At 57.6% G+C, this 226632-nt stretch carries 220 protein-coding genes and 2 pseudogenes (2 of these 222 cut by a window edge); 106 read left to right on the forward strand and 116 right to left on the reverse strand.

The window, feature by feature from the left end:
- The 4 genes in view from ACXAC3_RS14355 to ACXAC3_RS14370 are tightly spaced (at most 38 nt apart) and all read right to left on the reverse strand, a layout consistent with a single transcriptional unit that may run on beyond the window.
- A protein-coding gene (locus ACXAC3_RS14355; RefSeq protein WP_475161405.1) for an RSP_2647 family RNA methyltransferase crosses the window boundary here: on the reverse strand, nucleotides 1–635 show its 5' portion. Its footprint begins 568 nt before the window's first position; the window shows 635 of its 1203 coding nt (coding positions 1–635); it begins with the start codon at nucleotides 633–635; the stop codon falls past the left edge of the window.
- Nucleotides 636–673: 38 nt separating this feature from the next.
- Nucleotides 674–946, reverse strand: a complete 273-nt coding sequence (locus ACXAC3_RS14360; RefSeq protein ID WP_475161407.1) for a hypothetical protein — start codon at nucleotides 944–946, stop codon at nucleotides 674–676.
- Nucleotides 933–3722 (reverse strand): [protein-PII] uridylyltransferase family protein, encoded by a 2790-nt coding sequence (locus ACXAC3_RS14365; protein WP_475161410.1) that lies wholly within the window; start codon nucleotides 3720–3722, stop codon nucleotides 933–935. The genes ACXAC3_RS14360 and ACXAC3_RS14365 overlap by 14 nt, the downstream gene beginning before the upstream one ends.
- Nucleotides 3719–4108, reverse strand: coding sequence for a DUF4440 domain-containing protein (locus tag ACXAC3_RS14370; protein WP_475161413.1), 390 nt, complete (start codon nucleotides 4106–4108; stop codon nucleotides 3719–3721). The genes ACXAC3_RS14365 and ACXAC3_RS14370 overlap by 4 nt, the downstream gene beginning before the upstream one ends.
- Nucleotides 4109–4254: 146 nt before the next feature.
- On the opposite strand from ACXAC3_RS14370, the gene ACXAC3_RS14375 reads away from it, so the two are divergent.
- The 4 genes from ACXAC3_RS14375 to ACXAC3_RS14390 all read left to right on the forward strand — a co-directional run bounded on the left by ACXAC3_RS14375 (nucleotide 4255) and on the right by ACXAC3_RS14390 (nucleotide 6473).
- Nucleotides 4255–4677 (forward strand): DUF2852 domain-containing protein, encoded by a 423-nt coding sequence (locus ACXAC3_RS14375; protein WP_475161415.1) that lies wholly within the window; start codon nucleotides 4255–4257, stop codon nucleotides 4675–4677.
- A 66-nt stretch (nucleotides 4678–4743) separates the two neighbouring features.
- Nucleotides 4744–5175: an RDD family protein gene (locus ACXAC3_RS14380; RefSeq protein WP_475161417.1), complete on the forward strand. Its 432-nt coding sequence runs from the start codon at nucleotides 4744–4746 to the stop codon at nucleotides 5173–5175.
- Nucleotides 5176–5252: 77 nt separating this feature from the next.
- Nucleotides 5253–6077 (forward strand): arginyltransferase, encoded by an 825-nt coding sequence (locus tag ACXAC3_RS14385; RefSeq protein WP_475161420.1) that lies wholly within the window; start codon nucleotides 5253–5255, stop codon nucleotides 6075–6077.
- A 6-nt stretch (nucleotides 6078–6083) separates the two neighbouring features.
- Nucleotides 6084–6473 (forward strand): VOC family protein, encoded by a 390-nt coding sequence (locus tag ACXAC3_RS14390; RefSeq protein ID WP_475161424.1) that lies wholly within the window; start codon nucleotides 6084–6086, stop codon nucleotides 6471–6473.
- Between the two features lie 132 nt (nucleotides 6474–6605).
- On the opposite strand, the gene ACXAC3_RS14395 is transcribed toward ACXAC3_RS14390, so the two are convergent.
- The 3 genes from ACXAC3_RS14395 to ACXAC3_RS14405 form a co-directional block, all read right to left on the reverse strand.
- Nucleotides 6606–8960: a TRAP transporter large permease subunit gene (locus ACXAC3_RS14395; protein ID WP_475161427.1), complete on the reverse strand. Its 2355-nt coding sequence runs from the start codon at nucleotides 8958–8960 to the stop codon at nucleotides 6606–6608.
- Nucleotides 8961–8977: 17 nt separating this feature from the next.
- Complete coding sequence (locus tag ACXAC3_RS14400) at nucleotides 8978–9904, reverse strand: TRAP transporter small permease subunit (RefSeq protein WP_475161429.1); 927 nt, start codon at nucleotides 9902–9904, stop codon at nucleotides 8978–8980.
- Nucleotides 9905–10025: 121 nt separating this feature from the next.
- Nucleotides 10026–11108 carry a TRAP transporter substrate-binding protein gene (locus ACXAC3_RS14405; RefSeq protein ID WP_475161432.1) on the reverse strand — a complete coding sequence of 361 codons (1083 nt, stop codon included), beginning with the start codon at nucleotides 11106–11108 and terminating at the stop codon, nucleotides 10026–10028.
- Between the two features lie 247 nt (nucleotides 11109–11355).
- Between ACXAC3_RS14405 and ACXAC3_RS14410 the strand changes: the two genes are divergently transcribed.
- Together ACXAC3_RS14410 and ACXAC3_RS14415 are read left to right on the forward strand one after the other, a co-directional pair.
- Nucleotides 11356–12789: a cache domain-containing protein gene (locus tag ACXAC3_RS14410; protein WP_475161434.1), complete on the forward strand. Its 1434-nt coding sequence runs from the start codon at nucleotides 11356–11358 to the stop codon at nucleotides 12787–12789.
- A complete protein-coding gene (locus ACXAC3_RS14415; RefSeq protein WP_475161436.1) occupies nucleotides 12786–13433 on the forward strand; it encodes a response regulator transcription factor in 648 nt (215 codons plus the stop codon). The genes ACXAC3_RS14410 and ACXAC3_RS14415 overlap by 4 nt, the downstream gene beginning before the upstream one ends.
- 80 nt (nucleotides 13434–13513) lie before the next feature.
- On the opposite strand, the gene ACXAC3_RS14420 is transcribed toward ACXAC3_RS14415, so the two are convergent.
- Nucleotides 13514–13897: a bleomycin resistance protein gene (locus tag ACXAC3_RS14420; protein ID WP_475161438.1), complete on the reverse strand. Its 384-nt coding sequence runs from the start codon at nucleotides 13895–13897 to the stop codon at nucleotides 13514–13516.
- Between the two features lie 48 nt (nucleotides 13898–13945).
- Nucleotides 13946–14791 (reverse strand): HalD/BesD family halogenase, encoded by an 846-nt coding sequence (locus ACXAC3_RS14425; RefSeq protein ID WP_475161440.1) that lies wholly within the window; start codon nucleotides 14789–14791, stop codon nucleotides 13946–13948.
- Nucleotides 14792–15215: 424 nt separating this feature from the next.
- On the opposite strand from ACXAC3_RS14425, the gene ACXAC3_RS14430 reads away from it, so the two are divergent.
- From ACXAC3_RS14430 to ACXAC3_RS14440, 3 genes are all read left to right on the forward strand, one after another.
- Nucleotides 15216–16967 carry an acetolactate synthase 3 large subunit gene (locus tag ACXAC3_RS14430; RefSeq protein ID WP_475161444.1) on the forward strand — a complete coding sequence of 584 codons (1752 nt, stop codon included), beginning with the start codon at nucleotides 15216–15218 and terminating at the stop codon, nucleotides 16965–16967.
- Nucleotides 16968–17036: 69 nt separating this feature from the next.
- The gene (gene ilvN, locus ACXAC3_RS14435; RefSeq protein WP_475161447.1) at nucleotides 17037–17597 is read left to right on the forward strand and encodes an acetolactate synthase small subunit; all 561 of its coding nucleotides are present in this window, start codon (nucleotides 17037–17039) and stop codon (nucleotides 17595–17597) included.
- Nucleotides 17598–17894: 297 nt separating this feature from the next.
- The gene (locus ACXAC3_RS14440) at nucleotides 17895–18647 is read left to right on the forward strand and encodes a helix-turn-helix domain-containing protein (protein ID WP_475161448.1); all 753 of its coding nucleotides are present in this window, start codon (nucleotides 17895–17897) and stop codon (nucleotides 18645–18647) included.
- 26 nt (nucleotides 18648–18673) lie between these two features.
- On the opposite strand, the gene ACXAC3_RS14445 is transcribed toward ACXAC3_RS14440, so the two are convergent.
- The 3 genes from ACXAC3_RS14445 to prfB all read right to left on the reverse strand — a co-directional run bounded on the left by ACXAC3_RS14445 (nucleotide 18674) and on the right by prfB (nucleotide 22182).
- Nucleotides 18674–19456, reverse strand: a complete 783-nt coding sequence (locus ACXAC3_RS14445; RefSeq protein ID WP_475161453.1) for a DUF2189 domain-containing protein — start codon at nucleotides 19454–19456, stop codon at nucleotides 18674–18676.
- A gap of 31 nt (nucleotides 19457–19487) precedes the next feature.
- Complete coding sequence (locus ACXAC3_RS14450; RefSeq protein ID WP_475161457.1) at nucleotides 19488–20882, reverse strand: amidase; 1395 nt, start codon at nucleotides 20880–20882, stop codon at nucleotides 19488–19490.
- 175 nt (nucleotides 20883–21057) lie between these two features.
- On the reverse strand, nucleotides 21058–22182 hold the full coding sequence (gene prfB / locus ACXAC3_RS14455) for a peptide chain release factor 2 (protein WP_475161461.1): 1125 nt from the start codon (nucleotides 22180–22182) through the stop codon (nucleotides 21058–21060).
- Between the two features lie 77 nt (nucleotides 22183–22259).
- On the opposite strand from prfB, the gene ACXAC3_RS14460 reads away from it, so the two are divergent.
- A complete protein-coding gene (locus tag ACXAC3_RS14460) occupies nucleotides 22260–23093 on the forward strand; it encodes an aminoglycoside phosphotransferase family protein (RefSeq protein ID WP_475161464.1) in 834 nt (277 codons plus the stop codon).
- Here the strand turns inward: ACXAC3_RS14460 and ACXAC3_RS14465 are convergent.
- The 3 genes from ACXAC3_RS14465 to ACXAC3_RS14475 all read right to left on the reverse strand — a co-directional run bounded on the left by ACXAC3_RS14465 (nucleotide 23087) and on the right by ACXAC3_RS14475 (nucleotide 28119).
- Nucleotides 23087–25573: a penicillin-binding protein 1A gene (locus ACXAC3_RS14465; protein ID WP_475161467.1), complete on the reverse strand. Its 2487-nt coding sequence runs from the start codon at nucleotides 25571–25573 to the stop codon at nucleotides 23087–23089. The genes ACXAC3_RS14460 and ACXAC3_RS14465 overlap by 7 nt on opposite strands.
- 95 nt (nucleotides 25574–25668) lie before the next feature.
- Entirely contained in the window at nucleotides 25669–26889 is a 1221-nt protein-coding gene (locus ACXAC3_RS14470; RefSeq protein WP_475161469.1) for an N-acetylmuramoyl-L-alanine amidase, read from the reverse strand.
- Nucleotides 26890–26955: 66 nt separating this feature from the next.
- Nucleotides 26956–28119 carry a pyridoxal phosphate-dependent aminotransferase gene (locus ACXAC3_RS14475; RefSeq protein ID WP_475161471.1) on the reverse strand — a complete coding sequence of 388 codons (1164 nt, stop codon included), beginning with the start codon at nucleotides 28117–28119 and terminating at the stop codon, nucleotides 26956–26958.
- Between ACXAC3_RS14475 and ACXAC3_RS14480 the strand changes: the two genes are divergently transcribed.
- The 3 genes from ACXAC3_RS14480 (at nucleotide 28118) to ACXAC3_RS14490 (ending at nucleotide 31047) form a co-directional block, all read left to right on the forward strand.
- Nucleotides 28118–29500, forward strand: a complete 1383-nt coding sequence (locus ACXAC3_RS14480; RefSeq protein ID WP_475161473.1) for a M48 family metalloprotease — start codon at nucleotides 28118–28120, stop codon at nucleotides 29498–29500. The two genes, ACXAC3_RS14475 and ACXAC3_RS14480, sit on opposite strands and share 2 nt — an antisense overlap.
- Nucleotides 29497–30255 (forward strand): DsbA family protein, encoded by a 759-nt coding sequence (locus ACXAC3_RS14485; RefSeq protein WP_475161475.1) that lies wholly within the window; start codon nucleotides 29497–29499, stop codon nucleotides 30253–30255. The genes ACXAC3_RS14480 and ACXAC3_RS14485 overlap by 4 nt, the downstream gene beginning before the upstream one ends.
- Nucleotides 30256–30471: 216 nt before the next feature.
- Complete coding sequence (locus ACXAC3_RS14490; protein ID WP_475161478.1) at nucleotides 30472–31047, forward strand: Rieske (2Fe-2S) protein; 576 nt, start codon at nucleotides 30472–30474, stop codon at nucleotides 31045–31047.
- A 15-nt stretch (nucleotides 31048–31062) separates the two neighbouring features.
- Here the strand turns inward: ACXAC3_RS14490 and ispG are convergent, their stop codons facing one another.
- The 3 genes from ispG to hemA form a co-directional block, all read right to left on the reverse strand.
- Nucleotides 31063–32184, reverse strand: a complete 1122-nt coding sequence (ispG, locus tag ACXAC3_RS14495; RefSeq protein ID WP_475161480.1) for a flavodoxin-dependent (E)-4-hydroxy-3-methylbut-2-enyl-diphosphate synthase — start codon at nucleotides 32182–32184, stop codon at nucleotides 31063–31065.
- Nucleotides 32185–32255: 71 nt separating this feature from the next.
- Nucleotides 32256–33467: a helix-turn-helix domain-containing protein gene (locus ACXAC3_RS14500; RefSeq protein ID WP_475161484.1), complete on the reverse strand. Its 1212-nt coding sequence runs from the start codon at nucleotides 33465–33467 to the stop codon at nucleotides 32256–32258.
- Nucleotides 33468–33595: 128 nt separating this feature from the next.
- Nucleotides 33596–34819: a 5-aminolevulinate synthase gene (gene hemA / locus ACXAC3_RS14505; RefSeq protein WP_475161490.1), complete on the reverse strand. Its 1224-nt coding sequence runs from the start codon at nucleotides 34817–34819 to the stop codon at nucleotides 33596–33598.
- Between the two features lie 332 nt (nucleotides 34820–35151).
- Here hemA and ACXAC3_RS14510 point away from each other — a divergent pair, with 332 nt between their 5' ends.
- Complete coding sequence (locus ACXAC3_RS14510) at nucleotides 35152–36540, forward strand: M20/M25/M40 family metallo-hydrolase (RefSeq protein ID WP_475161493.1); 1389 nt, start codon at nucleotides 35152–35154, stop codon at nucleotides 36538–36540.
- A 136-nt stretch (nucleotides 36541–36676) separates the two neighbouring features.
- On the opposite strand, the gene lpdA is transcribed toward ACXAC3_RS14510, so the two are convergent.
- Nucleotides 36677–38071, reverse strand: coding sequence for a dihydrolipoyl dehydrogenase (lpdA, locus tag ACXAC3_RS14515; protein ID WP_475161495.1), 1395 nt, complete (start codon nucleotides 38069–38071; stop codon nucleotides 36677–36679).
- A 215-nt stretch (nucleotides 38072–38286) separates the two neighbouring features.
- On the opposite strand from lpdA, the gene ACXAC3_RS14520 reads away from it, so the two are divergent.
- Nucleotides 38287–38721 (forward strand): hypothetical protein, encoded by a 435-nt coding sequence (locus ACXAC3_RS14520; RefSeq protein WP_475161498.1) that lies wholly within the window; start codon nucleotides 38287–38289, stop codon nucleotides 38719–38721.
- Here ACXAC3_RS14520 and ACXAC3_RS14525 read toward each other — a convergent pair.
- From ACXAC3_RS14525 to ACXAC3_RS14540, 4 genes are all read right to left on the reverse strand, one after another.
- Nucleotides 38718–39296, reverse strand: a complete 579-nt coding sequence (locus ACXAC3_RS14525) for a DUF924 family protein (RefSeq protein ID WP_475161500.1) — start codon at nucleotides 39294–39296, stop codon at nucleotides 38718–38720. The genes ACXAC3_RS14520 and ACXAC3_RS14525 overlap by 4 nt on opposite strands.
- A gap of 109 nt (nucleotides 39297–39405) precedes the next feature.
- Nucleotides 39406–40677, reverse strand: coding sequence for an MFS transporter (locus tag ACXAC3_RS14530; protein ID WP_475161502.1), 1272 nt, complete (start codon nucleotides 40675–40677; stop codon nucleotides 39406–39408).
- 112 nt (nucleotides 40678–40789) lie between these two features.
- Nucleotides 40790–41836, reverse strand: a complete 1047-nt coding sequence (gene queA, locus ACXAC3_RS14535; RefSeq protein WP_475161504.1) for a tRNA preQ1(34) S-adenosylmethionine ribosyltransferase-isomerase QueA — start codon at nucleotides 41834–41836, stop codon at nucleotides 40790–40792.
- Between the two features lie 45 nt (nucleotides 41837–41881).
- The gene (locus tag ACXAC3_RS14540) at nucleotides 41882–45262 is read right to left on the reverse strand and encodes a YhdP family protein (RefSeq protein ID WP_475161506.1); all 3381 of its coding nucleotides are present in this window, start codon (nucleotides 45260–45262) and stop codon (nucleotides 41882–41884) included.
- 68 nt (nucleotides 45263–45330) lie between these two features.
- Here ACXAC3_RS14540 and ACXAC3_RS14545 point away from each other — a divergent pair, with 68 nt between their 5' ends.
- The 6 genes from ACXAC3_RS14545 to ACXAC3_RS14570 all read left to right on the forward strand — a co-directional run bounded on the left by ACXAC3_RS14545 (nucleotide 45331) and on the right by ACXAC3_RS14570 (nucleotide 52998).
- Nucleotides 45331–45792, forward strand: a complete 462-nt coding sequence (locus ACXAC3_RS14545) for a peroxiredoxin (protein WP_475161509.1) — start codon at nucleotides 45331–45333, stop codon at nucleotides 45790–45792.
- Between the two features lie 85 nt (nucleotides 45793–45877).
- Nucleotides 45878–46558 (forward strand): ferritin-like domain-containing protein, encoded by a 681-nt coding sequence (locus ACXAC3_RS14550; protein ID WP_475163439.1) that lies wholly within the window; start codon nucleotides 45878–45880, stop codon nucleotides 46556–46558.
- A 929-nt stretch (nucleotides 46559–47487) separates the two neighbouring features.
- Entirely contained in the window at nucleotides 47488–48939 is a 1452-nt protein-coding gene (locus ACXAC3_RS14555; RefSeq protein ID WP_475161512.1) for a tyrosine-type recombinase/integrase, read from the forward strand.
- A complete protein-coding gene (locus ACXAC3_RS14560) occupies nucleotides 48936–50513 on the forward strand; it encodes a hypothetical protein (protein WP_475161515.1) in 1578 nt (525 codons plus the stop codon). The genes ACXAC3_RS14555 and ACXAC3_RS14560 overlap by 4 nt, the downstream gene beginning before the upstream one ends.
- Nucleotides 50510–52600, forward strand: coding sequence for a hypothetical protein (locus ACXAC3_RS14565; RefSeq protein WP_475161518.1), 2091 nt, complete (start codon nucleotides 50510–50512; stop codon nucleotides 52598–52600). The genes ACXAC3_RS14560 and ACXAC3_RS14565 overlap by 4 nt, the downstream gene beginning before the upstream one ends.
- The gene (locus tag ACXAC3_RS14570; RefSeq protein ID WP_475161520.1) at nucleotides 52597–52998 is read left to right on the forward strand and encodes a hypothetical protein; all 402 of its coding nucleotides are present in this window, start codon (nucleotides 52597–52599) and stop codon (nucleotides 52996–52998) included. Before ACXAC3_RS14565 ends, ACXAC3_RS14570 begins: the two co-directional genes overlap by 4 nt.
- 571 nt (nucleotides 52999–53569) lie before the next feature.
- Here the strand turns inward: ACXAC3_RS14570 and ACXAC3_RS14575 are convergent.
- The 6 genes from ACXAC3_RS14575 to ACXAC3_RS14600 form a co-directional block, all read right to left on the reverse strand.
- The gene (locus ACXAC3_RS14575; RefSeq protein WP_475161522.1) at nucleotides 53570–54250 is read right to left on the reverse strand and encodes a hypothetical protein; all 681 of its coding nucleotides are present in this window, start codon (nucleotides 54248–54250) and stop codon (nucleotides 53570–53572) included.
- 1 nt (nucleotide 54251) lies between these two features.
- On the reverse strand, nucleotides 54252–55379 hold the full coding sequence (locus ACXAC3_RS14580; RefSeq protein ID WP_475161525.1) for a hypothetical protein: 1128 nt from the start codon (nucleotides 55377–55379) through the stop codon (nucleotides 54252–54254).
- A gap of 8 nt (nucleotides 55380–55387) precedes the next feature.
- On the reverse strand, nucleotides 55388–56008 hold the full coding sequence (locus ACXAC3_RS14585; protein WP_475161527.1) for an Nmad2 family putative nucleotide modification protein: 621 nt from the start codon (nucleotides 56006–56008) through the stop codon (nucleotides 55388–55390).
- Nucleotides 56005–56478, reverse strand: a complete 474-nt coding sequence (locus ACXAC3_RS14590) for a TIR domain-containing protein (RefSeq protein WP_475161529.1) — start codon at nucleotides 56476–56478, stop codon at nucleotides 56005–56007. The genes ACXAC3_RS14585 and ACXAC3_RS14590 overlap by 4 nt, the downstream gene beginning before the upstream one ends.
- Nucleotides 56479–57059: 581 nt before the next feature.
- Nucleotides 57060–58319 carry a hypothetical protein gene (locus ACXAC3_RS14595; RefSeq protein ID WP_475161531.1) on the reverse strand — a complete coding sequence of 420 codons (1260 nt, stop codon included), beginning with the start codon at nucleotides 58317–58319 and terminating at the stop codon, nucleotides 57060–57062.
- The gene (locus tag ACXAC3_RS14600; RefSeq protein WP_475161533.1) at nucleotides 58320–58733 is read right to left on the reverse strand and encodes a hypothetical protein; all 414 of its coding nucleotides are present in this window, start codon (nucleotides 58731–58733) and stop codon (nucleotides 58320–58322) included. It abuts the gene before it with no gap.
- A 501-nt stretch (nucleotides 58734–59234) separates the two neighbouring features.
- Between ACXAC3_RS14600 and ACXAC3_RS14605 the strand changes: the two genes are divergently transcribed.
- From ACXAC3_RS14605 to ACXAC3_RS14630, 6 genes are all read left to right on the forward strand, one after another.
- Nucleotides 59235–59801, forward strand: a complete 567-nt coding sequence (locus tag ACXAC3_RS14605; RefSeq protein ID WP_475161534.1) for a hemerythrin domain-containing protein — start codon at nucleotides 59235–59237, stop codon at nucleotides 59799–59801.
- On the forward strand, nucleotides 59749–60390 hold the full coding sequence (locus ACXAC3_RS14610) for a glutathione S-transferase family protein (protein ID WP_475161536.1): 642 nt from the start codon (nucleotides 59749–59751) through the stop codon (nucleotides 60388–60390). The genes ACXAC3_RS14605 and ACXAC3_RS14610 overlap by 53 nt, the downstream gene beginning before the upstream one ends.
- On the forward strand, nucleotides 60363–60830 hold the full coding sequence (locus ACXAC3_RS14615; protein ID WP_475161538.1) for a glutathione S-transferase family protein: 468 nt from the start codon (nucleotides 60363–60365) through the stop codon (nucleotides 60828–60830). The genes ACXAC3_RS14610 and ACXAC3_RS14615 overlap by 28 nt, the downstream gene beginning before the upstream one ends.
- A 553-nt stretch (nucleotides 60831–61383) precedes the next feature.
- On the forward strand, nucleotides 61384–62430 hold the full coding sequence (locus ACXAC3_RS14620) for a hypothetical protein (RefSeq protein WP_475161539.1): 1047 nt from the start codon (nucleotides 61384–61386) through the stop codon (nucleotides 62428–62430).
- Nucleotides 62431–62820: 390 nt separating this feature from the next.
- Entirely contained in the window at nucleotides 62821–63708 is an 888-nt protein-coding gene (locus tag ACXAC3_RS14625) for an endonuclease/exonuclease/phosphatase family protein (RefSeq protein WP_475161540.1), read from the forward strand.
- A gap of 329 nt (nucleotides 63709–64037) precedes the next feature.
- Entirely contained in the window at nucleotides 64038–65852 is a 1815-nt protein-coding gene (locus ACXAC3_RS14630) for an endonuclease/exonuclease/phosphatase family protein (RefSeq protein WP_475161542.1), read from the forward strand.
- A 63-nt stretch (nucleotides 65853–65915) separates the two neighbouring features.
- On the opposite strand, the gene ACXAC3_RS14635 is transcribed toward ACXAC3_RS14630, so the two are convergent.
- The 3 genes from ACXAC3_RS14635 to ACXAC3_RS14645 all read right to left on the reverse strand — a co-directional run bounded on the left by ACXAC3_RS14635 (nucleotide 65916) and on the right by ACXAC3_RS14645 (nucleotide 68136).
- Entirely contained in the window at nucleotides 65916–66560 is a 645-nt protein-coding gene (locus ACXAC3_RS14635) for a hypothetical protein (RefSeq protein WP_475161544.1), read from the reverse strand.
- A gap of 344 nt (nucleotides 66561–66904) precedes the next feature.
- Nucleotides 66905–67348, reverse strand: coding sequence for a YqfO family protein (locus tag ACXAC3_RS14640; protein ID WP_475161546.1), 444 nt, complete (start codon nucleotides 67346–67348; stop codon nucleotides 66905–66907).
- Nucleotides 67349–67431: 83 nt separating this feature from the next.
- Nucleotides 67432–68136: an ArsR/SmtB family transcription factor gene (locus tag ACXAC3_RS14645; protein WP_475161548.1), complete on the reverse strand. Its 705-nt coding sequence runs from the start codon at nucleotides 68134–68136 to the stop codon at nucleotides 67432–67434.
- 401 nt (nucleotides 68137–68537) lie between these two features.
- Here ACXAC3_RS14645 and ACXAC3_RS14650 point away from each other — a divergent pair, with 401 nt between their 5' ends.
- Entirely contained in the window at nucleotides 68538–68960 is a 423-nt protein-coding gene (locus ACXAC3_RS14650; RefSeq protein ID WP_475161550.1) for a hypothetical protein, read from the forward strand.
- Nucleotides 68961–69389: 429 nt separating this feature from the next.
- Here ACXAC3_RS14650 and ACXAC3_RS14655 read toward each other — a convergent pair whose 3' ends face one another.
- Together ACXAC3_RS14655 and ACXAC3_RS14660 are read right to left on the reverse strand one after the other, a co-directional pair.
- Entirely contained in the window at nucleotides 69390–70328 is a 939-nt protein-coding gene (locus tag ACXAC3_RS14655) for a hypothetical protein (protein WP_475161553.1), read from the reverse strand.
- A 376-nt stretch (nucleotides 70329–70704) separates the two neighbouring features.
- Entirely contained in the window at nucleotides 70705–71376 is a 672-nt protein-coding gene (locus ACXAC3_RS14660) for a hypothetical protein (protein ID WP_475161555.1), read from the reverse strand.
- A 158-nt stretch (nucleotides 71377–71534) separates the two neighbouring features.
- Between ACXAC3_RS14660 and ACXAC3_RS14665 the strand changes: the two genes are divergently transcribed.
- Nucleotides 71535–72893, forward strand: coding sequence for a hypothetical protein (locus tag ACXAC3_RS14665; RefSeq protein WP_475161558.1), 1359 nt, complete (start codon nucleotides 71535–71537; stop codon nucleotides 72891–72893).
- A 114-nt stretch (nucleotides 72894–73007) separates the two neighbouring features.
- Complete coding sequence (locus tag ACXAC3_RS14670) at nucleotides 73008–74666, forward strand: YecA family protein (protein ID WP_475161560.1); 1659 nt, start codon at nucleotides 73008–73010, stop codon at nucleotides 74664–74666.
- A 188-nt stretch (nucleotides 74667–74854) separates the two neighbouring features.
- On the opposite strand, the gene ACXAC3_RS14675 is transcribed toward ACXAC3_RS14670, so the two are convergent.
- The 4 genes from ACXAC3_RS14675 to ACXAC3_RS14690 form a co-directional block, all read right to left on the reverse strand.
- A complete protein-coding gene (locus tag ACXAC3_RS14675; protein ID WP_475161562.1) occupies nucleotides 74855–76465 on the reverse strand; it encodes an FAD-dependent oxidoreductase in 1611 nt (536 codons plus the stop codon).
- Nucleotides 76466–76678: 213 nt separating this feature from the next.
- Complete coding sequence (locus ACXAC3_RS14680) at nucleotides 76679–79816, reverse strand: efflux RND transporter permease subunit (RefSeq protein WP_475161565.1); 3138 nt, start codon at nucleotides 79814–79816, stop codon at nucleotides 76679–76681.
- A gap of 1 nt (nucleotide 79817) precedes the next feature.
- The gene (locus tag ACXAC3_RS14685) at nucleotides 79818–80945 is read right to left on the reverse strand and encodes an efflux RND transporter periplasmic adaptor subunit (protein WP_475161568.1); all 1128 of its coding nucleotides are present in this window, start codon (nucleotides 80943–80945) and stop codon (nucleotides 79818–79820) included.
- Between the two features lie 524 nt (nucleotides 80946–81469).
- A complete protein-coding gene (locus tag ACXAC3_RS14690; protein WP_475161571.1) occupies nucleotides 81470–82081 on the reverse strand; it encodes a hypothetical protein in 612 nt (203 codons plus the stop codon).
- A 461-nt stretch (nucleotides 82082–82542) separates the two neighbouring features.
- Between ACXAC3_RS14690 and ACXAC3_RS14695 the strand changes: the two genes are divergently transcribed.
- The 5 genes from ACXAC3_RS14695 to ACXAC3_RS14715 are packed head-to-tail and all read left to right on the forward strand — an operon-like array spanning nucleotide 82543 to nucleotide 86936.
- Nucleotides 82543–83415: a helix-turn-helix domain-containing protein gene (locus tag ACXAC3_RS14695; protein WP_475161573.1), complete on the forward strand. Its 873-nt coding sequence runs from the start codon at nucleotides 82543–82545 to the stop codon at nucleotides 83413–83415.
- Nucleotides 83412–84332, forward strand: a complete 921-nt coding sequence (locus ACXAC3_RS14700; RefSeq protein ID WP_475161576.1) for a helix-turn-helix domain-containing protein — start codon at nucleotides 83412–83414, stop codon at nucleotides 84330–84332. Before ACXAC3_RS14695 ends, ACXAC3_RS14700 begins: the two co-directional genes overlap by 4 nt.
- On the forward strand, nucleotides 84329–85207 hold the full coding sequence (locus tag ACXAC3_RS14705) for a helix-turn-helix domain-containing protein (RefSeq protein ID WP_475161578.1): 879 nt from the start codon (nucleotides 84329–84331) through the stop codon (nucleotides 85205–85207). The genes ACXAC3_RS14700 and ACXAC3_RS14705 overlap by 4 nt, the downstream gene beginning before the upstream one ends.
- The gene (locus ACXAC3_RS14710) at nucleotides 85204–86073 is read left to right on the forward strand and encodes a helix-turn-helix transcriptional regulator (RefSeq protein WP_475161581.1); all 870 of its coding nucleotides are present in this window, start codon (nucleotides 85204–85206) and stop codon (nucleotides 86071–86073) included. Before ACXAC3_RS14705 ends, ACXAC3_RS14710 begins: the two co-directional genes overlap by 4 nt.
- On the forward strand, nucleotides 86070–86936 hold the full coding sequence (locus ACXAC3_RS14715) for a helix-turn-helix domain-containing protein (protein WP_475161584.1): 867 nt from the start codon (nucleotides 86070–86072) through the stop codon (nucleotides 86934–86936). Before ACXAC3_RS14710 ends, ACXAC3_RS14715 begins: the two co-directional genes overlap by 4 nt.
- Here ACXAC3_RS14715 and ACXAC3_RS14720 read toward each other — a convergent pair.
- Nucleotides 86921–87373, reverse strand: a complete 453-nt coding sequence (locus ACXAC3_RS14720; protein ID WP_475161585.1) for a ferritin-like domain-containing protein — start codon at nucleotides 87371–87373, stop codon at nucleotides 86921–86923. The genes ACXAC3_RS14715 and ACXAC3_RS14720 overlap by 16 nt on opposite strands.
- Before the next feature lie 416 nt (nucleotides 87374–87789).
- Between ACXAC3_RS14720 and ACXAC3_RS14725 the strand changes: the two genes are divergently transcribed.
- Together ACXAC3_RS14725 and ACXAC3_RS14730 are read left to right on the forward strand one after the other, a co-directional pair.
- Nucleotides 87790–88689 carry an alpha/beta fold hydrolase gene (locus ACXAC3_RS14725; RefSeq protein WP_475161588.1) on the forward strand — a complete coding sequence of 300 codons (900 nt, stop codon included), beginning with the start codon at nucleotides 87790–87792 and terminating at the stop codon, nucleotides 88687–88689.
- Nucleotides 88690–88834: 145 nt separating this feature from the next.
- Complete coding sequence (locus tag ACXAC3_RS14730) at nucleotides 88835–89566, forward strand: SDR family NAD(P)-dependent oxidoreductase (protein WP_475161592.1); 732 nt, start codon at nucleotides 88835–88837, stop codon at nucleotides 89564–89566.
- 5 nt (nucleotides 89567–89571) lie between these two features.
- Here the strand turns inward: ACXAC3_RS14730 and ACXAC3_RS14735 are convergent, their stop codons facing one another.
- Nucleotides 89572–90393, reverse strand: coding sequence for a CmcJ/NvfI family oxidoreductase (locus ACXAC3_RS14735; RefSeq protein WP_475161596.1), 822 nt, complete (start codon nucleotides 90391–90393; stop codon nucleotides 89572–89574).
- A gap of 235 nt (nucleotides 90394–90628) precedes the next feature.
- A complete protein-coding gene (locus ACXAC3_RS14740; RefSeq protein WP_475161600.1) occupies nucleotides 90629–91399 on the reverse strand; it encodes an SDR family NAD(P)-dependent oxidoreductase in 771 nt (256 codons plus the stop codon).
- 268 nt (nucleotides 91400–91667) lie between these two features.
- Between ACXAC3_RS14740 and ACXAC3_RS14745 the strand changes: the two genes are divergently transcribed.
- The 4 genes from ACXAC3_RS14745 to ACXAC3_RS14760 are packed head-to-tail and all read left to right on the forward strand — an operon-like array spanning nucleotide 91668 to nucleotide 94904.
- On the forward strand, nucleotides 91668–92177 hold the full coding sequence (locus tag ACXAC3_RS14745; protein ID WP_475161602.1) for a hypothetical protein: 510 nt from the start codon (nucleotides 91668–91670) through the stop codon (nucleotides 92175–92177).
- Nucleotides 92178–92201: 24 nt separating this feature from the next.
- A complete protein-coding gene (locus ACXAC3_RS14750) occupies nucleotides 92202–93230 on the forward strand; it encodes an MBL fold metallo-hydrolase (RefSeq protein ID WP_475161605.1) in 1029 nt (342 codons plus the stop codon).
- Complete coding sequence (locus ACXAC3_RS14755; protein WP_475161610.1) at nucleotides 93230–93883, forward strand: haloacid dehalogenase type II; 654 nt, start codon at nucleotides 93230–93232, stop codon at nucleotides 93881–93883. Before ACXAC3_RS14750 ends, ACXAC3_RS14755 begins: the two co-directional genes overlap by 1 nt.
- Before the next feature lie 55 nt (nucleotides 93884–93938).
- Complete coding sequence (locus tag ACXAC3_RS14760; protein ID WP_475161614.1) at nucleotides 93939–94904, forward strand: alpha/beta fold hydrolase; 966 nt, start codon at nucleotides 93939–93941, stop codon at nucleotides 94902–94904.
- Nucleotides 94905–95156: 252 nt separating this feature from the next.
- Here the strand turns inward: ACXAC3_RS14760 and ACXAC3_RS14765 are convergent, their stop codons facing one another.
- Both ACXAC3_RS14765 and ACXAC3_RS14770 read right to left on the reverse strand, forming a co-directional pair.
- Nucleotides 95157–96674 (reverse strand): pyridoxal-dependent decarboxylase, encoded by a 1518-nt coding sequence (locus ACXAC3_RS14765; RefSeq protein ID WP_475163441.1) that lies wholly within the window; start codon nucleotides 96672–96674, stop codon nucleotides 95157–95159.
- A gap of 380 nt (nucleotides 96675–97054) precedes the next feature.
- Entirely contained in the window at nucleotides 97055–97411 is a 357-nt protein-coding gene (locus tag ACXAC3_RS14770) for a hypothetical protein (protein ID WP_475161618.1), read from the reverse strand.
- A 261-nt stretch (nucleotides 97412–97672) separates the two neighbouring features.
- Here ACXAC3_RS14770 and ACXAC3_RS14775 point away from each other — a divergent pair, with 261 nt between their 5' ends.
- The 8 genes from ACXAC3_RS14775 (at nucleotide 97673) to ACXAC3_RS14810 (ending at nucleotide 103139) form a co-directional block, all read left to right on the forward strand.
- Nucleotides 97673–98242, forward strand: coding sequence for an FMN-dependent NADH-azoreductase (locus ACXAC3_RS14775; protein ID WP_475161621.1), 570 nt, complete (start codon nucleotides 97673–97675; stop codon nucleotides 98240–98242).
- 487 nt (nucleotides 98243–98729) lie between these two features.
- Nucleotides 98730–99437 (forward strand): ATP-binding protein, encoded by a 708-nt coding sequence (locus tag ACXAC3_RS14780; protein WP_475161623.1) that lies wholly within the window; start codon nucleotides 98730–98732, stop codon nucleotides 99435–99437.
- A 549-nt stretch (nucleotides 99438–99986) separates the two neighbouring features.
- Nucleotides 99987–100493, forward strand: a complete 507-nt coding sequence (locus tag ACXAC3_RS14785; RefSeq protein WP_475161627.1) for a hypothetical protein — start codon at nucleotides 99987–99989, stop codon at nucleotides 100491–100493.
- A complete protein-coding gene (locus tag ACXAC3_RS14790) occupies nucleotides 100493–100672 on the forward strand; it encodes a hypothetical protein (protein WP_475161632.1) in 180 nt (59 codons plus the stop codon). Before ACXAC3_RS14785 ends, ACXAC3_RS14790 begins: the two co-directional genes overlap by 1 nt.
- A 3-nt stretch (nucleotides 100673–100675) precedes the next feature.
- Entirely contained in the window at nucleotides 100676–101734 is a 1059-nt protein-coding gene (locus ACXAC3_RS14795; protein ID WP_475161635.1) for a hypothetical protein, read from the forward strand.
- Nucleotides 101727–101891 carry a hypothetical protein gene (locus ACXAC3_RS14800; RefSeq protein WP_475161637.1) on the forward strand — a complete coding sequence of 55 codons (165 nt, stop codon included), beginning with the start codon at nucleotides 101727–101729 and terminating at the stop codon, nucleotides 101889–101891. The genes ACXAC3_RS14795 and ACXAC3_RS14800 overlap by 8 nt, the downstream gene beginning before the upstream one ends.
- A 144-nt stretch (nucleotides 101892–102035) precedes the next feature.
- A complete protein-coding gene (locus tag ACXAC3_RS14805) occupies nucleotides 102036–102347 on the forward strand; it encodes a hypothetical protein (protein ID WP_475161641.1) in 312 nt (103 codons plus the stop codon).
- A gap of 195 nt (nucleotides 102348–102542) precedes the next feature.
- A complete protein-coding gene (locus ACXAC3_RS14810) occupies nucleotides 102543–103139 on the forward strand; it encodes a hypothetical protein (protein WP_475161646.1) in 597 nt (198 codons plus the stop codon).
- Between the two features lie 134 nt (nucleotides 103140–103273).
- Here ACXAC3_RS14810 and ACXAC3_RS14815 read toward each other — a convergent pair whose 3' ends face one another.
- Entirely contained in the window at nucleotides 103274–103516 is a 243-nt protein-coding gene (locus ACXAC3_RS14815) for a helix-turn-helix domain-containing protein (protein WP_475161649.1), read from the reverse strand.
- Nucleotides 103517–103623: 107 nt separating this feature from the next.
- Here ACXAC3_RS14815 and ACXAC3_RS14820 point away from each other — a divergent pair, with 107 nt between their 5' ends.
- The 7 genes and pseudogenes from ACXAC3_RS14820 (at nucleotide 103624) to aqpZ (ending at nucleotide 109569) form a co-directional block, all read left to right on the forward strand.
- Nucleotides 103624–103926, forward strand: coding sequence for a hypothetical protein (locus tag ACXAC3_RS14820; protein ID WP_170492029.1), 303 nt, complete (start codon nucleotides 103624–103626; stop codon nucleotides 103924–103926).
- Nucleotides 103927–104471: 545 nt separating this feature from the next.
- Complete coding sequence (locus tag ACXAC3_RS14825; RefSeq protein ID WP_475163442.1) at nucleotides 104472–105278, forward strand: ferritin-like domain-containing protein; 807 nt, start codon at nucleotides 104472–104474, stop codon at nucleotides 105276–105278.
- A 363-nt stretch (nucleotides 105279–105641) separates the two neighbouring features.
- Nucleotides 105642–105842, forward strand: a pseudogene (locus ACXAC3_RS14830) (DUF455 family protein); the annotation flags it as partial.
- A gap of 179 nt (nucleotides 105843–106021) precedes the next feature.
- Nucleotides 106022–107347 carry a DUF5930 domain-containing protein gene (locus ACXAC3_RS14835; protein WP_475161655.1) on the forward strand — a complete coding sequence of 442 codons (1326 nt, stop codon included), beginning with the start codon at nucleotides 106022–106024 and terminating at the stop codon, nucleotides 107345–107347.
- Complete coding sequence (locus ACXAC3_RS14840) at nucleotides 107337–107837, forward strand: bactofilin family protein (protein ID WP_475161657.1); 501 nt, start codon at nucleotides 107337–107339, stop codon at nucleotides 107835–107837. Before ACXAC3_RS14835 ends, ACXAC3_RS14840 begins: the two co-directional genes overlap by 11 nt.
- Nucleotides 107838–107957: 120 nt before the next feature.
- On the forward strand, nucleotides 107958–108779 hold the full coding sequence (locus ACXAC3_RS14845) for a M90 family metallopeptidase (RefSeq protein WP_475161659.1): 822 nt from the start codon (nucleotides 107958–107960) through the stop codon (nucleotides 108777–108779).
- A gap of 103 nt (nucleotides 108780–108882) precedes the next feature.
- Complete coding sequence (gene aqpZ, locus ACXAC3_RS14850; protein ID WP_475161661.1) at nucleotides 108883–109569, forward strand: aquaporin Z; 687 nt, start codon at nucleotides 108883–108885, stop codon at nucleotides 109567–109569.
- 52 nt (nucleotides 109570–109621) lie between these two features.
- On the opposite strand, the gene ACXAC3_RS14855 is transcribed toward aqpZ, so the two are convergent.
- A complete protein-coding gene (locus ACXAC3_RS14855) occupies nucleotides 109622–110170 on the reverse strand; it encodes a peptidylprolyl isomerase (RefSeq protein WP_475161664.1) in 549 nt (182 codons plus the stop codon).
- The gene (locus tag ACXAC3_RS14860; protein ID WP_475161668.1) at nucleotides 110163–110669 is read right to left on the reverse strand and encodes a peptidylprolyl isomerase; all 507 of its coding nucleotides are present in this window, start codon (nucleotides 110667–110669) and stop codon (nucleotides 110163–110165) included. The genes ACXAC3_RS14855 and ACXAC3_RS14860 overlap by 8 nt, the downstream gene beginning before the upstream one ends.
- Before the next feature lie 135 nt (nucleotides 110670–110804).
- Here ACXAC3_RS14860 and ACXAC3_RS14865 point away from each other — a divergent pair, with 135 nt between their 5' ends.
- From ACXAC3_RS14865 to ACXAC3_RS14900, 8 genes are all read left to right on the forward strand, one after another.
- A complete protein-coding gene (locus ACXAC3_RS14865) occupies nucleotides 110805–111995 on the forward strand; it encodes a phosphoglycerate kinase (protein ID WP_475161671.1) in 1191 nt (396 codons plus the stop codon).
- Between the two features lie 70 nt (nucleotides 111996–112065).
- Entirely contained in the window at nucleotides 112066–112410 is a 345-nt protein-coding gene (locus ACXAC3_RS14870; protein WP_475161675.1) for a lysozyme inhibitor LprI family protein, read from the forward strand.
- A gap of 178 nt (nucleotides 112411–112588) precedes the next feature.
- Nucleotides 112589–112888: an FtsB family cell division protein gene (locus ACXAC3_RS14875; RefSeq protein ID WP_475161677.1), complete on the forward strand. Its 300-nt coding sequence runs from the start codon at nucleotides 112589–112591 to the stop codon at nucleotides 112886–112888.
- A 168-nt stretch (nucleotides 112889–113056) separates the two neighbouring features.
- Nucleotides 113057–114046 carry a pyruvate dehydrogenase (acetyl-transferring) E1 component subunit alpha gene (pdhA, locus tag ACXAC3_RS14880; protein ID WP_475161680.1) on the forward strand — a complete coding sequence of 330 codons (990 nt, stop codon included), beginning with the start codon at nucleotides 113057–113059 and terminating at the stop codon, nucleotides 114044–114046.
- Between the two features lie 15 nt (nucleotides 114047–114061).
- Nucleotides 114062–115423 carry a pyruvate dehydrogenase complex E1 component subunit beta gene (locus tag ACXAC3_RS14885; RefSeq protein ID WP_475161682.1) on the forward strand — a complete coding sequence of 454 codons (1362 nt, stop codon included), beginning with the start codon at nucleotides 114062–114064 and terminating at the stop codon, nucleotides 115421–115423.
- Between the two features lies 1 nt (nucleotide 115424).
- On the forward strand, nucleotides 115425–115688 hold the full coding sequence (locus tag ACXAC3_RS14890) for a hypothetical protein (protein ID WP_475161684.1): 264 nt from the start codon (nucleotides 115425–115427) through the stop codon (nucleotides 115686–115688).
- 1 nt (nucleotide 115689) lies between these two features.
- The gene (locus tag ACXAC3_RS14895; RefSeq protein ID WP_475161687.1) at nucleotides 115690–116991 is read left to right on the forward strand and encodes a pyruvate dehydrogenase complex dihydrolipoamide acetyltransferase; all 1302 of its coding nucleotides are present in this window, start codon (nucleotides 115690–115692) and stop codon (nucleotides 116989–116991) included.
- Between the two features lie 156 nt (nucleotides 116992–117147).
- A complete protein-coding gene (locus ACXAC3_RS14900; RefSeq protein WP_475161692.1) occupies nucleotides 117148–117387 on the forward strand; it encodes a hypothetical protein in 240 nt (79 codons plus the stop codon).
- Between the two features lie 7 nt (nucleotides 117388–117394).
- Here ACXAC3_RS14900 and cysE read toward each other — a convergent pair whose 3' ends face one another.
- Complete coding sequence (gene cysE, locus ACXAC3_RS14905; protein WP_475161696.1) at nucleotides 117395–118204, reverse strand: serine O-acetyltransferase; 810 nt, start codon at nucleotides 118202–118204, stop codon at nucleotides 117395–117397.
- An 84-nt stretch (nucleotides 118205–118288) separates the two neighbouring features.
- Here cysE and ACXAC3_RS14910 point away from each other — a divergent pair, with 84 nt between their 5' ends.
- The gene (locus ACXAC3_RS14910; RefSeq protein ID WP_475161699.1) at nucleotides 118289–118627 is read left to right on the forward strand and encodes a TraR/DksA family transcriptional regulator; all 339 of its coding nucleotides are present in this window, start codon (nucleotides 118289–118291) and stop codon (nucleotides 118625–118627) included.
- On the opposite strand, the gene ACXAC3_RS14915 is transcribed toward ACXAC3_RS14910, so the two are convergent.
- The 18 genes from ACXAC3_RS14915 to ACXAC3_RS15000 form a co-directional block, all read right to left on the reverse strand.
- Nucleotides 118608–118904 (reverse strand): DUF7742 family protein, encoded by a 297-nt coding sequence (locus ACXAC3_RS14915; protein WP_475161702.1) that lies wholly within the window; start codon nucleotides 118902–118904, stop codon nucleotides 118608–118610. The genes ACXAC3_RS14910 and ACXAC3_RS14915 overlap by 20 nt on opposite strands.
- Before the next feature lie 8 nt (nucleotides 118905–118912).
- A complete protein-coding gene (locus ACXAC3_RS14920) occupies nucleotides 118913–122878 on the reverse strand; it encodes a baseplate multidomain protein megatron (protein ID WP_475161705.1) in 3966 nt (1321 codons plus the stop codon).
- Nucleotides 122879–123325 (reverse strand): NlpC/P60 family protein, encoded by a 447-nt coding sequence (locus ACXAC3_RS14925; protein WP_475161708.1) that lies wholly within the window; start codon nucleotides 123323–123325, stop codon nucleotides 122879–122881.
- Nucleotides 123322–124209, reverse strand: coding sequence for a DUF2163 domain-containing protein (locus ACXAC3_RS14930; protein WP_475161709.1), 888 nt, complete (start codon nucleotides 124207–124209; stop codon nucleotides 123322–123324). The genes ACXAC3_RS14925 and ACXAC3_RS14930 overlap by 4 nt, the downstream gene beginning before the upstream one ends.
- Nucleotides 124209–124841: a phage distal tail protein, Rcc01695 family gene (locus tag ACXAC3_RS14935; protein WP_475161711.1), complete on the reverse strand. Its 633-nt coding sequence runs from the start codon at nucleotides 124839–124841 to the stop codon at nucleotides 124209–124211. Before ACXAC3_RS14935 ends, ACXAC3_RS14930 begins: the two co-directional genes overlap by 1 nt.
- A 15-nt stretch (nucleotides 124842–124856) precedes the next feature.
- Nucleotides 124857–125519 (reverse strand): phage tail tape measure protein, encoded by a 663-nt coding sequence (locus tag ACXAC3_RS14940; protein WP_475161715.1) that lies wholly within the window; start codon nucleotides 125517–125519, stop codon nucleotides 124857–124859.
- Complete coding sequence (locus tag ACXAC3_RS14945; protein ID WP_475161718.1) at nucleotides 125506–125715, reverse strand: rcc01693 family protein; 210 nt, start codon at nucleotides 125713–125715, stop codon at nucleotides 125506–125508. The genes ACXAC3_RS14940 and ACXAC3_RS14945 overlap by 14 nt, the downstream gene beginning before the upstream one ends.
- Nucleotides 125712–126032 carry a gene transfer agent family protein gene (locus tag ACXAC3_RS14950; protein ID WP_475161721.1) on the reverse strand — a complete coding sequence of 107 codons (321 nt, stop codon included), beginning with the start codon at nucleotides 126030–126032 and terminating at the stop codon, nucleotides 125712–125714. The genes ACXAC3_RS14945 and ACXAC3_RS14950 overlap by 4 nt, the downstream gene beginning before the upstream one ends.
- Before the next feature lie 4 nt (nucleotides 126033–126036).
- Nucleotides 126037–126450, reverse strand: coding sequence for a phage major tail protein, TP901-1 family (locus ACXAC3_RS14955; RefSeq protein WP_475161724.1), 414 nt, complete (start codon nucleotides 126448–126450; stop codon nucleotides 126037–126039).
- Between the two features lie 20 nt (nucleotides 126451–126470).
- A complete protein-coding gene (locus ACXAC3_RS14960) occupies nucleotides 126471–126884 on the reverse strand; it encodes a DUF3168 domain-containing protein (RefSeq protein WP_475161728.1) in 414 nt (137 codons plus the stop codon).
- Nucleotides 126881–127219 (reverse strand): phage head closure protein, encoded by a 339-nt coding sequence (locus tag ACXAC3_RS14965; RefSeq protein WP_475161731.1) that lies wholly within the window; start codon nucleotides 127217–127219, stop codon nucleotides 126881–126883. The genes ACXAC3_RS14960 and ACXAC3_RS14965 overlap by 4 nt, the downstream gene beginning before the upstream one ends.
- Entirely contained in the window at nucleotides 127216–127815 is a 600-nt protein-coding gene (locus ACXAC3_RS14970; protein WP_475161734.1) for a head-tail connector protein, read from the reverse strand. The genes ACXAC3_RS14965 and ACXAC3_RS14970 overlap by 4 nt, the downstream gene beginning before the upstream one ends.
- Before the next feature lie 176 nt (nucleotides 127816–127991).
- On the reverse strand, nucleotides 127992–129170 hold the full coding sequence (locus tag ACXAC3_RS14975) for a phage major capsid protein (protein ID WP_475161737.1): 1179 nt from the start codon (nucleotides 129168–129170) through the stop codon (nucleotides 127992–127994).
- 35 nt (nucleotides 129171–129205) lie between these two features.
- Complete coding sequence (locus ACXAC3_RS14980; RefSeq protein WP_475163443.1) at nucleotides 129206–129751, reverse strand: HK97 family phage prohead protease; 546 nt, start codon at nucleotides 129749–129751, stop codon at nucleotides 129206–129208.
- Nucleotides 129752–129777: 26 nt separating this feature from the next.
- Nucleotides 129778–129996, reverse strand: coding sequence for a GTA head formation protein, RCAP_rcc01685 family (locus ACXAC3_RS14985; protein WP_475161739.1), 219 nt, complete (start codon nucleotides 129994–129996; stop codon nucleotides 129778–129780).
- Nucleotides 129989–131152: a phage portal protein gene (locus ACXAC3_RS14990; protein WP_475161741.1), complete on the reverse strand. Its 1164-nt coding sequence runs from the start codon at nucleotides 131150–131152 to the stop codon at nucleotides 129989–129991. Before ACXAC3_RS14990 ends, ACXAC3_RS14985 begins: the two co-directional genes overlap by 8 nt.
- A gap of 245 nt (nucleotides 131153–131397) precedes the next feature.
- Entirely contained in the window at nucleotides 131398–132003 is a 606-nt protein-coding gene (locus tag ACXAC3_RS14995; protein WP_475161743.1) for a hypothetical protein, read from the reverse strand.
- A gap of 193 nt (nucleotides 132004–132196) precedes the next feature.
- Nucleotides 132197–133567, reverse strand: coding sequence for a DNA-packaging protein (locus tag ACXAC3_RS15000; protein ID WP_475163444.1), 1371 nt, complete (start codon nucleotides 133565–133567; stop codon nucleotides 132197–132199).
- 721 nt (nucleotides 133568–134288) lie between these two features.
- Here ACXAC3_RS15000 and ACXAC3_RS15005 point away from each other — a divergent pair.
- The 4 genes from ACXAC3_RS15005 (at nucleotide 134289) to ACXAC3_RS15020 (ending at nucleotide 137774) form a co-directional block, all read left to right on the forward strand.
- The gene (locus tag ACXAC3_RS15005; RefSeq protein ID WP_475161745.1) at nucleotides 134289–135497 is read left to right on the forward strand and encodes a YfgM family protein; all 1209 of its coding nucleotides are present in this window, start codon (nucleotides 134289–134291) and stop codon (nucleotides 135495–135497) included.
- Nucleotides 135494–135841 (forward strand): hypothetical protein, encoded by a 348-nt coding sequence (locus tag ACXAC3_RS15010; RefSeq protein WP_475161749.1) that lies wholly within the window; start codon nucleotides 135494–135496, stop codon nucleotides 135839–135841. Before ACXAC3_RS15005 ends, ACXAC3_RS15010 begins: the two co-directional genes overlap by 4 nt.
- A complete protein-coding gene (locus tag ACXAC3_RS15015; protein ID WP_475161751.1) occupies nucleotides 135842–136159 on the forward strand; it encodes a hypothetical protein in 318 nt (105 codons plus the stop codon).
- A 352-nt stretch (nucleotides 136160–136511) separates the two neighbouring features.
- Complete coding sequence (locus ACXAC3_RS15020; protein WP_475161753.1) at nucleotides 136512–137774, forward strand: DEAD/DEAH box helicase; 1263 nt, start codon at nucleotides 136512–136514, stop codon at nucleotides 137772–137774.
- Between the two features lie 45 nt (nucleotides 137775–137819).
- On the opposite strand, the gene mltG is transcribed toward ACXAC3_RS15020, so the two are convergent.
- From mltG to fabD, 7 genes are all read right to left on the reverse strand, one after another.
- Nucleotides 137820–138980, reverse strand: coding sequence for an endolytic transglycosylase MltG (mltG, locus tag ACXAC3_RS15025; RefSeq protein ID WP_475161756.1), 1161 nt, complete (start codon nucleotides 138978–138980; stop codon nucleotides 137820–137822).
- Nucleotides 138981–140246: a beta-ketoacyl-ACP synthase II gene (fabF, locus tag ACXAC3_RS15030; RefSeq protein ID WP_475161760.1), complete on the reverse strand. Its 1266-nt coding sequence runs from the start codon at nucleotides 140244–140246 to the stop codon at nucleotides 138981–138983.
- Nucleotides 140247–140457: 211 nt separating this feature from the next.
- A complete protein-coding gene (locus ACXAC3_RS15035; RefSeq protein ID WP_475161763.1) occupies nucleotides 140458–141201 on the reverse strand; it encodes a 1-(5-phosphoribosyl)-5-[(5-phosphoribosylamino)methylideneamino]imidazole-4-carboxamide isomerase in 744 nt (247 codons plus the stop codon).
- Between the two features lie 121 nt (nucleotides 141202–141322).
- Nucleotides 141323–141862, reverse strand: coding sequence for a GNAT family N-acetyltransferase (locus ACXAC3_RS15040; RefSeq protein WP_475161764.1), 540 nt, complete (start codon nucleotides 141860–141862; stop codon nucleotides 141323–141325).
- A 142-nt stretch (nucleotides 141863–142004) separates the two neighbouring features.
- The gene (locus ACXAC3_RS15045) at nucleotides 142005–142238 is read right to left on the reverse strand and encodes an acyl carrier protein (protein ID WP_008756330.1); all 234 of its coding nucleotides are present in this window, start codon (nucleotides 142236–142238) and stop codon (nucleotides 142005–142007) included.
- Between the two features lie 209 nt (nucleotides 142239–142447).
- On the reverse strand, nucleotides 142448–143185 hold the full coding sequence (gene fabG, locus ACXAC3_RS15050; protein ID WP_475161769.1) for a 3-oxoacyl-[acyl-carrier-protein] reductase: 738 nt from the start codon (nucleotides 143183–143185) through the stop codon (nucleotides 142448–142450).
- A 42-nt stretch (nucleotides 143186–143227) separates the two neighbouring features.
- Entirely contained in the window at nucleotides 143228–144166 is a 939-nt protein-coding gene (fabD, locus tag ACXAC3_RS15055) for an ACP S-malonyltransferase (protein WP_475161770.1), read from the reverse strand.
- 170 nt (nucleotides 144167–144336) lie between these two features.
- Between fabD and ACXAC3_RS15060 the strand changes: the two genes are divergently transcribed.
- Nucleotides 144337–145563, forward strand: a complete 1227-nt coding sequence (locus ACXAC3_RS15060) for a cytochrome b/b6 domain-containing protein (RefSeq protein ID WP_475161773.1) — start codon at nucleotides 144337–144339, stop codon at nucleotides 145561–145563.
- A 56-nt stretch (nucleotides 145564–145619) separates the two neighbouring features.
- Here the strand turns inward: ACXAC3_RS15060 and ACXAC3_RS15065 are convergent, their stop codons facing one another.
- Both ACXAC3_RS15065 and ACXAC3_RS15070 read right to left on the reverse strand, forming a co-directional pair.
- A complete protein-coding gene (locus ACXAC3_RS15065; RefSeq protein WP_475161775.1) occupies nucleotides 145620–146192 on the reverse strand; it encodes a YceI family protein in 573 nt (190 codons plus the stop codon).
- Nucleotides 146193–146318: 126 nt separating this feature from the next.
- Complete coding sequence (locus ACXAC3_RS15070; protein WP_475161778.1) at nucleotides 146319–146837, reverse strand: hypothetical protein; 519 nt, start codon at nucleotides 146835–146837, stop codon at nucleotides 146319–146321.
- 276 nt (nucleotides 146838–147113) lie between these two features.
- Between ACXAC3_RS15070 and rpsF the strand changes: the two genes are divergently transcribed.
- The 6 genes from rpsF (at nucleotide 147114) to ACXAC3_RS15100 (ending at nucleotide 150892) form a co-directional block, all read left to right on the forward strand.
- Nucleotides 147114–147467 carry a 30S ribosomal protein S6 gene (gene rpsF / locus ACXAC3_RS15075; RefSeq protein WP_170399869.1) on the forward strand — a complete coding sequence of 118 codons (354 nt, stop codon included), beginning with the start codon at nucleotides 147114–147116 and terminating at the stop codon, nucleotides 147465–147467.
- 27 nt (nucleotides 147468–147494) lie between these two features.
- Nucleotides 147495–147722, forward strand: a complete 228-nt coding sequence (gene rpsR / locus ACXAC3_RS15080) for a 30S ribosomal protein S18 (RefSeq protein WP_005608650.1) — start codon at nucleotides 147495–147497, stop codon at nucleotides 147720–147722.
- Between the two features lie 12 nt (nucleotides 147723–147734).
- Complete coding sequence (gene rplI / locus ACXAC3_RS15085) at nucleotides 147735–148355, forward strand: 50S ribosomal protein L9 (RefSeq protein WP_475161782.1); 621 nt, start codon at nucleotides 147735–147737, stop codon at nucleotides 148353–148355.
- Between the two features lie 154 nt (nucleotides 148356–148509).
- Entirely contained in the window at nucleotides 148510–148989 is a 480-nt protein-coding gene (locus ACXAC3_RS15090) for a transglycosylase SLT domain-containing protein (RefSeq protein WP_475161783.1), read from the forward strand.
- 239 nt (nucleotides 148990–149228) lie between these two features.
- Entirely contained in the window at nucleotides 149229–149930 is a 702-nt protein-coding gene (locus ACXAC3_RS15095) for an autoinducer binding domain-containing protein (RefSeq protein WP_475161785.1), read from the forward strand.
- A gap of 107 nt (nucleotides 149931–150037) precedes the next feature.
- Nucleotides 150038–150892, forward strand: coding sequence for an acyl-homoserine-lactone synthase (locus ACXAC3_RS15100; protein ID WP_475161787.1), 855 nt, complete (start codon nucleotides 150038–150040; stop codon nucleotides 150890–150892).
- A 98-nt stretch (nucleotides 150893–150990) separates the two neighbouring features.
- On the opposite strand, the gene tig is transcribed toward ACXAC3_RS15100, so the two are convergent.
- From tig to ACXAC3_RS15115, 3 genes are all read right to left on the reverse strand, one after another.
- Nucleotides 150991–152322 (reverse strand): trigger factor, encoded by a 1332-nt coding sequence (gene tig, locus ACXAC3_RS15105; protein WP_475161790.1) that lies wholly within the window; start codon nucleotides 152320–152322, stop codon nucleotides 150991–150993.
- Between the two features lie 187 nt (nucleotides 152323–152509).
- Nucleotides 152510–153634, reverse strand: a complete 1125-nt coding sequence (locus ACXAC3_RS15110; RefSeq protein WP_475161792.1) for a porin — start codon at nucleotides 153632–153634, stop codon at nucleotides 152510–152512.
- A gap of 304 nt (nucleotides 153635–153938) precedes the next feature.
- A complete protein-coding gene (locus ACXAC3_RS15115; protein ID WP_475161796.1) occupies nucleotides 153939–155675 on the reverse strand; it encodes an NAD(P)H-hydrate dehydratase in 1737 nt (578 codons plus the stop codon).
- A gap of 169 nt (nucleotides 155676–155844) precedes the next feature.
- On the opposite strand from ACXAC3_RS15115, the gene ACXAC3_RS15120 reads away from it, so the two are divergent.
- The 6 genes and pseudogenes from ACXAC3_RS15120 to ACXAC3_RS15145 all read left to right on the forward strand — a co-directional run bounded on the left by ACXAC3_RS15120 (nucleotide 155845) and on the right by ACXAC3_RS15145 (nucleotide 160333).
- A complete protein-coding gene (locus tag ACXAC3_RS15120) occupies nucleotides 155845–156183 on the forward strand; it encodes a P-II family nitrogen regulator (RefSeq protein WP_475161798.1) in 339 nt (112 codons plus the stop codon).
- Nucleotides 156184–156215: 32 nt separating this feature from the next.
- Nucleotides 156216–157622, forward strand: coding sequence for a type I glutamate--ammonia ligase (glnA, locus tag ACXAC3_RS15125; protein ID WP_475161801.1), 1407 nt, complete (start codon nucleotides 156216–156218; stop codon nucleotides 157620–157622).
- Nucleotides 157623–157721: 99 nt separating this feature from the next.
- Nucleotides 157722–158366, forward strand: a complete 645-nt coding sequence (locus ACXAC3_RS15130) for an MSMEG_1061 family FMN-dependent PPOX-type flavoprotein (protein ID WP_475161803.1) — start codon at nucleotides 157722–157724, stop codon at nucleotides 158364–158366.
- Nucleotides 158367–158434: 68 nt separating this feature from the next.
- Nucleotides 158435–159223: pseudogene (locus ACXAC3_RS15135) on the forward strand (lytic murein transglycosylase).
- Nucleotides 159224–159421: 198 nt separating this feature from the next.
- Nucleotides 159422–159682, forward strand: a complete 261-nt coding sequence (locus ACXAC3_RS15140; RefSeq protein WP_475161806.1) for a hypothetical protein — start codon at nucleotides 159422–159424, stop codon at nucleotides 159680–159682.
- A gap of 9 nt (nucleotides 159683–159691) precedes the next feature.
- Entirely contained in the window at nucleotides 159692–160333 is a 642-nt protein-coding gene (locus ACXAC3_RS15145) for a hypothetical protein (RefSeq protein ID WP_475161808.1), read from the forward strand.
- 37 nt (nucleotides 160334–160370) lie between these two features.
- Here the strand turns inward: ACXAC3_RS15145 and ACXAC3_RS15150 are convergent, their stop codons facing one another.
- Nucleotides 160371–161114: a heme-dependent oxidative N-demethylase family protein gene (locus ACXAC3_RS15150; RefSeq protein WP_475161812.1), complete on the reverse strand. Its 744-nt coding sequence runs from the start codon at nucleotides 161112–161114 to the stop codon at nucleotides 160371–160373.
- A gap of 121 nt (nucleotides 161115–161235) precedes the next feature.
- Between ACXAC3_RS15150 and dddP the strand changes: the two genes are divergently transcribed.
- Nucleotides 161236–162579 (forward strand): dimethylsulfonioproprionate lyase DddP, encoded by a 1344-nt coding sequence (gene dddP / locus ACXAC3_RS15155; protein ID WP_475161816.1) that lies wholly within the window; start codon nucleotides 161236–161238, stop codon nucleotides 162577–162579.
- A gap of 4 nt (nucleotides 162580–162583) precedes the next feature.
- Here dddP and ACXAC3_RS15160 read toward each other — a convergent pair whose 3' ends face one another.
- Complete coding sequence (locus ACXAC3_RS15160) at nucleotides 162584–162778, reverse strand: hypothetical protein (protein WP_475161819.1); 195 nt, start codon at nucleotides 162776–162778, stop codon at nucleotides 162584–162586.
- A gap of 244 nt (nucleotides 162779–163022) precedes the next feature.
- Here ACXAC3_RS15160 and ACXAC3_RS15165 point away from each other — a divergent pair, with 244 nt between their 5' ends.
- Entirely contained in the window at nucleotides 163023–164237 is a 1215-nt protein-coding gene (locus tag ACXAC3_RS15165) for a bifunctional alpha/beta hydrolase/OsmC family protein (RefSeq protein WP_475161824.1), read from the forward strand.
- Between the two features lie 92 nt (nucleotides 164238–164329).
- Here the strand turns inward: ACXAC3_RS15165 and ACXAC3_RS15170 are convergent, their stop codons facing one another.
- From ACXAC3_RS15170 to ACXAC3_RS15180, 3 genes are all read right to left on the reverse strand, one after another.
- Nucleotides 164330–164917: a biotin transporter BioY gene (locus tag ACXAC3_RS15170; protein ID WP_475161827.1), complete on the reverse strand. Its 588-nt coding sequence runs from the start codon at nucleotides 164915–164917 to the stop codon at nucleotides 164330–164332.
- A gap of 76 nt (nucleotides 164918–164993) precedes the next feature.
- Nucleotides 164994–165416 carry a DUF6314 family protein gene (locus tag ACXAC3_RS15175; protein WP_475161830.1) on the reverse strand — a complete coding sequence of 141 codons (423 nt, stop codon included), beginning with the start codon at nucleotides 165414–165416 and terminating at the stop codon, nucleotides 164994–164996.
- Entirely contained in the window at nucleotides 165413–165745 is a 333-nt protein-coding gene (locus ACXAC3_RS15180) for a hypothetical protein (RefSeq protein WP_475161832.1), read from the reverse strand. The genes ACXAC3_RS15175 and ACXAC3_RS15180 overlap by 4 nt, the downstream gene beginning before the upstream one ends.
- An 89-nt stretch (nucleotides 165746–165834) precedes the next feature.
- Here ACXAC3_RS15180 and purB point away from each other — a divergent pair, with 89 nt between their 5' ends.
- From purB to ACXAC3_RS15200, 4 genes are all read left to right on the forward strand, one after another.
- Entirely contained in the window at nucleotides 165835–167139 is a 1305-nt protein-coding gene (purB, locus tag ACXAC3_RS15185) for an adenylosuccinate lyase (RefSeq protein WP_475161834.1), read from the forward strand.
- A 378-nt stretch (nucleotides 167140–167517) separates the two neighbouring features.
- Nucleotides 167518–168060, forward strand: coding sequence for a tetratricopeptide repeat protein (locus ACXAC3_RS15190; RefSeq protein WP_475161837.1), 543 nt, complete (start codon nucleotides 167518–167520; stop codon nucleotides 168058–168060).
- A 68-nt stretch (nucleotides 168061–168128) separates the two neighbouring features.
- Complete coding sequence (locus ACXAC3_RS15195) at nucleotides 168129–169220, forward strand: flagellar motor switch protein FliG (protein ID WP_475161840.1); 1092 nt, start codon at nucleotides 168129–168131, stop codon at nucleotides 169218–169220.
- A gap of 115 nt (nucleotides 169221–169335) precedes the next feature.
- Entirely contained in the window at nucleotides 169336–170259 is a 924-nt protein-coding gene (locus tag ACXAC3_RS15200; RefSeq protein WP_475161843.1) for a lysophospholipid acyltransferase family protein, read from the forward strand.
- Here ACXAC3_RS15200 and ACXAC3_RS15205 read toward each other — a convergent pair whose 3' ends face one another.
- A complete protein-coding gene (locus ACXAC3_RS15205) occupies nucleotides 170260–170961 on the reverse strand; it encodes a DUF1223 domain-containing protein (protein WP_475161847.1) in 702 nt (233 codons plus the stop codon).
- Between the two features lie 228 nt (nucleotides 170962–171189).
- On the opposite strand from ACXAC3_RS15205, the gene acnA reads away from it, so the two are divergent.
- A complete protein-coding gene (gene acnA / locus ACXAC3_RS15210; RefSeq protein WP_475161852.1) occupies nucleotides 171190–173880 on the forward strand; it encodes an aconitate hydratase AcnA in 2691 nt (896 codons plus the stop codon).
- 264 nt (nucleotides 173881–174144) lie between these two features.
- Here the strand turns inward: acnA and ACXAC3_RS15215 are convergent, their stop codons facing one another.
- The 11 genes from ACXAC3_RS15215 to yajC all read right to left on the reverse strand — a co-directional run bounded on the left by ACXAC3_RS15215 (nucleotide 174145) and on the right by yajC (nucleotide 181813).
- On the reverse strand, nucleotides 174145–174798 hold the full coding sequence (locus tag ACXAC3_RS15215) for a hypothetical protein (protein WP_475161856.1): 654 nt from the start codon (nucleotides 174796–174798) through the stop codon (nucleotides 174145–174147).
- Between the two features lie 24 nt (nucleotides 174799–174822).
- Complete coding sequence (locus ACXAC3_RS15220; RefSeq protein ID WP_475161860.1) at nucleotides 174823–175362, reverse strand: DsbE family thiol:disulfide interchange protein; 540 nt, start codon at nucleotides 175360–175362, stop codon at nucleotides 174823–174825.
- Nucleotides 175355–175513: a heme exporter protein CcmD gene (gene ccmD / locus ACXAC3_RS15225; RefSeq protein ID WP_475161861.1), complete on the reverse strand. Its 159-nt coding sequence runs from the start codon at nucleotides 175511–175513 to the stop codon at nucleotides 175355–175357. Before ccmD ends, ACXAC3_RS15220 begins: the two co-directional genes overlap by 8 nt.
- A complete protein-coding gene (locus tag ACXAC3_RS15230) occupies nucleotides 175510–176283 on the reverse strand; it encodes a heme ABC transporter permease (RefSeq protein ID WP_475161864.1) in 774 nt (257 codons plus the stop codon). The genes ccmD and ACXAC3_RS15230 overlap by 4 nt, the downstream gene beginning before the upstream one ends.
- A 61-nt stretch (nucleotides 176284–176344) precedes the next feature.
- On the reverse strand, nucleotides 176345–177001 hold the full coding sequence (gene ccmB, locus ACXAC3_RS15235; protein WP_475161867.1) for a heme exporter protein CcmB: 657 nt from the start codon (nucleotides 176999–177001) through the stop codon (nucleotides 176345–176347).
- Nucleotides 176998–177612 carry a heme ABC exporter ATP-binding protein CcmA gene (gene ccmA, locus ACXAC3_RS15240; protein ID WP_475161869.1) on the reverse strand — a complete coding sequence of 205 codons (615 nt, stop codon included), beginning with the start codon at nucleotides 177610–177612 and terminating at the stop codon, nucleotides 176998–177000. Before ccmA ends, ccmB begins: the two co-directional genes overlap by 4 nt.
- Nucleotides 177613–177758: 146 nt before the next feature.
- On the reverse strand, nucleotides 177759–178112 hold the full coding sequence (locus tag ACXAC3_RS15245) for an Mth938-like domain-containing protein (protein ID WP_475161871.1): 354 nt from the start codon (nucleotides 178110–178112) through the stop codon (nucleotides 177759–177761).
- Nucleotides 178113–178121: 9 nt separating this feature from the next.
- Nucleotides 178122–178868 (reverse strand): TSUP family transporter, encoded by a 747-nt coding sequence (locus tag ACXAC3_RS15250; protein ID WP_475161873.1) that lies wholly within the window; start codon nucleotides 178866–178868, stop codon nucleotides 178122–178124.
- The gene (secF, locus tag ACXAC3_RS15255) at nucleotides 178861–179829 is read right to left on the reverse strand and encodes a protein translocase subunit SecF (protein ID WP_475161878.1); all 969 of its coding nucleotides are present in this window, start codon (nucleotides 179827–179829) and stop codon (nucleotides 178861–178863) included. Before secF ends, ACXAC3_RS15250 begins: the two co-directional genes overlap by 8 nt.
- Nucleotide 179830: 1 nt before the next feature.
- Entirely contained in the window at nucleotides 179831–181492 is a 1662-nt protein-coding gene (gene secD / locus ACXAC3_RS15260; RefSeq protein ID WP_475161883.1) for a protein translocase subunit SecD, read from the reverse strand.
- 33 nt (nucleotides 181493–181525) lie between these two features.
- On the reverse strand, nucleotides 181526–181813 hold the full coding sequence (gene yajC, locus ACXAC3_RS15265; protein ID WP_475161885.1) for a preprotein translocase subunit YajC: 288 nt from the start codon (nucleotides 181811–181813) through the stop codon (nucleotides 181526–181528).
- 645 nt (nucleotides 181814–182458) lie between these two features.
- On the opposite strand from yajC, the gene serS reads away from it, so the two are divergent.
- On the forward strand, nucleotides 182459–183751 hold the full coding sequence (gene serS / locus ACXAC3_RS15270) for a serine--tRNA ligase (RefSeq protein ID WP_475161887.1): 1293 nt from the start codon (nucleotides 182459–182461) through the stop codon (nucleotides 183749–183751).
- A 60-nt stretch (nucleotides 183752–183811) separates the two neighbouring features.
- On the opposite strand, the gene ACXAC3_RS15275 is transcribed toward serS, so the two are convergent.
- The 5 genes from ACXAC3_RS15275 to ACXAC3_RS15295 all read right to left on the reverse strand — a co-directional run bounded on the left by ACXAC3_RS15275 (nucleotide 183812) and on the right by ACXAC3_RS15295 (nucleotide 189156).
- Entirely contained in the window at nucleotides 183812–184375 is a 564-nt protein-coding gene (locus tag ACXAC3_RS15275) for a helix-hairpin-helix domain-containing protein (RefSeq protein WP_475161889.1), read from the reverse strand.
- Nucleotides 184376–184459: 84 nt separating this feature from the next.
- Entirely contained in the window at nucleotides 184460–185446 is a 987-nt protein-coding gene (locus ACXAC3_RS15280; RefSeq protein ID WP_475161893.1) for a fatty acid desaturase, read from the reverse strand.
- A gap of 164 nt (nucleotides 185447–185610) precedes the next feature.
- Nucleotides 185611–187074, reverse strand: coding sequence for a ribosome biogenesis GTPase Der (gene der / locus ACXAC3_RS15285; protein ID WP_475161895.1), 1464 nt, complete (start codon nucleotides 187072–187074; stop codon nucleotides 185611–185613).
- A gap of 48 nt (nucleotides 187075–187122) precedes the next feature.
- Nucleotides 187123–188445 (reverse strand): PQQ-like beta-propeller repeat protein, encoded by a 1323-nt coding sequence (locus ACXAC3_RS15290; protein WP_475161899.1) that lies wholly within the window; start codon nucleotides 188443–188445, stop codon nucleotides 187123–187125.
- A 39-nt stretch (nucleotides 188446–188484) separates the two neighbouring features.
- Nucleotides 188485–189156, reverse strand: a complete 672-nt coding sequence (locus tag ACXAC3_RS15295; protein ID WP_475161903.1) for a hypothetical protein — start codon at nucleotides 189154–189156, stop codon at nucleotides 188485–188487.
- Nucleotides 189157–189380: 224 nt separating this feature from the next.
- On the opposite strand from ACXAC3_RS15295, the gene ACXAC3_RS15300 reads away from it, so the two are divergent.
- Nucleotides 189381–190613, forward strand: coding sequence for an efflux RND transporter periplasmic adaptor subunit (locus ACXAC3_RS15300; RefSeq protein WP_475161906.1), 1233 nt, complete (start codon nucleotides 189381–189383; stop codon nucleotides 190611–190613).
- Nucleotides 190610–194404: an efflux RND transporter permease subunit gene (locus tag ACXAC3_RS15305; RefSeq protein ID WP_475161908.1), complete on the forward strand. Its 3795-nt coding sequence runs from the start codon at nucleotides 190610–190612 to the stop codon at nucleotides 194402–194404. The genes ACXAC3_RS15300 and ACXAC3_RS15305 overlap by 4 nt, the downstream gene beginning before the upstream one ends.
- A gap of 34 nt (nucleotides 194405–194438) precedes the next feature.
- On the opposite strand, the gene ACXAC3_RS15310 is transcribed toward ACXAC3_RS15305, so the two are convergent.
- From ACXAC3_RS15310 to ACXAC3_RS15320, 3 genes are all read right to left on the reverse strand, one after another.
- Entirely contained in the window at nucleotides 194439–194795 is a 357-nt protein-coding gene (locus ACXAC3_RS15310) for a DUF2147 domain-containing protein (RefSeq protein WP_475161911.1), read from the reverse strand.
- Between the two features lie 101 nt (nucleotides 194796–194896).
- Nucleotides 194897–196702: an ABCB family ABC transporter ATP-binding protein/permease gene (locus tag ACXAC3_RS15315; RefSeq protein ID WP_475161913.1), complete on the reverse strand. Its 1806-nt coding sequence runs from the start codon at nucleotides 196700–196702 to the stop codon at nucleotides 194897–194899.
- A gap of 78 nt (nucleotides 196703–196780) precedes the next feature.
- Nucleotides 196781–198163 (reverse strand): LysM peptidoglycan-binding domain-containing protein, encoded by a 1383-nt coding sequence (locus ACXAC3_RS15320; RefSeq protein ID WP_475161914.1) that lies wholly within the window; start codon nucleotides 198161–198163, stop codon nucleotides 196781–196783.
- Between the two features lie 126 nt (nucleotides 198164–198289).
- Here ACXAC3_RS15320 and ACXAC3_RS15325 point away from each other — a divergent pair, with 126 nt between their 5' ends.
- Entirely contained in the window at nucleotides 198290–198841 is a 552-nt protein-coding gene (locus ACXAC3_RS15325; RefSeq protein ID WP_475161917.1) for an LOG family protein, read from the forward strand.
- 45 nt (nucleotides 198842–198886) lie between these two features.
- On the opposite strand, the gene ACXAC3_RS15330 is transcribed toward ACXAC3_RS15325, so the two are convergent.
- From ACXAC3_RS15330 to ACXAC3_RS15340, 3 genes are all read right to left on the reverse strand, one after another.
- Entirely contained in the window at nucleotides 198887–199336 is a 450-nt protein-coding gene (locus ACXAC3_RS15330; RefSeq protein ID WP_475161919.1) for a baeRF12 domain-containing protein, read from the reverse strand.
- Nucleotides 199337–199544: 208 nt separating this feature from the next.
- Nucleotides 199545–200423, reverse strand: a complete 879-nt coding sequence (locus ACXAC3_RS15335; RefSeq protein ID WP_475161920.1) for a metallophosphoesterase — start codon at nucleotides 200421–200423, stop codon at nucleotides 199545–199547.
- A 3-nt stretch (nucleotides 200424–200426) separates the two neighbouring features.
- On the reverse strand, nucleotides 200427–201026 hold the full coding sequence (locus ACXAC3_RS15340) for a superoxide dismutase (RefSeq protein ID WP_475161922.1): 600 nt from the start codon (nucleotides 201024–201026) through the stop codon (nucleotides 200427–200429).
- A 99-nt stretch (nucleotides 201027–201125) separates the two neighbouring features.
- Here ACXAC3_RS15340 and ACXAC3_RS15345 point away from each other — a divergent pair, with 99 nt between their 5' ends.
- Nucleotides 201126–201887 (forward strand): FkbM family methyltransferase, encoded by a 762-nt coding sequence (locus tag ACXAC3_RS15345; protein WP_475161926.1) that lies wholly within the window; start codon nucleotides 201126–201128, stop codon nucleotides 201885–201887.
- A gap of 111 nt (nucleotides 201888–201998) precedes the next feature.
- Nucleotides 201999–202388 carry a hypothetical protein gene (locus ACXAC3_RS15350; protein WP_475161928.1) on the forward strand — a complete coding sequence of 130 codons (390 nt, stop codon included), beginning with the start codon at nucleotides 201999–202001 and terminating at the stop codon, nucleotides 202386–202388.
- Between the two features lie 63 nt (nucleotides 202389–202451).
- On the opposite strand, the gene ACXAC3_RS15355 is transcribed toward ACXAC3_RS15350, so the two are convergent.
- The 6 genes from ACXAC3_RS15355 to ACXAC3_RS15380 all read right to left on the reverse strand — a co-directional run bounded on the left by ACXAC3_RS15355 (nucleotide 202452) and on the right by ACXAC3_RS15380 (nucleotide 208882).
- Nucleotides 202452–202877 carry a hypothetical protein gene (locus ACXAC3_RS15355; protein ID WP_475161931.1) on the reverse strand — a complete coding sequence of 142 codons (426 nt, stop codon included), beginning with the start codon at nucleotides 202875–202877 and terminating at the stop codon, nucleotides 202452–202454.
- A 21-nt stretch (nucleotides 202878–202898) separates the two neighbouring features.
- The gene (locus ACXAC3_RS15360; protein ID WP_475161933.1) at nucleotides 202899–203411 is read right to left on the reverse strand and encodes a hypothetical protein; all 513 of its coding nucleotides are present in this window, start codon (nucleotides 203409–203411) and stop codon (nucleotides 202899–202901) included.
- A 202-nt stretch (nucleotides 203412–203613) separates the two neighbouring features.
- Nucleotides 203614–204180 (reverse strand): sarcosine oxidase subunit gamma, encoded by a 567-nt coding sequence (locus ACXAC3_RS15365; RefSeq protein WP_475161934.1) that lies wholly within the window; start codon nucleotides 204178–204180, stop codon nucleotides 203614–203616.
- Complete coding sequence (locus tag ACXAC3_RS15370; protein ID WP_475161937.1) at nucleotides 204173–207187, reverse strand: sarcosine oxidase subunit alpha family protein; 3015 nt, start codon at nucleotides 207185–207187, stop codon at nucleotides 204173–204175. Before ACXAC3_RS15370 ends, ACXAC3_RS15365 begins: the two co-directional genes overlap by 8 nt.
- 43 nt (nucleotides 207188–207230) lie before the next feature.
- Nucleotides 207231–207560, reverse strand: a complete 330-nt coding sequence (locus tag ACXAC3_RS15375; protein ID WP_475161938.1) for a sarcosine oxidase subunit delta — start codon at nucleotides 207558–207560, stop codon at nucleotides 207231–207233.
- A gap of 77 nt (nucleotides 207561–207637) precedes the next feature.
- Entirely contained in the window at nucleotides 207638–208882 is a 1245-nt protein-coding gene (locus ACXAC3_RS15380) for a sarcosine oxidase subunit beta family protein (RefSeq protein ID WP_475161941.1), read from the reverse strand.
- Nucleotides 208883–209078: 196 nt separating this feature from the next.
- Here ACXAC3_RS15380 and ccmI point away from each other — a divergent pair, with 196 nt between their 5' ends.
- Genes ccmI through ACXAC3_RS15395 form a run of 3 tightly spaced genes read left to right on the forward strand, consistent with a single transcriptional unit; the run spans nucleotide 209079 to nucleotide 211021 of the window.
- A complete protein-coding gene (ccmI, locus tag ACXAC3_RS15385) occupies nucleotides 209079–210308 on the forward strand; it encodes a c-type cytochrome biogenesis protein CcmI (protein ID WP_475161944.1) in 1230 nt (409 codons plus the stop codon).
- On the forward strand, nucleotides 210305–210769 hold the full coding sequence (gene ruvX / locus ACXAC3_RS15390; RefSeq protein ID WP_475161948.1) for a Holliday junction resolvase RuvX: 465 nt from the start codon (nucleotides 210305–210307) through the stop codon (nucleotides 210767–210769). The genes ccmI and ruvX overlap by 4 nt, the downstream gene beginning before the upstream one ends.
- Before the next feature lie 18 nt (nucleotides 210770–210787).
- A complete protein-coding gene (locus tag ACXAC3_RS15395) occupies nucleotides 210788–211021 on the forward strand; it encodes a DUF1289 domain-containing protein (protein ID WP_475161951.1) in 234 nt (77 codons plus the stop codon).
- Between the two features lie 276 nt (nucleotides 211022–211297).
- Here ACXAC3_RS15395 and ACXAC3_RS15400 read toward each other — a convergent pair whose 3' ends face one another.
- The 4 genes from ACXAC3_RS15400 to dusA are packed head-to-tail and all read right to left on the reverse strand — an operon-like array spanning nucleotide 211298 to nucleotide 214727.
- Nucleotides 211298–212026, reverse strand: coding sequence for a SpoIIAA family protein (locus ACXAC3_RS15400; protein WP_475161952.1), 729 nt, complete (start codon nucleotides 212024–212026; stop codon nucleotides 211298–211300).
- A gap of 35 nt (nucleotides 212027–212061) precedes the next feature.
- Nucleotides 212062–212844: a hypothetical protein gene (locus ACXAC3_RS15405; RefSeq protein WP_475161956.1), complete on the reverse strand. Its 783-nt coding sequence runs from the start codon at nucleotides 212842–212844 to the stop codon at nucleotides 212062–212064.
- A complete protein-coding gene (locus ACXAC3_RS15410; protein ID WP_475161960.1) occupies nucleotides 212841–213665 on the reverse strand; it encodes a sulfite exporter TauE/SafE family protein in 825 nt (274 codons plus the stop codon). Before ACXAC3_RS15410 ends, ACXAC3_RS15405 begins: the two co-directional genes overlap by 4 nt.
- Before the next feature lie 39 nt (nucleotides 213666–213704).
- Nucleotides 213705–214727, reverse strand: coding sequence for a tRNA dihydrouridine(20/20a) synthase DusA (gene dusA / locus ACXAC3_RS15415; RefSeq protein WP_475161962.1), 1023 nt, complete (start codon nucleotides 214725–214727; stop codon nucleotides 213705–213707).
- 766 nt (nucleotides 214728–215493) lie between these two features.
- Between dusA and ACXAC3_RS15420 the strand changes: the two genes are divergently transcribed.
- Nucleotides 215494–216720, forward strand: coding sequence for a peptidoglycan-binding domain-containing protein (locus tag ACXAC3_RS15420; RefSeq protein WP_475161964.1), 1227 nt, complete (start codon nucleotides 215494–215496; stop codon nucleotides 216718–216720).
- Nucleotides 216721–217561: 841 nt separating this feature from the next.
- On the opposite strand, the gene ACXAC3_RS15425 is transcribed toward ACXAC3_RS15420, so the two are convergent.
- Nucleotides 217562–218182, reverse strand: a complete 621-nt coding sequence (locus ACXAC3_RS15425; protein WP_475161968.1) for a TetR/AcrR family transcriptional regulator — start codon at nucleotides 218180–218182, stop codon at nucleotides 217562–217564.
- A 138-nt stretch (nucleotides 218183–218320) separates the two neighbouring features.
- Here ACXAC3_RS15425 and ACXAC3_RS15430 point away from each other — a divergent pair, with 138 nt between their 5' ends.
- The 7 genes from ACXAC3_RS15430 to ACXAC3_RS15460 form a co-directional block, all read left to right on the forward strand.
- Nucleotides 218321–218785 (forward strand): (2Fe-2S)-binding protein, encoded by a 465-nt coding sequence (locus ACXAC3_RS15430; protein WP_475161970.1) that lies wholly within the window; start codon nucleotides 218321–218323, stop codon nucleotides 218783–218785.
- A gap of 2 nt (nucleotides 218786–218787) precedes the next feature.
- Complete coding sequence (locus ACXAC3_RS15435) at nucleotides 218788–220974, forward strand: xanthine dehydrogenase family protein molybdopterin-binding subunit (protein WP_475161973.1); 2187 nt, start codon at nucleotides 218788–218790, stop codon at nucleotides 220972–220974.
- Nucleotides 220975–221084: 110 nt separating this feature from the next.
- Nucleotides 221085–222404: a glutamine synthetase family protein gene (locus ACXAC3_RS15440; RefSeq protein ID WP_475163447.1), complete on the forward strand. Its 1320-nt coding sequence runs from the start codon at nucleotides 221085–221087 to the stop codon at nucleotides 222402–222404.
- Nucleotides 222405–222463: 59 nt separating this feature from the next.
- Entirely contained in the window at nucleotides 222464–223144 is a 681-nt protein-coding gene (locus ACXAC3_RS15445) for a type 1 glutamine amidotransferase (protein ID WP_475161977.1), read from the forward strand.
- Nucleotides 223144–224502 (forward strand): glutamine synthetase family protein, encoded by a 1359-nt coding sequence (locus ACXAC3_RS15450; RefSeq protein ID WP_475161981.1) that lies wholly within the window; start codon nucleotides 223144–223146, stop codon nucleotides 224500–224502. The genes ACXAC3_RS15445 and ACXAC3_RS15450 overlap by 1 nt, the downstream gene beginning before the upstream one ends.
- 8 nt (nucleotides 224503–224510) lie before the next feature.
- Nucleotides 224511–225815, forward strand: a complete 1305-nt coding sequence (locus tag ACXAC3_RS15455; RefSeq protein ID WP_475161982.1) for an NAD(P)/FAD-dependent oxidoreductase — start codon at nucleotides 224511–224513, stop codon at nucleotides 225813–225815.
- Nucleotides 225816–225928: 113 nt separating this feature from the next.
- On the forward strand, nucleotides 225929–226632 hold the 5' portion of the coding sequence (locus ACXAC3_RS15460; protein ID WP_475161983.1) for a DegT/DnrJ/EryC1/StrS family aminotransferase. 511 nt of this gene lie beyond the right edge of the window; the window shows 704 of its 1215 coding nt (coding positions 1–704); it begins with the start codon at nucleotides 225929–225931; the stop codon falls past the right edge of the window.

Genomic DNA, 226632 nt, shown 5'->3' on the forward strand with positions numbered 1-226632 from the left:
TCGTAGAACAGGCCGGTTTTCTGCCCGCCGGTCAGATCAGCCATATAGGTCGCGCCGTTCATCGGAACCGGTAGTGGCGCTTCGGGGGTGATGCCGCGCAGGGTCTGATTGACGTCATCCAGCCCCTCAAGACCCCGCGTCCGGCCCGAGGCGTTTTTCAGCACGGTCGTTACACCGGTGACAGCGACCAGTGCGTCGGTCAGGGTATCCAGATGTGCCTCGGCCCAGACCGCATTGGGCTGAATCACACAGGCATCACCAAAGCGATCGATGATCACGCCGGGGAAACCGTCGGCTTCGGCATGGATCAGACGGTAATACGGCGCGTCAAACAGGCGTTCGCGCATCTCAACGGCGCGGCGCAGGCGAGACTCGAACCACGTGGCGTTCAGCTGCGCGTCAGGATCGCGGTCCAGCACGCGGCACATGATCTTCGAGTTGGGGTTGACCGCGACCAGCGCGATGGGTGCGCGTTTGTCATCCTCAAGCACCGCCAGCGCCCCGGCCGGGATCTTGCGCGTCCGCCGGTCGGTAACGATGTCGTTTGCATAGACCCAGGGAAAGCCGTGGCGCAGGCCGCGCGCGTTGGCTTTGGGCTTCAGTCGGATACGGGGGCGATCAGTGGCTTGGGTCATGACGCCCTCATAGTGGCGAACGCGCCGGGGGGAAAGCCCTAGCGCGGGCGCGATCGCCAGCCGCCGCGCCGTTTCGGTGACTGCGCGGATTGCAGGCCCTCGGCCAGGACGCGGGTCATCGGGTGATCGGCCTCTTGCGCGGCATAAGATGCGTGCAACTCGGTCAGCGCCTGCGCCTGATCCCGCTCGGCAGGCAGGCTGAGCGCCCAGTCCAGAAAGATGCTGCGGCATTCGGGCAGCGTGATGCCGTCGATCCGATACGCCTCGCGGATCAGGCCCTTGTGGTCGTTCGGGTCGTCACTGCGCGCCATTTTCGTCCCCTTTTATCACCTGGCCGATGATCCCGGCAGCGGTTGAATAGCTTTCCTGCAACGCTGTCTGCAACTGTTCGACCTGCTCGAATCCGGTGGCACGGCACAGAAAGGCCGCACCGCCCTCGCCAATCTTGTCGGCCTCGATGGCTTTGCCGGACAGCAGCCGCGCCGCGCATTGCACCGACCAGAATAGATCGTAGCAGCCCTTCAGCGTTTGCGCCTGAGCGACCTTCAGCAAGTCGGCTGCGACAGCGCCCTCCAGCCCGGCATGAACGTCGCGCCGGGTTTCGCCGGACAACAGGGCCCCGGTTTCCGCCACCAGTTCGACATCCATCATCCGACCGGGGCCGTTCTTGGCGTCCCAGATGCCTGCGGGCGCTTTTGCCGCTGCCAGCCGGGCACGCATTTCGGCGACTTCGCGCAGCACCTTTTGACGATCCCGGGGCTGCGACAGAAAATCGGCGCGGAAGGCTTCGATGTCCTGCACCAGCCCGGCGTCACCGGCAACCACGCAGGCGCGGGTCAGTGCCAGATGTTCCCACACCCAAGCTTCGTTCTGCTGATAATTGGTGAAACTGGCCCAACTGGTCGCCACCGGCCCCTGATTGCCCGAGGGGCGCAGGCGCATGTCGACCTCGTAAAGCCGCCCTTGCGACATCGGTGCCGACAGCGCGGTGATCAGCGCCTGCGTGAACCTCGCGTAATAGGTGCGCGTGGCCAGGGGGCGCGGACCGTCGGACATGTCCTGATCCAGCGGGTCGTAGATCACGATCATGTCGAGATCGGATTGCGAATTGATGCGCCCGGCCCCAAGCGAGCCCATCCCCAATACGGCAGCCCCACGCCCCGGGGCCGGACCGTGCTTGCGCGAGAACTGATCGGCCACGAAGGGCAGGATGGCGGCGATCACCGCACGCGCCAGTTCGGCGTATTGCCGTCCGGCCTGCGCCCCGTCGATCAACCCGCGCAGATGATGAACGCCGATGCGGAAATGCCATTCCTTGCACCAGCGCCGCGCAAAATCGAGCTGTGTTTCGTAATCCGCCTCTTGCGAAAGCGCCTGTTCCAACTCGGCCTGCAACGTCCCCTGCCCCGGCCAGTCGATGAAGAAGCTACCGCCGATCACCGCGTCAAACACAGAGGCGTTGCGCGACAGATGGGCCGCAAGCGCGTGCGAGGTTCCGACGATATCGACCAGCAGATCGATCAGGTGGGGGTTGGCTTCGAACAGGGAAAACAGCTGAACGCCCGCCGGCAGGCCCGACAGGAATCCGTCCAGCGCCTGCAGGGCCTCGTCGGGCTGCGCGGTCGTGGCAAGGCGCGACAGAAGCTCAGGCTTCAGACGCTCGAAAATCCGGGCGCCGCGTTGGGATCGCAACGCGGGATATGTGGGCCATCGCGCCAGAACGCTCTGGTCGAAATTCACCTCTGCCATCGGCTTTCGCGGCGAGGCACCCGGCGCAAAAAAGCCCTCGGTCAGGTCGTGAACCTCGGTCAGGCGGCGGGTCAGGTCGCGGGTCAGGTCAGCGCTGTCGATGCCCATCAGACAGGCGACACGGGCGATTCCGTCGGGCGATTGCGGTATCTTGTGGGTCTGGGCATCGTGCACCATCTGGATGCGGTGCTCGACCTCGCGGTGGGCGCGGTAATGGTCGGACAGCTTGTCGGCCACGTCCTGCGGCACCCAACCCTTTTCAGCCAACGCCGCCAGTCCGGGCACGGTGCCCCGGACCCGCAGATCCGGGTCGCGACCGCCTGCAATCAGTTGCCGGGTCTGCGTGAAAAACTCGATCTCACGTATCCCGCCCTGCCCCAGTTTCATGTCGTGGCCCGGAATGGTCAGCGCGCCACCGGTGCCCTTGTTTTCGCGGATACGCAGACGCATGTCATGAGCGTCCTGAATGGCCGCGAAATCCAGATGCCTGCGCCACACGAACGGACGCAACGCATCCAGAAACCGCTGTCCGGCAGCGATATCGCCGGCGCAGGGCCGCGCTTTGATATAGGCCGCGCGCTCCCACGTCCGGCCAAGGCTTTCGTAGTAACGCTCGGCCGCTTCGGCCGCCATGCAGACCGGGGTGACCGCCGGATCGGGACGCAGGCGCAGATCGGTGCGGAACACGTAGCCGTCGGCTGTCTTGTCGCTGAGTGTTGCACAGAAATTGCGCGTGGCCCGCACCATGCCCTGCCGCGCCTCGTAGAAATGCGCGGGGTCAAACCGGGTCTCGTCAAACAGAACGATCAGGTCGATATCCGAGCTATAGTTCAACTCGTGCGCGCCCATCTTGCCCATCGCCAGAATGATCATCCCGGCAGCGGTTTCCACGTCTTCGGGCTCCATCCCCGGCAGTTTGCCGCGCCGGATCAGGGCGGCAATCTCGGCCTTGGCGGCCTGATCCGCGGCCAGCGCGCCGAAATCCGTCAGCGCCGCGGTCACCTTTTCCAGCGGCCACGCGCCCGCCAGATCGGCCAGAGCCGTCAGCAAGGCCAGCCGACGCTTGGCCTGCCGCAATCCGGGTTTCAACTGATCCGGCGGCAATTCTCCGGCCGCTGCCTTCACTTCGGCCAGCGCCTGATCCGGTTGGCTCAGCGCGTGCGCCAACCACTCCTTCTCACGGTCGATCAGGCTTTTGAGATAAGGGCTGGAACCTGCGGTACCGGCAATCAACTCGCCCTGTTCCGACGGTATGTCAGGCACCGCAACGCGCGCCTCTGCGCCCAAAGACGGATCGAAGGCGCGCGGCGTGCGATGAACGGCAAGGGGCCCGGTCATTTGCCCTCCTGCGGCGTGTCCTGACTGAAACTGTTCACCCAGACATCGTGACGACATTCCCACAAAGAGGATATCAGCATCGCCTCCCACATGTCGGTACCGGGGCGCTGAAAATCCGCGCGGTAGGACAACAGAACGATATCCGGGGTCAGTACCCGCAGCCGCGCCTCGCTCAGTTCGTACTGCGCCATTGTGGGCGCATCCGCGAATTGCCCCACATGTTCGTCCCGGTTGGCGAACCCAGTTGGATAAACGCCCAGAAAATCCGCACTCAGCAACGCGCGATCCGCTGCGCTGTTGCCATCGATCAAAGCCTGCCAGACCTGCCTTTCAAGGCTCAGAATGTCATCAAGCGTTGGCGGAGGCGTGTTTTCAACATGTTGCATAGGCGGAAAGTGCGCCCGTTACGGGGCAAGGTCAACCGCCGCGATTTCAGAAATGTAAATCTTTTTCACATCGACCCCTTGCAACCGGCCAGCGCCACCCCATCTAGACAATGTGAAAGCAATTTACATCAACCCGGAGAACCCAAATGACCGCATTGTCCGACCACGCCGTTCCTGAAAATCCGGGATGGCTTTACCGTGCCGAAGCCTGGCTTGACGACAAGGGCAAAGGGGCCTGGATCGCCGTCATGGTCCTTGGTTTCATTTTCTTCTGGCCCGTTGGCCTGGCCCTTTTGGCCTATATGATCTGGAGCAAACGCATGTTCAGCAAGTCCTGCAGCCGCCGCAAATCCTGGCACAGCCACATGAGCGCGATGAAGCCGTCGGGCAACAGCGCCTTCGACGCCTACAAGGCCGACACCCTGGCCCGTCTGGAACGCGAGCAACAGGACTTTGAGGCCTTTCTGCGCCGCCTGCGCGATGCCAAGGACAAGGCCGAGTTCGACCAGTTCATGGAAGAACGCGCCAGCGAAAACCGCGAGGACGATGAAAACGGCGACCGCGCCTGATCCGGCCTTGCCCTGTCCCGGCTTTCGGGACAGGGTGACCATTGCCCAATTTTCGGATTTGACCACATGACCCACCTGCCCGATCCAGACAGCCAGCCCGAGTTCTACAGGTCCGTAGCAACCAAACGCTTTGTGGCATGGCTGTTCGATGTCGCGTTTATTTCTCTGCTGTGCACTGTGGCCATCCTGCTGACCGCCTTTATTGGCCTGTTCTTTCTTGCCCTGATCTATGGCGTAGTCAGCTTCGTCTACCGCGTTGTCACCATTTCCAACGGATCGGCCACGCTGGGCATGCGTTTCATGGGCATCGAACTGCGCGACGCGTTCGGCGCGCGAATGGATACCGGCAAGGCGGTGGCCCATACCGCTGGCTATTTCGTCAGCATGGCCTTCCCGGTTCTGCAGATCATCTCGGTCATCATGATGCTGACCAGCGCACGCTGTCAGGGCCTGACCGACGCGTTCCTCGGGACCGCAATGATCAATCAACGCGCGTAAAATAATCAGCGCCGTGAATCACTTGGCGGCTTGCGGAACCGTTGTTATCATCCGGTCTCAGGAGATACGGGACCTTCATGCGACACACGCTGCCAATAGCGCCACAATTCTATGTGACGGCACCCCAGCCCTGCCCTTATCTTGAGGGCAGGATGGAACGCAAGCTGTTCACGGCGCTGCAGGGCGAAGGTGCCGACCAGTTGAACAACTCGCTGTCGCAGCAGGGGTTTCGCCGGTCCCAGAACGTGCTGTACCGGCCCTCATGCACCGATTGCGCCGCCTGCCTGTCGGCCCGGATCGATGTCTCGGCCTTCCAGGCCAGCAAAAGCCAGCGCCGCGCCGTCAGACGCAACGCGTATCTGCAGCGCCGGGCCAATTCCCCCTGGGCAACAGACGAACAATATGACCTGTTCCGCCGTTACCTGGATACACGCCACGCTGACGGCGGCATGGCCGACATGGACGTGTTCGAGTTTGCCGCGATGATCGAAGAAACCCCGATCCGCAGCCGTGTGGTGGAATATGCCGACCCTGAGACCGGCAGCCTGATCGCCGTCAGCCTGACCGATGTTCTGGATGACGGGCTGAGCATGGTGTATTCTTTCTACGACCCGGAACAGCCGCAGAATTCTCTGGGCACCTATATGATCCTCGATCACATCGACATCGCGCGCGAAGCGGGCCTGCCCTATGTGTATCTGGGGTATTGGGTGCCGGGCAGTCCCAAGATGGGATACAAAGCCCGGTTTTCCGGTCTCGAAGCGTATATCCAGGGCAACTGGACCCGCGTTGGCGATCCTTCGGAACTCGCCAACTCCAGCCACCACCCTCTGTCGACAGCGCCCATCGCCGAACAGGTCGCCAGCATCCAGTTACCGGACCGCCACCCCACCAAAGGCTAGGATTTCATGCAGCAGAACCTTCACGCGGTCACCCTTGTGGTGCCCGATTACGATGTCGCGATTGCGTTTTACACTCAAACACTGCGGTTCACCCTGTTGCAGGACATTGACCTGGGTGCCGGCAAACGCTGGGTGCGGGTATCGCCCCCGGGCGCGAACTCCGGGTCACTACTGCTGGCCCGGGCGGATGGACCCCAACAGGAGGCGGCAATCGGAAACCAGACCGGCGGGCGCGTCGGCTTCTTTCTGGCGACCGATGATTTCGCGCGCGATCACACGGCAATGCAGACCGCCGGCGTTCATTTCGAGGAATCCCCGCGTCACGAACCCTATGGAATTGTTGCGGTCTGGCGCGATCCATTCGGTAACCGCTGGGACCTGATCCAGTTCACCTGATCCGCCCTTCATCTGGCTGGAAATACCTCGGGGTTGAATTGGCCGAAGGCCAAGAAGGGGCTGGCCCCTTCCCCGAACCAATAAGCAAAGGGGGCCATTCGGCCCCCTTTTCCTTTTGACTGCCACATCTCGTCAGTTCGGGATCAGGTCCGGAACAATCGTCACGATCGACGGGAAGAACCACAGGATGGCGATGCCCACCACCTGGATGATCACGAACGGAATGATCCCGCGATAGATATGGCCCGTCGTGACCTCTTTCGGCGCGACGCCCCTCAGATAGAACAACGCAAATCCGAACGGTGGCGTCAGGAACGAGGTCTGCAGGTTCACCGCCACCATGATCGTCACCCATTTCGGGTCGAACGACCCGCCATAGATCACCGGGCCCACGATCGGGATCACGATGTAGATGATTTCCAGGAAGTCCAGAACAAAGCCCAGGATGAACAACACCAGCATCACAATCAGGAAGACCGTGAACTCGTTGTCGAAGCTCTTCAGGAACTGCTGGATGTAATGCTCGCCCCCGAATGAGATCACCACAAGGTTCAACAACTGCGACCCGATCAGGATGGTGAATACCATCGAGGTCACCTTGGCCGTCTCGCGCACCACCGGCGTCAGTACCCCGCTGGTAAACAGAACCCAGCACCCGAACAGAAGGCCAAACAGAGCGTAGATATAGGTGGCATAGGCCAGAATAAACGCAACCCAGGTTTCAAACGTCACGCTGCCCTGATTGATGCGCAGGTCAAAGTTCACGCCCAGCAGCAAACAGATGATGACGGCGAAGGTCGACCAGATGATTACCCTGCCGGACCGGCCCTGATCCTGCAGCTTGCGATACGCCGCCAGCATGATCGCGCCGCCCGCACCCAGCGCCGCAGCGGGCGTCGGGTTGGTGACACCCCCCAGGATCGAGCCCAGAACCGCTATGATCAGGACCAGTGGCGGGAAGACGACCCGGATCAGGTCATTCGTCGCACAGCGCGCTGCGGCCTCCCGGCAACCGTAAATGGCCAGCGCAAACGGAATCGCCAGTCGCACAAAGCTCCAGCCGGACGAAGTTGTGGGCGATATGAACAGCACGTCCACCAACAGCATCAGCAGCAGGCCGATGGCCCCAAGGATCAGCGGTTGCGACGGCTTCGACGGCGCGATGCCCCGGCCCAGAACCAGCGTCAGACCCAGCAGCACGACGATCACGGCCACGCCGGTTCCGATCGGCGCCGCTGCGGCGATCTTGGCTTCGCGGGCAGCCGCCAATTCTTCCTCGGACAGGCGCTGCGCCTCGGCGGCGCCCCCGGCGGCGTCGATGGCCTCTTGCTCGGCCACGGCCTGATCCCAGGCAGACTGGCCATGCAGTTCGATCATCGACACTTTGCACTCTTCGGACACGTTGGTGCGCAGCGACGCCCCTGCCCCGACATCCGAAAACGCCGAGACCGCGACATTCTGGCTGCCGATCACGCCCGCGCTGCTCAGCAGGACGGCCCCGACGATCAGCGCGACCGGCGCACCCAGCAACCAGGTCAGGCCTTCGCCCCGTGTGATCGCCTCGCCACTGCCGCCCGACATTTCAACGGCCGGGGCCTTTTCCGGATTCAGCAACGCGTAGCCAAAGGCGTAGATCGCATATAGCAGAGCCAGCATGATCCCGGGCAGCAGCGCGGCCTGAAACAGCGTACCAACCGAAACCACCGCCGGTTCGCCCAGATAGGTCAGCGCGTCGGTGCAGCCCGCTTCAACCGCGCGGGTTTCCTGCGCGGTCGAATAGAGGTCACCCGCCAGCGTCCCCAGCAGAACGATCACGATGGAAGGCGGAATGATCTGCCCCAGCGTGCCCGAGGCCGCGATCACACCTGTCGCCAGTTCCGGCGAATAGTTGTTCCGCAGCATGGTTGGCAGCGCCAGCAGACCCATGGTCACCACAGTCGCGCCGACAATTCCGGTCGAGGCAGCAAGGAACGCGCCCACGACCACAATCGAGACCGCAAGGCCACCGGGCAGCGGGCCAAAGACACGCGCCATCGTGGTCAGAAGATCGTTGGCGATCTTGGACCGCTCCAGCGTGATGCCCATCAGGACGAACATCAGCACGGCCAGCAAGGTTTCGATGGATTGGCCCGCCAGAACACGCTCGTTCATGCGGTTCACGATGAAGGATACGTTGCGGTCCAGTGCCGTTTCCCAGCCCTGTACAAAGACCGGTTCGGCGATCCGTGGTAAGTCCGGATATCGGAACACGGATATGACATCCGGTTTGACACCCGAATTCACAACGTCCCGATAGGCCTGCGATCCGGTATCAATCGCCTGGTGCACCAGCAGCCCGGCACTGTCCAGCGTCGCGATGATCCCAAAGGAAATGATCCCGGCCCCGCCGATGGCAAAGGCCACCGGGAACCCGGACAGGATGCCTCCGAAAAGGCAGAAGAATACGATAATGAGGCCTATCTCGACGCCATCAAGTCCGAATAGCATTGTCTTGGTCTCCGTCCTTAATGTGCGCCTTCGTAGGCTTCTTCACCCTCACCAAGGCTGTCCTTGTCGAGGTATTTTCCAGTGCTTTCCGGCCCTTCCACATATTCCAGATACGAGCGGTAAAGGAACGCGATCGCATGCAGGAACACCATGGCTGCAAAGGCGACCAGCAGGATTTTGAACAGGAAGTAGGCGTTGAAACCGTTCGGGCTGAACCCGATCGTTTCCACGTTCCAGCGCAGCGCGCGCGACTTGGCCAGCAGACGGTCAAGCGTGTCACTGGCCGAAGGTTTCGGGACGATCAGGTGCCGCCACATGAAGTACCAGCCATACATCCAGGTCAGTACCGCCATCGGCATCATGAACAGCAGCGCGCCCAGCATGTCGACAACGCGTTTGGCGCGATGGCTGATGCCGGCATAGATCAGGTCAACGCGCACGTGCCCGCCCTGCACGAAAGTGTAGGTGCAGCACAGGCAGACGACCATGGCGTTGTAAAGCTTCAGCTCTTCGGCGTACCAGCTGATGTCCATCTGGAACGGGATCCCCAGACCAAAGGCCATGTCGGGTCGCGCGAAAACCCGCTGCATGAACACGATGACAATCTGCTGGATGACCATCAGCAGGCCCGCCCAGGCAAAGAACCTTCCGGTGACGTTGGCGAAGCCTTCCAGACCCCGCACCATGCCCCACATGAAGCCACGGTAATACAGGCCGATGGCTGTCAGGACGAGGAAGATCGTGAAGATCACAAAGAAGAACTCGACCGACCCGCCATAGTAGACAAAGCGCATGATGGCTTCTTTGTCCGACCAGTTCAGCCAGAGCTGCGGATGCGTGATGGCGTATCCGAAATTGTAGAAGGCTTCGGCAATGTTCTGAACGAACCAGATCAGTCCATTCCACAAAGCGCCGAAAAACGAGAAACCGTTATCGTCCTGCATGTTGTCCCCGGGTCGCGTCAGTTGCACTGCTGTTTATTGCTGGCTTGTCCGAACCGCGCATGTGCAACGGGAAAGGTTTCCCCGCACGGGGCGGGGAAACCATTTGATTGTGTCTGTACGTTTAGCCGCGAACGCGGTCGCGCTGTGCGGTGTAAACACCCGACGACAGGTTGTTCCAGGCAGACGAGGCCGCCATCGATTCCATGGCGCTGTCGTGGATGCGCTTGAACAGCTCGTCACCCATGTTTTCGTCCAGCACTTCCTGGCTGGCCTGACCGAAGGCATCCCAGACGGCATCCGGGAATTCCATGACCTTTACGCCACCCGACTGCAGACGCTGCAGCGCCGCACCGTTGTTGGCCAGGAATTGCGCCAGGTTCCACTGGTGGCACTCGGCGGCCGCGATCTCGATGATCTTCTGCTGGGCCGGTGTCAGGCTGTCGAACACGTCGCGGTTGGTGGCCAGCGACAGGCCGGCGCCCGGCTCGTGGAAGCCCGCGGTGTAGTAGGTCTTGGTGATTTCCTGGAAACCGGCCTTTTCGTCGGCCCAGGGGCCGATCCACTCGGTCCCGTCGATGGCACCCGAGGACAGCGCCTGATACACTTCCGAACCCGGAATGTTCTGCACGGATGCGCCCAGTTTACCCAGCGCCTTGCCGCCCAGACCCGGCATACGGAACTTCAGGCCGTTGAAATCTTCGGGGCTGTTGATCTCTTTCGAGTACCAGCCGCCCGCCTGCGCGCCGGTGTTGCCGGCCAGGAAGGATTTCAGACCAAAGATCTGGCCCAGCTCGTCATGCAGTTCCATGCCGCCGTCGTGATAATACCAGTTCACCAGTTCCTGAGCGGTCATGCCGAAGGGCACGGCGGTGAAGAAGGCATAGCCCGGGTGCTGACCGACAAAGTAATAGTCAGCCGCGTGATACATGTCGGCCTGACCGGACGAAACGGCGTCAAACACCTCGAACGCGCCGACCAGTTCGCCGGCGGCCTTGATGTCAACGGTCAGGTTGCCATCGGACATGGTGGTGATGCTGTCTGCGCAACGCTGTGCGCTGTCGAAGACGCCCGCCAGACCACGGCCCCACGAGGTGACCATGGTGAGCGTGCGCTTACCCTGCGCATAAGCCGGTGCCGCCAGCGTGGTGGCCGCAGCAGCCGAGCCGCCCAGAGCAGATGTTTTCAGAAATGAACGACGATCCATATGAGTGTTCCTCCCCTGCATATTCAAAGCCCGGCAATTCGCCAGGCGCAGTCGTTTTCAGTGCGCGTGAGATTAAAGGGCAGGTTTTGAATGTGAATACCTACTACTGCGTAGACGGTGGTGTTTTTGGGCGGCGTGGAGGTCAAAACCTCTGCAAATGACAAGATTTTTTCGAATTCTGACCGGCCAGCAGCGCCAGGGGCCAAAAATTTTGCAATTTCCCGCGCGCTTGCGTATCGATTCGAACATGAGGGGATTTCGCAACCTGATCTCGCTGACCTATGGCCAGAAACTTTCGCTAGTCGCCGCGATACCGCTGGTCGTGGCGGTGGCGGCGATTGCGGTACTGGTCGCCTATGAATCCCGCGCGACGGCCGAGCGCGAGATACAGGCGCTGGAGCGTCGGCTGATCGAGGCCAAGAAAGAGGAACTGCGGAACTATGTGACACAGGCCCGAAACGGGTTCGCCTATATCTATGGCCGCGCCTCTCCGGATGATCGTGTTGCCAAGAATCTGGTGACACAGATCCTGTCGGCGATGATCTACGGCAAGGACGGGTTCTTCTTCGTCTATGACTATGACGGCAACAACCTTGTCAGCCCGCGCCAGACCGAATTCATCAACCGCAACTGGGAAGGTCTGACCGACAGCGACGGCACCCCGATCGTGGAAGAGTTCATCAGCCTCGCCCGGCAGGGCGCAGGCTGGCACAGCTTCATGTGGCAAAAGCCGTCTACCGGGGAAGAGGCGCAGATGATCGCCTATGTCGTCGGCCTTCAGGACTGGCGGTGGGCGGTCGGCACTGGTGTCTTCATCGACGACATCGTGGCCACCGTCGCCAACGCCCGCGCCGAGGTCGAGGCCCGCGTACAGCGGACCTTTATGTATATCGGCGGCATTGTCCTGGCCGCCGTGCTGATCGTGTTCGCCTCGGGCATGTTGCTGAATGTCCGCGAACGGCGTCTGGCCGACGCCAAGCTCAAGGAACTGACCCAGCGTGTGTTCGATGCGCAGGAAGAGGAACGCGGCCGCGTCGCGCGCGAGTTGCATGACGGGATCAGCCAGATTTTGGTGGGCGTGCGCTATGCGCTCGACAATGCGCGACGACGGCTGGACCGCGGGGATGATGACGGTGCCCGCGACCCGCTGGGCAAGGGCATCGATCACCTTGGCACCGCCATCACCGAGGTCCGCCGCATCAGCCGCGATCTGCGCCCCGGCGTGCTGGACGATCTGGGCCTCGGGCCGGCCCTCAAGGCCCTGACGGACGATTTTCGCGAACGCACCGGGATCGAGACCGAGTTTTCCACCGTCGTGTTCCGCAACCGGCTGGATCAGGACAGCAAGATTGCCCTCTACCGCATCGCGCAGGAGGCCCTGACCAATATCGAACGGCATTCCGGCGCAACCCGCGTAACCATCGACCTGCGCGGTCACAAGAAAGGCGCGACCATGCGCATTACCGATAACGGCAGCGGATTGCCCGGCGGATCCGATCCGGTCAGCACCGGGATCGGACTGCGCAATATGGAGGAACGCATCGCACAGCTTGACGGATCGTTGCGTATTCTGTCATCACGCGGGCCACGCAGCGGCACGGTGATCGAAGCCAGCCTGCCGCTGAGCCACTTGCTGCCGCCGCAGGAAGACGCAACACCGAACCGAAAGGCCGGCACATGAGCGCACAGACGATCCGGGTCCTTATCGTGGACGACCACCCGATGGTGGCCGAAGGGATCCAGTCGATCCTTGAAAGCTATGCGGACATCGAGGTGGTCGGGACGCTCGGCAGCGGTCAGGAAGCGGTGGATCAGGCCGGGACGTTGCTGCCCGATGTCATCCTGATGGACCTGAACATGCCCGGTCTGGGCGGGCTCAGCGCCACCGAAATCATTCTCGAACGTCTGCCGGAAACCCGTATTCTGATCCTGTCGATGCATGACAGTCCGGAATACATCTCGACCGCGCTCAGCCATGGGGCCAAGGGATATGTGCTCAAGGACGTGCAAACCGAAGAGATCAAACAGGCCATCGACGCGGTGATGCGGGGCGAACAATATCTTTGCACCGGGGCCAGTGGCTCGTTGCAGCCCAAGGGCGACAGCACCCGCGAAGCCCTGACCGGCCGGGAACAGACGATCCTGCTGGAACTGGCGCAGGGCAAGTCGAACAAGGAAGTCGCGCAAACTCTTGAGATTTCAGTCCGCACCGTGGAAACGCACCGCAAGAACATCAAACGCAAGCTTGGCATTTCCTCGACCGCGGGTCTGACCCGCTATGCGCTGGAACACGGTGTTCTACAGGGCACCAGCCCCGGCTTTTAAGCACCATCCGCAGCGCGCAGCGCTGCCAAGCCCAACCGGCGGAGATGCGCCGCAGGCGCATCGACAACGGGCGGGAGGGTTTATGATCTGGGCCGGATATCCTCGCCAAAGAACACCAGCGTTCCATCCTCATCCAGAACGTGAAACTCGCGCTGCTGATAGGGTTGGTCGAAAGGCGGGCGCACGCGCCCTTCGGGCAGGTCCGCCAACCCCGCGCGCATGGTCGCATACAGATCGTCGATGCCTTCGACATCTATATAGAAGGACTGATTGTCGCCCAGCGGCCGCCCATCCTCGCGCGGCGGGCATTCCAGCAACCGGATGGCCACCGTGCCCCGCGAAAGATACGCGTAATTCTCTTGCCTGAACCCGCACGAGAACCCAAGCCGGTCACAATAGAAGTCGATCTGCCGCTGCAGGGAAGAACACAAGACAAATGGCGTGAGTTGTAAAATACGAGGCACCAGACCCTCCGGCTTTTGAAATCGTCTCCGGTGTCAGCCTAACACAGTTCAGTCCAGCAACCGGTCTTTTCGCACCCCTTCGCGTTCATGGTGATGCGGCAACACGCGCCCGTAAAGCTGCCGGGTGCGTTCGACCCCGCCGCACATTCCTTTGGCTTCGACAAAGGAAAAGATACCGACATACCGGCTGACCGCTCCTTTCACCGGCGCAACCCGATGCAAAGAGTACCGGCCTTTGAAAATCTGCAGGTCTCCGGGCTGCAACTTCAGCTGCCGGACCCGCGCCCTGTCGCCGTCCAGAACCGCGCCGACGGTCTGAAAGTTCTCGTCCTCGGCGCTGCGCAGATTGGGAACATATTCGAAGGCGCCGCCCTCTTCCCCGTTCTGGATGGCCAGCGTCACCGTGTAATTGTTGGTGTCGAAATGCCAGGGAAAGCCCTGCCCTTCCTCGACCACATTGACGATGACATCCGCCAGCGGGTCATCATAACGAAAGAACCGATCCTCGGGTTCTTTCAGCGCGTCGCGGATAAAGGGCAGAAACCCCTCAAACTCATAAATCCGCCGCAGCGGGCCGGATTTGCGGAAATTGTCGGCAGGCACAAATGCGTTGGAACGGTCGTAGAAACGGCGGACCGGATGCGCCGCCCCAAATCGCGGATCGTCCTGGGTGAAATAGGCGTTCGTGCGACTGAAAGAACGATGAGCGTTTGGCGCCACGGCATCCGCTTCGGCCAGCAATTGCGTCAGACCCTCGGGGTGAACGAAGCCGGGCAAAACGGCGCACCCATCCTGATCAAGCTCGCGGCGCACATCGGCGATCATCTGATCATAGGCGCGCGAGTCCGGGCGATCGATCGGGTAGCGCCCCAGATCAACCAGATCCTGCAGCATTTTCCACCTCACTTACCTGCTATGTCAGGACCAGCGTGCCCTAGTCGAACAGGCCCATCATGCCCGTTTCGGACATCGCCCTGACGCTTTCAGACAAGTCGGCAAACGGGCGCAACACCCTGTCATCGGGTCGAAATTCACGTAAGTTCCGGACATGCGTCAATCTGCGCAAGAAAATGTCGCAAAATCCCGCCTGCAAGATAGAAAATTGGTGCAATTGCCTGTTGACGCCTCTTCCCCCCGCCCATAAGGTCCATGCACGCAAAAAAGGAGCCTCTGGCGATGAAAACGCTAGTCGTAATCGTGGGAACCAAGCGCATGGGCCGGTAACGGTAAGCCATAATCGAACCCATGCGCCTCCGAAAATCTCGGGGGCTTTTTTTATGCGAAACGCAAGACACATGTCGCGAACGGAGCAAAGCAGATGACACGTGAGATGACCGGCGCAAAAATGGTTGTTCAGGCCCTCAAGGATCAGGGCGTGGACACGGTATTCGGGTATCCCGGCGGCGCCGTCCTGCCGATCTATGACGAGATCTTTCTGCAAAACGACATTCGCCACATTCTGGTGCGCCACGAACAGGGCGCTGTGCACGCCGCCGAAGGCTACGCCCGTTCGACCGGCAAGCCCGGCGTTGCGCTGGTGACGTCCGGCCCCGGCGCGACCAATGCGGTGACCGGGTTGACGGACGCGTTGCTGGATTCGATCCCGATTGTGGTTCTGACCGGCCAGGTTCCGACCTTCATGATCGGATCAGACGCCTTTCAGGAGGCCGATACCGTTGGCATCACCCGCCCCTGCACCAAGCATAACTGGCTGGTCAAGGACACGGATTCGCTGTCCGAGACCATGCACGAGGCGTTCCACGTCGCCACATCGGGCCGCCCCGGCCCGGTGCTGATCGACATCCCCAAGGACGTTCAGTTCGCGTCCGGTGAATACCGCGCGCCGAAACCTTCGACATCGCATTACCAACCAGTGCTGAAAGGCGATCTGGAAGAGATTACCGAACTGGTTGCAGCCATGGAAACGGCGAAAAAGCCGGTGTTCTACACCGGCGGCGGCGTCATCAATTCCGGCCCGGCCGCCAGCCAGTTGTTGCGCGAACTGGTGGATGCAACCGGATTTCCGATCACCTCGACCCTGATGGGGCTGGGCGCTTACCCCGCATCCGGCAAAAACTGGCTGGGCATGCTGGGCATGCACGGATTGTACGAGGCCAATCTGGCCATGCATGACTGTGACCTGATGATCAATGTCGGAGCCCGCTTTGATGACCGGATCACCGGGCGGATAGATGCGTTCTCGCCAAACTCGAAAAAGGCGCATATCGATATCGATCCGTCTTCGATCAATAAGGTGATCCGCGTCGACATCCCGATTGTCGGCGACGTTGCGCATGTGCTTGAGGATATTCTGAAAATCTGGAAGGCACGCGGGCGCAAGACCGATGCGGCGAACGTGAAGCAGTGGCAGGCGCAGATCAGTGACTGGCGCAAGGTCAACTGCCTTGCCTACACCAACAGCGAAAAGACCATCAAACCGCAATACGCGCTGCAACGGCTTGAGGAACTGACCAAGGACCACGACCGTTACATCACCACCGAGGTCGGACAGCACCAGATGTGGGCGGCCCAGTATCTTGGGTTCGAAGACCCCAACCGCTGGATGACGTCAGGCGGTCTGGGCACGATGGGCTATGGCTTCCCCGCCTCGATCGGCGTGCAGATGGCGCATCCCGAGGCGCTGGTCATCAACGTCGCCGGCGAGGCGTCGTGGCTGATGAACATGCAGGAGATGGGCACCGCCGCGCAGTACCGTCTGCCGGTGAAGCAGTTCATCCTGAACAACGAACGTCTGGGCATGGTCCGCCAGTGGCAGGAATTGCTGCATGGTGAGCGGTATTCGCATTCCTGGTCCGAGGCCCTGCCTGATTTCGTCAAGCTTGCCGAGGCGTTCGGGGCCAAGGGCATTCTGTGTTCCGACCCCGCCGATCTGGATGACGCGATCATGGAAATGATCAGTTATGACGGCCCGGTGATCTTCGACTGTCTGGTTGAAAAGCACGAGAACTGCTTCCCCATGATCCCGTCGGGCAAAGCCCATAACGAGATGCTGCTGGGCGAAGCCGAGACGCAGGGCGTGATCGACAGCAAAGGCTCGGTTCTGGTCTGAAAAATTTGACGGATTTTGCCGGGTGCCGTTTACGCGCCCGGCACCATAAGGATGATGAAAGGGACATAAATGTCTGCCCTACATATCAAAAAAGGCTCCACTCGCCATTCGGCCTATAACCTACGGCCCACCTTCTCGGACGTTCAGGAACGCCACACGATCGCGGTTCTGGTCGAGAACGAACCGGGCGTTCTGGCCCGGGTGATCGGGTTGTTCTCGGGCCGCGGTTACAACATCGAAAGCCTGACGGTGGCCGAGGTGGATCACACTGGTCACCTCAGCCGCATCACCATCGTCACCACGGGTACGCCGCAGGTGATCGAACAGATCAAGGCACAGCTTGGCCGGATCGTCACCGTTCATGATGTGCATGACCTGACCGTCGAAGGTCCCTCGGTCGAGCGCGAGCTGGCGATCATCAAGGTCGTCGGGGCGGGCGACAAGCGGGTCGAGGCGCTGCGTCTGGCGGATATCTTCCGCGCCAATGTTGTGGACAGCACGCTGAACTCATTCATCTTCGAGATCACCGGAGTACCGGACAAGATCGACGCCTTCGCCGACCTGATGCGCCCGCTGGGTCTGGTCGAAGTGGCCCGCACGGGGGTCGCCGCCCTGTTGCGCGGCGAATGACGCTTGCTCCACCCTTGCGCAACAGGCGTTATGGGTGGGGAATACTGGCCAGGAAGGGCGTTTCCGGGTGCCGCAAGGCGCCCGGCGCATTGGTCCCAGGGTAACACCTGTCCAAAAAGATCACGCAAAATAAAATAAAGCCTATTGCCATTGCCGGATTGGGCGTTAGCCTCGGAAGGTGACGTGGCGTCGGGATGCGCGCGTTGGGGTTATCTGTACGATTTTGGCGCATGGTCGACTTGTGGGTCGGTGGTTGGTGCGTTTCTGGAATTCGAGTCGCAAGAACCTGGGACGAAAATGACCAAAGACACCCGCAAACCTGCTGATTTGCGCAGGATGTTCGGCGCCAACCTCAGGCGTCTTGCACAGCAATATTCATCCGTTTCAGAGCTCTGCCGCCAGCTTGGGATCAACCGCACACAGTTCAACCGGTATCTTGGCGGCGAAAGCTTTCCGCGCCCGGACGTTCTGGATCGTATCTGCCGGTTTTTCGAAGTTGACGCCCGCATTTTGCTGCGGCCTCTGGACGAGATCGAACGCGCCCCCGCGCATCCGGCCGCATCCGCCCTGACCGATTTTCTGGGTTCGGGCCCTACCACACTGACCGAGAACCTGTTTCCGGCGGGCTTCTATTATGCGACCGAGACCGAGTTGAACGAACCGCAGCCGTCGCGGCACAGGCTGTTTCATGCGCGCAGATTGCCGCAATGCACTCTGGTTCGGGGGTACGAACCGCGCCCGGTGATGCCCGGGCTTCCCCCGGCAGACCGCGAGGTGCAGGGCATCGCGGCCTGCGCCGGCCGGCAGATTTACATCCTGATGTCCTGCCGGGCCTCTCAGAATAGCCGGATCTATCTTGTGACGCGCGGAACGAACGATCAGGCGGACCGGTGGCGCGGCGTGGCGATCTGCCTGTCGAAAACCACGGCCAACGCGGCCACCACGCGGCGCATCCTGTTGCGCCACCTCGGCGAAGACCCGACGGCGGTGCTGGCCGCCGCGCGGACGGCCCGCCGGTCCGAGCGCCCTCTCGCGCATGCTGTCAGGTAGCGCGAACTGCCGTATCTGTTGCCCCGTTAGCCTGTGTTTTCGCTGCGCGCCTGCGTGATCAGCCGGTATAGATGCCAGCTTGCGTGCCCCAGAAGGGGCAGGACAACCAACAGCCCCAGAAACCACGGAACCATGGCCACAAAGGTCAACACGGCGATGAACACCCCCCATCCCAGCATGATCCGGGGGTTGGCCCTGACATAGCCAAAGCTGGCTATCATCGCGGTCACAAAATCCAGTTCGCGATCCAGCAGCATCGGGATCGACAGCACCGTGATCATGTACAGAACTGTTGCAAAAATCGCGCCGACGACAGTTCCGACACCCAGCATCGTCAACCCGTTGGGGGTCAGGAAAACCTCAAGCGAAGACGACACGTTGGTCATCGTCGACAAGCCCATGAACAGGGCAAAGATCATGTGGCCCAGAAAGAACCAGAACAGAAACATCACCACGATGATCGCGCAGATCGACGGAAGTTGACGGCGGCTTTGCTGAAGGACCACACCGAAGATGGCTTTGAAATCCAGCGGTTCATTCTGCTCAATCCGATGTGACACTTCATACAGCCCAACAGCGGCAAAAGGCCCGAGCAAAGGGAAGCCGATGGCCGCCAGAACCAGCCAATAGGACGTGCCGGACTGTATCGTAATCCAGGCCATAACCCAGCCTGCCAGCACGTAAAAACACGCAAACAACAGTCCAAAGATTGGCGCCCGCCGGAAATCCGCCCAGGCGCGGCGCAGTGCCTCGCGCACCATGCCGACATCCACAGGCCCCATATCTGGAACGCCAAACTGCTTTTCCATATCCTGTCCTCCTCCCGTATCGGCGCGCGCGTCAGGCCGGCCGGTTTTGTGGCCACCCGGTGGCGGCGTGATAGGCTGACCCGATCGACAGAATGTGGGCGTCAGACCCGCGCGGGCCAAATATCTGCATTCCCATCGGCAACCCTTCCGGCCCGAACCCGACCGGCACCGACAGACAGGGCAGACCGATCAGGCTGACCGGTACAACCACCTGCATCCATCGGTGATAGGTATCCATTCTTTTTCCTGCAATCTCTGTTGGAAAGGGCAGCTCGGCATCAAAGGGCCAGACCTGTGCCGATGGCAGGATCAGCGCGTCGTAGTCCGCAAATAACTCGACCGCACACCGAAACCACTCCGAGCGAGCAACACTTGCGCGGTGCACCTGCATCGCCGACATGGCCAGACCGCGATCAAGCTCCCACTGCGCGGTGTCCTTCAGATCCGCCCGGTGCTCGGTCAACGGCAACAGGCTTGCCGCGATGCTCCACGATCTCAGGTCCGCCCAGCTGTCCCACATCCGGTCTGCCGCGAACGGGGGCGCAACAGGATCGACCACCGCGCCCATTTGGCTGAACACAGACAGCGCGCTGTGGCACAGATCGCGAATGCCGTCTTCGAACGTGAACGCCCCGCCCCAATCGTCCAGCCAGCCGATGCGCAGGCCGGTCAGGTCGGCGGCCTGCACAGGTGACACCGGAGAACTGACCGCCCCGTGTGGCTGTCGCGGGTCAGGTCCCGAAATCACGTCGAGCAACACACCCAGGTCTTCTGGGCTCCGTGCCATGGGGCCCAGCGTTGAAAGCTGATGCAGAAACCCGTCTCCTACGGGTTCGGAGGGGACGCGCCCCCAGCTCGGGCGAAATCCATAGACGTTGTTCCACGCCGCCGGGTTGCGCAAACTGCCCATCATGTCGGACCCATCCGCAAGCGCCACCATGCCGGTCGCCAGCGCCACCGCTGCCCCGCCGGACGAGCCGCCGCAGGTCCGCTCCGGATCATACGGATTGCGCGTCGCGCCATAGACCGGGTTGAAGGTATGAGACCCCAGCCCAAACTCGGGCGTATTGGTCTTACCGATCAGGATCGCCCCTGCCGACCGCATCCGCGCGGCAATCAGATCATCACCCTGCGGCACGTGGTCCCGAAAGATCGGAGACCCCTGCGTCGATGCAATCCCGGCCACGTTCACCAGATCCTTGACCGCAATGGGCAAACCGTGCAGCGCCCCCCGGCGCGGCCCGTCATCCAGCGCCCGCGCCTCGGCCATCAGGTCGTCTTCGTCTCGTAGTGCAACAATCGCGTTCAGCCTGCCATTAATCGCGGAAATCCGGTCCAGTGTGGCACGCATCAGCTCCACCGCCGACAAACGCCCGGCAGAGATCGCGTTCAGCAGGTCAATTGCGGTTGTCTGGCTCAGATCCATTCCGGGCTCATCCCTTTGTTCAGGATCAGCCTAGCCGGGGCACACCCCCATTTAAACCCACTGTTTTGATGTATCTTTTCCGGTCCTGCGCAGAACCGCGATCTGATTCATCCGGCCCGAAATATCCCGGCTGCATCTCCACCTGCGAAAACGAGGACAGAGCCCCCTGCCCGACCTATTCGCCCTGCGCCTCGGACCGGCTTTTGCCCGCGACGTTCAATGCCAGCGTGGCCGCCATGAACCCGTCCAGATCGCCGTCCAGCACACCTTTGGTATCCGAGGTCTCAAAGTTGGTCCGCAGGTCTTTTACCATCTGGTAGGGCTGCAACACGTAAGACCGGATCTGGTTACCCCAGCCCGCGTCGCCCTTGGCCTCATGCGCGGCATTGATATCGGCGTTGCGGCGATCCAGTTCCTGCTGATACAGGCGCGATTTCAGCGCCTTCATCGCGATATCACGGTTCTGGTGCTGCGATTTCTCAGAGCTGGTCACCACGATCCCGGTCGGAATATGCGTGATCCGCACTGCCGAATCCGTCGTGTTCACGTGCTGTCCGCCCGCACCCGAAGACCGGTAGGTGTCGATGCGGATTTCCGAGGGGTTCACCTCGATCTCGATATTGTCGTCCACCACCGGATAAACCCAGACCGAACTGAACGACGTGTGCCGTTTCGCCGCCGAGTCATAGGGCGAAATCCGCACCAGACGGTGCACACCGCTTTCCGATTTCAGCCAGCCATAGGCGTTATGGCCGGAAATCTTGTAGGCGGCGGATTTGATCCCCGCCTCTTCCCCTGCGGTTTCGGATTGCAGCTCGACCTTATAGCCCTTTTTCTCGGCCCAACGCACATACATCCGCGCCAGCATCGAGGCCCAGTCGCAGCTTTCGGTTCCGCCCGCGCCCGAGTTGATCTCAAGGAAGGTGTCATTGCCGTCGGCCTCGCCATCCAGCAGCGCCTCAAGCTCTTTCTTGGCGGCTTTGGCTTTCAGCTTTTTGATCGCCTCCTCGGCGTCTGTGACGACCTCTTCGTCCTCTTCCATCTCGCCCAGTTCGATCAGTTCGATATTGTCGTTCAGATCGGTTTTGATGGACTCGTATGTCTCGATCGCATCGACCAGCATCTGCCGCTCGCGCATCAGTTTCTGCGCGTTCTCGGGGTTGTCCCACAGGTTGGGATCCTCGACACGCGCATTGAACTCTTCAAGGCGATGGGGGGCGGTCTCATAGTCCATACGCTGCGCCAGCAGCTCCAGCGATTTTTGGATTTCCGCCACGATGTTCTGGGTTTCGGCGCGCATGGTCTGTTCCCAACTTGCTCAATCAGGCCTGCGTGATAGCAAGAGGTGCGAGCCACCACAAGCCAAGTGAGACGCGAATGAAGGATGCGCCGGACGAGTTTCTGGACAGATGGGCTCTGACCGTCATCGCGCCGGTGGCGGATACCGGTCTGGCCCGCGTCTGGAAGGTTGAAACCGACAGCTTAACCGCGGCCCTCAAGGTATACCGGCGCGTGGATCGCGGCAACGAAGCACCGGGTGCGCGGCTGTTGTCCGCCTGGCAAGATCGCGGCGCGGTCCGCATATTCGATGAGGTAGCAAATGCCGTTCTGATGGAATGGCTGGACGGACCGTCGCTTGGGGGTATTGCCCGCAGTGGTGACCCGGACACTGCCGTAATGCTGCTGGCACAGACCGCATCAAGGCTGCACCGTCCGCCATGCCCGCCGGTTTCCGATCTCAAAGGGTTGGATCAAGTGTTCGCACCCCTGTTTGATTGCCAGTTTTCGGTGGCCTGTGATCGGAACCTGAAGCGCGACATGAAACAAGCCATGGCTTTGGCCCGGGACTTGCTGGCCAGTCAGCCGGTACAGGTTCCGCTGCATGGCGATCTGCATACCGACAATGTCATCCTGACCGATGCCAGCCCCAGAGTGATTGATGCCAAAGGGTACATTGGTGATCCGGCCTTTGAGCTTGCGAATGCCCTTCGGCACCCCAAGGGGATGCCGGAACTCGTGCGTGATCCATCGCAGAGGTCGCGTTGCCTGTTGCTTTACGCAAAGGCCATGGCGGTTTCGCCCGAACGCCTTGCCAAATGGGCTGCTGCGAAATGCGCGCTGTCGATCTGCTGGCGATCACGGGGTCGGATCACGGAGGACAGCGAAGCCGACCTCCTGAACCTTTTCCTGCAACAAGCGGCGGCTCAGTAAAGACCGCCACCCTGCAGATCGCCCTGGCTGGCATTTGGACCGACGGTAATCGTGTTGCCGGTCGACGTGGTGACCTGGCGGCCCGAACTGGCTTCTTCAAACAGCGGCAGGTCCGACCCCATCGCAAAGCCACCGTCATAGATGCGATCAATAAAGCCGTCGACGCCGTCGCGGAAATACTCGGCCACGACATAGTCACCGGTTGCATCCGCCGGCAGGCGCGCGCCGCTGAACCGGTCGATCTTTATGAACTGGCCGCCCGGCGGCACTTCGAACGGGCCACCACCGTATTTTTCGACGGCTTTTTCCATAAAGTTCTGGAACACCGGGCCGCACATCGTGCCACCATAGGCACCCCGCCCCATCGGGCGTGGACGGTCATACCCGATATAGCAACCGGCCACGATGTTCGAGGTGAAGCCGATGAACCACGCATCCTTGGATTCGTTGGTGGTCCCGGTCTTGCCCGCTGTCGGCACCGGAAGACTGACATAGGACGACGCCGTGCCACGATCCACCACGCCCTTCATCATTGAGGTCAACTGATAGGCAGTAATCGCGTCCATCACCTGAGAGCGGTTGGTCTCGATGGTCGGGGACTCGTCCGGTTCCAGCCAGCCAGAGCTGCAGTCCAGACACCGCCGGTCGTCATGGCGATAGATCGTCTTGCCGAACCGGTCCTGAATGCGGTCGACCAGAGTGGGTTCGACCCGTTCGCCCCCGTTGGCAAACATCGCATAGGCGGCGACCATCTTGTACAGTGTAGTTTCCTCGGACCCCAGGGAATTGGCCAGAAACGCGCCCATCCGGTCATAGACGCCGAACCGTTCGGCATAGCCTGCCACAACGGGCATCGTGACCTCTTGCGCCAGACGGATCGTCATCAGGTTCCGCGACTGCTCGATCCCGGTGCGCAACGGCGTGGGCCCGTAGAATTTGTTTGACGAGTTCTTGGGTCGCCACAAACCCTGCGGCGTGTTCACCTCGATCGGTGCGTCCACGACGATGGTGGCGGGGCTATAGCCGCTGTCCAGCGCGGCGGCATAGACGAAAGGCTTAAAGCTGGACCCCGGCTGACGCTGTGCCTGTGTGGCGCGGTTGAAGACCGAATCCTGGTACGAGAACCCGCCCTGCATCGCCAGAACGCGGCCCGAGTTCACGTCCATCGCCACGAAACCGCCCTGCACTTCGGGCACCTGACGGGCAGACCATTGGCCCTCTTCCCCGGCCATCACCAGAATGACGTCGCCGCGTTTGAAGTTGGCGGCGAAATCGCCCTGCATCCATTTGATGTCCGAGCGCGGAACAACACCCTCTGCCGGTCCATCCTCGATCCCCACGGTCAGGGATTGATCCGCAACGTTCAAGACCACCGCCGGGTACCATTGCGTCGGCAGCACGACGTCGCGGGGAATTTCCATGATCGCCAGCGCCTCGCGCCATTGCGCCTCGTCCGACAGTTTGTCTTCCGGGATCACTTCGCCGGTACCACGCCATTTCCCGCGCGAGCGGTCGTATTTCTGCAACGCCTCCCGCAGCGCACGGGCCGCTTCGACCTGCATCTCCTCGTCCACCGAGGCGCGGACGGTGAAGCCGCCGGTAAAGAACTCACCCTCGCCGAAATCCTCGCTCAGCTGGCGGCGGATTTCATCGGTGAAATAGTCGCGCGGCGGCAGAGCGGTGCGGAAGCTTTCGAAATCGCCATTCTGGACCGAACGCAGGGGCATCTCGACCTCGGCCTCATAGGTCGCCTGATCGATATAACCGTTCTGCTGCATCTCGCGCAGCACATAGTTTCTGCGCGCCAGCAACCGGTCTTTTTGCCGGACCGGGTGATAATCCGACGGGGCCTTGGGCATCGCCGCCAGCGTCGCGGCCTCATGCGGGGTCAGTTCTTGCAGGGTCTTGTTGAAATAGGTCTGCGCCGCGGCTGTAACTCCGTAAGAATTCTGGCCCAGAAAGATCTCGTTCATGTAAAGTTCGAGGATCTGTTCCTTGTCCAAGGTATCCTCAAGCCGGGTGGCGAGGATGATTTCCTTGATCTTGCGCTCGGCACGGCGGTCGCCCGACAGCAGGAAGTTCTTCATCACCTGCTGGGTGATCGTGGACGCACCGCGAACGTTTTCCCCCTTGGATTTCACCGCCTCGACCCCGGCTGCGATAATACCGCGCGGGTCATAGCCCTGATGGGAGTAAAAGTTCTTGTCTTCCGCCGAAATGAACGCCTGTTTCACCAGGTCGGGGATTTCCTCGGACGGGGTGAACAGGCGGCGTTCCTGTGCGAATTCGTCGATCAGTTGGCCTTCGCCCGAATAAATCCGGCTGATCGTGGGCGGCTTGTACTGCGCCAGCGATTCATGGCTGGGCAGATCACGCCCATACATCCAGAAGATCGCGCCGACGACCAGCGCGGCCATGAAAATACCCAAGGTAACGAGGCTGAAGATCGCCCCGAAAAACGAAAGAATGAAACGGATCACGTTACTGCCTTTTACTCGCGGTGACGCCTATATAGGGATGCCCCGGCGCAGGGTCAAAACCCGGTGGCCAATAATAGCCTGTTTGCGCCGTGGGGTCACTGGCCAATCAGGGACCGTTTGACCAGATCGTCCTGTCGCCATTGCTCCAGCCCGTTGAGGATGCCGCGCGCCATCCCCTTGCGCCATTCGGGATTTTGTATGTTTTCCAAATCCCTGGGGCTGGACAGAAACCCAAGCTCTACCAGAACCGAAGGGATGTCGGCTGCTTTCAGCACCGAGAAAGACGCCGTGCGGATCGGACGACTGTTCATCGGCCCGCCTTGCTGAGTCATGCCGGACGCCAGCGCCCGCGCCAGCGCGTCGGTGCGCGGTTTGGTCTCTTGCCGGGCGATATCCAGCAGAACATCGGCCACCTGATCGTCTGCCCCGCTCAGATCGACGCCGGAAATCAGGTCGCCCCGGTCATGCCGTTCTGCCAGTTTGTGGCTGGCCACGTCCGATGCGTCTTCCGACAGCGTATAGACCGCCGCCCCATGCGCGCGCCCCTCGGACAGCAAATCCGCATGCAATGAGATAAAGACATCCGCGCCTGCCCGGTGTGCCAGCGCAATGCGCCGTTCCAGACTGACGAACTGATCGTCGACGCGGGTCAGCACGACCTGGAACCCGCCGGCCCGCAGCAGCGTTTCGCGCAGTTCACGGGCGAATGTCAGCATCAGCGTTTTTTCGTCGGTGTCGTCAACCTCGGCCCCCGGATCAATGCCGCCATGGCCGGGGTCCAGCATCACCAGCAACGGGCGCGTTCCGTCCCGGCCCGGTCTGGCGGGCGTTACCGCCGGTTCGGGCAGGTCCCAGCCCGGCTGGCGCGGCGCACCGGCCCCTGCGGCAAATCTGTCGAAATCGGTCCCACGCAGCCGGAGCGACAGTTGCGCCGTGCCGGTATCCTCATCGACCCGCAGTTCCGCTGCTTCCACGGCCAGAGGCGCGCCAAGTTCCAAGACCAGCCGCGACCATCCCGGAACATAAGTGCCGAACTGCACGCCGCTGATCCGGTCTGTTTGCAGGAACGCATCGCGATCGAGCCCGGTCCAGTCAACCTCCTGAAAGTCCAGAACCATGCGGTAGGGATCGCGCAGGGTGAATACTCTGTAGGGCACACCCTGACTCAGACCAAGATCCAGCCGGACCCCGGCGCGCCCGTCATCGGTGATGCGGCTGTGTTCGGGCAACACACGTGCAAGCGCGCTGAAATCATGCGCGACGGCAGCACCGGTCAGCGCCCAGATCAGCGCGATTGCGTAGAAAATCCTGCTCATGGCCTCAAGTTTTCCCGAGATCGTTTGAATGCCAGCCTATCCCAACCCCGCGGATTTGTGAACGCCTCAGACCGGCTCGGCCACTGCGCCACGTTCGGCCATGAAACGACGCAACCGGCTCAGACCTTCTTCGATATCCGCGGTCGACCGAGCATAGGAAAACCGCAGCGTTCTGTGACCGCGCAGCGGGTCAAAATCCAACCCCGGCGTGACGGCAACCCCGGCCTGATCCAGAATCTCGGCCGCGAATGCGCGGCTGTCATCGGTCAGTTCGGACACGTCCGCATAGACGTAAAACGCGCCGTCCGGCGGTGCGATATTGGTGAAACCCGCCTTGGGCAGACCGTCCAGCATCAGGGCGCGGTTGCGGCGGTAGACATCCAGATTGCCCTGCAACTCGTCTTCGCAATCCATCGCCGCCAGCGCCGCCACCTGACTGGCATGGGGTGCGCAGATAAACATGTTCTGCGCGATCCGTTCGACCACGCGCACCTGATCCTCGGGCACCACCATCCAGCCCACGCGCCACCCGGTCATCGAGAAATATTTCGAAAACGAGTTGATCACATAGCATTCATCCGTCAGTTCCAGCGCGGTGACAGCTTTGGCCTCGTATTCCAGCCCGTGATAGATTTCGTCGCTGATGAACGACGCACCCTGCCCATGCGCGGCTTCGATCAGGGACCCCATGGCCGCGTGATCCAGCATGGTGCCCGTCGGGTTGGCCGGGGACGCCACCATCAGCCCCTGCAAGTCCAGTCCCGCAAAGTCCGTCGGCACCGGTTGCAGGCGGTTTTCCGGGGCGGTTGGCAGATCAACGGGCACCAGCCCCAACGCTTTCAGGATCTGCCGGTAGGACGGATAGCCCGGCGCGCCGATACCCACGCGGTCGCCACTGTCGAACAGGGCGGTGAAGGTCAGCAGAAAGCCGCCGGATGACCCCGGTGTGATCACCACTCGCTCGGGGTTCAGGTCGACATTGTACCACTCGCCATACAGCCGCGCGATCCGCTGCCGCAGCGCCGGCAGCCCCAATGCCACCGTATAGCCCAACGGCCCCTGTTCCATCGCTTTCGCCAGTGCCTGAACGGCACCCTTGGGCGCGCCGGTGCCGGGCTGACCGACTTCCATGTGGATGATGTGGCGCCCGGCCTCTTCGGCGCGGCGCGCGGCCTCCATCACGTCCATCACGATGAAGGGATCGACCCCGGACCGGGTTGAGTTTCTCATGCCCATCTCCCATGTTGCTGCCATGGCTTTTGAACGCGTATCCAGGCTGGCGTCAATCCCGGCCCTGTTGCTGCTGGCGGCGACATGGATGGCAAGCGCCGTTCAGACCAGCGCGCAAAGCCTGATCCGCGACCCCGATATCGAATACGGCCTGCGCGAACTGGCCTTTCCCGTTCTGCGCGCGGCCGGGCTGAACACCAACCGGGTTCGGATAATCGTGGTCAATGACAGCACGTTCAACGCGTTTGTCATCGACTACAACGCGATTTACCTGAATTACGGGCTGATCCTGACCGTAGAAAACCCCGAGATGTTACAGGCTGTCATCGCCCATGAGGCCGCCCATATTGCCAACGGACATCTGGCGCGCCGGACCGAGAATCTGCGGGCAGCGCAGCGCAAGGCGCAGCTTGGCACAGCACTGGCGCTTGTTGCCGCTGCGGCCGGGGGTGGCAAAGCTGCGGCAGGGATTGCCGCCGGAACCAACTCGGCTGCCCTGCGCAGCTTTCTTGGACATACGCGCGCCGAGGAATCTTCGGCTGACCGAAGCGCCGCCAGCTACCTCCGCCTGGCCGGCATTTCACCCAGCGGCATGGTCGCCCTGCACCGCAAATTCGCCGGACAAGAATTGCTGAACATCGCCAATCAGGACCCCTACATGCGGTCGCACCCGACTGACCGCGAACGTTTGCGCGCGGCCGAGGCGTTTCTGGCCGAGTTCGGGGATCAGGCGCAACCCAATCCAAACGCCGATTACTGGTTCGCCCGTGTCAAAGGCAAGCTGTCGGCGTTTCTCAGATCGCCGGGCTGGACCCTGCGGCGCGCGAAAGAAGAAAGTGCCGCCGATATTCGCCTGATGCGTGAGGCCGCCGCCCATCACCAGAACCGCAACCTGTCCAAAGCGCGTGCCGCCATCGACGGCGCGCTGGCCATCCGCCCCGACGATCCGTTCTACTATGAGCTCAAAGGTCAGATATTGCTGGAAAACAGGCAGGTTCAGGAGGCCGTGGCTGCTTATGGGCTAGCCGTCGAAATGGCCCCGAACGATGCCCTGATCCTGGCCGGTCATGGCCGGGCCCTGTTGGCACAGGGCAAGACGAAGAACGCCCTGCAAGCGCTTGAAAAAGCGCGCGCAAGGGATTATCGCGATGCGCGCCTGATGCAAGATCTCAGCGTGGCCTATGCCCGTGCGGGAAATAACGGCATGGCGTCTGCGGTAACGGCAGAGCGGTACGCCCTTCAGGGGCGGCTGGACGACGCCGGAATTCACGCAAAACGCGCCCTTCGGCTGTTGCCCGAAGGCTCACCGGGTTGGCAACGCGCCCAAGATGTGATGATTGCCTCGGAACAAGCAAAGAAAAAGAAAAGGAAACGGAAATGATCCTCAGACATGCTGCACCGGCCCTTCTGGGGCTTTCCCTGATCACGGGGCCCGCGCAGGCGCTGGACCTGAACGCTCTGAGCGATGCCGAAAAGGCAGAGTTTGGTGCTCAGGTCCGCGAATACCTGCTGGAAAACCCCGAAGTGATCATTGAGGCGATCAACATTCTTGAACAGCGCAATGCCGCGGCTGAGGCCGCCGCCGACAAGGAGCTGGTCGCAGCCAATGCGGACGAGCTGTTCAATGACGGGTACAGCTGGGTTGGCGGCAATCCCGACGGCGATATCACGCTGGTTGAATTCATGGATTACCGCTGTGGCTATTGCCGCCGCGCGGTGCCCGAAGTGGCCGGCCTGCTGGCCGAAGATGGCAATATCCGGCTGGTCATCAAGGAATTCCCGATCCTGGGCGAAGCCTCGGTTCTGTCGGCCCGCTTTGCCGTGGCGACCAAACATGTCGCGGGCGACGACGCCTATAAGCAGGTGCATGACGCGCTTCTGGAGTTCAGCGGAGAACCTTCGGACGTCACCCTGCGCCGCATCTCTGACGGCCTCGGGCTGGACAGCGACGCGATTCTGGCGGCCATGGATAGCGATCAGGTCACCGAAGAGATCAACCAGACCCGGGAACTGGCACGCCGGATGCAGATATCCGGAACACCGTCCTTCGTTCTGGGCACCGAGATGCTGCGCGGGTATCTGACCGCAGACCAGATGCAGCAGATCGCAAACGGCGTGCGCGCGGAACAGGGCTAGTGGATCGGGGCGGCCAAGCCGCCTGCCCTTCCATCTTTTTCGACCCAAAATTCGGCCTGCGGTAAACCTTGCCGCGGGTCGGCGTCGAACAGACCCGTTCCCAGATACGTTTTCCGAGCCGGACGAACAGATCGAGACGCTCTTCCTTCTGGAAAAGTGTTTCGATAGGTGTTCAGCCAAAGCGCGATTGATTGAACCCAATTTGAGTACGTAAACATGCAGAAGAAAGGCGTTTTCCTCTACCAACTGACGGCGGGTTGGGCATTGATGACTGTTGCAATTGGGCTGTATCTTCTGTTTTCAGGCATGGCCCCAACCTCTGATGTCGTAGCTCGCTATAAGAACGCTGCAGGGACAGTACGCATTGGAAGCTGGGAACCCGGCGACGCAAAACTCGTGACAATCAAGGGGAAGCCGGTAGCTATTTGGCGACGTGATCGCGCAGAAATGGCGACGGCCATGGCACAAATAGACCCCAGTTTCCCTCTGGAACACTGGACCGAGATGTTGAACTCCGGTGCGCTTGAGCAGGAACTTGGTCGGGAAGCCTTTGCGCGTATTGAATGGTTCATCGCCAGCCCGATAAGCACGGCTGGGCTTGGGTGCATTGTCCTTACGAAAGCTGGTGACTACAAAGGGTTCTTCGATCCTTGCGCAGGTGTGCATTTCGATATGTGGGGCCGCCCTCAAAAGGGTCCTACCAACGAGAATCTGAAGATACCGCCCCTCAAGGTCAACGAAGACAGGCAATTCGTTGTTGTTGATGTCTCCAGATTGCCAGCGCCTAAATAAGCACTTCACCTCGCCTTATTCTGCCGCCTCAGCTGCCGCGTCCAGTTCGGCGGCCTTTTTCTCGACCTCTTCCACGATATGGTCGATCATCTGGTCGTTGGACATCTTGTGGCTGGCCTTGCCCGCCAGGTAAACCATGCCGGACCCTGCTCCGCCGCCGGTAAAGCCCACGTCGGTCATCAGCGCCTCGCCCGGGCCGTTTACAACACAGCCGATGATGGACAGGCTCATCGGTGTCTTGATGTGTTCCAGACGTTGTTCCAGAGCTTCGACCGTCTTGATCACATCGAACCCCTGCCGCGCGCAGGACGGGCATGAAATGATGTTCACGCCGCGATGGCGCAGGCCCAGAGATTTCAGGATTTCATAGCCGACTTTGACCTCTTCGACCGGGTCCGCGGACAGGCTGACGCGGATCGTATCGCCGATCCCCATCCATAGCAGGTTGCCCAGACCGATGGCCGATTTGATCGTGCCGCTGACCAGCCCTCCGGCCTCGGTGATGCCCAGATGAATCGGCGCGTCGGTCGCCTCGGCAATACCCTGATAGGCAGCCGCCGACAGGAAGACGTCGCTGGCCTTCACGCTGATCTTGAAGTTGTGAAAGTCGTTGTCCTCAAGGATGCGGATATGTTCCAGTCCGCTTTCAACCATCGCTTCGGGGCACGGCTCGCCATATTTCTCAAGCAGATGCTTTTCCAAAGACCCGGCGTTCACCCCGATGCGGATTGAACAATTGTGGTCACGGGCGGCGCTGATGACCTCTTTCACCCGCTTTTCGTCACCGATATTGCCGGGGTTGATCCGCAGGCAGGCCGCACCGGCCTCGGCCGCTTCAATTCCGCGACGATAGTGGAAATGGATATCCGCGACGATAGGCACCGGGCTTTCGCGCACAATCTCTTTCAACGCTTTCGAGGACGCCTCATCCGGCACCGATATCCGCACGATATCCGCGCCCGCCTCGGCCGCGGCCTGCACCTGTGCGACGGTCGCCGACACATCCGTTGTCAGGGTATTCGTCATTGTCTGAACGGCAATCGGCGCATCCCCCCCGACGGCGACATTGCCAACCATGATCTGACGGGATTTGCGGCGGTAGATATTGCGCCACGGGCGAACGTGATTGAGGGACATGAGGACGGGTCCGGGACAGTCTGAGTTGCGTCTTTAGATAGTTCGCCTGCCCGATCACCGCAATGGCTAGATCACTCGGCCGGGGCGTCGTCTACCTGGGCCTGAAGTTCGGCCACCAGTTGTTTGAGCGCGCTGTTTTGTTCAGCTTCCAGATCGGCCACGGCATAAGCCTCGGCAACGGCGTCCTTGGACAAAACGACGCCCTTGGCAACGGTTCCGGGGGCGCCTGCCGGCCCGTAATGTTCGCCATTCATCGAAAAGAACACCGACCCCGACGCACCGGCGCGCAGCAGCGGGGGTTCTTCTGTCAGCGGGACTTCGAACACGCTGCCTTGTTCGACGGTGCCCAGCGTGCCTTCGAAGATCACGCTGCCGTCAGCGGCCGTGACGCGCATCCACGCAGGATCAACGGCCACAATCTTGAGCGTCGTATCAATCTGCTCGACCACCTGCGGCAAGGCCGGGCGTACAACAGTGTGAACCTCTGCGATTTCCACTGCGGGCAGTTCCTTCGGAAGGAATGTGCCGACGGTGCGCGGATCAAGTGTCGAGATCGGCGCGTCGCGCGCGACCAGAACCGGAACGTCCAGCGCCTGCGGACGGTACAACCGGTCCAGCGCCTCGGCACTTGGGGATTCTACGGCCGCAACTTCAGCCTCTGGCACGTTGCGCGCGGCATCCAGCGGATCGAGATCGGACAGGACCACCGGTGCCTGTTCGACCGGGCTGACCTGCACTTGTTGGATCTTGTTCAGAACCGACCAGCCGCCGTAGCCGATGCCACAGATGACGGCGACCAGGACCAGCGAGGACCCTATTGCGCGCGGCTCAATCTGGCTGACCAGGGATTCCCGACCCGGTACAAAGGGGGTGTTTGGCGAGATAAAGGGATCGCGGCCCATCGGACCGCGCGCAGGCACCCCGACCGAAGGCTTGCGGACGACCGACGCCTCGGCCGACATGCCATGGGCGACTTCGAACCCGCTTTCCTTGCAGAAGGCGGCAAAGGTTTCGTCCGGGTTCATCCCCAGATACCGGGCATAAGAACGCACATACCCGGCGATAAAGCCGGGTGTATCGAACGCATCGGGATCCGCGTCTTCTATGGCTGCGATGTAGTTGGCCTTGATCCGCAGTTCGCGCTGTACATCCAGAAGAGACTTGCCCATCGTCGCGCGCTCACCGCGCATCATGTCGCCAAGCCGCACCTCATAATCGTCATAGCCCTTTGGCCTGACGTCGGTATCATCTTCGGATTCGCGCTGAGATCTGCGCCCAATCATCCCTGCTGCCCCATTCTGCCTATGCGTGTTTCACGCCGACGGCGAATCATTCCTATAACGATTCGTCCGTATCTTTTGTTAGCGTAATCTTAACACGCGACAAACGCGTTGCACACTTTGGCGTGAGGTTAACCGGCAAGTTCGGCGCGATTTAGCGCACAATGTGACCAAAGTTCGTCCATAGCTTGGACCAGACGGTTCATTTCGTCAGGCCCATGGACCGGCGACGGGGTGAATCGCAGACGCTCGGTTCCGCGTGGCACGGTCGGGAAATTGATCGGCTGAACGTAGATTCCATAATCGTCCAGCAACATGTCGCTCAGCTTTTTGGTGTGCACCGGGTTGCCTACGATCACCGGCACAATATGGCTGCCATGGTCGATCAGCGGAAGGCCCATCCCCTTGAGGCGCAGCTTGAGGATCTTGGCCTGAGTCTGGTGCAGCGCGCGCAGGTCCGCCGCCTCCTTCAGATAGGCCACCGAAGCCGCGGCACCAGCCGCGACCGCGGGCGGCAGCGACGTGGTGAAAATGAACCCCGGCGCATAAGAGCGTACGGCGTCGCACATTTTGGCACTGGCCGCGATATAGCCACCCATCACGCCAAACGCCTTGGCCAGCGTGCCGTTGATGATGTCAATACGATGCGCCAGCCGGTCGCGTTCGGTCACACCACCACCGCGCGGGCCGTACATGCCGACCGCGTGCACCTCGTCGATATAGGTAAGCGCGCCGAACTCATCCGCCAGATCGCAAATCGCCTCAATCGGACCGAAATCGCCATCCATGGAATACACGGATTCAAACGCGATCAGCTTGGGTGCCGCAGGGTCGTCCGCCTCAAGCAGCTCTCGCAGATGGGCGACGTCATTGTGACGGAAAACACGCTTGGCGCCGCCATTGCGGCGAACACCTTCGATCATCGAGGCATGGTTCAGTGCGTCGGAATAGATGATCAGGCCGGGAAACAGCTTGGGCAGCGTGCTCAGCGTGGCATCATTTGCGATATACGCGCTGGTGAACAGCAGCGCGGCTTCTTTACCATGCAGGTCGGCCAGTTCAGCCTCCAGCCGTTTGTGATAGACGGTGGTGCCCGAGATGTTGCGTGTGCCGCCCGAACCTGCTCCGGCGGCATCCACCGCCTCGTGCATGGCGTTCAGAACGACCGGGTGCTGGCCCATGCCCAGATAGTCATTGCCGCACCACACGGTGATATTCTGCTGCGACCCGTCCGGGCGCGTCCGCACCGCGTGCGGGAAGTGACCATTGCGACGTTCGATGTCGATGAAGGTCCGGTAGCGTCCTTCTTCGTGCAGCCTGGCAATCGCTGAATTGAGCTTAGCAGTATAGTCCACCGGTTTCTCCTTACCTGCCCGGCCATGTTCGCATCGACCGGACGTATTCTTTGGCACCGTTGACGGACCCGTCCGCATTGGCGCCGATGCGTTCCCTTGAGCCACAACCAAATAAATGACCCTGAGACCACGGAATTGATTTGCATCAAATATCCGCTTGCATCAGTGCCGACAAGTAAAGTTACGGCCATCAGACGCGAGGAAACGACGCAGGCGCCATCCGGCATTTCGGTATGTTTCCGATATTATACCATATTGACCGCAATGCACACTGGACGGCGCCGGTGGCGCTGATAGGGTTCGGCCAAATTTCATTCAAGCAGGAGCCCCCCATGTCGCTGGACGCCGTTCTGAACCGCATCGACACCGATCTGCAAACCTCAATCGACCGTCTGATGGAGCTGCTGCGCATTCCGTCCATATCGACGGACCCGGCATATGATGCGCAGGTCAGCCAGGCTGCCGACTGGCTGGTTTCCGACCTGCAAAGTATTGGCATCGCTGCGGAAAAGCGCGAAACCACCGGTCATCCGATGGTCGTGGGACATATCGGTGAAGACAGCACCGCACCGCATGTTCTGTTCTACGGGCATTACGACGTTCAGCCGGTCGATCCGCTGAAGCTGTGGAACCGCGATCCGTTTGATCCGGCCATCGAGGATACCGGTTTCGGCCCCGTTATCCGCGGTCGCGGGTCGTCGGATGACAAAGGGCAGCTGATGACATTTGTCGAGGCCTGCCGCGCCTGGAAAGCCGTTCATGGCACCCTGCCCTGCCGCATTACCTTTTTCTTCGAAGGCGAAGAAGAATCGGGGTCGCCTTCTCTGGTCCCGTTCCTGCGTGAAAACGCGGCCGAACTGAAAGCTGATCTGGCGCTGGTCTGCGACACCTCGATGGTGTCGCGCGGCGTGCCGTCGATCGCGTCGCAACTGCGCGGGATGCTCAAGGACGAATTTACCATCATCGGCCCCCGCATCGACCTGCACTCGGGCCATTACGGCGGTCCCGGCCTGAACCCGCTGCGCGAACTTTCGAAAATCGTCGCCTCGTTCTACGACGACGAAACCGGCCGCGTTGCGGTCGAAGGGTTCTACGAAGGCGTGCACGAGGTTCCGTCCGAGCAGTTGCGCCAATGGGAAAACTGCGGGTTTGACGAGGCCGACTACCTGAACTCGGTCGGATACTCGCAGCCTCATGGCGAAAAGGGCTATTCGACACTTGAACAGCAATGGGCGCGCCCGACTTTGGAGGTGAACGGCCTGTGGGGCGGCTACAACGGCGCCGGATCGAAAACGGTGATCCCGTCGCAGGCGCATTGCAAGATCACCTGCCGCCTTGTCGGCGACATGGACCCGGACGCCCTGCGCGACAAGATCCGCAAACATGTCGAAGACCGTCTGTCGCCGGATGCGAAGGTCGAGTGGGACAATGACCTGGAGGGGTCGCCGGCCTCGGTCATGAACCTGGACCGGCCGGAATTCGAGGCCGCCCGCGGCGCGCTGTCTGACGAATGGGGCCGCGAGGCGGTGTTCACCGGCATGGGCGGATCAATCCCGGTTGTCGGGTATTTCAACACGGAACTTGGAATGGATTCGATGCTGGTCGGTTTTGCCAATGATGACGACGCCATTCACTCGCCGAACGAGAAATACGACGTCAAAAGCTTCCACAAGGGCATCCGGTCCTGGGCCCGCATTCTGGATGCGCTGACCAGAAACTAAACTTGGATTCTGCGAGGCTCTGCCTCGCGCTCCGAGGTATTTTCGGCCAGATGAAGAACGGATCCCATGCTTCATCTGGCGATAAATACCTCGGGGGAGTCGCGGCTTGCCGCGGCGGGGGCAGAGCCTCCATCCCTTACATGTGGATCACGCGTCCGTAGGCATCCAGCACGCTTTCATGCATCATTTCCGACAGCGTCGGGTGCGGGAAGACGGTGTTCATTAGGTCCTCTTCCGTGGTCTCCAACTGACGGCCCACGACATACCCCTGAATGAGTTCGGTCACTTCGGCGCCGATCATGTGCGCCCCAAGCAATTCCCCGGTCTTGGCGTCAAAGACCGTTTTGATCAGCCCGTCAGGTTCGCCCAACGCGATGGCTTTGCCGTTGCCGATAAAGGGAAAGCGGCCAACCTTGACGTCATAGCCCAGTTCCTTGGCTTTTGCCTCGGAATACCCGACCGAAGCCACCTGAGGCTGACAATAAGTGCAACCCGCAATGCTTTCGGGCTTTACCGGGTGCGCATGTTGCCCCGCGATCAGTTCGGCGACCATGACGCCCTCGTGGCTGGCCTTGTGCGCCAGCCACGGTGCACCTGCGATATCGCCGATGGCGTAAAGCCCGTCGACCCCGGTACGGCAAAACTCGTCCGTCACCACGTGGGTCCGGTCGATTTTCACACCCAGCGCCTCCAGCCCCAGGTTTTCGACGTTGCCGACAATGCCAACGGCCGAGATGACGGTGTCAAAGTCATGCTTTTCAACTTTGCCGCCGGTCTCGATATGTGCCGTGACCTTGCCTTTGGCACGATCCAGTTGCTTGACCATCGCCTTTTCCATGATGGTCATGCCCTGTTTGGTGAACGCCTTCTTGGCAAAGGCGCTGATCTCGGCATCTTCCACCGGAAGCACGCGATCCATCACTTCGACCACGGTCGTTTCCGCGCCCAGCGTGTTGTAGAAGCTTGCGAATTCGATGCCGATTGCACCGGATCCGATCACCAGCAGCTTTTTGGGCATGCGCGGCGGCATCAGGGCGTGCTTATAGGTCCAGACCAGATCGCCGTCGGCCTCAAGCCCGGGCAGTTCGCGCGCACGCGCGCCGGTGGCCAGAATGATATTCCTGGCGGTCAGGTCTTCCTGACCCTTTTCTGTGGTGACGCTCACCTTGCCCTTGGCCGGGATCGTGGCTTCACCCATGATCACGGTTACCTTGTTTTTCTTGAGCAGATGCCCGACCCCGCTGGTCAGCTGTTTTGCCACCCCGCGCGAGCGTTTGACGACCGCGTCCAGATCATACCCGACCTTATCCGCGCTCAGCCCAAAATCCTTGGCGCGTTCCATAAGGTGAAAAACCTCGGACGACCGCAGCAGCGCCTTGGTCGGGATACAGCCCCAGTTCAGACAGATACCGCCCAGATGCTCACGCTCGACAACGGCGGTCTTCAACCCCAGCTGTGCCGCTCGGATGGCCGCCACATAGCCGCCGGGACCGGCGCCGATTACGATCAGATCAAAAGATTGTGCAGCCATGTTTCCCTCTCGGCACAGGTCGATTGAAATTTAGTTTACCATTAAACTATTTTCCAAAGCGCTTCAACACACTCTCACCGCGACAAAAGCGACGCAGGGTCAATTGGCGGGTAACGAGCGGCTTTCAGCCTATACCGCACATGGCTCAATGGCTAGAACATAGAAACCGACTACCCTCGGCTATTCAGGAACCCAAGTTATTCGAAAGGCTTACCATGGCCAGTACGCTCAAAGATTTGTTGCTTGCACTGCTGAACGCGACGCTCATTCTGGTGGCATTGTGCCTGTTTCTGGGGTGGAAGCTGGCGTCATCGGTGGAGGGTGTAACTTCTGCCTTTGCCGATAAGGTCCAGATCGTGGCCCCGCTGAAGGATGAGCTTCTGGGTGTGCGTGGAGAGCTTTCGGCGCTGCGGAGCGAACTTGCCTCGATGCGTTCCGGTGACACCGCAGGGAACGCTGCCGCCGAAGGGCGGATTTCCGACGCCCTGATCAGGTTGGAGGCTTTGGAACAAAAGATGCAGGCCACTCAGGCCCGGATCACGGACCTGGCTGCGTCGCCGGACGCGCTGATTGAAACGGCCATAGAAACATCGGCCGGCGTGGTCGCCGACCGGGTTATTGCCATTCGCGGGTGCGTGCCGGCCTCCTAGCCGGCGGCCTGCAACTCTCGGACCGTTGTGCCGTAGCCGCCCATGTCGACATAGGCCGCCTCATGCTCGGTCATCGGGCGCGAGAGCGCTTCGTTCCTGTAAGGGAACCGTCCGAACTTGCGGATCACCTCGCGATGCGCGCGTGCGTGCAGCAGATTGCCCGAGTCCTTGTCGGTCATGTTCTGGCACATCAGGCGCACACAGCGTTCCTGATCACACAGGTTTTCCGAATGCATCATCGGCAGGTAAAAGAACTGCCGTGCGGGTTCGTCGATCTTCAGGTCCCAGCCTTTGTCCACCGCGCATTTGGCGGCCGAGAGGGCCGCACGGTCAGAGGCAAACGCCCTGGCGCTGCCCCGGAACATGTTGCGTGGAAACTGGTCCATCAAAATGATATAGGCCAGCGACCCGCTTGGATATGTCAACCAAAGAGAAAACCTGCCTTCATTCGCGGCTTCCCAGGTGGTCAAAAACCGCTCGCGAATGTCTGCATCCAATGCGTCGTCCTGCAGATACCAACCCTTGGGACCGACCTCATCTAACCAATAACTCAATACGTCTTCAGGCCCTGCCATTGCCCTAACTCCGTCGTGTTGCCCTCCCCAGGGACGTAACGTCATTTAAGGCAGTTTTACAGATTTGTTACAGTAAAAAATTGCAACACTTGCGACATAATTTCGTGTCCTAGGCAACATCTTGCGTCTCGGCCTCGGCTTCGGCGGCTTCGATCGCGACCTCCTGTGCTACTTCCAGCGCTATTGGCGATGCGGTCGGATAGACCGGAGACATCGTCCCGGTCTCGTCCACAGGGATCGCGGCCCGCTGAGTTGTGCGGTACAGCGCATATCCCGCCAGTACGATCAGCAGGGCGGCGATGAACAGGAAAAAGCCCGGCGGGCCAAAGACGGCGTCCCCCATCAGCCAACCGGTGATCAACGGACCGGCGATCGCGCCCATGCCGTTGATGAACACCAGCCCGCCCGAGGCGGCGGCCATGTCTTCGTGTTCCAGAAAGTCATTCGCGTGGGCGATCAGCAGGGAATAAAGCGGGTTCGACATGCCGCCGATCACGAAGGCCGATATCAGCAGGATCGGAAACGTCACCCCGAACAGCATCCCGGCAAGCGACCCGCCTGCCCCGACAATCGCGACCAGCATGATCAGAAAGCGGCGATCCATGCGGTCGGACATCCATCCCAGCGGATATTGCAGCAAGACCGCACCGATATAGAAGGCCGCCACGAAGGTCGAGATTTCCACCAGCGTCAGACCGGCGCGCGCGCCATAAACCGAGGCCATCCCGAACTGCGCCGAAAACACGCCGCCCAGCAGGAACATGCCGACACATCCCAGCGGTGATTTCCCCATCAGTTCGCGCAGGGTCATCGGTTTGGTGGTATCAAAGGCGGGTGTCGGTGAGATGGACAGCAAGATCGGCGCGAAGGACACCGAAACAAGGATCGAGGCGATCACAAAAGTCTCGTAGCCCGACGGATCGCCCAGCAACATCAGCGCCTGCGCGCTGATAATCCCGGTCATCTGCACGATCATGTACAGCGACAGCGCCTGTCCCCGGTTTTCATTGCTGGCGGCGTTGTTCAGCCAGCTTTCCGCGGTGACATACACCCCGGAAAAGCAAAACCCGATGATCACACGCCCCAATATCCATGCGACCGGGTTGGTCAGCATCGGGTACATGATCATCACTGCGGAAATGAACGAGGCCAGCGCCGCGAAAACCCGCACATGCCCGACTCTGCGGATCATTTCGGGCGCAAGGCGCGAACCGCCCAGGAAACCCAGGAAATACGCTGACATGACAAAGGACATCTGAAGGGTCGAGAATCCCTCGATTTCGCCCCGGACACCCAGAATTGTACCCTGTAGGCCGTTGCCGACCATAAGCAGGCCCATTCCAAGAAGAAGCGCCCATGCGCTGGACAGGACCTGAATCATTGGGGCCTCCGAAATCTGCCGACCTTAACTGTGTCGCCGTTTTGCTATGAAAAGCGGCTCTGGTCATGCTTGTCTACGACATTGCAGGGATTCGATCCCGACATCGCGGCCCTTATGGGATCAAAAGCGACGCGTCCCCATAGGAAAAGAACCGGTATTTCTGTTCAATCGCGTGCGCATAGGCCTCCCGCATCCGGTCCTGCCCCATCAGGGCAGACACCAGCATAAGCAATGTGGATTTCGGCAAGTGGAAATTGGTCATCAGCGCATCGGTGACGTGGAACCGGAATCCGGGATAGATGAAAATATCGGTTTCCCCCTCCCACGGCTGGATCTGTCCGGACCGGGCCGCGCTTTCGATCAGCCGCAGCGCGGTTGTCCCGACCGGGATAACGCGCCCGCCTGCCGCCTTGGTGGCGCTGATTTCGCGGGCAGCTGTGGCGCTGACCCGGCCCCATTCGGCGTGCATCTTGTGCGTTGTCACATCCTCGACCTTGACCGGCAGGAACGTGCCCGCGCCCACATGCAGGGTCACGTGGCTGAGCGCGACACCGCGCGATTCAAGCGCCTGCATAAGGGCTTCGTCGAAATGCAGTGAAGCGGTCGGGGCCGCAACCGCGCCCGAGTTGCGGGCCCAGATCGTCTGGTAATCGGTTTTGTCCTGATCATCCGCCGGACGTTTGGCGGCGATATACGGCGGCAGCGGCATCGCTCCGGCCTGCTCCAGCGCCGCATCGAAATCCTCGCCCGTCAGGTTGAACCGCAGATAAGCCTGCCCGTCTTCTACCCGGTCAAGCGTGGCGCTGAGATCGTCGGAAAACCGGATCTCCTCGCCTTGCCTGACTTTCTTGAGCGGCTTGATCAGGGCCGCCCAGGTGCCGTCGGCCTGCGGGTCCAGCAGCGTGGCCTCGATCGCGGCAGAGACCGGCCCCTGCGCGCTGTCGCGGTGGCGGCGGCCATTCAGCCGTGCGGGGATGACACGGGTGTCGTTCAGCACCAGGCGATCTCCGGGCCGCAACCAGTCGGGCAGGTCAAAGACATGCGCATCCGATAAGGCGTCGCCATCCGCCACCAACATACGGGCAGAGGACCGCGGGCTGGCGGGGCGCGTGGCTATCAGGTCTTCGGGCAGGTGGAAATCAAAATCGCTGAGTTTCATGAGCGCGCCTTACAATGCCGCGTCAGATTCGGCCACATCCCGATTTCAGCGGTCGGATGGCGGCGCCCCATAGGTGCGTTTCGGCTCATCCGGTTTTGCGGGCCGGGCGTTGGGACCGTCGGATACGGTGGGGGCCGGTGTTCGCAGCAGGTTGCGCAGGAACAGAGGCGCCAGGCCGGACAGCGGGTTCACCGACACTTTCGGCTGCTTCAGCGGGCCGGTCAGTGTGTAGTTGAAGCCGATTACCCCCTCGCCCTTTTTGGTAAAGACGCTGCCGATGGCATTCACCAGATAGATCGGCGAGATCGCCCCGCGCAGGTTCAGCGTGCCCGAAACCGTGTTGATCATGCCGTCGAAGGACAGCCCCATCGAGGGGCCGACCGCGCTGCCGCTCAACACTTTGATTTCGGTCGGGGTGATCCGCATCCGGCTGTCGATGGTCGAGAAAAAGATGCCTTGCCCGGCCATTTCATCCAGCAGACCAACCAGACTGATGGCATTCAGAAGCGCCGCCATAGCCGGAGCGTCCTGAATGCGCGTATTGGCGATTTTAAGGATGACATCGTAATTGCCGGGTCCCGCAACAGGTTCCAGTTGCAGGTCCATCGACCCGCCGCGCGCCTGCGTGATAACCCCGGCCGACCGCAACGCCGCCCCGGCATCGCCGGACGTCAAATTCACTGCGCTGCGCCCGGCGCGGGGCGTGACCTGTCCGCGCACCGACGCACCTCCGTTCAGGCTGGCCGTGAAGGCGCCGTTGACGCCTCCGGTGGTCTGAAATGCGCCCTTGAACCCGGTCAGGGCAATCGTTTCGGTCACCTGCAGCCGGTCCAGAGTGACGTCCAGTCTCGGCCCGGGTCCGGAGCCGCCCCCACTGCCTGAACCGAATGTGGCGCGCCCCAGGTTCATGACCCCGCCCAATACGCGAATGTCCGGCACCGCCGCGCCCCGGCTGATCAGCTCTGCCGGAACGGCCAGCCAGTTGCCCAGATCGAAGGAGCTGAACCGAACGCGGTCCAGCGCTCCACCTTCCTTGAACGCAATCGAAGCCGAGGTGCGCAAGCCCGCCGCGTCCAGGTTGAGCTGGTCGACGCGCAGCTGTTCGCCCAGCGTCGCCTCGACCGTCAACGACCCCGTTGTGCCGCCGCCCTTGCGCCAGCCCAGTTCGGGAATGGACAGGACCACACCGGTCAGATCGGATGTCGCCGACAGTTTCGGCGGCTCGCCCGCGCCGATGCCTAGCGCGATATCGGCTGATCCCTGCCCGGTCAGCATGCCCTGCGGTAACCCGGCCTTGAGTTCGGTCATCAGCCGGGGCGACAGCTCGATTTGCCCGGTCAGTTCGCTGCGCTGCGGTTCGGTGCCGCCAATGGGCTGACGCCACGCCGCCTGAATCGGAACATCCCCGAACAGCCCGTCGCCGTCGATCTGAACCGCCGTCTGATCGCCCTGAAGGTCCAGACGATCCGCACTGACAGAGAATCCCGGCACCAGCCTGTCGCTTTGAACGTCATCAATCTCGCCGGTAAAATGAAACTCGGTGTCCCCGAATTTCAGCCCTTTCTTCATGGGCAGGGCCAGCGTCCCGGACAGGCTGACCTGGCCCGAGGCCAGATCGACCGGCAACCCCGCCTTGGACAACAAGGACAATGGCGGCCGGTCCAGCAACGACAAGGCGGCCGTTGTGCTGCCGCTGGCGGTGATCCGCGTGATCGACGGGGAGAGTTTCTTGATGCTCGTGTCCGGAATAATGAACGAGGTTCCCGACGCATCGATGGCCCCGCCAAGCCGGGCCACAACACTCCCGGATTCGGCGGTGGCGGTGAACCTTCGGTTGATCAGACTGGCCTGCCCCTGCGCGTTCTCGATGGGGGGCAATGTCTTGGCGAACCTGATCTTTGCCTCGTCAAACCCGAAATCCAGATAAATGTCGGGTTTCCCGCCCGGTTGCAGGCGCAACGCGAAGTCCACTTTTGAGAATTGACCTTCATAAAGGTTTTCCGCCACCCATTCCCGCGGCTTCGGCGCCAGCAATTCGGGCCAGTAGTTCAGCAACTGATCCGACCCCATACTGTCCAGATGCGCGTCCAGCTCGACCGCCCAGCCATCGGGCTTGCCCAGCAGGTTCCCCGTGGCCCGCAACCTGTGGCTGGCATCCTCGACCGTCATCTGCCCCAGCCGCAGCCCGAACGGGTTCAGTTTCATTTGCAGGTCCAGATCAGCCCGCGCCAGTTCCAGCGGCTCGGGAAACAGACCGGCGGGGTTGATGTTGATACTGCTTAGCCGCAGTTGCGAGGTCAGGCTTTCCAGCGCGCCGCTTTCCAAACCCAGCAGAAAGGCTTTGCCTTCAGCCTGAACTGCCCCCCACGCGGAAACGACCGACACTTCGTTGAAATCCAGCACCTGCTGGCGCGGCTCATAGGTGAAATAGGTCCGGGCGGATTCGAACGGGATGGGGCGTGTTTCCTGCGTGGGCTGGACAACCCCTGCACCCAGGTTCAGCGTCGCAAACAACGGACCCAGCGCCGCGTTGTCATCCACACTGCCGCGCAAGGCGCCGGAAATCGGCGCATCGAGGACCTGCAACCAGGAAAACGCGAGGCTCTGGCTGGCGATATCTATCGCCGGCAAGTCGTTGATCGTCACGCCGAACTCGGCCTGCGGCGTGCCCAGCACGCTGGTATAATTCGCTTCGATCGAGCTGGCGTAGTCGCGCCCTGTCAAAACGGAGAACCCGGTGGAAAGGCGCATTTCATCGCCGCTGCGCACCACCGAGATGTGGCCGCCGTCAAAGATCCAGGCCCGCCCGAGGCGCAGATCCTGATAGTCCAGTGTCAGCAATTCCAACTCGATGGACCGAAGGCCGGACAGGATCGGCGACAGGAATACATCGTCCGACTCCTCGATCAGCTGCGCCAATGTGGGCGCTTCCTGCACCGGGGCGCTGCCGGACCCGACGGTCAGTGACAAGGCTCCATCAAGGCCGCGCGTCAATGCAATCTGCGCATCCCGCAACGTGATCCGGCGCGGTCGGATCTGCCCCCGCAACAGGCCGCGCATGGAAAGGCGCGTCCGCATGTCCGCGACCTGCGCGATCTGTTGCCCGGCAGCATCGCTGATTGTCACGTCGGTCAGCCGCAGCCGGGGGCGCCATTCCTCGTTGACGATGAAACTTGCATCGCCAAAGCGGAATTTCAGGCCGCCAAGGCTGCGCTCCAGCCTTTGTTCGACCTGTTTGCGCACCCATTCCGGCGCATGCAGGTTCTGTCCAAACAGAAAAAACCACCCGGCAAAAACCAGCAATCCCAGCGACAGGACAGTCCAGAGAGACCAGCGCGCGGCGACATGGCGGCGCGACCGGCGGCGCGGAGGGGCCTCCGTCTGGGACGCACTTTTGTCTTCGTGCTGCACCAATTTCCTATCCACGCCTTTCAACCCGCTCGGTCCGCCCTATGATGTCGGGCAGCCTTTAAGAACCTTTAGCGGAGTTTCCAATGCCCGACGTTTCAGACATCGCCCCTGATTTCACTTTGCCCCGCGACGGAGGCGGCGAGGTCACGCTGTCGGACCTGCGCGGCGGCGCCGTCGTCCTGTTCTTCTACCCCCGCGATGATACGCCGGGCTGCACCAAGGAATCCATCGGTTTCTCGGAACAACTTCAAGCGTTTGCCGATGCGGGCGCTCACGTTTACGGCATTTCGCGGGACAGTGTGGCCAAGCACGACAAATTCGTCGCCAAGCACAGCCTGACGACGCCGCTGCTGTCGGATGAAGCGTCCTCGGTCTGCGAGGATTACGGCGTGTGGGTCGAAAAGAACATGTACGGGCGCAAGTCGATGGGTATCGAGCGTTCGACGTTCATTATTGATGCCGATGGCAAGGTCGCCAGGGTTTGGCGGAAGGTCAAAGTGCCCGGTCACGTGGAGGAAGTGCTGGAGGCGGTTCGGGCGCTGTGAACCCTCTCGACCACGGTCGTCATCCGATTTATGACCCGCACATCTGATTAAGCGGAGAGATCCAGTGTCGAAAACACTGACCCAGATGGCGACCGAAGTTCTGACCACCGCGGACGGGCGCGAAAAGACCGCCCTGTCCAAACGCCATGCCGCCGCATGGTTTGCGTCGCGCAAGGGTGAGGCCCCGGCGATCGGGATCGGCACAGCGACCCCGCCACTGAACCCGGCACGGCCGGATCGGCCCGAATTGCTGTCACCACGCGAGGTTCCAAAGCGGAAACCGGGCACCGAGGCGGGCCGCATCGCATTGCTGCATGCGGTTGCCCATATCGAACTGAACGCGGTGGACCTGCATTGGGACATCATCGCGCGCTTCGGTCACGTACCCATGCCCATCGGGTTCTATGACGACTGGGTCAAATGCGCCGAAGAGGAATCGCGGCATTTTGAGATGGTCTGCGATTGCCTGACACGGATGGGCAGCCACTATGGCGCCCTGCCCGCCCACGCCGGGATGTGGCGCGCCGCCGAGGATACCGCCGATGATCTCATGGGCCGGCTGGCGGTGGTTCCCATGGTGCTTGAGGCGCGCGGGCTGGACGTGACGCCCGGCATGATCGACATTTTCCGCAAGGCGCAGGACCAGCAGGCCGTTGCCGCGCTTGAGGTTATCTATGCCGAGGAAGTCGGCCACGTGGCCTATGGGTCGAAATGGTTCCATTTATATGCCAACCATTTCGTTCCAGAGGAAGCTTCGAGCACCTAAATCTTTGTAAATTATTAAAAATATTCTCATCAGGTCAGGTTCTCTCTTCAAAAGACTTGCTCCATCACTTGGGATTACAGAACAAGTATTTTTCGGATGGGACTTTCGAAATGTGCCCAGGTACAAATACATAGCGCCTACAAAAATATAATTTTCACAATGCCTTACAAGATTTGACGTTTTGGAAACAAAAATGACCGACAGCACTCAATGCCAATTAGTTAGGTGCTCGTTGCTGACTAGATTTGATTTACAACCACGGACGGAGACTCAGATGGTCTCAACTACTTCAGGCGTCTTCATTTTTGGACTGCCAACGGCGGTATGTTTTCCGACCACTGGGAGGCGTAATACCCGGCCATTTCAGAGTGACTGGCACCTTGGCACGCGCGCTCTCCAAATAGCTGGCGTGTGCAGAGGTGCCTTGGTCCGTCAGGACCAATCGAAATTCCAATTCAAGAGTTGTCTTTGAGCTGATTGGCTTGCTTTGCGTCAGGCTATAGCTGTCATCGTTCACTTTAAGAATTCTGACATCATTGGTAAGCCTGCTGAGGCCGCTTCGATCCGTGCCTCCTAGTTGGTTTGGCTGTCGAGGTTGTTCCCTTCGATCATTTGCAGTTGCGGGCTCTCCGGTGATTCGCAGCGCTGGTCAAAACTGACGCCGACAATGCTCAAAAACGCGTTGGACCGGCAAAAAAAATTTAGGGGCCTCATCGGCAAGAATAGATTTTCGTAGGGCACCATCGCCTCTCTACTCCTATTTTATCCTTGGACCCAAGAACAGTCCTCTCATCTATCCATTAAGAAGCAAGAATAGTGTAAGCATCTGTTCTTGCTTAATATTTAGAACCGCACCAAGCGCGAGAAAGTTGAAGATAGGCCTCCATTCGAGTATCGTTTGGAGACCATCTACTGCCGCGGAGAAACCCTTGAAGCCCATTTCGACACTAGGCCGACAACCTGTGAAACAGACTCAAACTCGAGCTGGCGAAACCCGATTTTCGATTTACCGTGAAGATGGCAGCATCGCTCTGTGGCCTTGGGCTTGGGTTGTCAGCGAGACGCGTCAGCGGAACTACACCCCTGATACTATTTCCACTCGACTGTCTCACATCACCATTCTCGAACTTTGGGCAATTCACCGAGGTATCGACCTCTACACCATCATGCTAGATGGAGAATGCCTGAGCTTAGAGCAAGTCGCAGACTTAAACTACTTCCTGAATTTTCAAATCCAGGACTTACGTAAGCTGGCGCGGGTTTTACCCATGAACGAGCAGAAGTTTCTTACCAGGTGTCTGGAAGAGCGAAGCGTTCAAGCTAGCACAATAATCCAGCGGCAGATTGGTATTGAAGAATACCTCCAGTGGCTCGGCGAATATGGCAATCGTTTGCTTCGAAAAAAGCCAAGTCCAGTTTCCAAACAGAAACTGTGCAATCGCAAACAACTCTTAGAACCAGCGATCAAGCTAAGTGCCGGCGGCTATCACACAGTGCCAGGGAGCTATGCGCATTATTTTCGAAAGTTACGCAAAGGTATGCCACAAAGCCGGATCAAGGCATACGATCATGAGGAAGCTGCTGACCGCTTTTACCTATGGTTAGCGATATGCAATCCGTATGATGTTTGGCCTAAGAACCGAATTCGAGCACTACGAAACTATCTAATTTTATTGATGTTTGCCGAACTTGGTTTGCGCGCTGGCGAGTTGGGTCAAATGAAGACCGAAGATTATAAGAGCGAAGATGATTTGATCGAGGTCGTTCGCCGCCACAACGACCCAGAAGACCCTAGGAAACGTCAGCCAAACGCAAAGACCTTCGACCGAAAAATCAGTTTGACAGCGTCGCCGTTGCTGATCGAGACCCTCGATGAATGGATGGATGCGAGGGACGACATCGATTTTCAAAGCGGCCGAAACTCAAATTCCTTCATGTTTGTCAACTTGGCTCGTGATCCCACTGAGTATGGCAAGCCCATGTCCAAGACCGCAATTGACGATGTGTTCAGAGACGCCTCCAGAGCAGCTGGAGTTCGAAAACTGACCCCGCACCCAATGCGACACAAAAAGGCTCGAGAAATAGCCCAGCTTCTAAACGAACGTGGAACCAGCGGCGAAGAAGCTCGAAAGGTTTTCACCTATCACTTTGGATGGTCGGCAACATCTCACATGATCTCTCGCTATCTCGGAGGAGAGTCCGACATTGGCGCAGCGAAAAGCATCCGAACGATCTGGGCGGAACAGGAAGCTCGAGCCGCTGCCAAAGGTACGGAATTCCTCAACATAATTGGCTCAGAAACAAGTGAGTACATTAGCCTGCTCGATCACCGCGAAAAGTTGGCCGAAGAAGCCGCGACAAAGAAGAAAGGTAAGAAATGAACAAGCACAAACCGTGCTCTCACGGCATTCCTGCATTGCGCCCGACCAATATCCGCCGAGCTGCCAACGGTGAAACCTTCGATATCACTTCTGATTATTGGGAAGTGAGCGCAACTGGAAGCGTTGCTACCTTCAATTTTGAATGGTGTACTGAGGTACTGTCGCCGTTGATGAAAAACGCGCTCAAGGAAGTGGTGGCTTATCGGCTCGAAACCAACCTTGCTTCTTCAATTCTTGCAGAGTTGACAGCCTTCAAGCGGCCCTGTGTCTGGCTCAGGCGCGAAAACAACGACCTGGTCGGTCGGATCAACCGTAAAGATATTGCCGCCTACCGATTGGGTGATCCGAGTGGCAGTGATTACAGCATGCGCAACATTGTTTCTTCATGGCAAGAAATTGGATTTCCGGGGATTGCCCCGGATGCGGCTGAACTAATCGACGGCTTCCGAAAAAAAGAAAACGAAAAAGTACATATTCTGACCCTAGATCCAGAGTCGGGTCCCTACTTGGATGGCGAAATCGCGATGGTGGATCGCGAACTCCATGAAGCTTACGAAAGCGGCGCCATCAATGATGCTCAATATGTGCTAGTTCAAACGTTCCGCCTCTATGGCCAACGAGCCTCAATGAATGCCAACCTGAAACTTCGGGACATAAGAACTCCGAAGCACCACGGTGTGGAGACCTCTATCCGGTTCGAAATCCTAAAGCAGAAGCGGACCCAAGCCGAAAGGTACGGCCCTAAGCGACCTGCGCCAATGCTGTTTACCCACGCCTTAGAAGCTTACCTGGATCGATTAACCGGTGGCATTCCTGCTTCTGAGTGGAATCAAGAGAAACCATTATTTCCCGCGAGGACTGATGAGTTTGTTGCAGATTGTCGCTCAGTAAATAAGAAAAGAGCACGACGCTCAAAAGGTCAAACAAAGGCGGGTTACGAAGGTCACATGACTGCGCACCTAGCCTCCGAGCGTTTCAAAGCCATTCTTGGACGATTAAACATCATAAGCCCTCGAACTGGTGAACCAATGGTGTTTAACCAACTGAGAGAACGGCACACTATCGCGACAATCATGGCGATGCGAGGATGTACGGCGGAAGAAATCGCGGCATGGATGCATCATACCAGCCCCGGCAGCTGCGAAGCCTACATCGAACTAGCCTCTCGACATCATCAGCTCATGAGTAGTTTGCTGGACGGTAAGATGGTACATGTCGCAGGTAGGTTCTTGGGTCAAGTGACTGAAGCGCAACCCGACGACCCCGAATTCGGAGCAATTATTACAGCAACCGAGGCTGACGGTGCTCCTGATCTGGGTGCATGCGATTCTGGAGGATGCAGCGCGCTGGAAAGCCTTGCAGCGCCATATGCATGCTTTCTCTGCCGCCATTTCAATCTCTCGATTGGTTCCGAGCTTGACCCGTTACTTCGCCTTCTGGCTGGTAGAAAGGCAGAAGCGAAAAAGCATGGCGATGACGAGTATTCTCGAGAACTTAATCGGCACGTTGCTGCGGTTTTAGCGGCTAAAAAAATGCAGCATAAGGCGCGCGAAGAGCGGGAGAGCACCGCATGACTTTGCATTTCAAGTCGAAACAACAAATCTCAGTTGAAGAATTCATTGCAAAGGCCAAGAAACTGTCGATCCTTGATCCCCGTGTCGAAGGACATGTTGATTGGGACAGGGCCACTTGGGACATCACTGCTTTTGTTAAGCGGACAAGGAATTCCAAGGGAGAAACAATTGGTTTCCATCATGCGGATCGACGGCGGTCCCGCGCGAATGATCCCGAGTTCGCGATGAACCTGCCGTTTGGTGACTTCGCAAAGGCATACTTCGCCTTTCAACTCAATGAAAACGCCACAAAAACAGGAAAATTCAGAAAATCCAATGTCTTTAGCCACAAGGTGAAGTTCTGCCGCATCTTAGACCGCGTTCTAGAAAGTCGAGGACATCCCGGCCGTGCAGACCTTATAGCAAAGTCAGACCTGAACAAAGTCGTCGAGATAGCCAGTAAATCGCATAAGCGTAAGGCTGCCGAGACCATGCGATCTATTGCGCGAGTGTTGGAGGAAGCGGGCATCGCGCGTGACTTGAAGAGCTGGTGGCACCCAGAACTCCAGGACGAACGCTTTGGGAGCAGAGTGAATGAGGACCCTCTCCGGAAAAGCCTGACCGAAGAGGAAGTGTCATGCTTGGGAGAAGCCTTTCACCGGGCAAAAACGCCTCGAGATCAGGTCGCTATGGGCATTGTCGCACTTTTGATGTGTGCCCCCTCTCGAAAAGAGGAAGTCTTCATTCTACCAGCCAAGGTCCAGGTATTGGATAACCCGGGCGAAGGTTACGTCAACCCAGATGTGCCCTTCAACGAAGACTGTCGCTTCAAAGCTGGCCTCAGGTGGTGGCCAGTAAAGGGCGGCAAGCCTATGATTAAATTTGTTCCGAAAGAAATGGTTCCGGTTGCTCAGTTGGCACTCGAAAGGATCTGTGAACATACTGAGAGCGCGCGCAAGTTAGCAAAGTGGATGATGGAGAACCCTGGCAGAGTCTTTGTCCCTAAGAATCTTCAGCATGTTCGGGAAACGGGCGAAATCACACGTTCAGAGCTGGAAGAATTTCTCGGTGTAGGTGGAAATTTTTGGCTTCAGTCCAGGCGCATCTTAGCTACCAAGTACAGGGCCCGCGAAAATGAAAAACCCGTAGCTGTCTACGACTTCGCTCAGGTTGAAGAGAAGTGCTTGGCGGAAGCACCCCGCGGCTTGCCTGTGCTCAGCGAGTTGTCTTCGGTAGCATACTCCGAGGCGCTGTGCGTCTGCTTAAAGAACCAATTTGCTCACAATACTGAGGCACGGCCTTACACGATAGAAGCATTAAGTAGTGGTGTGGTCGAACTCGTCTTGTCAGGCAGACCAGAAAGTCTTCACAAAAGTGGCCACACTAACCCTGCGGTTCCCTCCATCTTCGAGCGTTTCGATATTCGGTTAAAGAACGGTAAGTACCCCAAAATCACTACACACCAAATGCGCCATTACCTAAACACGATGGCTCAACGCGCCAACGTTCCCCAATCACACATAGCCTACTGGAGTGGTCGTGCGAACATCATGCAAAACCGGAACTACGACCACACGGACAAACTGTATCAAGTCGAACAAATAAAGCGCAGTGGCGAGGATGAGAACCTACCGGCAATCAGGGTCGTGGATGACTCGGATGTAGAAAACGCTGCCTACGCGTCGGCCAATCGCAAAATGCACATGCATTCAACAGCATTCGGATATTGCAACCGTCGCTTCAACCAGGAGCCGTGCGACCGAGCTGGTGCCTGTAGAACATGCACCAGACTGGTATGCCTAGGCGGTTCCAAAAGAGCCGCCGATCAGCTCCTTAGAGATGCGGAAAGAGATCAGAAATCTCTTGAAACCCTGCGTGCTCGCCAGGCTAAAGGAATGCGGGTCAACGAAACAACCATAGAGGCTATCGAACATAGTCATGCTCGTAGCCAAGCACTCGCTGAGGCCATTATGGATCCAGCAAACGAAGGGAGTCTGATCCGCAATACCGACCTTGGCCCATTGATCGAGTTCAGTCACGCTGAACGGATCATCGAAAAAAAGCTGGCAGAGCTTGAAACCTCTCGAACCACGGGGAACTTGACGTGAAGCTTACGCCCGAAAAAGTGGATAAAATTTTGGTCCTAATTGGTCAAATGAGGGGCGAAATCACCCGGAACAAAATACACTGTAAAGTTAAATCCAAGGTTGTCAAAATCTCATCTAAGCAGCTGTTCAAACACCCTCACATTCATGCGGCCTACCTAGACAAAGCCGCAGCCTTCTCGCGCAAAAGAGAGATAAATAAAGGTGTGAAGGCCCGAAAGACACCAAAGAACGCCGCTGCGATAATGGAAGAACAGCAGAATAAGATCGCTCAACTAGAAGAGAAACTGGACGTGATCTTGTCAAACGCCGTGGCGCAAGGGGTTGATCCTCGCTTGATGAAGCAACCGCTTAACGTCTCCAGACTTGGGAATACCTACCCAGAGGGACGCAAAAAATGAGCCGCGGCAACCTTCATCGAAATCCGGGCAACAATATCAATAGCGGAGAAACAGTTCCAATTCGTTGCCGAGCAGCATCCCGGCTGTATCACCTGAGCAGCCGGTGGTGCACTTCTTGATTTTTGCTGACGCTGCATCCGCTCGCACCTGCGGCAAGCTACTCTTCGCGACTAGGCTATGTATCGGCGCGCCTCGTAACCGAGCAGCGATGGAAAACGCCCTTGGAACTCTTCGAACAGTGGTAGGGGCTTCACAAAACAAAGAGGCTTGGCGTTGAGCTGACCTTGCGTCTTGGATCCGAAGGGCGGGCATGTCCCGCTATTTGCCAGTTCATGCCCCACGCAGCGAAAGTCGTTTCATTCTGGACCGGCCCTTGGTGATAGTCGCGGCGAAACATCGTGAAGAGCCCATTTTGACCGATGCCGCGCGATGTTCCAAGGACAGCAATGCGCAGAAACCGGACCTTGCAAAGTTCATCCGATGGCCTTTATGCGGCCGCAGAACAATCTTTGAAAATTCCGGCAGCGAACATCTATTTGGCTGGTCGCGCAACCAGAATTCGGGAACTTTGTTATTGGGATACGTTCTCAATATCTATGACGATCTCTTTTTCGCCAGTAGCAAGTTCGTACATCGTTTTTCTATACGCGATGAGCTTTGCATTAATGGCTAGCAAGTCCTCGCTTAATTCTCTGAATGCCGGAAACTCTGTTTGAACAACCTGTGGCTCTTTTTCGTTGATCTCTTGAGCTTCAAACCAGCGCCGGAACCTTGCCTGCCAACGAGTGAGGTGCGGGCGCAATCCGTCGTTAAGTACATGTACAGAAGTCTTGACGATTGCTCGCGTACCTTTTTGCCTCAGTTTGTGCGCTGGAACTTCCTTTATGAGGTTTCGAGTGACGCCAAAGAACTCATACCAAGAGTTGTAAACCTCGGTGATGACATCATGTTCGAGGTCGATTTCAAGGCCGATTTTGCGCGTACTCAACTCCACCCAGATCGCGTAGGCAATCTGTCGATCCATGGCATTTGGTGTAAACTGGAATTTCGAACTGCCGAAACCAAATTCAGCGGCGTCAAACTCTAGGTCGCGGAGCAGAAATTTTCGGCCCCAAAACCACCATGCAACGCCCAACAAAGCAACTGTCAAAATACCGATAATAGTATACCCTCCGATCTCGAGCTTCACACTCAAGTCAGAGGCCACTTCAAAATCAAGCAGCGGTGCGGGTTCTGGAGATGCAGTCGTCATTTCAACCTTCTATTGGGCGATATTCAATGGTGCGTGTTTTTCGATCTCCTACAATTACGCCCCCCCGGTTTTCTCTCATTTTCCGAAAGACTGCGTATCCATCAAGAAGTGCCTTCTCCCAAAGTGAAGCTGGGCAAGCTTCTACCTCATAGCCCCGTACAAAGTCTTTAATGCCGTTCAGGATATCAATTGAGATTTTGTCGTGACCTTCAAAATAATCGAGATCCTTAGCTTTAGAGAACACCCAAGCGGCCAAACCTTCTTCAACCACACTGCCCCGGCCACTGTCTTCACCCTCGTCAAAATCGGCTTTGCTCTTCCGTTTTTGCTTCAACAAAGCGCGCATTGTGGGCGACCAGTGTAAAATCGCTGCATGAGCAAAGTGTATGACATCGTGGTATCGAAACCCGTCTTCCTCTCGTATGTTATCGGTCAGCGGGTCACCTACAAACACACCATTCCATCTGAGATAGACTTTTCCGTTCTCGCGTTCCATCATCTCGATCTCAAACTGACGGGGGAGTTGCTCCACCTCCGGAAAATTCTTGTCAAAGTCCGGCAACTCGTCAGTCTTAGGAAGAACGAACCTGTCATTAATTTTCTCCGCATTGGCAGACAAAACACGATTGAAAGAAATCTCTGCGGACGCGATGACCTGAAAATAAGCCTCTAGGAAGGCAATCAATTCTTTTTCACCAATCTTAAAATCCGATTCGGATGCCGAAAAAAGCGAAGTTGTAGCCTTCCCTAGGCACAGAAGGGCCTCTGTCATATCACATGAGTCTACGTTGGTTTCTCTCACAGATGCAAAAGGGCGTGTGGGGTCGTCAGTGGGTTGAAATCCCCTGCTATTAGGCCCTTCCGCAAGTACCTTTGCTAAGAGCCCTTCGAGCGAAACATCAAGCCTTCGAACCAGCGCTGTAAAATACCAAAATGCATCGCCTAGCTCGTCAATAACCGAGTTTTCAAATCCGATGAAGGCGATGCGCTCCCTCTTGAGTTTCTTCACTGCGGACATCACGCTTCCTGCTTCGCCGAATAAGCCTAGCAGTATCGGTGAAATCTCATCGTCTTCAAATCGGTCAGTAATGGTCGCGATTTCTTGGTATTCTTTGATCGAAAGGGTCATAGTACGTCCTAAGAAAACGGGTTCTTCCAAGCTTCAGGCAAACCACGCAGGCCCCATTCTTGATAGCTGCGAAGCCATGAAACTATTTTTTCTATATGTTCGGGTTTGTAAGAATTTTGGTAGTTTCGCACGTCTGTCGGGAAATCTGTTCCTTCGCAGTGTTGAATGTCTTTGGGAGGCAGTTGCGCGTCTTTCCCAAAGTAGATGTAGTCATCGCTCAAAAGGACGCGGTTGCTGCCAATGTCGCGATGCAAGTTCAAGTAGTTTGTTTTTCCCCCAGCATGACTGTGGTGTGAATCGGCTTGGGTTGCAGACTGCCCTTCAATGACATCGTGATAGATGTTGTCGCCAAAAAAGTGCTTTGCTGATTTTGTCAAAACCGGTTTTTTCCATTGGAAGCGGGGATCATTCCAGTACTCGTCGAATGACATGGTTTCTGTCACGCGCATTGCGAAAACGACGCGATGACGCATCTTATTTTGCGCGGAACCGCCACCAATGACCCAATCTCCAATTTGAGCGCTTCGGCGAATATCTGGCTTACAACAAGCAAGCGAACAAACACCCCAGAATGGATTCGGCGCAAACCCGTAGTCTCGGGCGACTTTGTAGCAGTACAATTTGGTCACTGACAGGCGACCCTCTTGTATGCCGCAGGTGATGCGACGGACCCGTCAGTATTTTCTTGGCCATCAAAGTTACCAGTCACTGCGTCAACGATTCTTCCACCGTCCCAACCGACCATGGCATCGGACATGTGTTTTAGCGCTGCTGGTGGTTCACACCCCGCATGGCCGTGAGCCCAAACGCCTACTATGCGTTTGCCCAGACGTTCGGCTCTCAGAATCTCTTTATTTACCCATTCGCTATTTTTTGTCTGTGGCGTGATATACACAACCATGGTGCTGCACCATTTGATGCGGGGGCCAATTATTTTGTTGAGAATGTAGTCCGCATTTTTGGCCTTGTTTGGTTTTTCTTTGTTTATTGAACCATCTCGGACAGTCAAACCATGCTTGCGGCACAAGTCCTTGACCTTTTTTAAGCCAGCGTCATCCTCGTGGATGTGGCTGATGAAGATATTTTGCATTTTTTCCATTCTGTAACCCTTGAATAAAAAAAGAGGACACAAGCGCCGCGGCGCTCAACGTGTCCTCCCTGATGTTATCTTTTTGTTCTCCACATACATTCCGCTACAGGCAGAGTGCAGTCAATAGAAATATTCAAGAATGTGTATTGGAATCTTAATGTTGACTGAGTTGCGCCAAGAGCTGTGACCTGTTCCACTTGGAGTCCGCGCTCCCAAGTTAGCTCTGTTCAGGGTTTGATCTTCCTTTGGGTCTTGCTCGCTGTTGGTATTGCCTTGTAACTGCGCGTTCGCACGAGATCTGTCTCCGATGAAAATCAAGGAAAATAACGTTCTTCGAAAGCAATGGCTCTCAGCATACTAATAGTTGATTTTTTGCGAATGAAGCACACTGAGCCTCCCCAACTGAACTGGTCCACCGTTATGTTTAGGAAACGGAGGACCAAGAATGGCAAACAAGCGTGACGCCAAATGACCGGATCGGACGTTGCTGGCGGATTTGTAAAGTCTAGCCATTTGACCGCGAAATGTGAATTTGACCTTCACACGGGAAGTTTCATTTCTCAAAACTTGGAGAGCAATTTGAACCTAACTTATCGATCTCCTGGAAAAAGGCTGTCAGCTGTCGCTCCTAAATATCGACTAGTCGCTGGCAGGATCTGAAGGCCGAATCTAACTACATCAGACAGCTCAAAATCGTGGCCTCGCCCTCTAGCCTCTTCCGCAATTCTAGCGGGAGAGGTTGGTATCAAGTTTTCGAGAAGTTCGCTAATAATTTCATCGAGCTCTGACAGAGTTAACCCACTTGGAAGTATTTTGGTCTCAATGTCTTCGAGGAGAATTGTATTAAATGCTCCGGTCAGGGCATCGCGTCCGCGTCTGGTCATACGGAAACGGCCAGCACTTTCAGACAACCAAGACAACTTTTCCATAAACCCCAAATAAGTCTTTATCCTATCACTTCCAACGTAGCGGGCGCTTTGATCATCTGAGGCTTTTTGGATAAGAAAAAGGTCGTCGGATCGGCAGCGCGATGTTATCTTCTCGATCCTAAGATCGTCTTCCTCGAAGTAGCTCAATACCTTGCGTAACCTGCCATAAAGTGTTCGCCCTCCATTGTATTCTATGAAGCTTGTAGGAACATTCAGAGGCACTTCGTGAAGGACCTGATCACCCAACTTGTCGGCTTCATTCTCCCGAGGCAGATCACTGTCAACAACCCCTGATTGAAGCATGGTTGAGCGAGTACGGGCTACGATTTTTCGCCATGTTATCCCACCTTTGCGTCGATCAACTCTCTGATCACCCTTGCTGTGTTTTCTCTCCATGACTCGCAGCAATGAATCCGAAAACGCTGCATTATATGTGTAGTTGAAACCTGTTGCTGAGACCAAGTAGTAGTCGACCCCATTCAATGCTGGGTCTGATGCCAATCGACCGGAGTGGCAGGCGTCAATAACTAAGACCAAATTCTTTATTCCGTGCCGGCTAAGTTCTTGAACTATTGTAGAAATAGGCACTTGCTGTGCATCTTCTCCTTTTGGTCGAGCAAAGTGAAGCGCAAGACTATGGGCACCACTAGGAACGCTGTGGCCAACGTAATAGAAGACGACTGTCGTTTCCGGTGATACGTTTGTCAGTTCGGATAAGTCTTCTACAATTTGGCCCCAAGTCGGGTTGTCCTTTCTAACTCTTGGGCCGTTGGAAGCGCCGTCAACATCGCGCAGTTCGAACATCTGTCCGGGCGCTGTCAGCTTTCCCCACCTGTCCAGGAGCCCAATTACTCGTTGTGGGCTTGGACCGACAGGAGCACCATTAATCCAATTCCCGACAAAAATACCTCGAATATCCATCTATTCACCAAAAACATCTTCCAAAAGTTTACCGATAGCGGCCGTAGCAACCGGAAGCTTCAGTTCTTTTCCTAGGACTTTGACCGTAGCTCTGAAACCTTCTTTCTCCTCGCCACTTTGGTCGTTGTTTTCTGGCACGCCGCGTGACTTAAGAATTTGATTAATTGCAAAAATTGTTGCTGAAGCGTAAGCTTTTGCCATCTTGGGATCCTGCAAAAGCTCCAACGACCAGGCAATGATTTGGTCGATACCCTGGGCACTTCTCGGGGCGGATTCTCGTCTTTCTTCAGCAGGCCCCGCTCCGGTTTCTGACGCAAGCCGATCTAACTGAGCCTGAATATCTACCTCAAGCTCTTTGACACTTATTCCCGAGGGGGCGGCTCCCCCAGTCTCTATTTGAAGCTCAATTTTCATGGCAATATCCTTTGAATCAATCCACTCTAAGTAGATCACGATCTATTGGATGGTGCCAGACTAGATCCTCCTAAAAACGCAACCAGCGAACGCAGATGACAAGGATAGGGCTGTCGCTCATACGCCCACCCATGTTTTGGCCGACCCCCTGGCTGAATTTTCCAATCAGCATTCTATGGGCGAGTTTTTTGTTGGTTTTCGGCAAAATGGGAGTATTTCAACACTATCGGCTGATACTGAATCAGCTTGCGGCCCAGGCAGTCTGCAAGCTCATGCGATGTTTGGCTCAAGTGTTGAGCCGATTTAGGTCCCCGTCCGCAACTTCAGCCGTGAAGGCCTGTAAGGATTCATCCAGCACAACATCGCATCCCGGAACCACAAAATCGTTGGTTTGAGTGGCGCCGACTTCGCGGGGGTTCGCTGACGCATAGTGACTGTGCGTTCTCGCTACTGGCGGGCAGTTGTCCGACCTCCCATCTATGGCCTGAAAGGAGACAACCGATGCTCGATACATACGCCATCCGCCAAGACGATATGCCTCAGGAAATGCGGTTTCTCTTGGACCAATACCCCCGCGACAGTTGGGAAGCCCATCCAGGCTTCAAAGAAAAAACCAAGCATTGGCTCGGCGCGCATGAGATGTTCCGTCGTATTGCGGAACGTATTCGCCTGGATACAGAAGGGGTTTTGAGCAACGAGATGGGGTTGGACGACTACGTGGGGCGGCTGTCCTACTATGGCGGCAACCTGGTTGGAAACCTGCATGGCCATCACGGCTGGGAAGATCATAGCTATTTCCCTGAACTGTCGGCTGCGGACCCGCGTTTTGATGCGGGGCTTAAGTTGCTGGAACAGGATCACTTCGATCTGGATAAGGTGCTGAGTGACTTCACCCGCACGGCGAACCGTGTGATCAAGCTATCCGCACTTGATGAGGCGCAAGCTTACGATGAAGCCGGACAGCTCCATGCGACGAGCAACACGATTGAAGCATTCCTGAGACGGCATCTCAGTGATGAAGAAGAGTTGGCCGTGCCAATCATCTTGCATCACCGGCTCAGAGGATGATGCTGAAGTCATGACCGACACATCTACCGAAGAAGACCAAACTGATATCAACAAGCGCCGCGCACGGGGTGAATTCGTGCGCGGTGTCAGCGGCTTTCGCCACGCCATTGGCGATCCAGTGTTTCCGGCAGAACCTGATCGCTATCACCTGTTCGTAGCACTCAATTGTCCGTGGTGTCACAGAGTGACGCTGGCGCGAAATGTGCTGGGCTTGCAGACCAGCATCACGATGGACGTTGCATTTCCAAACCGCACCGGCGACGACGATCCAGAGGCGCCAAACTTATGGGAGTTTGCACCTGATCGGATTGCATCTCTCACCGGTGAGACTTTGCCAGAATGCACGAGTGAGACCGGCACCGGCATAGGGCTGCGCCTTGCCAAAGAAATCTATCGTGCCGAAGGCTCTGAAGAGCAATCCCTTCCAATCCTGTATGACAAGATTGCAGGGCGCATTGTGAACAACGAAAGCGCTGAAATTGTCCGAATGCTGGACGCCGCAGCGGATTCTCTGGCAGCAGAATCCCGGCAGCGGAACGCGTCCGGCTTTATCCAGCCGAAGTGCCGCGTCAACAAAGCCAAGACCTGAACGAACGCATCTACACGACGATTAACAATGGCGCCTACAAGGCCGGTTTTTCGTCAGATCAAACGGTCTATGAAACAGCCTTTGACGCCTATTTTGAGACACTCGAATATTTGGAGGAGCATCTCTCAGATGGCAGGCCCTATTTGACTGGCAACCACTTTTCAGAAGTAGATCTCCGCCTGTTTCCCACTCTCTATCGCCACGATCCCGTCTATTATGTGCGGATGAAACTTAATGGTGCCAGAATCCTGGATTACCCATACTTGTGGCAGTGGCTATGCCGTGTATACGCGCTGCCCGGAATTGCAGAGGCAGGGTCTCTTGTACACTGCCGTCAGGGGTATTTCGGGCGCAGTTGGAATAGCGTTGTGCCCAATGGGCCATTGAAACCGATGTCATACCCTGAGGCCTACTACCACCCTGAACTCGCAACACTGTAGGTGAAATCGCGCCTCAGGCTTGAACGGTCTGAACATGACGCCCGCTGAGTTAGTGGTGAATGTGTGGTAACTTTAGGCAGACAAAGGATCGATGATAGCATTCGCAACCCCTGCTCGACACATGCTAGTAACGAGAGGAAATGCCGCGTTTTGCGCTGGATTGCCGACTTAAGGTTTCTTTGGAGAATACGCTCATAATTTCGCCAACACTGCGCGCTATCGCAGATAGCGAATTTGAAGACCCGCTGCTGCTAGTGAATTATCTGGTTTTTGTCCATGAGCGTGTCTTCCATCGACAGTCCGTCACCTCCCGTGGTACTCGAAAGCGACTTCAGAACCGATGCTGTCAACTCAACAAGTCAGCGAGTTCCCGCTTTTTACACACAGCAGCGACCCCAAAAAACGGCAGTTGAAACCTGTTGGCATCAAAAGCGATTTGTCCGAGAATAGAATTTGATTTCGTGAACCCACCCAAATTTTTGCGCCCAATTTCCAGATGGCAAGACCTGAAACACACTTGGAAGAAACGCCAGCGGCCCTTCGGCGGCGGGCAGTGATTGCGCTCGTTCTGGGCGCCACCATATGCTTGGGCAGTGCTTGCGGCATTGCATGGATACTAGGCATTTCTCCTTTCAAGGCCCCAAACCACATTGAAATTCGAGCTCATGCCTACTGCTACGAAGATTTAGATGCGCCGTCGTCTTCCGGTCTGGAAGACTTGATACGCACCGTAGATTGGACCGTTGAGCTTACGGAGGATCCCGGTGGTAACAACGAAATCGTTGTAAAAGCAAAAGTCTTAGGACGTGAGAAGACAACGTGCCAGTCGCTTGTCGTAAACGTAAACCGTCCAGTGGAATCTGTCAGGCGCTCAAGAATCGATCCAAGTTTGGTTCTCCCGGTTGTGACGGATGGAAAAAACTGGACGACCGGTGAATTTCTGACTGCAAGGGCGCGCGATACCGCGGCATCATTTGACGCTGAATTCTTTTCAAGCGGATTTGAAACCGATCTTACATCGCGCGGTGACCTACAGAGCTTCGATGGCAAAACCGTGACTTACTACCTTCGAGTCCCCAAAATCTCTAAGCAAGATGGCCTTACTAGACAGGGCTTTACGCTTTCCGTTCACGCACGTACCTATGTCCATGCGGAATTCGGTGGCCGGCGCCCAGGTTCCGACCAATTTGAATTGTATCTCAAAACGCCGCGCATTTCAGACGCAAACATTTTACCGCCTCCCCAGTTTGCATCCGTCGACCGTCTCACAAGGACCAGTCATTGGGAGAAACTCCCAGCGGACACTCAAGTGGATGTGTCTTTGGTTAGAGTGGGGACTCAACGCTACCGGGAAGCCGCTATCATCGGACTTTCGACACTGATCGGTGTTGGGGCATCCGCAGTCTTTGAGGCGTTTCTGGCGTTGCAGTGGATTGGTCTGGCCACCGCGGCGCGCGCTAGTATATCGACCTCAACCCAATCATCGTCATCACTCCCAAGACCACCCAGCGCCTCAACCTTCTCTATTTCTCACAATTCTAGGGCACTAGAACGACAACGCCGCATTGAGAGACTTGCTAACCGACGGCGAAAGAAATGACCAAATTGCCCTCTATTCCTCTTAAGTGACCAGGTGTGAGGCCCCACTATTTTAGTGCGAGACTTCGCTAGACGACCGTATGTGGTCAAAATTTGTTTGAAGGCGATGGCTGGAATGGAGCCGTGAGATGACTCCGCATTTTGGGTTTCGCTCCTCTGCTGCCTTCGCTCATCCTCGGTGCTTTGAGGCCTTTCCAGAGGTCAATAGGGATCGTTTCGCAATGGCTTCCCGGTAAACAGAGAAACTTGAGCCTCAGTGCGCAAATATGCAACTTGTCGGGTAGCTTCATCGTCGACAACTCAGGTTGCTACCGTTCTCGTCAATGCCGTAAACTTTTTTCCAAGGCTAAAAAGTTTGTATAGTGTTTTAGTGATTTCATGAGGTTCTATTATGTATAATCTGGTGGCCTGCGTCGCGGCAGTCTTTATGTCTTTCTCTACAATGGGGTTTGCACAAACCATCAAAATTGGTGCCTGGAATGTTCTTGCTAATTCCTCCTCTTCAGGATTTCGGTACATCAAGGATGAGCGCATCCCAAATATCGCGGCTGTGATCGCATACATCGAACCTGATGTATTGGCAGTTTCGGAAGTGGCGCCGAACAACCGGTTTCGCAGAATTACCGAAGAGTTACGGGACCTCGGGCATTGTTACGAGTATACATATCGATCCCAGCCCTCACCTGATACCAAGATGAATGTAGGGTTTATCCATAAGTGCGGGATTTCCGTAACCAACGTGGAGTTGTTGAGCAATACGGGTTACGAGCCGCGAAACAAACGGGAGGCTTTGCAAGCTAGCTTCACTGTAGGAAGCTTTGACTTCACGGCCATTGCCGTTCACTTGAAATCAGGTGGGTACTCAAGTCGGCCACTCCGGAACGAACAAGTAAAAAAGATTTGGTCAGTTATCGAGGCAGAGATTCTGCCGAATGAGAAAGATGTGATTGTTCTGGGTGACTACAATATGGACCCAGAGCGCGATCCAGAGAACTTTGAAAATCTCAATCCCGAAGGCAAGTTGCGCTTCATTTCATCGGAGATCGAACCGTTTTCCGGCAACTCACAAGTTTGGTCGCATATCAATAGATCTTGCAGAAAGGGAAACTTCTTGGACGGAATGTCCATTGGAGCTTCAACTACCGAATACATCGAAGACACTGTCGAACTCATACCGGCCCACGAGGTCTTCGCGAATGGTGACTTGTGTGAGTTTAAGAAAAGCTACTCTGACCATCTGCCTCTTGTCGCCGTTTTTCGGAACGCCGATGAGGACTAGTTGTCCAGAGTAGATTTCCAGTCAATCCCTTAGGTTGTTGGATATTAACAGCATTTTCCTTGTTTGACGGATCCTCGGTGGTCTGGAGGATTTTCTTACAGAGCAGTGCTGGGAGACTCCTCCCCAAATGCGAACTCAAGGGCGCGAACCGCCCGCGATTGACACTAACCGCACTAGCGCTTTGAGCGATTTCTTGAGCGCCCCGACAAGCATCCTACAACCTCCAAAGTTGCTTAACATATTCGTACTAAGCACAAGTAATGGTTGATTGCAGGGATTGGTCCCATGTACTTTTTTTGCATACTTTAGGAAATTGAGGAGAAGTTTAGATGGTCAAGCTAGCAACCTTCAACCTTTATCAATTCGCAAGGCCAGGCACATTTTGGTACGAGGAAATCCCGCGAAATACTCATAACGCAGCGGCTTGGGCAGATAAAAAAGCTTGGATAGCCAATCAGTTGCACGAGATGGATGCCGATGTAGTGGGCTTCCAGGAAATCTTTGAGGTAGAAGAGCTACGTGAGCTCTGCCTAGCTGCGGGCTACGAGCACTTCGTAACGGCAGATGTACCGACGGTAAGTGAAGAAAATGATCGGGTTTTCGTCGGACCCATTGTTGCGTTGGCCTCGCGCCACCCGGTTGCGCACGCGTCGGCTGTTTCGGTGGATCCTATTTTGACAGAACAGCTCCCTGTCTCAGATGACTTCAGATTTAGTCGGACACCACTGCGGGCAGTTGTTACTCTTCCTGTACATGGACATCTGGTCGTCTACGTTGCCCATCTCAAGTCAAAGCGCCCAATCGCTGATATGCCGGATGTTTCTGATGCCGATTGGACCGTGAAAACCAGAGAAACCATGCGTGCAACATCGCGTGGGCACACGGCGTCGTTGCTACAGCGGGGCGCAGAAGCCACAGCTCTCTACCACGCAATGACCAATGAAATAGCGAGCAACGCTGAAACCCCCATCGTTGTTTTGGGCGACTTAAATGATGATCCGGCTTCAATCCCTCTGGAAGCGATTACAATGCGCGGGAACATCTACGAGATCGATGAACAGCCTCAAAGCTCTTGGCCACCCGGCGTTCTGAGTATGATACATGACCATCGCTTCAAGGATGCGTGGACGCTGGCACCTCAGCTTGATGATGATCGTGAACCTACACACTTCTTTAGGGGAAAAGGCGGTGTCTTAGACTACATCCTTGTTTCAAATGCTTTAAATGGGCGCAATCCTGGTCATCGCGCACGCGTAACAGCATGTGACGTTTTCAATCAGCATCTGAAGAGTGATGGTGTCGGCGATAAGCGCCAATCGGATCACGGGCAGGTAGTGGCTACGCTTGAGTTTATAGGCCTGGATCCCTTTGAACTAGATGGGCTTGAGGTCACTGAGCCGCCAGAACCAGTCGCCCCATTTGTGATGGTTCCGGCAGGCGGTCGCGATGCTTTCATCGAGGAGGCTGGTGGTGTTTTTACAAGTCATGAAAGTTACAAGTCTTGGAGTGGAAGCGACAAATGGACGAACTTTTGGTCGTTTTTCTTTGACAACAACTATGGTTGGGTCAAGTCAGCGTATGGAGCGATTCCAGTTTCCACACTGCACCAGAAGCAGCAATACTCGATAGAGCACATAATTCCTCAGAGCTTCTTGCGCAGCTACCTTAACTCAATGGGCGCGAGCCAAGATGTTCGCCGTGGAGCAACCGTAAACCCGTACAATTTCGTACCTGCTGAGCGCGACCTAAACTCAAAGCGAGGTAGTTGGGTGTTTGATTGGGAGGATGACCAAGTCAAACGACCTTACAATGTTCACCTAAATCCGGACGCGTATCGAACATTTGGTCTTGATCATGAAAATGAGTGGGTGATTCCGACGCGAACACGCGGCGATCTTGCCCGAGCAATACTGTACATGGTGATCGTCTACGACATTCGCGAACTCTACAATCGCCATATTGATACACTTCGAAACTACGCGAAGATGGATCCTTGTACGCCTTGGGAGCTGGACTACGGAGTCTGGGTTCAGTCACTTCATAGCATAAAGAACCCATTCGTAGCACGGCCAGAGGAGGCGCTTCGCTGGCTTGATGATGATGAATTGATGCAATCAATTCGTTTGCCAGCCGATCAAGGGTGAGCTTTCCTTTGATAAAGGCTGCCAAACGGAGTTGCGAAGGAGCACAGCGCCCGTGTTTGTTTACTAATAGGCACCTTTCCAAGCCTCCTTAAGCATCTTTTCACCAGCTTTAGTCGAGCGACCGACGAGCCATCCAATACCAGCCGCAGAAAATGGCTCTATGATTGCCAGGCCGGTAGGAACACCCACGTTTGTGGTGACAATTGTTAAACCTTTGGCTGCTCGCCAGCATCTGCTCCAAACTGGTTGGTCTGAGATCGGGTCTAACGCGTGTTTCTGACTTTTTGCCCCCTCGCAGGCGTGATGTTGCGAGAGGCCGACTAGTTCGCGAAACTGCTCGGGGTCAAAGCCACGTGCTTCTTCCTGGGAGAGGAGGCCGACCATGTGTCGCGCAAATCCTCCCATCGCAAGTGCAGGTTCGGGCTCCACTCCAGCTTGCATTGCAATTGCCACTTCTGCACGTCCAAACTCTTCTAGGTAAGCGTCAAACCCCAGTTCAGGGTTTTCGTTTTCACTAACTATTTCCGCAATTTTTTCGAGGTCAGAGTCGAAGTTGCTATCTTTGACTAAGTCAGTCAGTGCTTTGCAACAGATGACAAGAATCTCTACGGCGTCCTCAGCAGGCATAGGCTCCGTTCGCATCGGCCGAAGAGCCCACATTTCATTCGCCACGTTTCGCCAGTAGCCTTGATCAAAAAGAAGCCCCATGCGTCTAGTCTCCCGAATTGCGAGATTCATTCTTTAAAATTTGATCTTTCACTAACGTCCTATGAAATCAGCTAATCAGAGCTTCATGACAAGCGCAAACCTCATCATTAAGTTCACTTGTTGAGATGTCTGCAAAAAACAACTCGACAACGACTACGGACGAACTTCCGTCCCAAGCTTTTTTCACCCTTTTTTGTCTCAGGCACACCAAGGCCGATTTGGCCGCGACCGGCCTAACGAAGGGATCACAGAGAATCGCAGGTCCTGAGCTCAACCTGCTCGTTCGTTAGGATTTAACGAATGTCTGGCCTATAGTAACAGTTTGAGCTTTGCTTCGACAGCTTCTACCGATGTTCTTCCGGCACCCAGTCATCGGCTATGTTGTTCCAGAACCTGTTGGGGTTGTCCTCGTCTATTCCGCGAATATGGAGGGTGCGAACACACGGTTCCACGAAGACTACTGGCTCTTCATAGGGGTGTGATGAATAGATATGCTCGAGAGCCTGCACGGCCTTCGCCTCGGTATCACCTAGAAAGAACGATAGCTCTACGCAGGGCACTTCGACTACATTTTCGGTTGCCACGTTCCGCCCGCTTCCAAGCGATCTGAATTGCTGAATGCCCGGCGCAGTTCGAAATGTGACGCAATCGTAGTCGCCGTACGTGAGGGGCTCCTCGACCAGTACAGCATCTACGATTTTTTGCGCATGGGTATCGGGCACCTGAACGACGATCCGCAAACCGTTTTCTTGCATGAACCTGTCGCTATCAAGATTGGGTAGTGTCATGGGCTTCTCCAACAGCATCTTTTTTTGGAATAGCCGGTATCATCGCAGATGCGGGAGAATAAGGTTCGATATCGACCGAACTTTCAATCCCCAGTTTCGCTGTTAATCAATTTCTTACCCAAACCGAACTTGCGATCCAGCACGTCGTAGCCGCTATCCGTGATGGTTAGGGAGCGGCTGCCGGTTCGGCGTTGAAGCCAATGTGCTTCCAAAAATTTTTTTAAGAGGGCCGTGGCGAGAGGCCCAGAAATATGATGCCTCCGCTCTGTCCAGTCTAGGCAGAGTTTTGCCGGTGGTTTGCCTGCCGAGACTAGCGGAGGCTGAATTCCGATATCGTCAAGAAACCCACGATAGCGTGAACCTGTCATCAAAGCCTCCTCGCGCAAGATCAGCACATCAAGTGCGACCAGGCGCTCTTTCATCAAAACGCCGAGCCTGCCAGCAATATGATTGTAGCAGCTACGTGCGTGCAAAGTATCGCTGACGGTCTGACCGGGTCGGAATAAATGATCCATGGGAGAAAGACTGGCAAGTCTTTCCAATACCTGCGCAACGTCAGCATTCGCAATTCGGTGATAAACATGCCGCCCACTGCGCAACGAAGACGTCAGACCGGCGATTTCCAATTGTTTCAGATGCGCACTCGCGGTCTGTGGGCTGACTTCGGCCGCGCAGGCCAACTCCTTGTTTGTAAACGCGCGCCCATCCATCAACTCGCAAAGTATGCGGGAGCGGCTGGGGTCGCCTAACGCTGCCCCGATAATATCCAGTCTAGGTTCGATTGCCATGGCGTTCAGACTAGCGGCAGAATGAAAAACCAACCAGCATGAAAGCTTCGATGAAGAACGAAGTGAAAAGCGAACGCGGACGTTGATCCAATAGCAACCTTGACCGAATGGCAGTCAGTCGCCAAACCGGGTCTAGTCACAGCTCCGCGCTCAAAACAAATTGGTGCTGCAAGAAGACGAACAGCAGCTCCACCAAGTTGCGCCTATTGGGAATGACCTCACCTAGTTCCCCTAACCCGCACATCGTCTTGTTTGACTGATAAATGGAGTTTTTGTTTGCCGAAAGCATCGCTTGAAAACACCTAGTACGCGCAGCCACAAGTCCTGAAGGTAAGAAAAAAGAAAGTTACCAACAAGCAAGCTGTCATAGAAAAGCCACATGACGGATGCACGAGACCTCCATGGGACATGTTCTTTGGGCAAATATTGCTAACGAAGCTGAGTTGTGCAGCGCTAAATCCGATCTTGAGGCGCTTTATAGCGCGCGATCTCGTTTAGACAAAATCATGCGCGAGATAGGTTGTGTGCCTATCACTGAGATGATCGACAACACAGATCTGAACGTCAACATGGAACTCATCGAATTCCCTGAGCATCTTGAAAGGACTAATGATCTGATGTTGGCAGAAGGAGTTTGGCAGGATACTGACGTCGCTCGAACTACGCTTTATAAGCTACGCACCCACCTGATCGACAAGCAACCAAAGCTAGGCCTGTTCAAAGACCAGCGACCGAAGGTCGTCGAAGAATTTGGTGAAGTTCTTGAATTCATCTCCAAACATGCCAAGCCTGGCTCAAGGTTCAACTTCAGTGACGTCATGTGAAGCCTTGGGTGGGGTTCGTCGAAGATAGGTCCTTTGGCAGCCCGAGGTAGAATCCGGTCGAATACCCCCTTCTGGGAAGCCGCAATGCAGCATTCAACTTCCGAATGGATGGCGGGTTGTCTCGGTTCGCGGCGGCCTCAAATGCAAGCGATGGTTCGTGAATTAAAGAAACCTGCGAAGATTGACGGAGCTGCGAAAGGCCCGTTTCACGAAGCCGCCCTTTTCAAATTTGCCTGAGAACGGCAGCTTCGTCCCGCGTTCTGCTAGTTTGCCACGGCTTAGAATTTGCAATCGCAGCGAATGTCTTCTCTGACGGATCGCACCGCACCCTCCGTTTGTTGGATAAGTGGCAGCGATGGGCGGATTGGCAAGAGGCGCAACATCCCATAAGCTTAGTCGCGAAAATATGCTTCGCTCACTTAACTAACCTCAACGACCAGTTTTGCGGTTGGCTTTCCTACCTCGCAGCGACTTGAATTTTACTCCAGCGACATCCTGTTCACGAACGAATATGCGATAGAGTTCTAAACTAAGGAAGCATTCAATGAGTACAGAAATTGACGCGCCAAAAATCGTTGATGCCAGAAAAATTGAGATATCACGCCAAACTTTTGCATCGCGATCTTGAGCGTTCAGTCGAAACCGACCTTCTAGCCTCTCTCCAGGATCGTTCTGATGAGCCTCTAAATTCGCGCGATATACGCGTACATCTTCCGGGTCTATCTGAACAATAGGAACAACGTTTGTCTCCAAAATCGAGAGATCATTTTCTACGATGAAGCTAAAGTGCGGCCAGCCAAAGAGGCCTCCACTAGAATTTTCGACCACTATTTTGGTATCAAAAGCCCATGTATCAACATCGGTCTGAGTTAGAAATCCATTCATGGGCATTTGAATTGTGAACGCCTGATTTTGAATGCTCCCAGGTTGGAATGCGAAAGTGAAGTTGTTGGTGCCATAACCGTCGTCTGTGGTTTCTAGAATGCGGAACGCATCCGGCGAAGGAAGCTCGCCCAAATAACCGAATGCATCATGAAGCAGCCCGGAGTAGAAGATTGGATTTTCGAAAGAAAACCTCTGAGAGGAGATGTTTATCGCCTCACATCCGCTTTCCGTTACATCGGCTGCCGAAACACCGATGCTAACCCAAAGTGTGGGCTGAGATTGGGAAACTGCTATACCAGGGATGATGCTGACATTGTCATCAAAGCAATGCGTTGAAATAAAAATCTCTGATTGCACTGGAAATTTTGAAAACTGCGTGGCCCCTCGAAGAGTCGATCCAAATGTTTGTATTAAGAAATAGGATGAACCAACGAGCAACGCAGCACCGGTTAGGGAAGTGAAAAGCAGCTTTGGTCTTTTCATCCCCTTCTTCCTCGCTCTTAGTGCCGACAAAAGCCGACGTGCGATATGTGCCGGTTATTTCGATTTTATCCTAAGTTTTGTGAGTAGTCGAACGTCATCATTGGGGAGGTTGCACCGCTGCTGGGTTCTACACTATGGGAAGAAGATTGGACCGCATCCGAGCAATGGATGGGGCGAGGACTTTGTTCTGCGGTGAGTGTCCTAAAACCGTGTTGCAATTGCAGCATGCTGTTCACTTGGCCGATGTCCGGTTTGCGCCGTCCGCAACGAGGTCTGGCGGCAGAAAAGCTAACATGCTGCGCTTGCTCAAAGGTTTGCTTCAGCCCAGAGCGGACATTCGTTTGTGAGCGAACACTAGTTGCAGATGCCCACCAAGCTACCAAGACTTCAAAAAAACGTCTCCGACCACGGCCTGTGTTATGTCCAGTGTTGGAATGGCCAGTAAGAGGATTCCAGTGCTGCCCAGACTTAGTGATACGATGCGCGCCAATCGGAATGTATGCATCTCGCCAGTCCACCATTCTCGTGCGAGATAACTGATATAGTCGCCATGCTTGTTAAACATGATTGCTCGCACATCAGGTCGGTAACCTGAAACCACCGGCTTCCTGCTCCGGAACTTGTCGTGCACTTTCCAAAACAAAGGCAATCTCGGTTTCCAATGATCGGAAAAAACGCGAATTTCCATGTCCGCAAGCTCGTGTATGCTATAGCGTTCTCCAACCCTTGCCGCAAACTCAATATCTCCTTTCGCAAGCTCTAAAACCTGTGGCCGAAAGACCCTAAAAATCAAATTGGAGATCAGCAGAAGCAGACTACCAAAGAAAACCAACCTCATTTTGGCGATACCAGATAGAAAAAACGGCGTTTCCTCACCCGGTTCAACACCTGCGATCATCCGAAATGAAGCTATTTCCGCGATTTGGTCGTTGAAAAGGATCAGGTAGCCAATGATTGGCACCAACGCAACGACCCGCGTTAAGTCATTGTTGGCAACTCGTTCAACTGATTGCCATTGGGTCAAGTCCCAATCAGAATGAAACTTCATTGAAATGCGTTTCTCCCATAAGAGCGTGGTCTATCAAGCATGCTGGAGGCCTTTTACCCCTTTGTTTTGAGAACGGTACTTCATTGAAAACTTGACGGAAAGCCGCTGCAACTGTCTATTTGAGACATGACATTCAATTTCAAGTTGTAGGCGAATAGATGACTGAAAAGCTGCCAGATTACCTGGCTCAAGGCGAAGCCGCCCGTTTGTTCCCCGTTCTCTCAACCACCTCAAAGGAAGGTCGCACAACGTCTATTGTGCTGGCCTGTATGGTTCAGATTGAAGAGTTGGGAGCCGCTTTGCTTCAATCAGTAGGTCAGAAGCGCGGGAAACGTGCTCAGGTACATGCGTTCACTGAGGTTGTATTCAAGAACCAATCAAAGACAATCAAAGATCGGCCCGACGGATTGATTGTTCTGAAGGTTGGGTCCCGTGAGTGGAAGGCCGTTATAGAAACCAAAGTTGGGAACAACACCCTCGATGCTGAGCAAATTGAAAGATACCGTGCTCTTGCCAAAGAGAATGGCGTCGATTGCGTTATCACGATATCCAATCAATTCGCGACTACGCCGACTGCGCACCCTGTTGAGGAAGTTAGGAAGAGCAGGTCCAAGATTCCCGTGTATCATTGGTCGTGGATGCATGTGGTCACGACTGCGGAATTGCTGATCAGCAATGAGCAGGTCGAGGACAAGGACCAACTACTGTTGCTGAATGAGCTTAGGCGCTTCCTCAACCATGAGAGCGCTGGTGTGCAGGGCTTCCATAGGATGCCCAAAGAATGGGGCGATCTCAACAAACTGGTGTCGTCTGGCGGTGTCATTCCAGCGCGGTCGCCGGAGGCACAGATTGTAGTCGACGCTTGGCACCAAGAAACCCGAGACCTATCACTAATCTTGAGCCGATTAGTGGAAACGTCCGTTAGTGAGAAACTGTCGCGCAAGCACATCAATGATCCAGCTCAGCGAAAAAAGGATGAGCTACTGATGCTTCGCGAGCACCATCAGCTCCAATGCACATTGGATGTGCCGAACACGGCCGCCCCTATCGAAGTCACCGCAGATCTCAAGCGGCGGTGCGTTGACGTCGGTATGACAATCCGAGCTCCAGAAGATAAGAAATCGACAAAAGCCAGGCTGAATTGGCTTCTTCGGCAGATCAAGGTCGATAACATGGATGGGCTGTATATCCGCCTGCTTTGGCCTGGTGCCAGCGAGCCGACGCAGCACTTGGTCTCAGAACTTCGGGAAGACATTGATATCTGCCAAGACGGCAAAGATCATCTCGTTACACACGGCTTCCACGTTTTCTTATCCAAGCGTCTTGGCGGGCGGTTCACACAACAGGCCAACTTCATATCCGACTTAGAGGAAGTCGTTCCTCTGTTTTATGGTGATGTCGGCGCAAACCTGTCTGCATGGAAGAAGGCAGCGCCGCGGATCAAGCAGGACAAGCCAACCGCTGAGGACGTGTCCATTGATGCCATTGCGGAGGATGCAGAGGACTTTGAGGGGTGAGGGAAACAGTTGAGCACGCTTTGCGAACGTATTGAGTGGAATCGACCGCGCATTTCATCTGCCTAGACTGCTAAATGCCATACCTTGCAACGGGTATTTGAGGGAAAGGTTGATTTGGCGAAAATCGGTAGAAATCAGCCATGCCCCTGCGGTAGCGGCAAAAAGTACAAGCACTGCCACGGTCGAATCCAAGTTGGTATGGCTCACTCAAACTCCTTTGATCCGTTCCGAGCAAAACTTGAAGAAATCGAAGCGGCTGACTTTCTGCGGCAAAAACAGCAGGGTTTGGGTCGGCCAATTGTCTCGAATGAGTTCAAGGGGCGTCGCATTGTGGGTGTCGGTAGTCGAATCTACCATTCCCCGACATGGAAGACGTTTCATGACTTTTTGCGCGAGTACATTTGGATGGTACTCGGAAAAGACTGGGCAAGAAGTCAACGGGATATACCAGAGGCTCAGCGCCATCAGATCATGCAATGGTATGATCAATCAATGCGTGAGTATCAACAACTCCCCACTGACGAAGATGGGCTTTTATCTGGTCCGATGACGGGAGCGCAACGAGCATTCCTGAACCTCTCGTATAACCTGTACTTGATAGCGCACCATTCTGACCCAGCAAAGTCAGACGAGATATTGAACAGCTTTGTCCGAAGACTCAAAAGCGCTAGGCAAGATGATTTTATCGGAAAACTGTTTGAAACGTACGCATCTGCCGCGCTTCTGAAGGCGGGTTTTGAGGTGGAATACGAAAACGAAAAAGACGGCACTTCCAGCCATGTAGAATTCGTAGCTACTCACCCATCAACCCAAAAGAAGTTTGCAGTTGAGGTGAAGGCAAGGAACAGGCTCATAGGCCTAGATGGGCCAGTCGACGAAGTTAGACGCTTGCGCGTCGCACAAAAGCTATCCAAGGCACTGCGTAAGTCGACAGATCACACGCGCTTGGTGTTTATCGAAGTGAATTTTCCTGATGCGAAGGTTCAAGGAGTAGAAGGCACTTGGATAGAGGCGGCATTGAACCAAATTAGGGAGGCCGAGCAGTTTAGAAACTCTGAGGGTCAGCTTTATCCCCCGGCGTACGTAATTGTCACAAATCATTCATTTCATAACAATCTAGAGGCTTCCGATGTCGGCTTACAAGCTGTGATGGATGGCTTTCGGGTTCCGGAACTCGGCTTGAACGCTCGTACAAACCGTTTCAAAGACTACTTGGAAGACTTGGAAAAGCATGCCGAGATGCTTCAACTTTTTGACTCGATAAAAGAGCACCAGAACATACCGATAACTTTTGATGGAGAGATCCCTGAGTTCGCGTTGGGCGACGACAGTGGATACGCCAGACTATTGATTGGGAAAGAATACATGGTCCCGAGTGCTGACGGAGAACTCGTATCCGGTGTATTGATTGATGCGGTAGTTCTTGAAGCTGAGCGAAAAGCAGAAGGCATTTATCGGCTGAGTGACGGTACAAACGCACTTATCTCTCATGAGTTGACCGACAAAGAAATCAGTGCTTGGCGTCAGCATCCTGAAACATTCTTTGGGCGAGTAAAGAAAGAACGTTCTCAACCACAAAACTGGTTGGAATTGGCCGAGTTTCTTTTCAAGTCGTATGAGAACACGGACAAAGAAAAGCTCCTAGAATGGATGGAGAACCACGAAGACATTGAAGCATTGCGAGGACTGGACCAAAGGGATTTAGCAATTCTGTATTGCGAAAGAGCTGCTTGGTCGATTTGGAGCAGATCAACAACCGTGGCCAAAGGCTAGCGAGCGCGGCGAAAGCCTGCTCTAGATTGTTCATTTCGGCCGTGTGACCTACCAGCTCCAGTACACTACGGCGCAGACTCTTTCATCAGATTCTCACGCGCCCTGACCAGAACTAAATCGGCTAATCGAATCCTCTTCCGAAGTCATGACATTGCCAGCAATAGTTAAGTGCCTACCAATTCATTCCTTCACCTATAGACATGCTCCCAAACTTGGGAAATTGCTGCTGAACCTTCTCCTACGGCTGAAGCCACTCGCTTTACCGAGCCTGACCGCACATCACCCACTGCAAAAAGCCCCGGGCAAGATGTCTGATAGCTTGAAGGCATGCCGGCCGCAGCTCCTGTTTTGACAAACCCATTCTCATCAAGTTGGCACGTTCGTTGTAGCCACCCCGTGTTTGGAGCGGCCCCCACCATAATAAAGGCGGCGCCGCACTCTAGGTGCCAATCCGAGCCATCGCAGTCAATGACAACACTGTTCATAGCATTGTCGCCGTTAAGCGCCTTAAGTCTGGAACGATAATGAATTGATATCGCCGGATCTGCCTCCAAACGGGACAGCAAGTATTCAGACATAGATGAAGAAAGGGTTTTCCCTCTGACGAGCACGTGGACGTGCTTAGCGGTTCTTGAGAGGTACATTGCAGCCTGCCCGGCTGAATTGCCGCCACCAACAACAACAACCTCGGATCCTTTGCAGTATCGGGCCTCCATTTCTGTTGCCGCATAGTAAATGCCCTGCCCCTCAAATGCCTCAAGGTTTTCCAAAGGAAGACGGCGGTATTGAACGCCTGTGGCAACTACGACGGCTCTCGCACAAATCTCCTTTCCGTTGTTGAGTTCGACACAAAAGGTGTTGTCTTCTCGCTGTGTTAGCTGAATTGCGCGTCTTGGTCGCATAAAGCGTGTACCAAACTTCATAGCTTGAATCTCACCGCGCCATACGAGGTCAGCGCCTGATATGCCGGTCGGAAACCCCATGTAGTTTTCGATGCGGCTTGAAGTGCCAGCCTGCCCTCCTACGGCCATGTCTTCGAGAAGCACGGCCGACAATCCTTCTGCCCCGGCGTACACTGCCGAAGCTACACCTGCGGGACCTCCTCCGACGATGAGAACATCCACTGTTTCGTTGCACTCAAAGACTTGTTCAAGCCCAAGCAGCCTTGCAACCTTGGCGGGCGTGGGATCTTGCACAACGCGATTTTGACCAAACACAACCGCAGGTCGGCAAGCATCCATTTTACATGATTTTGTAACGTCTTCGGCCTCAGAGGAATTCAGCTCAACCGGCCGGAATGGGATTTTGTTTCGGATCGCGAACTCTGCGACACTACGGACTTGCGGATCGTCGTCTATTCCAACCAGTTTTAGCGTGCTATCACCGTCTTCGATTTGCCTTCGGCGTCTTGCGGCAAAGACGCTGATAACGATGTCTGACATCTCCGGAATACGCGACATTGCATCCAACATCTTGGGGCGTGGGACAGAAATGACCGTTGTGTCTTCCCTCGCACGCAGAGGCAAAGTGTAAACACCACCGCTCAAAAACGCCACCTCCCCTATGAATTGAGTTGGTCCAAGCGACGCCGGTAGGTGCGCTTCCCTCGTGTAGGGATCAATCACTTCAACCCGCCCGTTTAGAATATACAAAAACGAGTTTATGGGATCCCCAGCTTCAGCGACCATTTGGCCCGCGGCGTAAACGATCTCATCCCCAAGCCCCCGTAACGCTTCCACATGACTCTCGTGAAGCGGCGTTCTTGTCATTTCTCGAAGATTGGCTGCTAGGCTTTCCATCTTTTGCATCCTTACTTCTGATCAAACGCATTGTATTATTTTCTTTTCAGATTTGGAGCGCGGACTTCACTGGTCAAAAACTAAAGGCTCTCTCCGAATCAGCTCGCATCTGGTCACGCCCTTTGCATGCAAACCAACGCGCGATTTATCCGCCTTTTTACCTGTGCCGATCAGAATGCTCCAAGAGAATGAGTACTTAAGGACCCCTCATGTCTACACGCGCTTGGCAGGAAAGATCGTCCTGACTGCAACATAGAATACCGGCGTAAAAAATAGTCCCAAAAGGGTTACACCGGACATGCCAAAGAACACCGTGGTCCCAAGCGCTTGCCGCATTTCCGAACCAGGACCTACGGCAACCATGAGAGGCAAAACACCTAGAATAAACGCAAAAGCGGTCATCAGGATCGGGCGCAGTCGCAGTCTGCTTGCTTCCACCGCGGCATCTACAGCTGACAACCCACGGTCTTCTTGTGCCTGCTTGGCGAATTCCACGATCAAGATAGCGTTTTTTGCGGCAAGCCCGACAAGAACGATCAGCCCAACCTGGGTGAGAATGTTGTTGTCTAGTCCTCGAAGCGCTACGCCCAGCATTGCGCCGAGTACAGCTAGCGGCACAATGAGTATGATAACGAGTGGAAGCGCCCAGCTTTCGTACAGCGCAGCAAGGAACAAAAAGGCAAAAAGCACAGAGAATGCAAATATATAAACAGCCGTGTTGCCTTGATTTCGTTCCTGTAGTGCCAGCTCAGTCCATTCATAGTCTAGCCCCGGGGGCATCACCGCCTCCGCCAAAGCCTCCATTTCGAGTAACGCTTGGCCCGTAGAGAAACCTGAAGCTGGCGACCCTTGAACTGGAACAGAAACCAGTTGGTTGTATCGCTGAACCAAAGCTGGTCCCGCGGTTTCTCTAACCGTGACCAGTGTACCAAGTGGCACCAAGTCACCCGTAGCAGAACGAACTCGAAGGCTACGGATATCGTCCTGAGTTAGCCGAAAGGGTTCGTCCGCCTGTGCCCGGACCTGAAACAGGCGGCCAAACGCATTGAAGTCATTCACGTAAGCCGACCCCAAATTGATCGAGAGTGCTTCAAAAATCTCGCCGATTGGGACGTTTAGCATTTGCGCACGAACGCGATCAATTTCGAGGTAAAGCTGCGGCGATCCGGAAGAAAAGGTAGTGAACACACCTTGTACTTTGTCAGACTGGCTGGCTCTTCCCATGATCGCGTAGGCTGATTGTAGCACTCGCGACATATCAGCGCTTTCCAATTCCTGGATCTGCAACTTAAACCCACCGCCGGTCCCGACGCCTCGGACTGATGGGGGCGCTATTGCGATGATGAAGGCTTCCCGCAAAGACTGCATTCGCCCAAACAACTGGCCAACGATAACTTCAGCGGACAGACCGGTTTCCATTCGACTTTCGAATAACTCAAACGGCGTAAAAATAACACCCTGATTGCTTGCGTTTGTAAAAGTCGCGCCTGAAAAACCCGCAAAGGCCACAGCATTTTTTACGCCTGGCGTTTCAAGCGCAATTTCGGTGGCTTGTTTGATTATTTCGTCCGTTCGATCCAGTGCAGCACCATCGGGTAACTGCACAACCACGATGGCGTAACCTTGATCCGCTTCGGGAATAAAACCAGTCGGGACTTTTGTCGTGATCCAATATGTCCCGCCTAATAGGCAGCCAAAAACGAAAATTGCGATGCCACGCATCCCAGATGAACCTGATAAGTACCGAACAGCACGAGCATAGGCGCTTGCCATCGTATCGAAGCCATTATTGAAGCCATTGACGAAGGGCCGTGTGACTGCTGCTAGAGGACTGCCTGAAACAGGCGAAGACTTTGGCCTCAGTATTGCAGCTGCCATCGCAGGCGAAAGGCTCAGCGAGTTGATTGTCGACAGGACCGTCGCCACCGAAATAGTCACCGCAAATTGGCGGTAGAACTGGCCGGTTATTCCAGGAACAAGAGCAGCGGGCACGAACACAGCAATAAGGACCAGCGTTGTCCCGATTATCGCATTCTGAACCTCATCCATAGTGCGCGCCGCGGCATCCCGCGGTGACATCCCGTCATGGATGTTTCGTTCAACGTTTTCGACCACAACAATCGCATCGTCTACCACAATCCCAATCGCCAAGATGAGCCCAAAAAGTGTGAGAAGGTTCAGAGAATACCCAAGCGCAAGCATTACCGCGAAGGTTCCAATGAGAGAGACTGGGATCGCTATCAAAGGAATAACTGCGGTGCGCCAATTTTGCAGGAAAACGACAATTACGACGACGACCAGCAATACTGCCTCAAACAAAGTTCGGTAGACTGCGTTTACCGAGGCCTCAATGAACTCTGTCGGGTTATAGATGACTTGGTATTCGAGCCCTGGCGGGAAGTCCTTCGATAGTTCTTCAACTTTAGCAAGGATTTCGTCGGCTGAAGCCAGTGCATTCGAACCAGGTCGCTGGAAGATGCCGAGTGCTACGGCGGGTTTATTGTTCAGGTAAGAGTTGGTGACGTAAGATCTTGCGCCAATTTCGACGCGCGCCACGTCTCGTACCCTTACAACGCGGCCATCTTCCGTTGATTTGACAATGACTCTTCCAAATTCTCGTGGACTCTCCAGCCGCCCTTGGGTTGTAAGTGTCACCTGAAACGCGTTTTCGGTCGCGTTAGGAGGTGCGCCGAGCGAGCCTCCGGACACTTGAACGTTTTGCTCGCGGAGAGCAGCTACGACGTCTCCAGATGTTAAACCCAGTGAACCAAGTCGATCCGGATCCAACCATACTCGCGCCGAAAACTCTCTTTCTCCAAAGATTAATAGATCGCCCACACCATCAAGGCGCACAAGTCGGTCCCGAACCCGAGACCGCGCGTAGTTTGAGACATAGAGCTGATCAAATGTCTCGTCCGGCGAAAGCATGTGAATCACCATCATGAGATCCGGTGATGACTTGTTGGTTGTCACGCCAAGCGATCTGACTTCCTGAGGTAAACGAGGCTCCGCAATAGCTACTCTGTTCTGAACGAGCACCTGGGCAGCATCGAGATTTGTGCCCAAGTCAAATGTAATCGTGAGCGACATCGTCCCATCAGCGGTGGAGTATGACGACATGTAGAGCATCCCCTCTACACCATTGATCTCTTGTTCGAGCGGCGTCGCTACAGTGGCGGCAATCGTCTCGGCATCAGCCCCTGGATAAGTTGCCCGAACGACTATCGAAGGAGGAGCGATCTCCGGATATTGCTCAACTGGAAGTTCGAAGTAAGCAATTAGCCCGACGATGGTGGTAACTACAGCAACCACTATCGCAAATATTGGACGAGTTACAAAGAAACGCCCCATATCAGTTACTTGCCGTAAGCGGCAGTTCAATCATTTCCGGGGTGACTACACTCCCCGGACGGGCGCGAACAAGACCTTCAATTACGAGTGTTTCTGATCCATCCAGGCCTTCGCGAACGACACGATACCCATCAATCCTTGGGCCAGGGCGAATCTCCTTTGGCGTAACGGTGCCTTCCTCGTCCACAGTCATCACAATTCGTCGGTTCTGATCGGCGGCGATGGCCTCGTCCGGTATCAAGATGCCTTCATATGGCAGTGAACCCGGAACATTAACTCGTCCAAATAGCCCTGGCGTCAAAAGCTCATCTGGGTTCGGTAGAACAGCCCGCACGCGCATTGTACCAGTTTCGTCATCGATACGATTTTCTGAAAAATCCAGGGTCCCTTCTTGGACCGGTATGCTTCTGTCACTAACCGTTACTTTGACTTGAAGGCCCGCTGCACCCTCTTGCAAAACGGAACCTCGTGCACGCGCGTCTCTCGCATATGCTAGAAAATACCGCTCATCGATATCGAAGTAAAAGTAGATTGGGTCAGTTGCGACTATCGAGGTCAACAGCGTGTCTTGCGCCGTTACTAGGTTTCCCGGGTCGATTAGGGCTTGGTCGATGCGTCCGGCCATCGGCGCGCGAATTTCCGAGTACTCAAGGTCTAGCTCGGCCAACTCCAAGGCTGCGCGCGCTTGTTCCAAGGCTCCTTGAGCCGCCAAAAACGCTTCTCTGCGTTGATCAACAACGCTTTCCGCGATGTTTCCATTTTTCACCAATGATTCAGCGCGCTCAAGTTGGTCAGTTGTAAACTCACTTGTTGCTTCAGCAATTTTGATCTGTGCTCGAGCCTGCCTCAACGCCGTTCGAAACTGTCGCTGATCAATTGTAAAGAGGATCTGCCCCTCCTCTACTATACTTCCATCCTTGAAATGAACTTCATCAAGAAAGCCAGATACACGAGCCCGTACGTCGACATCTGCCGCCGCTCCGAACCGACCGACAAATTCGTCATCTTCCACGATTGTCTTGACGACGGGATTGGCAACGGTCACCTGAGGAGGACCCTGTTGGGCCATAAGAAACTCGAAGCTCCCAACAAAAAAGACTGTGGCGACTAGGCAAATGCGAAAGTTCAAGATCATTCTCCATTTGTGGGCGGCACTCGTCCGAGGTTTTGATCGTGATTGCTTACTTTACACCGGTCTTTATCGAGTCACCCGGATTTTCGAAAATTGAGAAAAGAAGTATCGGGGAAACTTCTCTTTGGTACGTTTTGCGTGCCTGTTTTTTGATCATCTCCAGTGTCCAGCAGGTTTCCTGATGCTGATCAGGTAGAGAAAGTTGCATTCGGAATTGATGCAATCGGCGATGCCGCCTCCTTGCGTCGGAGGAATTGCCGAAGTTCAAGGACGCCTTAACCGCGAATGCTTATCAGGTCGTCCGTTTAATTTGACTAAATCCCCTCTTTCTAGCTCCAATTGTCTTTCATACGGTTCGCAGCTCAAAACATACAAAAAGGACGTTTGACGAAATTTTGCCTCCAAGTCCGTTTTTAAAAACAGGTATCCAGAATGAATTTCGAAGCGTCCGTTCATGAGAACACAGTCTGGAGCGTTCATACTGCACGACGACAAAGACTTTGCCCAACCTAAGATTGCCGTTAACGGTCATTCAGTTTCCGAAAAAGACTGGTTGCATGTGACATATCGGTGAAACACTGATCAAAGGCGCATTGGGTTTCTTTTATGTCCCCATACATCCTCGAAATCAGTATGAACCCAGCAAGTTCCAAGATATCGCTCGTTTGATCCGAGCTCAAACCAAGGTACTGACCGAAGGTAAAATACCCCAAGCGCTGATTTGTTTCGTCATCCAATATCGCCGAAAGCAACTCAAGCACCGCTGGAACACCTGGGTCCGGAATTAGGCACTTTGATGATACGGTAGGTTCGGCACCGTTAAATCCATCAGTCTCAGCGATCACATGACGAATGTTGGACCAGGATTGGCACTGCGAAAGGATGTCGATTTTGGAAAACAAAGCGTGTTGTTGTGCTGGCGTAAGCTGGTCGCTCCCAAACAGCTTCGACATTATAGTAGCCGACATTGGTTTAAGATCTGACAACGGAAGATGCTTTGACAGCTTGCCGCGCAATTCCGCATCAACACGAAAGACGTTTGGCCCCAAACACGAATGCTGGTGCGAACAAGCCCGACAACCCTCGTCGAAAGGGTCGTAAGCTTCCTCATTGATGTTGCGACCATCATCCACAGGCGTCTCCTAGGGCAACTTTGCCCGAAGCGTCGATCAACAAATGCGCTCCTAACTTGCTTGGGTTGCCGCGGTGAGTATTTCTGATTCTCGGTTTTTCAATTTTCTGCGCTTGTCAGCCCGTGTTTCCGAGACGTGCCGGCCTAGGTTTTTAGATAATCACATGACTAGGGACGCTCGATCTGGATGCGAAGCCGCTGAAAACACTGTGTCATCCGAGGAAATAGCAAGAATTTGGAATCAATGGGGCTCGAAAGCTGCACACCTAGAGTCAGGATAACATCACGGAGAATGTGCAACACCAACAACGCACCACGCGCACTGGACGCCTTTTTGTGCTATGGTCAAACGTCGGAGCAAGTGATGAAGAACACAAAGATCATGTGCAAGGCAATCGACAAGCCTTATCTGCCCTGTTCTGCGGTAGTTTCACCACTACGGCAATCACACAGGTGTGCGGTATGATGCGTCAGCCTGAACTCCGGCACGAAAGCGCGCTGAGCCGCGAGGCGGTTGCGCCCGCTATTGGAAAGCGGATAGCGCACTCTGGTCTCTCCATTGACCTCAATCCTGCCAAGACCTACGAAGTCAATTTCTCCTCTGAACGGGATGTCATTACACTGGCGCTTGGTCCTTCGTCTGGCGTCAAAGCTTTCGACAGCGATCAGTTGGACAAGTTCTCGTTCTGCCCAGGAGAGGCCAATTTTCATCCCGCTGGTTCGAGGGTATTTGCGCGAAGTGAGGCACAAGATGGAGAGTTGGTCTGTCTCATTCTGAATAGAGAACTTAGAACTTCTGTGTTTACAGACTTTGAACTGACTGATGAGAGCATTTCCGGAAGTTACGCAAATTTGAGTACACCAGAAGTTCTCAAACTGGCCGAACTTGGCCGACGACTGTTTCTGTCTGGTCGAGCAGATCATCGCCTTTCGGCCGAGTCCTATGTTACTCTTGTGCTCGCCGAGATCGCACGAGCGATGAAATCGCAACCAGCGTTGCCACCTCAAACTGGCGAATTGAGGCTGGATACAGTTAGGGAATACATAGAAGCGAACCTCTCAGAAAACCTCGGCCTGACGGAAATCGCGCTCGAAACAGGGCTAAGCACTTATCATTTTGCCCGCCTGTTCAAGGAAGAGATGGGGCTTTCTCCACATCAGTACGTGATGGAACGCCGGATTACACGGGCCCGCGAAATGCTGGCATTCAATGGATCGACGTTGGCAGATATCGCTTACGCTGTCGGCTTCTCATCTCAAGCGCATATGACAGATGTGTTCCGCAAACGACTGGGTGTTACCCCCGGCGCATATCGGAAGGAGGCGGCGAAATGACAAAAGCACTGTCAAATGACCAGGCCACCCCTCGTCCAATCAGCACACGTCCCGCAGCGTACGAAGGTATCGTATCAACTGGTCATTCAATGGATTTCGCGAGTGACATTCAGGCAAAAACATATCTCAAAATGTCTGTTTGGTCGGGCAAAATGGACGAGACTCCCGACGAATCTTGCCCTCACTTCATAACCCTGGCCAGGCACATATCTGGTGGGCGCGTCGAACGCATTGATCGACCCAACCAAATTGCGCATTTGGGTCAAATAACTCTCACACCCGGTTTAGAGCAATCAACTTGGCGTTCAGATGGCGAGATTTCCGTTCAACACTTTTACTTGGATCGCCGTGTTCTAAATTGGCTTGCCCATGATTTGGGAAGCACTTTGGATTTTGAGAAGGATCCGCCGCTCCTGGTCGGCCATACTCTTCCAACTATCTCAAACGTGCTGGACAATATTGCTTTGACGTTCGCATCTCAAAAGATTGACCCCCTTGTTTCAGATTCTTGGGGCATTGCACTTGCAGATCTGCTTATACGATCACTGAGTACGAGCAGTGTTTTACGCAATGACATAAACTCCAGGCGGTTAGGGCAGTCTGGCGTGCTTAGCCTTTGCGATTTCATTGAAGAGCATCTGGACTTTTCCTTGTCGCTTGATCAGCTTTCAAAACAAGCCAACTGTTCTCCTTATCACCTTGCGCGTTCATTCAAAGCCGCAACTGGTATGGCACCGCATCAGTACGTATTGGAACGCCGAGTAACACGAGCCCGCGAAATGCTTGCAAACAACGGCTATTCTTTGGCCGATATCGCATACGCTGTTGGTTTCTCATCGCAGGCGCACATGACGGACGTTTTCCGCAAGCGCCTTGGCGTAACGCCAGGCGCCTTTCGCAAGGAGGCGGCGAAATGAGCGAGGTATTGAAGCACGGAGATGCGCGCCAACAAAAGGAGAGCGCACCTAGGCTTGGGCCAAGTATCGACACTCAACGAATTGGCATGAGCCTCGTTCCTGAACAAAAATACGAAGTGCATTTTTGCGCTCCCCAGGATGTAATTTCTATCACACTGGGGTCTATCAAAGGTAGCAGGTCGTACAACTCCGACAAAATGCATGACATGAGCTTGGGGCCTGGGATGCTTACCTTCCACCCTGAAGGTTCCATATCTCACGTTCGGGGCGACAGCGTTCGTGGTGAATTCGTTACCATCGAAATCCCGAAGAGCCTTCGAACAAATCTCATTTATGAAAAAGGGTCTCACGATCACTTGTTGAACGATGATGTGTTTGAAGGGATCACTTCCGCAATTTCCGTCCCATTGGCCCAGAAAATTCGCCGTGCGGTTCTTTCGGGCGACGCAAATCAGTCCATCTTGGCTGAGAGCATAGCCGTTTTGGCAATGAGCGAAGTTGTCGACCGGGTTTCAGGCCGACAAGCGCGACCAGAGGCACCTACGGGCCTGTCACGCCCGACACTTGCAGAGATCACGGATTACATCGAGGCTCATCTATCAGACAACGTGTCACTAACAGAAATCGCAAACGAAGTAGGTCTGAGCCCATATCATCTTGCACGATGTTTTAAGAACGAGATGCGGATGTCCCCGCACCAATACATCCTAGAGAGGCGGGTCGTCCGCGCTCGAAACATGCTTGAGGCACAAAGCTCGTCACTCGCTGACATCGCATACGCGGTTGGATTCTCCTCGCAAGCGCATATGACCGATGTATTTCGCAAACGCTTGGGTGTAACGCCTGGCGCATATCGGAAAGAGACTGCGAAATGAGTGAAGTATTGCAACACGGCACTCGCCTAAATTCAGAAAACAGCTCTCCGGCACTTGACCGTTGTTGGGATTTTGGTGATCTCCGTCTGCATCTTATCCGGCCCAAAAAATTCGAAGTCAATTTTGTTGCAAATTTTGATACACTTACGCTTCCTCTCGGTCGCCTCGCGACCGAAGTCTCCTATGATAGCGATGTTGTTTCATCAGACGGTTCAGTTGCGGGAGAAATAAACTTCCACCCGAAAGGTTCTAAGACCTTTTGCCGTACAACGGACGGTGTTTGCGAGCTTGTCGCTATCGATATTGATCCAAACCTGCGACAAAGTCTTTTTTCGGACAGCAGATCTCCTTTTCCAGACGAAACTCGCGTAAGGCTGAGAGCTTCGAATACTGTGAAATTTGTGCATGCGCTGCGCCAACGTTTGATCTGCGGTGAACCAGTTCAACGTATTGTGGCGGAAGCCTTTGCAATCTTGGCCATGGATCAAGTTAAATTGGGTGTTCACGGCAATGAAGTCGTCAAAGCTCATCTACCAAGCTTGTCGTCTCAAAATCTCTCAAGTGTTTTGGATATTATTGAAGATGATCTCTCTCGCGATCTCAGTCTTTCTAGCCTAGCCTCAGAAGTCGGAGTGTCCGCGTACCATTTCTCTAGATGCTTCAGAGAATCCCTGGGATTGTCGCCACATCAATACGTACTCGAGCGTCGGATAACCCGAGCACGCGAGTTACTTGAGAACAGTTCGTCGCCGTTGGCCGACGTTGCATATGCCGTTGGCTTTTCCTCTCAAGCGCACATGACAGATGTATTTCGCAAACGGTTGGGTACGACACCCGGCGCATATCGAAAAGAGTTTAAGTCGTGAAAGATCAAGAAGATAACAACAGCCTGATTTCAAAGAGTGATTGCATTCCAACTCTTGGGAGTTGCTTCGAAACAGAAGCATGCCGCATTCAACTGGTTGAGGCTTGTGAGTTCGAAGTTCATTTTCAGGCTCCCCGCGACGTCATTGCCGTTCCCTTTCACAGCACAAGATGCGCAATAGCGCTCGACAGCGACAAGGCCCTGTCAACTGAACTCGCTGCGTCAGCAGCAAATTATCATCCCGCAGGTTCTAGAACATACTCCAGAACCGAAGTTGGAAAAACGACATTTCTCGCCATCGATTTCGAGCCCTACGTCCGAGAAAACCTTGAAGGTGAGTTGGATCAGAAAGCGCGTAACGAAAGCGGATTAAATATGGATAACCCAAACTTCCAACGGATATTGGAAGATGGTTTCAGTTTCTTCCGCAAAGGCGGGACACATGGTCGCTTGGCGATTGAAGCTCTGACGTTGAGGCTGCTCGTTCATACATTGGAAAGTTCGTCAACAGAACGTACCCAGCGCCGCGTTCAAAGGCTTACGGGTGCCAAACTTAAAAGCTTCCTGGATCTGATTGAAATGTGCCTCATCGACGATGTAAGCCTGACCGAGCTGTCGGATCTGATTGGTCTTACGCCGCTGGAGATGCTTTGGGCCTTTTTCAACGCGACTGGTACACCTCTACCAGAATACGTCCATGAACGGAGGCTGGCCCATGCTATGAAGATCTTGAAGGACGAAGAAACAAGCATAGCCAATATCGCTATGGACGTTGGATTTTCCTCCGCAGATGTGTTGGAAAGGGCTTTCCTGGCCCGACTGGGAACAACGCCTACGCAATTTCGAATTCAGTCGCTTTCCTGAGGTCGAAAAGCGCGGAGTTTGGATGCACACGCTCCGTGTTCGTCTATTGCCTGCAAGAGCAGGTCAACAGATTGTCGGTCATCGTAGCGTTCGAGTATCGAGACGACAAATTGGCAGTCGAAGACCATTTGTTCATGGTCTTTGGCCAACTGAGTAATCATTTCGGGAACAAGTAGGCGCTCGGTTTCTTCTATCGACGAAATCGCTGCGAGCTTGGAGTAGGCTCCTGGAACACTGCCGCCAACTTCGTTAATCCGGCGAGCAAACTCATCACACAAAGCATCTAAAATGTCATAATCGCTGTAGAAGAACTCGCGCGCTTTTGCGTTTGCACCTTCGCCAACAGACCAGGCAAAGAAACGTGCTTTGCAGCGTAGTACCAAAGTGCTCGCCAAGACGCGCACAAGCCCGTTTATCATTGTTTTATCAGCCTTCATAATGACTTACCCCAAATGCCTGCATGACTAAGATATAGGCCTGGAACAAGCACACAGATTTCAGATCTTAATGATTTCAAATTCTTGCGATTCAGCGTTTGGGCGTCGGCCATCTAAAGTGAATGAATTCTTAGCGCCCAGACCAAATGGGCCCACAAACCGGTTTTGAAATCGAATTTCAGTGGTGCGAGCGCCGTTTAGGCATCGTGACGCGCAATGGCTGACCGATAGCGCTGCGGCTCCTCCAATCGCTTGAGCCGTCGCGAGCGTTCACTGTTTCAAGCACGAATGTAGAATTTCTCGAATTCGGAATACCTCGCCGAATGCGTGAAGCATATTCGAGATCACAGGCTATTCGTTTCAAGCCAGTGGGTAGCCGCAGAAATCACAACACTGTTGCACAGGAGGGCGACCAAATGAACATTATCAACACTGAAGTGCATCCCGCATCTGAAGTCGGTGCAGACAAAAAGGTGACCTTCAGAGCACCGGCAGAGACGCAATTCATTGAAGCATCCGGAATAAAATTTGCTTACCGCCTCATGGGGCCTCCTGAAGGCGTTCCACTTCTTTTCTGCCAAAGATTCCGTGGGACCATGGATGAGTGGGATCCGGCCTTCCTGGAAGCTCTCGCCCCGAACCGCCGGCTGGTGATATTCGACAATATCGGTATTTCCAGCACATCCGGAACCGTGCCAACAGAGGCAAAGGATCAGGGTGACTATGCCGCTGCCTTCATCCGGGCAATGGGACTAGGAAAAGTCGACGTCATTGGATTCTCAATGGGTGGATATGTGTGCCAAATGCTTGCAATCAATCACCCTGACCTAATTCGGAAGGTGGTTCTGGTGGGTTCTTCCTGTCCTGGGTCTGCCGAAACGGAGCCACCAGAGGACATTTTCTTTAATACTGCCACAAGCACTCCCTGGAGCTTCGAGGACAAAGTCATTTTATTCTACGCAGACAGTCCTGATAGCCGAGCTCGTGGACGCCTGGCGGAAGATCGAATTGAATCGCAACAGCGTGTGGGTCAAGAACCCTTGGTGCCGGAAGCTCAGTGGCGAAACCTGTTGCAGATCATTCTGAACTACTCGGCGGACGATAGCCCCTGGTTTGCTCGCCTCAAAGACATCTCGCAGCCAACCTTGATCATGAATGGTGATCGCGACCCATGTTATCCGCTGCAAAACCAACTTTTGTTGCATCGGGAAATCCCTGACTCACGATTGGCAATTCTGCCTATGTCTGGCCACGGCCCACAACATCAGTTTCCGGTGGAATGTGCGACAATGATCGATGACTTCCTGTCCGCTTAACCTCCCTGCCTCAGCTTGCTGATCACAGTGACACGCTCCAGCTCTGTGACCTTACCGCCCAAAAGCTGAGGACTCTCCCGCTCGGCAGCCTGTGGCCGAGCGGGAACTTCTTCGACTACAATCGACGCTGTGCAAGGAGGATCGTATGAATCAGAAAATCGCACTTGTCATAGGTGCAGGAGCCGAACGCGGCCTGGGTGCTGCGCTCGCACGCAAGGCGGCCGAAGAGGGTCGCAGTGTCGTGGTAGCGGCGCGCAGTCCAAACCCCATCGATGACCTGGCCCTGTCGATCCGGAACTCAGGTGGGGAAGCTGTTGGTATACCGGTCGATGTAACCGATGAAGAAGCTGTTGTCAGTCTGTTTGCTCAGGTCGACGCAATGAACAGCGAGCTTGATTTTGTCGCGTACAATGCGGGCAACGCCTTCACACACGACACGCTTTCAATTTCGGCTGAGTATTTTTCGTCGGCCTGGAAGGTGTGTTGCCTGGGCGGATTCTTGTGCGGCCGAGAAGCTGGCAAACGAATGAAACAACAACGAACTGGTAGCATTCTGTTCACAGGGGCGACCGCATCCCTCAAAGCGCGCCCGCCGTTTATGGCCTTTGCGTCAGCCAAAGCAGGTTTAAGAGCCGTCGCTGCCACATTCGCAAGAGAGCTGGGCCCCGAAGGTGTCCATGTGGCACATATGATTATTGATGGCGGTATCGATGGAGAACGTCTCAACAGTCGCAATCCGACTCTTAAAGAACGTATGGGCGCCAACGGAATGCTGGATCCTGATGCCATCGCGTCCAGCTACTGGCAGATCCATGCGCAACATCCCTCCGCTTGGACATTCGAAGCCGATCTGCGACCTTTCAAAGAAACCTTCTAATCGTCTTAGAACAAGACCAGCGCTCGGCTTTCAATGCTATGCCTCGGTTTCGAATACCGATTGGTAGCCGGCAAGTCGAACGCTGTGTGCGGTGCAATCTTTTGATTGCCCACTACGCCGCTGTCAAACGTCACGAACAAGGTTACTTCGTCCGTGCGTTGTCCCGACAAATAGATCCACAAATGGTCAGGATTGTACGCTAGCTCGAAGATCTCTCCGATGCGGTCTGGATATACGAGGTCCGTTTCTATCAGATCCGCTGGTGCGATTGTGTTTGGATCGACGAACGCAAGCGGCGCAGTTTCGACTGGGCCGTTGATTGGACGCCAAGCGTTAACGATTCCATACCTTTCAGCTTGCCAGAAATCCGCTTCGCTTTCGGTCAACAGGTCTCTGACCCTTTGTGGACCTGACCGACTGGTATAGTCTCCGTGCGCGTGTCGGACAGGTTTGCGCCCCTCGGAGTTGTTGTCATCCAAACGCATCGTGTGATCGAAGACCACAACTTTACGTGCGCCTGAATGAGATAAGATAAGTTCCTGAATTTCTTCATCATACGTAGACTGATGATCAGCGAATTCATCAAAGTTGGCTACAGAACTCTCATGCGAAACAAAAGCAAGCCCATCGCGCTTGAGGTGATATTCCTGCGTATTGCCTCGAACGTCCCTGATCGCCACATTGTACTCACGCCTCTCGAATTCGCTTCGATGCCCAACACGTCCGCCCTCATCGACTAGAATTCTTGGTTTGGTATTTCCCGGTACAATAAAATTTACCGGAACTACGAGAAGATTGGTTCCTTTGCCAGTTTCCTGCCCAGCCATCTTTGTACTCCCGACTTGGAGCCGCGTTCCGTTCCTCGATTTCTTGATTTTAGAAATAGACGCCGTTCAGAACTGCAACTTTGGCCATCCATTGCAATGCCGACAACCATTAGAAAACTCTCTAATTGCCGCGTGTAGTGGGTGATGCCGACTTCAGTTTTGAAAAACCACCCTTCGACGCCTCACAGGGCGCAGACGAAGGGTGGTAAAAATAGAACTGATGGCGAAATTGAGATCAAACCTCAGCCCAACCTCCGTCAACACTTAAGTCAATGGCGCTGACATAGGAGCTTTCATCGCTAGCCAGGTATACTGCGGCTTCGGCGATTTCCTCAGGGCGTCCCGCTCGTCCGACCGGAGACCCTTTTCCGGCCATTTCATCGAACTGGGCGAACATGCTTTCATCGACGTTAGAGTTGGCAAAAAACTGTGTTGGAACAATCCCCGGGCTCAACGAGTTTACGCGTATTCCCTGCCCGCCGAGCTCGGCCGCCATGGTGCGCGCAAACGACCTCACTGCCGCTTTACTCGCAAAATAGAGGCTGCCGCCAGGTGCACCTTTGGAGTGCACTGCGGATGCGGTGAGAATAATGGAGCCGCCTTGGCCCATCAGCGGCAACAACTTTTGGACAGTAAAGAAAACGCCTTTTACGTTCAGGTCGAATTGGTTATTATAGAGATCTTCATCCACATCTGAAATCGGTGCGAACAGACCGTTCCCAGCATTTGCGAACAACACATCAACGTGCCCAAGCCTTTCTTTTGCAGCGTTGGCTAACTCATTCAAATCAATCATTTTTGTTGAGTCCGCCACATAACCAGTCGCTGACTCGCCTAACGCGGCAACTGCGGCATCCACACGATCCTGACTTCTGCCAGTAACGAGAATTTTTGCCCCTTCTTGCACGAACCTATGAGCGGAAGCGAGCCCCAGTCCTGTCGTTCCACCGGTTACAACAGCGGTTTTGTTTGCCAAACGGCCTTCGGTTACTCGTTGTCCGTCCATTTTGAAACTCCTCAGATTTATGCGGGTCTGCAACAGACACGCTTCCTGGGGCACATAATAGTTGGCGCACGGTCGGGTTATTTCAGATTTCGTGTTTTCCAAATTGTTGCCCACTCACTGATGGCTGCGCGGGCAGCGTGTGGGCTCAAGGTGCGGGAGCAAGAATTTGAAAACCAGGGCTTCTGAAATCAATGCTCAGACTAAAGCTATACCCATATGCCAGTCGCTGAGGAAACTACTGCTGCTCAGCCGATAGTGGAGGGGTTCCATGCTGCAAAGATATGTAGGACTTGAATACAGCGACAACAGCGTTTCAACCCAAGACTGCGAGACGCGAACACCTCCAGTTCCGGAGGCATGTTCAGTTGCTTGGAACCCGGCAGCTTCTTTAGTCATCGCGGAAGTGATAACAATCGATGCTTTGACTCTCTTCGAGCATTTGGAACTCGTTGAGTTGCTTCTCCGGAAGAGTGAACCAACCCTGATCACACAGCTTAAAGCATCGTCAAAACGCGAGCGGCTGTCGCAGGTTGCTCATCGACATGGACTGACGATCAGAGAATTCAAGCTGCGTCTGACAGCGACCCTGAAAATCGCGTCCCACGTACTCAACCACAAAACCATGCCGGACATCTACGACCAACTTGAAGCTCAGGAAGCTGGTCTGAGCTACGCGACCATTCATGCCATTATCAATGTTTCGGCCATAGCCGCCACTTACCTAGAGAGTTTTACTGAGCCGACCAAAAACCCTTCCCCATCGACGACTTTTGAGTGATTTGGCCAGCAGGAGAGCTGAAAAATGAAACGACGCGATTTCTTTACTCTTCTTGGCACCACACTTGCGACACCGTACTTAGCAACGTCGTCCGCTGCCTCTCCCGGTGAAGGTGCCCAGGCCGCAAGTGCCGGGCCAATCGATATCAGCACCAGTGTCAAAGGCTTCCGTGTGGACTCATTGAGATCGCACTCCATCAACGCATATTGGGTGGTGGGTCATCGGAGTGCCCTCTGCGTTGACGCCTATTGGCGGATTCCAGAAGCGGCTGAAGCAATGAGCGCATTCGAGAGCGTGACCGGAAAATCCCGCGAAACCGTGGACGGCATCGTAATCACACACCCCCATAGTGACCACTACGGTGGATTATCCACCATGCGCGCAGCGACAAATAACGCGCCTGCTTTCACGTCGAACACAGTACATCGCGTTATTCGAAACGATGAGCATGGTTTCTACGCGAACCGCCTCGAGGACTTTCCCGAGGACATACCCGCGGAAACACCTGTCCCGGAACCGGGTTTAAGGGACGGAGTTTCCTTTACTGGCGGGGATCAGATGTTGGACGTCGCACTGCTGAGAGGAAACGAGGCAATCGAAACAGCGTTGATCTACGTTCCGAACGACAAGGTTTTGATCACAGGTGATTTCGTCAACAACAAGACCACTCCCGTTTTGTACCAAGGCGGAATTGACGCCTGGATATCACAACTCAGGAGCCTTCGAGCACGCTTCCCAAATGCGGAGACTATTGCGCCTGGACATGGTGAGCCAGGGGACTTCGACACCTTGATCGCGGAAGAAATAAGTTACCTCGAAGCATTTTCGAGCTTCGTCGAAACCGAACTTGATCGCGGTGATGGTTCGATAACAGACGATGGCACCAAACGAATTATCAAAGCGACGCGGGAGAGCTTTCCTGAGTGGCGCACCTCGGCAGGCATCCCTGACATTGATCGTTTGATCGCGCTCAACGTCGGTTGGACCTTGCAAGGGTGGCGTCTCCAAAACGCAAGCGCAGGAACACCCCAACAATTCCGGGGAGCTGACTGATGAGCAAAATACGTGTCTTTGATCTCTATGGAACCTTAATTGATCTGAACTCTGTTATAGCAGCTTACGGGCCCGTTCTTTGCCCTGGTACTGTGGAGAGACTATCCGATGTGTGGCGTGCAAAGCAGCTTGAGTTCGCCTGGGTCGCTTCACTGACGGGAACCTATGAAACCTTCTCCGAACTTACCCAACGGGCATTGAAGGTGGCCCTCGGAAGTTTGCAGGTCGAAGCTGACCAACCGTTATATTCCGGTTTGCTTGAGACCTATTCGGAAGCGCGCGCGTTTCCAGAAGTCAAAGCCACGTTGGACAAGCTCAAAGCGCAGGGTGATAGGCTTGTTGTTCTGTCAAACGGAGACGCTCCAATGCTGGCCGAAGCACTTGAGGCTTCTGGCATGCACGAGTTTTTTGATTTGATCGTTTCTGTCGATCCTGTGCGACAATTCAAACCTTCGCCGACCGCCTACGCCCATGCTGAAGATCAACTCGGATCTTCAGGAAAAAGCATTTGGTTTTACTCTTCAAATCCCTGGGACGTATACGGGGCAACTTGCTTTGGTTGGCGAACGACATGGGTCAATCGTGGCGGCAAGCAATTTGAATATCCCAGCTCACCCACGGAAGGCAGTGTCACCAGCCTTATTGCTTTGTGACGCGATCTTATCCCCCGGAACGCCCAGACCGTCCATGTTGACCCCGATTCAAACCATGAAACCCAGACTTCGGAGAAAAATGATGCCTCTTTGTAAACTTATGAGCCGTACCACGATTGCAATTGCTTTTACGTTGACGTCGAGCATTGCGCTGGCGTCTGAATCCGCTGAGACCGCTGACACGCAGTACACACAAGCTGCCGATGTAACTTACGCGTATCGGTCAATTGGTGACGCATCAGACTCGCCACCATTGATTTTGATTACACGCTACCGAGCAAATATGGATGACTGGGATCCCGCCTTCGTCAATCAATTGGCGAACGAAAGACAGGTCGTTTTCTTCAATCAAGCTGGTGTTTCATCAACTGGTGGCGCCACACCGGACACAATTGGCGGAATGGCGGAGGATGTTGCTCAATTTGTTTCTTCCCAAGGTTGGGACCAAGTGGACATACTTGGTTGGTCAATGGGAGGATTTACATCACAGGCAATCCTGTCGGATCACCCTGAGCTGGTCCGGAAGGCGATTTTGATTGGCACCGGCCCGGCCGCGTCTGATCTAACGCCGGGCCCAAAAGAAGGTGTATTCGACGTCGCCACCCGCCCATCACGCGCTGATGGAAAAACAACGTACTCGGACAAAGATCGTGAGTACTTGTTCTTTTCAGATGCTCCGGAGCACGCGAATCTTGTTGAGGCGTCGCTTTCGCGCATCGACAGCAACCGCCGCCCTGACGAACCCGTAACGACGCCGGATGTAATGGCAGCTCAGACAGCCGCCATACAAGATTTTTGGTTCAATCCTGAGAACGGGTACTTCCAATCTCTTTCTGAAATTCAACAACCGGTTTTGATCATCAACGGCGACAACGACGCATTCTTTACTGTCGCTTCACAGGAAGTGCTTTTTTCCCAAATACCGAATGCACAATTGGCGATCTTGCCCGGTGCGGGTCACGGACCTCAACATCAACACCCAGAATATGTAGCGAACCTAGTGAGTACATTCTTGGAGTGACTGAACAGTCCTTGCTCACGCAAAAAAGTAATGCAGAATGGGTTGGCCAATTGCCAACCCACCAGCACCAATTGGTGCCAAGTGATAAAACTCGGGGAATTTGCATTTGCGCCCAGCGTTCTAAGTAAACAAGAACCAAGAGTTATTGTCGACAATGGTTTCTGACCATATTGTCTTACTTTCGGCGATTGGGGCAGTCCCTGGTCCTTGCAGGAATAAGACATCGCTACGCGGCGCAGATATGTCCGAGACTTAGTTGACGCTAGACGTAGCGACTGCGGAATGGATCGCTTCAACAATGAGGTTAATGTCCACCATTGGATTGGCGGCTACTTGTCGAATCCACTTCTGCCCGTTCATTTCAGTCGTTGACGACATGCCAACCGGCAGTGTCTTGAAGACGAAATCTGTCGATTTGTGTGTTGGACGCCAAAGCAAAATGCCAGTGGTGGGCGGTTGAAAAACCACCACACCCGACATCGAAGACAGTTCTTGATATAGTAGGTTCATACGGGACATCGCGTCTTCGATTAACTTAGCCATGCCATCCTGACCAAATGTGAGCAATGTGGCCATCAATGGCACAGCTCGAGCAGACGCAGACCCAAGTAAACCAACATTTGGAACTCTCAAGTAGGCGCCCCCAAAGCTGACTGCATCAGTCGAAGCATTGACGTCACGAAACAAAACTATCGCGGATTCTTTCGGTTGGAATAACCACTTATGAGCTGAGATGGCGACAGAATTTGCATTCTCCACTCCGGACAAAACTGCCTTTAATTTACTAGACACCACCATCGGCCCTGCCCAAGCTGCGTCAACATGTACCCAAGCAGGTTCACCTGACCAAACAAGCGGATCGACTACACCTGCACTCGTTGTTCCCGCAGTCAGCACAAGAGCGCAACTCCTCAGATCTTTCGGCAGTTGCGTTACGTCCATAGCACCGGATTTATCTGATTCAACACTGACGTATTCCAATCCCAAAATGTGCGCGGCTTTCGCAATGGAAAGATGCGCACCAGTTGAAGCAAACACCCTTGTCACTCCACGTGTTTCTCTTGCTGCCCAAAGAGCTGTCAAATTGGACACAGTCGATCCTGGCGTCATATGCCCACTACTCATCCCAAATAGGGGTGCTAACCAAGATACAACGCGCTCTTCGATTTCGCGCGCAATTGGAGCTGTATCAGGATGCAACAAGTTCTGGTTCAAAGAGGCATTCCAAAGCGTCGTCGCCCAAGTAACCCAGGGTGTCGGAGGGTCCATATGATCGTATGATCCAACCGAGCCAAGTCGACGCGCTTGTCCTAGAACGATTGGCGCCAGTAAACTGAGAGTGTCGGTTTCTCCAAGGCCCCGAACTGGAAAATTTTTCGGGATTTTCAGGCTTGCATCACTATGCAACCGGTGAATATGTCCTACTGCGGACACTAGTTCCTTCACAGAAGGCTCGAAGGCGTGGGTAGCTTCCGCTTCCCGGCAGCTCGCAGATTCCAAGACATCCGTTTGGTCCGACCCAAACCAAGACTTGATCAACGGACTTACTTTCTGATGCCAATCCCTGTAATTCGGCGTTTGATAGTATTCGTCTATCGCCTTCTGAGTTTCGAATACTTCGATCAGAGTAAACTTGTGCGGTTGTGTCTGATCTTGAAAGAACTGAATGTCCAATGCACCAGGGGACTTTGCTCTTTCTGCCAAGTTAGATCGGGTTAACGACTTAAACCGAGTAGCACCATCAACATGTGTTTCAATTTTTATAAGCACAGTTATCAATGTTCAGGATCCATTCAGGTAGAAGTCTTTCTGCAATCAACTTATAAAGGTCTCACCTTTCCGCTTTTTGGTTCCGGCCAACGAACGCCGTATGACCCTTGTGCGGAAACGACACCCAGCTTCAGGACTTGTTGAAGTTCACTTAGACTGTACACGCACCGCGGAAACTCATACCCACGAAATTGACAATATGTCCCTTACAGTCTCCATAAATGTATTTGTCCCAGGTGAGCTCTAAGATAAGTACTCTGCTATTCAAATACCGCATTCGAGCAAATTGCTGTTCATTGACTAGCGTCACACCGACCACATTTCTAAAGCTGTCTTCGCAACACCTTCCGTGGCCTCCTTCGGTGACAGCGCAAGCAAGACTAGTGGAAAATTGGCACCTGCCCATCGTTTGGTGGGCGGGCATCTCCGGGGAGGACGGAGAGACGGGCAGGTGCCGAGATCAGAAGTCGTTGGCGAAACATTTCTCGCAACAAGGGCTTCTGATTAGGCGGGACGAGCAAGCAGGCTGAATTCGGTCTGTGTTTTTCATCAAATCTATCGATGCAAGCCATCCTGTCGTGCTCCGGCTTGGCCACTCCCGGCAGCACCGCTACGAAAACCAACGCTGTCGCGAGTGCAATCAATTTGAAATTTGGCCCAACTCCCGACTTACGTTTTGTTAAGGCAATGCGCTTTTGTTTGTCGGCTCGTTGGCTCTTGCTTTTTTCCCGTATCATCCAAGAGCTCCGATAGCTGCAAGTACGACTCGTTTTGTATCAAAATTCCAAAGTCGCCTATTTCAAGTCTTGGAGGTTTCGAATTCTTGCCGTCGCTCGACACCCCGCCAGAGCAAGTTTCTGAAAACCCGTGCATATGGAATAGGACCACGGCACGCGTCACTTACAAGAGTGTTTGATGAAAAGCAGGAGCGCGCCGAATGGCAGAGCGTTCGCATTTAACGCAAAACCAGGAAACGATCTCATTTGCGAGGAGACGACATGATCTTGCACCTTAACGCCAGCAGTCGCACAGAGGGTTCCGCTTCGCGGTATATGTCTCGAGGCATTGTGGAAGGATTACACCGAGAAAATGAGCCAATTCTTCATCGAGATCTATCGACGACCAGCGCGGTACTAACTGACACCGCCGTGCAAGGTATTTTCCTGAGTCCCAATTTACGTTCAGAAAGCCAAAAAGGTGCGCTTGCGTTGTCGGACCAGTTGGTTGATGAACTTGAGGCGGCTGACAGAATAGTCTTGGGCACTCCAATCTACAACTTTGGTGCACCGACAAGCCTTAAGTCTTGGGCTGATCAAGTCGCAAGAGCAGGCCGAACCTTTAGATACGAAAGCGATGGATCAATTGGCTTACTCAAAAACAAGAAAGTCTACGTAGCTGTGGCATCTGGCGGCACCGAAATTGGCAGTAATATAGATTTTTTGACGCCATGGTTAGTGCACTTCCTGAGATTTATTGGATTGAAAGAAGTCAAAATAGTTGGTGCACGTAGATCATCTCCAAGCGACACTGAGGCATTGGACACAGCTATATCAGAGGCACTCTCGTGACTTTCGGCGCATATTTATGCCTGCAAATACAATGGGCGCTTTCGTAAAAAGATGCATGATATGATATTCCTGATAATGCGTCGGCGGAATAACTGTTGGTACAGAACAAACCGGCGGGTACTTGCAACAGTGCGAAACGACGGCCTGAATTTGGATCTACAATAGTGGATCGAATTCTCTGGGTGCGTTGATGCGCTAGGAGATTGACTTGATTGATATGATCTCTTTTTTGATGCCTTTGATCACTCGAAGGCGCTTAATCCACATAGGGCACTAGAAAAGCGATCAGACAAGCTACGGCGTCACCAAATACGCAGCTTTCACCTGTTTGTTCATAAGAAATTGTTTATTGTCTCATTGCTCTCTGTCCCACGAACGCTGTCGGATTCTATTCCTTCAACCGGTTTTTTGAAATCTATCGACATCTGAAAGACTCCAGCATCGTGTAGGTTCATTCTCGAGCAAACATCGCCAGGAGTAATCAGGTATGTTTGAAGATGAACGTTGCGCGCATGCAATACACGACATTCGAAATGAGCTTACAACGTTGGGCCTGCTTGCTAGCAGCCTAAGCAACCAATCTGAAGCATCCATAGCCGGAACGGCGCAACGGATTGAAAGGATCGTTGATAGATGCTCTGAAACTTGCAAGTCAGCTTTGCCTGGCGTTTCTTCAAACGATCAGTCTCATTGTAGCTTACTTCAGGTCTGCTCGGACTTAAGCGAAGACTTCAGCGTCATGCCACGCTGGGATGTGGTCAGACTAGATGTTCGGGATTCCAATTTAAGAATTGAAGGCCACGAGCTTTACCGGCTGCTCAAAAATTTGATTTTGAACGCGATCTCAGCAACGGCAAACTGTGACAGACCAAGAGTTCAGCTCAGTAGCCGCACGTTTCAGTCAAGTGTTATCATTTCGGTTAGTGATAATGGCCCTGGTATTCCTGTCCGAAAATGGGAGGATGCCCGGCGAAAAACACCTTTCCTGGTGGATACTTCGCATGGCATTGGGCTCAGATCATGCCTAGCAATTTGTAGGCGGGCTCAAGGTTCAATGATGCTTAGCCGGGCAGACCAACAAGGTACGGAATTTGAAGTTACCTTAAGGGAATTTGAGTCATCGGCCACCAGCAATTTGGTCTCTAAAACCAGTGTTTTCCAGACAGCTGATTTCATGGGGCAATCCTGCGACTGATATTCCTAAAGAAACTAAAATCAAAGTCTTCTGTGAGCCTGGAACCGTCCAAAAAATAGATTTTGATCCGGATTACGAACCTATCCACGCCTGAACAAATCGCTCCCCGCAAACGGACTATCTAATTTGGTGGGCCTTGCACGGTCTGACTCGTTGTTCGTTCACACCCAGATATGGATACATAGAGAGGCCGCAATGGGAATCACCTACCCAATTTCGATTTGCGTGGGTAATTTGCATACCGGACACGGTCGAATGACAGCAAGTTATACAACTCAAGCTAGAAGGTTCCCGGAACTACGCGGTGAATTTCGAAGTGCAGCACACTCCGTCTTGACATAGTGACACGAACTGGTTCAGCTTCCGGTCATGACGTACACACGCATCCACTGCCATCGAATATCGGCCTGAGGTCGATAACCCACGCAAAATCCGTGGGAGGCAGCATTGGTATGCGGGCGAGGCTTATATCCTTGTAATTGCTCCAGATTAGAGTGCACGAGTTGGTTCGATTCCGACGCCTCCTACCATTCTCAGGAGGAGTCTGACATGGCGGACGACGTCACGAACGCAATTGATTTCAAAGACATCAAGCAATCGGTCGAACGGAGCCTCGGCCGCACGCCCGAAGGTTGGTCCGGCTTGGTCACGGCGGTCTTCACAGAGGTCAAAGAATTCTGCGATCTTAAAGATGCCACCTACCCCTTCATCCTCCAGATCAAAGAGAAATTCGGCGAGCTCCGCATCTACCACAGGTGTGAAGACAGACATATCCAGTCGATGATCGCTGCGACGATTGCACGAGCAAATCGTACCTGTGAACGATGCGGAAATTCTGCTGACACCCAGCTGTTGGACGGCTGGTACACGACCCTGTGCTGTTGGTGCGCGCATGATGTTGCGAGCAAACGCCATCCTGAACGGAAGAGGCTTTTTGGTGTTCGGAAAAAGCCTGTTCGGGATCGAATGACCTGCTCAATTTGTGGCTATTTCGGTCAGATTGACCGAACGGATGACCGTAATCGGTGCCCCGCGTGCGTGAAGAAGGACTGGTGATGACCGCCGGACAACAAGTGATCTTCAATAAGATTATCGAAGGCTACGATGATGAGGACTACGCCCGGAAGCTCATGAATACGGGCTCGCTGGCCACCGGTCATGTCCCGCCGATTGCCCTTTGCCAAGTCTCGAGAGGGGTCTTCCATCTCAACAAGACCAATTTCTGGAGAATGTGACTGATGGATGATGTCGAAAAGAGCTGGAAGGAATTCCGGGAAAAGGTCCGAGGTGTGATCGAGGACAATGGAGCGCCAGATGATCTCCGCTCATTTGACGCCTGGTACGCCGAAGAGATGCGTTTGTTGATGGCGCACAACTACCCAGCTCCGCACGTCTCTGACGTCACATGGTCGACCGAGGGTCTGCATGTCGAGTGTGATGGCCGTGAAGTGGTCGACCGTATGATGACTGCTATGGCGGAGGTTTCACACGATCTCAAAGAGGCGCGGGCCCGGAGGTCAGTGATGAGCAGTGTTGTCGACTGGAATGATATTCATGGAAGCGTCTTCAAGCAGCTTGGTGAGTATCGTGCCGGGTGGGCGGAGCAGCTTACGCTTGCACTTGAGAAAGTGAAGAGGTTGATCGACGAGCAGCCCGACCTGTTTGGTGATGAACACCCGTCCATCGTTCAGATCAAACAGAAATGGGGAGGCTTGCGCGTCTATGAGGGCCCGGGCTGCAACCAGGCTACGAGTGAAGAGATTCAATGGCGTGTCGATCAGATTGAGCAAACCTGTGAAGGTTGTTCTAATTCTGCCCAACGCCAGAACGTCCTTGGGTTTGTGACGACGCTTTGCAGCTGGTGCTACAATGATGCTCTGCGGCGGCGATCTGAGGGCGCCGAAGGATCCTGGCCCGACAGCCTGAGGCTGGACATTGTGGAAAACTATCCAGACCTCGTTTCTCCAGATTGCGCATCTCTTGTTCCTGCTGTCGGAAAGGGCTGGCTCGTCGTGATTTCGCAAGCACTCCACAAGCTTTCCTTCAGTCAAGATTTCAGGGCACTGGACCCTGGAACTATTCAGATCTTGGACATTAAGAAAGGCCAGGATGGCAAGATTTGCATCGGTTTCAGTCGATACCACGATCTCATTCAAGAGTACGCTGACTGGATGAAATTTCGATGCGGCGTGACGTGTGAAGAGTGTGGCCACGTTGGTGAAATCGTTCGAACAGCCGACAGGTCTCAAGTGCTCTGTTCTCACTGTTACTGTACTCGGGAGAAGTCTGATGGGTGATGACGACGACGTTGAGCTGGATGAACAAACCTTGCGTTTGCTTAGGCTTCGGGAGGCTGAAATTGCGGCCGGTCGAGCAAAACTAACCAAGCCGATCTCAGCGGATGAGATCCGGTCGCGAAAGGTGCCTGATCCGACGCGTAAGCCAGATGAGTGACAAAACCACAGAAGAGGAAATCCCAATTTTCTTAATCTGCGAGACTTTGGTGAACGGTCAACTTCGAGAGATTGAAGGAAAAGAGATCACTGTAAAACCGAACAAGATCTTAGTCTTGAAGATCAGTGTCGAGGATGTTGAGCGATGACAGATGATTTTTCAGAAGAAGAGATCTTCGGGCGCCCGTTACAGGATGTTCCTCTGGATGACTTGATCGGAGAGTTGCAAGCCCGTCGCAAAGAGGGTCCGGAGGTCTGGCTTGCATTGCGCAAAATGATTTTCGAGCAAATCGCCGATTTTGCACAGCGTCCGGCCGATGCGCCCAAATGGCGGGATGAATGGGTCAAAGAGAACACCTGGGATCTAGTGACTGACGACGATGATGTCGAGATCACTGATGGTAGCGGCAACGTGTTCGACGACCTCGGGATCGAAGACCCAAGGAAGAAGACTTAGTGATGGGGCCCGAGCATTTCAGCTTGATCTTGTCCGCCGTGATCATTGTCGCGTTGGCGATCTACGTCAGGCACGTCGTCCGCACTGCTGGAAAAGATCGCGAAGTCGATCCAGAGCAAGTGCAAAGGATCATGCGAGATCTGGACTACAGCCACCTAGGCCGAGTGATGAACCGGCGAAGGAAGGGGTAGCGGGATGTTGAAGGTGGCTGTCTATGTTGGTGATCAAGAGGTCGCTCGAGCTGTGGCTGAGAACGATTCAGAACTCGCGGACGTGTCCGATTACAATATCCGGATGAACGAACGTGCTGCCGAGCGGTTTGGCATTCAAGAAAAAGGTCTCGGCGGCCGGATTAAAGGCCACCCTCGAAATCAGACGGTCTGGGCGCTCGTCCGCAAAATCGCAGACCTTTGGCTTGCGGGGACCGGCGCGGGCGAAGAAAGCGTTGAGGCAGAGCTGCTGCCGATGATCCGCAAGTCTATCCGCGAACTAGATGAGAGGGTCGAAAAGGAATCGAACCAGAGCGAAGATTGGAATGCTGTGATCAAGCAGATTTCTGATGACGAGCCGTATTCCCTGGGCTTCTACGTTGACAAATTTAAGTCGTGGACAGCGGACGAGCTCGAAGCTCTTCGATGTGATGTGGTTGAGACAGCCACAGAGGAAGAGCTAATGGCCGAGGTTGAACGCCGGCGAAGAGCTGGTCTACTGCCCAAGGAGGCCTCGAATGATGGCTTCTCTGATCTGGTTGATGATCTCTGGGGCAAACTCGATACAGACCCAGACCGCTAGTACAGCTTACCTGCCGCCATTACCCAATACTTAATATAAGCTGTCCCATTGGCGCTGACGTCAGACGGCTCTAACATCCGCAATCGTCCTCGCAGCACTCGTTTTATTCTGGCTATGAGTTTTGCTTCAAGATGTTACTCAGCCTCTTTTTCAATTTCAGAAACCAATTTGGTCAAAGTAAGCCCCAGAGCGCCACTGAGAAGTTGTAGGGTTCCGAGTGTTGGTTGGTGGTGCCCAGATTCCAGAAGTGAAATGTACTGCATGCTTCGGTTAGCCTGAGTGGCGAGCTCTTGTTGCGATAGCTTCTTTGCGAGTTTGTGGCGACGCAAAACTCTGGAAAATGCTGCTAGTAATTGGTCTTCTGGTGCGTTCGCCATGTTTTGACAAATCGCCCACGCAACGCTAGTCGTCTATACAGTATACTTTAAATCTCAGGGTAAATTCCAACTGCACCAAGGATTGGCAAAAAAGCGGGGGCCGTTAAATGGCGGAAAGAGTTCATCTGACAGAAACCCAGATGATTGAAATACTGAACAGACTGGAGATGCGCTTCTTGGAGCGACTGTCTCTCGACAAAGAACACAAGACTTTTGTCAAACCGAGCATTGCTTCAGGTGAAAAACCAACTCGAACCAGCGGAAGGCCTAGGTCTCAATACGTTGCGCAATTGCATCTATCAATTTTGGAAGAAGATGCGGCCTGGTTCAAAATGACCGCACAAGCCAACAACCTCCAGTACGGTAAGTTCTTCACCCATTTACGCCAAATTTTCGAGCAACACGGTTAGGTTGGTAGTGGAGGAAGGTCATACGCAGAACGGCTTTATGCTTCGTACAGGCATGGAAGACTAAACGATTATTAAATTCAAATACTTAACAGGAATTGTCAAGGACAACCATGCCACAGTCTAGGGCTGCGATGATTGAGGTCGCCGCCCCAGATAGCAGTGCGGTGTCTCGCTTCGTCTAGTTCACCAGCCCCACTCTCCAATCCGTGCGCAATTATTCTGAGTCAAAAGGCTGGCTCATCAACTCGGATTCAGTCCGCTCATCGACCGTCCGATCTTCCAATTAACCGATCATTCAATATGCGCTCTAACTGACAGATGGCCGTAGTTTCGGGAGCGCATGATGGCTCAGACCACGCAGCAACCTGAAATCTGGACGCAGGCTGCGCCCTATAGTAGGCGTGGCAGGCAACCTTAAAATGCTTAATGCGCCATCAGGTTTAAAGCTAAGCTCTGCTAATTCCACCGAACCGGGAGCAAGTTACACTTTGTCTAGCCGCACTGAAAAAGACGCTGAAACACAGCGTCCGACTACCCTGACTGCAATGGCGGTCGACGTGCTCTCCACGGCGGATGGTCACGCAAAAACAGCCAAATCACGAGCCTACGCTTCTATTTGGAAAACTGCGCGTACTAAGGGAGAAATCATTGAACTAGGGCTTTCTATTCCACCAGATCATCCTGCTCGCCCACAGAAACCGGAGTTGCTCAGTCCCCGCGACGTACCAAAGCGCAAGCCGGGATCTCCAGCAGGAAGAATAGCGCTGCTGCATGCCGTCGCTCATATCGAACTCAATGCAGTCGATCTGCACTGGGATATTATCTCACGCTTCGCCCACGTACCGATGCCGATGGGATTTTATGACGACTGGGTAAAAGCTGCGGACGACGAAGCAAAACACTTCAATCTGATCTGTGATTGCCTTGAAAGGATGGGAAGTTACTACGGAGCCCTGCCCGCTCATGATGGAATGTGGCGCGCGGCAACAGATACCGCAAACGACCTACAAGGGCGGTTAGCTATCGTTCCAATGGTATTGGAGGCACGAGGGCTAGATGTAACGCCAGGAATGATAGAAATTTTCGAGAAAGCTGGCGAAACCGCGGCTGTTGAAAGCCTCAAAACCATCTACAGCGAGGAAGTCAGCCACGTGGCGTATGGGGCGAAATGGTTTAACTTCGGCTGTGGCAGGGAAAACAGTGATCCAAAAGAAGTATTCCATGCGCTAGTGAAGCGCTATTTCAAAGCGGGTTTAAAGCCTCCGTTCAACGAAGAAAAACGCGCGGACGCCGGATTGCCACCTGATTTTTATTGGCCGCTCGTTGAGGAGCTTCCACCCTATGTTCGCTGAGTATATTGGCATTTGCCCGCGCCACTGAAGCGTTTTGCATGCAGACCTAGTACTTCAAGTAGTCACCTGCGCGTCGATTCACGAGGCGACAGTTCCCGCGCACAGACGGCGAAACCGCTTCGGCAAGCGGGATCTCGTCCAAGCAAAGCAGAAGAATTGCCCAAGCCAAACTCGTTTCTCTTCCCGTTTGCCGCTTCTGTCCTCAATTCGATCCGGATTGGAACTCAAGTGCATGGAACTTTTGATGGGGTTTTAAGGAGAAAAAGTTCCATAGTGCGCGTGGAACTTTTTGAAGTGGAAGTTTTTCGGCTCCATGCATTGATTGTTTCAACGGGATTTCGCTGATCGATACAAAAAAGTATTGGTTTTGGTTGGTATAACGAGTCTCTGTGCGGGCGCGAAAATGCGGATCCGAAGGACGTTTTTCACCAGCTTGTCCGCCGCTATTTCCACGGCGTTCTGAAACCTCCGTTCAACGAGGAAAAGCGCGCCGAAGCCGGATTGCCACCCGATTTCTACTGGCCACTGACCGAAGACCTGCCAGCCCCCGGACAGTCGCAATAAGCACGCTCAAGTTGACGTTATCGGCAATTTCCCGCCGAGAATGGGCCGGAAAGCCCTGCTACGTAGGGTAAACTGGTTAACAAACTTGCCCAAATCCGATGCGCCCTCTATGCAATTCGCCCAAGGGACGGCTATCACTCACGACCGGTCCCGAATTTTGGGGATGAGAGGGAAGACGCGTGCGAACACGTCTGGCAATAAAACTACACTCACTACTCGAACGGCATTTCCCGGAGCGCCGGGTTTTCTTGAAATCTGACAACGACACGCGGTTCATCCGGCTCAGCTCGGAAACGCAGATTGTCGCCGTCGCCGGTGTTGCGGTGATCGTCGGATGGACGGCGGTTGCCACGGCGATCCTGCTGATGGACAGCATCGGGTCGGGCAATTTCCGGGAACAGGCGAAACGCGATCAGGCGACCTATCAGGAGCGCCTGAATATTCTGTCCGCAGAACGCGATGTTCGGGCGCAGGAAGCGCTGGCAGCGCAGGACAGGTTCAACGCGGCGCTGGAACAGATTTCGGCCATGCAATCCGAATTGCTGGCCTCGGAAAACCGCCGCCGAGAACTGGAAACCGGGATCGAAGTCATCCAGACCACTCTGCGCGCAACGATGAAGCAGCGCGAAGAGGCCCGCACCGAGCTGGCCGAAATGCAGCACGGTCCGGAGGTTGATGGCGTCTACATGGCGACCCTGTCCGACCCCGAGCAGATGAATTTCATGACCCAGGCGCTGACCCGCACAGCGCAGGAGCGTGACAAGATCGCAGCGGACGCCAAGCATGCCCTGGATCAGCGGGACGAGCTGGAACTGGAAATCCAGCTGATGCAGGAACGCAGCGACGAGATTTTCCGCCAGTTGGAAGAGGCGATGGTGATCTCGGTCGAACCGCTGGACAAGATGTTCCGTCAGGCCGGTATGCCCACCGACCGCATCATCGAAGAGGTCCGGCGCGGATATAGCGGTATGGGCGGTCCGCTGACCCCTTTATCCTTCAGCACACGCGGTGAGGAACTGACCCCCGACCAGATCCGCGCGAACACGCTGTTGCAGCAAATGGACCAGCTGAACCTGTATCGCATCGCGGCCGAAAAGGCCCCGTTCGCCAGCCCGGTGAACTCGGTCGTGCGTTTCACCAGCGGCTTCGGAACCCGCCGCGACCCCAAGACCGGTGGCCGCCGTATGCATAACGGAGCAGATTTCGCCGGCGCGCACGGGACGGACATCCTTGCAACCGCCGATGGTGTTGTCACTCATGCCGGCTGGCAGTCCGGGTTCGGCCGGCTGGTCAAGATCCGCCACGCCTTCGGGATTGAGACACTTTACGCTCATAACACCAAGATCCGGGTCAAGGTTGGCCAAAGGGTCTCGCGCGGGGATCATATTGCTGATATGGGTAGCACCGGACGGTCTACCGGCACGCATCTGCACTATGAGGTGCGTGTAAACGGAAAACCTGTAAACCCAATGACTTACATCAAGGCTGCGAGAAATGTTTTCTAAGAGCAAAATCAACGAACCCGCATCCAATGCGCCCGAGACGGCTAAACCTGCCGCTCCGGCCACACCAGCGGCCCCTGCACCAACCGAAACCAAAGCCAGCACGGCCCCCAAGCCCAAGCCGCCGGCATCGGTTCTGTCCTCGGACCTGCACATCACCGGCAACCTGAAGACGTCTGGCGACATTCAGGTCGAAGGCACAGTCGAAGGCGACATCCGCGCGCATCTGCTGACCATTGGCGAGACCGCGACCATCAAGGGCGAAGTCACTGCCGATGACGTCGTGATCAACGGCCGCATCGTTGGCCGGGTGCGTGGCCTGAAGGTGCGCCTGACCTCGACCGCACGCGTCGAAGGCGACATCATCCACAAGACCATCGCCATTGAAAGCGGTGCACATTTCGAAGGTTCGGTGCAGCGTCAGGACGACCCGCTGAACCCGGGCCGCAGCGGCAAGTCGGGTGCCAACCCGGCCGCCGAAGTCAAGCAGTAACGCTGACAGGCAACGAATTGGTGGAACGCCGCGGGCCCCCCGCGGCGTTTTTCGTTTGGCGATGCCGTGGCCCCGGAAATTCCGGTTTCCTGCTGTCGGGGCTCCGTATAAGCTTTTTGGATGTTGTTCTTTTTTGCCATCCTGCTGTTGATCGCGGGCTTGTTTGTTTATCACCACTGGTCCCGGTCCCAGACCCGGCAGAAGCTTTTGGCAACGCCCCTGACGGAACAGCAGCGGATCATCATCGAACGGCAGGTGCCGCTGGTTCGCCGGCTTCCGGCCAATCTGCGCACCAAGCTCGACGGCAAGGTGAACCTTTTTCTGGATCAGGTCCGCTTTCACGGCTGCGACGGTCTGGACGTCACAGATGAGATGCGGCTTGCCATTGCGGCACAGGCCTGTCTGCTAGTCGTCAACAGTGACCTCTGGTACGACCACCTGACGACGATCCTGATCTACCCGACGGCGTTCAAATCACGTCAGCGCAGGCAGGATGGCTATGTCGTCAGCGAAAAGGAAATCGTGCGCACCGGTGAAAGCTGGGATCGCGGCCCGGTGATCCTGTCATGGTCGCACAGCAGGCAGGGGGCGATGAATGACAGGGACGGGCAGAACGTTGTCCTGCACGAGTTCGCCCACCAGATCGACGATTTGTCCGGCGGGACAAACGGCGTCCCGATCCTGAGTGACGGGCAGAGTTTCGCCGAGTGGGAACACGTCTTTCTGACCGCCTATGACGCCCATGTCCGCGCCGTTGAAAGCGGTCGCCACACGCTCATCGACGCTTATGGCGCTGTGGGTCATGAAGAGTTCTTTGCCGTCTCCGTCGAGGTCTTTTTCGAACAGCCCCGGGAACTGAAAGCCGAGGTACCGGACGTTTACGATCAACTGGCCAAACTGTTCCGGCTGGACCCGGCTTCGTGGACGGGCCCCCGCCTCTGAGGCCGCGCTCTGCACTGCGCCACATAACCACCGCCCCGGTGCCCGTTTCGCAAAATCCGTTTTTGCCTTACACTGAAACCCATTGTTTTCAGGAGGGCATTTCATGTTTCAAAAACTTTTGGCGGAATTCTTCGGCACGTTCTGGCTGGTGCTGGGGGGCTGTGGCAGCGCAGTGTTGGCGGCGGGCGTTGCGGATGTCGGTATTGGCTGGCTGGGCGTTTCCTTTGCCTTCGGTCTGACCGTGCTGACAATGGCCTATGCGGTCGGACATGTCTCGGGCGGGCATTTCAACCCGGCTGTCAGCCTTGGCCTGATGATCGGCGGCAGGTTCCCGGCAAAGGACCTTGTCCCTTACTGGATCGCGCAGGTGATCGGAGCCATTGCCGCCGCGGCCGTCCTGTATCTGATCGTCAGCGGCGCACCGGGGTTCGAGGGCGTTGGCGGGTTTGCCTCAAACGGCTATGGCGACGCCTCACCCGGGGGCTATTCGATGACCTCCGCCTTGGTGACCGAGATCGTGATGACCGCGTTCTTCATCGTGGTCATTTTGGGCGCGACCTCGAACTGGGCTCCGGACGGGTTTGCCCCGATCGCCATTGGTCTGTGCCTGACGCTGATTCACCTGATCTCGATCCCGGTGACAAACACATCGGTCAATCCGGCGCGGTCGACCGGTGTCGCCCTGTTTGCCGATGGTCCGGCACTTGCGCAGCTCTGGCTGTTTTGGGTTGCCCCGCTGATCGGTGCCGCCATCGGGGCGCTGATCTGGGCGGCTATGGGCGACGACTAGCCCCACGAACATTCAAAAAAGCCCCGGCGTCATTCGGCGCCGGGGCTGTGTCTTACTCAGTCACTGTGACCTTTTTCATAACATCGGGCTGGCCGATCACAGCGCCATTGGGGCCTTCGCCCCGCTTGATCGCATCGACCACATCCATCCCATCGGTCACCTGACCGACCACAGTGTATTGCCCGTTCAGGAAGGGGCCAGGTTCGAACATGATGAAGAACTGCGAATTGGCACTGTTGGGGTCCTGTGCCCGCGCCATGCCGAGGACACCGCGATCATAATTGTAGTCCGAAAATTCGGCAGGCAGATCCGGCCGGTCCGACCCTCCGGTTCCGGCCCGGCGCAGATCACTGCCCATCCGGCCATGTTCGACATCGCCGGTCTGAGCCATGAATCCGTCAATCACGCGGTGAAAAACAACGCCGTCATATTTGCCTTCAGCGGCCAAGGCACTGATTTGTTCGACATGTTTCGGGGCAAGGTCCTCGAACAGATCAACGGTGACGGTGCCGTTGGCCCCCTCACCCTCGATCTCGATCTCAAGGCCCGTGGCCAACGCGGGGCTGGCCAGCAGAGCGAATGCGGCGGCCAGCTTATGCATCGGCTGCAACCTTCACGCTGATCATGCGGTCGGGGTTCGCTGGCGGCTCGCCGCGTACAATGGCGTCCACATGCTCCATCCCGTCGATGACGCGACCGTAAACGGTGTACTGGCCGTTCAGAAAGTGATTGTCCTTGAAGTTGATGAAGAACTGCGAGTTCGCGGAATCCGGATTCTGCGACCGGGCAGCGCCCAGAGTGCCGCGATCATGGGGCAGCTTGGAAAACTCGGCCGGTACGTTCGGCAGCGACGAACCGCCTGTGCCCGCCATGCGCAGGTTGAACCCGTCTTCCATATCACCGTGCTGCACGTCACCAGTCTGAGCCATGAACCCGTCGATCACTCGGTGAAAGGCCACGTTGTCATATTCACCACCGCGCGCCAGCTCTTTCATCCGCGCACTGTGCTGCGGGGCCACGTCCGGCAACAGTTCGATGATGACATTGCCACCTTTCAGTTCGATGATGATTGTGTTTTCGGGATCCTTGATCTCGGCCATGAGGCCCTCCTGTCGATTTGTCTTGCGCAAATACCTATGCGCCGGGCGCGTGAATGCCAAGTGACGCATTGACCTGAGGGCAAAATGCAGGAAAAGAACCGCCTAAACCGGTTTTACAATACTGAGGATTGCACCATGGGCTGGAAAACGCTGGACGATATGGACCTGAACGGCAAACGCGTATTGGTGCGGGTGGATATCAATGTACCGGTCGTGGATGGCGTTGTGACCGACGCGACGCGCATTCAGCGCATCGTGCCGACCGTGCAGGATATTCTGTCGGCTGGCGGCAAACCCATTCTGCTGGCCCATTTCGGACGTCCTGGAGGCGAGCGGCGCGAAAACCTGTCGCTGAAGCAGTTGGTTCCGACGCTGGAGGCGGCGCTTGGTGCCAGTGTCCTGTTTGCCGCCGATTGCGTCGGCACCGAGGCCGAGCTGGCCGCCGACACTCTGCAGCCCGGTCAGGTGCTGCTGCTGGAAAACACGCGCTTTCACGCGGCTGAAACCAAGAACGACCCCGAACTGGCGGCCGGGATGGCCAGGCTGGGCGACATCTATTGCAACGACGCCTTTTCCGCCGCGCACCGCGCGCACAGCTCGACCGAAGCGCTTGCGCGCCTGCTGCCCTGTTGCGCGGGCCGTCTGATGCAGCAGGAGTTGAGCGCGCTTGAAAATGCGCTGGGATCACCAAAGCGCCCTGTCACGGCGGTTGTGGGCGGTGCCAAGGTTTCGACAAAGCTGGATCTGTTGGGCAACCTGATCGACAAGGTTGATTATCTGGTCATTGGTGGCGGCATGGCAAACACGTTCCTTGTGGCCCGGGGTCAGGATGTGGGCAAGTCCTTGGCCGAACATGCGATGAAAGACACCGCCGCTGAGATCATGGCCAAGGCTGGCGCCTCCGGCTGTCAGATCGTCCTGCCGCGCGACATCGTGGTTGCCGAGAAATTCGAGGCCAAGGCCCCGCATCAGGTTCTGGCTGCCGATCAGTGCCCCCCTGACAGCATGATTCTGGATGCAGGTTCCGAAAGCGTCGCCGCAATCACCGACATCTTTGAACAAAGCCAGACCCTGATCTGGAACGGCCCGCTGGGCGCGTTCGAGCTTGAGCCGTTCGACACCGCAACCAACGCGGCCGCGCTCAAGGCCGCCGCCCTGACACGGGCCGGTCAACTGATTTCAGTCGCAGGCGGTGGCGACACGGTGGCTGCGTTGAACGCATCCGGCGCGGCAAAGGACTTTTCCTACATCTCCACCGCAGGGGGCGCGTTTTTGGAGTGGATGGAAGGCAAAACCCTGCCCGGCGTTGCCGCATTGGAACAATAATCTACCCCCGTCACTTGTGGCCGACCGCTGGGGATCGTGGTAAAATCTTCTTTTAATCCGGAGATTTGCCATGAAAGCCATTGCGGTCCTCGCGCTTGTCCTGATCCCCTGTTCATCCTTTGCCCAGTCTCATTGTGGCGGCCAGACGCAGCTGGAAATCAATTTCTGCGCGAAGGAGAAGTGGGAAATCGCAGACCGTGAACTGAACCGGTTGTGGAAGGAAATCAAACCCGCAGCGGATGCGCGCGGCGATGGGCAGGCGTTGCTGAATGAACAGCGCGCCTGGCTGAAAACGCGCGATGCCACCTGTGAACAGGAACTAACCGCGGGCGGCAGCGCCGACGCCATGTTTTACTGGTCATGCATGGAAGAACAAACACTTAGGCGCAATCACGAACTGACGACCTGGCGTTGAAAACACGCGCCTTTCCATTGAGACGCCACTGCCAAGCCAGACCGTTTGAACTTTTCACCACCCGGCACGGAAATTTGCGAATCAGGGGATTCACAAGCCGAATCACCTATGACATAGTGCGAACAGAGGCCCGCAAAGGGCACGTTTTTGAGGCAGACTTCATACGGCGGTAAACAGAGTGTCCCGTTCCCATCGGCCCGGTTTGGGCGCAGTTGTTTTCTTCATGGTGGCTTTCATGCTGGGTGTCTATTTCACCTTTGCCGCCGTGCAGGGCGACTATGGCCTGTTCCGACGGGTCGAGATTGCGGCGGAACGGGACGCCCTGTCGCGCGATCTGGCACAGCTGGAATCCGAGATTGCCGAAATGGAAAATCTGACGCGACGCCTGTCCGATACCTATCTGGATCTGGATCTGCTGGATCAGCAAACCCGCAGCGTTCTGGGCATGATCCGCGCGGATGAGATCGTTATTCGCTGACCCGCGACGTAGCCCCAAAGCCTTTCTCTTCTCAACGCAGCCCCGGTGACATGCGCCGAATTGCGCGCGATCCGACGCTGCGTCACATTTCCACTCGCCAGAAAGCAGGAAATGCTTTATGAGATAGTTTAACGCTAAACTATCTGCCGAGAGGGGGAGATTGCCGCTATGGCTGCGCGAAAAACCGCAAAGAAACCAAATGTTTCTGCAGAAGAGCTTACCACCTATTACCGCGAGATGTTGCTGATCCGCCGATTCGAGGAAAAGGCAGGGCAGCTATACGGAATGGGCCTGATCGGCGGTTTCTGCCACCTCTATATCGGTCAGGAGGCTGTTGTTGTCGGCCTTGAAGCCGCCGCCGAGGAAGGTGACAAGCGCATCACATCGTATCGCGATCACGGTCACATGCTGGCCTGCGGGATGGACCCGGGCGGCGTGATGGCCGAACTGACGGGGCGTATCGGGGGCTTGTCCAAGGGCAAGGGCGGCTCGATGCACATATTCTCGAAAGAAAAGCATTTCTACGGTGGTCATGGCATTGTCGGCGCGCAGGTGCCGCTGGGCGCCGGTTTGGCCTTCGCCGACAAATACAAAGAGAATGGCCGCGTGACCTTCACCTATTTCGGCGACGGTGCTGCAAACCAGGGTCAGGTCTATGAGACGTTCAACATGGCCGCCCTGTGGGCCTTGCCGGTCGTCTTCGTGATCGAGAACAACCAATACGCCATGGGCACCGCTCAGGCGCGCTCAACCTCGACCAAGGATATCTACCACCGGGGCGAGGCCTTTGGCATCCCGGGTGAGATCGTTAACGGCATGGATGTGCTGGCCGTCAAGGAAGCCGGTGAAAAGGCGGTCGCCCACTGCCGCGCCGGCAAGGGGCCCTACATCCTGGAAATCAAAACCTATCGCTATCGTGGCCATTCGATGTCGGACCCGGCCAAATACCGCACCCGCGAAGAAGTTCAGAAGGTCCGCGAGCAGAGCGACCCGATCGAACATGTGCGTGAACTGCTGCTGGCTGGCAAGCACGCGACCGAAGACGACCTGAAAGCGATCGACAAAGAGATCAAGGAGGTCGTGAACCAGGCCGCCGAATTCTCGAAAGAAAGCCCCGAGCCGTCGCTGGACGAGCTTTGGACTGACATCTACGCCTGAGAGGACGAATAAGACATGGCAACCGAAATTCTCATGCCCGCACTCTCGCCCACGATGGAAGAGGGCACGCTGGCCAAATGGCTGGTCAAGGAAGGCGACACCGTCTCCTCCGGCGATATCATGGCCGAGATTGAAACCGACAAGGCGACAATGGAGTTCGAGGCCGTCGACGAAGGCATCGTCGGCAAGATCCTGATCGCGGAAGGCACCGAAGGGGTCAAGGTCAACACCCCCATTGCGATCCTGGTTGAGGAAGGCGAAGACGCCTCTGCCCTGCCCGCGACAGCAGCGGTGGCCGAGGCCGCCCCCGCGGCGGTTGAGGCGCCCGCTCCTGCGGCGACGGCGCCTGCGGCCCCGGTGGTCGATCACTCGCCCGACTGGCCCGCCGACGCGGAAATGGCGCAGCACACGGTGCGGGAAGCCCTGCGCGACGCGATGGCCGAAGAGATGCGCAACGACGAAGATGTGCTCTTGATGGGCGAAGAAGTCGCCGAATATCAGGGCGCGTATAAGGTCAGCCAGGGTCTTCTGGACGAATTCGGTTCCAAGAGGGTGATCGACACCCCGATCACCGAGCATGGCTTTACCGGCATTGCCGTTGGGTCAGCCTTTGGCGGGCTGAAACCGATTGTCGAGTTCATGACCTTCAACTTCGCCATGCAGGCGATTGACCAGATCATCAACTCGGCGGCCAAGACGCTTTACATGTCCGGCGGCCAGATGGGCTGTCCCATCGTGTTCCGCGGTCCCAACGGTGCGGCGGCACGTGTGGGGGCGCAACACAGCCAGGACTATGCCGCCTGGTACATGCAGGTCCCGGGCCTGAAAGTGGTGATGCCCTATTCAGCTGCCGATGCCAAAGGCCTGCTGAAATCGGCGATCCGCGATCCCAACCCGGTGGTGTTCCTTGAAAACGAGATCCTTTATGGCCGATCCTTCGACGTGCCGCAGGTGGATGATCTGACCATCCCGCTGGGCAAAGCCCGCATCTGGCGCGAAGGATCTGACGTGACCATCGTCAGCTTTGGCATCGGCATGCAGTTCGCTCTGGAAGCTGCTGATAAGCTGGCCGAGGAAGGCATCTATGCCGAGGTGATCGATCTGCGCACCATCCGCCCGATGGACACCGGCGCGATCATCAACTCGGTGATGAAAACCAACCGTCTGGTGACTGTCGAGGAAGGCTGGCCGCAAGGCTCGGTCGGCAGCTACATTTCCTCCGTGGTGATGCAGGAGGCGTTCGACTACCTCGACGCGCCAGTCATCAACTGCACCGGCAAGGACGTTCCGATGCCCTATGCCGCGAACCTGGAAAAACTGGCGCTGGTCACCACGGATGAGGTGATCGCGGCGGTCAAACAGGTGACCTACCGGTAAGATGATGGAGATCAGGGGCCGCGATCCAGCAACCGAATGCTACCGTGTCGAAATCGACGTCGACAACCGCATCGTACGGGCGCTGGTTCCCGAGCGTCTGGTTGCGGATACCGGTTTGACCGGCGCGCGCCCTTCTCATCAGACGGCATATGTCTGGATGGCCGAGAACAAGAACAAAATCGAAGCCGCGATTGCGACGCTCGCACGTGGCACGGGGCGCCCCAAGGCGCCCTATGACCAAATTACTTTGATTGAGGAGCGCTGAGATGCCCACCGAAATCCTTATGCCTGCCCTGTCCCCGACGATGGAGGAAGGCACGCTTGCAAAATGGCTGGTGAAGGAAGGCGACACCGTCTCCTCCGGCGATCTGCTGGCCGAGATCGAAACCGACAAGGCCACGATGGAGTTCGAGGCCGTTGACGAAGGCACGATCGGCAAGATCCTGATCCCCGAGGGCACCGAAGGGGTCAAGGTCAACACCGCCATCGCGGTTCTGCTGGAAGATGGTGAAAGCGCCGATGATATCGCGGCCACACCTGCCGCAGCCCCGGCGGCTGCGCCCGCAGCGGCCGCAGGCAACGAGGCCGCCGCGCCAGCGGCGTCCGAGGCGGCTGCCCCCGCTCCGGCGGCTCCGGTCAAGGCCGATGGCGGGCGTATCTTCGCGTCCCCCCTGGCTCGTCGGATCGCTGCTCAGAAAGGTCTCGATCTGGCGCAGATCAGCGGCTCCGGCCCCCATGGGCGCATCGTCAAAGCCGATGTCGAAGGTGCGACTGCAACCGCAACCGCCGCCACCCCTGCCGCCGCCGCAGCGGCGCCTGCCGCTGCAGCCCCGGCTGGTCCCTCGGCCGATGCCGTCGCCCGGATGTACGAAGGGCGGGAATACGAGGAAATCAAACTCGACGGCATGCGCAAAACCATCGCTGCGCGCCTGTCTGAGGCCAAACAGACCATCCCGCATTTCTATCTGCGCCGCGACATCAGGCTGGATGCGTTGCTGAAATTCCGCGGCCAGTTGAACAAGCAGTTGGAAGGCCGGGGCGTCAAACTCAGCGTCAATGACTTCATCATCAAGGCCGTCGCCAACGCGCTGCAACAGGTGCCTGCCTGCAACGCAGTCTGGGCAGGTGACCGGGTGTTGCAGCTGAAACCGTCGGACGTGGCAGTGGCGGTCGCCATCGAGGGCGGTCTGTTCACCCCGGTCCTGCAGGACGCCGACACCAAATCTCTGTCTGCCCTGTCGACCGAGATGAAGGATCTCGCCGCCCGCGCCCGCGAGCGCAAACTGGCCCCGCATGAATATCAGGGCGGGACCTTTGCGGTCTCGAACCTGGGCATGTTCGGCATCGACAATTTCGACGCCATCGTGAACCCACCGCATGCGGGCATTCTGGCCGTGGGCACCGGTGTCAAGAAGCCGGTTGTCGGCGATGACGGTGAACTGACCGTGGCCACTGTCATGTCGGTCACCATGTCGGTCGACCACCGCGTCATCGACGGCGCGCTGGGGGCGGAACTGCTGCAGGCAATTGTCGACAATCTGGAAAACCCGATGGTTATGCTGGCCTGATCGTCAGCAGAGCTTTCGCCGCGCCGGGTGACTTACCCGGCGCGGCAGCATTGACCCTTGCCGTGTTGTGAAAGGCTGTGACCGTAGCAGCCATTGCCCCGGCCCCTGTGGCTGCTCACCTTGATTGCATCAAGTTCCCCGATGCAAAGGTGCGCCATGACCCTCGTGAACACGGCCAAATCCCTACTGATCTTGTCGGTTCTGGCGACTGCTGTGCCAACGGCCACCGTTGCGAAACCCAACAGTTATCCAGGCGAAAATTCGACCCATCAGCCCGACCCTGCCGAAGTTGCGAAACGCAAGGCTGAACGTGCCAAACGGGTCGAAGACCGGAAAAAACGACGTGAGGAGAAAAGGCTCAAGCGATTGAACAGAAAGAACAACCGCCCGAACTGAGGTTTCTCTACTGGTCTTTGCCCAGCATGTGATCCATCGAGATCGACGGCTGATCGCACCCGGCCTCACCCACGATTTTGGCGGGAATACCGGCGACCGTCTTGCAGGCCGGAACCTCTTGCAGAACCACGGACCCCGCTGCGATGCGGCTGCATGGACCAACTTCGATATTGCCCAGCACCTTGGCGCCGGCACCGATCAGAACGCCATCACCGATTTTCGGATGACGATCCTCTTCTTCCTTCCCGGTTCCGCCCAGCGTTACGGAATGCAGCATCGAGACATTGTCGCCAACCACCGCCGTTTCACCGATCACGATCGAATGCGCATGGTCGATCATGATACCCTTGCCGATTTTCGCGGCCGGGTGAATGTCGATCCCGAATATTTCGGATGAGCGCATCTGGAAGAAATAGGCCAGGTCATACCGCCCCTTGCGCCACAGCCAATGCGCCACGCGATAAGCCTGCATCGCCTGGTATCCCTTGAAGTAAAGGACCGGCTGCAACAACCGATGGCAGGCGGGGTCACGCTCGTAAACCGCCATCAGGTCGGCACGCGCCGCTTCGATCAGGGTTGCGTCATCGGCATAGGCTTCGTCCACGATTTCACGCAGAACCATCATCGACATTTCATTCGAACACAGCTTTGCGGAAACCCGATACGAAAGCGCCCGCTCAAGGCTGCGATGGTGCAGGATACAGGCGTGAACCAGCCCCCCCATCAGGGGTTCACTTTCGACGGCCGCCTGGGCCTCGGTCGTAATGCGATCCCAAACCGGATCGACGGGAGTGACCTGACTGCGCTTTTCCAACATGGCTTTTGATCCTTTGCTGCGCCTAGAATGCCATTTAGTGGCAAAATCGCCAAACGCAAACCCGTGATCGGCAGGTTAACGAAAATGAATGAAACTGCGCTGTCAGAATTCGAAGGATTGATCCGTGCCCGGCTGGCAGAACTGGCCGAACAATCGGCTTCGGGGAAAAAGGCGCAGGCCATTGTCGAACTGGATCAGCAAGCCGTGGGCCGCCTGAGCAGAATGGACGCCCTGCAGAATCAGGCTATGGCCAAGGCCCAACAGGCAAACCGCGATCTGGAAGTTCGAAGGCTGACAGCCGCCCTAACCCGAATTCAGGACGGCGAATTTGGCTATTGCGAAGATTGCGGCGACGAAATTCCTGCGGGCCGGCTTAATCTGGACCTCGCCGCCAGCAAATGCGTCAGCTGCGCGTCTTCTTGACCAGAAATTGGATCAGGTGGCGCAGAACTTGTTCGAAACACTGACAATATTGAATGTCGTCGAACCCGGGCTCATCCGCCAGCGGCCGGTTGCGCGCGGCTGCCATCAGCGAACCGTTGCCGAAATGCGGGTGTAGTTTGCCGGTCTGACCAACATGTGCGTCGGCCAGTTCGGCTTCGTGGATCATTCGCAGGCAGAGGCGATCGCGATCCGCTGGCGGCGCGGTCAGCAGGACCCGCGCCGCGGCGCTGACATCACCGTGCAAAACAGGGCGCATGGTATTGCCTATCCGACCGTCAGTCTTGCGAATGATCCCGGCCCATAGCTGGCTGACACCTGCGCAACGCGCACCTCATAGGACCCAGTTGATCCATCATCTTGTTTCATTGCGGCGGGGTAATGAAATCCGGGCGCCTGGACGACGTCTTCACGTACCCGGGCTCCGTTGACCCAAAACTGAATCAGGTAGGATTCGCTTTCCTCGCCCAGCGGCACCTCAAGCCCGGCCCAATCATCTCCGTCAATCCGGGTGCGGCGGATCCACGAGACATGATCACCTGCGGGTGATGCGGTTACCGCCAAATGCGCTGGTGCGTAGGGTCGAAGCCCATTGCCATCAAAAGCTTCCACAAGATGAGTAAAGGACGGATCATCATACCCCCGTGCGCCAGGGCCGATCCGGTAATGCTTGCTGACCCGTCGCTCCGACCTTCGCAACCCGGTCTGGTAGACGCGCTGGTCCAGCAGCACGAACATCGACCCTTCCGGCCAGGCCTCGGGCATGATCGCATCTGTTCCCAGCTGGCCGCGCAGCCGCCCGGACAGGTTGTAAATTCCTGTTTCCTGAAGGTCGGCGTCCGCGAACTGAAACACTTCCCAGTTGTTCGGCGTTCCGTCCCCAATCGCGGCCAGATTTGCCCCGTTCAGCAAAGCTTCGCGCGGGCGGGATTCCAGCAGCCCGTCAACCAGATTAACTCGCAAGGGGGTTGCCTCATCCCAAAGCCCGGCACTTGCCCGCATCAGGGGCGTTTCGGTAAATCCTATGACAGCCTGGGCTGAAATCACCTCTTGCAAGGCATAGTCCTCATCGCTTGCAGCCGAATAGACGGCGACGCTGCCCGGCCAGGGGTTGGCGGACACAGCCAGATACGGCGCGTGCGGCTGTTCGGACCCGGTGATCAAGGGCAAATCCATGAACACCGGCAATACGGGAACAGGAGCCACAAAGGGTTTTGCGGTCACCGCGTCATCGGGCAGGTCTGTGGGCGCATAGACGCCAGGTTCGATGCGAACGGCCTCTGCCAGTTGCATTTCGGCCTGTTCCAGACGGTCGATGCGATATCTCGCGCCCTCTCCATTCCCGTTCAGGCGGATCACGTCCCCCGCACCGACGTTCAGCAGCGATGGCGGCAGCGCGAACCGGGCCGTTTCGCGGGACACCCGGGCCTCGCTCAGCCAACGTTCGGCGGTCTGCCTGCCTTCGGCGCGTGTCATCGACAGCGGCATCTCGTTCACCGAAACCGAGTGCGTGCGCGTGTCCGGCAGGACCGCTTCTTCAGACACGATGTCATGATCGGCATCCGATTGCACAAAACGCAGGCGCACGCGGCCCGTCATCTCCGCTTCGGCTTCGCGCCGATATTCGACCCGTCCTTCGATATCCGAAATGTCGGCGAACGTGTCGGTGTTCAGATCAATGGCGCTGTCGCCATTGCGCATCCGGAATTGCAACACGCCGTCCCGTTCGATCGCATCGAACCCATAGCGCAACATCAAGGGCTGCAACGCCGCGCGGGCGCTGGTGACATCCTCGATCGCGTATCCCCGGACCACACCGTACAGGCGCGAGACGTCTATGTCCGTAACGCCGGCCCCGTAACAGATTTCAGTTACGACAGAGGCCAACGTCCGTGACCCGGACCGTCCGTTCAACCAGTGCCCGCGCGCATAGTTCGCGCCATCGCTCCACTGGCTGCGCAGGTTTGGGAAGGTGGGGTAAGGGCGCGCGTCCCAGGCCCAGACATAAGCGTTCGACAGGTCGATCATCCGCCCGTCGTAAACATCGGAAGCCGGGTTCGTGTCCGGGTCGGACCAGTACCCCAACATTGCTTTCAGATATTGCACCTGAATGAAATCGTCGCGCTGCCCGTCAGAATAGCGCGGCAGGCTGGATTCCGACGACTTCGGATCCAGAAACTTGTTCGGTTGATTGGTGCCCTTGTCGATTGCGGCACAGCCAAGTTCGGTGAACCAGATCGGTTTTGACCCCGGCACCCAATCTGTCCGGTTGACTTGGCGCACCCCTCCAATCCGCTCGTGATGCGGTTGCGACCACCAGTTGCGCAAGTCCTTGTATCGCCAGATCCAGGCCTCGTCATACTCGCTGTCCTCGATCGGGCTGCGGATCTGGGCCCTAGCCTCTTCGGGTGAGGCGTAGTACCAGTCATAGCCTTCGCCACCTTCGATATTGCTGCGCAAATAATCGATGTCGTAGATCGCGTCCGCACCGGCCTTGGCATCCAGATGATCTTCGCCCGCGCGCCAGTCCGACAGCGGCATGTAATTGTCGATGCCGACAAAGTCGATGTTGTCATCGGCCCACAGCGGGTCGAGGTGAAAGTAGCGGTCGCCTGACCCGTCGTTGGGCTGATACCCGAAATATTCGCTCCAGTCGGCCGCGTATCCGATTTTTGTACCCGGCCCCAATATCTTGCGCACCTCGGCGGCAAGGTCCTGCAGTTGGCGAACGGCAGGAAACCCGGTCAGGCCGCGGATCTGCGTCAGCCCGCGCATTTCCGACGATATGCAGAACGAGTCAACGCCTCCGGCGGCTTTGCACAAAGCCGCGTAATGCAGGATGAACCTGCGCAATCCCCATTCCTGCGGCCCGCTATAAGAAACGGTGCCGTCACCAACCGCAAAGTCACTTGCACGGGTTTGCCCGAAGAACGTGGCCACCTGTGCATCCGCAGCCGCCGTCTGGTCCGGCGACCCTTCCCGCCCCGGAGCGGTGCTTAGCGTAATCCGACCTCGCCAGGGCAAGTGCGGCTGACTGCGGGCCTCGGACCATGGGTCCGGCAGGCCGTTGTCACGCAACTGGTCCATCAGGATAAACGGATAAAACATGACGCGCTTGCCTGCATCCTTCAGGTGCCGGATAGCCTGCACCACTGACTCGTCTGTCGGAGTTGCGCCGTAAACCGGGCGGTCCCCGTCCTGCCGCACCCGTTGTGCCGCGTTTCGGTGCACGCCGGCCACGCGCCAGGGCATGTCCTTGCCTTCGATATCCTTGTGCAAGACCTTGGGGCGGATCTGGCATTGCCCGCACCGCAGGTCATCGCCAAACCACGAAACGATCAAGGACGTGGCATCACATGCGGGCAATTCAGTGCTCAGTGCGCGTGTGGCGGTCACAAGGTCCGGCTTGCCGGATGCCGAATTAACATTCGCGGCCCAGCTTCGCCCCTGCCCCTTTGTGTAATTCACCTGTGTCGCGGCCAGCGCATATTCGCCGGTGCCAGGCATCAGGGCGACGCCCCGGATGGTTCTGGACAAGGCATCCGGTGTGTCCGGCATTCCCGCCTGTTCCTGGCGTACAACCTCAAAAGAAAACTGCGGAACGCGATTTCCGAACGCGCCCAGTTGCAGGTCTTCGATTACAACATAGGCTGTTCCGCGATAGGCCGGAACGTTTCCTGTTCCCTCAATGGACTCGATCAGCGGGTCCGGCAGTTGACTGTCCGAACCGCGGTAGATGCGCATGTTCAGCCCGGCGCGTTCCAGTTCCTCTCCGTCTGCCCATACGCGCGGCACGTCGGCAATACGTCCCGCGCCAACGGCAATGGCCAGAGAAATCGAGTAGCTGTAGCTGTGGGTGGTGGTACTGACTTCGGGGGTTTTGGGGGACCCCTTGCCACCGCCCCCACCGGACTGAGTGGCGGTGCTCGTGCTTTTGGTTTCCAGAAAATCCGAAGCCCAGATCACCTGACCGCCCACCCGCATACGCCCGAAGACAGTAGCAACCGGTGCCCCCTCACCGGATTCGGTAAGGCGAAACCGATCCAGACGTCCTGTCTCAACAACTTCGCTGCCGCCGCCCATCACCGACTGGCTCATCAGCCGTTGGTCGATGACACGGCCCAGTGTCGCGCCGATCGCTCGTCCGATCACCGCAGACGACAGGCCCGCGACGGTTCCGCCAACCGCCCCGCCAATCGCAGCCCCTGCCGCGGAAAGAACAATTGTAGCCATTCACATATCCTCCAGCGGAAATTCAAAACGGGCAACGATCCGGCGGCGCCAGGGCGCGCTCAGAGCGTTCTCGACAACGCCATATCCGGAATAGGCGTGAATAAACCGGGGCACTGCACCAGTGTCGCTGACAATGCCCACATGCTTGGCGACCCGGCCTTCCCGCATGCGGAAAAGCAAAACATCCCCGATGGCCGGGGCGTTCGAGTTCTTCTCGATCAGGTGTCGTTGCGCGGCGGCCCACATCCGCTCCTCGCCCTGCGGCTCGGACCAGTCCATGCTATAGGTCGGAACCAGTTCCGGTTCCTGTCCGAATTGGGCCCGCCACACGCCTCGCAGCAAGCCCAGACAATCGGTGCCCGCGCCCTTGACCGACGCCTGGTGCACATAAGGCGTACCTAGCCAACTGCGGGCCTCATCAACAATGTCCTGCCGACGCACGCTCATCGAATGCTCCCCCCTTTGTTCGGGTTGCCTTGCTTTGGAACAGCCATCACCCAGTCTTCGCCCGGAAGATCAGGAAATCCCTGAAAGTTGATCAGATTGTTGAACTTTTTCCGGCAGGCGCTCATGCTCTTGTTACATCCTGCCGTCAGCCTGACCTGATCGCCGACCGCCAGACCGCCGCTCATCCCGGACCACAAAGTAACATTCCGGCCGCCGGCATTTTTCCGGTCCAGCTTGATGGAGGTCCACAGTCCAGCCGCACGCCCGGACAAAACGTCCAGCCTGCCGCGTTCGAACCATGCCGCGGCCGGAGCTTCTGCGCCTTTCAACTGCAATGCGCTGAGACCGGTCAGACCGACGACTTCCGCCGTCGCCGCAAAGCCCGGAGCGTTCAGATCGAATTTGCAGGCCGCGTCACCCAACACGGCGGTACATGGTTTCTGATAAATTCTGCCCATTGGGCGGTTCAACAGGTCCGTCAGGCCGCGCAGTTCGGCGTGGAAGGCTCCGCCGGCGCGGCGAAGCTCACCAATCGAGCCCCGAAACTGCAGCATGCGTTGCTCGGGTGCCGCCCAGTTGACCAGCCAGGCGCGCACCTCTGCCCCATCGAAACGGCCGGCTTCGATGTCTTCTTCGGTCACGGCGGCATCAGACAGCGCGCCCATGGCCTCAGAATTGTCGATGGACAGCCCGGTGGCCTGTTCGATCGCGGTCGCGGTCAGGCCGGTGCTGGCCTTGAACTCCAGACCATCAAAGCTCAACGCCATATCGTGGTCGGTGAACCCATAAACCTGCCCGTCCGAGCGTGTGATCGCCCAGCACCTGCAAGTCGTGGTCAGCCCGCTCTGCAAATGGTCCAGCAATCCCTGCTTGTCGCCACTCATCACACGCGCACCTCGACAACCGGGACATTCGGCACGTCGCCGGCCTGAAAACTGGCAACGCTGGTCTGAATCCTGTCGGTATCAAACCGAACCGGAACGTCGAATTCGAAACCTGCGGTGATCTCCACCTGTTCAGGCGGCGGTGCTGAAAAAGTTACCACCCCCCGAGCAAGGTCGACTTCGAAGTCGACGCCTTCGCGCATTTCGTCCTGTTCAAGCCCGAGCTTTACCGACCCAAGCACCGGCTTGATGATCGGCCGAACATAGCTGAATTCACCGGATCTGTATGTCTTCACCAGTTGAAACGCGGTCTGTACGCCGTCCCCCCGTGCAATAACCTGATCACCCTTATCGACATCCGCGGTGGCCGCGCCCGACTTGTAATCAGACCAGTCCTTCCAGCGGAACCCAAACATCTGGCCCTGCCTGGCTTCGAAAAAGGACACCAGCGTTTCGATGTCATCCAGAGACCGCATCCCCAGACCGGCATCATAGCGTCGCCTTGAATGTGCCCAGGGCGTGTTGCGCTCTTCGAACCCGTTGGCCAGCGTCACGATATCCGTGCGCCGTTCGGGACCGCCGACCGAGCCGAAGCTCAGGCTGGCGGGAAATCTCACCTCGTGGAAATTCATGACCTGCTCCTGTCATTACCTGTTGCGATTGCCGCGACCCAGCGCCCGGCTCATCTGAGCGGCGATCTGGCCCTGACTGCGACGGAATCCCTGCACGTCCGGAGTTGTGATGTTCATCACCACATTCACGGCGCGACCGCCGCCAGAGGTCCGCACCCCCAGCTTTCCGTCAGGTCCGCGCGCCAGAGGCATGATCGCCTCGGGGCCAGCCTCGCCCATCAATCCGGTGCCGCCACGCATGGGAAAGGTCGTGGGGCCGCTGACCACGCCGCCATTGGCAAACGGCATCACCCGGCCCTGCGAAAAGCTACCTCCATCCGCGAACGGCAGCATCCCCTGCACCAGACCGCCAACTGTGTTGGCCAACATCCCGCCAAAATGATCCGTGACCGGTTTGATTGCCGCCGAATAGGCCGTTCGGATCATCGAATTCTTCAGCACGTCCAGAGCATCTGACAGGTTCATCCCATCCAGAACCACGCCGTCAAACGCCTTGCGCAAGCCGCCCGACATGCCGCGCTCCAATGTAGCGACGTCCTTGCCGGTCTCCTCGAAGGCCGCGCTGATCCGCTTCATCTGGCTGTCAAACGCTGCCGCCATCGAGGCCGCATCCCCCAGCGAGTCGCCCAGCGCCTCGCCCCGTTCCTGCAGGTCGTCAAACCCGTCACGATCCGTCATCACGCTCTCCTTGTTCCTTGTCCGGATAGGCCGCCAGAAGCGCGTCCAGACCGGCGCGGTTCATTGCCGGCAACCCTGCGCCCTGTCCCAGCATCAGCCGCAATTCAGCGGGCGTCAGCCGCCAGAATTGATCCGGCGACAGACGCAACCCGACAAACCCGGCCCGCATCAGCACGGGCCAGTCGAACCCGCTCATGATTCACCCGGCACCATGAAGGCTCGCGCCAGCAGTTCAGCAGCCGCGCGCGCACCAGCCATTGGGCCGCCTTCAATTTCAGCGCTCAGCAATTCGGCGCCGGTCACATCAACCCCACCGCCCCGCAGCCCCGCTACAATCAGGGCGAGCACATCACCACTGGAATACGACCCGCCTTCGAACCGCTGCACCAATTCCACCAGGGACCCGGTGCCCAATTCCTGTTCCAACCCCGCCAAGGCACCCAGCGTAAGCTTGAGCACCCGGCGCTCCCCATCGATGGTCAACGCCACCTCGCCCGTCCACGGATTGGCCATTGGATTACAGCGCTGTGAAGGCCAGAGCACCGGCGCTGGCCAGGCTCATCTCATAGGTCGCTTCACCATTGTGCGAGCCCGCATATTCGATACCCGTCACTTGAAACGCGCCCTCGACAATGCCGAAATCAGGGATGATCACCTGAAAATTCGGCGTCTCGCCATCAAAGAACAGCTGCCGCGCGCGCTCATCCGTATCGGCGTCCTTGAACACGCCCGAACCCGAGATCGCGGCGGATTTAACCCCCGCCCCGGACAGAAGTTCGCGCCAGCCGCCCTGGCTTTCCAGACTGGTGACATCCACGCTTTCCGCATTAAAACTGACCCGCGTGGCGCGCAGCCCCGCAATGGTCTCAAACAGGCCCGAGCCGTTCATATCCACTTTGACCAACAGGTCTTTTCCGTTCTGGGCAGGCATATGCTCTCTCCGTTGATTGCTTAATCGTCTTCCACGCGGGCGCGGAAACGCAGGTCGATCTGGCGGATCGCGCCGCCGGTTCCTGTACGGCGGGCCGAAGCGCGCTCGAACCACAGACCCACCAACCGCCCCCGGTCTAGGGTCAGCGCAGCGCCTTCCAGCGCGTCGCACACCGCCCCGGCCAACCTCTTGGCGGCCCCGAACCCGGCCGCTTCGGACACCACAGACACCGTGAACCGATGTACAGCCCCGCTGCCGGAATGGTCCGAGGCGTCGCGCACTTCCTCCGGCCCCAGCGTCACATAGGTCTGGGGCACCGATCCCGCCGGCACCGCGTCATAGACCGCGCCGTTCGCAAGCGCGCTGACCTGCGTGTCGCCGGAAATCTGCTGAAACACAGCCGCTTGCAGGGCGGCCGAAACGCCATAGCTCATGCCACCACCTCTTCATCTGCGAAACAGGTCAGGTACTGGCCGCGCGGGTCACGCTCGGCGACCGCGCGGATGACAAAGCGGCGCGTGCCGTCGGCAAAGCGCTGATCCGGCGAAGGGCGCATCCCGGACCCTTCGGGCGCGCCACGCACTACAATGCGATACCCGACACGGGAAACCGGCACCCCGGCCACCTGGCGTTCGGATCCGCTGCGCGCCGTGACTTCGGCCCAGACCGAACCCTGCGGCTGCCAGGTCTCGGTGTACCCTCCCGCGCCATCGGCGACGCGGACTGGGGCTTCCAACGTCAGCTTTCGGTTCAATCGCGGCGCCTTCATTGCGCCACCCCGGCGCCGAAACGAACCACACGATATCTCTGGATCAAACTGGTGACGCCAAACGGCATGCACCCTGCGCCCAGAGCGGTTTCGTTGCGGTATTCATAGTAATGTGCGGCCAGCAGCAGAACCGCCTGCCCCAGATCGGCAGGCAACCCGCCCCAATCCGCAGCCATCCCAGCCGTAAAATCTATCCTGACCGACCCGCCTGTGGGAATGCCCGGCAAAGATGCATCCGCTGGGCAAAGTCGAGGGCGCTGGCTGTCTTCAGCCAGGCGATACCGGCCGCTGTCCACAATCGTATTGGCCCCTACCGCGTCGATCACAGCCACTGCATTAATTGCGGTAACAGGGGTCACCGGCAGTACCTCACCCGCCGCATCGCGCCAGCCGTTCAGACCCCACGAGAAGCTCCTCGCGATCAGCACCTTGCCGGTGCGTGCCTCGATTGCTGCGATCGCCGCCCGCAGAAAACCTTTCAGCACCTCGTCCTGCACGCTGTCTTCGGCAAACCCCGTGCCCAGCCGCAGATGCGCTTTGAACTGATCCACCGGCAGCGCCGCATCTGCGATGGCGGTTTCTTCGATCAACATCATCCATTCACTCCGCAATCTCGGACCGCTCCGGGCCCGCATTCTCAGGACTTGACGGGCACGCGCCGCCCCACGTTGCTCGGACGGAGGGGAGCAGCTAGACAACGCAGGGGATCTCACCCCGGCCCGCGCCCGCCGCCCCAGAGGACGGTTGCCCGCCCCCCGGGATTTGCCACCGCTTAAGCGATGCCGAACTTCACCAGCTTGATCGCGGCAAAATCGCTCACATCACCGCCCACACGCTTGGTCGCGTAGAACAGGACATGCGGCTTGGCGCTGAAGGGATCGCGCAGGACGCGCAGATCGGGGCGTTCGGCGATGGTGTAACCAGCCTGGAAATCACCAAACGCAATCGAGTAACTGTCGGTGCCCGCGTCCGGCATGTCCTCGGCGATCAGCACCGGATAGCCCATCAGGCGCGCCGGTTCGCCCGCCGCCAGACCATCCGACCACAGAAAGCGCCCATCGCTGTCCTTCAGCTTGCGGATCAGCCCCGCGGTTTTCGAGTTCATCACGAAAGTGCCGTTGACCCGGTATTGCGCACCCAGCGCATAGACCGCATCGACGATGGAATCCGCGTCAACACCGCCATCGATGCCGGTTGGCACATATCCGATATTGCCCCAGGCCCAGACGTCGTTGTCGACCTTGGCGTGGTCCAAGATCCCCTTTGGCTTGTCGACGCCATCGCCACTGATAAAGGCCGAAGCTTCGGCGCGGGCGAACTTGTCCGCGATGCGACCGGCCAGCCATCCTTCGACGTCAAAGGCACTGTCATCCAGCAGACGTTGCGAGGCTTTCGGCAGCGCGCTCAACTCGTGCAGCGCGATCGAAATCCGGTCGATCGAGGGCGTTGCCGTTTCAGTCGCGGCCGACGCCTCATCCGCCCAGCCAGCGCCGACATCGGTATGGTCGATCAACACATCGAACGAATTCGCTTCGACATTCACGACGGACGCAATCGAACGGATCGAGGCGGTGGATTTCAGCACCGATTTGATGACCTCGGCCGTCTGCGGATCGACCAGGTATCCCCCGTCGCTGTTCACCGCGCTCGTCAGCGATTTGGCCTCAATCTCCAGCCCGCGCAGGCCGTCATCATCGCCCGAACGCACATATGCGTCGAACGCCTTCTGATGCGGCGCACCGTCTTCGATAGACGCCGCAAGATGCGGGCGCGCCGCGATGGTTGATTTACGATCCAGCATGGTCAGTTGCTCTTCTGTTTGTTGCAGTTTGGTTTTAACTTCGGCCCTCAGGTCCTTGAATTCATTCACGAAGCTAGCCATCGCCTGCTTCACCTCCTGAACCAGGGGCGCACTCTCTCCGGTCAAGGCCGGGATCTCGGTCTTGCTCATCAGCATGTCCTGTCTTTCGGTGGGTCTAAGGCGCGCTAGGTCCGCGCCAGCTCCTGCCGGGCGTCGTTGAACACCTCGGCAATGCTGCGCAGGGTCTCGTCGGCTTCGGGATCGAAACCCTTTGCCGCCACCCGCGCACTGGGCAGCATCGGGAAGGTCACCAAGGACACCTCCCACAGCTCCAGTTCGGTCAGGACCCGCTGGCCCTTGTCATTCTTCACAGCCCGCTTGGTGCGATAGCCAATCGACAACCCGTCCATCGCGCCCGCCCGGATCAGCTCCGCCGCCTCACGACCCTTTTGCGTGCTCTCCAGCAGGCGCCCCTTAACCCAAAGGCCCTTGTCGTCCTCGCGCACCTCGTCCCAGACGCCGATGGGCTGCGCCGGGTCGTGCTGCCACAGCATCTTGACCCGCTGACCCGCCTTGGCGAGCCCGTCAAGTGAGGCTTGGTACGCCCCCCGCTGCACCACATCGCTACCCTGATCTACTTGCCCAAACAGGCTTGCGTAACCTTCAATCACCGCGTCTTCTGTAACCGACAACCCGTCCCCAAAGCGCGCGAACTTATGCTCCAAATCCATGAACTTCTCCATGTAAGTCACTGAACTCATGGCGTTACCACCAACAGAGATTGAAGCGCCTGCGCCAGAATCACCGCGACCACGCCATAGACCGTCAGCCACAACCGCTTCTCCAGTCGTTCCATCATCTCTTCGATCTGATCCAACCGCCTGCACAAATGCGCGTGCTGGATCTCGGCCACCCGCTCATGCGCGGCCAGGCGCAGGCCCGGCGCGCAATCGAACGGGGAATACCCGTCAGACATCCGCACGCTCCGGCAGCCCCAACAGCGCGCGTTTCTCGGCATCTGTCAGGAACTCAGCCCCGCTGACCCGCGCCCATTGCGCATCGCGTTCCGCTGATAGCGCGGGCACCTGATCCAGATCGGGCTTCAGCATCAAATCCTCGCCGGTAAAGCCCGCCAGCCACTCCGACACCGCCGCCGCCACCCGCGTCACCAGGGGCAGCACGGTCAGGCGATAAAACGCCCGATTGGCCTCCTGATAGTTCGAATAGGTCGCGTCGCCTTGAATCCCCAGCAGCATCGGCGGGACCCCAAATGCCAGCGCAATCTCGCGGGCGGCGGCTTCCTTGGTCTTTTGAAACTCCATATCGGACGGAGAGAAACCCATCGGCTTCCAATCCAGCCCCCCTTCCAGAACCATCGGGCGGCCAGCATTCCGCGCCCCGCGATAGTTCTGCTCAATCTCATCGGACAGACGCCGGAACTGATCCTCGGCCATCACCCCATGGCCATCACCGCCTTTCCAAACCAGCGCCCCCGAGGGCCGCGCCGCGTTATCCAACAGCGATTTCGACCACCGCGACGCGCTGTTATGCACATCAATCGCCATCGCTGCCGCCTGCATGGGCGAGAACCCATAATGATCATCCTGCGGATGGAACGACTTGATATGACAGATATTTTCCGCGGCAAACCGGTGCTTCTTACCGCCGACCGCGTAGTCATACGCCTTGGGCCAACCGTCCGCTCCCGGCACCACGCTCATCCGATCGGATCGCAGTACATGCAGTTCCACCGGCAGGCCTTCCTCGGCCTGCACCGCCTCGACATAGGCATTCCCCGACAGCAGCAACTGCCCGAACAGAGTTTCCATCAACTCCGCCCGCCCCTGCGCCGCATTCGGACGGCGCATGAGGCTCAGGATCGGATGCACATCAAAGCGCTGCGCTTGATCCTGCAACACCAGAGGCAGAGCCGCCGCCGCCTCAGCAATCAGCTTGACCGAGCGAAACCCCACCGGGTTCCCCGAAAACCCCGTCCGCGTCAGCGACACCGCATCCCGAGGGCTCCACGCTACGCGTCCGCCCGTCTGCCACGCCACCACAGGCCCCGCCGCGCTCGCCTTCGCTTCGGGCGCTTCGCCCGCAGATCCACGACGCAAGAAATCGAATACCATCTGTGCTCCTTTCTGCCGCCGCTCTGCCCGGCTTGTTGAAAGGAGTTATGCAGGAAAGAAGTTTAAGGCTTGGGAATGGGGCGTACGGGGGTTGGGCAACACAGAATTTTTTTGGGGCACCGCAACAGGCGACACCTAATATGTTGGTACCCAAGCCAACTCGAAGTCTGCACGGCGCATAGTCTAATCTGTTTGAGGATCAAATAGATGAATAAGTTGATTGCGCCGTCCAAGATATCCCCTTCTTAGGAGAATAATCGGTCCAGATTGAGCGGCTTCAGATACTGCTCGTTCAACTCTTGCTCAGTCTTTTCGAACAACTCACTGAAATATTTGAATTCTTGGATTTTGCGTGCTTTTCGCAAAGCCCTGTCACCATCCTTTTCATCTTCGACGTATCGAGCAAACCCCTTTGTGTGTTCTTCAATCGACGCGTTCAATCTGTTTTGATTCACAACATGGCCGTCGACAGTTACAAACTCGATGATCTCTGCAAGGGTATCGTGCGGTCTATCATAGAGGTCCTTGTAAGCAACGCGCTTGATTAACGGATTGTCCCGTTGGGCTTCGTCCAAACACCACTTCTGCACAAATTTCTTCCAATAATTCAGATTCCCTACAAAAAAGTGGTGCCAAGCTTCCTCGGTGTCTTGCGAGTTTCCATGGTGAACCGCAAACTCAAAATATGAAGCGATACTTTCTAAAGGGTGCCTGTATTGCACAAGATAAAGCTTTTCATCTGACACCTGGATAGACGGCTTTTTTCCCCCACATTCGAAGTCGTGGTCTTTAACATAGTTCGCTTGTTCAAGACGGGCGGCGTCAGCATTGTAGACGCTGGCAAATCGCATCGATCTGCGAAAATAGCCTTTGCACAGGTTGCGTAGAAACCGGTGCCCTGAGCGTGGGAAACAAGGATTAACGACTGCTTTAAGTACCTCAGAATCTGACACAGGAATTCGCTTTCTTTGCAGGAGTTATCTGGCGATTTTTGCCCTTCCTTACCCCATGCGCGTCATGAGAACCAGCACCCAGTTGCGTAGTTCAAAGCGACCGCACCCTCGGGCGCCGATAAGCCCCCGCAGGCCCCACAACCAACTCATGCAGCGCCCAGACCAGCGCGTCGACGCGGTCGGGTGAGCCCTGCCCCTCGAACCCTCGCGCGGTCATTTGGCACATCTGTTCCTCCAGCGCGTCCAGCCCGACCACATGGCTCACCCGCCCCTGCTCGTACAGTGCCGCCACGGGCTCTGACCGCGCGACCTTGCCACGTGACGCCCGCACCGCCCGATAAGGCACCAGAGGGTCCACCTGCCGCACAACCTCTTCCACCAGTTGCCCGCCCTGATTGACCTCGGCCACCAGCCGCTCTGCCCCGAACTCGTCCATCGCGTCAATCGCCGCCTGCGCCCAGCCCGCCGGGCCAACGCCCTGCACCGTCCGGTCGGCCAGCACATAGGCGCGCCACTCCTCGGGCGGCCCCTGCACCTGCGCGCCCACCACGACGATCCCGCAGGCATCCGCATCCGCCCCCGCCGTCACCGCCGGGTCCAGCGCCACCACGATCCGATCCATCTCAGGCACCCGCGCACAACGCGCCGCCTCCAGCATCGAGCCCGTCCACAGCGCCCCCTCGGCATCCGACAGCAACACCCCGTCCAGTTCCTGCCGCCCCAGCCGCGTGCCCGCATATCGCGCGCGCACCTCCTCCAGAAACGATCCCGCCAGATTGGCCCGGTTCGCCTCGGTCGGTGCGTGGGTCTGCTCGGTGGACGGCGACGCCAGCAAGTCCTTCAAAACCTTCACATTGCGTGGTGTGGTTGTCACACAGACCCGAGGCCGATCCCCTAACCGCAACGCAAACTGCAGCATATCCCATGTCTCCCCGGCCTTTTTCCACTTGGCCAGCTCATCCACCCAGGCTGCGTCGAACTGAGGGCCGCGCAACCCTTCCGGATCATGCGCCGAAAACGCCTGCGCCTCGGCCCCGTTGGGCCAGATCAGCTTGCGTTCCGATGCTTTCCATACCGGCCGACGATCCGGAGGTGAGCACTGCAAAATCCCGCTATCGCCGAAAATCATCACATCGCGCACCTGATCAAAGGTCTCCCCGACCAGCGCGATCCGACACGCCTCCCCCCGGTCCAGCGGCTTCGCCCCTTCGACCATCGACCGCACCCATTCAGCCCCGGCGCGTGTCTTGCCAGCGCCGCGCCCGCCCATGATCACCCAGGACCGCCAGTCCGCTTCAGGCGGTAGCTGATGCGGCAGCGCCCAGAACTCAAACAGGAAAGGGAGGGCGCACAGCCCCCCCTCCCCGATCTCACTCAGAAATCTCTCCCGCACCGCAGCATCGGCGGAGGCGAGCCAGCCTGCACCCGATTTCAAATCGAGCGCGCTCAAGGTCGAGCGCATACCCTCCTTGGGCAATTCCGGCTTGTCTGTGATGTTGTTCGACAAAATTCGCCTCCACTTTCTGGCAGGTTCGGATCAGCCCCTCCAGCTGACCGAGTTGCCGTGCTGAACCAGCAAGATCTGCATCCTCCCCGGCTCCGATCTGCCTGCGCAGTTCTTCTGCTGCTTTGCGCAAATCGCGAATGGACCTCTCAAGCGACTGCAACAAATCTGCCGTCTGAGAAATCCGCTCTTCCGGGGTAATCAAAGTCATGTTTGCCTGTGACCTCATGCGTGAGTTTTCTCCGCACGAGAGAAACGAAAAACGGCCACCGGGTTGCCCCGGGGCCGTTGCCCACCTCTTCTAGCATGACACAACCTATACGAGAAATCGCGCGTGGAGTCAAGACAATACGCAACGCCAGAAACGCCCAACGCACTATAAAATATAGAAAAATTAACATATCTGGCACGCGCCGGCATAAATTGAACCCAGATCCAATTCGTAGTCTGGCTCTGAATCCCCGATGCCGTTTGGCACTCAGGAAAACACAACGTTCTCTTCTGAACGTGGTTTGACCCGCGCAGTTGCAAAGCCCCTTGTCGAATGGTCGCCAAGAAATTGTTGCACCCATTTCGCCGGCACCGGGCAGCAGTGGAATTTTGTTTTGTGGAAAAAACGTAAACAATTGGCTAGTCTACGCGTCATTAACTTGTTTTTGAATTTGAGGACTTATCTGACATGGCGGACGAAGAGCCGCATCCGACGTTGCATGATGACGATGCTTTCGAATTGCTTGAGCGGCGCTTGTCCGATCAAGTCAGAACGCGCGTAGAGACCACGCTCAAGTATCGCTACGGGACGATCTTTGCGATTTTGCTCTCGGTAGCTGCCTTTTTTGGGTACGACTTCGTCGAGCGGGCCCGCGAGGAAGTGCAATCCAGTCTAAAGGAACTTTCGGAAGACGTTATCGCGGCACAAGGCGATCTTGCCGCTTTCCAGAAACGGGTCACAGAGCTAGAGCAGGAATTGACGCCTTTGCTTGAGGACTTTCAGGACCTGAAGGTCGATTTCTCCAAGCTCGACAGTACCTTCACCGAAATCGAGCAAGAGACCGAGCGTGTTCAGGACCAATTGGACGGCTTCATCCGAAAGCAGACCGATATCATCGCCATCAATTTCGGGAACACACTTGATCCGTTCGACAATGAAACCGCGGGTTTCTACAAGGCAATTCTGGAATTTGCCGACAAGCAGAACTACACGACATTGGCCGTCTTTGCCACGGTTCAGTTGGCAATCAACAGGGCGTTCAATAATGAGGTGCAACTGGCGCGAAGCCTGTTCAACGACGCCGAAGAAAAAGCCCGTAAAGTCAGCAATGCTGACTACCTGAACGTACTTTTGCAAAGGGCCAGTACGGAAAGCGACCAGGGTCTATTTACTGACGCGTTGATTACGCTGGAAGTCCGCGCGGTCAGCAGTCTGGATGGGGTCGATGCATCCCTCAAAGGGGATGTGTATCAGGCCATCGGAAATATCTACCAGAATAATCTGAAATTCCCTTCGGCAATCGAAAGATACGAAAAAGCCGCCGAGTATTACAAAGCCGCGCAGAATTTCGACCGCTTGTCGCGGATACAAAAAACCATCGGAAACATACGCGTGCGGCGGGAACTTCCCGAAGTATTCGATCTTGAAGCCGCTCAGACCGCTTATGACGAGGCCGTGCGCGTCGGCCAGTACAACAATGATCGCCTGATATTGTTTCAGTCCCTGTCCGGTTTGGCGAAACTCATGAAAGAAAAAGGCGATATGGCAGAAGCACGACGACACGCCTGCCGCGCCGCCGAATATGCGACCGGGGCACCTGTTTTTGGCGACCGAAACCGCGTTGTCCGCGAATTTGGTGACGAAAGCCAAACTACGTTCGAGGAACTTTGCACATGAACGGCCAAAGCAGATTTGCCATATCACTTGTGTTAGTAACCGCCTCACCTGCCGCCGCGCTGGCGAACTTTGCTTCGGAACGGTGCAACCCGGCCAACGAATTGCTGGTGGTACGCACGGTAGATCAGGAGTTATTCCCCTCAGTTGGTATAATCGAGCCGGTTGCGCGTAACAAATTTACCTTGCTATGCCTGCGGCCCAGCGCAACCAGCGCCAAGGTCGCCTGGGCGCAAGAGTTTGAATGCGACGGTGCGTCTGCCGCCGTTGATTGGCGAAGCGCCGGCCGAATACGCGTGAATTGTGTCGCCCAGGAACCTGACACCGCATCAGAGGAAACAAACTAGATGAGAAACACTGTCCTGAAATTCATCTTTGCTCTGAGTGGCGGACTGCTGGCGTTCACGACTTCGGCAGCGGCTCAGGATTTTCTGGGGGAACAGACTTTTCGTTGTCTGGATTTCGAAGTTGAGGTGTGGGGCGAATATGATCGCGTTACGATTTTTCGCAACGAGGGCGACATTCTGGAAATCCCGAGAGGCGAGCCGGTCATGTGGTTTTGCGGACGGGACCGCATCGAACTCAAATGCCACCGCGATGCCGACCTGTTGGACGTCTTTTGGGATGGTGAGGGCATTATCTCATTCCAGTGCCTGCGCAGGTAACCGCACCTGAATGATGCCGCTAAGCGGACCACATGACTGACAGACGATCAAATCCTGTACGGTAAGGAAAGGTGCGACCGGTGACGCGCACGGCAACGCTTGACATTCCCTTTGCAAAACGTCATTGCCGCCGCATAGCGCTGACGCGTGAGTACACGCCGGCAGAACCGGTCCACAGCGCCACTACCCTCTCCAGTTCCCCTTCACGCAGGGTTCTTGAAGCGATAGCCAGATACCGCAGGACTCGCCTGTGGGTCCCGAGGTTTCGCTAAACCCCTGCCGGTCGCGCAGATTGCGTGGCCAGTAACTCTTGTCCGTGGCCGACATGTCACCACGGAAAAAGGAATAATACGTGTTCGACTTTGATATGCTGGGCCTGGCCCCGGCCCTGAATGATGCGCTCCAACGCGCCAACTTTACGCAACCCACCCCGATCCAGAACCAGGCGATTCCGCTGGCCCTGCAGGGTCACGATATCCTGGGGCTGGCACAAACCGGTACAGGTAAGACCCTGGCATTCGGCCTGCCGCTGATCGACCACCTTCTGGCGCAACCGGGCAAACCCGCACCAAAAACGGTCAAAGCCCTGATCCTGGCCCCGACCCGTGAATTGGTGAATCAGATCGCCGAAAGCCTGCGCAACCTGACGAAAAAGACCAAGCTGCGGGTTGCGACCGTGGTCGGCGGGCAATCCATCGGCAAACAGATTTCGTTCCTGTCGCGCGGCACAGACATTCTGGTCGCCACCCCCGGTCGCCTGATTGATTTGATGGAGCGCGGAGCCGTTGATCTCAGCTCGGTACGCCATCTGGTTCTGGATGAGGCCGATCAGATGCTGGATATGGGTTTCATCCATGCCCTGCGCAAAATCGCGCCGGCATTGGGTACGCCGCGCCAGACCATGCTGTTTTCGGCCACCATGCCGAAACAAATGGAGGAACTCAGCCAATCCTACCTGACCAACCCGCAAAGGGTGCAGGTCTCGCCCCCAGGCAAAGCCGCCGACAAGATCACCCAATCCGTGCACTTTGTCAGCAGGCCGGAAAAGCCGAAGAAACTGCGCGAGATTCTGTCCGCGGACGCAGGTGCCCTGACGCTGGTTTTTGCGCGCACCAAACACGGTGCCGAGAAATTGATGAAAGACCTCGTTGCCGACGGATACAACGCGGCTTCGATCCACGGCAACAAAAGCCAGGGGCAGCGGGACCGTGCGATCAAGGCGTTCCGGGCCGGTGAGGTCGATGTGCTGGTTGCCACTGACGTCGCGGCACGCGGTATCGACATCCCGGGCGTGGCGTACGTGATCAACTATGACCTGCCCGAGGTGCCCGATAACTATGTCCACCGCATCGGCCGTACCGCGCGGGCAGGACGCGAAGGCGAGGCTATCGCCTTTTGCGCGCCGGACGAACTGGACCAGCTGCGTCAGATTCAGAAGCTGATGAAGATCGAGATTCCGGTCGCCAGCGGCACGATGCCGGAAGCTGCGGAACCCAAGAAATCACGCGGTCGCAGCGGTTTCCGGGGACGTGGGTCAAAACCGCAAGCGGCGAATAACGGCTCAAGACCTGCTTCGTCCAAACGTCGCCGGCCGCGCCGTCGTCCTGCTGCATAAGACAAAAAACATCGGGCCGCGTCTCACAACGCGGCCCGTTTTGTATCAATTGCCAGAGCCTTGTCGCTCGGCCTCAATCTCGCGCCACTTGGCCACGTTGCGATTGTGCTCCTGCAAGGTCTCCGCAAAAGCGTGCCCGCCCGTGCCGTCCGCGACGAAGAACACAAAGCTGGTTTCGTCGGGCGCAACGGCGGCCTCAAGGCTTGCCAGCCCGGGATTGGCAATTGGCGTAGGCGGCAAACCATCAATCACATAGGTATTCCAAGGCGTTGCCCGGCGCAGCTCACTTCGGCGCAATCCGCGGCCCAGCACGCCCTGACCCTTTGTGACACCGTAAATCACCGTCGGGTCCGTCTGCAGCTTCATCCCCTGCTCCAGCCGGTTGACGAAGACGCTGGCAACCTGGCCGCGCTCATGCGGAACCCCGGTTTCCTTTTCGATGATCGAAGCCAGGATCAGCATCTCTTCAGGACTGCTGATTGGCAGATCGTCCTGCCGGCTTTCCCATACGGCATTGATCCGCAACTGTTGCTTGTTCTGCATATTCTGCAGAACAGCATTCCGATCATCACCGGGTGTCAGCTCATAACTGTCGGGCGCCAACATCCCTTCGGCAGGAAGGTCGGTCACGTCACCCGTCAGCGCATCGATACCCTTCAGCGCTTCAACCACCTGCCACGATGTCACGCCCTCGGCCACTGAGACGCGATAGCGCGTATCCGCATCCTGACGTTTTTCAGAATAGGCGGCGGGCACCTCTTCTTCAGCGGCCTCAAAGCTGGCGATCTCAACAAAGTCCAGTGTGGCCGGGTCCAGTTCGCGCACGCGTGTCTGAACGCGGGTGACGCCAATGCGGTATTCGATTTCAGACCCGCAAGTGCTGGCACCGCTGCTGGTAATCTCGTCAATGATCTGCTCCATCGACGCGCCTTCGCGCACCAAAAAGCTGCCGGCCTTCAACTGCTGCGCCTTGTCCGTGTAATCCGCCGCCATCCGGAAGATCATCGCGCTGCTGATGGCACCGTCATCTTCAAGCTGCTGGCTGACCCGTGTCATGTTCGAACCGCTTTTGACCTGCAGGCACATGGCGGATTCCAGCGGGCCTTGGGCCTTATACTGCGTCTGCCCCCACAGGATCAGACCGCCCATCAGAAACAGGCCGACCACCAGGATGGTCAGCGCGTTCGATGCTAAGGCCCGCCACATTTAACTGACCTTTCCGAAGATCACGCTGGCATTGGTGCCGCCGAACCCGAACGAGTTCGAAAGCGCCACATTGATCTCACGCTCACGCTTGGCGTTAGGCGCCAGATCAATCGGCGTTTCGACTGCCGGGTTGTCCAGATTGATGGTCGGCGGCGCAACTTGGTCCCGGATCGCCAGAATCGAGAAGATCGCCTCAATCGCGCCCGCGGCCCCCAACAGGTGTCCAGTGGCGGATTTGGTCGAGGTCATGGTTGCGGTGCCGGCATGTTCGCCCAGCAGACGCTCCACCGCGCCCAGTTCAATCGTGTCCGCCATGGTCGAAGTGCCATGCGCGTTGATATAGTCCAGATCCTTCGGCTCCAGCCCGGCGCTGCGCAGCGCGGCTTTCATCGAACGCTCCGCACCATCGCCATCCTCGCTCGGAGCGGTGATGTGATAGGCGTCACCCGACATGCCGTAGCCCAGAACCTCGGCGTAGATTTTCGCACCGCGTGCAACGGCGTGGTCGTAGTCTTCCAGCACAACGATGCCTGCGCCCTCGCCCATGACAAAGCCGTCGCGATCCACGTCATAGGGCCGGCTGGCTTTCTTGGGATCGTCGGCATACTTGGTCGACAGCGCCTTGCATGCGTTGAAGCCGGCAATACCGATCTCGCAGATGCAGCCCTCGCCGCCTCCGGCAATCATGACGTCCGCGTCACCGGCCCGGATAATGCGGCTGGCATCGCCGATGGCGTGCGCACCGGTTGAACAGGCGGTCACAACCGAATGGTTCGGACCCTTGAACCCATGACGTATTGACACCTGACCAGAGGCCAGGTTGATCAGCGCACCGGGAATAAAGAAGGGCGACACACGGCGCGGGCCCTTGTCGCGGATCAGGTTGGCGGTATCTGCTATCGAACCCAGCCCCCCGATACCGGAGCCGATCAGAACACCAGTACGCAGGCGCGCCTCTTCATCCTCGGGCATCCAGCCAGCATCCTGACAGGCCATGTCGGCCGCGGCGATGGAATACAGGATAAAGTCTTCGATCTTGCGCTGCTCTTTCGGCGGCATCCAGTCATCGGGATTGAACGTCCCGTCAGACCCGTCACCGCGCGGCACTTCGCAAGCATAGGTCGTCGTGACCCCGCTTGCCTCAGCATCGAACTGAGTGATCGGGCCAGCACCGGATTCTCCGTCCAGCAGCCGCGACCAGGTTTCCTCGACCCCACTGGCCAACGGAGTGACCAACCCCAGACCGGTTACAACAACTCTGCGCATGAAATGCCTCTTGCCTGCTTCCTGTTTGAGAAACGCTCATACCCCGGCCCGGGGTCCGGGGGCAAGAGCAAGGGCGCATTCCGCACCGGCATCCATCGGCGGCAATTCGCGTTTTACGAGCCCCGACAGAAATTTTAGATCACAGCCGATCTCAAAAAACCGCCCCCTCCTGACGCCGGGAAGAGGCGATAAATTAAGCCTTTGTAACGAGTTACTGGAACTCAGCAACAGGCTCGTGCGCTGCGGCAGCAACCGCCAGTGCGTCTGACAGGTCAATCGTCTTGCGGAACAAGGCCCGACCGACCAGCGCGCCCGCGATATTCGGAACATATGCCAGACGAGAGATATCGTCCGCCGTGCGTACCACACCGCTGGCGATAACCGGGGTGCGGGACTTTTCGGCCAGACCGGAAATCAGACCCAGCTGAGCGTCAACATCCTCGATGTCGCTGTCGATATCTGTCACCAGAATCGCCGCAAACGGGGTTCCTTCGAACGCTTCGATAAAGGCTTCGGGCGTAAAGGCGCTCTGGCTGCGCCAGCCTTCGGTCATGACATGGCCCTGCCAGACATCAACCGCCAGCACGATCTGATCCGGATACAATTTGGCCAGTTCCTTGACCAGATTTGGATCCCAGGCTGCCAGTGTTCCGATAACAATCCGGCCCGCGCCCTTGTCGATCCAGTATTCGACATGTTCACGGGTGCGCATACCGCCGGCAAGCTGGACGGGAATTTCGGCCGATCGAATGATCTCTTCAACCAGTTCCGCGTTTGTGTCGCGCCCTTCGATTGCATCAAAGTCGGTCAGGTGCATCCATTCAGCATTCGCCGCCGACCAGCTACGCGCCGTTTCAACGGGATTCACATGCCAGATCATGGCCTCGTCCAAACGGCCCTTGTCCAGCGTCACACACCGGCCGTTTTGCAGTTCCATAGTGGGGTAAATCCTCATGAGCCTGTTCCTCCGCTCAATCGCCTTGTTGATCCACCCTAACATACACACCGAGTTGGTTTCGGATTTACCAGTTTCGGCAAACTACGGACAATTTGCGGCATTGCAGCAGAGTTGATTTCTAGGCGCGGGCCGGCGGACCGTTGCGGCGCATCAGCTGGACGGGGGCGTCGTTGTACTCGCTTTCGCGCATCGTGACGTAGCCCAGTTTTTCCGCCAGATTTTGCGAGGCCGAATTGGCAGAGTTCACCATTGCTACCAACGGGCCCGGCATTATCCGGTCGAACCACTCATGCGCTGCCTGCGCCGCTTCCAGACCCAGCCCCTGCCCCTGCGCTTCGGGCACAAGCACCCAGCCTGCTTCGGGGAAACTGTCGAAATCCTCGCCAATAGCGCGGTTGCCATAGAAAAAACCGGCCTGGCCGATCATCTGCCGATTCGACTGTTGAACCACCGCCCATTGCCCGAACCCGGCCATTTGCCAGTGACCCGCATTGCGCAGAAAGGAATCCCAGGCTTCACCCCGCGATCGCGGCTTGCCACCGATATGGCGCACGATACAGGGGTTGCGCCAGATCTCGGCGAACCGGTTGAAATCCTCGGGCCGCATTGCGCAGAGCGTCAAGCGTGCCGTGTTTATCATCGGGGTGGATCGTATCATGCCCTGCCCGCTCGGAATTTTTAGGCCTCGCGGGGAAGGTTGCGAACGAATTCCCCGCCTGGCAAGCGCGAAATCCGACCGGTCACAAAAAAACGGCGCCTCCGTTGCCCGGAAGCGCCGCTTTTTTGCGATTTCGAAGCTCTTAGGAGGCTTCCGAGATAAATTTGACGGCGTCGCCAAAGGTCTGGATGGTTTCGGCTGCGTCATCAGGGATCTCGATGCCGAACTCTTCTTCGAAAGCCATGACCAGCTCAACGGTGTCCAGGCTGTCTGCGCCCAGATCGTCGATGAAGGAAGCGTTTTCCGCTACTTTGTCTTCTTCGACACCCAGGTGCTCAACAACGATCTTTTTAACGCGATCTGCGACGTCGCTCATGTCTATTCCTCATTTCATTTCAGGGCGTAGTGCCCGGTTCTGCCCTTGCCCGCTCAGGCTGGCTTCGATATGCCCGGTCTGGGCGGTTTGGGTCCCCGATTACCGGGAAAGTAGAAGGCCGACCGTTTGGCCGACCCCTGCATTCATGCGCCGCCTATAGCACAGACAACGCCCAAGGCAAACGCTTTCGCGCCCGCCTTGATCCGCGCTCACAACATGGCCATCCCGCCGTTCACATGCAAGGTGGTTCCGGTAACATATGCTGCTTCGGGGCTGGCGAGATACAAAACTGCGGCCGCAATTTCCGACGGAGTCCCCATTCGCCCGGCCGGAACCTGCGCCAAAAGACCGGTTTTCTGGTCATCGGTCAGCTTTTCCGTCATGGCGGTCGTGATAAATCCGGGCGCAACCGCGTTGGCCGTGATCCCGCGGCTTGCGACTTCGTAGGCCAGTGATTTTGTCATGCCAACCATGCCCGCCTTGGACGCCGCATAGTTCGCCTGACCTGGATTGCCGATGGCCCCGACGACGGACGAGACGTTGACGATCCGGCCCCAGCGCGCCTTCATCATGCCGCGCAGCACGCCTTTGCACAGTCTGGCGGTCGAGGTCATGTTGACGTCGATCACGCTCTGCCACTCGTCGTCCGACATGCGCATGAACAGGTTGTCGCGCGTGATGCCCGCATTGTTGACCAGGATATCGACGGATCCCATCGCATCTGCCGCCTGTTTCGGAAGCGCCGCAACAGCCTCGGCGTCGCTCAGGTTGCATGGCAGCACATGGGCACGCTCGCCCAATTCGTCCGCAAGCGCCTGCAACGGCTCGACCCGCGTCCCCGACAGCGCGACAGTTGCGCCGGCCCCGTGCAGCACACGGGCGATCTCGCCGCCGATCCCACCCGATGCTCCGGTGATCAACGCATTCTTACCTGTCAAATCAAACATTCGGTTTCCCTCTTGGTGCGTCACTTCAAACGCACGTTTCTTCTACGATTCGGACTGAATTGCATTCTGCACGTCATCCGGCGTGCCAACGGCTTTGCCGGCAATCGCACGGTCGATTTTTCGGATCATACCGGTCAGAGCTTTCCCGGCGCCGATCTCCCATGTCTCTGTCACGCCCTGGGCGGCCATGTACTGCACGCTTTCCCGCCAGCGAACTGAACCGGTGACCTGCTCGACCAGCAATTGGCGGATCAGGTCTGGGTCCTCGACAGCCTCGGCGCGCACATTGGCCACCAACGGAACCGCAGGCGCCTTGATTTCCACCGAAGCCAGCGCTTCGGCCATCACGTCTGCGGCAGGCTGCATCAGTGCACAATGGAATGGCGCGCTGACCGGCAGCATCACCGCGCGCTTCGCACCCTTTTCCTTGGCAATTTCGGCGGCCCGCTCAACAGCGGCCTTCGCGCCCGAAACGACAACCTGCGTCGGGTCATTGTCATTGGCGGCCTGACACACCTCGCCCTGGGCGGCCTCGTCCGCAACCGCCCGCACCGCATCAAGGTCCAGCCCCAGGATGGCGGCCATCGCGCCTTCGCCAACCGGAACCGCGCTCTGCATCGCCTGCCCGCGTGTCCGCAGAAGGCGCGCGGTGTCCGCAACCGACAACGCCCCGGCCGCCGCCAGTGCGGAATATTCACCCAAGGAATGCCCGGCGACAAATGCTGCGTCCGTCATAGAAACACCCTCGGCCTCCAGCGCGCGCATCGCAGCCATCGAGGTCGCCATCAGTGCCGGTTGTGCGTTCTGCGTCAGCGTGAGGTCCGCAATATCGCCTTCCCAGATCAGGGCGCTCAGCTTTTCGCCCAGCGCCTCGTCGACCTCGTCGAAGACGGCCTGAGCGGCCGGGTAAGCCTCGGCCAGGGCTTTGCCCATTCCGATGGTTTGGGCACCCTGCCCCGGAAAAACAAATGCGCGTGTCATTGCGACCTCTTGAGTGACGTTAGGTTGCGGCGGGGTGTAAACCGTGTGGACACGCGGCACAAGCATTGCCTGATCTCTGCACGCAGGCACCGTGGCTGTGCGCATCAGGCTATTGAGTCCTGTATCCATGCCTATAGGTTGATCCCAACCATCCCGTCCCGGAGCGTTCAATGTCCACGACCAACACATTCTCCAGCTACGGCAGCGTGGCCAAGGCTTTTCACTGGCTGACGGCCCTGTTGATCTTCACGGCGTTGCCGCTGGGCTGGGTTGCCAACGATCTGGCCCATTCGATCTATGATCCATCCGTTCCGACGACCGAAGATGACATCGCGCGGGCCGCGCGCCTGTTTTCCATGCACAAGACCGTGGGCGTCACGATCTTTTTCGTCGCGCTGGCGCGCATCCTCTGGGCAGTCACGCAGGCCAAACCGGGACTGCTCAACGCCGAAAACAAACCCGAAGCATTCGCTGCCGAAACCGTTCACTGGATGCTTTATGGCGCGCTTGTGCTGGTGCCGCTGACCGGCTGGACTCACCACGCTGCCGCCGAAGGCTTTGCCCCGATCTTGTGGCCGTTCGGTCAAAACCTGCCTTTTGTTCCGAAATCCCCGTATCTGGCCGAGGTGACCGCGGGGCTGCACTGGATGTTCATCTGGGTTCTGGTCGGGTCTCTGGCGCTGCACATCGCCGGCGCGCTGAAGCACCACGTTGTGGACAGGGACAGCACGCTGCGCCGAATGCTGCCCGGCCGGTCGGACGCCCCCGAACCACCGGCACAGCACCATTCACCCATTCCGGCAGTCGCCGCGCTGGCCGTGTGGGGCGCGGTTTTGGCCGGGGGCTGGTTCCTTGGCGTCTTTGCCGATCACTCCGCAGCCAGCACGGACACGGCGGAGCTGACCGAAGTACAGTCGGATTGGCAGGTGCAGGACGGTTCGCTCTCGATCACCATCACACAGCTGGGCAACCCGGTGACCGGCAGCTTCGCCGACTGGACCGCCGCCATCGCCTTTGAGGACCCGTCCGAGCCGGGCCTTGCCGGATCGGTGGATGTGACCATCGCGACTACGTCGCTGAGCCTGGGAACCGTCACCGATCAGGCCCTGGGGAAGGATTTCTTCGACGGCACGCAGTTCCCGACCGCGCAGTTCAAAGCCGACCTTTACAAAACAGACACCGGCTACGAAGCGCGCGGCCCCCTGACCATCCGGGACAAATCGCTGGATGTCGTGCTGCCCTTCACGCTCGACCTGCAGGACAACACTGCCACCATGTCTGGCGAGTTGGAACTGAACCGTCTGGATTTCGACGTCGGAAGGTCGCAACCCACCGAAGAGTCGCTGGGATTTGGCGTGACCGTCTCGGCAAACCTGACCGCGCAGCGCGGGGAATGATAAAGCCGCCGGGGATAATATCCCCGGCGGCCAAACTTCAGCCCAGTAACACTGGCTTAGTCGGCTTTCTGTGCCTCAACCGAAATCTGAACCTCGACCTCGTCGCCGACGAACGGCGCGAACTGGCCCAGATCGAAATCGCTGCGGACCAGCGTGGTTGTCGCGTCAAAACCAGCCCACGGCTTATTCGCCATCGGATGATCGCCAACCTGGTTCAGTTTGGCGTCCAGAACAACGGATTTGGTAACGCCGTTCATCGTCAGGTCGCCTGTGATGTTGGCTGTGTTTTCACCGGTCACTTCGATGCCGGTCGAGGTAAATGTGATCAGGTCGCCCTCGGTCACGCCGAAAAAGTCTTCGGTCATGAAATGGTCTTCGCGCGGCTTCCACCCGGTGATCATCTCAACAACCGGCATCGACACGTTTACGCTGGATGCAGCAGGGTCTTCCTGATCAAACATGATCTCGCCTTCAAAGCCCGAGAACATGCCGTGGGTAGTGGAAAAACCCAGGTGGTTATAGCTGAACACGACCTGGCTGTGGCTGGGGTCCAGAACGTATTTTTCGGCACTGGCAAATGCCGATGTCGCAGATACGGCCAAAGCAGCAGCAAGAAGGGTGAATTTCATGACAAACTCCGCAATTTTGTGGATGCAAACCAATTGGGTTGCTCGGTAACAAAAATGTGCCGCCCAAGGGCGGCACACAAGCTTTATTCTCTCACAACTTCTGTTCCTATATGAACAGAATAAAAATCACGCGAAGATTGTTACACTTCCGCTGAGTTGTCCTTTGAGCGCTCGGCTGACATCCGCCGACTGCAGCGGCAGCTTCATCAGCAGGCTGCCATCGACGTCGAACAATTCGACCTGATCTTCTGCGAAACGCGCACCGCCCAGGGTGTCGTAGCTGCGGCGGAGAACCGTTTGGGGACGCCCGTTTTCGTTCTTTTGCAGAACCCGAACCTCGCGACGGATCGGATCGAAATAGGCGTCGGGACGGGCATCCAGAAGCTGGATGGTCAGCAGGCTGACGCCGACCATCAGAAACATCAGGGACGCGGCCAGCTTGATTGGCCAAACCTCGGCGGCCATTGCCGACCCCGGCACCAGCCACATCGAAAACGCCATGATGACCAGAAAGGCGCCGACAACCCGGGCCAGAACCATCCGCACCTTCCAGTTCGGCGCAAACGCGATCAGAACTGGTACGGATTTCTCATAGTTCGCGCTGTTTGCGGACTGTTCGAATGTATTCGTGTTAATCGCGCTCATTACTCTCACCCTGTCGTTCAGGTTGCCGTTCTGGGTTCGGTTAGTCCCCGGTATGCAAAACAACTTTGAGCCGAAAAGCGTCAGGAATTGGGCGGCGCAATGGAAATAGCACGACTTCACAATGGCATGTGTGGCGGCCCTTGCCCTTGGCGCGCAAACGTGTATACGGGGCCATCCTTCGCAAGACACATGAATTGCGCAGCCTCTCGTGGCAGGGCCGCGAAGGACCAAATGGCCCCGCCTATGAAATGCGCCTTGATAGAAACAGGAGTGCACATGCCACTGTATGAGCATGTAATGATCGCGCGTCAGGATCTGTCCAACGCGCAGGCAGAAAGCCTCGTCGAACATTTCGGCACCGTTCTGGCTGATAACGGCGGCAACGTCGTCGAAAGCGAGTACTGGGGTGTCAAGACGATGGCCTACAAGATCAACAAGAACCGCAAGGGCCACTATTCCTTTCTGAAGACCGACGCCCCCGCCGGCGCCGTTCAGGAAATGGAACGCCTGATGCGCCTGCATGAAGACGTCATGCGCGTTCTGACCATCAAGGTCGACGAGCATGCCGAGGGCCCATCGGTCCAGATGCAGAAGCGCGACGAGCGCGAAGGCCGCCGCGAGCGCCGCTGATCAACGCCTGACGAAAGGACATAAACCATGGCCGCAAAACCATTTTTCCGCCGCCGCAAGGTCTGCCCGTTCTCGGGTGAGAACGCGCCGAAAATCGACTACAAAGACACCCGTCTGCTGCAACGCTACATCTCTGAGCGTGGCAAGATCGTACCTTCGCGCATCACCGCCGTTTCAGCGAAAAAGCAGCGTGAACTGGCCCGTGCTATCAAACGCGCGCGCTTCCTCGCCCTGCTGCCCTACGCCGTGAAGTAAGGAGAGACTGACATGCAAGTTATCCTTCTGGAACGCGTTGCGAAACTGGGTCAAATGGGCGACGTCGTTGACGTCAAGCCCGGCTACGCCCGCAACTTCCTGCTGCCCCAGGGCAAAGCGCTGAGCGCGTCCGAGTTGAACATCGCGTCGTTCGAAGCCCAGAAAGCGCAGCTTGAGGCCCGCAACCTGGAAACCAAGAAAGAAGCTGAAGCACTGGCTGAAAAGCTGGACGGTCAGCAGTTCATCGTGATTCGCTCGGCATCGGATGCCGGCGCTCTGTACGGCTCGGTCACCCCGCGTGACGCCGCAGACGCCGCCACCGAAGCAGGCTTCACTGTCGACAAGAAGCAGATCGCCCTGATCGCACCGATCAAGGAACTGGGTCTGCACGCGCTGGCAGTCAGACTGCACCCCGAGGTCGAAGTCGAGATCAAGATGAATGTCGCCCGTTCGGAAGAAGAAGCCGAACTGCAGGCGTCTGGCAAGACGATCCAGGAATTGGCCGCGGAAGAAGAAGAAGCCGCTGAATTCGAAATCGCCGAACTGTTCGACGATATCGGTTCCGCCGCTTCCGAAGACGAAGAGCTGGTTGTTGAAGAAGCTCCTGCTGAAGAAGACGAAGCCAAAGCCTGAACCGGCTGAAGCATGTATCGAAGAAGGCCGTGCGGTTCGCGCGGCCTTTTTTTGTGCACACGCGTAGCGGGCAGAATTCAGCCGGGATCCCTTCCTGAGCTTGCGGCCAGATTATCGTCGCATATCATCGCGCCCAGAAATTCGGAGTTCACAGATGACAAATCTCTTGCGCCGCGGCGTTTTGGCCATGTTGCTTATTGCCCCCTTTGCCGCATGCGGCGGACCGGACACACCAACCAAAACCGCCATTGATCCCCCCCTTTATCCCAACGAAACGCCTGAATTGCGCGCATCGATAAACAAATGGGCGGACCACTACGAACTGCCCCGCGAGCTTGTGCACAAGCTCGCCATCCGTGAAAGCACGCACCGCCCCTGGGCTGTCAACCGCCCTTATTACGGCCTGTTGCAAATCCTGCCCGCCACCGCCCGGTCGATGGGTTACAGCGGTGATGCGAATGGTCTGCTGGATGCGGACACCAACCTGGAATTTGCCGGAAAATACCTGCGCGGTGCCTGGTTATTGTCTGACGGAGACCAGCAGCGTGCCATCTTATTATACGCAAAAGGGTACTATCCCGAAGCCAAGGCGCGCGGTATGCTGGTCGAAACCGGGCTTGTTCCGGCGCAATGACGGGGAACATCCCCTAGTTGAGCATACTTAATAGGCGTTCTGACTAAACAGTGGCAAAAATGCCGTAGTTTTTCGCACCCCGTTTTGAATTGCACAGACATTATGTGCATCGTCTTGTCATGTTTGAAAAACTATGATGTTCTGTTGGGCAAAAGGTAAACTGGGTTCCACTCTGACTAAAAAAGCCGGCTTGACCACACCATCAAGTCGCAAGATGGGCCGCAGCCAGTAGGCGCCATATGAAGATTGTAGATCTGAGCACCCTACCAGAGTCAGAAGCTCGGTATACCGAGTTTTTGAAGCAGGTCTGCGAACAGCATGAAATGGATCATGCCGCTTACGCGGGTATGAACCCGGCCGCAGGAACGGTCACCGGGCATGTAACCTATGGTGACGACTGGAAAGAGCATTACCAGAGCCAGGGCCTGATCATGATCGACCCCACCATCAACACGGCGCGACGCAGCATTGCGCCGGTGGATTGGAGTTGGTTGGAACACAACAAGGAATTTCAGCAGGTGTTCCGGGATGCCCGTGATTTTGGCCTTTCCGATCAAGGTATTACGATCCCGGTACGTGGGCCGTACGGGGATATCGGCCTGCTCAGTGCGACCCGGGACTGCAGCAAGGACGAGTGGCGCAAGCTGATCCCGAATGTAATCAGCGATCTGCAGGCGATGGCTGTTCACATTCATGACAATGTGGTGACGGCGGATGTTCAGACCAGCGCGCTTTACCACCCCACCCTGTCCACCCGCGAAGCCGAGATCCTGCAATGGGTCGCAGCGGGGAAATCACAGCAGGATATCGGCGACATCCTGTCGATCTCGCATCGCACGGTCGAGGTTCACCTGCGATCGAGTTGCGAAAAACTGGCTGCACTGACAACGCCTCAGGCCGTCGGACGGGCGATCGCGATTGGCCTAATTACCCCAGGTTAATCAAAAAAATCGCATAATTCTGCCAAAATACGGGAATCCCCCAATAGTAAATCCACCTCGAGGCGGTAACGTCTAGTTTACCGAACAACCACTCGAAGGGGGAAGAAATGATCATCGTAGTTGATGGACTGAACAGGCATCTGTTCAGCGAAGTTCTTGATGAAATGTTCGAGTTGAGAGCGCGCGTGTTTGGCGGTCGCCTAGGATGGGACGTCAATATCGAAGATGGCAAAGAGATTGACGATTTCGACCATCTGGATCCGGCATATGTGATCGGCCTCGACGACGGGGGGAATGTCGTCGCAGCCGTGCGTGCCCTTCAGACCACCGGACCACATATGCTGGCTGACGTCTTCTCTGCAATTCTTTGCGGCGAAGCGCCCCTGCGCAGCGCAACCATGTGGGAATCCACGCGGTTCTGTGTCGACACGCAACGTCTGACCCGCGGGAAAGAGAAAAACTCGGTATCCTATGCCACGTGCGAACTGATGATCGGATCGCTGGAATATGCACGCAACTCGGGCATCCAGGACATCATCACCGTGATTGACCCGGTCATGGATCGCGTTCTGAAACGGTCGAACTGTGCCCCATACGACTATGTCGGAAAAACGGTTCCGATGGGTAAAGTCCCGGCACTGGCCGCTTTGCTCGACTGTACCGAAGAACGTATCGCCGGTCTGCGCGAATTCGCGGGCATCCATGACGATGTGTTCATCGAAGAAGAAAAAGTCCTGGAGATGTTTGCAGCGAAGAAAGCTGCGAAACAGGGCGTGGCGAACCGTGACCACAAACCGCTCACCGATCTCGAAAAGTACTTTGTCGAGCAGATGAGCGCCGCACGCAACGAAGACGAACGCAGTGACGTGCTGAGATTGATCGAGGCGCTTTCCGACGCCTTCACTCCAGAGCAGAAGAACGCTCTGCTAGGTACCCCCCGTGCTTTTGCTCATGAGGCCTGACCCCCTCACCTCATAGTACAAAGCCACCCACGCGGAGCCGTCTTCTTTAAGACGGCTCCGTTTTTATTTGCCCACCGGGTGATATGGGCGGAAGAGGATTACTCCTCTTCCAGTGCCTCAACGGCTTTCTGCAGGTCGTCCTTGCTGACTTCCTTGTCCGCGACCTGAGCCAGTTCGACGATGTAGTCGATGACCTTGTCTTCGAAGATCGGCGCACGCAGTTGCTGCTGCATCTGAGCGTTCTGCTGCACGAACTCAAAGAACTGACGTTCCTGACCCGGGTACTGGCGCGCCTGGTTCATGATCGCCTGAGTCATCTCGGCATCGGAGACTTCGACCTCGGCCTTCTGACCCAGCTCTGCCAGCAGCAGGCCCAGACGCACGCGGCGCTCGGCCAGCTTGTTGTGCTCGTCAGTGGGTTCGACCTCACCGTGGTCATGACCTTCAACCTCGGGGTTCTCCTCATGCCACAGCGAATGCGCGATTTGCTTGGCTTCTGCTTCGACCAGCGACGGCGGCAGGTCAAACGAGACCTTCTTGTCCAGCGTGTCCAGCAAAGCCCGCTTCATCACAGCGCGCGAGGCGCCGCTGTACTCGGCCTCCAGACGCTCGGCGATCTGGGTCTTCAGCCCGGCCAGGTCTTCTGCGCCGAATTTCGTGGCAAGCTCGTCGTTGACTTCGGCGGCAACAGGTTCCTTCACCTCTTTCACGGTGCAGGTGAAAACGGCGTCCTTACCGGCCAGATGCTCGGCACCGTATTCCTCCGGGAAGGTGACGTTGACGTCTTTTTCTTCTTCGGCTTTCGCGCCGACCAGCTGTTCTTCGAAACCGGGAATGAAGCTGTTGGAACCCAGAACCAGCGGATAATCTTCGGCCGAGCCGCCTTCGAATTCCTCACCGTCAACTTTGCCGACGAAGTCGATCACAACCTGATCGCCGTCCTTGGCTTTGGAACCTTTGCGGCGCGTTTTGAAGTCCTGCGCGGTTTCGGCCAGGTTGTTCAGCGCTTCTTCAATGGCCACGTCGTCCGCCTTGACAACCAGCTTTTCCAGCTCGACCGATTTCAGGTCAACTTCGGGGATCGCAGGCAGTGCTTCGTAGGACATCTCGACATGGACGTCGTCGCCTTCTTTCCAGTCGTCGTTGGTCATCTTGACCTCGGGCTGCAGAGCCGGACGGTCGCCACTGTCCTCAAAGTGCTGGTTCATCGCGCCATCGATGCTTTCCTGCATCGCTTCACCCAGCAGGCGCTGGCCAAACTGCTTTTTCAGCAGCGCCATCGGCACCTTGCCTTTGCGGAAACCCTTCATCTCGATTTCTGGCTGCGCTTCGACCAGTTTCTCATTCACTTTGTCGTCCAGCTCAGCTGCGGATACGATGATGTTATAGCCGCGTTTCAGACCTTCGTTCAGCGTCTCGGTAACCTGCATTATGGTAGTCCCCATAGGATTCGGGGCGCGCAAAAAGGGCGCGCCAGGCAAATTTGACGCCTTCTATTTGCCCTGCCGTCCGCGTGCAAGGGGGCAAAGCCGGGATCGGTCTTGTTTTGCCGCCGAATTGAACAAAAAAGCGCCCCGGACAAGGCCGGGACGCCGTTTGCCTTGCGACCGCGCCGGATCAGAATTTCCAGCGCGCGCCCAGTACCCAGGCCTCGTTTTCGTCGAAATCAACCGTATCGTCGAAATCATGGTTGCGATATTTCAAATAGGCATCGGTGTTGATGCTGTCGATCCGCTGGACGACCGCGATGCCCCAAGACTTGGTGCTGGAGCCGTCGTTTTCGAAATCCGAACCATCGAAATAGTCGATACCCACGCCGGTTTTGCCCCACGAAACCCAGTCATCCTCATAGGCGACTTTCGCGTACCAGTAGTCGGGATCGGTCGCCCCAGTTGCGGTGTCGTCGCGCGACCCCAGCGCTGTGGTAAAGCTGAACCCGCTGGGCAACAGAACGGATGCAGACCCGATAGTATCCTTTCTTTCCCCCGACTGACCATCGAAGTCGCGCACGGCGTAAGCGACACTTGCAGCAAATTCCACACCACCGGCAAAGGTGTTTTTGTAAAACACGCCAATGTCGTAATAGGTATCGTCATCGCTGCTGGACAGGATGTTCTTGCCATAAGCCAGCCCGGCCGAGAATCCGTTGAAATCCGGTGTATCATAACGGATGCGCCCCCGGCGGGAGCCATCAAAGTTGCTGCTGCTGTCTCCGACGGTAATGGTGCTCAGAACACCATCGGTCCCCCGGTAAAAGAAGCTCGAGTTTTCGTCATTGGTAAATGAATACAGCGCGGTTCCCACATAGGACAGGTCGGTTTCAGCCGCCCCATCGGACACCATGCTTCCCTGTCCGGCCGAGAATTTGCCATAGTCCCCCTTCAGCGCAAAGTCGACATGGCGGATATCCGTACGCGTCCACCCGCTGAAATCCGTGCCCAGCTGGTTCCATTCGGTCGAATTCGGCAGGCCCAGCGCCGTTTCGAAACGGAAGGTGAACTCGTTGGTGCCAAAGGGCTGCAACAGACGCAGCCCCACCCGGCTGTTCGACAGATCGTTGTCCAGCACCCGTGTATCCGTATCCTGCCCGTCATCGACCGAGATCAGCGCCGGGTGCAACTGTCCATAAAGCAACACGTAGCCGCCGCTGTTGTTTTCGTATTTCAGTTCGGCCACAGCAGGGATTGCTGTCGTCGCGGCGAAAGCCGCGGCCAACGAACACAGTTTTAGTTTCTGGGTCATTTCACTCACCATGAAAAATTCCGGTTTCTGATACTGCCCTTTTGCGCACCGGGCACTGAGATTTCCGCGGCAATCGCCAATCGTTTCAGGGACAAAATCCAGGCAATCAGGTCACGAAAATCCGGTTTTATTTCCTATTCTTATCAATTTGTTATCCGCGAGTCCCTCGCAGCCGGAGGCATACTCCAAACAAAGTCTGACGCTCGGCTTCGCGTCTGGCAAACACTCGCTTTGGCTGGCTGGTGGCGCCATAGGCCATTTGTCGCCGACATGACAGATCGTCGGCCAAATCCCGCTCAACCAATCAAATATTCAGTTCTTTAAGAACCTTAGGCAATTGCTCGGGCAAATCCTCGGCGATCAGGCCCGGCCCGAATGAACGCGCGCATTCCACGTGCAGCCACGCCGCCGTTTCCGCCGCCTGCATCGGTTCGAACCCGCGGGCCAGCAAACCGGTGATGAACCCGGCCAGCACATCGCCCGATCCTGCGGTTGCCAGCCACGGAGCGGCGCGTTCGTAGAAAGCCGCGTTGATCGAACATCGCCCATCCGGGGCAGCGATTAGCGTATCCGGCCCTTTGAACAACACCACACACCCTGCCCTTCTTGCAGCCTCTCGAGTGGCGTCCACCTTAGAGTAAGCCGGGCCTTTGGTTGGTATTGCCGCCAGCTTCTCGGCAATATCCGGGAACAGCCGCGAAAACTCTCCTCCATGGGGCGTCAGAACACAGTTTTCGTGGAGTTGAGAGAATAACGCGGCCGGATCATCCCCAAACGCCGTCAGCGCGTCGGCGTCCAGAACCGTTGCACGTCGGGCCGTAAGGGCAGCAGGCACCAGTTCCCGCGCGCGATCTATGCCCAATCCCGGACCAAGACAAAGAGCGTTCAGCCGCTCATCCTTCAGCAAGTCTGTCAAGCCATCCGCGCCCTCAACCCGCTGCAACATGATCGCGGTCACCTGTGCCGCGATCTCCATCTGGGCCGCCGGAGGCGCCGCCAAGGTCACCAACCCCGCCCCTATGCGCAAAGCCCCCCGCGCCGCCAGCCGCGCGGCCCCGGTTTTCGTGGTACCGCCGGAGAGGATGAGGGCATGGCCGTGGGTGAACTTGTGATGCTGTTTGTATTTGGGCAAGAGATAGAGTGGCAACCCACCCCATGTTCGCTCATCCTTCACGCGACCCGGTGTCTCGGCAAGGGTCAGGAATGCAGGGCGGCTTCCCCTGCGAGAAGCCGTTGGGCCACATGTGAAGGCACTGTCATACGGTTCACCGTTAAAGCGGCAACGCTGCATGGAAATACCGATGTCCTTCACAACAAGCTTGCCACACAAATCCGGCCCTTGTGCCAGAAAATGCCCGGGCTTTGGGCTGTCGAAACACACGGTCAACCACGCAAAACGTTCATGCAAAGCTCGTGCGCCGCCCGCACGTACAACCTTGTTCCGCATCTCAGCAGGAACACTTTCCAGCAACTCGGGAGTCCATAAATTCAATGGCTCTTGATGCAGCACCCGCCCGCTGTCCAAACACAAGCCGGATGGCGCGTCAATGCTGACCATACGGTCGACGTAATGGTCCCCGTTCACACCAGAAAGATGCCGAACGACTTTAAACAGCTCACCATCCAAACCACGTTTTAGTCCCGTCCCGAACAGAGCGTCAACGTAAAGGTCGGCAGAACCACCCTTGCGCAAGTCCTGTTCCGTCAGCGATAAAACCTCCCCCAAACCCAGCCACCAATCGTAATTCACCCGCGCATCCGGCGGTAGCTTTTCCGGATCGCCATACAGAAAAACTTCGACCTCCCAACTCTGATCACGCAACATGCGCGCTAAAACAAAGCCATCGCCGCCATTGTTCCCCGGCCCGCACAAAATCACAGCCCGGCCGGGCGATTTCGCCAGTTCCGGCCATTCTTCAAAAATCGCCTCGACAACGCCCCGCCCGGCCCGCTCCATCAGTTCCAGCCCGGTTACCTCACCAAACTCAATCGCAGCCAATTCGATGGCCCGCATCTGCGCCGCTGTCAGCAATTCCGTCATCTCAAATCCTTTGACGATTTAATTTCGCTTACTTTTTGTGCAAATTGACCAAAATTTCACCCACCGCCTGAATTCTAAGCGCCCGGGCGGGGGCAATTCCGCAATCACATTGCCGACTGATCTTAGACGTGGTCACTGCCATCCTGACAAGAGGTATAGGGAGCCCGGGATGAAGAAGATCGAAGCGATCATCAAACCGTTCAAACTGGACGAAGTGAAAGAGGCGCTGCAGGACGTGGGCGTTCAGGGCCTCAGCGTGATCGAGGTCAAGGGTTTTGGCCGCCAGAAAGGTCACACCGAACTGTATCGCGGCGCGGAATACGTGGTCGACTTTCTGCCCAAGGTAAAGGTCGAGGTCGTTCTGGACGACGATCAGGTCGATGCCGCCATCGACGCCATCGTTGCAGCCGCAAAGACCGACAAGATCGGCGACGGCAAGATCTTTGTGTCGCCCGTCGAACAAGCCATTCGCATCCGGACCGGCGAGACCGGCTCGGAAGCACTGTAATCGAACAATCTCAAATCAGAGGAATAGAGAGTATGAGCAAGGACGCAGTTCTTCAGCTGATCCGGGATGAAGACGCCGAATACGTCGACATCCGCTTTACCGACCCGCGCGGCAAGCTTCAGCATGTGACCATCATGTCCGATCAGGTTGATGAGGACTTCCTGGAAGAAGGCTTCATGTTCGACGGTTCGTCCATCGCCGGCTGGAAGTCGATCGAAGCATCGGACATGAAACTGATGCCCGACACCGACAGCGCCTATGTCGATCCGTTCTACGCGGAAAAGACGATTTGCCTGCACTGCTCGGTCGTGGAACCCGACACCGGTGAAGCCTATGAGCGTGACCCGCGCGGCACCGCCCAGAAAGCCGAAGCATACCTGAAATCCTCGGGTATTGGTGACGTTGCCTATATGGGTCCCGAGGCTGAATTTTTTCTGTTCGACGACGTCCGTTTTTCGAACAGCATCAATAAGGTATCCTACGAAGTTGATGCAACCGACGCGTCGTGGAACACCGACACCGAATACGAGATGGGCAACATGGGCCACCGTCCCGGCGTCAAGGGCGGCTACTTCCCGGTAAACCCCGTTGACGAAGCGCAGGACCTGCGTTCGGAAATGCTGTCGACCATGAAGCGACTGGGCATGAAAGTGGACAAGCACCACCACGAGGTTGCTTCGTGCCAGCACGAGCTGGGCCTGATCTTCGACAGCCTGACCAAACAGGCCGACGAGTTGCAGAAATACAAATACGTCATCCACAACGTTGCACATGCCTACGGCAAGTCGGCTACTTTCATGCCGAAGCCCATCGCAGGCGACAACGGCACCGGCATGCACGTGAACATGTCGATCTGGAAAGACGGCAAGCCGCTGTTCGCGGGCGACAAATATGCCGATCTGTCGGACGAAGCGCTGTGGTTCATCGGTGGTGTTCTGAAGCACGCCAAGACCCTGAACGCTTTCACCAACCCGTCGACCAACAGCTACAAGCGCCTGATCCCGGGCTTTGAGGCTCCAGTTCTGCGCGCCTATTCGGCCCGCAACCGTTCGGGTTGTGTCCGTATTCCGTGGACCGAAAGCCCGAAGGCCAAGCGCGTCGAGGCCCGTTTCCCCGATCCGGCCGCCAACCCCTACCTGGCCTTTGCCGCCCTGCTGATGGCCGGCCTGGACGGCATCAAGAACAAGATCGATCCGGGCGAAGCCATGGACAAGAACCTCTACGACCTGCCCGCCGAGGAACTGGCCGGTATCGAGACCGTCTGCGGTTCGCTGCGTGAGGCTCTGGAAGCTCTGGCGGCCGATCACGACTTCCTGCTGCAGGGCGACGTGTTCACCAAAGACCAGATCGACGGCTATATCGCGCTGAAGATGGAAGAGGTCGAAACCTACGAGCACACGCCGCACCCGGTTGAATACGGCATGTATTACAGCTGCTGATCCGGCACAGGGTTACATCAGCAAGGGCGTCCGGTCGGGCGCCCTTGTTTCATCTGGTACGATCTTTCACACTTGGACCACACGGTTAGGAGAGATCGCATGTCGTCTGACGCCCAATTCCCGCAGTTCTCAAACTACGTGACATCGGCTGAGGATTTGGAACGCATAACCGGCGCGCCCCTGCCCCAGATCATCGCCAAGGAACTGACGGCGCTGGATCAGATGTGCCGCGACTTTATCGACAAGTCTACGTTCTGCCTGATCGCTTCGGCCAATCCGACCGGGTATCTTGATATCTCGCCACGCGGCGATCCTGAGGGGTTCGTTCAGGTAATCTCGAACAGGTTGATCGCCATTCCAGACAGAACCGGCAACAAGCGTGTGGATACGTTTCACAACGTTTTGCAGGACCCGCGCGTCAGTGTGATCTTCTTTGTTCCCGGCAAGATGGAAACGCTGCGTATCCGCGGAACGGCCCGCATTTGCGCCGATCCCGACTTGTTGCAGGGTATGGCGGTCAACGACCATCCGCCCAAACTGGCCCTTTTGATCCATGTCGACACGGCATTTGCCCATTGCCCGAAATGCGTCATCCGAGCCCATCTGTGGCAGCCGGAAAACTGGCCAGATTCCTCTGATCTGCCAAACATGAACGCGATGATGGTGAAACACGCAAAGATCAACAAAACCCCCGACGAATGGTTTGAAAGCCTGAAAGGCACCGGAGAACTGGACCTGTACTAAACCCCTTTTCGGAATTCCGATGGCAGCGTAGCCTGAGGGATAATTGCTTTTCATATTGGATTACACTCATGCTCCGTTTTGTCCTGGCCCTTTCTCTTGCTCTGCCGACCTTCGCAGCCGCGGCACCCTGCGGCAATACAAGCGCGGGGTTCGAGGCCTGGAAACAGGATTTCGCCAAACAGGCCCGCCGCGCAGGGGTAAAAAAGAAAGGGTTGCAGGCGCTGGCGCAGACTCAATACGCAACGCGCACGATTGCCGCCGACCGCAATCAGAAAAGTTTCAGATATTCTCTGGACAAATTCATGCAGGTGCGTGGCGCAGATACGATTGTTGCGCAGGGGCGCAAGCGCAAGGCCCGCAACCCGCAGTTCTATGCCGCGCTGGAGCGCCAGTATGGCGTGCCCGCCGGTGTCCTGATTGCCATCCACGGAATGGAAACCGGGTTTGGCAATTTCATGGGTGACAGCCAGGTTGTTTCCGCAATCACAACACTGGCCTACGATTGTCGCCGATCCGAGTTCTTTATCCCCCACGCGATCGGGGCGCTGAAACTGGTTGATCAAGGCAGCATTACGACGGCCACAAAAGGGGCGAAACATGGCGAACTTGGGCACACGCAATTCCTGCCCGGAAACGCCATCACCTACGGGGTCGATGCCACCGGCGACGGCAGGGTGGATTTCTACAACATGACGGACTCGCTGACCTCAACTGCCAATTTTCTACGCAAAAAGGGGTGGAAACCGGGGCGGGGTTATCAGCCGGGGCAGCCGAATTTCGCCGTGATTTAACAGTGGAATGCCGCCTCGGTCTATCAGCAATCCATCGCCATAATGGCGGCCCGAATTGACGGTTGAGACCGGCGCGGAACCTAATCTGACCCACCCTAATCCGGCCACATTGTTGCCACAGACATTAATCAGCCCTCAAAATGCCTTGGTTTCCATAGCGTAATCAATCCAGTGGATTTTTGATTTTTTTCCATTTTTGCCAAAATCTGCCCCATATCGTTTGTTAAATTGTTTCCTAATCAGGATGCGACGAAGGACAGGGCAGTGACTCCCAAGCACAGCTATCATGGTGGTCTGCAATTCAACGGCGAGACCGAAGGCTCGATCGAACGGTTCAGCAAGATCGTTGCGATGACCCTGCAGGACTATGGCCATCTGGTTGAACGCAAGACCGTGCTCAGCACGACCGAGGCCAGCATCGTGTCCAGCCAATACCTCGTGCGTCTTACACTGGACACCCGTGTGGCCGAAAACGAGGACCGGTTCGAACGCATGAACCGGGCGGCCGGATTGAAGACGATTTAAAAGCCTCTGGTGACTGTGCCGAAGAACCGGCTGACGATCACGGTCTCTCCGGTGTCGACGCTGCTGGACGACAGCGAAATCTCCGAGCTGATGCTGGTGGTGATCCTGTATCGGATGGTCGATATCTGCGCGACACAACGCGTTGAATGGCTGTCCCCTAACACCGTCCTGACCATTGAGCAATTCATGAGCGCTTTTGACACACTGACCCCGACCAAACAGAGGGACAGAAAACAAATATTCGAGGCAGTGTCCGGCCCGTTCGCAGGCATGGATATCCCAACAGAAGAAGATCAGGATGAGGCACAAAAACAGGCGCTGAAACCAGCAGCCCGGCCGATCCAGTTGTCGGATGAGCAGTTGCTCAGCATCGCTTTTCGGACAGACCCAATCGAGCAGCCTACGGATGGGGACGACACACGCCCCCTCGACCATGAACGACCCAGTGACATTCTGCGACTGACCAGTTGGGGATTGACGGGCGCCGTGGCCAGTGTGTCGGTTCCCATCGCGGCCTCCATGGCCGCCGTGAACCTGATCAGGGGTGAAGATTTTCGCCTTAATACTCAGGTGCTTGCCTATACTGTCGCAATCTCCGCTCTCAGCACAAGCGGTGCATTCGCCGGTGTCGCCAACGCGTTGGGCATGTAACACGACAACACAAAGACCCTCCTTGGAGGCCCCGCCGTCAGGCGGGGTTTTCCATTTTGGGCAGGCTGTCGGCTTTGACGACATATGTATGGATCGAAAAGATCACGGCCTGAGTCCGCGGCAGACGTAATAGCGTCTGGCGTTCGGTACGCAGGAAATTAGCCGCCCCCCGGTCTCTGACATCGCGTGGTTCGCTGGCGCTGCGCGGCTGATAGAGTTCTGCATCCTCGTACCATAACGCGTTGAACCGCCACAGCGGGCGACCGGGCTGTATTCCGTTGAAAAGGCGTTGAACCCGGCGTGCTATGTCCCTGTCATAACTGGCGACTGGCCCATGAATGTCGACCAGCGGGCGCATGAACTTTTCGGAAAGGCGCCAACTGGCGGGAAAGCACAGGACTGCGCCTGTCAGCACGTGTTCATCCCCGTGTTTTTGCAGGATGCAGATATCCTCCTGCACCAGCCTGCACAGCGTATCCATCGGGCGAGCGCGGTCGATGCAGACCTCCTGCCCGTCCGGGCGGGTCACGTGCGCGCCATATCCCGGATAGGCATGGTGCAGGACCAGATCCAGCACCTCCTGCGCTGCCGGTCCCGCGCTTTGATCCAGCGCCAGCACATCGGCACGGCGTTCAGCCAGCAATTCCTCGCGGCGCTGCATCTGCGCGGCGAATGCATCGTCGCGGTGCAGCCACGTTTCCATGCTGGCGGGCTGGATGCCGGGCAAGGGACGGGGTTTCAGCGGATCGTAGGGGATCGAATTCTGCAGTATGGTCGTCATGAATCCGACCTATCACCTGTGCGTTTCCTTGTCGGTCAAAAAGCGACGAAAAGGCCGTCGCAAACATTTAAGACGCCATCCAAATGATTCTCCACGCTAAAAACAGGCAGGGAGGCCCAAGATGAACCAGCACTACCGCGACAGTCGCAAGATCGACCCGACCAAAGGCGCGACACTTGGGGACGGCACACCCAACGACATGGACCGCATCGAAATCGGCCCGACACAGCTCGCGTTCTCGGAATGGGAAACGGCCGGTCTGACCCTGCCAAACCTGGCGCAGATGCGCGAATACAGATGGAAACGCCTGACCAAAGCGATTGTCGATCGCGGTTATGGCGGTCTTTTGATGTTCGACCCGCTCAACATCCGGTACGCCACCGACAGCACCAACATGCAGTTGTGGAACACGCACAATCCGTTCCGCGCTCTGTTGCTGTGCGCCGACGGGTATATGGTGATCTGGGACTACAAGAACTCTCCGTTCCTGTCGACGTTCAACCCGCTGGTGCGCGAACAGCGATCCGGGGCGGACCTGTTCTATTTCGATCGGGGCGACAAGGTGGATGTGGCCGCTGACGTGTTCTCGAACGAGGTGCGGGTGTTGATCGACGCGCATGGTGGCGGAAACAGGCGTCTTGCCGTCGATAAGATCATGCTGCACGGCCTGCGCGCGCTCGAAGCACAGGGCTTTGAGATCATGGAAGGCGAAGAGGTCACCGAAAAGGCCCGCGCGGTGAAGGGGTCGGACGAGATATTGGCCATGCGCTGCGCCAGCCATGCCTGCGAAACCGCAGTGGCCGAGATGGAGAGGTTTGCACGTGCCAATGTCGGCGACGGAAAGACGTCCGAGGATGATATCTGGGCCGTGCTGCATGCCGAAAACATCCGGCGCGGGGGCGAGTGGATCGAAACCCGGCTGCTGACGTCGGGACAGCGCACCAATCCGTGGTTTCAGGAATGCGGCCCCCGGATCACCCAGAAGAATGAGATCATTGCCTTTGATACAGACCTGATCGGTTCTTACGGTATTTGCGTCGACATTTCCCGGACGTGGTGGATCGGCGACGAAAAGCCTCGCCCCGACATGGTCTATGCCATGCAGCATGCGCATGAACACATCATGACCAATATGGAGATGCTGAAGCCCGGTGTGATGATCCCCGAACTGACCGCAAACTGCCATCGGCTGGACGACAAGTTTCAGGCTCAGAAATACGGCTGCCTGATGCACGGTGTCGGGCTATGTGATGAATGGCCGCTGGTCGCCTATCCGGACAAGGCCGTGCCGGGCGCCTACGACTATCCGCTGGAGCCCGGCATGGTGCTGTGTGTCGAAGCGGCAGTCGGCGAGGTCGGCGGTGATTTCTCGATCAAACTGGAAGACCAGGTTCTGATTACCGAGGACGGGTTCGAAAACCTCACCACCTACCCGTTCGACCCGCAACTCATGGGGCTGAACTGACGCATCAGTTCGGCCACGTCGACCGCCGGACATTGCCGTGCCAGTCTTCGGTCATGGTCTCAGTTGCTGCGGGTGCCGGCGCAGCGGTTACCGGCCAGTTCTGACCGATCGAAAATCCGATGAATCCGGTAAGGGCGATGATCACCAAAAGATCCGAACGAAGAGCGGCGCCACGCGGCGCGGATGCGGTATGTGCCATTTGAGCCTCCTTGGCTGATTTGCTTTCACAGGCACAACATGAGGATGCGGGAAGCTTTATTGAAACGAATATTTGATCGAACTTGCATCACAAAAATTGAACAATACAAATTCGCGCCTATCGCAAGCGCTCGACGCGGGCTCCTATCCGTCCGTCACCTTCCCGTGACGCTTCTTACATAAGGGTTGAGCCACCAGCCGCTTGCACACAGTATTGGTCCCATCCCGATATGTAAGGACCTGATATGCCCACCGAACGCATTACCTTTGCCGGTCACGACGGCAACCAATTGGCTGCGCGCCTGGATCTGCCCGAAGGACCGGTGCTGGCAACCGCATTGTTTGCGCATTGCTTTACCTGTTCCAAGGACATTCCCGCCGCGCGCCGGATTGCGGCGCGTCTTGCTGCGATGGGCATCGCCGTTCTGCGTTTTGATTTTACGGGGCTGGGCCATTCGGGCGGCGAGTTTGCCAACACGACCTTCTCCTCGAACGTCGAAGACCTGATCGCGGCTTCGCACTTTCTGGCCGGGCGCAACATGGCCCCGGCCCTGCTGATCGGCCACTCACTGGGCGGTGCCGCCGTACTGAGGGCGCGTGCCGGCATTCCTAGCGTCAAGGCTGTCGTTACGCTTGGCGCGCCTGCCGATCCCGGGCATGTGGCCCATCACTTTGAAGACGCCCTGCCGCAGATCCAACAGGACGGATCGGCCGAGGTGACACTGGGCGGGCGTCCCTTTCGCATTGGCCGGGCATTCGTGGATGATATCTCCGAGGCTGCACTGACCCCGGCGATTGCCGATCTGAAAGCCGCGCTGCTGATCCTGCATGCGCCGCGGGACGATACCGTGAGCATCGACAATGCCAGTTCGATCTTTCTGGCCGCCAAACACCCCAAGAGCTTTGTGACGCTCGACGATGCCGACCACCTGATCACCCGTGCAACCGATGCGGATTACGCCGCCGACGTTATCGCGGCATGGGTCACGAAATATGTCGCCCTCTGCCCGCCTGCACCACCCCCAGGCGCGCCCGAAGGAGTGGTTCGCGTGACCGAGGCTGATCCGGCCGGTTTCCTGCAGGATATTCAGTCAGGGCCGCGGCACCACGCCGTTGCGGATGAACCCGCCTCTTATGGTGGCAGCGACCGCGGCATGTCACCTTACGGGTTCGTGTCATCCGGGCTGGGCGCGTGCACCTCGATGACAATCCGGATGTATGCGCGGCGCAAGCGGTGGCCGCTGACGGGCATTTCCGTCGATGTATGCCACGACAAGGTTCATGCGCAGGACGCCGGACTGGCCGGGGACGGCAAGGTCGACCAATTCCGGCGCAAGATCCGCCTGGAAGGACCGCTGGATCAGGAACAGCGCGCCCGGCTACTGGAGATCGCCGACAAATGCCCGGTGCACAGAACCCTCGAAGGGTCCGCCCGCATCACGACCGAACTGCTGACCTGACCCCGCGCATACCGCGTCATCCGCGAAGGCCACAAAAAACCCGCGCGTGGACGTGTCCGCGCGCGGGTTTGTCTGTTTAGGTTGGCCGGAAATCAGGTGCGGGCGTTGCCCACCAGTTTCCACAGGCCGGGGATCAGCAGCGCGGCCAGCGCCAGTTTGATCGCATCACCCAGCAGGAACGGTGTCAGACCCCATTCCAGGATCGGCTTGTCCCAGCCATAAAGCTGACCCAGCCACAGCAGGCCGGGAACGTAGATCAGGACGTTTGCCAGAACCAGCGCCAAAGCCAGTTTGCCGACCGAGCGATCCCAGCCGCGCGCCGCCAGCGCGCCCAGCAGAACGGTTGCCAGCAGATAACCGACCAGATAGCCGCCGGTGCCACCCATCATATAGGTCAGACCGAATTTCTCGGCCGACGACCCGGCGAACACGTCAAAGCCCAGCGCGCCAACCAGCAGATAGCCCAGCATGGTGACCAGACCCAGACGCGCGCCATAGGCGGTGCCGATGGTCAGAACGGCAAATGTGCCCATGGTAATCGGAACCGGCCACATCGGCACTTTGATTTTCGCGGCGATTGCCAGCGCAACGATGCCCAGCGCAACCAGAACCACCTGCTTGACGCGCAGCGCCGTTCCCTCACGCGGGCCAATCGCGTTGGCCAGAACGTTTGCATTCATCTTCACTTCTCCCAATTCGGACCGAGATTCTGGGACAGCAATGCCCTGTCAGGGCCTTCGCTGCAAGATGATTACGCTATCGCAAGGTGTATTCCGTGTCCATTTCATAGGATTTTCTGGGCCCCGCCACCGTCCACCGGACATTCCAGCGCGGCCAGCCGGTGAAATCATAAAGGGCATCGTAGCTGTCCGGGGGGCAATCGTGGTGATCCGCCGCATGGGGCGAACCCAGCTTCAGCGAATGAAAGTAGCGCCCGTCATCGAAGCTGACCGCAACCGCACCGCCCGTATCGCGCCACAGATATCTGCGCGTACCCTTCATTTCAGGCTGGCCCGGGATGCGCAGCGTGACCTCTTCGTCATAGATCAACCCGCCGTCAGCACGGTAGAATTGGGCCACGCCGTCGGCCTGCACGACCTGACCAGTCCGCGCGTCGCGGATGGTGCGGGTCAGGGTCCAGTGACCTTCAAAATCGGAAAGACTTTGAGGGAGGTTCATTCAGAATAGGTTCCATCGGTGAACCCCCCGTTGTCATCGACAAAGCGGATCACGTCGCCCTTTTGGTGAACATCGTAGCAGGCCCATAAATCCGATGGTGGCCAAATTGAGCAATACCGGTCTTCTCGCACCGCCCAGCGACCGGTGCTTGGCCGTCCCGAGAAATAATGCGTCGACATGGAACTGTCGAAGGTCTGCCAGATACCGTCGCCGTAACCCAGTTTCTTGCCGGTCAGGGCAACCAGGATCTCGTCGCCGGACAACTGGCGGAACCCGTCCGCAAGCAAAAGTCCGGGCCAAAGGATCAAAATCAGGGCAAACCGTCTCATCCCAGCACTCGCGCCTTGTTCCCTTGTACGGGTGGGTTTAAACCCCGCCGCATCGCCTCATGCCAAAACACAAAAAGGTGCTGTTGCCAATGATTCCACGTTATTCACGCCCCGATATGGTCGCCATATGGTCGCCCGAGACCAAGTTCCGCATCTGGTACGAGATCGAGGCGCATGCCTGCGACGCCATGGCCGATATGGGCGTGATCCCGCGCGAAAACGCAGAGGCTGTGTGGAAGGCCAAAGACGTGGAATTCGATGTGGCCCGCATTGATGAGATTGAGGCCGTCACCAAGCACGATGTTATCGCCTTTCTCACTCATCTGGCTGAGCATGTCGGCAGCGATGAGGCGCGTTTCGTACATCAGGGCATGACCAGTTCCGACGTGCTGGATACCTGTTTCAACGTGCAACTGACCCGCGCCGCCGATATCCTGATCGCCGATCTCGAAGGTCTGCTGGCCGCCCTGAAGCGTCGCGCTTTTGAGCACAAGGAAACGGTTCGTATTGGCCGCAGCCACGGTATCCATGCCGAGCCGACGACAATGGGCCTGACCTTTGCGCGTTTCTACGCCGAAATGGACCGCAACCTGTCCCGCATGCGCGACGCCCGCGCGGAAATTGCCACCGGTGCGATCAGTGGCGCGGTCGGCACCTTTGCCAATATCGACCCGCGTGTCGAAGAACATGTTTGCGACCAACTGGGTCTGGTGCCCGAGCCGATCAGCACGCAGGTCATTCCGCGCGACCGTCACGCGGCTTTCTTTGCCACGCTGGGCGTCATCGCCAGCAGCATCGAAAACATCGCCATCGAAATCCGCCACATGCAGCGGACCGAGGTTTTGGAGGCCGAAGAGTTCTTCTCGAAAGGCCAAAAAGGCTCTTCCGCGATGCCGCACAAGCGCAACCCGGTGCTGACTGAGAACCTGACCGGTCTCGCCCGCCTGGTGCGCATGGCCGTGGTTCCGGCGATGGAGAATGTGGCGCTGTGGCACGAGCGTGATATCTCGCACTCGTCAGTCGAGCGCAACATCGGCCCTGACGCCACCGTCACGCTGGATTTTGCCCTGTCGCGCCTGACCAGCGTCATCGACAAGCTGGTTGTCTATCCTGAAAACATGCTGGCCAACATGAACAAGTTCCGCGGTCTGGTTATGAGCCAGCGCGTACTGCTGGCCCTGACCCAGGCCGGCGTCAGCCGCGAAGACGCGTATCGCCTGGTGCAGCGCAATGCGATGAAGGTCTGGGAGGAAGGCAAAGACTTTAAAACTGAACTGCTGGGCGACGCCGAGGTGACCGCTGCGCTGAGCGCGGAAGAGATCGAGGAAAAGTTCGACCTCGGCTACCACACAAAACACGTCGATACGATTTTCGCCCGCGTGTTCGGCGAATAATCCCAGTTCGATCAAGTGGTTCAGAGGGCCCGGTTCGCATGACGCGTTCCGGGCCCTGTTCTTTTGCCAGATGACGCAAAATCGGCTATGCTGCGCATGTTGTCCGAACGGGAGAGACACGATGATCCGCACCTTTACTTGCGCTCTTGCGCTTAGCTGTTCAGCCTCGGTTGCACTGGCCTGCAGCGGGCATTCCAAACAAACCCAATCCTGCGCACCCGGGAGCTATTGGGACACGGCCAGCCAAACCTGCGCCAAAATCGTGAACAGCTGAGAAATAGTTTTCCTACTTGTGAATAAAAGCGAGCCGACGGTTGTTAGCTTTTTATCAGATCGCGCTATGCTTGATCAGAGCAGCCCAGAGAACGGAGTAGGAAAATGCGCCTTGTATTAGTTTCAGCTATTGCCCTTCAGGCTTTTGTCTTCGCACCTGTTGCATTTGCCGCAGGCGGCGGTGGCAGCACCGCCCCCAAGCCAACGAATACAACCAAGAAATGCCTGTTCGGGCGCGTGTATGACAAGGATGCCGGGCGTTGCGTCAAACCGAACAAGACCAATTTCACCGAAGATCAGCTGTATGATGCCGTGCGCGAACTGGCCTATGACGGGCAGTACGAAAACGCTCAGGACATTCTGCGCATCATGGATCAGCGGGATGACCGCGTTCTGACCTACTGGGGCTTCACCTACCGTAAGATGGGCGAACTGGAACTGGCGAATGTTTTCTACAACAACGCCATCGAGGCAAATCCGGATAACATTCTGGCCCGCAGCTATATGGGTCAGGGTTTTGTGGCCGAAGGAAAAACCGATCTGGCGATCGAGCAGTGGCGCGAAATCAAGGCGCGTGGCGGTGAAGGCACCTGGGCCGAGGCATCCCTGCGCGAAGCCATCCGCACCGGCCTGACCTACAGCTACTAGGCTTCAACCTTTCTTTACCTGATTCTTCGTAACCTGCCTGTGGATCGAAATATTGGCACCGCAGGCAGATGCAGGACACACACTCTTTGGTACAGGTTGCACCGGGGGCGCCAGCTCCGGGTGCCGACAAAACAGACGACGCGCCCCGGGTCGTGCCGCGCACCCTCAGCAGCCGACAAAAAGCCGCCGTTGTCGTGCGCCTGTTGTTGAACGAAGGCGCGGATATCCCGCTGGAAGACCTTCCAGACGCCTTGCAGGAGAAACTGACCCATCAATTGGGTCAGATGGGTCTTGTAGACCGCATCACGCTGGATGCCGTCGCACAGGAATTTGCCGCGGCTTTGGACAGCGTCGGCCTGTCTTTCCCGCATGGTCTTGCAGGTGCGCTGGATGCCGTGAACGGCAAGATCGCACCGGCTACAGCGGCTCGCTTGCGCAAGGTGGCCGGCGTGCGTCAGATTGGTGATCCCTGGCTGCGCCTGCGTGAAATCCCGGCCGAGGACCTGGCCATAATGGCACAGGCCGAAAGCACCGAAGTCGCGGCAGTGATGTTGTCGAAACTGGAAACGGCGAAGGCCGCGCAATTGCTGGGGCATCTGCCCGGCCCGATCGCCCGAAGGATCACCTATGCCGTGTCGAAAACCGGTAACGTCACGCCTGAGGCGGTGGAACGCATAGGCTGGTCGCTGGCAGCGCAGCTGGATCAGCGCCCCTCGCAGGCCTTCTCGGATAACCCCGGCGCACGTGTGGGCGCAATCCTGAACCAGTCCGCCGCGTCGACCCGCGATGGCCTTTTGACGGCTCTGGACGAAGAGGATTCGGATTTCGCCAGTATCGTGCGCCAGTCGATCTTTACCTTCGCCCACGTTCCCGCGCGGATTTTGCCCCGCGACGTGCCCGTGCTGCTTCGCGGTGTGGATCAGGCTTATCTGGTCACCGCGCTGGCCGGAGCGTCGACGGAAGACGACAAAGCCACAGCTGAGTTTCTGCTGTCCAGCATGTCGTCCCGCATGGCCGAGAACCTGCGCGAAGAAATCGCAGAGCGCGGCAAGGTCAGGCAATCGGATGCCGAGGACGCGATGACGCAAATAGTCGGCGCCATTCGCGCGCTGGTCGACGACGGCACAATTTCCCTTGTCGAGGAAGACGGCGAAGAATGATGCTTGGGGGGGTGCCAGACCCTCTGCCAATCGCCGCGCATAGGAACGCTTGTGGTTGAAGGGCGCGCCTTGTATGTCTGGCCCGGCAAATCGCAACAGCCGGTGAGACTTACTTATGCCCGTCGAAAAGTCGGAACTAAGCCGCGTAGAGCTTGGAAAATACTATGTTACCGGCCTGTTTCTGAAAGGTGTTATCGGCGCGATGCGCCTGCTGCCATACGAACGGCGCGTCGGTGCCATGGGCGCCATCGTTCGCGGCCTCGCGCCCTTGGTGGGCTTCACCAAACGGGTGCGCAGCAACCTGAAACTCACCTGCCCGGATCTGCCCGACAGCGAAGTGCGCCGTATCTGCAAGGCGGTGCCCGACAATGCGGGCCGCGCCATCATGGAGCATTTCTCGCCCGAAGGGTTCACCGAACGTCAGCGCGGCGCCAAACTGTCCGGCCCCGGTGTTTCCGCCTTTGACGAGGCCGTGGCCGCCGGGCGCCCGGTGATGATGATCACCGCGCATTTCGGCCATTACCTGGCAGCGCGGATCGCTTTGCAGGCCCGCAGCGGTCAGCCGATTGGCTGCCTGTATCGGCGGATGGCCAATCCGTATTTCAACGACATGTATGTCGATGCCTTCTACAAAACCGGCGCGCCCATGTTCGAACAGGGCCGCCGTGGCATGGTTGAAATGGTCCGCGCGCTCAAGAAAGGCGGGATCATCGCCATCGTCTCGGACCTGCACGCCCATGGCGGCGAAGAGTTGATGTTCTTTGGCAAACCGGCCGTGACATCGGTTCTGAATGCGGAACTGGCAATGAAATACAACGCGGTCCTCATCCCCTGTTACGCGGTGCGCCAGCCCAATGGCATAGATTTCGAAATCGTTCTGCATGACTCGGTGCCGCATACCGACCCCAAAACCATGACGCAGTTCACCAATGACGATCTTGAGACGATGGTTCGTCAGCACATGGGCCAGTGGTTTTGGATTCACCGGCGCTGGAAAGCCTGGAACGGATTGGGCGTACAGCCCGAGGATATGCCCTGATCACTTGACCCTGGCGGCCGCGATGATCGGGCCATGCCCTGCCTTTTGCACCAATACGACGGCAGGTAGGTCCGACGTCAGTTCAGCCGCATACTGCTGCGCGTCTGCCCCGTTCCATTGCCCGGCAACCTGCCAGGATTCCACGACATTGGCATAGTCCAGCTCATGCCCCGCCAACTCTCCACGGCGGATTGAGGCATGGCGCATGGGCGAATACTGCACGACCCGGATGTCATAGGTTTCTCCGGCAGAAAGGGTGACAGGAGCCACCTCTACGGTCACGTCGTCGCCGGATCGGGTTGCGGTCACCGAAGCCTCGGGCGCGGCTTTCAGATGAGCGTTGATCAGACGGTCCAACTCACGCGATTGCGCGCCCACGACATCCTGCTGGCCGTTCACCACCATCTGCGGCGTGTAGATCATCGACCGTCCGCCCTGCCGCGCATAGGCGCGCTGGCGCAAGGTGTGATCGGGGTCGGCATATTCATCTTTCCAGCCGATGTAGTCCCAATAATCCACATGCAAGGCCAGACCGATGACATCGTCCCGCTTGGCCAGGTCATGCATGATACGGTCCGCGGGCGGGCAGGACGAACACCCCTGAGACGTAAACAGCTCCACAACGACCGGATCGTCTTCGGCCACCGCAGCGGTACATAGAAAAAGGGAAACAAGTGTGGTCGCTGCAACGGATCTGAACATATTGAATCTCGGGTATCGTCGGGTGCCTCACAGGTTTAGACGGAACGCGGTTCAACCTCCAATCAAGGTTTCTTGAGACGTCGGGCATCGCAAAATCGCAAAAATGTGTGCAATGGTATACAAAAAATGCCGCACCCCGCGTCTTGGACCTTGAACCGCGCGCCCCGGTGATGCAGATAGCCATCAGCGAATCCCAAAATCCACGTCATTTGAGAGGGAGGCCATTAGATGCCCATCAAAGTCGGACAGGATACCGCCAAGACACGCCGCAGCCTGAGCGTGAATGGTAAGTCCATCTCCTATTATTCGATCCCCGCCGCGCAAGAGGCCGGTCTGGGTGATTTCTCGAAACTGCCGGCGGCGCTGAAAGTGGTGCTGGAAAACATGCTGCGGTTCGAGGATGACGGTTTCTCGGTCTCGGTCGACGACATCAAGGCTTTCGCCGAATGGGGCGCAAGTGGCGGTAAAAACCCGCGCGAGATCGCTTATCGCCCGGCTCGCGTGCTGATGCAGGACTTTACCGGCGTGCCGGCTGTGGTCGATCTGGCCGCAATGCGCGATGGCATCAAGGGTCTGGGCGGCGACGCGCAGAAGATCAACCCGTTGAACCCGGTCGATCTGGTCATCGACCACTCGGTCATGATCGACGAGTTCGGCAACCCGCGCGCCTTCCAGATGAACGTGGACCGCGAGTATGAGCGCAACATGGAGCGCTACCAGTTCCTGAAATGGGGCCAGAACGCCTTCAACAACTTCCGCGTTGTGCCCCCCGGAACCGGCATCTGCCACCAGGTGAACCTGGAATATCTGGCCCAGACCGTCTGGACCGACACCGATCAGAACGGGGACGAGGTCGCTTATCCCGACACGCTGGTCGGCACCGACAGCCACACCACCATGGTCAACGGTATGGCCGTTCTGGGCTGGGGCGTCGGCGGGATCGAGGCCGAGGCCGCAATGCTGGGTCAGCCGATCTCGATGCTGATCCCCGAGGTTGTGGGCTTTGAACTGACCGGTGATCTGGTCGAAGGCACCACCGGCACCGACCTTGTTCTGAAGGTTGTCGAGATGCTGCGCGAAAAGGGCGTCGTCGGCAAATTCGTCGAATTCTACGGGAGCGGTCTGGACCGTCTGCCGCTGGCCGACCGCGCAACCATCGCCAATATGGCGCCCGAATATGGTGCGACCTGTGGCTTCTTCCCGATCGACAACGAAACCCTGCGCTATCTGCGCAACACCGGCCGCGACGAGGACCGCATCGCGCTGGTCGAAGCCTATGCCAAGGAAAACGGTTTCTGGCGTGGCGCGGACTATGCGCCGATTTACACCGACACCCTCGCGCTGGATATGGGCACCATCGTTCCCGCGATCTCGGGTCCGAAACGCCCGCAGGACTATGTTGCCCTGACCGACGCCAAGGCCGCTTTCACCAAGGAGATGGAAGAGACTTTCAAGCGCCCGATGGGCAAGGAAGTCGAGGTCAAAGGCGAAGATTACACCATGGAATCGGGCAAGGTCGTGATCGCCTCGATCACCTCCTGCACCAACACCTCGAACCCTTACGTGATGATTGGCGCGGGTCTGGTGGCGCGCAAAGCCGCCGCTCTGGGTCTGGATCGCAAGCCCTGGGTCAAAACCTCGCTGGCACCTGGTTCGCAGGTCGTCTCCGCCTATCTTGAGGCAGCGGGTCTGCAAGACGATCTGGACAAGATCGGCTTTAACCTCGTGGGCTACGGCTGCACGACCTGTATCGGCAACTCTGGTCCGATCCAGCAGGAAATTTCGGAAGCCATCGCCGAAGGCGATCTGGTTGCCACCTCGGTCCTGTCGGGCAACCGGAACTTCGAAGGCCGGATCAGCCCGGATGTGCGGGCCAACTATCTGGCCTCGCCGCCGCTGGTCGTGGTCTATGCGCTGGCCGGCACGCTGGACATCGACCTGACCTCGGAACCGATCGGTCAGGACAAGGACGGCAACGACGTCTTCATGAAAGACATCTGGCCCTCGGCGCAGGAGGTTGCGGAATTGGTCGAACAGACCGTGACCCGCGAAGCGTTCCAGTCGAAGTATGCCGACGTCTTCAAAGGTGACGAAAAGTGGCAGGGCGTCGATGTTCCGCAGCAGGAAACCTATGACTGGCCTGCGACATCGACCTATATCCAGAACCCGCCCTATTTCCAGGGCATGGGGGCTGAGCCGGGCACCATCTCGAACATCGACGGCGCCAAGGTTCTGCTGATCCTGGGTGACATGATCACCACCGACCACATCTCGCCCGCGGGGTCCTTCGCGACGACCACACCGGCCGGCAAGTATCTGACCGACCGTCAGGTTCAGCCGCGCGAGTTCAACTCGTACGGGTCCCGTCGCGGTAACCACGAGATCATGATGCGCGGCACCTTCGCCAATATCCGCGTCAAGAACGAGATGCTGGATGGCGTCGAGGGTGGATATACCAAGGGTCCCGATGGCCAGCAAACCTCGGTTTACGAGGCATCGATGGCCTATCAGGAACAGGGCACCCCGCTTGTGGTCTTTGGCGGCGAACAGTACGGCGCGGGTTCCTCGCGTGACTGGGCGGCCAAGGGTACCGCGCTGCTGGGCGTCAAGGCCGTAATCGCCGAGAGCTTTGAGCGTATCCACCGCTCGAACCTGGTTGGCATGGGCGTGATTCCGTTCGAATTCACCGGCGGCGACACGCGCAAGTCGCTGGGCCTGAAAGGTGACGAAACCGTCTCGATCCACGGTCTGGACTCGGTTGAGCCGCTGCAGGAAGTACCCTGCACTATCGTCTATGGTGACGGGACCGAGAAGACCATCACCCTGAAGTGCCGCATCGATACCGCACCCGAGATCGAATACATCGAAAACGGTGGCGTGCTGCAATATGTGCTGCGGAACCTGGCCAAAGCAGGCTGATGGCCGTTGAATGCTGAAAATCAAAGGCGTTCCGCCCCGGGGCGCCTTTTTTCGTGGTTTTGCCGGGTTGTCCCGCCCCTAGAACGGGGGCCATACAATTCTGGAAATCACTTTGAAATCTGCCACTTTTGGGCTATTTCTCATCTGAACCGAGTGCTGCCGGAAGGATCAAATGCAACATCTCTGCGGCCTTCCCGCCCGGACCGCTGCATTTACTTGAAAGTAAGGGGCGCGACGCCTATATTCGGGATGTATCAGAGGAGACTATGAATTATGACTTTTGGACCTGATCCGATCCAAGTTTGACGTTAAGGCTTTCATCCTGTGTGAAAGCTCATCCTCATTGCTTTGATGGTGCCCGAACATCTGTTTAGGGCGCCTTTTTAATTTTAAGTCCGTGAACCGTCCCTCCATCCGCCCAAGGATGCTGTAGCCAAAATTCTCGCAGGCTTCGCAGGTTTTGTACAAGTTGCGGATCGTGCCGACTTTGCCCGCGACCGAGATTTCCAGAAAGCTGGCGTTGTGCAGCCCCTCGATCTGTGACCTGACCTTTTCGAGCCCTCCGTAGAATTTCACGAAATCGGATATCAGATCATCTTCGAGAAAATGCAGTTCTTTGATGCGCGACTTGTACACTTCGGTGTGGCGCGCGTCGGTGACATGAGGGATATAACCCTTTTTTTGGAAGAGTTTTTCAAACAGGGTCAGTTCCGGCGCGTTGTCCAGAAACCGGGTCAGGTCTTCGGTGTTGAAATCCACCTCGGCGAACAATGCGCGCAACAATGCGTCACGGTCTTCCTGTCTTTGTCGGGTTTTGCGCCACAGTTCCCACATGCGGGTGCCGAACCACAGAAGGACGGTGACCGCCCCGAGGCGGGTAATCGTGACGACGTCGTTCAAAAACTCCGCGTTGTCCATCACTCTCCCAGTTGCCCAGCGGGCCTAATTGGCTTGCGCCTCTTCCAGTGCCGGGCGGATCGTCTTTTCGATCACGCGTTGGGTGACGGGCCCCGCAAAACGCAGGATAATCGTGCCTTCGCCATCAATCACATAGGTTTCCGGCACGCCATAGACACCCCAATCCAGCCCCATGCGCCCCTGTTCGTCGCGCCCGATACCGCTGTAGGGATCGCCCAGCTCGGCCAGAAAAGCCTCGGCATTGGATAGCTGGTCTTTGTAGTTGATGCCATAGACAGGGATGCCTTCATCCGACAGCGCCTGCAGGTTGGGATGTTCGACCCGGCATGGCGCGCACCAACTGGCCCAGTAGTTCACCAGCTTAACCTGCCCATCGCGCAGGGTGGCGTCGTCGAACCCAGGCTTTCCGGCAAAATATGTCAGTACGACCGGCGGCGCGGGCTGGCCTTCGCGGGCAGATGGCAGCGCATTCGGATCGTCGCGGAACATGCCGATCCCGGCCAGCACCGCAAACGCGCCAAAGATCAGTGGCGGCGCAATCATCAGGGGCGAGATTTTAGCCATTGCGCGTCATCCTTTGTTCGACCTTTTCCATTTCGGCCCGGACCTTGCGTCCGCGCAGGACGCTGAACACAATCAACAGTGCCAGCAGCACGATCGACGCCGCATAGGACCACAGGACCGTATCGGCATATTTTCCAAGATCCGGCATCATCCGTTTACCCTTTCCCGCGCCAGCAGCGCCTTGATCCGCCGTGCCCGGATTTCTGTCCCGGTGCGATACAGAACCAGTGCGATGAACAGAAGCACGAACCCGATGATGCACAGCAACAGCGGGTAGAAATAGATATTGCTGACCTTCTCTTCGGTATCTGTCCCGGTCACGGCCGCCGCGCGCATTACCGACGCGCCCTGATGCAAGCCCTGGTTCCAGAAATTCACCGCATAGCGGCTGAGGATCGCAAAGACCGATCCTACCAGACACAGGACCGCGGTCAGATCCGCCGCCGTGTCCGGGTCTTCAATGGCTTCCCACAGGGCGACATAGCCCAGATAGAACAGGAACAGGATCAGGAACGAGGTCAGGCGCGGGTCCCAGGCCCACCAGGTGCCCCACATCGGCTGCCCCCAGATCGCGCCGGTGGCCAGCGCGATCAGCGTCATCACGATGCCAACCGGCGCTGCGGCACGGGCAGCCAGCGCGCTGACATGGTGACGACGCACCAGCCAGACCAGCGAGGTTGCCAGCATCATCAGCCAGCAATTGATGGCCATCAGGGCAGCAGGTACGTGCAGATAGATGATCTTGACGGTCGAGCCCTGTTTGTAGTCATCCGGTGTGAAGAAGAACCCCCACACCAGCCCCACAACAATGCAGGCAGCCGAAGTGATCCAGAAAAACGGCATCACCCGTTCGCTGGTGGCAAGGAATTTGCGCGGGTTGGCGTATTCCCAAAGGGCGTTGGCTTTGGCTGCGATAGACATGGGCCTTATCTAGTCCGAGTCGGGTTCGTTCTCAATTGACATTGGTCAAAGTTTAACCCTGTCACCTTAGGTTGATGCGCAGCACGGCAGCGCTGGCAAAGGGCAGCAGGGCAATTGTCGCGGCGGTGATCCCCGCCAGCATCAGCAGCGGCGTCTGTGTTTCCATCCCCGTGGCACCGCGGCGCGCAACTTCGGCCCCGAAGATCAGCGTCGGAACATAGAGCGGCAGAACCAGCAGCGACAGCAGCAACCCGCCGCGCTTGAGACCCACGGTCAGAGCCGCTCCGAAGGTGCCGATGACGCTCATCGCCGGGGTGCCGATCAGCAGCGAGATGACCAGCCAGAGGAACCCCGGCACCGGCAGGTTCAGCAGCACGCCCAGAAACGGGGCGGCCAAAACCAGCGGCAGGCCGGTGGTCAGCCAATGGGCCAGTGCCTTGATCGTCACCACGGATTCCAGTGGCAAGGGTGCTGTGGCCAAAAGGTCCAGCGAGCCGTCCTCCCAATCCAGCGCCAGCAGACGGTCAAGCGACAGCAGGCAGGCCAGCAGCGCGCCCAGCCAGAGAACCCCGGGCGCTATGGTGGACAGAAGTGAGGATTGCGGCCCCACCGAAAACGGGACCAGAACCGTTACGATCAGGAAAAACGCCAGCCCAAGGCCAAAGCCGCCACCCGCGCGGAAGGCCAGTTTCAGGTCGCGCAGCAGCAGGGCGATCACAGGAACCCTCCGTCGAAATCGTCGATCGGTTTCGGTTTGGCCTTGTTTGGGCCGACATCCAGAACCTCGCCATCCAGGCCGAGGTCGATATGGGTGGCGATCAGGGCCGAGCCGCCCTGCCCCAGATGCGCGCGCACAGCGTCGGCGAACATCTGCACCGCGCTGCGGTCCAGCGACACGGTGGGCTCATCCAGCATCCAGATCGGTCGCCCCGTCACCAGCATCCGCGCCAGGCCCAGCCGCCGCTTCTGGCCCGCTGACAGATTGCCCGCGTGACGATCCGACAGTTCGTTCAGCGCAAATGCGTCCAGCGCCGCCTGGATAGCATGGGTTCCGAATACGGACGCCCAGAAACTCAGATTTTCAACCACCGTCAGAGTTGGTTTCAGCCCGTCGGAATGCGAGGCATAGGCAATCTGATCCTCGGCTCCTTCGATCCGCCCCGCCAGCGGCGGCTGCAACCCAGCCAGCGTTCGCAGCAGGGTCGTCTTGCCAATCCCGTTCGGACCGCGCAGAATCAGCGCCCTGCCCGGTTGCAGCGCAAAGCTCAGGCCTTCCAGCACGGGAACGCCGCCACGGGTGATGGCCAGATCGGTCACAGTCAGTGTCATGCGTTCCGCTTATCTCATTGCCGTCAGAGGCAAAAGGTGAGATTTGCCGCAGCCCGCCGGTCGGTGCGCCTGTGGGTGTCGCGGCTGCGAGGGGCCAGCCCCTCGCGCACCCCGAGGTATTTTTAGCCAGATGAAGCGGGATTCCTTTACACGGCGATCAGGGCCAGCGCGATACGGCGGCCTTCGGACAGCAGAACGTTATAGGTACGGCAGGCGGCCGGTGAATTCATGATCTCGACCCCTATTCCGGCGCTTTCCAAAGTCGCGCGCAGTTCGGGCGGGATATGGGACATTGCGGCACCGGTACCGATCAGCAGTACATCCACCGCCTCGGACAGCGCCAGCAGCGGTGCGTCGTCCGGGTATCCGCCCCAGTTTGATGTGCCGGTGGGGCCTGTCAGAACAGACCCTTCGTAGACATGTCCTCCGATCCGGAAAAAACCCGGACCATAGCCATCTACAGGCACGGCATTGTTATAGGTAATCTCGTTCAGGCGCATGGCGGTGTTCTAGCCCCAAAGCGGCAGGCCCGACAAGGCCGCAGCCGCAATCACCAGATAGGCGGCGGCGCGATAAAGCCGTTCGCGTTCGGGTCGGAACAGCCGGCCGCCAAGCCAGTTGCCCAGCAAATTGGGAACAGCCAGAACCAGACCTAACACCGCTGCAGTCCCGGACACCTGCCCCATGCCGGTCAGGTATCCCAAAATGAGAAAATCAAACACGAACAAAAACAACAGGATCGTGGCGCGGATCACTTCGACCGGCAGAGGGCGCGACATATAGAACAGGATCACCGCAGGCCCCGGCAGGCCGGCAACGCCGCCCAGAAAACCAGCGGCTGCGCCGATGCCGGTGACCATGCTTCGACCAACATGCCCGTGATACCGCAATCCAAGGATCAATATGACGAGCATGAAAATCGCCAGCGTGCTGACCGCATAGCGAAAGACCTCTGGCGCGACCCGTGTCAGCACCCACAGCCCCACCGGCAGCAACAGGGCGCATCCCGCGCCCAATCGCAACAGATCGCCGCGATCCACGTCGCGCCAGGCGCGTCGCAGATTCGGAAGCGGGCCGAAGATATCCATGATGGTCAGCCCGATCAGCGCCCCGAACGGGCCAAGATAAGGCGTTGCTATGGGCAGGAAAATCAACGCGGTTCCAAAACCGGAAAAACCGCGCACTACGCCACCGAGGAAAGCGGCAAACAGGATGATGGCCAGCCCCGTGGGGGACTGGCCAAAATAATCAGGCATCAATGTTGGCAAACTGGTTGCCCGCCGTGTTCGACGGCTTGGACCAGTCGCGCTTGACCCCCAGCCACAGCAGGATGGTCGACGCCACAAAGACAGAAGAATAGGTACCGACGACCACGCCCCAGATCATCGCGAACACGAAGCCGCGGATCACGTCCCCGCCCAGCACATAGAGCGAGATCAGCGCCAGCAGCGTCGTGACCGAGGTCATCACCGTCCGGCTGAGCGTCTCGTTGATCGAAATGTTCAGGACCTCTTTGAGGTCTTTCTTCTTGTACTTTCGCAGGTTCTCGCGGACCCGGTCAAAAACGACCACAGTGTCGTTCAGCGAATAGCCCACGATGGTCAGCAGCGCCGCGATAATTGCCAGGTCGAAGCGGATCTGCAGTTCCGAGAAGATCCCGATGGTCAGGATCACGTCATGCACCAGTGCGGCGACAGCCCCCAGCGCAAATTGCCATTCGAAGCGCAGCCAGATGTAGACAAGGACTGCACCGATGGCGAGGACCACGGCGATGACCGCTGTCTGGATCAATTCGCCCGAGACTTTGGGGCCAACGGATTCGACGGACACGAACTGGATATCCGGCGCGGCGACCTTCAAAGCTTCCTCAACTGCGGTAACCGTTGCCGCCGAGACAGCTTCGGCATCGGCCTGCGCCTGAATGCGGATCATGGCGACGTTTTCGTCCGGCCCGAAGGTCGGATCGAACACCTCGGTGATCGAAACGTCGCCCAGATCCAGCGGTGTGATCGCGTCGCGATAGGCGCCTACGTCGATCTCCTGCGCGCTTTGCGTGCGGATCGTGGTTCCGCCGCGGAAGTCGATGCCAAAGTTCAGGCCCTGCAGCATGAAGGATGTGAAGGCGATCACCATCATCAAGCCCGAAATGCCCAGCCAGATTTTCCAGCGGCTGAAGAAATCGAACGAGGTATTCTGCGGTACGAGTTTCAGTCTCATGTCAAACCTCGATCATTTTCGGACGGCGGCGCTCGAACCACATCACGATCATCAGGCGCGTCACGAAGATCGCAGTGAAGACCGAGGTGAGGATACCCAGACCCAGAGTGATGGCGAACCCGCGCACCGGTCCGCTGCCCATGGCAAACAGGATCGTCGCCGTGATGAAGGTGGTCACGTTCGCGTCCAGAATGGCCGACAGCGCCTTTTCATAGCCCAGCTCGATGGCCCGGGCCGGGCCTTTGGCGGATTTCAGTTCTTCGCGGATGCGTTCAAAGATCAGCACGTTCGCGTCCACCGCCATACCTACCGTCAGAACGATACCTGCAATCCCCGGCAGGGTCAGCGTGGCGCCGATCAGCGAGAGAATGCCGAACAACAGCCCCACGTTAATGATCAGCGCAATGTTGGCAAAAACCCCGAACAGGCCATAGCTGAGCGCCATGAAAACCAGCACGGCGACAAAGGCCACCACGGTTGCCACCTTGCCGGCGTCGATGCTGTCCTGCCCCAGTTCCGGTCCGATGGTACGCTCCTCCAGGAACTCCAGCCCCGCAGGCAGCGCGCCGGCACGCAGCAGAACGGCCAGATTTGTGCTCTCTTCCACCGTGAAGTTGCCGGTGATGATGCCGGAGCCGCCGGGTATGTGGCTTTGGATCACGGGGGCCGAGATCACTTCGTCATCCAGAACGATGGCGAAAGGTGCGCCAATGTTTTCAAGCGTATAATCGCCGAATTTACGTGCACCGGAGGTGTTGAACCGGAAGCTGACCGCAGGGCGGCCGTTCTGGTCGAACGAGGGCTGCGCATCCACCAGTTCCTCGCCGGTCACGACCGGGGCGGATTCGATGATGTAATACACGCCGTCTTCATCAATCGAAGGAACGACCTTTTCCCCGACACCCGGAATGGCATCCGGGTCTGTTCCGCGGCTCACGACAGGATTGAAAGTCAGCTGCGCCGTTGTGCCGATGATCCCCTTCAACTCTCCGGCGCTGCCGATGCCGGGCACCTGGATCAGAATGCGGTCCGCGCCCTGACGCTGAATGGTGGGTTCACGGGTACCCACTTCGTCAATCCGGCGGCGGATAATCTCAAGCGCCTGACGCACGGTGCGGTCGTCCGAGGCGAGTTTCTCGGCCTCTGACAGTTGCACGACGATGGTATCGCCTTCGGCGCGGGCCTCAATATCGGTGGCCCCCACTCCGGTCAGGGTCTGCACCTGACGGGCCAGACCGCGCACAACCTCCAGCGCGCGGGGCATCCCTTCGGGCTGGCTGATGCGCACGCGAATCTCATCCGGGGCCGAGTCCTGTTTGCGGATCGTGCCGACGGTTGCGCGTTCATCACGCAGCGCGTCGCGGATTTCCGGCCACATTGCCTCCATCCGGGCTTCATAGACATCTTCGACTTTTACCTCAGCCAGAAGATGCGCGCCGCCGCGCAGATCCAGACCCAGATTGACCAGAGAGGACGGCAGCCAGTTCGGCCACTGCGCCGCCGCGGCCTGCATTTCGGGGGTGTCGATGCCAAGCTCGATCGCAGCCTTGGCATCGTTGGATTGCTCGACGCGCGTATAGAACGCATTCGGCAGGGCCATCAGCAGGCCGATCACGCAGACCGACCAGATCAGAACCCGCTTCCAGGTATCAATTTGCAGCATTACCCTGCCTTTTCAAGGGATTGTCGCGCGAAGTTACTTCGCTGGTTCGGTCTTGTTCAGAACCTGCGCAATAGTCGATTTTACCACACGGACCTTGACGTTCTCGGCGAGTTCAACCTCGATCTCGTTTTCGCCATCCTTGACCTTCGACACCTTGCCGATCAATCCGCCCTGGGTGACAATCTGATCGCCCCGGCGCACGGCCTCGACCATGGCCTGATGCTCTTTCATCTTCTTCTGCTGCGGACGGATCAGCAGAAAATACATGATCGCGAAAATCAGGATCAGCGGGAGAAACTGGGCGATTGCGCCACCTTCCATGGGATATTCCTTTTGTTTTGGTATTGCGAATAGGCTCCGCAAATTTGGCGAGAACCTATTCTTTGGAATGCCTGTTTGCAAGGACAGGTGGCACAAGATGTCAATCTTTGAAACACGCGGCCACCTAAAGCAACAGGTTTGCTTTTTCCGGGACTTGGCAGGCGGGTAAAGTTACTCACCGGGAAGATGAGATTGCCTGGGTTTTGTTGACCGAGATGAGGAGCAATGACGCAATTTATCCAGACCTAAGGTTGAGACGATGATGATCGAAGCGGCCCCGCACAGCCGGGGGGGGCAAGACCAGGCCCGGGCCATTTGTTCTGTGGACCGCTCTGGCAGATTACACGATCACCTATCAGGTCAACGGGAATAAGACATGCGGCAGCATCATTCCCGGAATCCGTTCAGACTTGCATCGCTATATCCCGACCGAGTTCAACGAAAATTGCGTCCGGATCATGACACCCTCTACATAGCGGATCCGCCCGAGCCAGAGACTCCCGCGGAACATTGGGCTGGCCATCTGGCGCATGAATCCGGGGATCTGACGGATAACACGCCGCAAAATCCAATGCGGCGCTACACCCCGCCTGTCAGATGGTGCATAAGCGACCGCAGTGATTCACACATTCAAGGATCTGAACCATGCACGACATCCGCGCCATTCGCGAAAACCCAGCCGCCTTCGACGCCGCCATCGCGCGCCGTGGGGACGCGCCGGTGTCGTCAGATTTGCTGCGGCTGGACGAAAGTCGCCGGGCCAAGATTCTGGCCGCGGAAACGGCGCAGGCCGAACAGAACAAGGCATCCAAAGAGGTCGGTGCCGCCAAAGGGCGCGGCGACGAGGCCGAGTTCGAACGCCTGCGCGCGTTGGTGGCCGAGAAAAAGGCCGAAATCGCCCAGATGCAGACCGAGGCCAAGGATCTGGACGCGTTGCTGACTGATCAACTGATCCGCATCGCCAACCTGCCGGCCGAGGACGTGCCCGATGGGGCCGACGAAGACGACAATGTCGAGGTCAATCGCTGGGGTACACCGCGCGCGCTGGATTTCGCCCCCAGGGAGCATTTCGAGATCGAAGCCGTTCAGAACGGGATGGATTTCGAAACGGCGGCCAAACTGTCCGGCTCGCGCTTTGTGCTGCTGTCCGGCGGGGTAGCCCGCATTCATCGGGCCCTGGCACAATTCATGCTGGACACGCATATCAATGAAAACGGCCTGACCGAAGTGAACGCCCCGGTTCTGGTCCTGTCCGAAATGATGCAGGGCACCGGCCAACTGCCGAAATTCGGCGAAGACAGCTATCAGACCCGCGAGGGATGGTGGCTGATCCCGACGTCCGAGGTGTCGCTGACCAATATCGTGAACGACACGATGATCGAGGAAAGTTACCTACCCCGCCGTTACACCGCGCATTCCCTGTGTTTCCGATCCGAGGCCGGTAGCGCCGGTAAGGACACCCGCGGGATGTTGCGCCAGCACCAGTTCGAAAAGGTTGAGATGGTCTCGGTCACACATCCCGATAACTCGGATGAGGAACAAAAGCGTATGCTGCGCTGTGCCGAGGGCATACTGGAACAGTTGGGCATCCCCTATCGCACCGTGATCCTGTGCACCGGCGACATGGGCTTTGGCGCGCGCCGCACCTATGACATTGAGGCCTGGTTGCCGGGTCAGGACACCTATCGCGAAATCAGCTCTGTCTCGACCTGCGGCGACTTCCAGGCCCGGCGCATGAACGCCCGGTTCCGCCCCGAAGGAGGTGGCAAACCGGAATACGTGCACACCCTGAACGGGTCCGGGCTGGCTGTGGGGCGTTGCCTGATCGCGGTGCTGGAGAATGGTCAGAACGCAGACGGCACCGTCACATTGCCCGAAGTTCTGGCCCCGTATCTTGGCGGCAAACTGACCCTGCAACTGGACGGGACACTGGCCTAAGAAAAACCAGCGCACGCCAGGCGATGCGCCGGTTCCACAAGACCCAAAGGCGAAGAGGTATTACTTCTTCGTCTTTTTCTTGTCCTTCTTCTTGTCTTTCTTTTTGCCGTCTTTTTTCTTCTGGTCCTTTTTTTTGTCGTCCTTCTTGGACTTTTTGTCTTTCTTAGCCTTGGCTTTCACCTTGTCCTTGGCCTTGGAAAACGCGGCTTCCATCTCTTGCAGCTTTTTGGCGGCTTTTTCAGCTTTTGCCTTGGCTTTCGCTTTCTTGCGGGCCTTGGCTTCGGCCGCCTCGGCGGCTGCTTTTTCTTCGGCGGCTTTGCGGGCAGCCTCTTCTGCCCGCTTTTCGGCCGCGGCAGCAGCAACGGTTTTGCGCGCGGCCGGTCGGCGCGCTGGCTTGCGGGCAGTTGTGCGACGAGATGCGGGTTTTGCTGTCGCTGGCTTGGCCGCGATGGCTTCGTTAGCGGCGGCAATCAAAACCTGCGCGCGCGCCGTTCCAATCCGGGGGACTTTGACCAGGTCTGCGGGGGCCGCCTTGGCGATGGCTTCCGCGGTCTTGAAACCATTCGCGATCAGCGCCTGTCCCAGCGCTTCTCCCACACCCTTAACGTCGGTCACTGCGGTCATTACTCGTCCTTTCTGTGTCTCCCTGGCTTACGTATATACACAAGATATACACTACTGCAACCCGAAGCGCGCAGACTTATTGCGTCAGTTGCTGTGGGCCAGGTTACCGGTTTGATCTTTCTTGGGGAAAGGTACGAGGCGCTTTGCGTCCTCGTCCCAGAGTTTGAGGTTCAGCGCCGCAACCGCTTCGGGGAATTTGATCCGGCGCGGCGTGTATTCGGACGGCAGGTTATAGTGGCAGGTCCGCAGTCGGTAAGACGGTATGCGCGCATTGAAATGGTGGATGTCGTGCAGGGTGATGCAAGCCACCGCATTGTCGAACCACCACCCGAAGTCCAGAGCGGACGAGCCCTGCAGCGCCGCCAGTTTCGGATCCAGATCGGGGCGGCGGTCCCAATACGTGTCTTCAAAATTGTGCTGAAGGTAGACAAGGAAGACGCCAAGCATGCCGCCAAGCAGCGAGAAGACCAGCCAGACGAGAATGCCCGCGGCTCCGGCAATCAGATACAGCAGCCCCAGAAAGACCACGATGGACAGGTTGTGCAGCAGAACGCCCGTCACACCAAAACGAACCGTGTTCTTGGGCCAGCGGTATCGGATGAAATAGGTGAACAGCGCGCCGACCGGCACCAGAATGAACGGATTGCGGTACAGGCGATAAAACAGACGGGTTTTCCAGTCGGCTTCGTTCCATTCACGCAGGGTCATCGTATGGATTTCACCGGTTTCACGGTGTTCCAGATTGCCGATACCAGCGTGATGCAGGTTGTGGTTCTGCTTCATCACCTCGAAAGGCGCAAAGGTGAAGGGCGACAGCCCGTGACCCGCCCATTCGTTCTGGGCGCGTGTCTCAAACAGAGAATGATGTCCGCAATCATGTTGCAACACATAAAGGCGCACAGCGGAAAACGCGAACACGATTCCGGCGGGGACCATGATGTACCAGCGATCGACATAGACAATCGCCAAGGCCAGCGATGCGAAATACACCGCAAAGGTTCCGAAATAGCTGAGCGCGGCCAAGCTGTTGTCCTGTACCGCGTAGTGTCGAGTGTATTCCCTCAGATCCATCAAGTCCGCTCCCTACGATGGCCCGGTTCAATGTCGTTTCAAAAATAGGCGCGGACGGTCCGCGCACAAGGCTGCACGCGAGAACAGATGCGCGCCATAGAATGCTAGCGCGCAGTCAGAGGCCTGTCACGCCCCCCGGCTGAAAATGCTGAAAATTGGCGCAGTTACGCGCGACCCTTGAGATGTTTGGCCAACGCGCCCGCGTTTTTCTTACGCCGCCCCTTATAGGGGTTCTTGTCACCCTGCCCGCGCAAGGTCAGACGGATGGGCGTTCCGGGCATGTCGAAATCCTCGCGCAGACCGTTGACCAGATAGCGCGTATAGCTGTCCGGCATCTTGTCCGGGTGCGAACACATGACCACAAACCCCGGCGGGCGGGTCTTGGCCTGGGTCATATAGCGCAGCTTGATCCGGCGACCCTGCGGGGCTGGCGGCGGATGCTGCTCCAGCATGGCCGTCAGCCAGCGGTTCAGCGTTGCGGTGGGTACACGGCGGTTCCAAACGTCATGGGCGCGCAGGATCGCGGCCCGCAAACGCTCCAGCCCCCGTCCCGTCTTGGCCGAAACGGTGACCAGAGGCGCGCCGCGCAGTTGCGGCAGCAGGCGGTCGAACGACTCTTTCAGATCGCGCAGCTTTTCCTGTTTGTTCTCTTCCACGTCCCATTTGTTGACGGCAACGACGACGGCACGTCCTTCGCGCTCAGCCAGATCGGCGATGCGCAGGTCCTGTTGCTCGAACGGGATGGCGGCATCCAGCAGGACCACCACGACCTCGGCAAATTTGACCGCGCGCAGACCGTCCGAGACCGAAAGCTTTTCAAGCTTCTCCTGCACCTTGGCCTTTTTGCGCATCCCTGCGGTATCGAAAATGCGCATAGGCGTGCTGCCACCGTCCGGATCGGCCCAGTCGACCCGCAAACTGATCGCATCGCGGGTGATCCCGGCCTCGGGCCCCGTCAGCAGGCGGTCTTCGCCCATGATCTTATTGATCAGGGTGGACTTACCGGCATTCGGACGCCCCACAACAGCCACCTGCAACGGCTTGGCCGAAGTGATCAGCGGAGTTTCCCCCTCACCATCCTCATCCAGTTCGATGTCGGTTTCCGGCGCGTCGTCCTCGGCCTTTTCCTCGGCGGCATCGGCCAACGGCATCAGCTGCGCATATAGGTCGGTCATCCCTTCGCCATGCTCGCCGGACAGGCGGACCGGTTCGCCCAGACCCAGGTTATAGGCCTCAAGCACACCAGCATCCGCGGCGCTGCCCTCGGCCTTATTGGCGGCCAGGATCACATGCTTGGAGCGTTTCCGCAGAATCTCGGCAAACATCTCATCGGTCGGTGTCAGCCCCACGCGCGCATCGATCATAAACAGGCAGACATCGGCCATGTCCACCGCACGTTCGGTCAGGCGACGCATGCGGCCTTGCAGGCTGTCGTCGGTGGCATCCTCCAGCCCCGCCGTGTCGATCACTGTAAAGCGCAGATCACCCAGACGCCCTTCGCCTTCACGCAGGTCGCGTGTCACGCCGGGCTGGTCGTCGACCAGAGCCAGACGTTTGCCCACAAGGCGGTTGAAAAGGGTGGATTTGCCCACATTCGGGCGCCCCACGATGGCGAGGGTCAGCGACATGATACTCAACTTTCAAGACTTAGACGCGCCCTTTAGCGCATCTTGTCGTCAACGGAAAGCGTGCAGTTCGCCCTTGGTCGACACAACGTACAGCGTTTGCCCGGCCACAACGGGTGCCGTGGTCGCGCCGCCCGGCACTTCGACCGTGTGGACCAGCGTTCCGTCAACCGGATTGAAGAACCGCAGAAACCCGTCATTCGAGGCGATGACGATGCGCCCGCCCGCCAGAACCGGGCCGTAATGGGCATAGATCGGTCCGCGACGTCCGGGCTTGTCCTTGACAAAACCCGGAAGGTCCTGCGCCCAGACAACCGACCCGTCCGCGCTGTCCAGCCGCACCAGTTGACTGCGGTCACTGATCAGGAAGATGCCATTGCCCGCAGGCCAGACCGTATCGACCGCCCCTTCATCGGCGGTCCATTTCCGCTCGCCCGAGCCCGAGTTGAAGGCAACGGTGCGGCCAGAATGGTTGCCGATATAGATGGTGTCACCGACGACCATCGGTCCGCCGGTCACGTCCACGATCTGAGCGGCAGCGCGCCCGCGACGCCCGCCCGCGACCGAAGCGTTCCAGCGACGAATTCCGCCCCGGCGGAAGGTCGCGGCGATATCGCCCGAGCCGAAAGCAAAGACGGCCAGATCCGACGCGATGACAGGTGCCGGCGCACCCAGCACGTTTCCGACGCTTGGGGTTCCCTGAATTTGCCAGGCGATGCGGCCATCCTTGGTGTCAATGGCCCAGCCGGTTTCATCACCGGCCACCAGATACAACAGGCCGTCATTGACCAGTGGTGCGCCGCTGCCGGTGGCATTCAGGCGCTTTTGCCATTTGATCGCGCCGGTTTTCGCGTCCAGCGCCGTCAGCCGGCCAAACCCGGACGAGACGTAAAGAACCCCGTTGGAATAGGCCATGCCGCCGCCGGTGGCGTCTGAATCGCCGTCATTCGGGGGAATGAGGTTTTGGCTCCACGCGACCTGCCCCTGCGGTGAAACGGCAGAGACGGTTGCCCCGGAATCCAGTGTGTAGATCAGGCCACCGGCCACAACGGGTTCCGCCGTAATCCGCTGTTTGCGGGAATCGCCATTGCCGATCGAAGTGGACCAGACGCGTTGCGGTGTTGCGCGCAATGCCGCGTTGGTTGTCCGGTACGCGGCAGTTCCTGCGCTTTGCGGCCAGTTGGCATTTGCCTTTTGCGCCGGAAGGCTGATGGGCTTGGCACCACGGGTTTCCACGGTTTCCGTATCGGATGCAGGCCGGATGTCTTCGCGGGCACCGGGAAGGATGACTTCGGGTTCCTGGCAGGCGGCCAGCGCAACCAATGAAACAGCCGCAATCGACAATCCTGCGCGGGGGAAAAGACTTGTCACCATGTTACTCCGAACTCGCCTGTTATTGTTTCGGCCGCCGTGTCAGCCCTGCCGGGCCACCAGCGGTTCCGGTTCGCCGCCAAGCGCAACAATCAGTTGCGCCGCGCGCTGCTGAAGGTCTACGCCAATCTCTGCGTCCTGACGCAACGCCTGCAAACGTTCAATCGCGGCATCCACGTTTCCTTCCGACACATCGATCAATGCCAGTTGTTCCTCGGCCAGCAATCGCAGTGGCGCACCGGGCGCGGCCAGTGCCTCAAACTGCTGACGACGATCAGCGACCGGCAAAGTCTCCGTCTGCAGAAGCAGCGCCTTGAACGTGGCAATCGCGCGATAGATTTCCGGCAGATCGCCCTGAACTGAAATAGCGTTCAGGCTGTCCACCGCTTGCTGCCGCGACTCGGCCTCGACCTGCGAAGAAGACAGGAGCATGTTCAGAACCGCATCACCACCGGGCGTTGCCGCCTGAATTTCGGCAAGGCTGGTCGCACGCTCGGCCGAGTCGTTCTGTGCCAGGGCTGTCAGAATCGCATCGCCCAGATCCTCGGCCTGACTGGTGGCGCGCGCCTTGCGAATTTCATTGAACGCCGCTCCGCCAACGATCAGAATAACGGCTAGGACGCCAACCCAACCCCAACGGCGCAACAGCAGGAAAAGACGGTCGCGGCGGACCTCTTCGGTCACCTCATCAATAAAACTGTCGACGTCGCTCATCCCTGCTCCCCGGGCTGTGTCCCACTGTATAGCGCCATGTCATACCCCGGTGCCTTTGCCAAGCCAAGGGTCGGAATTCGCTCATTTCCGCAGCGGCACACAACCCTTGCGCAAAAAAATGAACCGAACTATTCAGTTTAGCGTAGAAATAGTGCGTGACCGACCCCATTTTCAGGCATGCACGCCGACGGATAATCGGCTGAGAATTCTGGGAGAAGTTTTGTATGCGCTTGATTTCATTCGTGAATGCGTTTCTGGTTGTTGTTGCGCTGTTCTATCTTGTTTTTGAGCGGGACGCGCTGTTTGCCTTCGCTGGCCGGGGTGATGGCGACGCCGACGCAGCCGCAAGCGCGGAATCAGCCGGTGAATCGCCCTCGGATCAGTCGGTTATGGGCGTCGTTGCAGTGAGATCCGTGGCGCGCGAAATCGACAGCGCGGTGCTGTTGCGTGGTCAGACAAAGGCCAATCGTCAGGTCGAAGTTCTGGCCGAGACGACCTCGACCGTCATCTCGGAACCCAAGCGCAAGGGCGCGTTTGTCGAGGCCGGCGATCTGCTGTGCGAACTTGACCCCGGCACACGCCCGGCCAGTCTGGCCGAAGCATTGGCCGGCAAACTTGAGGCCGAAAGCCGCGTGCCCGAAGCCGAAGCCCGTCTGGAAGAAGCCCACGCCCTTGTGGCCGAGGCGGAAATCAACCTGACGGCGGCAAGCAAACTGTCGGAAACCGGATTTGGGTCGGAAACCCGCAGAATTTCCAGCGAGGCCGCAATGAAGGCGGCCGAAGCCGGCGTAAAGACCGCCGAAGCCGGGCTGGAGGCCACGCGCGCCGGTATCGAGGCCGCCACGGCCGAGGTCGAGGCCGCGCAGCGCGAAATCGACCGCCAGACCATCGAAGCCCCGTTCAAGGGATTGCTTGAAAGCGATACCGCCGAATTGGGCAGCCTGATGCAGCCCGGGTCGCTCTGCGCGACGGTTATCCAGCTTGATCCGATCAAGCTAGTCGGTTTTGTGCCCGAGGCCGAGGTCAACCGCGTCATCGTCGGCTCAGAGGCGTCGGCGCAGTTGGTCACAGGTCTGCAGGTCGCAGGCCGCGTCACGTTTCTGAGCCGTTCGGCCGATGAAACCACGCGTACCTTCGAGGTCGAGATCACCGTTCCAAACCCCGAACTGGCCATTCGTGACGGTCAGACCGCCGATATCCGCATCGCTGCCGAAGGCACAAAGGCGCATCTGCTGCCGCAATCCGCCATGACCCTGAACAATGAAGGGCAAGTTGGCGTGCGCACCGTTGGCGAAGGCAATGTCGTCGACTTCAGGCCAATCCGCCTGTTGCGGGATACGGCACAGGGCGTCTGGGTCGACGGGTTGCCGGAAACGGTAAACATCATCGTTGTCGGGCAAGAATTCGTGACACAGGGCGTCATGGTCGAGCCCACCTATCTGGAAGCTGAACAATGACCGGTATCGTAAGCTGGGCCGCCGGCCGGGCCCGAATGGTTCTGGCCTTCATCGCGATCTCGCTGGTTGTCGGTGGGTTTGCCTATGTCGGCCTGCCCAAGGAAGGCGAGCCGGACATCGAAATTCCGGCGCTGTTTGTATCGGTGCAGTTTCCGGGCATCTCGGCGGAAGATTCGGAAAACCTTCTGGTCAAACCGATGGAAACCGAACTGGCGGATCTGGATGGTCTGAAGGAGATGACCTCGACCGCTGCCGAAGGGTATGCCGGTGTCGCGCTGGAGTTTGATTTCGGCTGGGACAAGACGGCGATCATGGCTGATGTGCGCGACGCAATGAACAGCGCGCAGGCCGAGTTCCCGGAAGGGGCGGAACAGTATTCGCTGACGGAAATCAACTTTTCGGAGTTCCCTATCGTCATCGTAAACCTGACGGGGGCCGTGCCGGAACGCACGATGGCGCGCGTGGCCAAGGACTTGCAGGACGATCTGGAAGCGATGGATTCCGTTCTGGAAGCCGGCATCGCAGGCAATCGCGATGAAATGCTTGAGGTGATCATCAATCCCCTGCGTCTTGAGGCTTATAACGTCACCGCAGCGGAACTGATCAACGTCGTTCAGAACAACAACCAACTGATCGCGGCGGGTGAGGTCGAAACCGAACAGGGCACCTTCTCGGTCAAGATCCCATCGTCATTCAAAACCGCGCAGGACGTTTATGACCTGCCCGTCAAGGTCAATGGCGACCGCGTGGTCACGCTCGGCGAGCTGGCCCAGATCAACTATACGTTCGAGGACCGCGAAGGCACCGCCCGCTTTAACGGGGAACCGACGGTCGCGTTGCAAGTGGTCAAGCGCAAGGGCTTCAACCTGATCGACACGGTTGAGGATGTGAAATCGACCATTGCAGAGGCGCGGACAAAATGGCCACCCGAGATGCAGGCTGCTATCGAACTGGGAACCTCGAATGACCAAAGCCGTATTGTGGGGTCGATGGTCAGTCAGCTTGAAGGATCGGTTCTGACGGCCATTGCACTGGTGATGATCGTGGTGCTGGCCTCGCTGGGAACGCGCGCCGCATTGCTTGTGGGTTTTGCCATTCCGACCTCGTTCCTTTTGTGTTTTGCGTTCCTTGCCGTCATGGGTGTCAGCATTTCGAACATCGTGATGTTCGGGCTGATCCTGGCAGTCGGGATGCTGGTCGACGGGGCCATCGTTGTCGTCGAATACGCCGACAAGCGCATCAAGGAAGGCGTGGGCCCGATGCACGCCTATGTCGAAGCCGCGCAGCGGATGTTCTGGCCGATCGTGTCGTCCACGGCCACGACCCTGTGCGCCTTCCTGCCGATGCTGTTCTGGCCCGGTGTTCCGGGTGAGTTCATGGGCATGCTGCCCGTCACGCTGATATTTGTTCTGTCGGCCTCGCTGATCGTTGCGCTGATCTACCTGCCGGTCATGGGCGGTGTTTCGGGGCGGTTGAGCCGGGTATTCGACCGGACATCCAACTGGCTGCGGGCCCGCACGCCGTGGTGGGTCCGGGCCGTGATGGTTCCGCCTTCGGTCTACATGATTTTTCTGGGCGCGATGCAGATGCTGAACCCGTCCTATCTGATGCCTGCGGATGCGTCCGGCGGCGTGATCTTTGGCGCGTTCCTGTTCCTGCTCGGTGCCTTTGCCGGGTCCGTGACGCTGAGCGCGGCCAGGATTGAGCGCGCCCCGGACCAGCACGTTCATACCGCACGCGAACACACGCTTTTCGGTCATGTCATCAAGTTTCTTGTTGGCAATCCGATCATGCCGATCGTCTCGATCCTGGCCGTTGGCTTTGCCGTTTTTCAGGTCATGGCGATCTACGGAGCCAACAACCGGGGTGTCGAGTTCTTCGTCGAAAGCGAACCGGAACAGGCAACCGCCTATGTCCGCGCGCGTGGCAACATCTCTCTGGCTGAAAAGGATGCAATGGTTCTGGCCGCCGAAGAGATCATCAGCACGCACCCTGCCGTGATCAATGTCTTTGCCTTTGCGGGCGAAGGTGGTTTGAACCAGAACAACGGCGGCGCGCAGGCGCCGGCTGATACGGTTGGACGGGTACAGTTCGAGATCATCCCATGGGAAGATCGCCCGAACGTTTCTGAACCCATCCTGGGCGGATTGCTGGACCGCGAAACTGTCGCGCCGGACTTTGACGGCGATTTCGTACTGGATCAGTTGAATGCGGAACTGGCGACGATTCCCGGAATTGTCGTCGAGATTCTGCCGCTGGAGCAGGGCCCGGCCTCGGCCAAGCCCGTTCATCTGCGGATCAAGGGCGACAGCTGGGACGAGTTGACGACAGCAACGCTCGCCGCCCGCGAGGTGTTCGACGCCACCCCCGGCCTGATCAAGACCGAGGACACCCTGCCCCTGCCCGGCATCGACTGGCAGATTGATGTCGACGTGGCCAAGGCGGGCCGTTTTGGCGCGGATGTGGCAACAGTGGGCGCGATGGTGCAACTGGTCACGCGCGGCCTGTTGCTGGGCGAAATGCGCCCGGACAATGTTGACGAAGAGATCGAAATCCGCGTTCGCCTGCCCGACGAAGATCGGGTTCTGTCCACGCTCGACACGCTGAAGGTCAGAACTCCGGACGGGTTGGTGCCGCTGTCCAACTTCGTATCGCGCAAACCCGTGGCAAAACTGGCCGAGATCAACCGCGTTGATCAGGAACGGTATTTCGACGTGAAGGCCGACGTAGAGCCGGGCCTGAGCAAGATTGTCACCGATGCACCGGACGGAACCGAACAGAGGCTGGCCATTGTGCGCGAAGTAGCCGAAGGTGCTGAGCCGACCGGCGCAGCGTTCACCGGTCCGGGCGGTTCCGAGTTCGAGCTTGTTCTTCTGACCGGATCAGACTCGGTCGAGGATTTGCGCACCGCGGTCGAAGCCGGCGATGCGCGCTTTTCGCTGATCAACCCGAACGAACGCATTGCGGTCCTGACCGAGTGGCTGGAAACGGGCCCGTTCGGCAATACCATCAGCTGGGAATGGACCGGTGATCAGGAAGATCAGGAGGAATTGGGCGCGTTCCTTGTCAACGCCTTTGCCGGTGCTCTTGGGCTGATGTTCGTGATCCTGCTGGCCCAGTTCAACTCGTTCTACAACTCGGTTCTGGTTCTGCTGGCGGTCGTGTTGTCGACGACCGGTGTTCTGATCGGGATGCTGGTGATGCAGCAGCCGTTTTCGATCATCATGACCGGCACCGGCATCGTGGCGCTGGCGGGGATCGTGGTGAACAACAACATTGTTCTGATCGACACCTATCAGGAATACAGCCGGTATATGCCGCGGATCGAAGCCATCATCCGCACGGCCGAGGCCCGTATCCGGCCGGTTCTGCTGACCACGCTGACCACCATGGCGGGCCTGACGCCGATGATGTTCGGGCTGTCGCTGGACTTCATCAACGGTGGCTATTCCATCAACAGCCCGACCGCCCTGTGGTGGAAACAGTTGGCCACTGCCGTGGTCTTCGGGCTTGGCATCGCGACGGTTCTAACCCTGATCGTGACGCCTTCGTTCCTGGCGCTGCGGGTTTGGGTCACCACCTATGCCGTGTGGCTGGGCAGGCTGCTGGCCCGGGCAACGGCCGGCAGGTCCAGCCAGGTCGCGCAGGATATGGCCATAGGCAAGGCCGTCCGGCAGGCGCAGGCGACCGAAGTTGTCTGGGGCGACGAACGTCAGCCGGTGCCCCCAACCTCGGAAGATACAGAAGACACGGACCATCCGACCGGTCCGCCGCTGAAAGCTGCTGAATAACAAAGAATGGGGGCCGGGATTTCCGGCCCTTTTTTTATTGCAGGCGCGTCCACGACTGGTGGCCGCAGACGTGATGCGCGCAGCCCTTGACCTTAAGCGTATTGCCCTGAAGGGTCATTTGCGGGACAGCTTCGACATTGACAAGGGGAACCCAGAATTCACCCCCGCCGTATTTTCCGCCACCTTCGTTTGAGACATCCCAAAACAGCTTTTTCCCGATATTCTTGGTCTGAACCTCTTTGCCGGACGCATCATAGGCAGACTGAATCTGGCCGCAGAACTTGTCCCCACATGCCGTGATTTTGATATGTGAAATCAGGTCCTTGCGATCCGGTTCGGTTTTCCAGACACCGACGATCGGATCACCGGCGGCCAGCGCCGGGGTCAACATCAGGACTGCAGGAATAACTATATGTCGTATGAGTTTATGCATTAAACCACCTCCGACTGATCCCCGGCAGTGTAGCACATCCCGACACGCCGCTGGAACGGTCAAGCCGCCTGCGCATCCGCCTGCTGGCGGTTCCAGAGTTGCGCATAACGCCCCTCGCGCTGCAACAGCTCTTCATGGGTGCCCTGTTCCAGAATTTCGCCACGCTCCAGAACCACGATGCGGTCCGCCTCGGCAATGGTGCTCAGACGGTGCGCAATCGTCAGAACGGTCCGCCCCTCGCCCGCATGCGCCAACGCATCCTTGATGTCCTGCTCGGTATCGGTATCCAGCGCCGAGGTCGCCTCGTCCAGCAGCAGGATCGGCGGGTTCTTCAAAAGGGTGCGCGCGATGCCGACGCGTTGCTTTTCACCACCGGACAGTTTCAGACCGCGTTCGCCAACCTTGGTGTCGTACCCCTCGGGCAGCGTGACGATGAAATCGTGAATCTGAGCCGCCTTCGCAGCGGCTTCCACGTCATCCTGCGTGGCGCCGTCGCGGCCATAGGCGATGTTATATCGGATGGTGTCGTTGAACAGCACCGTATCCTGCGGCACAACACCGATGGCCGCGTGCAGGCTGGACTGATTGACGTCGCGCACATCCTGCCCGTCAATCTTCAATGCGCCCCCGGTCACATCGTAGAACCGGAACAACAGCCGCCCGATTGTAGATTTGCCTGACCCCGTGGCCCCGACGATGGCAACGGTCTGCCCGGCGGGAACAATCAGCGAAACGCCTTTGAGGATTTCGCGGTCCGCGTCATAGCCAAAGTGGACATTGTCCAATGTCACCTCGCCCCCGCTGACCACGAGGTCCTGCGCACCGGGCTTATCCGTCACTTCGGCCGGTTGTTCCAGCAGGTCAAACATCTGCCCCATATCCACCAGAGACTGGCGAATCTCGCGATAGACCGTGCCCAGAAAATTCAGCGGAACAGTGATCTGTATCATATAGGCGTTGACCATGACGAAATCGCCGACCGTCAGCGTCCCGCTCTGCACACCGAGCGCGGCAAGAACCATTACGCCGATCAGGCCGCACGTGATCAGGAAGGATTGCCCGAAATTCAGGAAAGCCAGCGAGTATGCCGTTTTCAGCGCCGCCCCGGCATAGGCTTTCATGGACACGTCATACCGTTCAGCCTCGCGCGTTTCCGCATTGAAATACTTGACAGTTTCAAAGTTCAGAAGGCTGTCGATGGCACGCTGGTTGGCCTCGGTATCCTGATCGTTCATCTCGCGCCGTAGCTTCACGCGCCACTCGGTCACGGCGAATGTGAACCAGATATAAAGCGCAATGGTGACGGCTACGACGACCAGATACCAGACATCGAACAGCCACATCAGGATGATCGCAACCAGCAACAATTCCAGGATCAGCGGTCCGATGGAGAACAGCAAAAAGCGCAGCAGGAACTCCACGCCTTTGACGCCGCGCTCGATGATCCGGCTGAGCCCGCCGGTGCGGCGGGTCACGTGGTAACGCATCGATAGCTGGTGAATGTGCCGGAATGTCTCAAGCGCCAGAGCGCGCAGGGCCCGCTGCCCGACCGGGGCAAAGGCCGCATCGCGCAACTGCTGAAAGCCCACGGTCATCATGCGCGCGACGCCATAAGCCACGGTCAGGCCCACCGCGCCCAGCGCCAGCGGTGGAACCCCCTCGCCTGCAAGGCCGTCAACCGCACCTTTGTACAGGATCGGCGTGTAGACCGCGATCAGCTTGGCCAGCACCAGCATGCCCATGGCCAGAACCACCCGGCGTTTGACCCAGGCTTCGTCCTCGGGCCACAGGTACGGCGCAACTTTGCGGATGGTGCGCCAGCCAGACCGGCGTTCGTCGCTTTGGGGCATGTCTTCTGAGGTCATCGGGGCTGTCCGTCTCATCACGTACCTGATCTGCGGTCAGAGATAGCCCCTGCCCCGGAATGGGCCAGAGGCAAGAGTTTATTCGGGGATCGTGAATATCTGACCGGGGTAAATCAGGTCAGGATCACGGATCGAGTCCCGGTTGGCTTCGAACAGCCTTACGTAAAGGATCCCTTCGCCGAACCGATCGCGCGAAATGGCCCAAAGCGTATCACCTTTCTGGACGGTCACCGAACGGATCGTGGATGCTTCCGGTTCATCTCCGGATGTTGTGGCGGCGTCAGCGGCGCGCAACACTTCCACCGGCTCGCGCTTGAAGGGCGTTTCCAGACGGCTCACCACGGTGCCATCTGCCGCTACTTCATCGACGCGCAAGGTATAGACGCCGGGATCAATCCCCTCCAGTTCGCTGCGCCATTTGCCATCGTCAGCCGGGGCCAGATCGGCCACAAGTCGGTTGTCCAGATACAGGCGTACCACTGACCCGTCCGGAACCCGGCCGGTCAGTTGCACGTCGCCCGAATTCGAGTAGCCGATTGTATCAATGGCCACCTGTTCGGGCGCCTGTGGTTGTACGGTGGGCGATTGAACAAGTTCCACCCCGTCTTCACCAGAGCGCAGGATTGCGATCTGCTGATCTTCGATGTCCTGAGCTGCCTCTTGGTTTGTCGCATCGGCAACCTGCGCGTCCTGCGCCGTCTTATCGTTTGACGCATCTGCGACCTGCTGGTCTTCTGCCTGAGACGTCTGGGGGGTCGCGTCCGCGGTTTCAACCTCGGGCGCTGGTGCCTCAGCCTCGTCCTGTTGCGCGGTTTCGGCATCAGCCACCGCTGGTTCAGTGGCGTCGCTATCCGCCGCTGCTACTTCCGGGGCGGCTTCCGCTACGGGTTCCGGCGCAGGCAAAGCCGCGATGACATAGTCGTCAGACTGCAATGGCTGATCACCGCCCGTTTCAAGCGTCAGGCCACGCGCAGATTCGGAAAACGGTATCAGAACGAACTCGGCGAACTGGCCGCTGTCGTCTACGGTGAAACTGTGCACCAGTTCACCGTCCAGCAAAACACGGACATCCGTACCCGGCTCGGCGTTGCCGGACAGAACGGCGTTGCCATCCGGTTCGACAAAAATCTGATCCAGCACCGGAGGCATCGGTTGCGATGACGTTTCGGCCGTATCTTCGCTGTCTTCGGCCGGGGCCGAAGGCGCGGACTCCTCCGCCTGATCGCTTGCGGTGTCTGTAGGTGCTGCCTCGTCCGTCGCTTCGGAAGATGCGCTGTCAGAGCTGTCTGTGCTGTCTTCGGTGGACGGAACCGCAACCTCAGTCGGCGGTACGTTGTCTTCCGGTTCTTCCTGTGGAGTGCCGAACAGGTAATATCCACCTGCCCCGACCAAAACTGCGATACCGGCGATCACCCCCCAGATGAAAGTTCCGGAGCTTCCGCTTCCCGACTCGGCGTTCATTCTTTTCCTTTCACTCCGCAGCGCAAGTGCTTTGATCCTAACACCTTCTGCCTGACGGTTGAGCCAATCTATCAATCCCGCTATCAGGGGTCAAAACCCAAGGCACAACCCCGGAGAGGCCGTCGGATGTCTCAGAAATCTGTCTGTGTGTATTGCGGGTCACGGAATGGCGCGAATTCCGCCTATGCCGAGGCCGCCCGGACCTTTGGCACCCTGTTGGCCGGCGAAGGCTGGCGTCTGGTCTACGGTGCCGGGGATGTGGGCCTGATGGGTGAAGTTGCGCGCGCGGCACAGTCCGCCAAGGGCGACACGTTTGGCGTGATCCCGGTTCACTTGTTAAGGCGCGAGGTGGGAAAGACCGACCTGACCCGCTTTGTGGTCACGGAAACCATGCACGAGCGCAAGAAAGTCATGATCATGAATGCCGACGCGGTTGTTGTGCTGCCAGGCGGGCCGGGTTCGCTGGATGAATTGTTCGAGGCGCTGACATGGCGGCAGCTTGGCCTGCATGACAAACCCATCATGGTGATGAATATCGACGGGTATTGGGACGCCTTGCACGACCTGTTGCAGCAGGTCATTGGGCAGGGTTTTGCTGAGCCTTCGCTGGCTGAGTTTGTGACCTGGGTCGATACGCCGGAAACGGCCATCGCCACTTTGCGGCAGCTTCTGACGTAAATGCCGGACACGGGCGGCCATGACCGCCCGCATTGACCGCAGCGCTCAGACCGCCGGCTTCAGCCGGTTCGCCAGAACCTTTTCGACTTTGTGCAACGGATGATTGGTCAGGGTTTTGTCGACCTCGGCCACAACCTTGGCCAGAACTTCGCTGTGAAGCCGCCGGCGCAACAACCCCAGAACATGCGGGCTGGCGACCAGCACAAGCCGGTTGAACGCGCCCTTCAGACCCTTTCGGTTCAGCAGATTGGCAACATCCTGCACGAACAGGGCTTTCGCGTGCGTTTTCCAGTTCGGCTCTTCCACCGCCGATTTCTGGTTTGGCCCGGAATCGAACCGCCGCCCCGCCCGGTCAGTGGGCCGGTTGGCCGCTTCCTGTTCCTCGACCGAAACTACGACCAGATTGGGATCTTCGGCATCAGTGATGTTTTCGACAAACAACGCCTTTTCCCCGTCGGCAATGACAACCCATGTTCCCTGTTCAAGTGCGACCATCGTGCTCTCCTGTTATGGCTGTTGTGGCCATCCCTCATCCGGCAGGCGCAGGTTATCCGTTACGCGCCGAGCATTTCCCGCCGCGTTGCCTGCTTGTTTTTCAAATGGTTGGCGGTTTTCTCCCTCCGCTCACCTAACGTAAGCACTGCGGAGCGGCGTGCAATCCCATCTCAATATGAAACTTTTTTCATCGGCAGGTTTTCACCTGTCAGGCCGACATCTCGATTACGGTGATCTCGGGTGCCACGCCAAAACGTACCGGCATGATCGAACAGCCAATTCCGCCTGAGACAACCAGATCGCGCTTGCCTTCACGGACATGGCCATAAGCATAGCGATTGCCGTATTTCGACGGCACGACAGGCGACCATCCGAACAACCGCACCTGACCGCCATGCGTATGCCCCGAAAGTGTGAGGGCAACGGTCTCGGGTATTTTGGGGAAGATATCGGGTTCGTGCGCCATCATGACGACCGGCGCATCATCGGTGACCTGCGCCAGTGTCCCGGGCAAGTCATCCAGACCCACAAGCCGTCCGTTGCGCCGGAACGCAAGCTGATCCTCCAGCCCGGCAAGCCAGATGCCCAGATCGTTCAGCCGAATGGCCTCGTTGGACAGGACCCTGATGCCGTTTTGCTGAAACGCGTCCGCAAATTTGTTTGGCCCCCCGCCCCGCCTTTGGGCGTTCCGGTCTTCCCACCAGTCGTGATTGCCCATGACGGCGTAAACACCGCTGCGCGCCTCAAGCTTGGCAAGGACCGGGGCCAGATCACTGGCTTCGACAGGTTCAGTGGTGACTTTGCGATGCCCGGCGTAATCGCCAAGCAGCAGGATCAGGTCCGGGGCCAGCGCATTGGTGCGCCGAACCACCTGCCTGATCCGGTCCAGACTGACATAGGGTTCGCCGACATGCAGGTCCGAAAGAACGGCAATCCGCAACGGCGGGGCTGTCCAATCCTTTCGCCGCACCCGCCACTTGCGCACACGCAGTCGCACCGACGGCTCGATAAAGAACGCGTAAGCGGCGATAAAAAGTCCTGCCAGCGTTGTCGCCAGCAGGCCCGTTATGAATTTTCGTCTGGTCAAGAATTACATCCGCGACGCGACGTTTTCCCAGTTCACCAGATTGTCGAGGAAGTTCGACAGATAAGCCGGACGCTTGTTGCGGAAATCGATGTAGTAGCTGTGTTCCCACACGTCGCAACCCAGCAGCGCGGTCTGACCAAAGCACAGCGGGTTCACGCCGTTCTCGGTCTTGGTCACGGCCAGCGAACCGTCCGCATTCTTGACCAGCCACGCCCAGCCCGAGCCGAACTGACCGGCACCGGCGGCGCTGAACTGCGATTTGAACTCGTCGACCGAACCGAAGCTTTCGGTCAGAGCCTTCTCAAGCTCACCTGGCATGGCGTTGCCGTCGGGGCCCATCATCTCCCAGAATTGGTTGTGGTTCCATAGCTGGCTGATGTTGTTGAAGATACCGTTCTGCGCCACGGCGGTTGCATCGTAGGTGCCAACGATGATCTCATCCAGCGACTTGCCGTCCCACTCAGTGCCCGCAATCAGCTTGTTGCCGTTGTCGACATAGGCCTTGTGGTGCAGGTCGTGGTGATATTCCAATGTTTCCGCGGACATACCCTTGGCTGCCAGCGCGTCATGTGCATAAGGAAGATCAGGAAGTTCAAAAGCCATCTCGGCCCCCTGTTAAATGTAAGTTGCGGTTCCCAAGGTTACATGCTTTGGCAAGTGCCGCAGGTCAAGGGCCGAGATCACAAAACCCGGAGGTCCGCGATGCTGACGCAGGCGCGCAAGATGTTTTACCGCGCCCGCGGATACTATGCCGGCAACCTGAACGGCGAACCGTTCCGATTGGATCCCTATCATTCGAAATTCTGGCGCAAGGCATCGGCCGGCGCGTGGGAGCCGGAAACCTTCGCTGTGCTGGACAAATACCTGTCACCTGACAGTGACTACCTCGACATCGGTGCGTGGATCGGCCCCACGGTCCTTTACGGTGCGCGCAGGGCCCGCCATGTCTGGTGTTTCGAACCCGACCCCACCGCATACCGTCATCTGGCCTGGAACCTGGACCTGAACGAAATCCGCAACGTCTCGGCCTTTGCTGTGGCGCTGTCGGACCGGTTCGGCGTCGCGCGCATGGCCTCGGTTCGCGGCGAGCCGGGAGACTCTACCAGTTCCTTGTTGCATGACGGTGAACATGGGTCGGATGCGCTGACGATCAGTTGGGATCAGTTTGAGGCCGTGAACGACCTGTCAGGCGTTTCTCTGGTCAAAATGGACATCGAAGGCGCCGAATATGCGGTTTTGCCCACCCTCGTTGCGTTTCTTAGGAAATACCGCCCCGCGCTGCTTCTGTCGCTTCACTCTCCGTTGCTGCCTGCAGAAGATCAGGTTTCCAAAATGTCTGAATTGCTAAATTCCTTGTCATTCTATTCCGAGCTTTGTGACGAGAACGGCCGCGCCCTTGATGAAAAGGCGGTGCTTGCGCCGCACAACCTTTCGCAGTTTCAAACGATCCTCTTACAGGGTTAAACTGCAGCAGAATTGCCGCGGGCGATTTCCTTCGAATCCCCAGTATTCAGCTTGAGCTCCGTCAGGGGTTGAGATGATTTGCCGGGAAGACAGTTTACGAAGGAAAGAATTATGAGAATCAAACTTGCAGCGGCATTTGCTTTGTCTTTGGCTGCACAGGCCGCGTCGGCCAGCCCGGTCAACTATGTTTGCAAGATGACAAAGGTCGACGGCCGGGGATGGATCGCCCCGGTTTATCTGTTTCAGGTCGATAGAGAGAAGGGAACTGCGCAAGTTGTCGATAAGCCTGAATGGATCGACGCACGCTTCAAGAACCGCGGTGCCAAAGGATATCGGATGTCCTGGAATCTGACGTCCAAAACGACAGAGGGGCCGAACGTCCGTGTCAGATATCAGGCAAATCTCGACCCGAAGGACAACAGTATCAAAGTTCGGATGGCGTTCGTTAACGTGGGTGCCGCGAACAAACCCTATGGCACTGGCAAATGTGAAACCGAGTAACGAATATCCCCGGCTTGCCCGGGGATACTTCGCCATTGACCGAATAAGGTCCGACTTTTTGTCTTACGACGCGTAAAGGGACTCGCCGCGCAGTATCTTGCAGGGTCCGATGCCTTTGGGGCGGTTGGTTGCATTGACCTGCGGAAACCTCGCAATCAGATTGAGCTGCCGTGTCTCCGGGTTCAGCGTCGCCGTATAGGTCACATATACCCGCTGACCGTTGCTTGCCGTGACTTTCATCTTCCAGAGCATTCTGTACTCACCCTTGCGGGTCGTCTTGAATTTGACGTCCTTCGGCCTTGCATCGATGTCGTGAATATACGCGTCATAAGCGCGCGCGCGCTTTTCCTCGGCATCCACGCTCAGGATCACGCGCTCGGAAATCCATCCCTTCTCCAGCCTGTGAAGCGAACAGTCATACGTTACAACATCGGCCACAGCGGCGGATGCGGACAAAGCCAAAATCACAGCGGCAAAGATATTCTTCATTTCCGTACTTTCTTAGGTGTTTTATTTGGTGTGAGAAGCATGCGCCTTACAGCGCCCGGCGGCTTCGCCCGGTCGCATGCGTTGGCCGGTCGATCTTGAACGCGCGATCGCCTTCATCGTGACGCGGTCCAGAAAAACGCGAAACTCCAGCTTATGTAAATCGGCGCCTTCGGGCGCGCCTACATAGGTACGCGCCGTCTTGTCGTTGCGACGGTACGAGTATTCCTTCCCCGGCCAAGCGATCGACAGGACGCGGTAACTGTTTCTGAGAACGCTTGCAGCCCCGGTCGAAGTTTCGATTTCCGGTATATCAACTTCATGAAGCAATGCAGATCGCCCAAATTCGTCCAACGAAAGCAGAATGCGGCTCGGCGTAGGTCTGTTGGCAAGCCCTCTTTCAAAGACGCACTCCAACGTCTCCGAATAGGTCTCGGCGATGGCCACACCGGGCGCAGCGGACAGCGCCGTGAGGCAGACCGCCAACGTCTTCGACATCCGCATTTTAGTGATCGTGTCCCTGCTGTTTTTGTCCAAGCTTTGAAGTGCTTAGATCAGTTTAAAATTCTCGCAATGCGAGAAACCCTGTAATTTCGTCATACTATGATGTGTGCAGGTAAACCACCCGGTTTTATCGACAATTAAGCGACAAATCAGCCGACACTTTAGAAGCCCCGACATTATAAAAAAGCCGCCCGATCTACCCGGACGGCCTGCTTGTTCAGCACTGAGGCCGAGGTCAGTAGACCCCAACCTCGCTGCCCGGCTGGGCCGCGATCTTGAGAAGTTTGAACACGTAATCTGCTGCGGATCTGAAACAGACCACGCGGAATGTCTCGGCATCATCCATCCAGAACGCGCCCGCCACCTGCGCCAGACGCGAGCGGCGGATCTGGCCGGGCTGGAACGCTTCTGAGGACAGATCAACCGGGGCAAGCTTGCCCAGCACCTCGCGTGCGCTGCTGCCCGAAATGCGGAACACCGCGCGGGCATCCGAGACGTTGACCGCCAGCGCATGCGTGCCGCTGAGTGCGTTGGTCATCGCGGCCAGCTTGGCTTCGACCTCGGCATAAGGCACCAGCACCAGCAATTCATCGGTCGACATCCAGCAGACGCCGGTATCGCCGTTGACCAGTACCTCGCGCTGACCGGGCACTTTCTGCCCGGTTGCGTCCTTGACCGCCTTGGCCAACACCTTGTCGGACAGATCGCCGCGCAGGGTGATCATGCCCTGCAGACCGCATTCCTCGACCTTGGCGATGCCGTCGAAGCTTGCGTGGTTCAGTGCGCTGATGGGTTCAGACATTCTGCTTCTCCCCGTCCTTGTCGAAGAAGATCGGGTCCACGATCTTTGCTTTGTACGATTTGCCGTCGGTGCCCGGGAACTCGACAATCTCGCCTATCCGGTCGGGGCCGTGCTTGATCAGGCCCATGGCGATGCCTTTGTCCAGATTGGCCGAGTAGTAGGTCGAGGTCACGCGCCCGATCATGTTGCGCTGACCGTTGGCGTTGACGCCCTCGCCCACTGCGTAAGCTCCGTCAGGGATGACGGAACCATCCACAGTCTCGAGTCCGACCAGTTTCCAGCGGTCCGGATCGGCCATATGGCTGCGCGAATGGGCACGCTTGCCGAGGTAGTCTTCTTTCTTTTTCGACAGCGCCCAGTGCAGCCCCAGGTCCTGCGGGATCACGGTGCCGTCGGTCTCGTCCCCGATCATGATAAAGCCCTTTTCCGCCCGCAGGATGTGCAGACATTCGGTGCCATAGGGCATCACGCCGAACTCTTTCCCGGCTTCCATCAGAGCGTTCCAGAATGCCTGCCCCTGGCTGGCCGGAACGGCGATTTCATAGGACAGCTCACCCGAGAACGAGATCCGGTAAGCGCGGCAGTCGAACTCACCAATCCTGCCGTCGCGCCATTCCATGAACGGCAGCGCCTCTTTGCTGACATCCATGCCGCCCAGCTTCTCAAGCACCTTACGGGCGTTGGGGCCGACAACAGCAACCTGCGCGTATTGCTCGGTGACGTTGGCGACGTAGACTTTCCAGTCCCACCACTCGGTTTGCAGCCACTCTTCCATATGGCCGTGAATACGCTCCGCTCCACCTGTGGTTGTGTGACACAGCCAGGTATCCTCGTCGATCCGGGCAACAACGCCGTCGTCGATCAGAAATCCGTTTTCTGAACACATCAGGCCATAACGGCATTTGCCGACCTTCAGAGTGGACATCATGTTGGTATACATCATGTCGAGGAATTTGCCGGCATCCGGGCCTTTGACAATCAGCTTGCCCAGCGTCGATGCGTCCAGCAGGCCAAGGTTTTCGCGGGTGTTTTTCACCTCGCGATTGACCGCGTCATGCACGGATTCTCCGGGACGGACATAGGCATAGGTGCGGCGCCAGTGGCCGACCGGTTCCCAATCGGCGCCGTTCCCGTCATGCCAGTCATGCATCGGCGTCTGACGGATCGGCTGGAACACCTCACCACGCGCTTCACCGCCGATGGAGGCCAGCGAAATCGGTGTATAGGGCGGACGGAACGTCGTGGTTCCAACCTTGGGAATTTCCGATTCCAGCGCATCAGCAAGAATCGCCAACCCGTTGATGTTGCTCAGTTTACCTTGGTCGGTCGCCATACCCAAAGTGGTGTAACGCTTGGTGTGTTCCACGCTCTCGTAACCCTCGCGCGCCGCCAGTTGTACGTCGGACACTTTGACGTCGTTCTGGAAGTCGAGCCAGGATTTCATCCGAAGCTGGACTTCGGCGTTTGCGGGCATCAGCCAGACCGCCTGCATCGCGGCTTCTGCTGTGGTTTCGCCGACTGGGGCCTTGGTGCTTTTAGGTTTGAATCCGGCGGCCTTGGCCGCGTTCTTTCCAGCCGTATGCGCATCGGCCAGCACGTCGCCCAGCGCCAGCGGTCCGTTCGAGGCACCTGCGGCCAGAACAAAGCCCTCGCCATCTGCGCCCAGCGGCGGACGCGACGGATCGGGGCGGAAATGGGCGTTGGCGTCATCCCAGATCAACTTGCCGCCGCAGTGCGACCACATGTGAACGACCGGAGACCAACCGCCCGACATGGCAACCGCGTCGCACTCAACTTCCTCGCGAGCGCCCCCGATCCCTTCCTGATTACAAAGCGCGACCTTCTTGACGCGCTTGCCGCCTTTGACCTTGGCGATCGCCTTGCCGGGATCGACCCGGATGCCAAGCTGGCGCGCCTCTTCCGCCAACGGCCCGGCCGAGGCGCGGGCATCGACCACACGCAATACGTCAACACCCGCTTGTTTCAGAGTTATCGCAGTGCGGTAGGCGTCGTCATTGTTGGTGGCGACAATCACACGTTCGCCGGGTGTCACGCCCCAGTTCACAACATAGTCGCGCATGGCCGAGGCCAGCATCACCCCCGGCACGTCATTGCCCGCAAAGGACAGCGGACGCTCGATCGCGCCGGTTGCCGTCACGACCTGCTTGGCGCGAATACGCCACAGGCGGTGGCGCGGGCCTTGCGTGCCCGGTTTGTGGTCGGTCAGACGCTCGTACCCCAGCACATAGCCGTGGTCATAGACACCCGCGCCCATGCAGCGCGTGCGCATGGTAACGTTGTCCATTGCTTCCAATTTGGAAACAGTTTGTTCCACGAACTTATCCACAGGCTCGTCATTGATGGTACCGCCATCAACCGGAGCGCGACCGCCCCAATGTGCGGTCTGTTCGATCAGCATGACTTTGGCGCCGGATTGCGCCGCCGTCTTGGCGGCCTGAAGACCCGCTACGCCGCCGCCGATCACCAGAACATCGGTAAAGGCATAGAAATGCTCATACGTATCCGCGTCGCGGCTGTCCTTGTCGGGCGCCTTTCCCAGACCAGCAGACTGGCGGATGAAGGGCTCGTAGACATGCTTCCAGAACGGTTTGGGATGGATAAACGTCTTGTAGTAGAAACCGGCCGGCAGGAACCGGGCCAGCGCGGTGTTAACTGCGCCGATGTCGAATTCCAGATTCGGCCAGTGGTTCTGCGAAACTGAAGTCAGCCCATTGAACAACTCGGTCGTGGTGGCGCGCTGGTTCGGCTCGAACCGGTTGCCCTGCCCCAGCCCGACAAGGGCGTTCGGTTCTTCCGCGCCGCTGGCGACGACGCCGCGCGGACGGTGGTATTTGAACGACCGCCCCATCATCATCTGGTCATTGGCCAGCAGGGCCGAGGCAAGCGTGTCGCCTTCGTATCCCTGCATCGACGTACCGTTGAAGGTAAAGGTGACCTGTTTCGACCGGTCAATCAGCCGGCCTTGTTTTGCGAGACGGGTGCTCATGTTGCGGACCTTTCGCAGGCGGAATTACGGGTGGTGGCGCGGATCATTCGTATTCTCTCCACGTCCAGCCGGGGCGCTTGGCAGTGATCGCCTCGCGGATTTCTTTCGGCGGCTCGGTGGTCTGGGCCGAATAGGTCCCGAACACTTCCAGCGTGCTGGTGCAGCGCGCGGCGTGGAACCACTTGCCGCAGCCATTGCTGTGGCGCCAGCGTTCAAAGTGAACACCTTTGGGGTTTTCACGCATGAACAGGTAATCGTGGAAGTCGTCATCCGACGACCCCGGCCCGAAACGCTTCAGGTGCGCCTCGCCACCAGCGGCCAGTTCGGTTTCTTCGGCGTCAACGCCGCAATACGGGCAGTTCAGGATCAGCATATGGTCATCCTTTTTGGCGGTCGGTCGGCATTCGGGCCGGCCTGAAATCTGTTAGCTGGCCACCTCGGGCAGAGCCCTTAGTGCGCCACCCCGGCGGCGACGCTTTCGTCGATGAAGCGGCCCTCTTTGAAGCGGTCCAGCGTAAACGCTTCGGTCAGCGGCGAATGGCCCGTGGCCATCAGTTGCGCCATGCCCCAACCCGAGCCCGGGATCGCCTTGAAGCCGCCCGTGCCCCAACCGCCGTTGATAAAGCAGTTGCCCAGAGGCGTCGCGGACAGGATGGGCGAGCGGTCACCGGTCATGTCCACGATCCCGCCCCACTGGCGCAGCATCTTCAGGCGCGAGATCATCGGGAAGGTCTCGACCAGAGCGCGGACGGTTTCCTCGATATGGTGGAAGCTGCCGCGCTGGGTGAAGTTGTTGAATCCGTCGGTACCGCCACCGATCACCATCTCGCCCTTGTCGGATTGTGACATGTAGCCGTGCACAGTGTTGGCCATCACCACGACGTCCATGCAGGGTTTTATCGGCTCGGACACCAGGGCCTGAAGCGCAATCGCCTCAAGCGGCAGACGGAAACCCGCCATCTCGGCCAACTGGCCGGAATGACCTGCTACGACAATACCCAGCTTGTCGCAGTCGATTGCCCCTTTGGTGGTGTCCACGCCGACAACACGGCCGTTTTCCGACCGAATGCCGTTGACCTCACATTGCTGGATGATGTCCATGCCCATGGCCGAACAGGCGCGCGCATAGCCCCAGGCCACGGCGTCGTGACGTGCGGTGCCACCGCGTTCCTGCCACAGCGCGCCCAGAACCGGATAGCGCGGCCCATCGATATTGATGATCGGCACCAGTTGTTTGACCCGGTCGGGGCCAATCCATTCGGTCTTCACACCCTGCAGCGCGTTGGCATGGGCGGTGCGCTGATAGCCGCGAATCTCGTGCTGGGTCTGCGCCAGCATCATCACGCCGCGAGGGCTGAACATGACGTTGTAGTTCAGATCCTGGCTCAGATCCTCATACAGACCGCGCGCTTTTTCATAGATCGCCGCCGACGGGTCCTGCAGATAGTTTGACCGGATGATGGTCGTGTTCCGGCCGGTGTTGCCGCCGCCCAACCAGCCTTTTTCGATCACGGCGACATTCTGAATGCCATAGTTTTTACCCAGGTAATACGCCGTCGCCAGCCCATGACCACCGGCACCGATGATGATGACGTCATAGCGTTTCTTGGGCTCGGGCGAACGCCAGGCGCGCTCCCACCCGGTGTGATAGCGCAGCGCTTCGCGCGCTACAGCAAAGGCTGAATAGTGTTTCATAAGCGAATCCATCCGGTTCGGTGATTGGGCGAAGATATGCCGCGTAACGACAGGTTACCCCTGCCGTGCAACGCCGTAATATCGCACTATTGCGACATAGCCCCCATTAATGCGACATGACGACCGCTCGCGGCCATTTGTCCCTTTTTTCCCCGCGCCGGGAGGTCTAAGTCAGGGCAGTCATATCGGAGAAGCCATGACATTCTGGGGCCTGACCATAGTAACGGCACTGCTGATCGCGGTGTTCCTGGGCTATTCCATGCTACGCGGACGCAAAACGCGCGAGCCTGCCGCGGCATATGATCTGCGAGTCTATCGCGAGCAGCTGGCCGGGGTGGACCGCGATCTGGCCCGGGGCGTCATCGGCGCAGCGGACGCGGACCGGGTACGCACTGAAATCTCGCGTCGTATTCTGGCCGCGGATGCGCAGATGCAATCTCAGACCGTTCAGTCCGGGCCGCCTTTCTGGGTCAGCGCCATGGCGATCGCGTCTCTGGTGGGTGTGCTGGTGGGCGGAGGTGTCTGGATGTATCGCCAGATGGGCGCGGCCGGGCTTCCGGATCAGCCTTTGTCGCTGCGGCTCGAAATGGCGGAAGCGCTGCGTGCCGAGCGCCCGGGTCAGGCCGCGGCCGAAGCTGCCGTGCCGGCCGCGCCATTGCCGCGGCTGGACGAAAGCTATGCGGACCTTCTAGCCCAACTGCGCAAGACAGTTGCCGCGCGCCCCGACGACTTGCAGGGGCATATCCTGCTGGCTCAGCACGAAGCGAATGCGGGAAACTTTCCCGCCGCTTACAAAGCACAGCAGCGCGTGATCGAATTGTCGGGCGACACTGCTCCGGCAGACGCCTATTCGCATCTGGCCGAGATGATGGTTCTGGCGGCCAACGGCTATGTCTCACCCGAGGCCGAAGAGGCGCTGCGTCAGGCGCTACGTCGTGACCCGCATCACGGACCGGCACAGTATTATCTGGGACAGATGATGGTGCAGATCGGACGCCCGGATATCGGGTATCGCGTATGGGTCGACGCCTTGCGCACTGCCCCTGCCGAGGCACCCTGGGCCGAGGCCATCCGCGCACAACTGGACGAGATCGCCTTTCGCGCGGGCGTGTTCAACGCACCGGAGATTCCGGACGCTCAACCCGCCCCAGGCCCCGATCAGGATGACATCGACGCAGCAGCATCGCTGAGCCCCGAGGAACGGCAGGACATGATCCTTGGCATGATCAATCAGCTGTCTGACCGGCTGGCGACCGAAGGCGGCGCGCCAGAGGAATGGGCGCGCCTGATCGCTGCCTTGGGCGTTGTGGGCGATCATGAACAGGCAACGGGCATCTACAGCGAGGCCGTAGCCGTATTTGCCGGCAATGAACCCGCCCTTGAGGTTCTGGCGAACGCAGCACGTCAGGCGGGGATTTCCGAATGATCCACGACGTTTTTGAAGAATTCGCAGGCTCGCTTGCCCCGATGACGGCCCTCATGGGACTGGACCTTGGCGAAAAGACCATTGGCGTGGCGGTTTCCGACCGGATGCGCTCGGTCGCGAGCCCGCTGGAGACGGTGCGGCGCAAGAAATTCACGCAGGATTCCGCCCGTTTGCTTGAGATCGTTGCTGACCGTGAGATTGGCGGCATCCTTCTGGGGTTGCCGAAAAACATGGACGGCACCGAAGGTCCGCGTTGCCAGTCCACCCGTGCGTTTGCCCGAAATCTTTCCGGTCTCAGCGACATATCGATTGGTTTCTGGGACGAACGCCTCAGCACCGTTGCGGCAGAAAAGGCACTGCTTGAGGCGGATACGACACGAAAACGTCGCGGACAGGTTATCGACCATGTTGCCGCCGGCTATATTCTGCAAGGAGCGCTGGACAGGCTGCGCTTTCTTTAGATGCGACGGGGTACGCGAATGACGAACATGGTTTGGAAAAGGAACGAGGTCGAAAGCCCTTGCGTCCAGATTTGTGTCGTGCACCCGACCGAACGCATTTGTACCGGCTGCTACCGCACGCTGGACGAAATCTCGCGCTGGTCCAGAATGGACAGCACCGAACGCGCCGAGATCATGGAAGACCTGTCGTCGCGCAAACCCCGGCTGAGCAAACGCCGCGGCGGCCGTGCCGCACGCATGAACAAGTCGTGACGATGATTTTCCAGGACGTTGGGGGCTGAGCCTGCGCCGCTGCAGGCTGGTCTGAACTCCGAGGGGGTCAAGTTCGAAGACAATCGGTGAGTGAGTGGCAACCCACAGCGGCGCGCTCCGGTTCGTGTGTTCTTCCGAAGTGGTTTGCCGAAGGAACAGTACCTGTCTAAATCTTTTTTGACCAACCGATCAAGAAAAACAGTGGCCGTTACGGGCTGACTTTACGTAAGCGTCAAACGGCCACTCGAACCCACAGCGGAAACAGGTGAAGCGGACCTACCCTGCCGCAAGCCATGACTTGGCGTTTTCGATCTCTTCCGAGGGGAAAAACTCAGTCCGTGCACCCAGAATGTGCCGGGCTACCCGTTGCGCCATATGCTGCCAGGATTTGTTTCCGACAATGGCGGCACGGTCCAACAGCCCGATATGCCCCCGCGCCAGACGGAAATGCGCAGCCAGGGCCGTCAGGCCCTGCCAGCCGTCGAACTCGCGGAGATCGATCAGCAGCCGGAACCCGTCTTTGCCCGCAAGCAGGCTGTCCAGATCCTGTTCGGCCTGTTTGTATTCCTCGGGGTCCAGTTTCCCCATCAGGCTGATCTGAACACATGGGCCACCCAGATCGGTGACGTGAATGGCGCCCAGAGATTCGCGCATCCAGCGGCGGGCGGCTTCCAGATCGGACAGCTCAAATACCTGAACCGGGCAAGGCAGGATCGGGGCCGCCAACCGGATACTGGTCTGAACCCAGCCCTGATCGGCCGCCACCGCGATCCGGTCAAACCCGCGCCAGTGACTGAGACCCAGTTTGGTATCGGCCCAGGCCGCGCCCAGATCATACCCTTTGAATTCCGGCTGAACGACCGCCAGCAGGCGCACTGTGTCATGTTCCTCCAGCGCCGCCTCAATCGCGGGAACCAGAGATTGGCTGTAATCGGTGCTTGTAACCTCGCCGGACAACTCGACCTCGATCAATGTCCCGTCGGAATTCGTATGGACCGTAATCATCGAACAAACCTCCAAACCTTAACAATGGCAGGACGTTAGGCGGATTCGATCCATTCGGCTACACCCCCGGCGCATTCCGGGCGGAAATAAACGATCATACGTCCATCAGGTCCGGCAGAGGCGTCCTGCCCCCATGGCGCGACCCCGTGCAGGCAGTGGCGGTGCAGCAGATAGGCCTCGCCGGGTTTTGCCGGCAGCTCGATACGCGGGCAGGTCTCGAACACCTCGCGCCGGGCGGCCTGATAGATGTCTGTCACGTCAACCTCATGCAGCCTGTCGCGAGTGTGTCCGGACAGCGCGTGTTCGAACGCTGCGCGCAGAATCTTGTGACTGCCCTCCCACAGCACCATCGGGGCGGCGTCTACGCTGGCCTCGTTCAACGGAATGCCCAGAATCCAGGCATGCGGTTCATCCACGCGTCGACGGCGATCCGGGCCCATCGGCCGCAACCCGTCCACATGGGCAGCGTCGCGGTTCAACCGATACCGCGCCGCGCCCTCACCCTCACCTTTCCGCGGGCGCGGATAGCCGGGATAGATCACCGAGACCTGCCCCTTATGTAGCGGCAGTTGACCATAATGTTCGGCAATGAACGCCATCGCCTGCCCCGACAAGGCACCCGAAGGTCCCACCCTGCCCGCCCGATCATTATCCAGCGCATCCACGCCGATGAACCATGTGCCTTCGCAATCCAGCCACTCGGCATGAGCCGGATCCGTGACCGAGGCGCGGGCAACCGGCAATGCATGCTTCACCCAATCAGCGATTGCCGGATCGTTGGGAAACTTGATCCAGCCCTTGTCGTGGAACCCGGTCAAAGTCCCAGCGCCTTTCGCAACATGTTCAAAGCCACAAGGGTCAGAAACACCGCAAAGACCCGTTTCAACGGTTTCGGGTCCATCGCATGCGCCAGCTTTACGCCCCAGGGCGCGGTGATCATCGTCATGGCCACAACGATGGCAAAGGCCACCAGATTGACTGCGCCGATTGTCAACGGCGGACGATGTTCGGCGGGGATATCCAGAAACAGAAAGCCCAGAACCGAGGGCACCGCGATGATGACACCAAAGCCGGCAGCGGTTGCTACGGCACGGTGGATGGGCGTGTTGAACAGGCTCATCAGCGGGACACCAAAGCTGCCGCCCCCGATCCCCATCAGGACCGAAAGGAAACCGACCGAAGGCGACAATACGGCCCGCCGGACCCCTTTGGGCATAGCATCGCCCAGCCGCCATTCGGATCGGCCAAGCCCAAGATATGCGCCGATGGCCATTCCCAGCAGGCCGAACAGGGCCTGCAACGCTTCGGTCCGCAGCGCCGAGGCGGCCAATACGCCCAAAACCGCGCCAATCGCAATCCCCGGCCCCCAGCCGCGCAGGATGTCCCAGTCCACGGCACCCTTCTTGTTATGCGCCAGAACTGATCGGATCGAGGTCACTATGATCGTCGCCAGCGACGTTGCCAGACACAGCTGCATCAGTTGCGGGCCGCCATAGCCAAGTGTCTGGAACGCATAGAAAAACGCGGGCACCAGAACGATGCCCCCACCGACCCCCAGCAACCCGGCCAGCACTCCGGCCAGCGCCCCGATCACAAGCAAAAGGCCCAGCATCTGGGCCAGCAACATCGTCTCGGGCATTCTTCCCCCATACCGGCCTTTGGCCGTATCTTATTCCGTTCAAACCTCAGCCAGAGGCGCCACGCGCTCCAACGCCTGCAACATCACTTCGGGTCCGGCACCGTCATGCACCGCGCCTTCCGACAAAGCCCGCCGCCATGCCCGCGCACCGGGACGACCCGCGAAAAGACCCAGCATATGACGGGTGATCTGGTGCAACCGCCCGCCCTCGGCAAGATGCCGTTCGACATAAGGCACCATTTTTTGAACCACATCAATCGGATCAGCCATCTGACCCGTCCCGAACACCTGTGGATCAGCCCCGGCCAGAATGTCGGTCGGCTGGTGGTATGCGGCACGTCCGATCATGACGCCATCCAGACCGGCCTCAAGATGCGTGCGCGCCTGCTCAAGCGAGGTGATGCCACCGTTGATCGAAATGTGCAGATCCGGAAACGCGGTTTTCATCCGATGGACCAGACCGTAATCCAAAGGCGGAATATCCCGGTTTTCCTTGGGGCTGAGCCCCTGCAACCAGGCCTTGCGGGCGTGGATCGTTACACGCTGGCAACCTGCGGAACGGATATCTTCCAGAAACTTGGGCAGAACGTCTTCGGGTTCCTGCTCGTCTACTCCGATACGACATTTCACGGTGACATCGACATCGACAGCGTCGCGCATCGCGGCGACACATTCGGCCACGCGGGCCGGGTCCTTCATCAACACCGCGCCAAAGGTGCCAGACTGCACTCGATCTGACGGGCATCCACAATTCAGGTTGATCTCATCATACCCGGCCTCGGCACCCATCCGCGCCGCCTGCGCCAACTCGCCCGCATCCGACCCGCCCAGTTGCAGCGCCACGGGATGCTCCTGCGGGTTATGGTCCAGCAGATGAACCGCCCCACCCCGTACCAATGCCGGTGCGGTCACCATCTCGGTATACAGCAGCACCTGCGCGCTGAGCAGCCGGTGCAGAAACCGACAATGCCTGTCAGTCCAGTCCATCATCGGAGCCACGCTTAACCGCGCTGCATTTTGTGCGTTGTTTTTCAAAGTACTAGCCTCAATCCCACTTAACATCAATCTAACACGTATTCCTGCTGTTTCCGGTAGTGTTACCTGGCTATTGGCGGCTTTCGATTCTGAGTTGCCACCGTGTAGCATAACTGGACCGACAGAACACCGCCCCTTACAAGGACTTAATTGTCTCCGGGCTCCGCCCGCTATGGTTCTCTGATTGAGCCAGAGAAGTAGGCGATCAAATCCCAGTATTCAGCTTTTCGACAATCCGAATTGTGCTTCGCAACAATTTAGAACGAAGACTATTTTTTCCATAGACTAACCCAGGAGCGTGTTTGCCGTGATCGCCACCCATTAGCCTACTGGCCACGGCATCTGGCACGCCACGCTAAGGGTTCGGTTCACTGTTGCACCCCTTCCCCAACCATCCACTTGTAGCGAAACAGGACAAGACTGAAACAATTGCAGCCAGCATCACAAAGACAAGAACCAAATTGGCTACAGTGGAGAGCGAAGCGTGTATTCTGTCGCCGAACGGACTGATTTCGTCAACATCGTGGGTTGCTTTTATTGCGCCAAAGATTCAGCGCCATGGGCTGTGCGCCCGTCAGTGATAATCTGACGATTTCACTAGTTGTTTTCTTGCTAAACGAACCGTTTCCTTTTCCCGGCCGAGAATTCCTTGGCAAAGCCACTGCACAACCTAAAGCTTGCAATATCCTGCCTATCGACCGGTATTCCGACCTCGCGATTGCATCTATTCCCGCGCAGCGCGGCGGCTGTGCTATACTCCGCCAATACGGACGCTTTGTTGTGGAGGTAAGTCATGATTTTTCGCTTAATAGTAACGCTCGGCATCGCGCTCTCATTTGCGATGGCCGCGCCTCAGACTGCGCGGGCCGATGCCGGTGATTTCATCGGCGGTGCTGTGGTCGGTGGGGTCGTAGGGTACGCCATCGGCAAGGACCAACAGAAGAAAAAGGCGCGGACGACGACGACAACCCGGACTTATCGTTCGGGCATTCCGTCGACCACGCAAGGCGCGCAAACTCAAACGGCGCTCAACTATTTTGGCTATAATGCCGGACGGGTCGATGGCCAGGTCGGACGTGGCACGCGGGGGGCTATTGAACGCTACCAGGTTTCAATGGGTTATCCCGTGAACGGCTATGACTTCCAGCCTTATCAGCGCGACTTCCTCATGCAGGCCTACTACTGGGCGACAAGCGGCGGACAAGCCACAACTCAGCTTTCGGGTCAGCCGCTATTGATGGCGTACCGCCGACAGGTCCAAACCGGTTCTGCACTGGCGGTTGCACCTCAGGCGCCCGCACCGGCCGCCCCGGCTGTACCGGTCGTGACGCAGCAGGAGACCGCACCGGAGGCGCCCGCAGCCGAAACAACGACTGCAAGCCTGCCGAGCCTGTTCTCCGGCGGGACCACCGGTCCCTCGCTCGCCAATCGTTGCAGCGCCGTTATGCTTCAGACCTCAACCAATGGCGGATATACAACTCTGTCCAATATGTCCGATCCCAATTTTGCGCTAAGCGAACAGTTCTGCCTCGCCCGCAGCTATGCGATGGCGCGCGGTGAGGAACTGTTGGGCGATGTCCAGGGACTGACGCCTGATCAGGTGGCCGCCCAGTGTGACGCGTATGGCGAAACACTTGCGCCGCAGGTCGTTAAGCTGTCGCTGAGTTCCAAAGCAGAAGCGGAATCTCAGATGCGCGAATTTGCGTTGGGCACCGGGCTTAGCCCCGAAGACCTTGCCGCTACGAGCAAGGTTTGCCTGGCAATAGGTTACCGCCAAGACAACATGGACAGCGCACTCGGCTCGGCACTGATGTTGGTCGCGATGGGCGAGCCTGCCTATGGCGAGTTGATCGGGCACCATCTGCGCGAAGGCTTTGGTGTGCAGGAACGCCGGGATCTTGCGATGCAGTGGTACGATGCAAGCCTGTCGGCGCTGGACGCCGGATCGCAGGCTGTCTTCTTGCCGTCCCAGTCTGACCGCCCGCAACTGTTGCGAGCGGCCATGACCGAAGCGCAATAAGGCAAGATTGCTGCGCACCCGCGGGCCGGCTAACTGCCCGCGGGGCGTGTCCACGAACAGATTCCATCGGTGGGTGCGCGCTGGATTCTGCGTGCTAGGGAAGCGACGTTTGTGTAGAAGGCACAGGTCTAACAGTGGTTCAACCGATCACGGGCTTCCCAACTGAACTATATGCAGTTGTTGTAAAAGGTGAAAAAGTCGTTTTGCGACTTTTCAGTGCTGCCCAACCATGAATAGCAACGAGATAACAACAGTATACCTTTGCACTAGCCGAAACAAACGACCGGATTGAGGCATTGCGATACCTTGCCAGACGGTGGGCGCTAAAAAAGAAGGCACTCCATGCGGTATCTAGATCGGCAGTTAATTTGAGATTTGGGTGTCTGACAGCGCGGACCATAGGTGGCAAGAATGCCAACCTACTGCTGCCTGCGAGAACCAAGGTCAACTGATCGACCTCCAATTCATCGCGTGGCAGATTAGCAATTGCACCGGCCCAAGAGTAAATCTGCGCTGCCTGCCGCAGGGAATTTATTGTTCTGAGTTCATGGCGCAACCTTAATCGGTTCCTACGAGCATTGAACGACAAAGAGAACCGGGAAGCACTAGCTCCACATTTCTTCCACGACCTAACCACATATTTGCGCGAAGGCGCTTGTTGAATTTCCGGATTACCGCCAGTCTGCGATTCCGGCGTGCGATGGTGTAGCACAACTGATGGGACAGGACATCGCCATATACGGCCAACCGTCAGAGCCGGAATCACTTTCGTTAATAACTTCGGAGTATGAGGCTCGCAGGCAACCGGGCGTCAAAACGGCAAATGGGTCATCCGTGGCATCTAGCCGTGAGCGGAGGCAGTTGCGCCGTATCGGCTGAGGATCATATCGACGCTGCTTTCGACGGTCGAGGTCATCTCGGCTTTGCTCAGGACTTCTCCGGTGAAAATCATCGGCCAAAAGGCTCTGGCCTTTATGAGGCCGATAAACTCGCGGCCGGCCTGCTCGGGGTCCTTGATCACCAATTGCCCGTCGCTGGCGGCATCCCTTAGCATGGCGACGAAGATCGGGGTCTTGTCCAGCTTGCCCTGCGCCGCTGCTGCCAGAACCGGGTTGCGCAATGTTTCGCTGATCACCATCCGCGACATCGCGATGACTTCGGGCAGCATCAGAATCCGGCCCTCGGCCCAGGCCAGATCAATCAGCTGTTCGCGAATGTCCCGGCCTTTTTGGTACCGGATATCCAACACGCCCGCGAAACGGCTGGACAGTTCGACCACAATGGATCGAAACAAATTTTCCTTGCTTTCAAAATACTTGTAGAGTGTGCGCTTTGAAACTTCTGCACGGGCGGAGATGCGGTCCATACTTGCCGCAGCGAACCCCTTTTCCTGGAATTCGGCCACCGCCGCTTCGATGATCTGAGTATGTTTGGACGCGTTGGGCGCGCTGCATTCCGTCATATTTCACAGCTATAGACCTATTGACGGATCAAGGTCAAACACTACGTAAACTCTCCGGTTTACAGGCAAAACAACTTGGCGTAGTGTAAACCCGCCAGTTTACCGATTCAGGTAACCAGCCCAACAGGAGACCCCCTCATGTCTTTGACTTTGAAACTGAATGGCGAGACCCACACGGTTGACGCCGAACCCGGCACGCCCCTGCTGTGGGTGATCCGGGACGAGCTCAAACTGACCGGAACGAAATTTGGCTGCGGCGTCGCCTCGTGCGGCGCATGCACCGTACATCTTAACGGCGAGCCGGTGCGCTCGTGCCAGACCTATATCGAAGACGTTGAAGATGCCGAAATCACCACAATCGAAGCGATTGGCGACGACAAGATCGGAGCGGCCGTGCAACAGGCCTGGGTCGAGCTGGACGTGGTTCAGTGCGGCTATTGCCAGTCGGGACAGGTGATGTCGGCTGTTGGCCTGTTGTCCGAGAATCCCAAACCCTCGGCCGAGGACATTGATTCGTATATGCACGGCAACGCCTGCCGCTGTGCCACCTATCAACGCATCCGCGCCGGGATCCAGCGCGCATCCGAGATTCTGGAGGCCTGATCATGACTGTTAACACATCCCGCCGTGGATTTCTGAAAGGCGCCGCTGCTGCCGGTGTCGTGCTGTTGGTTGGTGCCCGTCCTGACGGCGCGCTGGCGGCTGCATCTTCTGAAACCGCGCAGTTCAACCCGTTCGTCAAAATCGATGCCGATGGCACCGTAACCGCGATCGTGAAGCATTTTGAGAAAGGCCAGGGTCCCGCGACCGGCTTGCCAACGCTGATCGCCGAAGAGATCGGTCTGCGCATGGATCAGATCGAATATGAGTTCGCACCATCCAACCCGCAGGTCTATAACAACCTGCTGTTCGGCCCGTTCCAGGGCACCGGCGGTTCGACCGCGATGGCGAATTCGTGGATGCAATACCGTCAGGCTGGCGCGGCTGCGCGTGAAATGCTGATCGCCGCCGCCGCCCAAAGCTGGGGCGTGGACGCGTCCGGCATCACCATCGAGGAAGGGATCGTCACGGCAGGCGACAAATCTGCACCGATAGCCGAGTTCGTGGCCGCCGCCTCTCAACTCGAAGCACCGACTGAGCCGCGTCTGAAGGATCCGTCGGAATTCCGGCTGATCGGCAACGAATCCGTGCGCCGCAAGGATTCCGCCATCAAGGGCAATGGACAGGCGATGTACGCCATGGACGTTCACCTGCCAAACCAGATGGTCGCCATGATCAAGCGCCCTGAATCGCGCGGCGGTATTGCCACCGGCTTTGATGACAGCGCCGCGCAAGAGGTAAAAGGCTATATCAGTTCGGCGGTTCTGCCCAACAAGGCCGGCGTCGCGGTCTATGCGGAAAACACCTGGGCCGCGATACAGGCGCGGGACGCGCTTGAGGTCGAATGGGATGTGTCGAATGCCGAAACCCGCCACTCGGACCAGATCAGGGCCGAGATCATGGCAGCACTGGACGCGGAACCGACATACAACGTGAACAAGGCCGATGCGGCTGCGGTCGCAGCGGCGATTGACGGTGCGGACAAAGTTGTCGAAAACACCTTCTACTTCCCGTTGCTGGCCCACGCGCCGATGGAACCGCTGACCTGCACAATCGAGCAGACGTCTGACGGTGATATCGTGCTGCATGATGGCAGCCAGATGCCAACCGGCCCGCACATGGCCTATCAGCAGATCTTTAATCTGCCGCCGGAAAAGATCCACATCAACACGATGCTGGCGGGCGGCTCGTTCGGGCGTCGCGCAACGCCGGATGCGGACTATCAGGTCGAGGCCGCACTGGCCTTTGTGGTCACCGACCGCTCGCGCCCGGTTAAACTGGTCTGGACGCGCGAGGATGATTTCCGCAGCGGTTATTACCGCCCCGCATTCGGGCATAAGGTCCGCGTAGGGCTGGATGCCGACGGAAACATCGTCGGCTGGCAGCATCAGGTGGCCGGACAATCGATCATGAAAGGCACGGCGTTTGAATCCTTTGCCGTGCATGACGGGGTCGATCACAGCTCGATCGAAGGCATTGCCGACAGCCCGTACAAAATCCCCGGCATGTCGCTTGGGCTGACGGATACGCCCAAGGCAACCTCGGTTCTGTGGTGGCGATCTGTGGGTCATACCCATACGGCCTACGCAATGGAGACCATGATGGATATGGCGGCCAAAGCTGCCGGGCGCGACCCGGTGGAATTCCGTCTTTCCCATCTGGCGGATGCGGGCGATCCGGATCAGCAGCGCAAGGCCAATGTGCTGAAACTGGCGGCTGAAAAGGCCGGTTGGGGCAACGCGCCCGCAGGCCGGTCTCAGGGCATCGCGGTGCACAAGTCCTTTGGTTCCTACGCGGCCCAGGTTGTCGAGATTTCGGGCGATCCGGATGCCGGCATCAGGATCGAAAAGGTCACCTGCGCCGTGGATTGCGGGATTGCCGTGAACCCGGATATCGTGCGCGCCCAGATGGAAGGTGGCATCGGATACGGCATCGGCCATGTGATGCGCGACAAGATCACGCTAACCAGCGGCGCCGTCGATCAGTTCAACTTCCCGGACTACGAACCGCTGCGGATCGGTGACATTGCCGCAATCGATGTGCACATCGTGCCATCGGCCGAGGCGCCGACCGGTGTGGGCGAGCCCGGAACACCCCCGTCAGCGCCGGCGCTGGCCAACGCCATCAGTGCCCTGTCGGGGCTGCACGTGGCCGAACTGCCGATGGCTGAAAACGGCGTCACCTTCTCGTGACACAACTGCCCCGCGCCCCTGGTCATGGGCGCAGGGTAATTTGATCAAATTTCGTGACAAGGCGCGCCGCGTCGATTAAGTCTCGGGGAACCATGGTGATGGAGACCCCGATGGACCTGAGCGCCCTGCACAGCTTTCGTGTTGCTGCCTGTGACCTGAACGGCCAGATGCGCGGCAAGCGCGTGCCGCCCGCTTATGCCGACAATCTGGACAGGGGTGCGGTCCGAATGCCCTTTTCGGCGCTGAACGTCGATCTGTGGGGTGCGGATATCGACGGCAGCCCGCTTGTTTTCGAAACCGGCGACGCCGATGGCGTTCTGCGGCCAACGGATCGCGGCCCGGTCCCGGTTCCTTGGCTGGACACCGAAACGGCTTTGGTGCCCATGTGCCTGTTCGACGATGACGGCAGACCCTTTTCCGGCGATCCCCGGCACGCGTTGTCAGCCATACTCGACCGGTATTCCGAACGGGGCTGGTCCGTGATCGCCGCAACCGAGCTGGAGTTCACGTTGCTCGATGCCTCGGGGTCCCAACCTAAGCCGCCCATCAATCCCGTGACCGGCCGTCGTCTGGTTGACGAGGCGGTCCTGTCCATGGCGGAGATGGATGCGTTCGATGCCTTCTTTACCGATCTCTACGACGGCTGCGCGGCAATGGGCATTCCGGCTCAGACCGCGATATCCGAAAGCGGTATTGGTCAGTTCGAGATCAATCTGAACCATCAGGACGCGATGCGATGTGCCGATGATACGTGGCTTTTCAAGGCGTTGACACGCGGGCTGGCGCGCAGGCACGGATTTTCAGCCACGTTTATGGCCAAACCTTATGCCGATGATGCCGGGAACGGGATGCACGTGCATTTCTCGGTCGTGGACCGCCAGGGCCGAAACGTGTTCGACAATGGCAGCCCCGAGGGCACCGGATTGCTTCGCTGGGCCGTGGCGGGATGCCTCGCGGCGATACCCGGCTGCACGCTGGTTTTCGCCCCGCACAAGAATTCCTACACGCGCCTTTTGCCCGGCGCGCACGCCCCGACCGGCGCAAGCTGGGCTTATGAAAACCGCACCGCCGCCCTGCGCGTCCCCGGCGGCGCGCCGGCAGCGCGGCGGATCGAACACCGCGTCGCAGGCGGGGACATCAACCCGTACCTGATGCTGGCCGCTGTCCTAGGTGCCGCGCTGAACGGAATCGAGGATGAGGCAGAGCCGCCCGCCCCGATCACGGGCAACGCATATGTAATCGAAGGTTTGCCCCAGATGTCGCCGGATCTGTCATCCGCCATTGCGGCGTTTGAAACCGATCCACTGGTCGCGCGCATCTTTCCCGCCGATCTGATCCGCAATTTCGCCATGACAAAGCGCCAGGAAATCCGGCGCTTTGCCGAACAATCGCCCGAGGACCACTGGCTCAGCTATCTTGAGGCCGTATGACCCCTCTTGCCCGACCAGTTGCGCTGAGCTAGAATAAATTTGATCAAATTTGGTGACCCATGAAAATCGGCATACTTCTGACCGGCCACCCTCCAGACGAGTTGCATGACCAATTCGGCGAATACGACGCCATGTTTCGCGCCCTTCTGGACGGAAACGGGTTTGAGTTTGAAACGTTCTCGGTGGTCGACAATGAATTCCCCCAGAACGAAAACCAGGCCGATGGCTGGATCATCACGGGTTCGCGTCACGGGGCGTATGAGGATCACGCGTGGATCCCCCCGCTTGAGGATCTGATCCGCGCCATTCAAAAACGGGGCAGCCCCCTGATTGGCGTGTGCTTCGGGCATCAGATCATCGCGCAAGCGCTTGGCGGCAAAGTCGAAAAGTTCATGGGCGGATGGTCCGTCGGGCGGACCGACTATGATTTTGAAGACCAGACCGTGTCGCTGAACGCCTGGCATCAGGATCAGGTGGTAGAATTGCCGGCAGGGGCACAAGTGACCGGCTCAAACGCGTTCTGCCGCAATGCCATGGTGGCCTATGGCGACAGCATCTGGACGGTTCAGGCGCACCCGGAATATGGCGACGCCTTCATTCAGGGTCTGATGGAAACGCGCGGCAAAGGCGTGGTCCCCGATCCGCTGTTGCAAGCCGCAGCCGACCGCCGCTCCGGCCCCGACGACAATCCGAAAATCGCGCGGCACATGGCGGAATTCCTGAAGAAAGAGAGGGCCTGATGGCCGACTGGAAAGATCAGCTGCCAGAGGCAGCGCGGACCTATATTGATGGCCAGCGGCTGGATGAGGTCGAATGCATAATCTCGGACTTGCCGGGGATCGCACGCGGCAAGGCTGTGCCCGCCTCGAAATTCGCACGCCAGTCCTATTTCCACCTGCCCGACAGCATCTTTTACCAGACCATTACCGGCGATTGGGGTGAAGCCGCAGGCGAAGACGGCTTTATTGAACGGGACATGATCCTGAAGCCCGACTTCTCGACCGCGTCCGCCGCACCGTGGACCGGGGACTGGACGCTACAGGTGATCCATGACGCCTATGACCGGGACGACAAACCGATCCCGTTCAGCCCGCGCAATGTGCTCAAACGCGTCGTGCAAATGTATCACGACAAGGGCTGGAAACCGGTTGTCGCCCCCGAGATGGAGTTCTATCTGGTCGCACCCAATGTCGATCCGGCGCAGGGGATCAAGCCGATGATGGGGCGGTCGGGCCGCCCGGCGGCTGCACGGCAGGCCTATTCGATGACTGCGGTGGACGAGTTCGGCCCGGTGATCGACGACATTTATGATTTCGCCGAACATCAGGGGTTTGAAATCGACGGCATCACGCAGGAAGGCGGTGCCGGACAGTTGGAAATCAACCTGCGGCACGGCAATCCGGTCAAACTGGCGGATGAGGTGTTCTATTTCAAACGTCTGATCCGCGAAGCCGCCCTGCGGCATAATTGCTTTGCCACCTTCATGGCAAAACCGATCGAGGATGAGCCCGGCTCGGCCATGCATATCCACCATTCGATCATCGACATGGAAACCGGACAGAATATCTTTTCCGGTCCGCAGGGTGGTGAAACGGACGCCTTCTACCACTATATCGCGGGCCTGCAGAACCACCTGCCCGCCGGTCTGGCCGTCATGGCGCCCTACGTCAACTCCTACCGCCGCTATGTGAAGGACCACGCGGCCCCCATTAACCTGGAATGGGCGCGAGACAATCGCACCACTGGTATCCGGGTGCCGCTGTCCGGCCCCGAGGCGCGCAGGATCGAAAACCGGATCGCCGGAATGGACTGTAACCCGTATTTGGGTATCGCCCTGTCGCTGGCCTGCGGATTTCTGGGCCTTACCCAACAGGAACGCCCGCGGCGACAGTTTTACGGCGATGCTTACGAAGGCGAGGGCGACATTCCGCAGGTCATGGGCAACGCGCTGGATCTTTTCGACGAGGCCACCGCCCTGCACGAGGTACTCGGACCCGAGTTCGCCCGCGTCTTTGGCATCGTCAAACGCGCCGAATACGAAGAGTTTCTGCAAGTCATCTCTCCGTGGGAGCGCGAGCACCTTCTGATGAATGTCTGAGCCGCGCGATGAACCTGCTCTATTCCAACGACCGCAAGGCCGAGTACCCTGACAGTTGGTATGCCGCGACGGCCAATCCATTGGATCGGCATCCGCTACTGGAAGCGGACATAAAGGCGGACGTGTGCATTGTCGGCGGCGGGTATACCGGCCTGTCGGCTGCGTTGCATCTGGCCGAGGCCGGGTTCGACGTGGTTCTGCTTGAGGCCCATCGCGTAGGCTTTGGCGCATCGGGTCGCAATGGCGGCCAACTGGGCAGCGCGCAGCGGATGGATCAGGAAGACCTCGAACGGTTGGTCGGAGATGATGACGCCGCCAGACTGTGGGACCTGGCCGAGGATGCCAAGGCGCTGGTCAAATCCCTGATCGCAAAGCACAGGATCGAGTGTGATCTGAAACCCGGCGTGGCCGTTCTGGGATTGTCAGCCGGTGAACAGAATGAGTTGCATGACCATGCGGCCCACCTGTCCAACCGCTATGGTTATGACCAGATCGAACTGCTGGACGAAAACGCGGCCCACGCGCTTTGCCCTTCACCTGCGTATAAGGGCGGAAATCTGGACATGGGCGCGGCGCATCTGCACCCGCTGAACTTTGCCCTTGGGCTGGCGCAGGCCGCGACAAAGGCGGGCGCGCGCATCTTTGAAAGCACCGAGGTTTCGACCATTGATGAGGGCTTTCCGGCCACTCTGCGCACCGAGAAGGGCGCAGTCAGGGCTTACCACGTAATTCTGGCCTGCAACGGCTATTTAGGCGATCTGAACCGCAAGGTGGCGGCCCGGGTCATGCCGATCAACAATTTCATCGCCGCGACAGAACCGCTGGGGTCCGAGACAGCGAATGTCCTGTCCCGGGACGTCGCAGTCGCCGATACCAAATTCGTGGTGAACTATTTCCGGCTCAGCGCTGATGGCCGCCTTCTGTTCGGGGGCGGTGAAAGCTATGGCTACCGTTTTCCAACCGACATCGCCGCCAAAGTCCGCAAACCGATGACCGAGATTTTCCCGCATCTGCAGGATGTTAAAATCGACTATGCGTGGGGTGGAACTCTGGGCATTACCATGCGGCGGATGCCATATCTGACGCGGGTTGCGCCCAACATCCTGTCGGCCTCGGGCTATTCCGGACATGGCGTCGGCACAGCCACACATGCCGGTCAATTGATGGCGATGGCCATTCAGGGACAAGCCGAGGGGTTCGATACCATGGCCCGCGTGCCTGCCCTGCCCTTTCCTGGCGGTCCGGCGCTGCGCAGTCCGCTGCTGGTTCTGGCGATGACGTGGTTTGCCCTGCGCGACCGGTTGGGGATCTGACCTTCGAAGATTGCGACAGATTGGTGAAATTTCGCCAACCCGGTGAAAGAGGGCTTGGAACGCTTTTTGTTTAGCTTTATCTTTCCCAAAGATAGAATTTGGGAAAATCAAATATGACGCTTCCACCAAATGTTCATGACGCCGAACCCATCCCCGCAACCGCCAGAGAAGCCATCGACGCCCTGATGCAATCCGGCGATCTGTTCCGGTATACAGCGCCGCAGGATGCACCCGTCGCTTTGCTTGAGGCCGAGTTTGCCGCGCTGCTGGGCAGCAAATATGCGCTGGCCGTTTCGTCCTGTTCGGCTGCGCTGTTCCTGTCGCTCAAGGCGCTGGGCCTGCCACGCGATGCGCGGGTTCTGATCCCCGGGTTCACTTTTGCCGCGGTTCCCTCCTCGGTCGTGCATGCGGACTGCATCCCGGTGCTGTGCGAAGTGGGCGAGAACTACCGCATCGACATGGAAGATTTCGCAGCCAGGCTGGAAGATGTGCAGGCTGTGATCATCAGCCATATGCGCGGCCACACCTCGGACATGGATGCGATCATGGCGCTGTGCGACGCGCGCGACATTCCCGTGATCGAAGACGCCGCGCATTCGCTGGGCACCACATGGGCTGGCCGCAATATCGGTACCATCGGCAAGGTGGGCTGTTTCTCGTTCCAGTCCTACAAGATGATCAACGCGGGCGAAGGCGGTATCCTGATCACCGACGACGCCGATCTGGTTGCCCGCGCTGTCATCATGTCGGGCGCTTACGAGCACAACTGGAAGAAACACAAAACACCGCATGGCGACAACTCGCCCGAACTGGAGCA

This window comes from Ruegeria sp. ABV4_181, from assembly GCF_056158465.1.

What these genes read in the sequence shown, in the direction of transcription:
- ACXAC3_RS14360 (WP_475161407.1), bottom strand. Translation starts at nt 946, where the DNA reads ATGGCGCGCAGTGACGACCCGAACGACCACAAGGGCCTGATCCGCGAG.
- ACXAC3_RS14365 (WP_475161410.1), bottom strand. Translation starts at nt 3,722, where the DNA reads ATGACCGGGCCCCTTGCCGTTCATCGCACGCCGCGCGCCTTCGATCCG.
- ACXAC3_RS14370 (WP_475161413.1), bottom strand. Translation starts at nt 4,108, where the DNA reads ATGCAACATGTTGAAAACACGCCTCCGCCAACGCTTGATGACATTCTG.
- ACXAC3_RS14375 (WP_475161415.1), top strand. Translation starts at nt 4,255, where the DNA reads ATGACCGCATTGTCCGACCACGCCGTTCCTGAAAATCCGGGATGGCTT.
- ACXAC3_RS14380 (WP_475161417.1), top strand. Translation starts at nt 4,744, where the DNA reads ATGACCCACCTGCCCGATCCAGACAGCCAGCCCGAGTTCTACAGGTCC.
- ACXAC3_RS14385 (WP_475161420.1), top strand. Translation starts at nt 5,253, where the DNA reads ATGCGACACACGCTGCCAATAGCGCCACAATTCTATGTGACGGCACCC.
- ACXAC3_RS14390 (WP_475161424.1), top strand. Translation starts at nt 6,084, where the DNA reads ATGCAGCAGAACCTTCACGCGGTCACCCTTGTGGTGCCCGATTACGAT.
- ACXAC3_RS14395 (WP_475161427.1), bottom strand. Translation starts at nt 8,960, where the DNA reads ATGCTATTCGGACTTGATGGCGTCGAGATAGGCCTCATTATCGTATTC.
- ACXAC3_RS14400 (WP_475161429.1), bottom strand. Translation starts at nt 9,904, where the DNA reads ATGCAGGACGATAACGGTTTCTCGTTTTTCGGCGCTTTGTGGAATGGA.
- ACXAC3_RS14405 (WP_475161432.1), bottom strand. Translation starts at nt 11,108, where the DNA reads ATGGATCGTCGTTCATTTCTGAAAACATCTGCTCTGGGCGGCTCGGCT.
- ACXAC3_RS14410 (WP_475161434.1), top strand. Translation starts at nt 11,356, where the DNA reads ATGAGGGGATTTCGCAACCTGATCTCGCTGACCTATGGCCAGAAACTT.
- ACXAC3_RS14415 (WP_475161436.1), top strand. Translation starts at nt 12,786, where the DNA reads ATGAGCGCACAGACGATCCGGGTCCTTATCGTGGACGACCACCCGATG.
- ACXAC3_RS14425 (WP_475161440.1), bottom strand. Translation starts at nt 14,791, where the DNA reads ATGCTGCAGGATCTGGTTGATCTGGGGCGCTACCCGATCGATCGCCCG.
- ACXAC3_RS14430 (WP_475161444.1), top strand. Translation starts at nt 15,216, where the DNA reads ATGACACGTGAGATGACCGGCGCAAAAATGGTTGTTCAGGCCCTCAAG.
- ilvN (WP_475161447.1), top strand. Translation starts at nt 17,037, where the DNA reads ATGTCTGCCCTACATATCAAAAAAGGCTCCACTCGCCATTCGGCCTAT.
- ACXAC3_RS14440 (WP_475161448.1), top strand. Translation starts at nt 17,895, where the DNA reads ATGACCAAAGACACCCGCAAACCTGCTGATTTGCGCAGGATGTTCGGC.
- ACXAC3_RS14445 (WP_475161453.1), bottom strand. Translation starts at nt 19,456, where the DNA reads ATGGAAAAGCAGTTTGGCGTTCCAGATATGGGGCCTGTGGATGTCGGC.
- ACXAC3_RS14450 (WP_475161457.1), bottom strand. Translation starts at nt 20,882, where the DNA reads ATGGATCTGAGCCAGACAACCGCAATTGACCTGCTGAACGCGATCTCT.
- prfB (WP_475161461.1), bottom strand. Translation starts at nt 22,182, where the DNA reads ATGCGCGCCGAAACCCAGAACATCGTGGCGGAAATCCAAAAATCGCTG.
- ACXAC3_RS14460 (WP_475161464.1), top strand. Translation starts at nt 22,260, where the DNA reads ATGAAGGATGCGCCGGACGAGTTTCTGGACAGATGGGCTCTGACCGTC.
- ACXAC3_RS14470 (WP_475161469.1), bottom strand. Translation starts at nt 26,889, where the DNA reads ATGAGCAGGATTTTCTACGCAATCGCGCTGATCTGGGCGCTGACCGGT.
- ACXAC3_RS14480 (WP_475161473.1), top strand. Translation starts at nt 28,118, where the DNA reads ATGCCCATCTCCCATGTTGCTGCCATGGCTTTTGAACGCGTATCCAGG.
- ACXAC3_RS14475 (WP_475161471.1), bottom strand. Translation starts at nt 28,119, where the DNA reads ATGAGAAACTCAACCCGGTCCGGGGTCGATCCCTTCATCGTGATGGAC.
- ACXAC3_RS14485 (WP_475161475.1), top strand. Translation starts at nt 29,497, where the DNA reads ATGATCCTCAGACATGCTGCACCGGCCCTTCTGGGGCTTTCCCTGATC.
- ACXAC3_RS14490 (WP_475161478.1), top strand. Translation starts at nt 30,472, where the DNA reads ATGCAGAAGAAAGGCGTTTTCCTCTACCAACTGACGGCGGGTTGGGCA.
- ispG (WP_475161480.1), bottom strand. Translation starts at nt 32,184, where the DNA reads ATGTCCCTCAATCACGTTCGCCCGTGGCGCAATATCTACCGCCGCAAA.
- ACXAC3_RS14500 (WP_475161484.1), bottom strand. Translation starts at nt 33,467, where the DNA reads ATGATTGGGCGCAGATCTCAGCGCGAATCCGAAGATGATACCGACGTC.
- ACXAC3_RS14510 (WP_475161493.1), top strand. Translation starts at nt 35,152, where the DNA reads ATGTCGCTGGACGCCGTTCTGAACCGCATCGACACCGATCTGCAAACC.
- lpdA (WP_475161495.1), bottom strand. Translation starts at nt 38,071, where the DNA reads ATGGCTGCACAATCTTTTGATCTGATCGTAATCGGCGCCGGTCCCGGC.
- ACXAC3_RS14520 (WP_475161498.1), top strand. Translation starts at nt 38,287, where the DNA reads ATGGCCAGTACGCTCAAAGATTTGTTGCTTGCACTGCTGAACGCGACG.
- ACXAC3_RS14525 (WP_475161500.1), bottom strand. Translation starts at nt 39,296, where the DNA reads ATGGCAGGGCCTGAAGACGTATTGAGTTATTGGTTAGATGAGGTCGGT.
- ACXAC3_RS14530 (WP_475161502.1), bottom strand. Translation starts at nt 40,677, where the DNA reads ATGATTCAGGTCCTGTCCAGCGCATGGGCGCTTCTTCTTGGAATGGGC.
- queA (WP_475161504.1), bottom strand. Translation starts at nt 41,836, where the DNA reads ATGAAACTCAGCGATTTTGATTTCCACCTGCCCGAAGACCTGATAGCC.
- ACXAC3_RS14545 (WP_475161509.1), top strand. Translation starts at nt 45,331, where the DNA reads ATGCCCGACGTTTCAGACATCGCCCCTGATTTCACTTTGCCCCGCGAC.
- ACXAC3_RS14550 (WP_475163439.1), top strand. Translation starts at nt 45,878, where the DNA reads ATGGCGACCGAAGTTCTGACCACCGCGGACGGGCGCGAAAAGACCGCC.
- ACXAC3_RS14560 (WP_475161515.1), top strand. Translation starts at nt 48,936, where the DNA reads ATGAACAAGCACAAACCGTGCTCTCACGGCATTCCTGCATTGCGCCCG.
- ACXAC3_RS14565 (WP_475161518.1), top strand. Translation starts at nt 50,510, where the DNA reads ATGACTTTGCATTTCAAGTCGAAACAACAAATCTCAGTTGAAGAATTC.
- ACXAC3_RS14575 (WP_475161522.1), bottom strand. Translation starts at nt 54,250, where the DNA reads ATGACGACTGCATCTCCAGAACCCGCACCGCTGCTTGATTTTGAAGTG.
- ACXAC3_RS14580 (WP_475161525.1), bottom strand. Translation starts at nt 55,379, where the DNA reads ATGACCCTTTCGATCAAAGAATACCAAGAAATCGCGACCATTACTGAC.
- ACXAC3_RS14590 (WP_475161529.1), bottom strand. Translation starts at nt 56,478, where the DNA reads ATGGAAAAAATGCAAAATATCTTCATCAGCCACATCCACGAGGATGAC.
- ACXAC3_RS14595 (WP_475161531.1), bottom strand. Translation starts at nt 58,319, where the DNA reads ATGGATATTCGAGGTATTTTTGTCGGGAATTGGATTAATGGTGCTCCT.
- ACXAC3_RS14600 (WP_475161533.1), bottom strand. Translation starts at nt 58,733, where the DNA reads ATGAAAATTGAGCTTCAAATAGAGACTGGGGGAGCCGCCCCCTCGGGA.
- ACXAC3_RS14605 (WP_475161534.1), top strand. Translation starts at nt 59,235, where the DNA reads ATGCTCGATACATACGCCATCCGCCAAGACGATATGCCTCAGGAAATG.
- ACXAC3_RS14610 (WP_475161536.1), top strand. Translation starts at nt 59,749, where the DNA reads ATGAAGAAGAGTTGGCCGTGCCAATCATCTTGCATCACCGGCTCAGAG.
- ACXAC3_RS14625 (WP_475161540.1), top strand. Translation starts at nt 62,821, where the DNA reads ATGTATAATCTGGTGGCCTGCGTCGCGGCAGTCTTTATGTCTTTCTCT.
- ACXAC3_RS14630 (WP_475161542.1), top strand. Translation starts at nt 64,038, where the DNA reads ATGGTCAAGCTAGCAACCTTCAACCTTTATCAATTCGCAAGGCCAGGC.
- ACXAC3_RS14635 (WP_475161544.1), bottom strand. Translation starts at nt 66,560, where the DNA reads ATGGGGCTTCTTTTTGATCAAGGCTACTGGCGAAACGTGGCGAATGAA.
- ACXAC3_RS14640 (WP_475161546.1), bottom strand. Translation starts at nt 67,348, where the DNA reads ATGACACTACCCAATCTTGATAGCGACAGGTTCATGCAAGAAAACGGT.
- ACXAC3_RS14645 (WP_475161548.1), bottom strand. Translation starts at nt 68,136, where the DNA reads ATGGCAATCGAACCTAGACTGGATATTATCGGGGCAGCGTTAGGCGAC.
- ACXAC3_RS14650 (WP_475161550.1), top strand. Translation starts at nt 68,538, where the DNA reads ATGGGACATGTTCTTTGGGCAAATATTGCTAACGAAGCTGAGTTGTGC.
- ACXAC3_RS14655 (WP_475161553.1), bottom strand. Translation starts at nt 70,328, where the DNA reads ATGAAAAGACCAAAGCTGCTTTTCACTTCCCTAACCGGTGCTGCGTTG.
- ACXAC3_RS14660 (WP_475161555.1), bottom strand. Translation starts at nt 71,376, where the DNA reads ATGAAGTTTCATTCTGATTGGGACTTGACCCAATGGCAATCAGTTGAA.
- ACXAC3_RS14665 (WP_475161558.1), top strand. Translation starts at nt 71,535, where the DNA reads ATGACTGAAAAGCTGCCAGATTACCTGGCTCAAGGCGAAGCCGCCCGT.
- ACXAC3_RS14675 (WP_475161562.1), bottom strand. Translation starts at nt 76,465, where the DNA reads ATGGAAAGCCTAGCAGCCAATCTTCGAGAAATGACAAGAACGCCGCTT.
- ACXAC3_RS14680 (WP_475161565.1), bottom strand. Translation starts at nt 79,816, where the DNA reads ATGGGGCGTTTCTTTGTAACTCGTCCAATATTTGCGATAGTGGTTGCT.
- ACXAC3_RS14695 (WP_475161573.1), top strand. Translation starts at nt 82,543, where the DNA reads ATGATGCGTCAGCCTGAACTCCGGCACGAAAGCGCGCTGAGCCGCGAG.
- ACXAC3_RS14700 (WP_475161576.1), top strand. Translation starts at nt 83,412, where the DNA reads ATGACAAAAGCACTGTCAAATGACCAGGCCACCCCTCGTCCAATCAGC.
- ACXAC3_RS14705 (WP_475161578.1), top strand. Translation starts at nt 84,329, where the DNA reads ATGAGCGAGGTATTGAAGCACGGAGATGCGCGCCAACAAAAGGAGAGC.
- ACXAC3_RS14710 (WP_475161581.1), top strand. Translation starts at nt 85,204, where the DNA reads ATGAGTGAAGTATTGCAACACGGCACTCGCCTAAATTCAGAAAACAGC.
- ACXAC3_RS14720 (WP_475161585.1), bottom strand. Translation starts at nt 87,373, where the DNA reads ATGAAGGCTGATAAAACAATGATAAACGGGCTTGTGCGCGTCTTGGCG.
- ACXAC3_RS14725 (WP_475161588.1), top strand. Translation starts at nt 87,790, where the DNA reads ATGAACATTATCAACACTGAAGTGCATCCCGCATCTGAAGTCGGTGCA.
- ACXAC3_RS14730 (WP_475161592.1), top strand. Translation starts at nt 88,835, where the DNA reads ATGAATCAGAAAATCGCACTTGTCATAGGTGCAGGAGCCGAACGCGGC.
- ACXAC3_RS14735 (WP_475161596.1), bottom strand. Translation starts at nt 90,393, where the DNA reads ATGGCTGGGCAGGAAACTGGCAAAGGAACCAATCTTCTCGTAGTTCCG.
- ACXAC3_RS14740 (WP_475161600.1), bottom strand. Translation starts at nt 91,399, where the DNA reads ATGGACGGACAACGAGTAACCGAAGGCCGTTTGGCAAACAAAACCGCT.
- ACXAC3_RS14745 (WP_475161602.1), top strand. Translation starts at nt 91,668, where the DNA reads ATGCTGCAAAGATATGTAGGACTTGAATACAGCGACAACAGCGTTTCA.
- ACXAC3_RS14750 (WP_475161605.1), top strand. Translation starts at nt 92,202, where the DNA reads ATGAAACGACGCGATTTCTTTACTCTTCTTGGCACCACACTTGCGACA.
- ACXAC3_RS14755 (WP_475161610.1), top strand. Translation starts at nt 93,230, where the DNA reads ATGAGCAAAATACGTGTCTTTGATCTCTATGGAACCTTAATTGATCTG.
- ACXAC3_RS14760 (WP_475161614.1), top strand. Translation starts at nt 93,939, where the DNA reads ATGAAACCCAGACTTCGGAGAAAAATGATGCCTCTTTGTAAACTTATG.
- ACXAC3_RS14770 (WP_475161618.1), bottom strand. Translation starts at nt 97,411, where the DNA reads ATGATACGGGAAAAAAGCAAGAGCCAACGAGCCGACAAACAAAAGCGC.
- ACXAC3_RS14775 (WP_475161621.1), top strand. Translation starts at nt 97,673, where the DNA reads ATGATCTTGCACCTTAACGCCAGCAGTCGCACAGAGGGTTCCGCTTCG.
- ACXAC3_RS14780 (WP_475161623.1), top strand. Translation starts at nt 98,730, where the DNA reads ATGTTTGAAGATGAACGTTGCGCGCATGCAATACACGACATTCGAAAT.
- ACXAC3_RS14785 (WP_475161627.1), top strand. Translation starts at nt 99,987, where the DNA reads ATGGCGGACGACGTCACGAACGCAATTGATTTCAAAGACATCAAGCAA.
- ACXAC3_RS14790 (WP_475161632.1), top strand. Translation starts at nt 100,493, where the DNA reads ATGACCGCCGGACAACAAGTGATCTTCAATAAGATTATCGAAGGCTAC.
- ACXAC3_RS14795 (WP_475161635.1), top strand. Translation starts at nt 100,676, where the DNA reads ATGGATGATGTCGAAAAGAGCTGGAAGGAATTCCGGGAAAAGGTCCGA.
- ACXAC3_RS14800 (WP_475161637.1), top strand. Translation starts at nt 101,727, where the DNA reads ATGGGTGATGACGACGACGTTGAGCTGGATGAACAAACCTTGCGTTTG.
- ACXAC3_RS14805 (WP_475161641.1), top strand. Translation starts at nt 102,036, where the DNA reads ATGACAGATGATTTTTCAGAAGAAGAGATCTTCGGGCGCCCGTTACAG.
- ACXAC3_RS14810 (WP_475161646.1), top strand. Translation starts at nt 102,543, where the DNA reads ATGTTGAAGGTGGCTGTCTATGTTGGTGATCAAGAGGTCGCTCGAGCT.
- ACXAC3_RS14815 (WP_475161649.1), bottom strand. Translation starts at nt 103,516, where the DNA reads ATGGCGAACGCACCAGAAGACCAATTACTAGCAGCATTTTCCAGAGTT.
- ACXAC3_RS14820 (WP_170492029.1), top strand. Translation starts at nt 103,624, where the DNA reads ATGGCGGAAAGAGTTCATCTGACAGAAACCCAGATGATTGAAATACTG.
- ACXAC3_RS14825 (WP_475163442.1), top strand. Translation starts at nt 104,472, where the DNA reads ATGGCGGTCGACGTGCTCTCCACGGCGGATGGTCACGCAAAAACAGCC.
- ACXAC3_RS14840 (WP_475161657.1), top strand. Translation starts at nt 107,337, where the DNA reads ATGTTTTCTAAGAGCAAAATCAACGAACCCGCATCCAATGCGCCCGAG.
- ACXAC3_RS14845 (WP_475161659.1), top strand. Translation starts at nt 107,958, where the DNA reads ATGTTGTTCTTTTTTGCCATCCTGCTGTTGATCGCGGGCTTGTTTGTT.
- aqpZ (WP_475161661.1), top strand. Translation starts at nt 108,883, where the DNA reads ATGTTTCAAAAACTTTTGGCGGAATTCTTCGGCACGTTCTGGCTGGTG.
- ACXAC3_RS14855 (WP_475161664.1), bottom strand. Translation starts at nt 110,170, where the DNA reads ATGCATAAGCTGGCCGCCGCATTCGCTCTGCTGGCCAGCCCCGCGTTG.
- ACXAC3_RS14860 (WP_475161668.1), bottom strand. Translation starts at nt 110,669, where the DNA reads ATGGCCGAGATCAAGGATCCCGAAAACACAATCATCATCGAACTGAAA.
- ACXAC3_RS14865 (WP_475161671.1), top strand. Translation starts at nt 110,805, where the DNA reads ATGGGCTGGAAAACGCTGGACGATATGGACCTGAACGGCAAACGCGTA.
- ACXAC3_RS14870 (WP_475161675.1), top strand. Translation starts at nt 112,066, where the DNA reads ATGAAAGCCATTGCGGTCCTCGCGCTTGTCCTGATCCCCTGTTCATCC.
- pdhA (WP_475161680.1), top strand. Translation starts at nt 113,057, where the DNA reads ATGGCTGCGCGAAAAACCGCAAAGAAACCAAATGTTTCTGCAGAAGAG.
- ACXAC3_RS14885 (WP_475161682.1), top strand. Translation starts at nt 114,062, where the DNA reads ATGGCAACCGAAATTCTCATGCCCGCACTCTCGCCCACGATGGAAGAG.
- ACXAC3_RS14890 (WP_475161684.1), top strand. Translation starts at nt 115,425, where the DNA reads ATGATGGAGATCAGGGGCCGCGATCCAGCAACCGAATGCTACCGTGTC.
- ACXAC3_RS14895 (WP_475161687.1), top strand. Translation starts at nt 115,690, where the DNA reads ATGCCCACCGAAATCCTTATGCCTGCCCTGTCCCCGACGATGGAGGAA.
- ACXAC3_RS14900 (WP_475161692.1), top strand. Translation starts at nt 117,148, where the DNA reads ATGACCCTCGTGAACACGGCCAAATCCCTACTGATCTTGTCGGTTCTG.
- cysE (WP_475161696.1), bottom strand. Translation starts at nt 118,204, where the DNA reads ATGTTGGAAAAGCGCAGTCAGGTCACTCCCGTCGATCCGGTTTGGGAT.
- ACXAC3_RS14910 (WP_475161699.1), top strand. Translation starts at nt 118,289, where the DNA reads ATGAATGAAACTGCGCTGTCAGAATTCGAAGGATTGATCCGTGCCCGG.
- ACXAC3_RS14915 (WP_475161702.1), bottom strand. Translation starts at nt 118,904, where the DNA reads ATGCGCCCTGTTTTGCACGGTGATGTCAGCGCCGCGGCGCGGGTCCTG.
- ACXAC3_RS14920 (WP_475161705.1), bottom strand. Translation starts at nt 122,878, where the DNA reads ATGGCTACAATTGTTCTTTCCGCGGCAGGGGCTGCGATTGGCGGGGCG.
- ACXAC3_RS14925 (WP_475161708.1), bottom strand. Translation starts at nt 123,325, where the DNA reads ATGAGCGTGCGTCGGCAGGACATTGTTGATGAGGCCCGCAGTTGGCTA.
- ACXAC3_RS14930 (WP_475161709.1), bottom strand. Translation starts at nt 124,209, where the DNA reads ATGAGTGGCGACAAGCAGGGATTGCTGGACCATTTGCAGAGCGGGCTG.
- ACXAC3_RS14935 (WP_475161711.1), bottom strand. Translation starts at nt 124,841, where the DNA reads ATGAATTTCCACGAGGTGAGATTTCCCGCCAGCCTGAGCTTCGGCTCG.
- ACXAC3_RS14940 (WP_475161715.1), bottom strand. Translation starts at nt 125,519, where the DNA reads ATGACGGATCGTGACGGGTTTGACGACCTGCAGGAACGGGGCGAGGCG.
- ACXAC3_RS14945 (WP_475161718.1), bottom strand. Translation starts at nt 125,715, where the DNA reads ATGAGCGGGTTCGACTGGCCCGTGCTGATGCGGGCCGGGTTTGTCGGG.
- ACXAC3_RS14950 (WP_475161721.1), bottom strand. Translation starts at nt 126,032, where the DNA reads ATGGCCAATCCGTGGACGGGCGAGGTGGCGTTGACCATCGATGGGGAG.
- ACXAC3_RS14955 (WP_475161724.1), bottom strand. Translation starts at nt 126,450, where the DNA reads ATGCCTGCCCAGAACGGAAAAGACCTGTTGGTCAAAGTGGATATGAAC.
- ACXAC3_RS14960 (WP_475161728.1), bottom strand. Translation starts at nt 126,884, where the DNA reads ATGAGCTATGGCGTTTCGGCCGCCCTGCAAGCGGCTGTGTTTCAGCAG.
- ACXAC3_RS14965 (WP_475161731.1), bottom strand. Translation starts at nt 127,219, where the DNA reads ATGAAGGCGCCGCGATTGAACCGAAAGCTGACGTTGGAAGCCCCAGTC.
- ACXAC3_RS14970 (WP_475161734.1), bottom strand. Translation starts at nt 127,815, where the DNA reads ATGATGTTGATCGAAGAAACCGCCATCGCAGATGCGGCGCTGCCGGTG.
- ACXAC3_RS14975 (WP_475161737.1), bottom strand. Translation starts at nt 129,170, where the DNA reads ATGAGCAAGACCGAGATCCCGGCCTTGACCGGAGAGAGTGCGCCCCTG.
- ACXAC3_RS14980 (WP_475163443.1), bottom strand. Translation starts at nt 129,751, where the DNA reads ATGGATTTGGAGCATAAGTTCGCGCGCTTTGGGGACGGGTTGTCGGTT.
- ACXAC3_RS14985 (WP_475161739.1), bottom strand. Translation starts at nt 129,996, where the DNA reads ATGTCTGACGGGTATTCCCCGTTCGATTGCGCGCCGGGCCTGCGCCTG.
- ACXAC3_RS14990 (WP_475161741.1), bottom strand. Translation starts at nt 131,152, where the DNA reads ATGGTATTCGATTTCTTGCGTCGTGGATCTGCGGGCGAAGCGCCCGAA.
- ACXAC3_RS14995 (WP_475161743.1), bottom strand. Translation starts at nt 132,003, where the DNA reads ATGCGATTTGCCAGCGTCTACAATGCTGACGCCGCCCGTCTTGAACAA.
- ACXAC3_RS15000 (WP_475163444.1), bottom strand. Translation starts at nt 133,567, where the DNA reads ATGCGCTCGACCTTGAGCGCGCTCGATTTGAAATCGGGTGCAGGCTGG.
- ACXAC3_RS15005 (WP_475161745.1), top strand. Translation starts at nt 134,289, where the DNA reads ATGGCGGACGAAGAGCCGCATCCGACGTTGCATGATGACGATGCTTTC.
- ACXAC3_RS15010 (WP_475161749.1), top strand. Translation starts at nt 135,494, where the DNA reads ATGAACGGCCAAAGCAGATTTGCCATATCACTTGTGTTAGTAACCGCC.
- ACXAC3_RS15015 (WP_475161751.1), top strand. Translation starts at nt 135,842, where the DNA reads ATGAGAAACACTGTCCTGAAATTCATCTTTGCTCTGAGTGGCGGACTG.
- mltG (WP_475161756.1), bottom strand. Translation starts at nt 138,980, where the DNA reads ATGTGGCGGGCCTTAGCATCGAACGCGCTGACCATCCTGGTGGTCGGC.
- fabF (WP_475161760.1), bottom strand. Translation starts at nt 140,246, where the DNA reads ATGCGCAGAGTTGTTGTAACCGGTCTGGGGTTGGTCACTCCGTTGGCC.
- ACXAC3_RS15035 (WP_475161763.1), bottom strand. Translation starts at nt 141,201, where the DNA reads ATGAGGATTTACCCCACTATGGAACTGCAAAACGGCCGGTGTGTGACG.
- ACXAC3_RS15040 (WP_475161764.1), bottom strand. Translation starts at nt 141,862, where the DNA reads ATGATACGATCCACCCCGATGATAAACACGGCACGCTTGACGCTCTGC.
- ACXAC3_RS15045 (WP_008756330.1), bottom strand. Translation starts at nt 142,238, where the DNA reads ATGAGCGACGTCGCAGATCGCGTTAAAAAGATCGTTGTTGAGCACCTG.
- fabG (WP_475161769.1), bottom strand. Translation starts at nt 143,185, where the DNA reads ATGTTTGATTTGACAGGTAAGAATGCGTTGATCACCGGAGCATCGGGT.
- fabD (WP_475161770.1), bottom strand. Translation starts at nt 144,166, where the DNA reads ATGACACGCGCATTTGTTTTTCCGGGGCAGGGTGCCCAAACCATCGGA.
- ACXAC3_RS15060 (WP_475161773.1), top strand. Translation starts at nt 144,337, where the DNA reads ATGTCCACGACCAACACATTCTCCAGCTACGGCAGCGTGGCCAAGGCT.
- ACXAC3_RS15065 (WP_475161775.1), bottom strand. Translation starts at nt 146,192, where the DNA reads ATGAAATTCACCCTTCTTGCTGCTGCTTTGGCCGTATCTGCGACATCG.
- ACXAC3_RS15070 (WP_475161778.1), bottom strand. Translation starts at nt 146,837, where the DNA reads ATGAGCGCGATTAACACGAATACATTCGAACAGTCCGCAAACAGCGCG.
- rpsF (WP_170399869.1), top strand. Translation starts at nt 147,114, where the DNA reads ATGCCACTGTATGAGCATGTAATGATCGCGCGTCAGGATCTGTCCAAC.
- rpsR (WP_005608650.1), top strand. Translation starts at nt 147,495, where the DNA reads ATGGCCGCAAAACCATTTTTCCGCCGCCGCAAGGTCTGCCCGTTCTCG.
- rplI (WP_475161782.1), top strand. Translation starts at nt 147,735, where the DNA reads ATGCAAGTTATCCTTCTGGAACGCGTTGCGAAACTGGGTCAAATGGGC.
- ACXAC3_RS15090 (WP_475161783.1), top strand. Translation starts at nt 148,510, where the DNA reads ATGACAAATCTCTTGCGCCGCGGCGTTTTGGCCATGTTGCTTATTGCC.
- ACXAC3_RS15095 (WP_475161785.1), top strand. Translation starts at nt 149,229, where the DNA reads ATGAAGATTGTAGATCTGAGCACCCTACCAGAGTCAGAAGCTCGGTAT.
- ACXAC3_RS15100 (WP_475161787.1), top strand. Translation starts at nt 150,038, where the DNA reads ATGATCATCGTAGTTGATGGACTGAACAGGCATCTGTTCAGCGAAGTT.
- tig (WP_475161790.1), bottom strand. Translation starts at nt 152,322, where the DNA reads ATGCAGGTTACCGAGACGCTGAACGAAGGTCTGAAACGCGGCTATAAC.
- ACXAC3_RS15110 (WP_475161792.1), bottom strand. Translation starts at nt 153,634, where the DNA reads ATGACCCAGAAACTAAAACTGTGTTCGTTGGCCGCGGCTTTCGCCGCG.
- ACXAC3_RS15115 (WP_475161796.1), bottom strand. Translation starts at nt 155,675, where the DNA reads ATGACGGAATTGCTGACAGCGGCGCAGATGCGGGCCATCGAATTGGCT.
- ACXAC3_RS15120 (WP_475161798.1), top strand. Translation starts at nt 155,845, where the DNA reads ATGAAGAAGATCGAAGCGATCATCAAACCGTTCAAACTGGACGAAGTG.
- glnA (WP_475161801.1), top strand. Translation starts at nt 156,216, where the DNA reads ATGAGCAAGGACGCAGTTCTTCAGCTGATCCGGGATGAAGACGCCGAA.
- ACXAC3_RS15130 (WP_475161803.1), top strand. Translation starts at nt 157,722, where the DNA reads ATGTCGTCTGACGCCCAATTCCCGCAGTTCTCAAACTACGTGACATCG.
- ACXAC3_RS15150 (WP_475161812.1), bottom strand. Translation starts at nt 161,114, where the DNA reads ATGACGACCATACTGCAGAATTCGATCCCCTACGATCCGCTGAAACCC.
- dddP (WP_475161816.1), top strand. Translation starts at nt 161,236, where the DNA reads ATGAACCAGCACTACCGCGACAGTCGCAAGATCGACCCGACCAAAGGC.
- ACXAC3_RS15160 (WP_475161819.1), bottom strand. Translation starts at nt 162,778, where the DNA reads ATGGCACATACCGCATCCGCGCCGCGTGGCGCCGCTCTTCGTTCGGAT.
- ACXAC3_RS15165 (WP_475161824.1), top strand. Translation starts at nt 163,023, where the DNA reads ATGCCCACCGAACGCATTACCTTTGCCGGTCACGACGGCAACCAATTG.
- ACXAC3_RS15170 (WP_475161827.1), bottom strand. Translation starts at nt 164,917, where the DNA reads ATGAATGCAAACGTTCTGGCCAACGCGATTGGCCCGCGTGAGGGAACG.
- ACXAC3_RS15175 (WP_475161830.1), bottom strand. Translation starts at nt 165,416, where the DNA reads ATGAACCTCCCTCAAAGTCTTTCCGATTTTGAAGGTCACTGGACCCTG.
- ACXAC3_RS15180 (WP_475161832.1), bottom strand. Translation starts at nt 165,745, where the DNA reads ATGAGACGGTTTGCCCTGATTTTGATCCTTTGGCCCGGACTTTTGCTT.
- purB (WP_475161834.1), top strand. Translation starts at nt 165,835, where the DNA reads ATGATTCCACGTTATTCACGCCCCGATATGGTCGCCATATGGTCGCCC.
- ACXAC3_RS15190 (WP_475161837.1), top strand. Translation starts at nt 167,518, where the DNA reads ATGCGCCTTGTATTAGTTTCAGCTATTGCCCTTCAGGCTTTTGTCTTC.
- ACXAC3_RS15195 (WP_475161840.1), top strand. Translation starts at nt 168,129, where the DNA reads ATGCAGGACACACACTCTTTGGTACAGGTTGCACCGGGGGCGCCAGCT.
- ACXAC3_RS15200 (WP_475161843.1), top strand. Translation starts at nt 169,336, where the DNA reads ATGCCCGTCGAAAAGTCGGAACTAAGCCGCGTAGAGCTTGGAAAATAC.
- ACXAC3_RS15205 (WP_475161847.1), bottom strand. Translation starts at nt 170,961, where the DNA reads ATGTTCAGATCCGTTGCAGCGACCACACTTGTTTCCCTTTTTCTATGT.
- acnA (WP_475161852.1), top strand. Translation starts at nt 171,190, where the DNA reads ATGCCCATCAAAGTCGGACAGGATACCGCCAAGACACGCCGCAGCCTG.
- ACXAC3_RS15215 (WP_475161856.1), bottom strand. Translation starts at nt 174,798, where the DNA reads ATGGACAACGCGGAGTTTTTGAACGACGTCGTCACGATTACCCGCCTC.
- ACXAC3_RS15220 (WP_475161860.1), bottom strand. Translation starts at nt 175,362, where the DNA reads ATGGCTAAAATCTCGCCCCTGATGATTGCGCCGCCACTGATCTTTGGC.
- ccmD (WP_475161861.1), bottom strand. Translation starts at nt 175,513, where the DNA reads ATGATGCCGGATCTTGGAAAATATGCCGATACGGTCCTGTGGTCCTAT.
- ACXAC3_RS15230 (WP_475161864.1), bottom strand. Translation starts at nt 176,283, where the DNA reads ATGTCTATCGCAGCCAAAGCCAACGCCCTTTGGGAATACGCCAACCCG.
- ccmA (WP_475161869.1), bottom strand. Translation starts at nt 177,612, where the DNA reads ATGACACTGACTGTGACCGATCTGGCCATCACCCGTGGCGGCGTTCCC.
- ACXAC3_RS15245 (WP_475161871.1), bottom strand. Translation starts at nt 178,112, where the DNA reads ATGCGCCTGAACGAGATTACCTATAACAATGCCGTGCCTGTAGATGGC.
- ACXAC3_RS15250 (WP_475161873.1), bottom strand. Translation starts at nt 178,868, where the DNA reads ATGCCTGATTATTTTGGCCAGTCCCCCACGGGGCTGGCCATCATCCTG.
- secF (WP_475161878.1), bottom strand. Translation starts at nt 179,829, where the DNA reads ATGAGACTGAAACTCGTACCGCAGAATACCTCGTTCGATTTCTTCAGC.
- secD (WP_475161883.1), bottom strand. Translation starts at nt 181,492, where the DNA reads ATGCTGCAAATTGATACCTGGAAGCGGGTTCTGATCTGGTCGGTCTGC.
- yajC (WP_475161885.1), bottom strand. Translation starts at nt 181,813, where the DNA reads ATGGAAGGTGGCGCAATCGCCCAGTTTCTCCCGCTGATCCTGATTTTC.
- serS (WP_475161887.1), top strand. Translation starts at nt 182,459, where the DNA reads ATGCACGACATCCGCGCCATTCGCGAAAACCCAGCCGCCTTCGACGCC.
- ACXAC3_RS15275 (WP_475161889.1), bottom strand. Translation starts at nt 184,375, where the DNA reads ATGACCGCAGTGACCGACGTTAAGGGTGTGGGAGAAGCGCTGGGACAG.
- ACXAC3_RS15280 (WP_475161893.1), bottom strand. Translation starts at nt 185,446, where the DNA reads ATGGATCTGAGGGAATACACTCGACACTACGCGGTACAGGACAACAGC.
- der (WP_475161895.1), bottom strand. Translation starts at nt 187,074, where the DNA reads ATGTCGCTGACCCTCGCCATCGTGGGGCGCCCGAATGTGGGCAAATCC.
- ACXAC3_RS15290 (WP_475161899.1), bottom strand. Translation starts at nt 188,445, where the DNA reads ATGGTGACAAGTCTTTTCCCCCGCGCAGGATTGTCGATTGCGGCTGTT.
- ACXAC3_RS15295 (WP_475161903.1), bottom strand. Translation starts at nt 189,156, where the DNA reads ATGAGCGACGTCGACAGTTTTATTGATGAGGTGACCGAAGAGGTCCGC.
- ACXAC3_RS15300 (WP_475161906.1), top strand. Translation starts at nt 189,381, where the DNA reads ATGCGCTTGATTTCATTCGTGAATGCGTTTCTGGTTGTTGTTGCGCTG.
- ACXAC3_RS15305 (WP_475161908.1), top strand. Translation starts at nt 190,610, where the DNA reads ATGACCGGTATCGTAAGCTGGGCCGCCGGCCGGGCCCGAATGGTTCTG.
- ACXAC3_RS15310 (WP_475161911.1), bottom strand. Translation starts at nt 194,795, where the DNA reads ATGTTGACCCCGGCGCTGGCCGCCGGTGATCCGATCGTCGGTGTCTGG.
- ACXAC3_RS15315 (WP_475161913.1), bottom strand. Translation starts at nt 196,702, where the DNA reads ATGACCTCAGAAGACATGCCCCAAAGCGACGAACGCCGGTCTGGCTGG.
- ACXAC3_RS15320 (WP_475161914.1), bottom strand. Translation starts at nt 198,163, where the DNA reads ATGAACGCCGAGTCGGGAAGCGGAAGCTCCGGAACTTTCATCTGGGGG.
- ACXAC3_RS15325 (WP_475161917.1), top strand. Translation starts at nt 198,290, where the DNA reads ATGTCTCAGAAATCTGTCTGTGTGTATTGCGGGTCACGGAATGGCGCG.
- ACXAC3_RS15330 (WP_475161919.1), bottom strand. Translation starts at nt 199,336, where the DNA reads ATGGTCGCACTTGAACAGGGAACATGGGTTGTCATTGCCGACGGGGAA.
- ACXAC3_RS15340 (WP_475161922.1), bottom strand. Translation starts at nt 201,026, where the DNA reads ATGGCTTTTGAACTTCCTGATCTTCCTTATGCACATGACGCGCTGGCA.
- ACXAC3_RS15345 (WP_475161926.1), top strand. Translation starts at nt 201,126, where the DNA reads ATGCTGACGCAGGCGCGCAAGATGTTTTACCGCGCCCGCGGATACTAT.
- ACXAC3_RS15350 (WP_475161928.1), top strand. Translation starts at nt 201,999, where the DNA reads ATGAGAATCAAACTTGCAGCGGCATTTGCTTTGTCTTTGGCTGCACAG.
- ACXAC3_RS15355 (WP_475161931.1), bottom strand. Translation starts at nt 202,877, where the DNA reads ATGAAGAATATCTTTGCCGCTGTGATTTTGGCTTTGTCCGCATCCGCC.
- ACXAC3_RS15365 (WP_475161934.1), bottom strand. Translation starts at nt 204,180, where the DNA reads ATGTCTGAACCCATCAGCGCACTGAACCACGCAAGCTTCGACGGCATC.
- ACXAC3_RS15370 (WP_475161937.1), bottom strand. Translation starts at nt 207,187, where the DNA reads ATGAGCACCCGTCTCGCAAAACAAGGCCGGCTGATTGACCGGTCGAAA.
- ACXAC3_RS15375 (WP_475161938.1), bottom strand. Translation starts at nt 207,560, where the DNA reads ATGCTGATCCTGAACTGCCCGTATTGCGGCGTTGACGCCGAAGAAACC.
- ACXAC3_RS15380 (WP_475161941.1), bottom strand. Translation starts at nt 208,882, where the DNA reads ATGAAACACTATTCAGCCTTTGCTGTAGCGCGCGAAGCGCTGCGCTAT.
- ccmI (WP_475161944.1), top strand. Translation starts at nt 209,079, where the DNA reads ATGACATTCTGGGGCCTGACCATAGTAACGGCACTGCTGATCGCGGTG.
- ruvX (WP_475161948.1), top strand. Translation starts at nt 210,305, where the DNA reads ATGATCCACGACGTTTTTGAAGAATTCGCAGGCTCGCTTGCCCCGATG.
- ACXAC3_RS15395 (WP_475161951.1), top strand. Translation starts at nt 210,788, where the DNA reads ATGACGAACATGGTTTGGAAAAGGAACGAGGTCGAAAGCCCTTGCGTC.
- ACXAC3_RS15400 (WP_475161952.1), bottom strand. Translation starts at nt 212,026, where the DNA reads ATGATTACGGTCCATACGAATTCCGACGGGACATTGATCGAGGTCGAG.
- ACXAC3_RS15410 (WP_475161960.1), bottom strand. Translation starts at nt 213,665, where the DNA reads ATGCCCGAGACGATGTTGCTGGCCCAGATGCTGGGCCTTTTGCTTGTG.
- dusA (WP_475161962.1), bottom strand. Translation starts at nt 214,727, where the DNA reads ATGTTAAGTGGGATTGAGGCTAGTACTTTGAAAAACAACGCACAAAAT.
- ACXAC3_RS15420 (WP_475161964.1), top strand. Translation starts at nt 215,494, where the DNA reads ATGATTTTTCGCTTAATAGTAACGCTCGGCATCGCGCTCTCATTTGCG.
- ACXAC3_RS15425 (WP_475161968.1), bottom strand. Translation starts at nt 218,182, where the DNA reads ATGACGGAATGCAGCGCGCCCAACGCGTCCAAACATACTCAGATCATC.
- ACXAC3_RS15430 (WP_475161970.1), top strand. Translation starts at nt 218,321, where the DNA reads ATGTCTTTGACTTTGAAACTGAATGGCGAGACCCACACGGTTGACGCC.
- ACXAC3_RS15435 (WP_475161973.1), top strand. Translation starts at nt 218,788, where the DNA reads ATGACTGTTAACACATCCCGCCGTGGATTTCTGAAAGGCGCCGCTGCT.
- ACXAC3_RS15440 (WP_475163447.1), top strand. Translation starts at nt 221,085, where the DNA reads ATGGACCTGAGCGCCCTGCACAGCTTTCGTGTTGCTGCCTGTGACCTG.
- ACXAC3_RS15445 (WP_475161977.1), top strand. Translation starts at nt 222,464, where the DNA reads ATGAAAATCGGCATACTTCTGACCGGCCACCCTCCAGACGAGTTGCAT.
- ACXAC3_RS15450 (WP_475161981.1), top strand. Translation starts at nt 223,144, where the DNA reads ATGGCCGACTGGAAAGATCAGCTGCCAGAGGCAGCGCGGACCTATATT.
- ACXAC3_RS15455 (WP_475161982.1), top strand. Translation starts at nt 224,511, where the DNA reads ATGAACCTGCTCTATTCCAACGACCGCAAGGCCGAGTACCCTGACAGT.